Origin of the sequence: Treponema sp. OMZ 838 (assembly GCF_000775995.1) — a bacterium.
Taxonomy (GTDB): Bacteria; Spirochaetota; Spirochaetia; order Treponematales; family Treponemataceae; genus Treponema.
Genome location: NZ_CP009227.1, coordinates 1152907 through 1383592, shown reverse-complemented (window position 1 = coordinate 1383592; position 230686 = coordinate 1152907). Strand labels below are relative to the sequence as shown.

Sequence of the window (230686 nt, the reverse complement as noted above, 5' to 3'; positions counted from 1 at the left end):
AAGCAATCTCACCGGTATTTTCCGCAAGCGATAGGGGATGACATCTTTAATAGCTCTGCTTTTAAAGATGTCTATAGGTGAAAACAACGGACGACAAAATCAGGAGGTAAAAAATGAAAAAACTGATGTCGATTATGTTGGCAGCGCTCTTGGTCGGCGTACCGGTATTTGCCGGCGGCTCAAGTGATCAGGGCTCTGGTGGTTCAAAGAAAGACGTTGTTGTCGTATTTATTCCGAAAATCAGCGGCAATGCTTTTTTTGAAGTAGCAAATGAAGGCGCTCAAAAACTGGCAAAGCAGGTCGGTTTTACCGTAAAGTATGACGGCAGCCCCGATGCAGCAGTGGCGAATCAGGTTAATATCATTAACAATGCTATTCAGCAAGGTGCCGATGCAATCTCAATTTCGACCGTTGATGCAGCCGGTGTCGATCAAGCATTGAAAGCAGCGCGCAAGGCCGGTCTTGCCGTTATGACATGGGACTCCGATTCCAATCCTGATGCTCGGCAGCTTATGACATCTCAGGGAACCCCCGATATCCTCGGCAAAATGCTTGTAGATATGGGTGTTACCTCTCTTAAAGAAAGAGGTAAAAATCCCGATACAGATGTTATCAAATACTGCTGGCACTATTCTCAGGCAACGGTTACCGATCAGAATTCATGGCATGTCGCAGGCGAAGCTTATATTCGCCAAAAGTATCCCAAATGGGTTAATGTTGCGCCGGATAACTACTATTCCAACCAAGATGCGGAACGTGCAATTACAGTTGGAGAAGCGGTTCTGTCTGCTCACAAAGATATCGACTTAATTATTTGTAACGACTCGACTGCTCTTCCCGGTCAATGTCAAGCCGCACAAAACCTTGGTCTTAATCAGAAAAAGGTAACCATTACCGGTTTTGCAACACCGAATGCGATTAAGGGCTATTGCCGTGCAGGTATTCTTACTCGCTGGGGTTTGTGGGATTGCGGTATTCAAGGTGCAATTTCCTGTTACCTCGCCTACTGGGCAGCAACAGGACACAGTATGAAAGTCGGCGACACAATCGATATTCCTACCATCGGTAAGGTAACTATTCAGCCGAACACGGTACTTGATCCGAAAGCTTATACGGCAAACGATTCCGGTGTTGTATTGCTTCCGGAGCGTGCAGTATTCACAAAAGAAAACATGGATAAATATAACTTCTAAATAGAGGTTATAGGGGAATCTTTAAAGACACAGCCGTTTTTAGAGGTTCCCTGTTATCACTTTTAATGATAGGAATGATAGTATGGCAGATTTAGATGGTTTAAAAACAGCTCACGATTATTACACGGATGTCCCTTTTGCCGTTGACGGAGCATTTTATGTCAAGGGGGCAGGTAATCTCGACTGGGGTATGAAAAAACACCTCTCGAATATCTTTAATCCTCAAACCGGTAATACCGTGATGTTCGCATTTGATCACGGTTATTTTATGGGGTCCGTTTCGGGGCTCGAACGGCTCGACCTTTTAATTCCCCAGCTTAATGACCATGTCGATGTCCTTATGGCAACACGAGGCGCATTGCGCACCTGTGTGCGTCCCGACTGCAAAAAAGCTATTGCGCTCAGAGTATCTTCCGGTTCTTCTATGGTACAGGATGACTTAACCCATGAAGTTGTTGCCGTCAATATTGAAGATGCGATAAGGATGAATGCTGACTGTCTTGCAGTTCAGACCTTTATCGGCGGCGACGGTCAGCTGGAAAGCATCGATAATCTTTCTGCGGTTATTAATGCGGGAATCCGTTATAGCATACCGACTCTTGGCGTAGTCGCAGTCGGTAAGAATATGGAGCGCACCGCACAGTATTTTAAACTTGCAACACGTATTATTGCCGAACTCGGTGCAAACATTATAAAAACATATTATTGCGAAGATTTTGAAGAAATCGTCGCTGCATGTCCGGTGCCGATTGTAGTAGCCGGTGGAAAAAAGCTCCCCGAACAAGAAGCGCTTGCATTGGCTTATCATGCAATCCGTGACGGAGCCCGCGGCCTTGATATGGGACGTAATATTTTTCAGAGTGCTCATCCTGTAGCGATGGCCGATGCAATCGGAAAAATCGTTCACCACAAATATACCGACAAAGAAGCATTTGAATTCTATACGGAACAAATTAATAAAAAATAAAGGTACGACCAGGGCAAACAAATCTGACATGTTTGCCCTTTCTCTCAGCTTTTTAGTAGGAAGGCTAATTAATCAGTACTACCTCTTCATCCTTAATGCAGCTTCCCAGTCTTTACAAAAGACAGTGAGCGAGTATCTCCTACCGTCGTTTTGCAAGCGCCGTACTGATCCTCGTGCCGATAAATTGAATAAGTTCGACCATCACTAAAATGACGATGACCGCCGCCAGCATAATATCGCTGCGGAACCGCTGATAGCCGTATCGGATCGCCAAATCGCCGAGGCCGCCGCCGCCGATTGCACCTGCCATTGCCGAATACCCGATAAGGTTGATAATAGTCAGTGTAATGCCTGCGACAAGGGGCGGCAGTGCTTCCGGTATCATCACTTTAAAGATAATCTCCATAGTGGATGATCCCATCGCGAGAGCCGCTTGGATAACACCGCGGTCGATTTCGAGCAAGGCACTTTCGATAACCCGCGCAACAAAAGGGGCGGCGGCGATGGAAAGCGGTACGACCGTTGCAGCTGTTCCGATGCTGGTACCGATGATGAGCCGCGAAAACGGAAAGAGTAAAATCATCAATATGATAAATGGGAATGAGCGTAATACGTTTACCACCCGGTCGATAAGCTGGTGCAACACCGGTCGCGGCATAAGGTTCCCCTCCGCAGTGATGCATAGCAGCACGCCGAGCGGCGCTCCGAGTATAAAAGAAAAAAGCGTAGAAAAGAATACCATTATAAGCGTTTGCCCTGTCGCCGCTCCTACCAGCTGCACTAACGTTGACCATGAACTCATTTGCGTGTCTCCTCTACTTTGATACCGTTTTGATTAAGATAAGCAAACGCTTTTTGCATATCTTCGGGTGAACCGTTAATATCGACAAAGAGGGTTCCGACCACCGTTTCCCCGACCTTCTGCATACCGCCTGCGCAGATGTTAAATTCAATATTGTAATCGCGGGAAATTTTACTCAAGACAGGCTCACTCGTCAGCTCACCTGAGAATCGGAGCGTATAGGCGCCGCCGCTTTTAGACCATCGGATAAGCTGCGTGTCTTCGGGATTGAGCGGGTTGATATGCATTAAGAAGTCTTTGGTTACTTCCGACTTCGGTGCAGAAAAAATTTCACGCACGGAACCCGTTTCAGCTACGGCGCCGTTATCGATAACGGCCACTTGTTGGCAGCAATCGCGCACTACTTCCATCTGATGCGTTATCATCACAACGCTTAAATTCATATCCTTTTGCAGCCGCTTGAGCAGTTCCAAAATTGAGCGTGTCGTCTGCGGGTCAAGTGCGCTTGTCGCTTCATCACAAAAGAGGATATCGGGAGAAACCGCCAAGGCACGAGCAATAGCCACCCGCTGTTTTTGTCCACCGGATAGGGTACTTACCCGCGCATCGCCGCGGCCTTCAAGTCCGACAACGTGCAGCATTTCTTCCACTTTTGCTGCAATAGCACGCTTCGGCATTCCCGCAATTTCAAGCGGATAGGCAATATTGCCCGCAGCCGTGCGCGATGCAAATAGATTGAAATTTTGGAAAATCATCCCGATTTTTTTATGCTGATTTCGTAAGAGCTTGCCTGTCAAGGTGTCTACGCGGGAGTCTCCGTAGTAAATCTCGCCCGAGTCCACCGGTTCTAAAAGGCTTATCAGCCGCACGAGCGTCGATTTCCCCGCGCCGCTTTTTCCGATAATACCGAAAATCGTATGAGAAGGAATTTCAAGGCTGATATTATCAACGGCTTGAAGTTCTCCGTACCGTTTATTCACGTTTACTAACCGTATCATCCGTACATACAAACAAAATATAAAACCTCTGTCAAGTTATTGCCGATGCGTCAGGGTAAACGCATCAGACGTTTTGCTGATCACCCCGCAAAATCAGGAGGCTGTTCAAGCAGAGTTGAACCTCTTCGCGGTTCAAATGCTTGCCCACCCTCCTGATTTTGCGATCTATATTCTATTCGTCTGATGCGTTTACCCCCCTTTGCTGAAAAAATGTACGAAATTTTATTTCCTTAAAATACAACAGTTGAACAAAATATGAATTTTGGAAACTGTTGGATTCGTGCGCGAAAAGCGCACACATCAATACGCAAGTTTTCGAAAGAAAACTTGACGGTTAAGGTGAGCGGCGTCATTGTAGACGCTCACCTTATACCTATGAAATTTCGCACAGAAGGAAAGCAACCGCTAAAAATATTTTTGATGCGTTGCCCTGGACGATACGTGTATCAAAATAGTATTTTATATGTTTAAGAAACAGTTGATACACGAACGAGGGCTTCTAAAACCTACATCTTTTATAGCGCTCTCATATTGGAGGTAAACTCATGTATTTAAAACGAAAGTTTAAAACGGCACTGGCATGTACTGCACTGTTGAGCATGGCCGTAATGATTTTTGTATCCTCATGCTCTGCGAGTCCTGCTTCGGCAACAACGGTTTATGCCGATACAAAACATTCGGAAGCAATCACAAAAGAGACGATTTCCTTGCTGGAAGGGCTGCAAAGCGCAAATCGACAAGTGTCTGCGGCAATTTTGCCGTCAGTAGTAACGCTTTCGGTTACGGAAATTAAGAAAGTCCGCAATCCTCTCTCGGGGGACGGCTTCCCGTGGTTCTTTTTCGGAATGCCTAATCAGAATAACGGTGAAAAATCCGATGGTAATGACGGCGGCGAGCAGGAATATAAATCAGAAGGTATGGGCTCGGGCGTTATCGTCCGTAAAAGCGGCAATACCTATTATGTGCTAACTAATCAGCATGTTACCGGTACGGCGGAAAAGATTATCGTCAAGTTGTATAACGGGCATACTGCAGAAGGAAAACTGGTCGGCGGCGATCAGCGGCGGGACATCGCATTGGTTTCGTTTGAATCCACCGAAAAAGATATTGCCATTGCCGAATTGGGAAATTCCGATGCGGTAGAGGTTGGTGATATCGTGTTTGCCGTCGGTTCTCCGCTCGGGTATGTTTCGACAGTTACCCGCGGTATGGTCAGCGCGGTTGGGCGATCGGGCGGGCCAAATAATAATATCAATGACTTTATCCAAACCGACGCGGCAATTAATCAGGGAAACTCCGGCGGCCCGCTTGTGAATATCTACGGGCAAGTTATCGGTATTAACACATGGATCGCATCGTCAAGCGGTGGTTCACAAGGGCTTGGATTTTCCATTCCGATTAATAACGTCAAAGGTGCAATCGACTCGCTCATTTCCGACGGTAAGTTGAAATACGGCTGGGTCGGAGTCCAACTGACAAGCGCCGACGAAACAGTTATGAAAGCTCTAGGGCTCGGTGAAAAAACCGGCGCTTTGGCTATCGATATCTTCTTAGGTTCCCCTGCGTTTAAAGGCGGTATCCGGCCGGGCGATTTTGTCGTTAAGCTGAACGGCAAAGAAGTAAAGAGTGTCGATCAGCTGGTACGCGATGTCGGCGATCTCCGCAGCGGAACAACAGCAGAATTTGTAGTTATCCGTGACGGCAAAGAACAAACACTTTCCGTAAAGATTGAAGAACGGGATCAGAACATCGTTACCGACTCGTCAAAACTCTGGCCGGGATTTATCGGTTACGAGCTCACTGATGAAGTACGCGATAAATTAAAGCTTGATAAAAAACAGGCGGGAGTATTGGTCACCAACATTACCAATAAAACACCCGCAGTCATTATCGGGCTCAAATCCGGCGATGTTATTACTGCGGTAAACGATGTGCCGGTAGCAAATATGCGCGAATTCTATCGCGAATTGTCAAAGGTTAAAAAAGAAGTGTGGTTCGATGTATTGCGTGAAGGACAAACGTTATCAACTTTACGCTATAAGTTTTAAGTTAAGATAAAGGCTAAAATGGAAAAGGCCGATTAACCATCCGGTTGATCGGCTTTTTTTATGTGCAATAGTTGTTTTAGTTGGTTATTTCATACGCATAGCAAAGACGCCTTTCCAGTCGGCGGGAGGCGGAGAATTACGATAGTGGGCTATTCTGTCTAAGAATACTTTTGCCGGTTGATCGTTGTATTTTTCTACACATTCCAAAAAATATTTTTCAGCAGTCTTCCATTTTCGTTGTCGATAATATCCGAGTCCTGTTTCAAAAACTTCTTTTAAATCATAAAGCTTATCACTGCTGGTTTTTTGAGCATCTTGTAACACTTCAAATATTCGCACCACTTCTGTTCTGCCTTTTACCGTTATGTAATCAAGTTCTCGGCAAATGAAAGAATCGTTGAGACTCTTGTAAACAGCTTCCGAAATAATGGTCTTTGAACCGTATTCTTTATTTGCACTTTCAAGCCGTGCCGCCAAATTTACCGTATCGCCGATGGACGTAAAATCTTTTCTTGTTTCCGAACCGACAGGACCGAACGTAACATAGCCGGTATTGATACCGATGCCGAGCGAGATAGTTTCCTTACCTACCTTCATAGCGGCCTGTTGTTCACGGTAGAGTGCCTCCCGTATTTCCATTGCAGCCTTACAAGCATTTATCTCTTTATTGGGTCCGGAAAAAAACGCCATAATTTCGTCGCCGACATATTTATCAACATCGCCGCCATGATCAAAAATAATCTTAGTTTCGATGTTCAGATATCGATTTAAAATCATAATGACTTCCCGCGCAGGAAGTTTTTCGCACATCTTTGTAAACCCTCTGATATCGGTAAAAAGAAAACAAAGATTCCGTGTAATTCCCTTGGGGCCGATATCCTTTTCTGCATTCTGAAGAGTATGAAAAGAAATATAGGGCAGTATTCTACGCACGAGCGTAATAATATTTTTTATTTCGTGTGAGAGCGTCTTTATTTCGTCCCGTGTTTTTAGATTATCTTCAAAGACCAGTCTGTTCGCTTCAACCTTTGCGTTACCTGAAAGTATTCCGCTTAAAATATTGGTTGTCTTTCTAATATTTACACAAAGCTGAATAATAGGAGCGGCGATAAAATCAGCAAGAAACAATGTGATAATGATGACAGCATACAAAAAGACTGCTGCAAGTGCAAAGATAAATACTTTTGCTTGGAAATACGGACGGTTAAGTATTTCTTTCATGTATGTTACAACGGAAAATCCGACAAGCCTTTGGCCGTCTTTCCGTGAAAAAGTTATAGGATATATATAAATACAGGTTCCCTTTTCCGGTTTATAAATAGGTTGATTCCGGGTACTTGCATTTTGAAAATGCTTTATATAGAAAGCAGCCTCTTTCGCAGTAATGCGTTTTTCTTCTGCCGGTATATCGCGTACCGATCCGGACTCTGTCGTATAAGAGAATACGTTGAAGTCCGGAAGCTCCGTAGTACTATCGATTTTATCAAGAAAAATAGGAGCGGTACTGTCAGTCGTAATAATATCTACGCGGCGGTGCGGAAAAGGTGAAGAGGCGTTTGTCTTTTTTATACCTTCGAGAAAGGCGCTTATTTTTGCATGAAGTCCATCCGAAAAATCATAAATTGCCGCGACCTGCTCGGCTTGATTCTTACCCGTCGTATTGACATTCTGGGTTAAAAGCAATTTGTAGTTCTTTAAATCCGTATAAATAAAGGCGGAAATAATAACAATAATTGCGATAAGAATTACAGCGGTTATTTTATTTTTTAGATGTGTTTTCTTTTCAGGATCATTTACCGCAGCAATGAGTTCTTTAATTCGAGTTTTTATATTAATCTTTTTTTATCTTCCGGTTCTGCAACTTCTGTTGTATCTTTCTTTTTGTTCCCCTGCTGTTTCTCCGATTTATCCGATTTCTCAGCTTTTTCATCTTCCAAAATAAGTTGCTTGTATTCAGAGAACGCTTCATTCTTTGCTTTTATTAAAGCAATACCGCGGCTGATTAAAAAGATATGAAAGATAAGCGCAGTAAAAAAAGCGGCATACACTAAAATACTTAAAGATTTAAACCAACGTATGGTGTTGGCGAATACTGTCATTCCCGAAAGGGTAGGTGCAAGATACAATGTTACCGCAACAAAGGCAGAGATAATAACAATGTTTTGTGTAATTTTTTTATAAAAGATCGAAGCTAAAATAATGAGAAAAGCTACAGGCAATAAAAAAAGGAAAAACAGCTGATATAAAAAAATAGAACTCTTTTTGTACCAAACCGGAAAACAGAGCCGTAAAGGGATACAAGAGCTGCGGAGTCTGCTCATAATTGAGCAAATTCATTTTATCCATACCGAAAGGCATAACCATCAATGCAGCCAAAATAGCAAGGGAAACAATTTGCAGCATATAAGGAGACTTTAGCGTCTGTGTCGGCGGTGTTTCTAACTTTTTATCTTCATTCTCACTCATCGCAGAATCCTATATTTTTAGAATAACTTATAACCCGAAAGGATATCTTTCAACAGCCTGTCGATATGTTAATTATCGCTTATAGTGTATATTCTCGGCATCTTTTGTCAAGGGAAAACTTCAGGGTAAGCGGAGCATAATGCACGCACCTTTCCCGTTGCTATTTTCGGCACGGATTGAACCGCCGAGCGCCTGCATTATGCTTGCCGCTATCGACAAGCCGAGCCCCGCACCGCCTGCACCTCTTGTATGCGCGGCATCTCCGCGGTAAAAGCGCTCAAAGATATGCGGCAGTATATCTTGCGCAATTCCGGGGCCGTTATCCGAAATCGAGATAATACACGCACTTTCCGATAAAGGCGCATCAGGAAGGCGCTCCGCTTCTAAAAGAGGCCGTATCGAAAGCTCAATATGCACATATTCTCCGGCAAATTTTACGCTATTGGAAATTATGATAGTGCATACTTGATGGAGCAGCGCTTCATCCGTATACAGGTTTGGCACCCCAATACTTTCGGTAAAGCTCACATTCGGCGCATAGCTTTGTGTGCTGTCGATAAGCCGCGTAAAAAATTCGGCAACGGGAACAGGCGTTTTATGAATCCGTATATGCCCGTTTTCGAGTCGGGTCATTTGCAGCAAATTTTCGATAATTGCTTCCATCGAATGCGCTTCGCGGATCAGTGCCGAAAGCGATTTTTCCAAGCGATCGGGATCGTGCTTTCCCCAACGGCGCAGCAGGTTCGCATGGCCGAGAATCACCGCAAGCGGTGTTTTTAACTCGTGAGATACATCAGCTGTAAACCGGCGTTCCCGTTCAAAATCGGTTTGCAGGCGGGAAAGCAAATCGTTCAATGTCTTTGCAAGGACATCAAAGTCGTCGCCCCTATCCGTAACGGGAAGCCGGTCGGTTAAATTGGAGCCGCTAATGTTCTTTGCCGCATCGGTCATAGCACGAACGCTTCGCATTGTACGTTTTGTCATAAAAAACACCGCGATGTACGAAAGCAGCAGCAACGGGACGGTAACGACAGCAAGGATGCTCGGTACACCGGAGATAATGGACTCCGCCGTGTCGGAATCCATATTCAACGCTGTCTGTATAACGTAATCGCCTCCCGCATGAACGGGTACTGCATAGTAGAGAATATTTAAATCGCCGTCGATAAAGTATTGTTTTGCCGTATAGCGTTCTGCACGGCGGGGTGTTACCGGCAGTATCGGTAAAAAGGGATCGTTCGTTGCGATCACTTCCTGCGTGCCGCTCTGATACACGGAAAACGTAACATAATACGGAAGATCCGCATCGATTTCTTGTACGCGACCGTCCTTCAGTGCTTCGGCAATAGTCCGAGCGGCGGAAATGAGTTCGCGGTTTTGCTGCTGCCTAACGCCGGAGCGGAGCAGCACGATAATACCGGCGGAAAAAAGGGCAATCATCACGGCAAACAAAAGAGAGAAGCGCATCGAAAGCTGCCGTACCGTCGATATGCGGAGCTTCCGTACCGGTGAATCAGATGCTTTCATTGCCGATATCCCGCATAACATAGCCGACGCCGCGTACCGTAGAGATGTATTCCTCACCGGTTTTATCGTCGATTTTTGCACGTAAATACCGCACATACACATCGACCGAATTTTCATCGATGTAATGATCTGCACCCCATACCGTATTGATAATGGTATCGCGGCTTAAAACGGTGTTCTTGTGTTCGAGCAATGTCTTTAACAAAAGGTATTCGGTTTTCGACAACATAACCCGTTCTTTGTTTACCGTTACTTCCATACTGTTCGGGTTAAGTTCGATACCTCGCAGTTTTAACGGCGTTACTCCCTGTGCATTGTTCCGGCGCATCACCGCCCTCATCCGTGCAAGCAGTTCTTCAATCTCAAACGGTTTTGCAAGATAGTCATCCGCACCGGAATCAAGACCGCTCACCTTATCGAATGTATCCCCCCGTGCGGTGAGCATAATAACCGGCGTATTCGACGTTTTTCTGATTCGCCGCAACACTTCAAGTCCGTTCAACTGCGGAAGCATGATGTCGAGCAGCATAAGATCCGGCGTATTCTTTTCAAAAATATCCAAAGCGGTTCTGCCGTCTGCGGCATAGAGAATATCATATCCTTCATGCTCAAGTTCAAGCTGTAAGAATTCCGCAATACCCGAATCATCTTCAACGATTAATACCCGTGCCATCAATCTTTTTCCTCAAAACGAATATATTCATAATGGTGATGATTATGCATTTCTTCGTGCATTTCCCTAGGAGGTTTCTGCGGCGGAATATTCAAAAATGTAAATTTATATTCTTTGTCGCATTCCATATCATCAAAGTGTGAAAGATAGAGCGGAATATGATTAAAACTCTTCGCTTCCGGTAAATCAAGATGAAACGGACGATTTGGCGTATCTTTGCCCGCAGATAAAAAAGAGTCCCGAATCAATATTTTTATTTTATCACCTGCTTTGTTAAAAGCAATTAGCGCATCGGCAGGTAAAAATTGACCGTTTATGCTGATATGTTTTTTTTGCAGTGTACGCGGATCGGCAGGCATATTGAATTTAATTTCTATTTCGATAATGCCGGCCTGCTCGATTTCGGTTTCTATTTTTGTAACATAAAAAAGACCGTCGGCATTTGCCATCCGCATACCGCGGTACGAAAATGTATGTTTAGCGTCCCTCGGTTTATCCGCAAAAAGTGCACTGTGCATAATAAGAAAGATACATACCGATATGATAGAGACACTCACTGTCTTATGGGTAATCATGACCGTATCATACCCTATTCTTTCCGTTTTGTGTCAAAATTCCCGATTAAAATATTTTAATCTTTTTCCAATGCAGGCTTCATGATACGGCTAGTACAATACGGTATAGTCGTGCACAGACGGTGTGAAAACTTAAACAACCGTACTTTATTTTTTAGGAGTATACGAATGAACAAACAAATGGTAAAAAAGGCTGCGGCATTCGGTATCGTTGCGGTATTATCGGTAGGAGCCGTGTTTGCAAAACCGCACCAATCGAATTCAAAAGATTGGAAACATCATAATGATGCCGGAGCCGCGGAACGTCCGATGCCGCATAACGGTAAAGGCGGCGAGTTTAACGAACGCCAAATGCAACCTGACGGCAAAGGCGGAGAGTTCAACCGGCGCCCGATGATGAATGATGCCGCCACACCGACGGGAAATTCGATTATGGGTAAATGGATTGCCCGCGATGAAAATAAAGCGGTCAAGGTCGAGTTTGACCGCGACGGCAGTATGGAAATCGAATGGCTGCAAGGCTTTACTTCATCGACGGAGTGGGAAGGTTTCTGGACTGCTACGGATACCGAAGTCACCTTTACCGTAAGAAGTAAAGAAACCGAAACATGGACAAACGGCTCTAAAAAGGAAACCCGCGAAAGCATGAATGCAGTGTGGAAGCTCCAGTACACCCGCAATGACGATAATACGCTCACACTGCGCGGCAGCGACTTACCCAAAGAGCTGGCAAACCTTACCTTGTCTCGGCAAGGGCGCTAACACCAACGAAGTGCAGGGCAAGCGCATCAGATGCTTGTTTAATATTCCCGCAGAAAAAGCGGGGCTGTTCAACCGGAATTGAACCTCTACGCTTGCCCTGCCGCCGTAAAAAAATTTACACAAAATTTTATTCAAAATTTTGTGTATAAGAGAGACGCTGCTTAAATACCCGTGCCCGTCTTCCGCATGTCTTGAATAACCATTTGAGGTACCGTATTGCCGTTAAAGGTATTCCGGCTCAACGTGAAGACGGCATCGATACTGTCACCGATTTTAAATTCAACGTTCAATTTATCCGCTGCCTGCCAATACACCGCTGTCCATTTATATGTTCCGCAGTCGAACGTAAGACGCAAATGCTGCGGTTGGGTTTTACCCATAATTGAGGCGGCGGTTAGTTTGATTCCTCTAGCGGCAAATTGGAGCGCCGGGAACCCTTCGCCGTAGGGCTCAAAGGTGTCATGCACGGTTAAAAGTTCGGGCGTTAAATAGTCATGAGGAAGTTCCGCATCGATGGAAAGCGGAGAGTTTTCCGAGTTTTCGTCAAATTCGATAGCCGCGGTAAATTCCTGAACTTTTTTTAAAAACGGCGCAAGTTTTTCTTGCATTAAGCTGAATCCTGCTGCAAATGAGTGACCGCCATAGTCGAGGAAAAAATCGGGATATGCTTCCGGCAAAGAAAGCACCCGATAGCCGCGGGCGGAACGAAGCGAACCGACTGCGGTTCCGTCTTCCATAATACAGATAACCATACTCGGCACGTTAAACTTATCTGCAAGCCGGTTTGAAAGGATACCGGTAATGCCGCGATGGATTTTATCGCTTACAACAACGGTGAGTTTTTCGCGATATTTTGCAAGACTTTCCCGCGCAATCGGTTCGGCAATTGCCCAGCCGGCCTTTCCGAGTTCTTTCCGCTCCTCGTTCATCGCAATAACCGCATCCGCAAGTTCATTGCGTACCGCTGCATTTTGTTCAAGGAAGAGCCGGATTGCCGTTTCCGGTTTACCCATCCGTCCGGTTGCATTGATAACAGGCGTAATATTCCACGCAATATCGTTGGTACCGATATGCTTACCGATAAGCCCCTGTTTTATCATCAACTCGGAAAGACCGGCGCGCGGCGCGGCATTGATGGCTGCTAAGCCTTGCTTTACCAATATCCGGTTTTCTCCGGTCAGCTGCATCAAGTCTGCAAGCAGCGAAAGCGCGACAAGTTGTAATTCACGCTTTTCTTTTTCACCGTATATGTTATGCGCTTGTTGGATGAGCGTAATAAAGATATTGAAAAAGCCGTCGAGTTCGGACATCGGCGTGTCGTTGTACTTGCCAATCCGCGATAAATTCTTTAACCGCAAAAGGCTCATCTCGGCAAGCTGAGGCGCAATCTTTGCACATTCGAGTCTAAAATCACTCACATAAAATTCAACCGACTTACCAAACACTTTTTCCAGCTGCTTGAGCTGCAACTCCTTATCCCACACAAAAATCTGCTGCCCCTGCAAAAATCTGCCGAGCCGAGTATCTGAAAACGGAACCATACCGGGGATAATCGTTTCCGTGATTCGAGCTGTTTCAACCAAATTGACGGTATGGATAGCTTCCACTGCAAAGGCATCGTTAACGGGGCGCACATTCAATAGGCAAATCTGCTGTTTATAAATGTCGAGAAGTCCGAAGCGCAGGGCGGTAACAACCTTCCACGCCGTAGCGCATCCGGAAAGATGTTCGTTGGGATAGCCCGATCCCGGCACCTTACAGTTAATGATGACTGCGGCATCGGGAAGCGTATCCTGCGGGGTGTGATGATCGATGACGATAACATCAATGCCTTTCTCCGCAGCGTAGGCGACTTCTTGAATATTGGAAATACCGCAGTCTACGGTAATGATGAGGGTACCACCGTCGGCTTCATGCGCATCAACCGCTTCGCAGGAAAGTCCGTACGGTTCGTCGCCGGTGGGGATACGCCATGTTGTCGGGATGCCTAAATCGGTGAGCGCTTCGTAGAGTACGGTAACGGCAGTAATCCCGTCCACATCGCGGTCTCCGAAAATAAGCACCCGCTCCCCTTCTTCCTTTGCATCGAGGATCCGGTCAACGGCATCCTCCATATTTACAAAAAGAAAGGGATTATGCACATAGCGCAGATCGTTTTCAAGGTGAAAAAACGCCTCGCTCCCTTCGGCAATACCGCGCCGCAGCAAAATCGATGCAACAAGGGGAGTGCAGCCGTATTGCTGCGCCATGGAGCGGACAACATTAGGGTCTATATCTTTTTTTTCCCAATTCACTGTATGGTACCGGAAGCGCGGCTACAAGTCGGCCGCAGAAATTTCTTTAAATACCAGCGGACGCATTTGCGGCTTCTCCGCTGCATACCGTATCGCTGTTTTAATCATATCGGAAGCGGCCGGAAGGCACTCCGCATCTTTGCCGTACACATCCATGATGAGGTCGCCTTTTTTTACGGCATCGCCTACGTGCTTATGCAAAATCATACCGGCATCGGGACACACCGCATCGGTGGTTTTATTGCGGCCGACCCCGAGATTGACTCCGGCAATACCGATTTTGAACGCATCGATATCTGTGATAAAGCCGTCTTGTTCCGCTTTAATGTGGCAGGTGTGGGGGCTGCGGCGCTTTCCGCATTCGGCAACAAACTGCTGCGCATTGCCGCCTTGCAGCGTGATGTTTTCTAAAAACAGCTCAAGCGCTTTGCCGCTGCGAAGCGCCTCTTGCGCTTTTTGAATTCCTTCTTCTTTTGATGCAGCCTTATGACCAAGCACGAGCATCCAACCTGCAAGTTGTAATGTTAAGTCGGTTACATCCTGCGGCTCCGTACCTTTCAGAACATTGTAGGTTTCTTCCATTTCCAAGAAATTACCAACTGCATTTCCTAAGGGTTCATACATATTGGTTATCATCGCGATAACTTTTTTACCCATCGCGGTGCCGGTACCGACAAGGCTCTTTGCGAGCGCTTCGGCTTCGGGCAGTGTTTTCATAAAGGCGCCGCTTCCGCATTTGACATCGAACACCAGCGCTTCGGCGCCTTCGGCAACCTTCTTAGAGAGAATACTCGCCGTAATAAGCGGCACCGATTCAACGGTCGCAGTCACATCGCGCAAGGCGTAAATCAGCCGGTCGGCGGGGACAATCTCTTTTGTCTGCCCCGTCATTGCAAAGCCGGTTTTTTTAATGTAATTGCGGAATTGGTCAACGGAAAGGCCGGTCTTATATCCGGTAATCGATTCAAGTTTATCGAGCGTACCGCCGGTGTGCCCGAGTGCGCGGCCGCTCATCATCGGAACTTTCACCCCGCAAGCAGCCACAATAGGAGCAAGCGGCAAAGAAAGCTTATCCCCGACGCCGCCGGTGGAGTGTTTATCGACAAAGGGGCCTTCAATCCCCGACAAATCCATAACCGCTCCGGAATGCAGCATAACGTCGGTAAGGACGGCGGTTTCATCAAACGTCATACCGTTAAAATAAACCGCCATCAGCCATGCGGCCATTTGATAGTCGGGAATCTCTCCGGCTACATATCCGTTCACTAAAAAGGCAATTTCTTCCCGAGAGAGTGTTCCTGCGCCGGTTTCTCTAAACCCGCGCTTTTTCATAATGATATCAACTGCACGCATGCTTTTATTCCTCTCTTAATTGAAGGCTTTTCGCCACGCGGCGGGATTACCCGGGCCAACCCATTTATTGAGGGCAAACCCGTTCCGTAAACTTAACGTGATAAATTTCTTTGCGCGGAGAGCAGCTTCATACGGTTCAAGTCCAAAACCCAAGCCAGCAGTAATTGCAGCGGCAACGGTACACCCGCACCCGTGAGTCCATTCGGTTTTAATCAGCTCAGCTTCGAGATATTGGAAATCTTTGCCATCATAGAAAACATCGACAGAAGTTTCCGCATCTTTCAATTTTGAACCGCCCTTAATGAATACATGCGGGGCGCCCATATCGTAAATCCGTTTTGCGGCATCTTTAATTTCTTCCAACGTAGAAGGCGTATCGACATGAGCAATTTGTCCTGCTTCGAACACATTCGGCGTAATAATCTTTGCGAGGGGCAATAGTTTTTTAATCAACAGCTCGTTGATTTCCGGATTGAGCGGCAAATTTCCGCCTTTACAAATCATTACCGGATCAAGAACATAGTTTTCTACCTTATATTTACCGAGATACTCGGCAGCAAGTTCGATTGCATAGGGAGTCGCCAGCATTCCCGTTTTTGCCGCATCAACGCCGACGCCGGTGAAAATGGTTTCGAGCTGTGCACGCAACGAATCTTCACCGATCGGGAACACCTCATGGCTCCAATCCTTGTGGGGGTTCATGGTAGCAACCAAAGTAATCGCTGCCATACCGTATCCGCCATATTCCTGAAATGTTTTTAAATCTGCCTCAAGGCCTGCTCCGCCTGATGCGTCGGAACCGGCAATCGTCGCTAATTTTACCATTTTATACTCCTCAATTATAAAAATATCTACGGTGGAAAAAATCTGTCGGGAATCTCTAAAGCTCGGTTAGTTTTAAAAAAATCCTCAATAAGTACTTTCCCGTAAAATTGCAGACAAAACTATATCACATTTACCTGTTAAGTCAAGATCGACGGCGGATCGTTGCGGGATCCCCCTCTGGCATTTTCTTAGGCTTTTAGGTATATTTACCGATACATCACATAGAACTATTTGTTTTCTTACTATGCCTTACCGTTAAGGAGGACCTTGAATGAAAAAATCATTATTATCGTTTATATTATTTTGCTTACTTATAATTGCTGCGGGCTGTAAAACAGCTCCTGCGAATAAAACGCCGGAACCGGCCGAAACCGCCAAAGGAGCGGGAGCTGAGACACAAACAACGCAAACAGCGGGCGAATTGAACACGGCGCAAAAAGCAAAATCTAAGGAAGCTGCACAAACAGCCACCGCAAAAACACAGGAACCGGTTAAAACGCCCGGACAGGCAAATCAGACTGCGACATCAGCGGCAAAGAATACTCAAACAAAGGCCCCCAAACAGGGTACGACGCAGCAGAAAACAGCGAACTCAAATGCGTCCGCTACATCGGCTGCAAAAACTGACACCTCTAAGCAATCGGTAAAGACTGCACCCCAAAAGGCACCGGCGAAAGAATCTACTCAGAAGGAAACGCCACAAAAGGCTGCTGCACAAGCGGAAAGCACTTCAAAAAACAAAACCGCTTCTCAAGCAAAAAATGCGCAGACAAAGCCCGCTAAACAAGATCCGAAACAACAAGAAACGGCAAAGTCTAAAGCAACCGCAAAAAATAATAAGCAGTCTGCATCTCCGGAAGCGGCCAAGAAAGAAGCGTCTAAATCGATATCTGCCAAGCAGGACACTGCCGATAAAGCTGCTCCTGCAAAACAGCCGGAAAATAAAAAGACCGAAACTAAAGCAAAAGAATCTGCTGCTCAAACCGCAGCAGCTCAAATTACCGATATTTCCTGGATGATTGAGCAAGCTGATGCATCTTTTGTTTCCAAACAGCATAAAGGTAAGGGAAAAATCTTTGTTACCATGCTTGCAAAATACAAAGGCGAACTAACAGCTCAAGATTTCAAAGAAGCTTTCTTTGCTTCACCCGCTGATGTGTGGGGGCTTGATGAACAAAGTGCAAAGGGGCTGATGGAGATTAACAAAAAAGAGAAACTCTTGATGCTGAAACATCTGTCTTCAGGTGAAGGCGAAGGAGCAGCTGCTCTTGGAAAGTGGTTTGCATCGGTTACCCTTACAGGGCAAAAGCCGTTTGAAAAAGAATTGAACGTAACCGGAATCGGCGGTAAAACCGTCACGGAGAATAAGGCCGCTAAAGAGGCTGCAAAGAAAAAGGTTATCCCGCTTATCGTTCCCACTGCGAAAGCGGAAAACGAACAGCAAGCACTGACAATGCCGGTTATACAATCCGTTTCCCGCGACGCAGATACAATAGAGATTATCTTTTCGGTTAATGATTCGCGGGTTAAAAACGCTTATTTCTATTTTGACGTACCGGGAGAAGAATACTATCGCGATTCAGGTTCGATGATCGATGCAACGGGGAAGCCGGTAAACGGATGCCGCTCGTTCTCTACCGATGGAAAAAAATGCCAGTATGTACTCCGCAAAGATGCAAACAATAAAGACTGGTTTAGTAAGGCGACTCAATGTTTCCTCGTTGTTTCCGATGTAAACCGCGTTGCCTCCCCTTGGGAAGAACGCCACCGCACTATCAGCGCCGCATCGCGCATCGCAAAATAATAATTATGGCGGGGTAATTAGACATTCTTTTGAATACCCCGCCATGCATGGCAGAATTAATACGGAATATATGGATTATATAGCATTGCTCAGAGGTATCAATGTTGGAAGCTCTGTAAAAATTAACATGAAAGAATTGAAAACATTATTTGAGCAATGCGGTTTTTCAAACATTTCAACATATATCAATTCCGGAAACGTTATTTTTCAATCACATGACGCGAAAAATAGTATTACAGAGAATATTGAACAAGCATTGCATATAACGACCGGGAATGAAGTAAAAGTATTAGTAAAAACAAAAAGTGAGATGGTAAAAATAGCAAAGAGCATCCCCAGTGATTGGCAAAATAATGATGCTCAAAAGACTGATGTAGCCTATTTATTTGACTCAATAGATAATGAAAACATAATAAATGAATTACCAATAAGAAAAGAATATATACAATTAATATATGTTAAGGGTGCGTTAATCTGGAATGTTCGGCGAGAAGATTATAATAAAAGCCATTTAAATAAAGTAATATCGCATAAAGTATATAAAGATATGACAATACGAAATGTTAATACGGCTCGATATCTTGCAACGTGCTAATAAAAAAATCATCCAACCACCACTTCAACCTGGCATCGCTTCGCAAGGCAGGCGATACGTTGAGTATTTTCAGAAGCGGCATATACTGTAAAACCCTTCCGTAAGCCTTTTGAAATAGACTGTTAAGCAGTTGTACATCCGTGTACAACTGCTTAACGACGAGATTTGTGCATAACACAAATCTCGCTCCTGTATAAAACCACTGCCCTCCTTGGCAGTTTTGATACGTTGAATATGTTCAGACGTGGCATATCGTAAAACATACTTTCCGTAAGCCTTTTGAAATAGACGATGCAGATGCTAGGAGCGTACAAAAAACACCCGCAGGCGTACTTGTTGTACGTCGAGGACTGTTTTTTGTTAAGCGACAACGCAGATGCGTCGTATATTTCAAAAGGTGTTGCTAGGGTAGGTACGCCGCATTAACATTCCTCAACGCATCGAAAAGCTTACGCTTTAACTCATAGTTACCATCTGTAAGCTTATCCAAGCGGGAACGAGCGGTTTTTCTGCCTGAATTATCCTGATAGCTGCATGTACAGGTGGAAGAAATATACCCCTGCATTTCTGCATGACGGACAATCATCGGGATGTCGGCGAGACAGAGCGGGCGGATAAAGGTCAACGGGAATTTATCGAACTTCAGTACGGGAGGCATTGCAGCAAGCTCTCCCTTTGTCAGCGCATTCATCAGCGCCGTTTCCAGAATATCGTCCAAGTGGTGTCCGAGCGCAATTTTATTAAAGCCGTGCTCCTGCGCATATTTGCTCAGCTCCAAGCGGCGCTGGCTGGAGCACCACCAGCAGTTCATCTTCTTGCCGGTTTTAAGCCGCTCCAGTACCGAAATTGTTTTAACGGTTAAATCAATTCCCCAGCTTTTAAACCGCTTCGCCAATTCAGGCGCGAATTCTGAGCCGATATCCGTGGCGATATGGAGTGCAGAGGCTTCAAAAACCGGATGCCGGCGTTGGAGCCGTGCTGCAAAATATTCCGTAAGAGCCGTTGAATCCTTTCCGCCGGATGCTGCAATCAAAATCCGGTCGCCGGCTTCTATCATATTATATTCGGAAACAGCCTTATCGATTGTTCTAAACAGCTTGGGATTTGCCATAGTGAAGAGCAGTATGAACGGTGGTCTATTACCGTTGCCGGTACAAGGTACGGTGCGGCATTATAGATGCCCGCTCGCGCCGGCATCTATATAGCTGTAGAGCGTATACTTGGAAATACCGAAGTAACTTGAAATCTTATCGCCGGATTTTGTAATTAAAAAAGCGCCGGACTCATTTAAAAACTTAATCGCCGTAATTTTATCTTCTTTATTCATCAATGCAACCGGCTTACCCACAATATGAACGGATTGTTCGATAAGCTCGTCCAACAGATCGTTGACATTCTGCAGAATATTCTCAGGTTCATTTTTAACACTGATCGGCGAAATAAGCTGCCGCAATACATTTTCCGCCATCTGCATCGGTGTAATATCAAGATTAATCGAAAGTACCGCCTCGATTGCATCATCTTCATTTCTGATAAACATACTGCTCGATTTAAGAATGCGTCCGTCCTTCGTTTTTGTCAGATAACTGAGTTTGTCTTCCAACGTTTTACGATCGCTATTGAGCGCCTCAAGCACTACATGAGACGGCCCGTCACCGATTTTCCGCATCGTAACAGTACCGTTTTCTATAATGACGATTGAGCTGTTGGTATAGCCAGCGGTAAGGTCGTGCACAAGTACTTCACAATTATTACCGAAATGGACAGCAATACCGTGTGCAATTTGCTGCAGCAGCGCAAGGGTGTGTTTGGACATCATATTATGTAATTCCTTTTTTCTCTCATTATTTTTTTAACTGAACATCGTTTCGCAGCTTATGTATTGCCTGATTAAGTTGTGGAACCGCGGGATTTTGAGGATCCGCTTCAATCGCCCTTTGTAAATATCCAACGATGATTTCCGTATCGGCGCTTCCCGCCATGAGATGAGAATAAGCCGTTAAATACCATGCAAGCTGTAATTCGGCAGGAGAAAGATCGCCCGTTTCTGCGGCAGTTTTATATTCATCGCCTGCTTTAAGATAATTTCCCTGTTGTGCAAAGCTCTTTGCCCGTATGTCGGCGCTCATCAATACGTATTTGCCTTTGAGTCCCGATTGATTATGGGGATCGAGCGCGGGTACTTGCATCCGTAACGAATCATAGCGGTGAGCTTCCGGATTACCAACCGTATTTAAAAAGTCATCGATTGCCTGTGCTTTTTCCGCTCCTTTTGTACTGCCGATACGCTTTCGTGCTTCAACTACATTTGTCCGCTGTGCTGTCAGCCCTTTAATCTTTTCTATCAACTGCATGCCGCTCTTTATATCCGATTCTATAACGGCAGAGGCATACGTATCTTGTTCGGCTGTTTGCAGTATAATAAAAGGGACATCCGGCACTGCATATTCGGAAAACAACAGATAGTTCTGTTGTGCAGCCGCTCGTTCACCCTCCGAAGGATTACGTAATAAGTCGATAAAACGGACGGCATAGTTCGCTGCCAATTCCGTTTTACACGATTCGGTAAGGATGTTTTTTGAAAATTCTTCCGCTTCCTGTGACCAATCCGAACCGGTAAAGATAAGCAGTATATCTCTGCCGTCCTTGCCGTATTTTTGAACATTTGACTCATCACGTTTTGCCGAAGAAGTAGAAACACAGCTGTTCATCATAAAGACAAAACAAAAGCCGATACATAATAATCCATATCGATATAATTTTTGCATAGAACGATTATAGCACTAAATCCACAAATCGCAAAGAGATTTTTTTAGGCGGCACCAGTGGTCTGCGTCGGGGTTGTTGATTTTACTGTCAAAATCGGTACAATCGGCATAGCTACAACTTTGAGGTTTCTATGATTCTGTTTATCTCCTTTCTTATCATTTTGGCGATGCTTTCAACCAAAATCAGCGATAAATTCGGGCTGCCGCTCCTTATCGGCTTTATTCTTATCGGTGTGCTGGTTGGAAGCGATGTTTTAAATTTATTCTATTTTGATAATGCCCTTTTAACCAAAAAAATTGCGGATATTCTGTTGATCTTTATTATTTTTGACGGCGGATTCTGCGTTTCTAAAGATACGTTTCACAAAGTTGCCGGACCATCGATGACCCTTGCAATACTCGGCGTTGCGCTTACTTCGGTAACACTCGGGTTCTTAATTCACTTTGTCCTAAAATTCGATTTAGCATACTCGATGTTGATTTCTTCTATTATTTCTTCCACTGATGCGGCCGGGGTTTTTATGATTACCAAATCAAACCCGATTAAGGATAAACTTGCGGCAACGCTCAATGTTGAATCCGCAGCGAACGACCCGATGGCAATTTTGCTGACCCTCACCTTTGTGCATATTGCAACCGGAGCATTTGATACCCCTGCCTTAACTGTTGCTCGGCTTATTTGGCAGTTTGTCGGCGGCATCATTATTGGTTACTTTGCCTTTCAAATTTCGGTATGGTTGTTCAACCGGCTACAGTCGGATAATAGAGGGAATTATAACGTACTGATGCTGGGCTGCGTACTGCTTGGATACGGCGCAGCGGAGCTTTGTCAAGCGAACGGAATTATCGCAGTATTTTTTATGGGCTACTGGATCGGTAATACCGCTTTTCCTGCAAAGCGCAGCGTCGGAAGTTTTCTCGAAAGCGTTTCTACTATTTTTAATATCACGCTCTTTATTATGCTCGGGCTTTTATCGTTTCCCCACCGATTCGTCCATATCTGGAAAGAAGCGCTCATCATTGTCGGCATTATGATGTTTGTCGCTCGCCCGCTTGCCGTATTGATCTCTACGTTTCCATTTCAATATACACGGAAGGAAAAATTCTTTTTAATGTGGGGCGGTATTAAAGGTGCGGTTCCCATTGTTCTTGCAACCTACCCGCTTGCGAACGGGTTGGACGAGAACGGCTTTATCTTTGATACGATCTTCTTTGCTGTTTTTCTTTCTTGTATTATTCAAGGAACCACGCTTGCACCGCTTGCACGGCTCTTAAAGTTTACCGACCCAAAGAAACCGGAGTCGCTGTATTCGGTCGAACTGTACTCGCTTAAAGCAAGCGACGTTGATATCTTTGATATTTATATAGAAGATCATTCCGGCAGTATCGGTCAAAAAATCAGCAACCTCCATCTTGATAAGGATACGCTCATCAGCTCAATCGTACGCGGGGGAAAAATCATCTTTCCTAAGGGCGATACCGTTATTCAAAAAAGCGATATTCTCTATGTGCTCGCTCATTCTGCAAAAATACAGGAAATTACCGACAAGCTCAACGAACCGCGCGAGTAAGCTGCGGATACTCGACAATATGTCTGGCGCCGTTATCCGATATGCCGGAATATTGCTCAACACCGATAAAACGGATATAGTAAACCCATCAATGTATACTTGCAAAGTATTAACTATAAATTGATACATAAGGAGCTGCAATGAGCGAAAACAAATTAAAGATTATCGGGTGGATAGGCACAGCATTATCGGTTACCATGTACATATCTTATATCCCTCAGATTATGAATAACTTAAGCGGAAATAAAACCGTCTTTCTTCAGCCCTTAGCGGCAGCCGTCAATTGCACAATATGGGTTTTATACGCATTGCTGAAAGATAAAAGAGATTACCCGCTTGCAGCAGCAAACGCTCCCGGGATTATTTTCGGGTTGATAGCGACAATTACCGCTTTTTAGCCACCACGCGGGTTTTTAATCAACACCCCCGACGCAGAGCATGGGGTTGTTGATTAAAAACACCGCAAATTAATTTTTTACTTCTTGAGGTCGTTAATATTGATGGATTTAACGTTCGGAGTTCTTCCGTCCGCAGAAGTCGGAATCATGATAGTACCCGCTCTAATCTCATCAAAAATCTTATCCCGTTCGGCAACATTCGGATTAAAACCGATAATCTTCCAGTTGTAATTAACCTTGGGAGTAATAACGCCCTTATCGACTTTCTTTACATACGCACCGATCAAATCTCGAATACGCCCGGCATCCTGCATTACTTCATACGAATCGTAATACACGTCTTGAGGTGTTGCAAGTTTTAAGTTTTGCAGCGTACCGAAGCGGTAGTTATTGACGGCAACCTTATACACCTTTTTAGGATCAAGTGCCTGCCCTTTTATCTTGGCGTTTGTAATTCTATTCCCAGCCTCTTTTGAAATATCGATGTCGTAATCGACACCTTCAAACATATCATAGTTATAACCGCGCACATTGGGATTAAACGAAATCGTTACATCGCCTTTCTTTGCAGTGTTGTAATATGAAGCCGACCACTCCATGTATTTTAACAGGTTCTCACCGGTCATATTAACACCCATCAGCGTATTGGAATATTTATAGATAAAGGCCACATCCTTTTTCTTGAAATCCCCTTTCTTTAAATTCATATCAAAGCGGAAAGCGGCAGCGGCAGCAACATCAGCCTTTGTGTAATAAAGCTGCACATTGTTGATTAAATCAATGAGTGCGGTATCTTCAAGCTGAATAGTAGGCATGGTCGTAACTTTGTCTTTTCCGGTAATGTAATCAACACGCGGGATAAAATCTGCCGTAACCTTTCCGACAATGAGGTTTGCATCTGCAACGGATTTATCATGTACAAAGTTAAACTCTTTTTCCATCGCTTTATCGGCAGCAATTTTGGCAGTTTCGCGGTTTTCTGCTTTTACGGAAACAACCTTCCATGCGCCGTTGTCTTTTTTAACCTGTACTTCTCCAACCGCTAAAGCCCAGCCGTAACACCCCGGTTCAATGATCCATGTTTTATCACCGTTCTGACCGTCTACAATGCTTGCATAACGGGCGTGTTCATGTCCGCCGAAGATTAAATCGAATTCCGGAATTTGCTTTGCCATTTCGATAACGCCGCTGTTGGTACCGTATTCACCGTTGCGCCCAAGATGGAACGCACCGATTAGAACGTCATATTGCCCCTTTAAGGAATCGACGGTTTTACGTGCAACAGCTATCGGATCTTCAAATTCCAACCCTTTAAAGTGAGACGGTGCGGCAGCTTCCCACATCGGGATATGAGGCGGCACCATACCGATAACGGCAACGCGGACACCTTCAATATTAAACAGCTGATAGGGCAGTACAAAGTTGCTGCCGTCCTTTGTGTTTTTGATATTGGCACTTACAACCGAACCGTTAAAGTGGCGGATATTACGGGCAAGGAATTCTTTTTCAAAATTGAACTCATGGTTACCCAATACCCAAATATCATAATTCATGTAGTTGAGGGCTTGAATCATCGGATGGGTATCGAGGTCGTTAAACAGATCCGCACTGTTGTCCTGTACTGTGTCGCCGACATCGATCAAAACGGTGTTGGGATTTTGTGCCCGCAATTCCTTTGCAAGTACGTAAGTTTTTACAAAACCGGCTCCCGCGGTCTCTTCACAGACTGCGTAGTCATAGGCATAGAGCCGTCCATGTACGTCGCCGGTTACACCGAAGGTAAGGGTAACGGCATCCGCGCCCGGCTGTCCCTTTTGAATAATCTTGTGGGTAAGCTTTACCTCATCAGATTGTTTTCCGCGCGCCTTTGCTGTACGTGCAGAGGCCTGTTCCGTGCTTCGTGCTGCAGAATTTGTTTCAACGCAAGCGGTCAGCGAAAAAACAAAAATCAATGCAGCTACAAAATGCAGCATTCTTTTCTTGATCATGTGCATACTCCTTTTACATTATTTTTGACACCGCTCAAAATCTTAGGTGAGTTTATCGCGATATCTTTTATAGTACGGATCTTATCCGCCTATTTTCGTACTTTCCCGGCAGCAGGTATTTTCAGTACAACAAGAGCAACCAGCGCCGTGCATGGAACAGCCGCAATAATACCGATGCTTCCGGAAATACCGTGCATAATTTCTATGACGATGCGCGGTATATTGATAAACTGCTTAAAGCTCATGCCGTAGCCCCAAATCATCATCACAAGCGGCAGCGACGCCCCGGCAAAGGCTAAAATAAGCGTGTTACTCATCGTGCCGGTAATATCTTTGCCTACGGTCAATCCCGACTTAAACAACTCTTTTTTGCTGAGGCGCGGATTGACCGCTAAAATCTCCTGCATAGAAGAAGCGATAGACATACTGACATCCATCACGGCACCGAGCGAGGCAATCAAAATTGAGGTAAACAGCAGTCCGTCCAGCTTGAGGTTATAATCAGGGGCCAAGTTGAGCAGCTGTTCGCCTCCTTCCATATTGACACCGGAAAGCTGCGCCGAATAAGAAACGATTGCCGAGATAATTCCGGCAATGGTAATACCGGACACGGTACCTGCGATTGCGGTATATGTTTTGCGCGTAAAGCCGCTTATCAAAATAAAGCTGACGATGGTCATAATGGAAACAAGCCCGATAGAAATCGGCACGGGCGGGAAGCCGGCAAACAGAGCGGGAATAAGGACGGTAACAATAAGTACACAGGTAAACACAAGTCCAAGCGCAGACTTTAAGCCCTGTCCCCTACCGAGAATAATCAGCGCGGCAAAGAACAACCCCAGCAGCACAAAGACATAGGTATCGCGCTTGAGGTTATAAAGCCATACCGCAGTTTGCCCGCCGCTCTCCCGCAGCGTGAACACCGCTTTCAAGCCCTTATACGCAAAATTACTGTGTAAGCTGCTGAGCGTATTATACACTTCAAATTCGGTATTTTTATATTTCCCTTCCAGAATTTTAACACGAAGTTTCTGCGTACCGCGATATCTTCCTTGTACAACAGGATCGGGAGAAAGGTCTTCTTCCAGCACCTCCTCGATAATACCCTCAGCAAATTCTTGGGTAAACGGAGATTCGGGCTTGAGTTTATTTGAAACTTTCGGCATACCGAGACAGAGGAGCACTGTAATGATCAGCACTGCTCCTGCGAATAGTTTTTCTTGCATACTCTATTGCAAAATTATACCGTGAGATTCCCCTGCCCGTCAACAATTTTTTTCCATGTCAATACTTTTTCCCCTATTTTCAAAATATATAAAATATGGTATACATACCACTCAGCTCAAAATTGTTTAAAATAGGATACATAGCATGGCAAAAAAACGTTTTTCAATCAGCAACAAATTGATTATCATTTTCGGACTTTTAATTGCAGCGGCCTCCGTAACGGAAGGAGCTCTGGCAATCAGCTTTGCACGGAAAGCCGTTATCGAAAAATTGGAAGTTCAGCTTATCGATAAGGCTTTGGATGAAGCGGAAATTATCGACGCAAAAATAACTGCTTTTTTTCAATTTCTAGAAGGATTATCTCACATACCGATACTGTATGATCCGAATGCTTCATATCAAGAAAAAATAGAACAGCTGCAAAACAATGCCATAAGCAACAATACAATACAGGAGCTTAATATCAGTGATACCGCCGGTGTCTGTTATGCAGAAAGCGGTACGGTAAATGTAAACGACAGAGAATGGTTTAAAGCCTCAATGAGAGGGGAACGTTTTGTTTCCGACTTACTGATTTCAAAAACAACTCAAAAGTTGATCAGCACATTCTCGATTCCGCTTTACGATGAGAATCAACGCATCGCGGGTGTTTTATCAGCCGATATTTCCGGCCTATGGTTCAGGGACAATATCAAAGACATTACCATCGGTAAAAGCGGCAATTGCTACATCATAGGACCTACGGGAGCAACCATTGCCGATCAGGATATTAATGCGGTAACAAGCATGCTCAACCCAAGCCAAGAAGGACAGAGCAATACTGAATTGGATTCTTGCGGAAAATTTGAAAGAAACGCGATAGCTTCTTCACAACCCGGCATCGGCTATTATGAGTACGAGGGAGTTCCCAAAATTGCGGCTTATACAAAATTGAAGTCAGCCGCATGGACTACTATCGTATGTGCACCTGTAGACGAATTTATGGAAACCGTCAATACACTCCGGCTCAGTCTGATTTTAATCGGATTCGTTATTTTTATAGGAGCCGTTATTATCGTCTATTTAGCAGCTCGGAGTATGATACAACCGGTTAAGCGGACGGTTTCGGCTTTAAAAAATATTGCACAGGGTGAAGGTGATTTAACCGTAAGTCTTCCGGTAACAGGGAATGATGAAATTACGGACTTATCGGAATATTTTAACGAGACGATTGCAAAAATAAGAAACGCAATCAAATCGATAGGTGTGAACTGCAATCAAATGGAAGAAATCGGAAATGAGTTGTCTACCAATATGACCGAAACGGCAAGCGCAGTACATCAAATCAGTGCGAATATCGATGGGGTAAAACACCAAGCAATGACTCAAGCGGCAAGCGTTACCGAAACAGCGGCAACCGTTGAGGAAATTGTCCGAACCATTAAGCAGTTGAATACAGGCATCGAAATGCAAGCGGCAAGTGTTGCACAGTCATCGTCATCTATAGAAGAAATGGTCGCAAATATCGCTTCGATCGGACAAACACTCACTAAAACCGATAGCGCTATTAAAGAGCTTACAACCGCAACCGCTAACGGCAAAGCTACGATCGTTACATCGAATACCGTAACGCAGAAAATTGCAGAAGAATCAGGTTCTTTACTGGAAGCGTCAAGCGTCATCCAGCACATTGCATCGCAGACAAACTTATTGGCAATGAATGCTGCAATAGAAGCTGCACATGCAGGAGAAGCCGGTAAGGGCTTTGCCGTTGTAGCTGATGAGATAAGAAAGCTTGCCGAAGAATCTTCGGTACAAGGGAAAACGATCACAACAACCTTAAAAATGCTTTCAGCGGAAATAGAAACCCTTTCCGCATCATCCAAAACGGTAGAAGGAAATTTCAATAGTATTTTTACTCTTGCAGAACAGGTTAAAGAGATGAGCGCCCGCCTAACCGAATCGATGAAAGAACAGGAGCACGGCAGCAAAGAAGTATTGACAGCTATTAAGAACATCAACACGGTAACAATGGAAGTACAAGCCGGTTCCGAGGAAATGCTGAAAGGCGGTGAAGGTGTTGCTCAGGAAATGCGAAAACTGGATAATCTTACCCGCATCATAACTGACAGTATGAATGAGATGGCGGCAGGTGCGGTGCAGATTAACAATGCCGTGCAGGAAGTAAACGAGATTACGCAAAAGAACAAGCAGAGTATTGAGAATCTGGCAACCGAGGTCTCTAAATTCAAAACCAATTAGGGGAAGACTTTTTACGTTTTTTTTTCGATAAAAAGAAAGCTCCCCCTATGACCCCATCTAAAGAAAAATGACGACTTAGGGCTCTGCCCTAAGAACCCGCCTTTGTTCTTTGGTTTAGTTCTGGAACGAAAGTTTAGTAGTTATGATTTTTACGAAAAATACCTATCAAAACCGCCACGGACGGCGGTGGTTTAGAACAACAGCGATGTTTTTTGCTAAGCAAAAAACTCGTCGTTAAACAGTTGTACACGGATGTACAACTGTTTAACAGGCCACGGATGGACGGGGAATAAGTCAGGAACGAATTTAGGCGTAAGGCTCAATTCGTAAGCCATTATTTCTCAATTGACAAGAAAAACCAGTATATTATAATAGTTAAAGTATGTTAATGATAATTTTATAATAATAATGAACGGATTAAATATGTATCAGATTAAAAAACTTTTTAGAAAAATAGTATTACCCGCTGTTTTATTTTGCAGCATAACTTCTTATAGTTATAAAAGATATTTGTAAAGGAACAATTTACAGCTAAAAATAAAATCGAAGGAAGCTTTTATGGCATTTGGATTTGATTCAGGAACACTGAAAGCTAATGGTTCAAACAAAGATCGGTATGTGGTTTTGCAAGTTGTCTTAACGGAGAAATTCCTTGGTACAGGTTCAGGAACTGCAAGCCTTACAAATTTACAAGCTGCTATTAATGAACAAGCAGCCAAAGGCTATCGATTGCATACAATTTCTACGACGTCTTCAGGCTCTAAAGGTTTCCTCGGAGGGGATAAAATTCAGGCGACTATGGTTTTTGAAAGAATCGATGCTTTTTCAGCAGAATAAACAGAACCTCTTGCAAAATAATACGGATCAGGTATAATAGGCGCACGATGCGGTTATCGGGATAATTCTCAAAACAACTTCCCATCATTACTGATGCTATCCAAAAAGTAAAGCACTATTAGGACATCTTATTGTGTCTTTAAACAGAGGAGGCCTTGACTAAATGAGAAACATGAGTATAACTACCCCCCCCCCCCCCCACTCAATTAATCCATCATTGGCAATATGTAGCCGGTACTCAAATTTTTTCATCGCTTGATAGCCGAAACTATGTTACACATTGCCGAAATTCCACAACTCCTCATCATGACAATACATCTATCCGGTACAAACTATCAATTGGGAATCTCTAAAAACTTCAGTTTTTAGAAGTTTACCTTAGATTATTTTATCAGGAGGTACTCTATGAAAAAGCGCTTTTCTCTTCGGTATAAGCTGATTTTAATTTTCGGCTTACTTATCTGGGCGGCATCCGCTGTCGAAATTGCGTTAGGTATTTTTATGGCGCGCCGTGCTGTAATCGAGAAAATTAAAGCACACCTGACCGACAAGGCTATCGATGTCGCAGGATTCATCGACGAACGCATTACGGCACGCTTTTTATTCCTTGAAGGTATTAGCCGTATGCCAATTCTCACAGATCCGACAACCTCATTGTATGAAAAGCACCTCTTCTTAAAAAAAGAGGCTGAGGCAACGACAAGAGTAGACGACATGTATATGATCGATACCGCAGGTAATATGTATCTCGCTGACGGACGAACACTTTCTATGAGCGATCGTGAGTATTTTAGGGCAGCAATGCAAGGCAAACAATTTGTAAGCGATGCTCATGCTTCGCGAGTTGACAACCAAACCGTTTTCGTTTTTGCAATGCCTATTTATGACAGCATGCACACCATTGTCGGAGTGCTTGCTGCGCGGGTTTCTGTTCAACAGCTTGCTAATCTCATTAAAGATATAGTAATAGGCGAAACAGGCAACTGCTTTATTATGGGACAGACGGGAACTATTATTGCAGATAAGGATTCAAGTCTAACAGCCAAACAACTGAATGTGATAGAACAAGGAAAAAACGATCCGGTGTTTGCTTCTGCCGCAGCATTTTTGCAAAGAGCATTGCAGACGGATAAAAGCGAAGTCGGATACTACACCTATCAGGGCGTTCAGTACATATCATCCTTTGCTAAAGTTAACACGACCGGCTGGAATGCCGTTATACGCGCACCGGTAAAGGAATTTATGGGAGATGTTAACCTTCTCGGAAAAACAATGGGGCTTATGAGTCTCGGCATATTTGTTGCTGTTTTACTCATTATATATGTTATCGCTAAGAAAATAGTAAAACCGATACAACATGTGGCAACCGCTTTGCAAGATATTGCACAAGGGGAAGGAGATTTAACCGTCCGACTGCCGGTACAGGGTAATGATGAGATTACCGATATGTCGGAATACTTTAATCAAACAATTGCAAAGATCGGTACGTCAGTACAGGCAGTCGGTATAAGCTCAAATACAATGGAAGAAATTGGAACCGAATTGGCTTCCAATATGACTGAAACTGCAAGCGCGGTTCATGAAATCAGTGCGAATATCGATGGCGTAAAACAGCAAGCATTAACCCAAGCAGCAAGCGTTACCGAAACCGCCGCAACCGTCGAAGAAATTGTCCGTACCATCAAACAGCTAAATAGCAGCATAGAAATACAAGCAGCCAGTGTTGCACAATCTTCGTCATCTATAGAAGAGATGGTTGCAAATATTGCCTCTATCGGGCAAACGCTTGTTAAAACAGACAGTGCCATTAAAGAGCTGACAACCGCTACAGGAGACGGCAAAGCAACACTCGTAACAACCAATACCGTAACACAGAAAATTGCCGAAGAATCCAGCTCGCTGTTAGAAGCCTCAAGTGTTATTCAGCATATTGCATCGCAGACAAACTTATTGGCAATGAATGCCGCAATCGAGGCTGCTCATGCAGGCGAAGCAGGAAAAGGCTTTGCCGTTGTTGCCGATGAAATCCGCAAATTGGCAGAAGATTCTGCAACGCAAGGAAAAACGATTACCACAACACTCAAAAACTTATCCGGTGAAATTGAAACACTTTCCGCTTCATCGAAGACGGTAGAAGAAAAATTCAATAGTATCTTCACCCTTGCCGAACAGGTTAAAGATATGAGCGCCCGCGTGACCGGAGCGATGCGTGAACAGGAAAACGGCAGTAAAGAAGTACTAACAGCTATTAAGAACATCAACATGGTAACCACGGAAGTACGATCCGGTTCTGACGAAATGCTGAAAGGCGGAGAAGGGGTCGCAGAAGAAATGCAGAAACTGGATAATCTTACTCGAATGATAACCGACAGCATGAACGAAATGGCTACAGGAGCCGTGCAGATTAACAATGCCATACAGGAAGTAAACGAGATCACACAAAAGAACAAACGGAGTATCGAGAATTTGGCAATTGAGGTTGGAAAATTTAAGGTGTAATCCTTCTACAAAGAAGCGAACATCTGTTCCACTATGGTTGCTTCCAATTTCCGGCAGTTTAGCGGCTAAACTGCCGGAAGACATTATTTATTTTTCTTTTGCTACAGACGGTTCAAAGGCTTTTTTAGGAGTTCTGCCTTCGTTCTTTGCTGCAAAACCTACCAGTTCCGGGTATATTTTCTGTGCTTTAGCAAACACATCGGCTGCTTGGTCGTTTCCTAATTTGGTTGCATATTTTGCTGCGGCGGATTCACCTTTTTTGGTATAGAGCCGTGCAATTTCAGCATCTTTGTCTTTCTGCTCTTTAATCAGCTTTTGCTCATAGGCTTTCCAATAGCTGCGGACATTCTTTCCATACATATCCCTGTTTAATGCTGAAAAGACATTGATAGACCGCATCAGCCAGTAAAACGAATCGGGTGTATACATTTCGTTGTCTACTTTATACGCAGAGTAGGTGTCCGTAATGTTGCCATAGAATGGCAGATATACTGAATGTTCTGCATTTGCCATCGCCATCCACATTACACCGCCGACTGCTTTCGGTAATGTGTCTTTCATCTGAATGATATGACACTCCATAGAAGTCGGTGTACCGATTGCGCGAACTCCTGCGTTTTCCGGTAAATTTGCATTTTTATCGGTATCTTCATAGCGGTAGCGCTGCAATTCCATTACATCTTCAAGCGCGATTTTCTTGTCAGCCTTTCTCCACAAAGAGAATAGCTTCGTGTCATACGCAACCTTAGCGGACGGTGAGAGTTTATTTTGTCCTCCCCAAAGCCGTACACGGTTGTAGTCGCTCATTTCTTCTCCATAAGTAAGCCCCGCATGGAATTTACCGTCAACTTCTTTATAAAAACCTTTTGCCTTAGGCAAATTGATTAAATCTTTTGATGCAATAACATCTTTACTTGCCGTATCAATGTAGCCGAGCAAGAAGCAATTAGGTACTACCGCATACATATCGTCCGGAACTTTAACCGCCGCATACTGATGGCCGGTATAAATTTCCATGTACCAGCTTTCTTTATCGTCTGCAATAAAAAGGATATTGCCTTCAGCTGAACCGTAGGTATCTACAATCTTTGCAATCCGTTCAACGCCTTCCCGTGCGGTGGTAACATACGGCAGCACAACGGTTGTCATAGATGCTTCAGACAGTCCGTTTTCAACAAGCGGGTCAGCTGCTTCCGCTGCTTTTCCCGGAGATGCTGAAACGGTTGCGCTCATAGCAACGCCGTGCTCGTTAAAACCGACTTCGTCGTAGATGCCTTCGGATTGTTCGGCATCGCAGATAGCGGTATACCGATAACTCTCTTTCGGTAATTCGATTTTAAAGCCGATTGAGTCGGCAAACTGTACCGGCTTTCTGTTTTTCTTATGCGGATATACCTTAAAGGTTTTGTTATGGGCACCGCTTAAATCTTCAGTCCGTGCAATGATACGAAAGCCGTCGGCTGTTGCATCCTTTCCTGCAACGAAGCCGGTACAGCCGAAAGCATTAGACATTCCTGTCCATACGCTAGCTGCGGCAACCAATAAAAACAGACACATTTTTTTCATAATGTACTCCCTGTTAAAAATAATCCGGTAAATCTTACCGGACACAAATATGAAAAGGATTATATCATGCAATATGAGCCTTGTCAAAAATTTAGCTATGACTTACAGGGTTGTAGATAATATATAGGACAATACTGCTTTAGATTTAATTTAACATTAAAAACATTAAAATTACAAAATTAGCCATTATAAACATTGTAAACCTTGCAAAAGGAATAATATATGTTATGATAAAAGGTATCGCTATGCATTATATTTTCTTAGGGGTTGTACAATGAAAAAACGTTTTTCGCTTCGTTACAAACTTATCCTTATTTTCGGTCTTTTAATTTTACTTGCAGGTTCTATCGAAGGCGCTCTTGCGGTATATACGTCACGAAAAGCGGTAATCGAAAAAGTTGAGACCCATTTAATCGATAAAGCACTCAATACGGCGGAAATTATTGACGGACGAATAACAGCTATGTTTCAGTTTTTGGAAGGTATTACCCGTATGCCGATTATTCAAGATAATTCCAGATCATTTCAGGAAAAAATGAGCATTCTTGCTAAAGAAACCCAGTTCAATACCGTACTGAAAGAATTATATATAGCCGATCCCTCAGGAAAGCAGCATAATATCGACGGTACGACGGAAGATTACGCAACCGACCCTTGGTTTGCCGTAGCCGTTACCGGAAAAAGATTTATCGGCGTTCCCGATCGTGACGAAACACGCGGTAATGCGCTGTTTATCGCTTTCTCTATACCTGTCTACGATAGGAACAAAAACTTGATCGGTGTACTGGGAGCCGATGTTGACGGTCATTGGATAACTGAACAGATTAAAGACATTGTTGTAGGCGAAACGGGATATTGCTATGTCATCAATTCTGATGGAACGGTTATAGGGCATAAAGATGCTTCTCTTGTCGATAATTTTGATAATGCACAACAGCGGGCACAAACAGACGCACAGTTTAATTCTCGTGCAACCTTTGAAAAACAAGCTCTGCAAAACAGCGAGGCTTCAATCGGCAGTTATACATACGACAATATTTCGAATATTGCAGCTCATGCTCTGATAAAGACAACGGGCTGGACTGTTATTATCAAAGCTCCGTATCACGAATTTATGGGAACCGTCGATACCTTACGCAGCACTATGATACTGATAGGGTTTGTCATTTTACTCACGGCAATTGTTATTGTATATATTATCTCCCGTGCAATAGTAAAACCGATTCAAAATGCCGTTTCTGCATTGCAGGATATCGCACAAGGCGAAGGAGATTTAACGGTACGGCTGCCTGTACACGGTAATGACGAAATTACCGATATGGCAGAATACTTCAATGAAACAATCAAAAAAATCGGTATGTCGATACATACCGTCGGTACAAACAGTAACAACATGGAAGAAATCGGGAATGAACTTGCATCCAATATGACTGAAACAGCAAGCGCTATAAATCAAATCAGTGCAAATATCGATGGCGTAAAACAACAAGCTTTAACGCAAGCGGCAAGCGTTACCGAAACAGCCGCTACTGTTGAAGAAATCGTACGCACAATTAAGCAGCTGAATACCAGTATTGAAACGCAAGCGGCAAGTGTCGCCCAATCTTCATCTTCCGTAGAAGAGATGGTTGCAAATATCGCCTCTATCGGACAGACCCTTGCAAAAACCGATGATGTAATCAAAAATTTGACCGGTGCAACAGGAGACGGTAAAGCAACACTTGTAACCTCAAATACCGTAACACAAAAGATTGCCGAAGAATCCGGTTCGCTGCTGGAAGCATCGAGCGTTATTCAACATATTGCCTCGCAGACAAACCTTTTAGCGATGAATGCCGCCATTGAAGCAGCCCATGCAGGAGAGGCGGGAAAAGGTTTTGCGGTTGTTGCAGATGAAATTCGCAAGCTCGCAGAAGAATCTTCAATACAAGGAAAAACCATCACAACAACGCTGAAAGCATTATCCGGTGAAATTGAAACCCTTTCCGCTTCGTCCAAGACGGTAGAAGAGAAATTTAATACTATTTTCACCCTTGCGGAGCAGGTGAAGGAAATGAGTACCATCCTTACGGAATCGATGAGGGAACAGGAAAACGGCAGTAAAGAAGTATTAACGGCTATTAAGAATATCAATATGGTAACAGTGGAAGTACAAGCCGGTTCTGAGGAAATGCTGAAAGGCGGTGAAGGTGTCGCAGAGGAGATGCAAAAATTGGACAGTCTAACCCGCGTTATCACCGACAGTATGAATGAGATGGCAGCTGGCGCGGTGCAGATTAGCAATGCAGTACAGGACGTCAACGAAATTACGCAGAAGAATAAGCGGAGTATTGAAAAGCTGGCAGAGGAGGTCGCTAAGTTTAAGGTACAATAGGTAAAACATAAACGTACAACTACACCCGGGATGGTACGGTCATTGCCCGCTTTGAACCGACCTCCTCCATGGCTGATGTCGCAGCATGTGTAGAAAAGTGTGTGGTAGGTAAATTAACTCAAAAAAAGGAGCCGTCACTATGCCGGTAAAAAACAATGCGAATATCGGATTTGAAAAACAGATTTGGGATGCTGCATGCGTCTTGTGGGGACATATCCCTGCTGCCGAATACCGGAAAGTAATTATTGGACTGATTTTTTTACGGTACATTTCATCTGCATTTGAAAAACGCTATGCTGAGCTAGTGAGCGACGGTGACGGTTTTGAGAACGATCGCGATGCTTACGAAGAGAAAAATATTTTCTTTGTACCCGAAAAAGCTCGCTGGAATATCATCGCGACGGCAGCGCATACTCCGGAAATCGGCATTGTAATTGATACCGCAATGCGGGAAATAGAAGCAGAAAATAAAAACCTTAAAAATGTGCTGCCTCAAAATTATGCAAGTCATGATTTGGATAAGCGTGTTCTTGGTGATGTTGTTGACCTTTTTACCAACATGGATATGGATGGTACGGAGGAAAGCAAAGACTTGCTCGGCAGAACGTATGAATACTGCATTGCGCAGTTTGCTGCCTACGAGGGTAAAAAGGGCGGAGAGTTTTATACTCCCGCAAGTATTGTCAAAACTATTGTAGAAATACTCAAGCCGTTTTCCAACTGCCGCATCTATGATCCATGCTGCGGATCGGGCGGTATGTTCGTACAATCGGTTCGATTTATCAATGAACATGCGGGGAACCGCTACGGTATTTCAGTGTACGGACAAGAAAGCAATGCCGATACCTGGAAAATGGCAAAAATGAATATGGCAATCCGCGGTATCGAAGTTGATTTCGGCTCTCATCAAGCCGATACCTTTTTTAACGACTTACATCCAACCTTAAAAGCCGATTATATTATGGCAAATCCGCCCTTCAATCTCTCAAACTGGGGACAGGATAAGCTTAAAGATGATGTCCGCTGGAAATATGGGCTTCCTCCTGCCGGCAATGCGAACTATGCGTGGATACAGCACATGATACACCATCTTTCTGCTAACGGTAAAATCGGACTTGTACTTGCCAATGGTGCTCTTTCGACACAAACAAGCGGAGAAGGTCAAATCAGAAAAAATATTATTGAAGCAGACTTAATAGAAGGAATCGTTGCGCTGCCTACACAACTTTTTTACAGCGTTACTATTCCTGTTACCCTCTGGTTCATTTCAAAAAACAAAAAGCAGAAAGGAAAAACCGTATTTATCGATGCCCGCAAAATGGGACACATGGTAGATAAAAACCATCGGGATTTTAGCGATGAGGATATTAAAAAACTCGGCGATACTTTTGAAGCATTTCAAAACGGAACCTTAGAACCGGTAAAAGGCTTCTGTGCAATCGCCGATACGGAGGAGATTGCTCGGCAGGATTTTATCTTAACGCCGGGACGCTATGTCGGTATTGAAGAACAAGAAGATGATGGTGAACCTTTCGATGATAAAATGAAGCGTTTGACTGCCGAATTAACGGGACTCTTCGCAAAATCACACGAATTAGAAGCCGAAATACGTAAAAACCTTGGAGCAATCGGCTATGAGATGTGAGTGGAAAATTTATACATTGAATCAAACCTGTACCAATATATATAGTGGTGGAACTCCTTCAACAAAACAATCATTATTCTGGAATGGGGATGTAAATTGGCTATCGTCCAGTGAAACATCAAAACATTTCATTTATGATACAAAGAAAAAAATCACCTCAGAGGGTGTAAAGTTTTCTGCGACTAAAAAAGCACAGCAAGGTAGTATCATTGTCGCTTCTGCCGGACAAGGCTATACTAGGGGACAAGTAAGTTATTTAATGATAGATACATATGTAAGTCAATCTGTGTTAGTTCTTGTTCCTAAACAAAATATCATTCTGCCGCTCTATTTATATTATAATCTAACTAATCGTTATCAGGAGCTTAGGCAATTATCAGATGGAACAAGTACAAGAGGAGGCCTTTCTGGTTGGATTATGAAAAGAATGGAAATACGGCTTCCTTCTATTACCATACAACAAAAAATTGTTGATATTTTATATGATATTGATAAAAAAATCGAGCTCAATCGACAGATAAATACTAATTTACTGCTGTTATTTTTGATGCTTTTTGTTTTGCTGCGGATATTTTTAAGCAGATAAATACTAATTTAGAGCAGCAGGCTCAGGCAATTTTTAAGTCATGGTTTATTGATTTTGAGCCATTCGGCGGTACAATGCCAGATGATTGGAATGAGTATCGGTTAGGAGATTTTTTGCCGGTAGTAACGGGAAAGAAAAATGCTAATATTTCATCAGAAAAAGGGCGCTATCCATTTTTCAGCTGCTCACAGACTATTAGTTGGACAGATGAATATTCATTTGATGCAAATGCAATTCTTGTTGCAGGCAACGGTGATTTTAATGTTAAGTGGTATAATGGAAAGTTTGAGGCATATCAACGTACATATGTGCTAATTCCAACAATTTCAAGATATACAAGTTGGCTATATTATGCTGTCAAATTTCATCTTTCTGAAATTACAAAAGCTGCGCGAGGTTCTGTAATTAACTTTATTACAAAAGGGAATCTCGAAGATTTCCGATTTATTGGCCCTAAAGATATTAATAACTTTACTCTTATAGATCAATTTACAGCTATTAATAGTGCTATCGATAATAATATAAAAGAGATATATACCCTTTCCTCTCTCCGCGACACCCTCTTACCAAAACTTATGTCGGGTGAAATCGATGTTTCAAAGATAGAGTTGGAATAAAGGTCAACTGATAATAGCTATTTTAGGTAATGAGAGAAAATTATAATTGACAAATTGTATATACAGAATGTATAATAATTATAGGCAATCAAATGGGTGAAAATGTTATACATGGTCGTTTTGAATGGGATAAAGCTAAAGAGACGTTGAACATAAAAAAGCATGGTATTTCTTTTGAAGAAATACTGCCGATGTTTGATGATCCTCTTTTTTGGGAAAAGGAAGATTTTGCTCATTCAAGTTTAGATGAAACACGATATATCGGCACTGCTAAAATAAATGGATTTGCAGTGGTTGTTTCCTGCTATACGGAACGGGAACGGATTAGGATTATATCCGCCCGTATTTCGTCAAATGAAGAGGAAAGACTTTATGAACAATGGTGCAAACAGTTTTACAGCTAAAAGAATGGAAGAATTGCGTAAAAATATCGATTTTACGGATATTCCGGAACTTACGGAAAAGGACTTTTCAGAAGGGCATTTAAAAAATTGGAAACCCTTAAAAAAACCGGTGTCCTTTAGAATAGACTTAGATAATTTGGCATGGTTGCAAAGTTCAGGTGTTAAAGGCTATCAAAAACGCATGAACGAAGTTATCCGCTGGGCACGGCAAAACGGATGTCCCGTTAATCAGCTATAGCAGAAATCGATTCTAAAACTTAGGATAAAGCCCTGATTAAGCCGATAAATTCTGATTTAGCGGTCTCTATTCTCTATTTTACCGATACCGTAAGTAGAGAGGAGATATAAAATGAAACAAAATCTTATAAATGACGTTATGCAGTCTATGTTGCCCTGTTTAAATAATGCCCAGCTTGAAAAGCTACAAGCAGTAATGCAATATGTTCTTTTTCAGTATGAAATAACCAAGAAAGACGGAAGCTCGGAATGCAGTACACTTAATCTTGTTGACTTATTTCTATCGGCTAAACGGGTCGAAGGATGTTCGGAAAAATCGCTCAAATACTACCATACAACCATTCAAGCTATGCTTTCTACGGTAAACAAAGATATAAAACAGATTGAAACGGAAGATATACGCAGCTATCTTACAAGTTATCAGCAGCAAAAACAGTCCTGCAGGGTTACAATTGATAATATTCGGCGGATATTGTCGAGTTTTTTCTCGTGGCTTGAAGATGAAGATCATATTTTAAAAAGTCCGGTACGGCGAATCCATAAAGTAAAAGCTGTTATTAACATAAAAGAGACTTATTCTGATGAAGCTCTAGAAATGATGCGGGATAACTGCACCGAACCGCGCGATTTAGCAATGATCGATATGCTTGCATCAACCGGCATGAGAGTGGGTGAAATGGTGCTTCTTAATCGGAACGATATAGATTTTAACGAACGTGAATGTGTTGTGTTCGGTAAAGGTAATAAGGAACGAGTGGTATATTTTGATGCCCGAACAAAGATACATTTAAAAAATTATCTTCAAAGCAGAACTGACGATAATCCAGCTCTTTTCGTCTCGCTTAAAGCTCCATATAATAGAATGAATATCGGCGGTATTGAAACTTGTTTGCGCCGATTGGGAAAACAGTTAGGATTGGCGCGGGTGCATCCTCATAAATTCAGAAGAACATTGGCGACAATGGCAATCGATAAGGGAATGCCCATCGAACAACTACAGCAGCTATTGGGACATAAACGTATCGATACCACATTGCAGTACGCGATGGTCAAACAAAGCAATGTCAAAATTGCACATCGCAAATATATTGGATAAGAAATAATTGTGCTGAGGAATAAATATGGAAAAGTGGAAAGAATGTAAATTGAAAGATATTATTGAATTTAATCCTAAAGAAAGTATACCCAAAGGCTCTGCTGCTAAAAAAATAGAAATGACACAGCTTACGCCTTTTTGTAGAGATGTTATAGGATATACAAAAGAAGTTTTTTATAGCGGTACAAAATTTCGTAATGGCGATACGATAATGGCTAGAATTACTCCCTGTCTAGAAAATGGTAAAACAGCTAAAATTTCTTTATTAAATGATAATGAAATTGGATTTGGTTCTACAGAATATATTGTTTTAAGAGCAAAAAAAGGAATAGCGGATGCTGATTATATTTACTATTTAGCAACGAGTTCTGACGTTAGAGAAGGTGCAATAAAATCAATGGTTGGTTCTTCCGGACGGCAAAGAGTACAACTTGATGTTGTTAAAAATCTTGAAATTTCTTGTCCGTCATATACTGAACAACAAAAATTGACGAAACTTCTAAGACTCCTCGACGATAAAATCGAGCTCAATCGGCAGATAAATACTAATTTAGAGCAGCAGGCTCAGGCAATTTTTAAGTCATGGTTTATTGATTTTGAGCCATTCGGCGGTACAATGCCAGATGATTGGGAAAAGGCGTGTTTACTGGATATTGCAGATTATGTGAATGGCCTAGCAATGCAAAAATATCGCCCTCTCAATAATGAACAAGGAATTCCTGTTATGAAAATCAAAGAACTTCGTCAAGGTTTTTGCGATAATAGCAGTGAATTATGTTCAAATAATGTAAATCCTGCTTATTTAATACATAATGGCGATGTTATTTTTTCTTGGTCAGGAAGTTTACTAATCGATTTCTGGTGTGGAGGTTTGTGCGGATTGAACCAACATCTTTTTAAAGTAAGCTCGAACAAATATGTCAAATGGTTTTATTATTGTTGGACAAAATTTCATTTACATCACTTTATTACGGAAGCTGCAGATAAAGCAACCACACTAGGACATATCAAACGAGAAAATTTAGCAAAAGCAGAGGTTGTTATTCCTACAAAACAAGTATATTTGACAGTGGGAAACTTGCTTAGTCACGTATATGATTTTATTATCACAACCCGTATTGAAAATACAGCGCTTTCTGCCCTCCGCGACACTCTTCTCCCCAAATTGATGTCTGGAGAAATAGACGTTTCAAAAATAGAGCTTGATTGATATATTTTCAAACAATTTGAAAGATTTTTACAGCTATAAGAATTTGTTATTACATTATACTTGCAAAAATGACTTTTTATATGATAATATCGGTTTCAGGAGATTCCTTATGGCAAGTACCTTAGTTCAAATCCGAGTAGATGAAAAGCTGAAAAACGATGCTGCTGCCGTCTATGAAGGTCTTGGCTTAGATTTATCAACAGCAGTGCGTATTTTTTTTAAGCGGAGCGTTGCAGAAAATGGCATTCCATTTAGCATGAAGTTAGGAAATTCGGATCAAAAGGCTTTGAAAAGGCGAATTCCACAAGATGTGATGTCTGCAATGCAGAAAATGACCGAAAGTGCTACCGTAAACGGCATTGCCGATATGAGTCTTGACGAAATTAATGCTGAAATCAATGCCGTTCGCAAGGGATAATAATATGCCTCTATATGCTGTTGTTGATACAAATGTGCTTGTTTCAGCATTTCTAAAGGAAAATTCTGTTCCTCGCTCTGTCGTCAATAACATGTATGCAGGTAATATTATTCCGATTTATAATGAAGAAATTATTGCTGAATATTCTACCGTACTGCACCGTCCAAAATTTTGTTTTCCGGCAAAATCAGTTGATATTGCAGTACATGCGATACAAGAGATAGGGATAAAATTTAACGGCATATCAGTCAATGAACCAATGCCCGATCCGAAAGACATTGTTTTCTATGCCGTTACGTTACATGCTCGGCAACAGTTTAATGCTTATTTAATTACCGGCAATATAAAACATTTTCCTGAAGTTCCCTTCGTCATAACACCGCATCAAGCCTTGGATATATTAGCCGATAAATTCTGATTTAGCGCAGCGATGAAACACCTCTTTTTTGAAAAATCAGGTTTTCGTGAGCCTTTTGAAAAGAGACGGTGTAGATACCCTGCCAGCAAATGTACATCCGTGTACATTTGCTGACGGCGAGTTTTTGCTCACGCAAAAACATCGCTCTTGTTTTATATCACGGACATCCATGTCCGTTCTGAAACGGTGAGAATTTCAGTAGCGGCATGGATGCCGCTGGTTTTATCAGAAGCGATGTTTCGGCAGCACCGAAACATCGCCATTAAAAGTGTACACGGATGTACACTTTTAATGATGCGACGCAGTAGATGCGCTGTATATTTTCAAAAGGAGAGAGTGTGCAAAATTATACCGAAACCGATTATGAACATTCTTTGATTGAGCTTTTTAGAGATACATTGGGCTATGACTATGTGTACGGGCCGGATGTTGAACGGGATTTTCATAGCCCCCTGTTCCATACTGTTTTAGAGGATTCTCTGTATCGGATTAACGCGGATCTGCCGCAAGAGGCGATTCAGGAAGCGCTTTCTAAATTACAGCATTTTGAAAACGCCGAACTGCTGCAAAAAAATACGCTTTTTATGGATTACCTGCAAAACGGTATCGAAGTACAGTATTTTGATCAGGGGCAACGGCGGTCAGCTATCGTATATCTTGCCGATTATGACAATCCTGCGCGCAATTCATTTATCATCGCAAATCAATGGACATATATCGAAAACAGCACAAAACGCCCCGATATGCTCCTGTTTCTTAACGGACTGCCGATTGTACTGATAGAACTGAAGTCACCATCCCGTGAGGAAACCGATGCATCCGAGGCTTACCGGCAAATCCGCAACTATATGAGAGAAGTCCCTTCTCTGTTTATCTACAATGCAATCTGCGTAATGAGTGATCAGCTTACCTCAAAAGCAGGTACGATAACATCCGGAGAAGACCGCTTTATGGAGTGGAAAACAAAGGACGGCAACTACGAAAATACCCAGTATGCTCAGTTTGATACGTTTTTTGAAGGTATGTTTAAAAAAGAACGGCTTTTGGATATCATCAAAAACTTCATTTGCTTCTCGGATGAGGGACTCGAGAGCTTTAAAATCCTTGCAGGGTATCATCAATACTTTGCCGTGCGGAAAGCCATCCTTTCAACGCAAAAAGCTGTTAAGACCGACGGAAAAGCCGGAGTGTTTTGGCATACGCAGGGAAGCGGAAAATCTCTCTCGATGGTGTTTTACGCCCATTTGCTGCAAGCTGCATTGGAAAGCCCTACTATTGTAGTAATTACGGATCGAAATGACCTTGACGATCAACTCTATGGTCAGTTTGCTAAATGCAAGAGCTTTTTGCGGCAATCTCCAATACAAGCAACAAGCAGACAAAACCTAAAACAACTGCTTGCAGGACGACAGGCAAACGGTATCTTTTTTACCACCATGCAGAAGTTCGAAGAATCTTCTGAACCGCTGTCGGAACGTCGGAATATCATTGTGATGGCAGATGAAGCTCACCGCGGACAATACGGCCTCACCGAAAAAATAAAAATAGCCAAAAACGACGCAGGTGAAGATATCGCCAAACGGATAATCGGTACTGCACGCATTATTCGTAACAGTCTACCGAATGCAAGTTATATCGGTTTTACCGGAACACCGATCTCCGCTGCCGATCGCAGCACTCGCGAAGTGTTTGGCGATTACATCGATATTTACGATATGACGCAGGCAGTTGAAGACGGCGCAACTCGGCCGGTATATTATGAAAGTCGCGTCATCAAGCTCAAACTAGATCAGGAAACTTTGCAGCTCATCGATGCGGAATATGATGCGGCTGCGCAACAAACCGATGAATACGTCATTGAAAAAAGTAAACACGAACTTACCAAAATGGAAGCATTGCTCGGCAGCGATGAAGCAATCGATTCGCTGGTGCGCGATATTATTGAACATTATGAAAGTAACCGTGCCTGCCTTCTAACCGGTAAAGCGATGGTTGTCGCTTATTCCCGGCCTATTGCGATGAAGATTTACCGTAAAATGCTGGAGCTGCGTCCTATATGGACTGAAACCGTTGCTGTCGTTATGACTTCTACCAATGATGACGATGAATCATGGCGGAGTATTATTGGAAATAAACACCGACGGGATGAACTTGCTGCAAAATTTAAGGATAACACGAGTCCGCTCAAGATTGCGATTGTTGTCGATATGTGGTTGACCGGTTTTGATGTACCGTCTCTTGCTACCATGTATATATACAAGCCGATGGCTGGGCATAATCTGATGCAGGCAATCGCCCGTGTCAACCGTGTTTTTCAGGATAAAGAAGGAGGACTCGTAGTCGATTACATCGGGATTATACGGGCGCTCAAACAGGCAATGAACGACTACACCAGCCGCGATAAAAAACAATACGGCGACACTGATATTCTTTCCGTTGCTTATCCTACCTTCCTAGAAAAACTTTCTATCTGCCAAGACCTCTTACATGGCTATGATTACTCTATGTTTATGACCGGTACCGATCTGGAACGGGCAAAGGCGATAAGCGGTGCGGTGAACTTTCTTATGGCACGTGAAAAAGAAAAGCAAAAAGACACTTTTTTGAAAGAAGCATTCTTGCTCCGGCAAGCACTCTCCCTCTGTTCTTCCGTTGCTGTAGAACCGCAACGGTTTGAAGCTGCTTTTTTTGAAGCGGTACGTGTTTTGTTAGTCAGATTAAGCTATACCGGTGGCGGCAAACGGCTTTCACTGCCTGAATTGAATGCTCAGATCAATGCGCTTTTAATGCAGAGTATTAAAAGCAGCGGTGTAGTCAATCTTTTTTCGGATATTTCAAAAGCTTTTTCCCTCTTTTCTCCGGGATTTTTAGAAGATATTGCGAATATGAAAGAGCGCAACCTTGCCGTCGAGCTGCTCAAGCGGCTGCTTGCGGAACAAGTACATATCTATCAGAGGTACAATGTTGTAAAATCAGAAAAATTCAGCAAAATGCTGCAGCAGACCGTAAATGCCTATTTGAACGGGATGCTTACCAACGAAGAAGTCATAGCCGAGATGCTCAAACTCGCACGGCAAATCACCGAAGCCGAACAGGAAGGAAAACAGCTAGGCTTGAGCGCCGAAGAATCCGCGTTTTATGATGCTCTCACGAAGCCTGAAGCAATCAAAGATTTTTATAAAAATGGTGAGCTGATTGCAATGACAAAGGCATTAACCGAAACACTGCGTAAAAATAAAACCATCGATTGGTCGCGGAAAGCAGGTGCTCGGGCACACATGCGGATGCTTATCAAAAGACTCTTAAAAAAATATGATTACCCGCCAGCAGGGGTAGAAGATGCAGTGGAAACTGTTATGAACCAATGCGAAGTGTGGACAGATAACCTTATGGAACTTGATTCCTCCGCCGTCATATCATCTAATACAACAGTGCAAAAGGAAAACGTAAAAGCAGCACAAACTACGAACTCAAAAGCCACAGCGATAAAAGACACAGTGCCGGCACAATCGTATACAGACGCATCCCTTGCCGCAGAGACAATCCCGAAGTACGGAAGCAAGCCATAAACTCATTATACTCCGCTATTCTCCCCGCGGGAGCAATCGTGCTTGCACAATTTTGACATCTTTATTCTTCTTTGCAATATTCAAAACCGCTTCTTCAATTTTACGTTTTTTTGTCGCTTTTTCGGAAGCAAAAAGCTCCAACTGACTGTTGTCGCTGCCGACATCCACCCCAATCCCGATAAGCCGGACGGACAGCGCCGTATCAAAACGGGAAAAGAACAGCTTTTGTGCCCGCTCATATAAATCAGCAGAATCGTTAATCAATGCCCCGCTCTGCTGTGCCGAAATGGTGGTAAAATCCGTATACCGTATTTTAATATGTACGGTGCGGCTTTGAATACGCTCATCAAGAATACGGCACATCAACTCAGCACTCAGCTGAAACAGCACATCGGAGATTTCGTCTCTTTCATGAAGATCGGTTTCAAACGTGCGTTCCGTACTGATAGCATGACTTTTCCGCTCTTCGTTAAAAACATGCGCCATATCTCCGCGGACGGCTTGATACAAAAACGTACCGGCGGCATTCCCGATAATCAGCTGTAAAACGGATTCCTGCTGTTTGAGAATTTCAGCAATAGTCGTCAGACCGGCCTCCGCAAGTCTCGCACGCGTTTTGCCGCCGATCCCCCATACATCGCTTAAACGCAGCGACTGCATAAACGCCCCTTCTCCGCCTGGCGGAATAACCAGCAAACCATCCGGCTTCGATTGTCCCGACGCAATTTTTGCAATGTACTTATTAGAAGCAGCTCCTACGGAAACGCGCAAACCGGTTTGTTCAAAAATGGTAGTTTTTAAAAGCCGGGCTGCCGTTGTCGTATCGCCGAATATTTTTTCAGTACCGCTCATATCGAGGAACGCTTCATCGACAGAAAGCTGCTGTATATCGGGACTAAAGTTTTTAAAAATGCTCATAATCTCTTTCGATTTTTCATAGTAACGCTGCATTCGTGTTTTTATAAAGATCCCCTGCGGACACAAGGCACGCGCACGGGCTATCGGCATCGCAGAATGGACACCGAATTTCCGCGCTTCATACGAAGCAGTTGAAACAACACCTCGCCTACCAAGCCCGCCGACAATAACCGGCTTGCCGCGATAAGCCGGATTATCAAGCTGTTCTACCGAGGCAAAAAAAGCATCTAAATCAACATGAAAAAATACCGGATTATGAATCATTTTCAGTTAACCTTAACATTGCATAACTATTATATCATAACTTTGAGAAAATCCAGCTGCCGGCATTCAGAATACTGAAGAACACCAAGATAGAATGATACATGGTTCCATGCTATAATGATAGAGATGAAACAAAACAATGTTCCGCAGCAAACGCATTTTATCGGCGTTCTCCTCCCAGAGGATATAACCCTTACTCTTGAAGATTGCCGCCGTTATATGAACGAGGTTTACGGCTGCAAGTCAGGGCATGGTACACCCATCCATGTTACACTCGTCCCTCCGTTCAGATTGCAAGAAGAATATTCAACAGCTGATTTAATCAGCGCGATTGAAAAAGAAGTCTTGCCCAAAGGTTTAGGTTTTACTGCTCATATTGATAACTTTGATGCGTTTGGAGATAGAACGCTTTTTGCAAACGTCGTTGCAGATGAAAATTGGACAAAGCTCCGTGATAAAACAATACAAGCAATTTTGAATGCCTGTCCGGGCTGTACGAAAAAAGACAAAAAGCCTTTCCAGCCTCATGCAACTGTTGCAAATCGGGATATTTCTGTAGGCATAATGACGAAGGCGCTTCAAGTTATGAACGAAATGAACCTTGCGGAAGACTTTCCGGTTGATAACATCACGATTTTTGAACGGAAAGGCAACAGGTGGGAAGCGGGGATTACTCTGGAAATTCCCATGTATTGACTTTAGAATTCAGGATAAACGCATCAGGTCGTTTTTTTAGTCTCCCCGCGGAAAAATTGATACTATTCGACCAGAACGGCCAAGGATGGCAGTAGTTCCATACAGCAGCGATGTTTTGTGCGCGCACAAAACTCGCCTTCAACTGTTGTACACGGATGTACAACAGTTGAAGATGGTTCAAATGGTCTCACAGTCTCAATTTTTCCGCGATTTATATCTACTCTACCTGATGCGTTTACCCATTTGCTGGAAAAATGTGCGAAATTTTAAGCAAAATTTCGCACAGAGGAAGGAAGGCAACCGCTAAAAATATTTGTAATGCGGTTGCCCTGCCTTAGAATTTTCCTATGCCGGTTGGCGAAATTGGGAAGATTTCTTAAAATAATTTATTGTTTCGGATTTATAGATGCAGAATAGGAGCTATTTTAAATGAACAACGCTGTTATATATGTGCACGGAAAAGGCGGTTCCACAGACGAAGCCGATCATTATAAAAAACTTTTTAATGACGATTATGAAGTTATAGGTTTCGATTATAAAGCGGAATTACCGTGGCAGGCTAAAGAAGAATTTCAAAACTATTTTGATTTTATCGCTCCAAAGTACAGTGAAATTTTATTAATCGCAAACAGTATAGGAGCTTATTTTTCTCTGATTTCTTTATCGAAAAAGCCAATCACAAAAGCCCTGTTTATTTCGCCCATTGTCGATATGGAAAATCTAATCTTAACTATGATGAAAAAGGCAAAGGTATCCGAAGAAGAGCTGAGGGCAAAAAAGATAATCAGTACTTCTTTCGGCGAACCATTATCGTGGGAATACCTTTCTTTTGTCAGGAACAATCCTATAACATGGAACATTCCTACCGGCATTCTTTACGGTAAAAAAGACGATATGACTTCTTTGGAAACAATGACGAATTTTGCACATACAATAAACGCGAGCTTAACGGTTTTTGATAGGGGCGAACATTGGTTTCATACGGAAGAGCAAATGAATTTTTTAGATACGTGGGTTAAAAGATTCATTCAGTAGATCAAATCATATCAAGCTTACCTCGCGTAACTCGGTAACAGCGTTCTGGTCAAGGTGTATTTTTCCGCTAATGCAAAAAAAGTTTTTTTTTAGGCTTTGCGTGACCGGCGTGGTTTTCAGTAAAATTGCATTACGCAGATTCAAATAGTTTGATGAAGGTTGATACTGATGCTAACAATGGTTCCGGTAACATTTTTACTTGTTTGATAATTGTTTCGTAAGACATTGAGGGAGATACTGTGTAATTATAATTTATCGGTTTTTGTATTTTCTTTGTTCTCAGATTGAGATAGCCCAAGTTTTTTGATAAGTTCAAGCGCTCGCTCATCTTTATCCGACATACTTATCAGATGAGCGGCAAACGATTCAACTTCTTCAGTATCTGCTTGCTGTATTATCTTTTTTATTGATTTACTGTATTGGAGTAATAGATCAATATATGAATCAACAACAGTATTAGGAAATACCGTACGTAGAGCTTCCGTTTTCTGTTCAAGTTTGCCTCGTTTCAATAGAAGAACTCCTATAGTTGAAAAAAGCTCTGTTGTCATTTCTACCTTTCCATTGGTAAAAATATCCCTGATATCCTTTGCAATACTTTGTAACGAACGACTATCTTTTTCTGCTTTTTCAATTAAATATGTAATCTGATCTGTACAATTTGTAAAATCTGATTCTGATTTTACAAAACTTTTGATAACATCTTCCAACGCCTCAACAGCGCTATGCTGTAGTGGTAATGTACTGTATTCGATTGTTTGGTAAGCAAAGCCTTTATTTTTAATTTCTTCAATCCATAGTTCTTTAGTAAGGCTTTTCAGATATTCATCAAGCGTATTCATACAATGATCAGTCAATTCATTTTTGATGTTTTCATTATGTACTGCTTTAAAAAAGGCAACCGATATATGTATTATATTAGATATAGTGATATCTCTGATTGCATACTCACTCCAGCCCTCTAAACGAGAAAGCAATGTCTTATGTGGAAGTTCCAGTTTTTTACTAATAACATCATAATCATTTAAGATTATTTCAATTCTTGCACGTGATACACCATAAGATCTTTTCGTTAAATCCTGTGCCATTGATTTATAAAGAGGAAAGTCTATTTTTGATAAATTTATGAGTATATCACTGTAATCGGTGTAATACTCGATTCTTTCTGCTATTTTTAAAGATATCTTATCCTTATTGTTCTTTAGCACAGCATCGAAGGGGCTTGAATATGATGAACTAAAATCATCAAATCGTGCAATCCTCATACAAATTAAATCATAGTAAAACTCATCTTGATTATTAAATTGGGTAAACAGTGAATAAATCTCACTATCAGTTAAAAGCTCTTGTTTCACAGGACGTTCAATTTCTTTTAGACGAGTATATAAAAGTTTAATATATTCTTTAGAGCTTTGATTTTTTGAGATAAGCTCAACCAAGTGTTTTTTATATTTATCAAAATCATATTCTTTTACAATGTATGGTATAAAATTTATTTCTTTTAATTTTAAAACTTCCAATGTTGCTAAGTATTCATCTAGTTCATCATTATCACAAGTAATTTTATACTTTTCTATTTTTTCTTTCGCAAGGTTAATAAAAGTAATAAACTGCTCTACCTGTAATTCTTTAGATTTGATGTAGTCAAAAACATTAATATTTTTTAATTCACTAAGCTTTGTAATATCACTATAATACTGCTTAGAATTAAAATTTTTATCATTTGCTAATGTATTTATAATGTTCATTAGATATTGTGCAGGAGCTTCAATATGGGTAAGTAATATATACTGATAATTTTCTAGTTTTGTTTCCGTTTTATCTCTTGACTTATTGTAAAGAACTCTCCACATATGTTTGGTATATGGGTCATCTTGTTTATCACGGAAAACATCATTAATGACCTCTGCCGTATTACCAACATTGGTAACCTCCGGCAAAGCAGATTCTAGTACATCAATAAAAAGAGGCGAATTACTGATTTCTTTAACGGTAATCACATCCTTGCTGTCGAGTGACTGCTTAAGTTTTTCCTTGAATATGACGCTTTTTACCTGCTCCGGTGGTAATTGGTAATATAATGCAGCAAGATATTTTGCTAGGTCAGTGTCATTTTTATATAAGAAGTCAATAGCACCTAAAAAGGTAGGCGAAAAAATTTCGGTAATACCTTTTTCGGTCATTCTTTGTTTACCAAATATGTACAATGCAATATATTGGTAGGGTATGGTATCTTTTACAATTTGTTTAATCGTCACTATTTCATTTATGAATGCAATAATTTTTCGAGGTGATTGCTCTATTGTCAACATATCATATATTTGCATCACATTTTCATAGTTGTTTTGCTCAATCGTATTCCCGAATGCCTCTTTCCACTGCATTCTAAAATAATCTTTCCAATCAGACATAATAGGCGGAGATACCCTGTAGACAACATCAAAGGTTTTATTGATAAAATCATCGCCATAACATATATATTTATCTGCAGAAGTATTCTCTTTTTCTGTCTTAGGTATTTGTATATCCTCTTTCTTAAAAGCATTTCGTATATGCAGCCTATCAAAAGGAACAATAACCCATCTCCCCTCATATCTTTCTTCTGCAAAAAAACTATGAATCGATGACCAAAGTTCTTGTACTTTATTGGACGGAAGCCTATCCATATTATCGAAAATAATTATAAGATTATTATTTTCTAAGTCCTCAGATATCTCTTTTATCCAATCTTTAAAATCTTTTGAGGAAGGATTACGTTCAGAGATTACCTCATGGGTTACAATGTCTTTTCTATCTTTTGTATAAAAAGCAAATATTTCATCAAAAATAAATTTAAATTTTTGTTGATTTTTACCCCTTTTATAAAAACATATTATACAATGCCAAATATGTTTTAATATCTTAAAACATAACACAAGCATTAATGAACCTAAAGGTATACAATATATATATTTACTAATTATTGGATAAGATTCTTGTAATAAATCAGAGATCGGTTTTAAAGCAGGTGCTATTATAACAGATAGAACACCTATGATAACTCCGATACTTAATTTAGGTATCGTTTTTACTTCCGTTTCTTTTGTTTTTGATTCAAGATTTTTACATTTTTCTTTCCATTTCTTACTATCAAGAATCTTTTTCTCTTTAACAAGAAAATCAGTCAAATTCTCTAAAATTGCACGTCGTTGAATATCTTCTTGATGTCCCCATGCGTCATATAAAAAAAATAATATTTTTCATACTCTTGTTGATTAAGCTGTTTTTCAAGTATTTTTAATAAGTTTGACTTACCGGTCCCCCAAGATCCGTCAAGACCTATCATACGACAATCAAGATTATTTTTTATGGTATTACAAATATTTTGTGCAATTGTTGTATGTGCTTTACCAGCAAATAAATCTTCTTCACACGGCATATTCTTGATAAGTTTAGGATATACTGTTATTTCTGCATTAGTTTTATCTCTCATAAATTATCCCTACTCCCCCTCCACAATCTTCACCTCATCCGCCGTCAACCCGTACAGTCCATATACAACAGTATTTATCTGCTTATCTAAAATGTCAACCCGCTGTTGTAAGAATTTTTTATCAGAATCGGATATTGCACTGTCCAGCTATTCCTGTGCATCAAGCATTTGCTCAGCAAAATGGATAAGCGGCGTTTGCTCTTGAAGCGGAATTTTTTTAATAGGCCGTTCTTTTAGCTGATATCCTTTTATTTTAGAAAATAGTAACTTGTTATCGGAGTATGTTGTACTCCAATATTTTTTTATTAATTTTGAATTTAATATACACAGTATATATAATAATGAAAAATCAGGAGTTTTCGACCAAATACTATATAGTGTATTTGATGCAAGTATGTCAGCTTTACATAGACCTACGATTGGTATAGAATCGATTTACCTTACGACAATTCTATCTTTGCTGTAAACATTCCAATCACCGCCGCTTTTTATATTTTGTTTTCGATAATCAAAGAATTTTTTCGGCTGTGCAAACGTATTAGCAGCCGAAGTTAAACATCCCACTTCAGACATTCAAGCAGCGGATCGATAAACTTATTACGTACTTCGCTTTCAACAAAATTCTTGGAAAGATAAAACGCCTCATTCTCCTTAAATTGATTTACCAGCTGCGCCACACGTTCCTTGCGTTCCGCCATCGTCATGTCTTTTGCCTTAATAGACATCATTTACCCCTCCTCCGCTTTCGTATTTGAATATGCCACACATTATAACACACTCGGACGAGTTTATAAGAATACTAAAATGAGCTTTTTAATTAAGCCCCAAAATCAAACAAAGTCCGGCATCAATTTCATGCATATCATCAAAAGGTAGGATGCCAACTTTTTCAGAAATTCTTGCTTTATCAATCACTCCTGTTTGCGATACCACTGCGACGGAATCTTTTGGAAGACCGCTATCTATTTTATCGATAAATACATTCCCGGGAGCATCAGCGAGTATTATATTGGTTGTCAACGGAACGGCAAGAACAGTATGGAGTTCCTTGATATTAAATGCATCATTCTGGACGATCACAACAGGTCTTTTAAATCCAGGCTCACTTCCATACGGTATTCCGTAATCAGCCCAGTATATTTCACCACGTATCATTTTTTGTAAGCTCCCGCCATGAATCCAATGTTGCTGCCGATAAAGTTATTTGTGCAGCTGCCGGTATCTGTGAATAAACACTCTTCAATTTTTCAGAAATAGCAGCAGCATATTTTTCGTCAGCCTGTTTCCCCGCTTCGTGTACCATAAAATTTACAAAATGCTCAACTTGCATATAATATTCATACGGAAGGGATTTTATCTGCTGTTCCAACATTTCGTATGTCATATTTACCTCCTCTTACATTGATGCAATCGGCCCCCGTTCATTCACGCCCACCGCAGCACATTATTCAGCAGACCTCATAATCTTTCCCATCATAATCTTTTACTTCCTAATGGTACTGCGGTTTTATGCAGAAATCAAGATATATACTTTACCCTATGCTGTTTCCCTCGACGTAGAACGTCGGAGTATAAAATACTCATACAGATAAAAATGCATAAAGATTTTCTGATGATGCAGATAATGCATGGGAAGATATCAAAGTCAAAACGCAAACTCTTTCAAAAAGAATTCGGGATTTACAGCGCCCATATTCAGCCGCACTTCCCAGTGCAGATGCGGCCCGGTTGCAAGCCCCGTTGCACCTGAAAGGCCAAGCTTTTCCCCTTGTTTGACATATTGACCTTCTTGCACGTTCAGCGAATCCATGTGGTAATAGAGACTGTATAGTCCCGGCAAATGTTCTACCACAACGCTCCAGCCGGTAGAAATACGGTTCTCTGCCAGCACAACTTTTCCCTCGGCACAGGAATGAACAGGCGTTCCTGTCGGCACTCCATAATCTATTCCATAATGCAGCGTAGTACTCGTTTGCTTGTCGGTATATTCAAAGACCCTGCGGTCGCCAAAACCGGACGTGATCCGTTTTGAATCTACCGGTATTGTAAAGGGCTTCAATGTATACACATCCTGCGGTGTTACCGTTTCAAGAATTTTATTGAGTTTTTCACTTTGTGCACGGCGTTCCGGACTCACATCCTTCCTAATTCCTGTATTTCTTGCATCAAGCACAATACGCTCGGAAACAAATTGCTTTTTCTGAATACTGAAGGGCAGCGTTATTTCTTTTTTCTGTGCGTCCCCTATTGAAATAATCACTTTAAGTGAATAAACATCCTTGTCGGAAAGCCATGTCGAAAGCGGAATACCCGCAAGCATCTCAGCCGTTTCCGCATTGCGATTTTGTGGATTTGTAAAGAAGAACGGCGCGGAAGCAGCCAGCTCTTTTCCCTTAAAGAGCTGCAAAACGGCGGTAGGCTTTTGTGAGGTCTTATCAGACGTTGCTCCGGGCATCTTCATCGAAAGACGTACGAATACTGCGTCTCCCGGCTGAGCCTTTTCGTTATACGTTACAGAACCGCTGTAAGTCTGCTCCTGAAAACGCACCGTCTCTGTCGCAGCTAACTGTGCCGCAACAGCAATACTGATAATAAACCAATAAAAAAATCTTTTGTTCATGTTTATATTCCTGCTCATTCCCTAATGGTACCGCAGTTTTATATATCAAGCAAGCTATATCATCAGATCATCATTTTGCGAGGGGGCTCTCTCCGACTAAAAGCCGCGCTTCCCCCTCTACCCCACACGCAGTTTTTTGCTATAATAAACACACTATGAACGAACATGATTTTTTGAAGCTGCAAAACGGCAGCGATATCCGCGGCGTTGCGCTGGAAGGCGTTGACGGCGAACAGGTAAATTTAACGACCGAAGTCTGCCGGAACATCGGCGCGGCGTTTGCGCTCTGGCTTTCTGCAAAAACAGGACGCAGCACGGATACGCTGGTAATCGGTATCGGACGGGATTCCCGGCTTTCCGGCGAAGCGCTTGAAAATGCGCTCATCGAAGGGCTTGCGGCGCAGCGGGTTACTATCGTGCGCTGCTCGCTTGCTACCACACCGGCAATGTTTATGGGCACCGTGTTTGAAGAAACAAACTTTGACGGCTCAATTATGATTACCGCAAGCCACCTCCCGTTCAACCGGAACGGGTTCAAGTTCTTCGATAAAACAGGCGGGCTTGAACGCACCGACATCACGGAAATTTTACGCAGTGCCGCCGCACAGCATGATGCTACAGCGCAGCACAGTAATGCCATTCCGCCTGATACCGCCGCACAACAGATTACCGGAGACAGCAGCGCGTCGAAATGCCGGTCATTCGATTTAATTGCTCGATACTCAAAACACCTGCAAGACGCCATCCGGAAAGGCTTGAGCTTCCATGCCGAAAAGCCGCTTGCAAACTTAAAAATCGCGGTCGATGCCGGGAACGGTGCAGGCGGCTTTTTTGCAAAGCAGGTATTAAAAGCGCTTGGCGCCGATACCAGCGGCAGCCGCTTCCTTGAACCGGACGGCACCTTTCCCAATCACATTCCCAATCCCGAAAACAAGGCGGCGATGGAAGCGGCTAAAACCGCTACCGTGCAAAGCAGCTCCGATCTAGGCTTGATTTTCGACACGGATGTTGACCGTATGTCGGCAGTACTATCCGACGGAACGGAAGTCAACCGCGATGCAATTATCGCAATGACGGCGGCAATCCTTGCACCCGACTATCCGCACAGCACCATCGTTACCGATTCGGTAACTTCCGACCGGCTCACCTTCTTTCTTGAGCAGGAGTTAGGGCTTACCCATCTGCGGTATATGCGCGGCTACAAAAACGTAATCAACAAATGCCGCGAATTGAACGAGCAAGGGCTTATCAGCCCGCTGGCGATGGAAACGTCCGGACACGGCGCGCTGAAAGACAATTACTACCTCGATGACGGCGCTTTTCTTGCGGTAAAGCTGGTTACGGCGCTTGCGAACGCAAAGCACGCAGGAAAAAATATCGAAAGCCTGATTGAAAAGCTCCCGCCGATGGTAGAAGAAACGGAATTGCGTTTTAAGATACGAGGCGATGACTTTAAAGAATATGGCACGTCAATCCTGCAAGCATTTAAGGAGCGCGCCGCAAAAGCCGGTTTTGAACTGCCGCAGTCGTATGAAGGGGTGCGTATTTCATTTAAAAACGCCGAAGCACAAGGCTGGATGCTGCTCCGCCTATCCCTGCACGACCCCGTTATGCCGCTGAACATCGAAAGCGCCCGAAAAGGTGATCTTGCAAAGCTGAAAGACATCGCCCGCACATTACTGGAAGGTTTTGACCGGCTTGATATAAGTGAGTTGGAGTAAGTAAAGGGCGGAGAGAGAGGGATGGATACACAGGGAAACAAAACGATAGATTCGTCAACCATGATGGTGTCCATAGCAATTTCGAACTAATCGTTTCCCTCCGCTTTTACGGTACTTCCACCAACAGTGCATGGGTCTTTTTATCCCGCTGATTAAGCTTCACTGACTCTTCCGGCAGAATAAGCAGCGTGCCCGATACGGCGGTATTTAACACCGATTCTTTGTACGCATGGCCGGTAATAAGCATAAAACCTTTTTCCGAACAGGCATATCTGCCGATAGTTTGGGGATCCGGTTTGATGATATCCGAACAGATACGCACGGGTATTCCATCGGAAGCCCCCCGCTGCACGGTGCCGGAAGATAATGCGGATGAGGATAACGTGCCGTATAAAAAACTTAAACTTGCACGCTCTTTTCCCAAATGGGATGCTTCCGAAAGACGGAGAAGGTTCTCAGGCGAATCGTGCGTTTCAAAAGTAAAATGGCACCATTTATGAAACGCTACCGGCATTTTCGCCGTTCCGGTTTGGAGAGGACGATTGGGGAAACAACAAACTCCGGCATGGGGACACGGCGCATATATAGAAAAACCTGCCGCTAAAAATTCCGTTCTCAACAGGCTTAAAAACTCGCCTGCAAGCGGTATCCCCGGTTCAATGAACAGAACCGAACCGGCGGGCTTTAGATAGTGCATAACCGTACGGTGCGTTTTTTCGGCCTGGTCATCGAGGGAGAGCGGGCTGTTCCAAAATATTTCATTGAACATATTTGCTTCCGTTACCAGCGATACTTTTTCGGACAATGGCGTACCGAATGCGCCGCACACTTTTTTAACAGTCCACGGAATTTCCCCGTTGTTGTTCTTTTTACCGGTGTATGCACAGAGCGCTAAAAAAAGCTCTTCCCCGAAGCTGAGTGCTTTATTGGAAATATCTAAGCAATACCATGTCAGCCGTTTTTTCCGCAGCTCCGGTTTTGTAATCCATAAAGCGCAGACAAAAGTAAGCGGCCCCGAACCGAAGTCTGCCGCATAATCACCGTCATCAAGCCGGATATCAATATTCTGTAGGAGCTTGCTAAGCCGCACTAAATTCCACCAAACATAATAGTGCGTATATGCCGACAGCTTTACCGGATCATTTAAATACTGTGTTTTTCTACTGCTGCGTTCATCCGTCAACTCATGGAAAAGCGTATGAATATGCTGCGGTAACAGTTGCTTCTTTTTTGCATCGAGCGGTAAAACCTGATCCAACAAGGCAGGGAAATGCTCTAAGATATTTTTAGCTTCAGGAGTCAGCTCTGCAAATATCGGTCTGCCGAATGTATAAAGTGCAGTGTTTCGATTTTTGCTTTGCTTCTCATTTTTTTGATTAAGACGCTGTCCGGAAGTTTTTTGATAAATATCCTTCTCTTTTGACTGATGCTTCCGGTTCTTTTCCTCTACTTGGAATTGATTGCGCTTGTCTTGCGTCCGGACGGAAGACGGTTTTTTAATAAATTTTTCATAAAAAGGTTTTTGCATACTCATTATCGTTGTATTATAGAAAAAACCGGCCGTTTTTGCAAACGTGTGTATTTTTACTCCAACATGATACGTTAAACATCTTTTAAAACAAAAAATGCAGCGCCAAAGGCGCTGCATTTTTTTTAGAATACATCAAAGCGGAGACCGACCGATATATGCGGAAGGACACCCCTTATTGCTGAGGAAGAACCGCCGCTGACATCGGTCGGGATAAACCAAAGTTGACCTTCCGTATACACAGCAAAGCTTCTAAAATACTTCATTTTCTTCTTCGATAACTTAACACGAGGGAACTCTATCTGCGCAAGCATAGCAGCAAGGACTTGCGGCGTCCCTTTCTGTGTTTGCGTAAAGACCGAGAAATTTGCGCCTAAAGCACCGGTCATATATAACCACGACCAATCGGGACCCGCAAAAGATTCAAAAGGCAGCTCGAATACGTTTGCAAGAATCTTCATACTAAAGACGTGCCCGCCGTACCGCATTCTTACCTTGCCCTTATAGAATAAATCCCATTGCGATTGCAAGAACTGTCCATAATGAAGCTGTAATTTCACATTGCTGCCGAAGAAACTCAACCCAACCCCGGCATTCCACAACGTAGCCCCCCAGAAACCGACATCAAAATGCAACCCTTGTATGACCTTTGGTATACCATAAAGGTATTTATCACCCTTTCGTAAAGACAAAGAAACATTAGTAAGGGAAACATCATCGGTCGCTAATCCTGCATACGTCAAAGATTGGTTATAGGTTCCGCCTTCATCCGGAGTAAGCAGGGTAACAACAGGAGCCGTCTTATCGATACTCACCACCATACGGCAAACAGCAGTTTCATTATTTGCCATTCGAGCACGCACGAGCAAGAAATGTTCACCTTCTGCCATATCTCCGGTTTCAAGCCGGTATTTCCAGTTGGCTTTCGAACCGAGCGGAACAAATGTTCTACCGTTATTAAAACTCAGTTCTACTGCAACTAATTTCTTTGCAGCGATTGCTTCGCGAACACCAACTGCCGTAGATTTGTCTTTGAGTAATAACTTCTCTTCTTCGGAAAGAGTGTATCCCGCCTTACCTTTCAGATACGGCCGCTCAACGGCAAAATCACCCATTGCAAAATTATCAATCGTAATCCACGGACCAGAGGTCTTATAAACTATCGAATGAATGGCAGAACTTTCCGGTTTATTTTTTACAATTTCTGCTTTAACCGATATTTTATGTGAACCCTCGGTCATACCTTCAGGCGTTATTCTAAAATTAAAATAACCGGTCGGAGAAATAGTGGATGTACCGCGCTCCGCACCATCGATATATAAGGTCGCGGACTCAGGAAAAATCGTACTGGAAATCTTTCCATATATATTAAACTCGCCGACCAATGTTTCTCCCATAAGCGGAGCGAGAAGCTCAATCTTTCCTTTATCATTACTACGATCAATGACAAAGTTTCGGGCAATATTGGTAACATTTCCTGCTTCATCTGAACCGACAATTTCAAGGTTATAAGATCCTTCAGGAAGATCTGCAACATTGATACTTTTTGAGACGATAAGCTTCGGTTCAAGCACTGTATTTGAAAACTTTGCCGGCACCGACTGACCTTGTAATCCTTTGATATGAACAGCAACTTCTTTTAAGGCGATTTCGTCATATACCTGTCCGGAAACAAAAAGCTCATTGTCGTATCTTCCACCGGGGATGGGATATTCAAACTGGAGTACCGGTGCCGTATTATCGATGTTTACCAGAGTAGAAGCTCGAGATTCTTCGCCGTATTGGTCTACAGCTTTTATAAACACTACATGGGTTCCATCGGCAATCACAGCGGTATTAAAATCATAGTACCAGTTCTCACCACCTTCTGCTTTAGAATAGGTATTTCCGTTGTCAATCGACACCTCAATTGACTTGATGCCGTTTTTATCGGCTGCAGTTCCTTTGATAGAAATAATATCTTTTACTATGGACGTACTCGCCGGCACCTGAACCGCAACTGACGGAGGTTCAAGAGAAACCCGAACTTTCCGCTTAAATACATTGCTCTTAACGCCATAAATATCTTCGGCATAAATCGAAATAGTATGTTCATTATCCGTAAAATCGGTTAAAGCAAGCGGAACCGTAAAGGTATTCTTTACTTCAAGAGATTTGATTGCACCGTTGTCAATCTGATAAAAGACTTTTGAGACGCCGTCATCGTCATGGATGATACCGGACAGGACAAAATCTTTTACTACAATGGCATCTTCTTCCGGTAAGTGAACTTCAATAATCGGCTTATCCGACTCAGTGTCTATTTCAAAAGGATACTCGTTATATGTTGAGACATTCCCTGCTTTATCTGTAAATCGGAACACCATTCCCTTACCGATCGGTGCGGCTGCCGTCCCGATAATTCTATGGGGAAGAGGAGAAATTTCCATGGGCTCCCAGGGACGATTAGAACCTTCCGGTTTATACTCGATTTTTTCGAGGGCAGAATAGTTATCCGGTTTAAAAGCCACCAAAATAGAACCGTTCACCTTATCGCCTTCACGAGGAAGGATAAGCGACACCTGCGGTCCCTGCGAATTTTTATAGAATGTCCGATATGCAGAGCTTTTCTGTCCAAGCACATCGACTGCATGTACACCCACAACAATAACGCCGTCAGGATAATTTTCCAGCGCAATTTTCTGAGAGAACTTAGCGGAAGGAAGCGGTTGCGCTTCGGCATCTCCAACCGTGTATGTTATCGACTGTAATGCGGAAATATCGGAAATTGTGCCGGCTAATTCCAGCGATTCTTTTATAAAGCGAGGCTCTTCGGCAAGCGTCAGTTTAATTACCGGAGCGGTTTTATCAACGAGAATATTAATACCCGAAGAGGTAAAAGTCCGGCCTTCCGTATCCGTAACGGTAATCCGTACATTTTTATATACTCCTTCTTCAGTGACAGCGAGCGCAATGACATGTCCCGAAAACGACAATTCGCAGGGTATTGTAGAACCGGCTAATTCGACGGAAGCAATCTCAGCCTCGCCTGCAGGACGATACACCGCCGTTAGCGTATTGTTATCGGATAAAACAAAAGTTCCGTCAGAAGATTTATTCCCTTCCGCCCAGGCAAAAGCTTCTTCTTCCGCAGTTGTCTGAGAATCAATTAAAATAGTTTGAGCGACCGCCCTGCCGTATATATCGGAAGCTTGTACCGCAACGGGAATCACCTTGCCGGTAAATGAAGAATCAACCGGAATACGGATAAGCGTATTTGCAGCCCCTTTCCTGATTGAAACAGGAATTTCAGCATTATCTGCAATAGTGTATGAAACCGAATCAAGACCGGCTCCGGCGCTGACAGTTATTGTAACGGGAGTCCGGCTATCAGGAGCCGCCGACTGCACAACACCGGAAGTTCCCTCAAGTCCGATAACGGACTTCGTACCTATTACCGAGAAAGATACCGTTTCGGTATTCCCTCTTACACCTTGAGGGTTAACGGCATACACCGAAACCGTATGCGTTCCTCCCGAAATATCGGTAATAGGAACGCCAAAAGCACTCATGGTGACGGGTACGGTTACTTCCTCCCCTCGATCGATTCTATAGCGTATTTCGGAAACTCCGAAACCACTTTGAATTGAACCGGCAAGATATATACTGTTACCGGTAATGGCATTGGCAACGGGCTGTACTATTGTAAGGCGGGGAGCATCCACGGATTTATCAATCGTAATTGTCCGTACTACCTTCGTAATATTGCCGGCTGCATCTTCGGCAGTAATCTCAACGGTCTCGGTTTTATTTGAAAAACCGCTCACATCAAATTCTTTAACCCAATAAGAATTTCCTTTAGTCAGTTCAAAATCTCCGGCTTGATTCCCCATTCGCCACGATAACGACTTAAGATTTACCGCATCGCTTGCAAAGCCTGCTATCCCAAAAACGCTATTAACCTTTTCGGAAGGGGCGGGATAAAAGAAATCAACCACAGGAGGAGTATTATCAATAAAGAATAAGAACGTAGAAATACCTTCGGCTCCTAATTTATCAACCGCCTTAAACCAACATACGGTCGGCCCCTCAGGCATTTTACGTGTATCAATGTCAAGCTTGAAAGAAGAAACGTTCGCCTTTTTATCATATTTAAGCGCAAGCGGCGTATAGGTATGTCCGGCATCCAGCGAATAGAACAGCTTACTCACGCCGTTTCCATCCCGCACGATTCCTCCCAATACCTGTTTACCGGAAATCAAGGCACCGTCATCCATAGTGGTTACAAGGGTTTCAGGCGTATGCAGATTCAAATTAAACTCAACCGAAACGCCGTCACTCTTTAGTCCGTTAATGTCGATACCCCATGCAGTAATACGGTGTACCCCCTCTTGCAAGTCGGCAGTATTAAAGGTTTGTGTCCAAAACTGCTTACCTTTTGCACGGACCGGTTCATTGTCGTCTAAGGCTACTTCAATATAATCGATACCGTCATCGTCAAAACATGTTCCGGATGCACTAAAAGTTCCCGTAATATTCATATTTTTGAAGGGGTTTGTAATAGACACAACCGGTTGATCCGAGCGGGGGTCTATGTACATATTAAAGGGGCCGGCTTCTCCGATATTACCTGCCGAATCTTCGGCCGTAACAAGTACATTATACTTACCCGGCTTTTTCCCCGTAAGATCAAAAGATTCGTCCCAGCTTTCGGGATTTTCTACAGTGCGGGTTTCTACCTTGCCTCCGGCAAATAGAAATGCCCCCAGAAAGGCGGACGCACAGACACAGAGCAGTAGCTTTTTCATAGAAGTTCCTTATTAAAGTAAATAAGCTCTCGTTTAATACGGCAGCTTTCTCCGGAAACTTATATACAGTACCGGCATGCTACAACTTTTATAGTAATTCAGATTAAGAAGAAGATCATTGTTGTAAAAATTTCCTTTTAAGGTATCGGCACAATACCCCGAAAACTTGAGTATATCAAGATCGGGATAATGTAAAGATATTAAACGGAGACGACTTTTTTTATATCAGGATAGGATTCTTTTAGTTGAGCTTCAATACCGGATTTTAACGTCATCAAAGCCATCGGACAGGAGCCGCACGCCCCCTTTAATCGGACGGAAACAACACCGTCATCGGATAATGAGACAAATTCAACATCGCCTCCATCCGCTTGCAAGTGAGGACGAATACCGTCCAAAGCCTTTTGAATTTCATTGACTGTAACCATAGACCATCCCCTCAGCACTCATAAAATGTACTGATCATTAATAGACATCTTTCAAAATTCCAATTACTAAAATAGTCCTTTCAGTTTAAACAGTATTTAACAGCAGCAGTTACATATTGGACACGTTTTAGTATACGAAAGAGGCATCTTTCTGCTTTTTGCGCCTTTTTCTCACATAACTTAAAGCTTAGTCTTGCAATCAAAAACCGTTTCCTGTATAATTTATAATCTTGCTTATAGACAGTTTTTGAAAATTGATATTTTTAGCTGCTGTTTTTTTTGACGTAAAAATCTTATAGAAATGAGGTAAAAGAATTATGAGTAGTGATATTTCAAAAATGAGAAATATCGGTATCAGTGCGCACATCGATTCGGGAAAAACAACCCTTTCAGAGCGTATCTTGTTTTATTGCGACCGTATTCATACCATTCACGAAGTACGCGGAAAAGACGGTGTCGGCGCCGTTATGGATAATATGGAATTGGAACGGGAGCGCGGTATCACCATTCAGTCCGCATCAACACAGGTACAATGGAAAGATCATACCATTAACGTTATCGACACTCCCGGACACGTTGACTTTACTATCGAGGTTGAGCGTTCATTACGCGTTTTGGACGGCGCTATTTTGGTACTTTGTTCCGTTGCCGGTGTACAGTCTCAGTCTATCACGGTTGACCGCCAGCTCAAGCGCTACCATGTTCCGCGTATCGCATTTGTTAACAAGTGTGACAGAACCGGTGCAAACCCGTTAAAGGTGCGGATGCAGCTCCGCGAAAAGCTTGGCCTCAACGCCTATATGATGCAGCTCCCGATCGGTCTTGAAGACAAACTCGAAGGCGTTATCGACCTCGTAACGATGAAGGCACTGTACTTTGAAGGAGACAGCGGCACCGAACTCCGCGTTGCCGAAATTCCGGCGCACCTGCTGGATGATGCAAAAAAATACCGCGAGGAAATGATTGATGCAGCGTCCATGTTCTCCGATGAGCTTGCAGAAGCATATCTTGAAGGCGCCGAAACGGAAGAGATGATCCGTGCAGCGGTACGCGCAGGAACCTTAAAAGAAGCATTTGTACCGGTATTCCTCGGTTCAGCCTATAAAAACAAAGGTATCCAGCCGCTGCTCGATGCCGTTACCTACTACTTACCCAATCCGACGGAAATTACCAATAAAGCGCTCGATTTGGATAAAAACGAAGAGCCGGTTGTATTGAGCACTAACCCCGATGATCCGGTTGTGTCGCTCGGATTTAAGCTGGAGGATGGGAAATACGGTCAGCTGACCTATGTGCGTATCTATCAGGGAACGCTGAAAAAAGGCGGCGAACTGTACAATACCCGCTCACGCAAAAAGTTCAAGGTTGGGCGTCTCGTCCGCATGAACTCTGCCGAAATGGAAGATATTTCCGAAGGCGGCCCGGGAGACATCGTTGCTCTCTTCGGTATCGAATGTGCATCAGGAGACACGTTCTGCGGCGGAGACCTCAACTACGCAATGAGTTCCATGTACGTCCCCGATCCGGTTATTTCGCTTTCGATTACCCCCAAGGATAAAAAATCTGCCGACCAGATGGGCAAGGCGTTAAACCGCTTTACCAAAGAGGACCCTACTTTCCACACGTATGTGGACACCGAATCGAACGAAACGATTATTCAGGGTATGGGCGAACTCCACTTGGATGTATACATCGAACGAATGCGCCGTGAATACAAGTGCGACGTAGAAACCGGTATGCCGCAAGTTGCCTACCGCGAAGCAATCAGCCAGCGTGCAGATTTTAACTACACCCATAAAAAGCAGACGGGCGGTTCCGGTCAGTTCGGCCGTGTTGCAGGCTTTATTGAACCGACTTCCGAGCAAGACTACGAGTTTGTCGATCAAATTAAGGGCGGTGCCATTCCTTCGGAATTCATTCCGTCTTGTGATAAGGGCTTTAGAGCGGCTGTGAAGAAGGGTACGCTTATCGGCTTCCCGATTGTCGGTGTACGGGTTACCATTAACGACGGTCAAACACACCCGGTTGACTCTTCCGATATGGCATTCCAGGCTGCCGCTATCGGTGCTTTCCGCGAAGCGTACAAAAAAGCCAATCCGATTGTACTCGAACCGATTATGAAAGTTTCAATCGAAGGCCCTCAGGAATTTCAAGGAAATATCTTTGGACTTATCAACCAACGTCGTGGTATAATACTTTCGTCGACCGAAGATGAACAGTTTACCCGCGTTGATGCAGAAGTCCCGTTAAGCGAAATGTTCGGATTTTCAACCATTTTGCGCTCTTCAACGCAGGGTAAAGCGGAATACTCAATGGAATTTGCGAAGTACGGCAAAGCTCCCCAGAGTGTTACGGAGACCTTAATTAAGGCGTACGAAGAAAAACGCAAAGCGGAACAACAAAAATAGGAGGCGGAAAATGGTTAAAGAGGATTTAATCGAACGCAGCGCTGTTCGTAATTTTGAGAAAGCGCTCGGAGGGGCGTTACAACCGGGGGAAATCGGTATTGTAACAGCTAAAAGAGGCGTTGGAAAAACTTCCATGCTGGTACAGCTCGGATTGGATCAGCTGCTGCAAGGTAAACCGATTGTACATATCTCGTTCAGTCAGCAAACCGATTATGCCATTACATGGTACAACAATATGTTCGACGAAACAGCCGAGAAAAAACACCTTGAAAAAGCAGCCGAGTTAAAGTCGGAGGTTATCGCACGACGCATTGTTCTGAATTTTAATCAAGACATTGTACGTACGACACAAATTATCAAGACCGTAAAAGCGCTGTTTGAAGTCGGATCCAAGCCTTCCGCGCTGATTATCGATGATTTCGATTTTTCCAAAGCGGTTCCCGAAGCGATTCAGCAGATAAAAACTTTTGCAAAAGAAACCGGTATGTTCGTCTGGTATTCTGCTTCCGCTGACGCACGTGAAAAAGCCGTTCATGCCGATTTAAAACCTTATGCAGATGATCTAGACGTTATCCTGTATTTGGAACCGACGCCGGACGCTATTAAAATACACGCGTTAAAAGCTCGCGGTAAAGCGAACTTTGATACCGGCTGCAAACTTGACGCCAAAACAATGCTTTTAGCGGAAAAATAGCCGCAGAACCTAAAAGGATAACCGAGCAAAAAGCATAACGCAGCTAAGTACGATGGCTGTAAAAACTATTCTAGAAAGCCCTGTCGATTATATCGGCAGGGCTTTTTTTATGCGGTGAGGAAACACTTTGAAGCCGTCTCACACTCCCGTGAACTATTCTGCATCCTCCGGCTGAGCGGGATTTTCCGGTTGCGGTACCGAAAGAGCCCCAGTTGTGCCTGCCGCTTGGTTAGAGGATGCTGCCTCCGTAGAAGGAGCGGCTCCGGTGCTTGTATTTGAACCGGAAGCAGATGGGGCAGGCCGCACGGAAGCAGCATCCTGTGGCGCTGAACCGAGCGAAAGCCGTATTGTTTCGTATTCGCTCTTATGTCTCATCTTTAAGTATAAAATCTTACTTCCTGCATTATAGGCATAGCCGGAGGAGTTATACATTTCAAAACGGGCATCGCTCCTGAACGGAATACCATACATCTCAATTCGATAGAAAGACCTAATACCGTGCAAGGTAAGATAGTGAGATTGGCCTTCCGGAAAGCGAATCCGCAATACTAAGGTTTTTGAAGTGTTTTCCAAAACCTCGATGTTCTGCGCACAAGTCCACGCCCAAATACCGGCTTCCGCCTGCAAAGCAAGCGACTGTGCATGGGGATACCAACTGTTATCCGGTTTTAGCAAAGGATAGAGCGTACCGGCATCCAGCATACCGCTGTCATCAGCTGTAATTACAAGCTGTGTCGATTTGCTGCCGGTTATGGTAAATCCTATCGGCAACTCGGTCGATTCGCCTGAGTATCTTAATAAAGAGGTTATCAGCATCCGGGCGACGGATTGCCATACCGAAGATTGAACCGCTCCGTACCGCATCAGTATTTGTGCAGAAGTTAAAGAGTCTGCACTATCGATATACGTGCCGTTATTGCTCAGATATAAACCTTCATTAATCAGCAAGAGGGATTCGGTAATTTTTTTCTCGCACAACGGAAGTAAATCTTCAAACAATGTCTTTTGCTCAGGGTAGTAATGCGTACAGTCGAGCCACACTGCCAATACCCCTGCCGCCTGCCGTGCGTTAAGCTGTACAGCATCCAGCTTTCCTATCAGCCGGAATAAACCTTCTATGCTGCGACTAGAGCCGCGGTCGGTTAAAAACGGTATTAAGCCGTCTTGTTCAAAAATTTCAAGTGAATTATCCGTGATAAGGGCAGCATACAGCTCTCTTTTTTTTGTATCGTCAGCAGCCAAGCCTACATGGGTTTCCTGTATATTATTGTAAAAAGGATTTGAAAGATATGTCCGCACGTTCCGCGCCAGCGTTTGAGCAGGAGCAGCTTCCATCGCTCCGGCGAATTTGCCGCGCTGCCCCATTTCGGCAATATATGCCGTCAACGTTTTCTCCGTTATCTGTTTAGCTGAAAGTGCCTGCGTACCCGCATGGATGACAGCTGAGGAAAAAGTGTTCAGTGCTGCCGTATATGATTCCGCAGAAGCCTGTACCATCGACGGGATAGTCGTGATATCAAGCTCTTCGAGCGGCAAATAGGTTTTGTAAGAGGCAATCGGCTGTGTCTTTGCGAGTACCAGATGCGGTCCTTCCAATTGTGCCGCCGTATTTTCACCATCCGTATCAAACCCGAAGCTGCCGGTAAACGTGTATTGCTTTTTACCGGAACGCACAAAGATCTTACCGTCGGCACGCTCAATACCGGCATTTTGAGTAATCTTCCACGGAAGCAATACTCTTTTTATTCCTTCGGGAAGCACCGCTTCAACCATAAGGCTGTCAACTTCACCCCGCTTTTCGGAAAAAAATGAAATAACCACATCATCAGAGCAGTGTACCGAAAAACGTGCTTCCGTTTCATAAAATTGGTACGATAGTACACGCAAAGGGGAAATCGTGTCCGCTGCATCTACGGCATAAACGGGATTTTGGTCACTAATATATAAATCAAGCCCATTCGACACGACATGAAGGGGTAAAAGAGGGAGCGTTTCACCCGCTTCGGTGCGCTCCTGTCTGCCTGTAACGGCCATAGATCCTAAAGTTAAAGAAAATGTTTGTCCTTTGGTAAACTGAAGAACAAAAATACCGAAAATAACACTACAATAAAGAACGGTATATGCAACTACTCTGCCGACAATATGCTTCATACGCTGTTAGTCTAATAAAAGGGGATAATAATTGCAATCCTTCCCTTTGCAAATATACGATGCATCTGCGTTGTCGCATCATGAAAAGTGCACACGGATGTACAACCGTTTAACATAACCGCTAGACCAGATTGGAAAACTTGGGTAGACTAGCGGGGTTATGCAAAAGCGAAAGGCTTTGAGCAGTTTCTTTAGTTTTAGTTAATCACCGTTCCGTAGGAGTTTCCATGAAACATTTGGATAGAAGTATTTCAAAAAAAGCCGTATGTATCTCCCTTATAATCGGTATACTTTCCTGCTTGAGCGCACAGAGCGCAAAGCCTCATACGCAGTCTAACCGAAAAGTATCCGAAAAGCCCGCAGCCGCCGGCAGTGCGGCGGAAGCAGCTGAAGAAATTTCCCCGCGTGTTATATTCGGACAGCGGCTCAACACATTATTAAACGAACAAAAAACGGATGAAGCCATTGCACTCTTTGACACATTGCCCGAAGAGGACAGAAATTCCCTTTCCATACGGAATTTAAAGGTAGCGGTACTCGTTTCAACCGGCCGGATACAGGATGCGGAGGAGACGGCAAAAGCCCTGGAAAAACAATATCCCAATGACCTCAATGTACTGTATACGATGACAATGGTCGCACAGGCGAAAAATGATAAAAAAATGCGGAAAACGTATTTAAAAAAGATATTAAAACTTGATCCCGACAACGTACAGGCTTTACAGGAAGAAGGCGTTGATTTTTACAATCAAGGCAGCTACAAAGAAGCAGGAGAAACATTCAGCAAAATTTTAAAAAAGTATCCGAACGATATTCAGGCATTGATTTGGTGCGGTAAGGTGTATTATCTGGACAATAAGATGCCGGAAGCTGAGCAATGCTATCTCACCGTCTTGAAGTATCAACCAAAGAACAGTCTTGCAATCGCCGAATTGGCACGGATAAAATCGGAAACCAACCGCATGGCGGAGGCGATTGCAGATATACAAAAAGCGATCGACTTGGAACCCGATGCTGCTCCACATTGGACAGATCTCGGCTCTTATAATCTGCAAATCGGAAGGAGAGAAGAAGCCCGTGTTGCATTTAACCGCGCAATCGAGCTTGTCCCCGATTCATATTTTATTCACATTTATCTTGCAGGATTAAACGATGACCTCGGCAATAAAGAGGATGCGATAAAACATTACAAAAAAGTAACCGAACTCTATCCGCAATATTATTTTGCGTATGAAGGACTCGGTATTTTACTGTTTGAAAAAAAAGATTGGGAAAACTCCCGCAAAGCCTTTGTGAATGCCTTGCGTTATGCTCCTACAAACATCTATTACGCACTATCCGCAACCGTCTGCAGCTATAAAATGAAGAAAAAAGCTGAGGCAAAAGATTTTATGTCAAAATATCTTAAAACGATAGACCGTACAAAGCGCGAAACCGATTATTATCTTTGCCGTCTCTTTATCGACTTTGCCGGTGATAGCGATGTTAATAATCGAATCACCAAAGTAAAAGACGAATCGGAACGCTTGCGCAAGTTTTTTTATTTAGCCGAATTCTACCGGCTGGCAGGCAAAGGTCATCTTGCCGAAAAATTTCTACTCGAAATAAAAACAACGCAAGCTCCGACTTTTTTTGAATATCGGCTTGCGGTAAGTGAGCTTGCCCCCGATGGGAATAAAACTGCTCAAAAATAGGATACCCCCATGAATCAAACATTGAAACGTATTACCTTAAATGATAAAGAAATCATCTTACTTGGAACGGCGCATATTTCAAAAGAAAGCATCGATGATGTTGAACAGTGTATCCACGACGAACAGCCCGACTGTGTATGCGTCGAGTTGGACGAACAACGGTACAAAGCGCTTACCGATGAAAAGCAATGGCAGGAACTTGATATTGTCGCAGTACTAAAAAGCGGAAAAGGCTTTTTGCTGCTTGCTAATTTAGTGCTTGCTGCTTTTCAGAAGCGGATCGGCGCCGATGTCGGAGTTAAGCCCGGAGATGAAATGAAGGCGGCTATTACCGTAGCGAAAGAACTTTCGATTAAAACAGAGCTTGTTGATCGTCCGATTCACATCACGCTCAAACGGGCATGGGCAAAGAATAATCTGTGGGGCAAATCGAAGCTTTTGGCAACGCTGCTCAGCAGCGCTTTTTCTACCGAAAAACTCAGCGCGGACGAAATTGAAGCGCTGAAAGACAAAAGTGAAATGGACAGCATGATGGCGGAAATGGCGGAATACTTGCCGCAGGTAAAAGAAGCCCTCATCGACGAGCGTGACCGTTATTTGGCAACAAAAATATGGAATGCGGCAGGAAAGAAAACCGTTGCGGTTCTGGGGGCGGGACACCTCGAAGGTACTGCCGCCTACATTGAAAAACTGCAAAACGGAACCGCGCCGAACGATGTAAGCGATATTGCAGACATACCGCCGAAAAGCAGGTTTGCAAAAATTTCCGGCTGGATATTACCGGCGCTGATTGTGCTACTTATCGCAGCGGGATTTATGAAAGGCGGCGTTGCAGCGTCAAGCGCGTTGCTGGTACGCTGGCTGCTCTGGAACGGAAGCCTTGCCGCACTCGGAACCTTGCTCGCGCTGGGACATCCGTTAAGCATTATCACCGGCTTTTTAGGAGCGCCCCTCGCAACCCTTAACCCGTTTATCGGAGTCGGCTTATTTACCGGTATTGTTCAAGCTTGGGTGCGGAAACCGCAGGTCGCCGATATGGAAAACCTGACCACCGATGTAACGAGCATCAAGGGATGGTATAAAAACAAAATAGCGCACATCCTGTTGATATTCTTTTTATCCAGCCTCGGCGGGGCAATCGGAAATTTTATCGCAGTCCCCGCGCTGGTAAGCGGCTTATTATAAGGAAGCGTCCGGTACGATTGCCTTCCTTGTCATGCGAAATTTTATCTAAAATTTCGCACAGTTTATTTTAAAAAGAAGGTAAGTGTACCGGACAAATAAACAGACATCGCAGAAAACTAAAGATTAGGCAAGCATTTGAACCGCGAAGAGGTTCAACTCTGCTTGAATAGTCTTTAGTTTTCTGTGGGGTACCTAGCAAAGCGTCCGGTACAATTACCATGGAGAAAATGATGGAATCAATTCAAAGTAAGCTCTTGTCGATGCAAGATATATCATATCGGGATTTTAATGCGAAACTCATCCCCACCGTTGACCCGAAACTGATGATCGGAATACGGACGCCTCTTTTACGAAAATTTGCGAAAGACCTGTTTAAGATGGAACCGAAGCAGGCTGCCGCTTTTATGCAAACCCTTCCGCACCGGTATTTTGAAGAAAACAATCTCCATGCATTCCTCATCGAAAACATCAAAGATTTTGACACTGCGATCACCGAAACAGAACGGTTTTTACCGTTTATCGACAACTGGGCAACCTGCGATACCTTTGCACCGCCGCTCTTTAAAAAACACCCAGATGAGATATATCAAAAAATTTTGCTCTGGATACGGTCGCACCGCACCTATACCGTCCGTTATGCCATCAATCTCTTGTTGTCGAATTACCTTGATGACCGGTTTAAACCGGAAATGCTCGAACTTGTTGCCTCTGTAAAATCGGATGAGTATTACATCAATATGATGATTGCGTGGTATTTCAGCTTTGCGCTAATTAAACAGTACGATGCCGCGCTCCCCTATATCAAAAAGCAAACGCTTGCTCCCTTTACCCACAACAAAACCATTCAAAAAGCGATAGAGAGCCGCCGGATTTCTCCGGAAATAAAGGACTACCTGCGGACGCTGAAAGTGTAAGAGAAGAGTAGTGCACAGAATTTTTGTTCCGATTTTACTAACATAATAGATTTTACGACCGAAGATACAGAAACGTACGGAATGATTAGAGCGTATCTTGAAAATAAAGGATTTCCGATTGTACCTTTTGATACGCAGATTACCGCTCAAGGTTTAGCAAGAAATCTTACTGTGGTCACAAATAATAAAGGAATAAACATGGAATTTAATTTTGATTTTCTTGTATCATTATGGAAAAAGTACAATAATGCAAGTTATTTATTAACTTCAGCAATGGGTGGTACAGCAAATGAAGTCGGCGAGTTTGCTGAAATACTCGTAGGTAAATACTATAATGCAGAACAGTTACCTGCCTCAAATAAAAGCGCTGATTTGAAAACAAAAGACGGAAGACTTATACAAGTGAAATCAAGAAAGATAGATCGATTAAAAACAACAAGTTTAAATGTAATTCGAAGCTGGGATTTCGATATTCTTGTTGTGGTATTGTTTGATAAAGAAGGAAACATTCTTAAAGCCATTGAAATAGATTCCAGAACAGCAGAAAAGTTATCAAGTCCAAATAAATATCAAAATGGAAAAATACTTACAACGAATCATGAGTTACTAAATAATAAAAACTCAAAAGATATTACTCAAGACTTACAAAATATTCTTGATAATAAAGATAGCATCACTAAAAATGCTTTAGAAAACAATACGACAATCACGTGTTTCGACATAGTCTAAGCTTTCCAGCAGAAGGTCATCGGGAAGCCCCTCCCCAATTACACCGACATCACGGACAACCCCATATCTATGCAGCGCCGCATTTTTTTCAGTATGATGACGGAATGGTCGAATTATTAGCGCCGGCGGGGAATCCCGAAGCATTGGAAGCAGCGATTGCGGAAGGGGCGGACGCCGTTTATTTAGGTTTAAAAAGCTTTAATGCCCGTATGCGGTCTTCAAACTTTGCGTGGAATCAGTTTGAGGCAACGGTTGATGTGCTGCATAAGCGGAACAAAAAAATATATGTTACCGTCAATACGGTTGTAACTGAGAACGAGATGGAGCGGCTCTACCGGTTTTTGGCGTATCTCAACAATGTCGGCCCGGACGGCATTATCGTGCAGGATCTCGGACTGATTCAAATGGCACACAAACACTTTCCGAATCTCAAGCTCCATGCTTCTACGCAGCTCAATATTGCGAGTGCAAAAGCAGCCAATGCGATGAGCCGCTGGGGAGTGTCGCGGACGGTGCTGGCACGGGAACTGAGCTTGGAAGAAATCCGTGCCGTTCATGCAAACACTTCATGCGAGCTGGAGGTATTCGTACACGGGGCGCTCTGTGTCAGCGAATCGGGCTTGTGCTTGTTTTCGAGCTACCTCGGCGGAAAGTCGGCGAACCGCGGGATGTGTACCCAAGCGTGCCGCCGCCTCTACACCGCGCATGAGCCGGAGGGCGACCGGGAAGGCTACTTTTTCTCCCCCGCGGACTTACAACTCATCGAGTATATTCCCGATTTGATTCAGGCAGGCGTTGCCTCATTTAAAATAGAAGGAAGAATGAAAAGTGCCGAGTATGTCGGCACGGTGGTATCCGCCTACCGGTATGTTATCGATAACTGGGAAGCCGATAAAAAGGCGGCGGTAGAAACAGGCAAGCGTATCTTAGCGAACGACTTTGCACGGAAAAAGACAAGCTATCGCTTTAAAAGCACCCGCGCGGAAGAAGTGCTCAACCCCGATCAGGCGGGCGGTACCGGCATCTACCTCGGCATTATCGACGGCATTAAAAAAGGCGCCGTGGAGGAAGTCCCGTTTAAAGACGGTACGAGGGCGGTACACTATGTACAGCTGAAAGACGGACATTATACGCCGGAAAAAGGCGACTCGGTGCGCATTCATAAGAAGGACGACAGCGGACGCGAAAGCTGGAAAATTCAGGATATAATGGAAAGTAAATCCGGCGCATGGCTGCAGCTGCCTGCGGATTCCGGCAAAGGAGACAGCGTATACCTTTTACAGACCAAGGCAATGACCAAACGCTACCCCCGTTTGCTGCCCGCCTCGCTCGAAAAATACCGCAAACAGCCCAACGACGAAGCGCTGCCGATGTTGACGCTCGAAGCAGGCTTCCCGACGCTCGGCGATACAAACAAGGCTGCGTCTTCAAAATCAGCAACCTCGACACCTGCCGGAGCTGCATTGCCCGCGAAATCAGCGACTGCAGCAACCGCACTTTCCGCGACACCTGTCAAAAAAAGCCTTGCGAAAAAGCCTGCGGATATCTTTCCCGAAGGGCTCTACGTTCAAGTTTCTTCCATTGCGGATTTGCATACCATCCTTGCGGATAAACCGGTACGGGTTATTATCAATTTAAATGAGGACACCTATCCGGCGCTGGCTGGACAACAGTCCAATCCGCAGCAGCAAAATCAGCAGCAGGCAAAACCGCTGCCGTTCTCCAAACGGGAAATTTTTATTTCGCTTGATCCCTTTGTGCCGCAGGAACAGGAGCCTATCCTTGCGGAGCAGCTGGAACAGCTAACCGCACAGGGGTATACGCAATTTATCGTGAATAATCCGGCACATATTTCCATGCTCCGCAATAAAAAGAACTTTTTAGTCGCGGGGCCGTACCTTTACACCTTTAACTGCTGGGCGGTTTCGTGGCTGCAGGAGAACGGCATCTGCGCCTACATTCCCCCTGCCGAAAGCTCTCAGGCGAATATCGAAACGGTGTTTGCGCCGGAGCTGCGCCCGCAGGTACTGCTGCCGCTTTTTTCGTATTCCGTGCTGTTCAGGATGCGCTTTACGCTGCCGAAAAACTACAACTTTCTCTACTTTTCCGACAAGCAGGGCGAAGCGTTTAGAGCTTTTTCTACCCCATCCGCCTCTTTTGTGCTGTCCGACAAGCCGTTCTCGGTTGTAGACCGCTACCATGCCTTGCAGCATCATCAGTTCTCACGCTTTTTACTGGATTTTTCGCATACGAGCGTTGAACGCCGCGCTTACCGGTTTATTTTACAGTCACTGCGGAACGGTACTCCCCTCCCCGACTCGGTGCGCTTTAATTGGAAGGAAGGCTTTTACGATCCACAGCGGGTGGAAGAACTCAAACAGCTGGGGCAAAAATCGGCGGCAGAGCGCGGCCCCAAAAACTCCGGCGGACGAGCAAAACCGCCTAAAGGACGTTCACAGAACCGTCGGCACAATCAGACACACCGGAAATAAATAGCCCCGTCTCTTCATTCCGATGCTGTACGATAATCGATGCATCGGGGGCATTGCGCTCGGCTAAACCGCGCTGTATCAGCGGGTAGAGCTGTTCGTGCGGCTTTTGATTGCGGTACAGGATAAGCAGCAATGCCTCATTTTTGAACGCATCCATCATACAAAAATCGCCGTCGCTGTCGCCCGCAATAAGGATAGGAGCTTTTCCGCCGTGCCGCGGAGCAATCAACGTCCGTATCGCCTCCGCCTTTCCTTCCCGCCACGTTTGCGGAATGGAGTAATCCCGCTCATCGGTAAACACGCCGTCGGCATTCCGCAGCCGCCGCCTGCCGAATACTTGTTCGGGACGGAGGCAGTAGCCATACGCAGGATTACAAGCAAACACCCGCACGCCGTCCTCCTGCGAGGCGGAGCAGATGTAGGGAGTAATACCGTGTTCTTCAAAGCGGCGGAACAGCTCCCGTATTTCCGGCTGTATCCGTATACCCTTCCGGTACGTTGCGATAACGACACCAGCTCTCCCTGCCTGCCGCACGGGTGATACGATCGTGTATTGTTTTATTTCAGCGGTAAGCACTTCGGCAATCGTTTTTTCTACAAGACTATTCAATTCGGGAAGCGTCATTCCCGTGCATACCGATTGAGAAATATCGGTATCGCAAACCGTTACCGCATACCGCATCAGCGTCAGAATTTTTGCCTTAAAATCGAGGAACGCCTCGGTTTGCACAACTTCCTCAAGCGGAAGCGTTCCGTTCAAATGTTGATATGCATGATATAAGAACCGGTAGCGGTCATCCAAATCCGCCGAAAGATCGGCTGCAGTGAGCTGCCGCCCTTCGCTATTAAAGCAGCCGACGAGCGGAATATTCTGCGGAATTTCGTGCCGAATAGTAACGGCAAACTGTTCGGGCGTCAGGTTAAAACAAAGATGCTCAATCTGATACAGAAAAAGACTATCCTGTATATCATAAAAAATACACGTGTAATCCCAATCAAAGACGGCATAGTTGTCCGCAAAAGCTTTTTCAGCAATCAAGCGTTCCAACCGCAGTTTGTTTTGAGGCTCCCAATTTCCGGTTAATGCCGGTTTATTTGTTTTATGAGTCTTATTCGTTGTCTTGGTTTCCATGTCTGATGTTCCGATGAGGTTATCCTGAAATGTCCGATTATCTTATTTAAGCAGTACCTGTGCGCTGTGCCAGCTCAGTGTCGCGCATTTAATACGAGCAGGCATTTCGGCAAAATAGCTAAGAATCTGCGCATCGCCGAGGCTCTCTAATTCTTCCTCTGACTGCGGCTTTCCTGCCATCATATTAAAAAACACCTCAAGGCAATGCTGCGCCTCTTTAACCGTTTTGCCTTTGATTAAATCGATCAGCATATTGGTGGAAGCGGTTGAAACCGCACAACCGGCGCCTAAAAAAGAAGCGTCCTCAACAATCCCGTCCTTCTGCTTAATCAGCAAGGTTAAATCGTCCCCGCAGCTGGGATTATGCCCGCGCTCAATGCCGGTCGCTCCGTCCAACTGATGTTTATGTTCCGCTCTCCGCGAATAATCCAATAATGTCTGCTGATATACCGTTTCGATACTCACGTCCCGCTCCTCTATTATTAAAAGACTCAATCTAAAAAGCTCGGTGATAATTTTACACAAAACGGTTCCATTAGTATAGTAAACCATGTTAATGAAGCACTACTGTAACATAAAACGAGCTATTGAAAAAAATACGTTTATCAGCTAGACACGCTTTCATAAAAGGTCTATACGTAATCTTATAGAAAGGAAAGGGATTTTTTATGCGTACATCAAAAGGAAAAAAACGATTCTCGCTCAAAAGAAAACTTATTCTTATTTTTGGAGCTTTAATCGCTGTTGCATTAACTATCGAAGGAAGTTTGGCAATTTACACTGCCCGTAAAGCTGTTTCCGAAAAAATCGAAGACCATCTCGCCGATAAAGCAGCTGATATTGCCTTAATTATAGACGGGAAACTCGGTGCTCTCTTTCAATTTATCGAAGGCGTTTCCCGTATGCCTTCTTTAAGGGACAATTCGCTTTCTCTTCGGCAAAAGGCTCAAACACTCGTTCGAGAAGCAGAGAGTAATGAAGACATAAAAGCTTTTGCCGTATGCAATATGCAAGGCAATTGCTCCGATACGGACGGGAACGAAGTTTTCCTCGGCGATAGAGAATGGTTCACTGCAGCTATAAAAGGAGCTAATTTTATTACGGAACCTCAGCTTGCCCGCAAGCTCAATACGCTCCAAATCATTCTTGCCGTACCGATTAGAGGTGAAAATCAAGAAATTATCGGTGTATTATGCGCAGTTGTCCCTCCGGAATTTTTATCGAAGCAAATCAGCGATATCGTGATCGGGAAAACAGGAAATTCATATATTATCGGTAGAACCGGTACGATCATTGCGAACAAAGATTTTTCTTTAGTTCAAACACAATTCAATGCTATCGAAAAAGCCAAAGAAGACCGCGAGTACGATTCCCTTGCGGTATTTACACAGTACATTTTAGACGGCAGCAAAAACGAAATGGGATACTACACCTACAAAGGAACCTATTACATTGCAACTGCTTCGCCCATCGGGATATCAGGATGGTCGGTCATTATCAGAGCTCCGGTTGAAGAGTTTATGGGAACACTGGATGACCTACAACGAATCATGGGTATTATGGCAACCATCAGTTTGATTGTCGCGCTTGTTATTGTGTACTTCATTGCACGCAATATTATCAAACCGATTAGTCAGGCTGTTACGGCACTGCAGAACATTGCCCAAGGAGAAGGCGATTTAACGGTACGTTTACCGATACTAGGGAATGACGAAATTACCGATATGTCGGAATATTTTAACCAAACAATTGAAAAGATCGGTACATCAATCCAAACAGTTGGAGAAAACAGCGCTACCATGCAAACCACCGGAAACGAGCTTGCCGAAAATATGACCACCACGGCAAGTTCGGTAAACCAAATCAGCGCAAACATCGATGGATTAAAACAACAAGCCTTAACGCAAGCGGCAAGCGTTACCGAAACCGCCTCTACTATAGAAGAGATTGTCCGAACCATTAAACAGCTGAACGCGAGTATTGAAGTACAAGCAGCAAGCGTTGCCCAATCTTCCGCATCGGTTGAAGAAATGGTTGCCAATATTGCCTCTATCGGACAAACACTCGGAAAAACCGACACGGTTATAAAAGATTTAACCTCTGCAACGAACGACGGTAAAGCAACATTGGTAACATCAAATACCGTAACGCAAAAAATTGCCGAAGAGTCCGGCTCTCTTATGGAAGCCTCAAATGTTATCCAGCATATTGCCTCACAGACGAATCTTCTTGCAATGAATGCTGCAATCGAAGCTGCTCATGCAGGAGAGGCGGGCAAAGGTTTTGCCGTAGTCGCAGATGAAATCCGAAAGCTTGCAGAAGATTCTGCCATGCAGGGAAAAAACATCACTACAACCTTAAAAACACTCAGCATCGAGATTGAAACGCTTTCAGCTTCCTCTAAAACGGTCGAAGAAAAATTCAACGCCATTTTTACGCTTGCCGAGCAGGTAAAGACAATGAGCGACACACTTACCGCATCGATGAGAGAACAGGAAAACGGCAGTAGAGAAGTCCTCTCCGCGATTAAAAACATCAATATGGTAACAACTGAAGTTCAAGCCGGCTCTGAGGAAATGCTGAAAGGCGGTGAGGGTGTTGCGGAAGAAATGTACAAATTGGACAATCTTACCCGCACTATTACCGACAGCATGAACGAAATGGCTTCAGGTGCTATTGAAATCAACAATGCAATCCAAGAAGTCAACACAATTACTCAGAAAAACAAACAAAGCATAGAAAGTCTTGCTCAAGAAGTTTCTAAATTTAAAACCAATTAGGGCGCTGCCCTAAGCCCACCCGGCTTTGTTTTTATGAAAAAACTTGTTATTGCCCAATGTAAACGGAAGTACAAAGGGCAACAACATCATGAACAACGGATGTAACCGTGTAGCCTCACCTACTCAAAGAGGCTGCCGGTTTGTGCTGCTGACGCCGGAATTTTTAGTCCGAGATGGGTGTATGCTTTTTCCGTAACCATACGTCCGCGGGGAGTACGCTGTAACAATCCCGTTTGAATAAGGTAGGGTTCGTAGTAGTCTTCAAGCGTATCCTGCGACTCCCCGATTGAAATCGCAAGCGTTTCCGCACCAACCGGCCCCCCACCGTAGTTTTCGATAATAGAACGGAGTATCTGCCGGTCATAGTTTTCCAAACCGAGCCGGTCGATATGTAGTTTTTCCAAGCCCTGCACAACGGTTGTTTCGCGAATGGTATCGCTACCTTCAATAAACGCAAAATCCCGCATACGCCTCAGCAGCCGGTTGGCAACGCGTGGCGTTCCGCGGGAACAGCGGGCAAGTGCAACGGCCGCTTTTTTCCCGATATTGATTTGAAGGATATCGGCGGAACGCATAATAATAGAAGCAAGCTCTTCATCGCTGTAAAATTCAAAGCGCTGCACAATCCCGAACCGGCTGATAAGCGGACTTGAAACCATACCTGCACGGGTTGTCGCACCGATCAGCGTAAACGGCGGCAGCGGGATACGGACAGTCCGAGCCCCCGGCCCCTGCCCGATAATCCAGTCAAGCTCGTAATCTTCCATAGCGATATAGAGCATTTCTTCGATGGCGGGCTTTAACCGATGAATTTCGTCGATAAAGAACACACTCCGTTCGGACAGCGTTGTCAAAATACCCGCCAAGTCTTTAGGCTTATCGAGAGCGGGGGCGCCGGTGATCTTGCATTCAACACCAAGCTCTTGTGCGGTAATTTGCGCAAGGGTAGTTTTTCCCAGCCCGGGAGGCCCAATCAAAAAAAGGTGATCAAGGCTCTCTCCCCTACTCCGCGCCGCTTTGATAAAGACCGACAGGTTTTCTTTGATGTTTTGCTGTCCCTGAAAATCCTTCAAAAGCTGCGGACGCAGCGCGCGGTCTTTTTCATCCCCCGCACGCTTTTCTCCGCGTATAATACCGAATTCGTCTATTTCATTATCCTGATATATTTCGCCGTTCATCTGCATTTTTAAAAGATACTCATCGTATTAAAATAGTAGGAACCTCTAAAAATCTCGGTTTTTTGAGGTTTCCCTTACATGTAATTTGCGTTATGCGTTTTTCTTTTTATTCACTTTTTCCATAAAGCGGCCAACATTAATAATCGCCCGTTCATGAATACCGCTGCCTATCACGCCGCGCTCATCACGCGCTTCAACCTGAAAGGTCAGAAATTTTCCATTTGCATTGATCTCTACCAATTCGGTATGGATAAACACCTTCATTCCCTCAGGGGTTGCATCAAGATGCCGTACATCCACATGGGTACCGACCGTTGCCTGCCCCTCGTCCAAATACGGCATCACGCTGCGCGTTGCCGTATCTTCCATTCGAGCAATCATAGCCGGTGTCGCAAATACCTCCACCGTTCCGCTACCCACCGCAGTTGCGAGCATCTCCTTTGTAACAACAAAGGTATAATCTCCTTTAATCCCGACTTCCATAGCTGCCTCCAACTAGTTGTACATCAGGGTAATCGCATTGGCACTATTTCAAGCGATTGCCTTGCTTTTTACATAGTTATAGCCGAAAATACAAATCTATGCCAGACAAACAGGAGCCGTTTCGCTATAATATCCGCTATGAATTTTCGTTATTCGGACTATGACGTGATTGTCGTCGGCGGAGGGCACGCGGGCATCGAAGCCTCGCTCGCTGCTGCACGGATGGGCGCACAAACCCTCCTTATTACACAAACGGTTGATACTATCGGCAGGATGTCCTGCAACCCCTCGATTGGCGGTGTTTCCAAAGGCAATATCGTGCGGGAAATAGATGCGCTCGGCGGCGAAATGGGAAAACTCGCCGATGCATGTATGATTCAATACCGCCTTCTCAATAAAAGCCGCGGGCCGGCAGTGCAATCCCCCCGCATTCAGGCGGACAAATTCTTATATGCGCAGACTGCGCAGTACACCCTCGAAAAAGAAAAAAATCTCCATATTTATCAAGATACGGTTGTTGATGTTATCTCCTCGCAGACTGCGGAAAGCGGGCTTGTGGATGGAGGAACCATACAAGCGGTGTTGACGGCGCGCGGCAGGACAATTTCCGCGCGGGCGGTGGTGCTTACCACCGGAACCTTTATGGAAGGGAAAATCTACATCGGCGAGTTCGAAGCTGAAGAAGGCCGCCTCGGTGAAAAAGCGGCAATCGGACTCGGTACAGCCCTTGCACACAAGGGCTTCACGATGAGTAGGCTCAAAACCGGTACCCCCTGCCGCGTACTGAGAAAATCCGTCGATCTTTCTCAGCTGGAAATACAGGAGGCGGATGCCGTGATGCGCCCGTTCTCCTTCGACACGGCGGAAATATTCCGCCCCTCGGCAGTGTGCTATGTCTGCTACACCAACGAGCATACCCACGAGGTTATCCGGCAAAACTTTCACCGCTCGCCGCTTTTTTCGGGAAAAATTCACGCAACGGGCGCCCGCTACTGCCCTTCCATCGAGGACAAAGTACGGAAGTTCCCCGAACGCACGCGGCATCAGCTGTATATCGAACCGGAAGGCCTGATGAGCGATGAGCTGTACATCAACGGATTTTCATCTTCGCTGCCGGAGGATGTGCAGGATCAAATGCTCCGCACCCTCACCGGTTTTTCCGATGCCGTGATTACCCGCCCCGCGTATGCGGTTGACTATGCGGTTGTCTCTCCGCTGCAGCTGGGGCCGGACTTACAAACCCGCCGGATCGCGGGGCTTTTTACCGCAGGGCAGATCAACGGAACATCCGGCTACGAAGAAGCGGGCGGGCAAGGCCTCATCGCCGGAATCAACGCAACGCTGTACGCCCGAGCTTGCAGCAACACACAACCGGCAGCCTACGAACCGTTCACACTCCGCCGCGACGAAGCCTACATCGGCGTGATGATCGACGACCTTATCACGCAAGGGGTCGATGAACCCTACCGGATGTTCACCGCCCGCGCCGAATACCGGCTCAAGCTCCGGCACGATACCGCCGACGAGCGGCTCACCGAGCGGGCATACCGCATCGGCTTGCAAAAGCAAAGCTCCTTTACCCGCCTGCAAGAAAAACTTGTGCAGCGCGGCGAGCTTATCAAACACTGGCGAGGGGTGAAAATTACCGGCAGCATTGTGGAGGCGGAACCCGCGTTGCAGTGTCATCTCGGCAAATCCCTCGCCGACGCGCTGCACGATCCGCTCATCCCGCTTGAGCTAATTTGCCGATGCGATCCCGCAAGCGCACAGTATTCCCAGGCAATTAAAAGCGCAGCGGAGCTGGAAATCCGCTATGAGCATTACATTATTGCACAGGATAAACGAATTGATAAAATGAAGAAGATGGAAACGAGCCGTATCCCGCCGAATTTTAACTACGATGGGGTTTCGGGGCTTTCGACGGAATCGCTTGCGCGCTTAAAGCGGGTAATGCCCGCAACAATCGGACAGGCAAGCAGAATTCCCGGCATCCGCCCGTCTGATATAATGGTGTTGATGGTAGCAATTAAATAAGAGAGCATCTCTAAAAACTCGGTTAGCTTTTAGAGATTCCCAAGAGAAGCGTGAGCGGCGTATCGCTTAATCGCGCACCGCCATCAGCATTTCAGCATCGGCGTCCGTAATGAGTCCGCATTTAAGCATATCGTAGAGCTGATCGCTGTTTGTCTTTCCAAAGAACAACAAATCATCAGTGCCAAGTCCGATTGGAATTCCCGCATCGATCATTTTTTTGATGGGGTGTTCTTTTAAACTGGAAACAGCGCTCAGCATCACATTACTCATCGGGCATACATTACAGCGTATTTTACGGTCGGCCAAGAATTGCAAAACCGAATCATCGGCAGCGGCCCCAATACCGTGCTGTACTTCATCCAAATCGAAAAGTTCGACAAAGCGGCGGACAGACTGTGCATCGGAAAATTCTCCGACATGGGCTTTCTTTTTTATATTATATTTTTCGGCAAGCTTAAAAATATAGACAAAATCTTCAATACCCTCAAAAACTTCCGGACCGTATAAGTCAACATTGTTGAATATCTTGCTTTCAAAAAGCGGATATACCCACGTACGAATAAAATCGCGGTCAAGTGTTTTCGAAATACCGACTTCGGGGCGTATTTCAATTTGCTTTTTGTACTTTGAAACAAGCCCCGAAATATCCGATAAGAACTTGTCAAGATTGTTATCGTAATGTTTTAGAAAATTTATATCGACGGACGTTTCCAGCCATACAACATTATCTGCAATCGCATCCTGAATGGACATTTCAAAAAGATCCTTAACATCCTTTGCCGTTTGACAGCGCGGGCGGGTATAAGTACCGATTACCATGTGCATTTCATCGAGGCCGGTCATTTTACGGGGAAAATTCGGAATAGCCATACCAGCCCAATGCTTGTAGCGTTCATACTTCATGCTCAAGTTAAGGTGATTATGCGTATCCGACTTCGGTCGCGATTTTAAATACTCAATATCTTTCATTCTAAAACCCTTTTTGCGCCTCTACTAATATCCGACATACATATTCCGACAGGCCGACAGTCTAATTATCGGTGAATATCGAAAAATCTTGAATGTTACAGCCTTACTGTATTATACAGCAAAATATCCACTAACGGCGCATCATTTATCCTTTAATTATTTTGATGCCGCTGCTGGTGCCAATCCTCGAACATCCCGCCTCTATATATTTAAGCGCATCCTCGCGACTGCGGATACCTCCGGAAGCCTTAATCTTTGTATCCTTTTTGAGGTATTTTTTAAATAATGCAATATCCTCAAGCGATGCTCCACGTGAACCGTAACCGGTAGATGTTTTAATAAAATCTGCTCCGGCTTGTTCAACCGCGGCACAGACATTCGCAATATCCTTTTCGGACAAATAGCAGGTCTCGACGATTACCTTTAAATGAGCTTTTTTCGCATGGCAAAGCGAGGCAAGCGCAGCAATTTCTTTTTCGACATACGCAGTATTTCCTTCCAGCAGTTTTCCGATATTGATCACCATATCAATTTCATCGGCGCCGTCTTTTATAGCCTGCTCGGTTTCAGCGCATTTTACTTCGGTTGTTTGCGTTCCAAACGGAAAACCGATAACGCTGCACGTCATAACATCGGAACCCGTAAGCTCTTTTTTTACCAGTGCAACATTGCAGGGATTCACACAAACCGAAGCAAAATGATATTCCTTTGCTTCCTTGCACAATGCAATAATTTCCGGCTCGACGGCATTCGGCTTTAATAAAGTATGATCGATATACTTATTCAATTCCATTTTTTTCTCCTAAAATAACAGACACCAGTCTAACATTTTTTTATCTTATGATAAGTCAGGCAACACTGCCGACATATTCGCCATTACTTGTTCCAACTCTTGTCTTACTCTCGTTCCTAATTCCTGATCAGGTAACTCAATACTTAAATCACGCAAATAGCTGAGCAATTTAAATACAGCCGCATCATTATACGGGAGATGATCATTCGCTACACTAGAAGCCTGCTTAATAAGGTTCGCCCGTTCTTTAAGCCCCAATTCTCCCGACAATCGAGCAATAATATAATAAATCTGTATTCTTTCGCTGCTGTTAAGGAAAACTTCAAGTTCTTCCTGTGGAAGATAGATAGCTAGATCGCGCAAATACAAGAACAACTGAGCAAGCTGCTCAGGATCCGTAGTATTAAGATATTGTTCAAGCGAAGGAGAGTCTTTAATCTGATGTTTTGCATGGCACCACAAAAGGTTTTTCTGTTCTTGATCAAGAACAAACGGAGCTTCGTTATCACTCGGCGCATATACTTCCTTGCTTTCCAAATTTTCGGAAGCAGAGTCTTCATCAGTATCAACGGTAACGTCCGTGCCTTCTTCTTGATTGAAATCAGATGAAATATCTACAGCTTCTTCTTCCGTTGCGTCTTTTGTAACCGCTTCGGAATAATCTTGATCCATTATTTCATCAACCGGAATCGTTTCGGTTTCAAGCGAAACCGCCTTATCTTCCTCGGTGCCAAAAATATCTTCTTCCGCAGTTTCGATAACCTGCACGCTATCATCATGCACCGATACATCCCTATCAACCGGAGCACAATCTTCTTCCATATCGGGGAAAGTTTCCTGCATTTCGGCAATCTGCAGCCCGTCTTCTTCTGCTGCTTCGGCTTCTCCGACTTCGGATTCTCCTGCTGTGGTTACTGCAACGGTTTCTTCTTCGGCGGCTGGTGCTGTTTCGTCTTGGGATATTTCCGCTGATTCTTGCACTGCTTGCTCATCCGATTGAATCTGTTGCTCCTCAGGTTCTTGTTCTAGAAGAGCTGATTGAAGCGGCATTTTTCGACTCAGGTTTTCGGCAATCTTTTCTGCTAAAACCTCAACAGCCTGAGCATATCGATTTTCATCAAGCTGCTTATCAATATCTGAAATGACATCCTGCAAAAAACCGATTGTCGTGCCGTAGACATCCAGATCTTTCAATCTTTCCTGTACAACCTCGTCGCGAAGAAGATTCTGGCGTTTATACAGCGCTTGTACATTTTTTTGAGATATACCGCCAACGCCAAGGGCGGCGTTGTTTTCAACGTGATCGGGATTAAGATACAGTTCATCAACAGGTGAAGCAAACGTCTCATTGGAGGCTGCCCCTACTTGACCATTCGGTAGACGGCTGCTTATTTGCGGTGCACCGCCGGCGCTGTTCCCTGCTGCGGCAAAGCCGGCAGTATCTGAATTTCCTGCACCGAACGTATAGGGTTCAACCCCCGCGCTTGAATAGGAGGAAAATGACGACTGACCGGCTATATCCGATTGTTGGGCGCCGATTAATTGGATACCGCTGAGTGCAGCATCGTCTTTTTCCGGCGGAAGTTCTTTTACCTCTTCCGTTCCTTCGATGAGCATTTCAAAAGGAATCTCCCGTTCGGACATCGATATATCCCTCAATGAAGGAATACTTTGTTTCGGCTCCGGATTCAATTCGGACGGAGATATATAAAGATATGAATCATCGGATTTTAGCTGTTCAAGGTTTTTAGTTAACAACGGATCGGCTATATACTTTTCTGCAGCCTGCTCATAGAGATCAAGCGAGGCAGCTATATCTTGTTCAGGAGCATCCGATTCGAAGCCACTCTGCATATTAAGAATCTCATTTGCTGTTTTTAACGCTTCAAGTGTGTCTCCCCGTTTTTGGAATAATCTCGAAAGAGCGGAGCGGGCTTCAATAGCATTCGGCTTTAACTCGAGCACTTTTTGATATTCCTGATATGCAGCTTGAGGATTATTCAGCAATTCTTCGGTTCTACCTAATGCCATCAACGCAGAAATATCGCTCGGCTTTTGCCGCAAGAAGAGTTTAAGCTGCTCCTTTGCTTCCTCATATTTATGAGCCAAGAGGTATTGTTCTGCAAGTTCTTGACGGAACTCTATTGCTGAAGGTGCCATTTTTAATATTTGTTTGAAGGTATCTTCAGCTTGCTCAAGCTCACCTGTAAGGGCAAACAGCTGCCCCCGTAGTTTTAGTGCGTTGAGGCTGTTACTATGTTCCGTGTCCAGCCGCCCCAAAAGCTCGTGTGCCTTTGCATAATCTTTAGCATACATGCACATTTGAATAGCTTTAAGCCGTAAGGCATGATTGTCGGCATTTACCGGTGCAGCTTCTGCAGTAAGCAATATCGGAAGCGCTTCGTTATATCGCTGTTTTTTTTCTAAAAGATTCGTTAAGGCAAGTGCAGCAGGAGCGTACCCGGAATCGATTGCCAATGCATCATAATAGTATTGCTCAGCCTCCTGCTGAAGCTGTTTCTTTTCAAAAAGATAACCAAGCTCAGTATAGACCGAGGCATTTTCACCGGTTACACGAAGCAACGAGCGATAGGCATTCAACGCATCATCAAGTTTATCCAACTCTAAATACGCAGCAGCGATACCCGCTAACACTTCACCCCATGCAGGATTAACACGAAGTGCCGAATTGTAATATACAATCGCTTCTTCATACCGCTTTTCTTTGCGTAAAAGTCCGGCAAGGTGAAAATTTAAATAGGGATGATTAGCGTCTACACGAAGACCTTGTTTATATATTTCAATTGCTTTATCCGTCTCACCGGTTAAGACATAAAGATTGCCGAGCCGGTCATAGGCGTGAGCATGGTCGGGCTTAACTTCGATTGCACGGGAAAAATATTCCGCAGATTTTGCATAGTCGCCCATTCTTTTATAGGTCTTTGCAAAATTGTACAATACTTCGTCGGTATCACCGCCGGCCGCTTGCGCTTTAGTTAATATCTCAAGCGCATCGTCATAACGTCCCAAATGCCGATAAATACGGCCGAGACTCAGCATCAAGTCAATATTATCGGGAGCACGTTCATATAAGCGGAGATAGGTTGCAAGCGACTGTTCAAGATTACCTTCATCTCCATACACACGCGCTAACAAGCTCTCAACTTTTTCCCTGTCACCCGGCAACATATCCGGATGCTTTTTCAGCGCATTGGTCAACAAACGTTCGGCATATTCAAAGTCTTGAGTAATTAAAGCTGAATTTGCACGTTCAAAGATAAAATCAAGTGACTCCGACATAGTTCCTCTAAAGGCCGCTATTCCTTCCGCGGCCTTGCCCATACTTCTTGAGAAAACGTCCCTACCCGCGTACCGGCCTCATCATCATAGGCGGCAACAGCAAAAAAATAAATTTTACCGTTATGCAAATTCGGTATGCGATAAGAAAGAACTTTACCCACATTCAAAGGCGAGCCCGCCGAAAAATATTCGCCTCGGCGCTCTCCGTAATAAACCATATAACCTTTTACATCAAAATCGATTGAGGGCGTCCATGACAGTTCGATTCCGCCGTCCTTCGGCACTGCAAATAATCGTGCAGGCGGCAGCGGTTCTGAATCTTTTTCATATTCAAGACTGATGGAATGTACAATCGGTGTCTTTTGTCCTTCCGCATCCGGATACAAATTTCCTGCAATTTGAAAGAACCGGCCTTGCATTCCGGTAATTGTCTGCCCGCTGCGTATAGGTTTCCATGCAGGTTCCGTATCCGTCCATGTGTAACGGTTTTCCCCAGAGCGAATAAAGAACACAGCGTCTGTCTGTACCGGCGTATCAGCAGAAACAGTCAGCCGCTTTGCCTCGGACAGAGAACCGCCTGCATCAATAATCAGAGATTCAAAACGGCCGCCGTTAAGGTGATACCGGTCAAACAGTGCCGTCTGTTCGGCAAAAGTCGGCGGTTCGACAAACCGTTTGGTTATCTTCATCTCATCAAGCATTCCCGAATACTGCACCCCAATTGAAAGATCGGCTGCATGTCCCATTTTTGATAATAAAACGGCATCACTTTCCCGCCCATTCTCGGTAATGTAGACGATATTCTCCGTATGCCCGTTCATTCGGTATTCTAACAACCCGATTTCTTCATCATACGTAATCAGATGGTGCGACCACTTCGAAGGAATTAAATTGGTGCGTCCTCTCAGCTGAATGGAAATACCATTATTGTATTTATCCTGCCAAATGTTAAAAAAATCCCACTGCAGCTTATTTTGAATGATCTGTGCGATAATATGCTGATCGGTTAAGCGTTCTCTTTCAAAATATGAGGAATACCATTGAAGAATAATACTACCGTTTTCGGTAACCGACGGAGCAATCCAAAATTCAATCGTAAACGAACCGGCAGAACTTTCACCTCCGAAAAAAGAGCCTTTTTGAGGTTTTAAAACCAAACCGGCTGTTTTTACATGAGGGCTGCACATTGCAGCACCGGCTCCCAGTTTTGCTTGTTCAGCTCCTGCAAAACGCATACTCGAGGAAGCAACCGTATAGGAGCTGGTCTCTTCTACGATGGAAGGGGAATCGAAATTAAGATACAGATCGGTTTCCTGCGTTATTTTTGGAACACTGCTGCTGAGCGAAATGCCGGGATTCCCATATTTTCCCGGACACATCTGGATATTTTCCGTATACTGCAGCATACCCCAACCGTTTTTTCCACCTAATTCAAATACCGCATTACCGGTAAACGAAGCCGTGAGAATGCTTGAGAAAAAAAATAGCGCTGCAAAAATTTTTTTTATACACATCATCGTTTTCAATTATCGGTTAAAAGTATATATCATTTAAGAAAGTTTTAATAGACAGATAAGTTAGGACAAACGCATCAGTTTATTTTTTCTTAAATATCATACTTGACAATATATTATATTATAAATAATATTATAATAATTACAGTGTAAAACAAGGAGATATTGAGAAACTCCGTAAGATTTTCAAAGATTTGCAGATGTTTAGCAACACGATTAAGACAAATCTCTAAAAAACTGATTCGCAATCCGCTTTAGCGGATAACTTAATGAATTTCCTTACAGAACAAGCCGATAGGCTTGCAGTTTTTAGAGATTTCCATATAAACATCGGGAGGTGAAGGTGCTTTTTTCAATTAACTCAGGACTGCTTGAAGCCTGTGTGCTTGCCCTCTTGAGTAATGAAGATTCCTACGGCTATAAGCTAACGCAAGACGTAAAGGACGTCATGTCTATTTCCGAATCGACACTCTATCCGGTATTAAAACGGCTGCAAACGGCGGGTTTTCTAGAAACGTATGACATGCCCATTGATGGACGCAATAGAAAATACTATCGTATAACACCCGCAGGAAAACGGCAGCAGAGCCTATACTGTGACGAATGGAAGTCTTACAAGGAATTGATCGAAAAAATTTTTAAAGGAGCACAACGTTCATGACCCGTAAAGAATTTATGCTCGAGCTTGCCGCGCGGCTGCACCGGTTACCGCAAGAAGATTTGCGAGCTGCATTGCAATATTATGAAGAATACTTTGAGGAGGCCGGCAGCCAAAATGAACAAGAAGTCATACGGGAACTGAGAAGCCCCGCACACGTTGCTTCAAAAATTTTATCCGATTACGCCGTAAAAGAAGCAAAAAAAGCCCGAGCCTCTACTAAAAGCGGCTGGCACGCTTTTTGGTTTACCATATTGGCGATTTGCGCCGCGCCTGTTGCGGTACCGCTTATCATCGCAGCAGTGGTAACCATCGTAGCACTCGGATTTGCCGGATTTGCAGTTGTTTTTGCCTTGATAATTGCAGCAGGTGCCATTTTTATCAAAGGCATTGGCACATTGTTTTTCGGCTCTGCTACTGCCTTATTACTCTTCGGCAGTGCATTAATACTGGTAGGTTTTGCACTCCTGATTTTTTACGGCATCAGCGCCTTAATTGCCGGTATTGGGAAGCATATTAAGAACAAATCAAATAAATAGATGAACGAGCATTGCCAAAAGCTCAAATGAACTTTTAGTAATTCTCAAAACCACACACATTGGAGGACTATATGAAAAAGAAACTCTATCGAAGCGAAAGCGATAAAAAAATCTGTGGTGTATGCGGTGGTATTGCCGAATACTTTGATATCGACTCAACCGTTATCCGGTTGTTGTGGATTCTTGCGACTCTTTTTTTCGGAAGCGGCATTTTCTGCTACATTATTTGTGCATTGGTAATCCCGATTAACAGAGAGGAACCGCTCGAATATGAATATGTCCGCAAAGGTGAAAATGATATGGAGCAATAAGGAAAAAGTAAATGCTGACAATTATTATTTTATGCCTTTTGCTTACTTTGTTTGGAATGGGGGGATTAGTCTTTGCCATCGCAGGCGGCCTGCTAAAGTTCTCATTTAAGCTTCTCATCTTTAGTATTACGTTGATTATTGCCATTTTGTTCGGCATCCCCCTTTTATTGGCAGGATTATTTTTCGGCGGCTTGGCGTTCTTATTTTAGGATGTATAGATGAAAAGAAGAATTCGAACGGCATTTGCAATTATCGGAATTGGGGGATTGCTCATCATCATTGGCATTCTGATGGGCGGTAGCGTTAAAAAGACTTTCTATAACGAATATCACGATGAAAAGTGGAGTATGGACGAGGAGTGGAATATGGATAACAAGAATACCGGTATTGCCCTATCGGCTGATATGCATGAAACACAGCTACCTACCAGCATATCCGCTTTAAACCGGCTTAAAGCGGATGTTTCTTATGTCACGCTGCGAATTATACCGCACGATAAGCAATCCGTTACCTACAGCATCATGAATAACACAAAGAAAATGAGAGCTTCGGTACAAGCTGAGGGAAATACCTTGATGATCAGCACGGAAAAGGAGCGTAAATGGAATTGGTTTTTTGGATGGAGCCCTGATATAGGACGTGCTAAAATTGTAATCACAGTAAAAATTCCTCAAAATATGCTATTTGATACCGCTGACATCAACATCGGGGCGGGTTCATTACTCCTTGACAGCTTTACGGCAAATCAGCGGTTTACACTAAATGCCGGGGCTGCTGCTATAGACATTAAAAATATTACCGCCTCAAATGTGGATATCAAAACGGGCATCGGTGAAACGGTCTTCCGTAATTGCAGCTTTACGGATACGGTGATGAACACCGGTATTGGTGAAACGTCCTTTGACGGCAAGATTTGCAAGAACCTTGATATCAATGCCGGAATCGGCGAAATAGATATGAGGATAAACGGTAAAAAAGATGATTATTTGATCAATGCTACCTCAGGGATTGGTTCGATACTGATAGACGGACGCAGTGCGAGAGGGCTCGACTCCACATTCCGTATCAACAATCAGAATGCGCTGCATACCATCTGTGTTAAAGCCGGTATAGGGAAGGTGAATATTCGTTTTGCCGAATAAACTTTAAAACTTGACAGGTTTTAAACTTACCACTTGACAATAATCCGCTTTTGCGATATAAATGTATCTCGTTGTTATTCGGTGGAATATAAATGTCTCCTTCGTCTAGTGGTTAGGACATCGGGTTTTCATCCCGACAACAGGGGTTCAATTCCCCTAGGAGATGGTCAAAGCCTAAAGCGGGCTGCTTTAGGCTTTTTTTTATTTTCGGCACTTGTCATTACATTCACCTTGAACTGCATAACGGAAAAGAAGTTACCGCCTACAACATTGTTCATGTAAAATTCTATTGAAGTCTTTCTAATTTTTCAGCGAGTTGGAGATACGTCTTGTTGTAAGGGTCAAGCGCAATAACTTGTTGTAAATAATAATATGCCTTTCGGTAGTCTTTATGTCTAAAATACCACTCGTAGAGAGCAAAGAGCGTCAAAGAACTGCGCGGATCGGATAAAAGGCTCGACCGTAAAAGAGCAAGTTTATCTTCATCATTGGATGCAAGTAATGACTGATAATAAATTAAAACCGACTTTAATGCAGAACGAGCATCGGAGAGATGCCGATTAATCACTTGCACCAGCATACCATATTTTTTTGCACCGTAAAGAGCCTGTAAATACAACGTAATAATTTCGTCGGAAGGCTGTTTCGAAGCAGCGTTATATGCAGCTTGTGCCGTAGTCACCGCCTCTTCCCAGTTATTCATTCCTGCACAGACACGAGCATATAACACGATATCTTCCTCAGAAGGATTGTTTTCATATAGATACTGAGCACGTTCAAAGGCACTTCCCCATCGTTTTTCAGCTATATCCTCTTTAACCAGAAGACGAATTGCTAGAATATTACGCGGATTCTGTTTTAAAAGTGCATTAATAAAATCATTCGCTGTTTTCCCATTAACAGTATTTTTTGTTTCAAAACAAAAATTCGCACAAGCAAGAACAACATCCGGTGATTGCGGATAAAAAGAGGCGGCTCTTTCAAGGCATTGTTTTGCCTCGGCAATATTTTTACTCCATTCAAGTAACACACGGTGCCGCAGCAAAAGATAATCCTTATCAACCTTATTTTGTTTTGCAAATTCATCAAGCATGGCATTTGCTGCTAAATATTCTTTTTTTTCTATATGCAGCCGGACTTGCAAAAAAAACGCACGTCCAAAGTCATTGTTTTTTTTGAGAACTGCAGAAACAATCTCCTCTGCCTTTTCAAGATTTCCTTTTTCAAGATATGTTTCTGCCAGCAATAGTTGAATTGTTACTGCATTAGGATAGCGCGCATACAATTTTTCAGCAATTTTATATGATGTTTCAATATTATTACTAAAAAGAGCTAAATATGCAAAGCGCATACCGGCCGGATAGCAGCTCTCATCTTGTTCCCATGCCGTTTGATAGTAATTCTCTGCATCCGAAAGTTTACCACGCTGCTCATATAAGAGTCCCGAAAGGTAAGAAGGCAGTACAGAAGAAGGATTTAAATTTCTTGCAATAAAGAGACGTTTTTCCAATGCATCAGCGTATTCCTGTACCCCTACACCCTTTGTTAAAATTATTGCCGGAATAACCGCATCAAAAAACGTATTCATTCCAAGATTTTGTGGATAAAGACCTTTTTCGATCTGAGTCAATGCATCAAGATACGGATCAGTTTGTTGATAATTCGGCGCATTCCAATCGATAGTCTCAAACGGATATAAGAGACGCATCAATCGGGCAGCCAATGTTAATTGCAATTGCTTCTCCTTCGTTAAACCCTGGGAAGTCGAATACACACGGGTTACCGCACTGCGAATACTTGCCGGAGAACCTATCTCCATATCAGCTTGAACCTGTGGATCAATACGGCTTGAGGCCAAATCAGTGGCCGAAGGTAATGGCAGAATAGTGGCCGAAAGAGACTGGCCGGACGAATGATCGGCGTGAGTACTATTTTTTACTGTAGTACATGATATGAAGAAAAGAATAGGAACAAACAAATATAATACACAATATTTTGAGATAGGATGAGAAAACATCATCAACAATACCTACCTTTATTCCACATAGTTAGGTAAAAAAAAGCCCGGCAGCTACCTACTTTCCCACTCTGGTGAGCAGTATCATCGGCGTAATGAGAGCTTGACTTCCGTGTTCGGGATGGGAACGGGTATGACCTCTCCACTATGGCAACCGGGCAATAAAAGACGAAACAAAAAAGAAACGAAATTTATTAAATAAAGGGACAGGAAAGAAAGAGTAATGGGGTAAAGAATAAAGAAGAGAAGATAATATGGTCAAGCCTCACGACTTATTAGTATTGCTCGGCTGAACACATTACTGTGCTTAGACCTGCAACCTATCAACCTTGTAGTGTGCAAGGAGTCTTTAGCGGGGTTAAACCCCGAGGGATATGTAATCTTGAGGCGGGCTTCCCGCTTAGATGCCTTCAGCGGTTATCCCTTCCGAACGATAGCTACCCAGCACTTACCCTTGGCAGGATAACTGGTACACCAGAGGTTCGTCCACTTCGGTCCTCTCGTACTAAAAGCAGCTCCTCTCACATATCCAACGCCCATAGCAGATAGGGACCGAACTGTCTCGCGACGTTCTGAACCCAGCTCACGTACCGCTTTAATTGGCGAACAGCCAAACCCTTGGGACCTACTTCAGCCCCAGGATGCGATGAGCCGACATCGAGGTGCCAAACTTTCCCGTCGATGTGAACTCTTGGGGAAAATCAGCCTGTTATCCCCGGAGTACCTTTTATCCGTTAAGTGACGGCGCTTCCACTCGCTACCGCCAGATCACTAAGACCTACTTTCGTATCTGCTTGAGCTGTCACTCTTGCAGTTAAGCCTCCTTGTGCCTTTACACTCACTGCGTCGATTTCCAACCGACGTGAGGAGACCTTCGCGCACCTCCGTTACATTTTAGGAGGCGACCGCCCCAGTCAAACCGCCTGCCTACCACTGTTCCTATTCCGGCTTCACGGAACAGGTTAGAAACCTAATTCATCAAGGGTGGTATTTCACTTGGCAACTCCACTCACCCTAACGAGCAAGCTTCATAGTTTCCCACCTATTCTACACATGATAAACCAAGTCCCAATAGTAAGTTACGGTGAAGGTTCACGGGGTCTTTCCGTCTAACTATGGGTAACCGGCTTCTTTACCGGTATATAAATTTCACCGAGCCTCGCGTTGAGACAGTGCCCAGATACGTTACACCATTCGTGCGGGTCGGAACTTACCCGACAAGGAATTTCGCTACCTTAGGACCGTTATAGTTACGGCCGCCGTTTACCGGGGCTTCAATTGACAGCTTCGCATTACTGCTAACCGCTCCTCTTAACCTTCCGGCACCGGGCAGGTGTCACCACCTATACGTCTCATTACTGATTCGCAGATGGCTGTGTTTTTGATAAACAGTCGCCTGGGCCTGCTTTATGCTACCTCCACTCATTACTAAACAGAGGCCACACTTTTCCCTAAGTTACGTGTGCATTTTGCCGAGTTCCTTAACGCGAGTTCTCTCGAGCGCCTTAGATTTCTCATCCTACCTACCTGTGTCGGTTTACGGTACGGTCTTTTATAACCTAGCCTTAGACAGTATTTCCCGGCACCATGACTTACCCCGCTTCGCTTCTCTCATCGATCCACTCGCTGTCGCCTCTCACCTTGGATAGCGGATTTACCTACTATCCTTTATAACGGCTTGAAAGCTTCGACCGGAACAACCGTTCTCCGGCCGGGGGTCGCCTCATGCGTCCTGCCATCGAAATTATAAAAGGTATCGGAATATGAACCGATTTCCCATCGACTACGGCTTTCGCCCTCGCCTTAGGGGCCGACTAACCCTGGGCAGATGACCTTTACCCAGGAAACCTTAGGTTTTCGGCGGAAAGGAATCTCACCTTTCTTTTCGTGTACTTATACCTGCATTCTCTCTTCCATCCCCTCCAGTGCCCCTCTCAGGTACACCTTCATCAGTCCATGGAATGCTCCCCTACCGCCTTACACTTAAATCGTGTAAGACCCGTAGCTTCGGTATACTGCTTAGCCCCGTTACATTATCTGCGCATGTATACTCGACCAGTGAGCTATTACGCACTCTTTTAAGGAATGGCTGCTTCTAAGCCAACCTCCTGGCTGTCTTTGTATCCACACTTCATTTCACACTCAAGCAGTATTTCGGGACCTTAGCTGACGGTCTGGGCTGTTTCCCTTTTGACTACGAACCTTGTCGCACGCAGTCTCACTCCTATACGTTGATTACCGGCATTCAGAGTTTGATTGGGTTTGGTAGGCGGTGAAGCCCCCCTTAGTCCATCCAGTGCTTTACCTCCGGTAATTTTGTATAAGGCTGTCCCTAAAGGCATTTCGGGGAGAACCAGCTATTTCCAGGTTTGTTTAGCCTTTCACTCCTAGTCACAAGTCATCCAAACCTTTTTTAACAGATTGTAGTTCGGTCCTCCACAGCGTTTTACCGCTGCTTCAACCTGCTCATGACTAGATCACTCTGGCTTCGGGTCTACGACATGCAACTTTACTTCGCCCTATTCAGACTCGGTTTCCCTCCGGCTCCGGAACTTCTATTCCTTAACCTCGCTGCATACCGTAACTCGCAGGCTCATTCTACAAAAGGCACGCTACCACCCATAAAGGGCTGTAACATCTTGTTGGTTTATGGTTTCAGGTTCTATTTCACTCCCCTCACCGGGGTTCTTTTCATCTTTCCCTCACGGTACTTGTCCGCTATCGGTAGCCAACTCGTATTTAGCCTTGGATCGTGGTCGACCCGGATTCCGACAGGATTTCTCGTGTCCCGCCGTACTCAGGTACTGCACCGGCAAGATGAATGCATTTCGTATACGGGGATTTCACCCTCTCTGTCAGGCTTTCCCAAAACCTTTCTACTATACATTCACTTTATCACTTGCTGTACGTAAGCCCGTGCAGCCCTACAACCCCCGTTTAACGGGTTTGGGCTCTTCCAATTTCGCTCGCCACTACTTTCGGAATCTCTTTTGATGTCTTTTCCTTGAGTTACTTAGATGGTTCAGTTCACTCAGTATCGCTTTACCTCTCTATTTTATTCAAGAGCGTAATGATAGAATCTCTCCTATCGGGTTACCCCATTCGGCAATCTCCGGATCAAAGGATATGTGCTCCTCCCCCGAAGCTTTTCGCAGCTTATCACGGCCTTCTTCGCCGGTTGGCTCCAAGACATCCACCATAAACCTATTCTTCGCTTGACCATATTATGTTCTCTTCTTAAAACAATCGTCTATTCGACAACCGTCAAGAACTTTTCTCTTCACCTTATTTTCTCCTACTCTCCAGTTAATCACTTTTCTAACAAAGCAACTCACCTTTAAGTAGTCTTTCTTTCCCTTCCCTAGCTTTTCAAAGATCTCTTCATACAGTAAAATTATTTATACTGTACGATTTTTGGAGATAAGGGGATTCGAACCCCTGACCTACGGCTTGCAAAGCCGCCGCTCTAGCCAGCTGAGCTATATCCCCTTACTACAAACCAATAATATAAAAAAAGAGAGGGAAAGAAGAGGAGATAAGCGGAAGCTTTGTGTACAACCAACAAAGCATTTAGTATTATACCTTTCTCTAAGAAAGGAGGTGATCCAGCCGCACCTTCCGGTACGGCTACCTTGTTACGACTTCACCCTCCTTACCAAGCGTACCTTCGGCACCGTCCTCCTTTGCAGGTTAGACAAGCGACTTCGGGTACCCCCAACTCGGATGGTGTGACGGGCGGTGTGTACAAGGCCCGGGAACGTATTCACCGCGCCGTGCTGATGCGCGATTACTAGCGATTCCAACTTCATGAAGTCGAGTTTCAGACTTCAATCCGAACTACGATTGCTTTTTTGCGGTTTGCTCCACCTTACGGTCTCGCTTCGCTTTGTAGCAACCATTGTAGCACGTGTGTAGCCCTGGACATAAGGGCCATGATGACTTGACGTCATCCCCACCTTCCTCCGATTTGTCATCGGCAGTTCCGCCAGAGTCCTCAAGCTTTACCTGTTAGTAACTGGCAGTAGGGGTTGCGCTCGTTGCGGGACTTAACCCAACACCTCACGGCACGAGCTGACGACAGCCATGCAGCACCTGTCTAGCAGGGTATTGCTACCCGGCCTTATCTCTAAGACCTTCTACTAGATGTCAAACCCAGGTAAGGTTCCTCGCGTACCATCGAATTAAACCACATGCTCCACCGCTTGTGCGGGCCCCCGTCAATTCCTTTGAGTTTCACCCTTGCGGGCATACTCCCCAGGCGGTACACTTATCGCGTTTGCTTTGGCACTGAAGCTCTTGCCCCAACACCTAGTGTACATCGTTTACAGTGTGGACTACCAGGGTATCTAATCCTGTTCGATCCCCACACTTTCGCATCTCAGCGTCAATTATCGGCCAGAAACCCGCCTTCGCCACCGGTGTTCTTCCAAATATCTACAGATTCCACCCCTACACTTGGAATTCCAGTTTCCCTTCCGTAATTCAAGTTGTGCAGTACCCAATGCTATTCTGGGGTTAAGCCCCAGGATTTCACACCAGGCTTACACAACCGCCTACATGCCCTTTACGCCCAATAATTCCGAACAACGCTCGCCCCTTACGTGTTACCGCGGCTGCTGGCACGTAATTAGCCGGGGCTTATTCGTCGATTACCGTCATCAGATGAGCATTCCCTCTCACCCTTATTCTTCATCAACAAAAGGATTTTACAACTTTTCAGCCTTCTTCATCCACGCGGCGTCGCTCCGTCAGACTTCCGTCCATTGCGGAATATTCTTAGCTGCTGCCTCCCGTAGGAGTTTGGGCCGTATCTCAGTCCCAATGTGTCCGATCACCCTCTCAGGCCGGATACCCATCGTCGCCTTGGTGGGCCTTTACCTCACCAACTAGCTAATGGGACGCAAGCTCATCCTCAAGCGAAGCCGTAGCTTCCTTTCCTCAACATCTCTTGTGAAATGCCGAGTGTATTCGGTATTACCTGCTATTTCTAGCAGCTATCCCCATCTTAAGGGTAGATTACCCACGTGTTCCTCACCAGTCCGCCACTCTAGGAGAGAAGCAAGCTTCTCTCTTGCCGTTCGACTTGCATGCTTAAGACGCGCCGCCAGCGTTCGTTCTGAGCCAGGATCAAACTCTCCATTATTTTATTTCAAACACCCCGAAGGGCGTCTGATATCAATAATTTTGAAAGCAAGTCCCGTTTCTTTTATTTTAGGAACGTTGACCTTTAAGAGAAAGAAAATAATAACGCAAAGCAATTATTCATTGCCCTGCACACCCTCTTTCTCTTGATTCTTTGTTCTACGCTTATTTCCTTACCAAAGATTTTGCTCTTTGGCTTTTTTCTTCTTTCCCTTCCCTTTAATTTCAAAGACCAGTTTGCTTAATCGGAGCCCTGCTTTAGAGCGCCGCAAGCGAAAAAGAATGTATCACAAAACCTTCAATCTTGTCAAGCACCTTTTTCTTTTTTTTATTTATTTTTTTAGCTGTAATTGAGCCAAAAAAAACACAAAAGAATAACAACATTTCAGCAGGCACGCAAAGCCATGCCGTATAGACACACAACCGACATACCAAGCCGCATACCGTCTTGGGAAAAACTCCTACATGAATTATTTACTAATAACTAATATATATAGAAGAAATTGATAAATCTAAACGTTTTTATTCTTTGCTGCTCCTCACCCACCCCCCCCCCCGGCAGGGATTAAATGCAACGGCAGCGATACTAGCACAAATCACTTCTTCCTGTCAAGCATCTTTTCTTTATTTTTTGCTTTCATATTTATTTATAATTTTCAACTTGTTAAAAAGACAACACTGCACGCATAGGACTTTAACATGGCTCTAAAAAACAATAGTTTGACAAGTCTATATACAAAAAGGATTAAAATCTATGGAGAATAGGGGATTCGAACCCCTGACCTATTGATTGCGAACCAATCGCTCTACCAACTGAGCTAATTCCCCAAAAACGGTATGAGTATATAGTTTTTAGATAAATTGGGCAAGTGCTTTTTAAGAGAATGTTTTAGATGCGAGCCAAGATATAAAAATACAAAACAAAATCCTTGACTTTTCCGACAAAGTCCCGTACACTAAATATATGAACTTGAAAACCGTTTTGACACCTGAAACTGTCAATCTCCATTTAAAAGGAACCTCTAAAGAGGAAATTATTGATGAATTACTTGACATGCTTGTTCAGGCAGGAAAAGTAAAAGATAAAGCCGTTGCCCGAGCCTGCGTGTTAGATCGTGAACGAAAAATGTCTACGGGAATGAAGCATGGTATTGCAATCCCGCACGGAAAAACTGATTCGGTTAGCGATCTTGTTGCCTGTATTGGTATTTCGGATCATCCGGTTGATTTTGATTCGCTGGATCAAGAGCCATGCCGTATTTTTATTATGACACTTTCCCCGATTGACAAAACAGGACCGCACTTGCAATTCTTGGCAGAAGTCAGTCTGCTGTTCAAGAGTGCTGAAAAACGGCAAGAAATACTGAATGCAACTGACAAGTCCGATATTATCCGTATTTTAACCGAATAGTGTACACGACTGGAGCAAATGCACTTAAACTAACAAAGCATGAGGAGGTTTTATGCTTGTAAATGTATTAACAGCAGGAGACGATGTAAGTGAAAAACTAAAGACATACTGCAATGGGCTGCCTGATGTCGATAAGAAGGTTATGGATGCTGCATCTGATGAAGGAAAAAGCTTTATGAGCGCACATGGCGTATCTGCAGCTCCGATGGTTGTCGTACTTGATGAAGACGGGAAGGATTTGTTAAAGACTACCGATATGAACGAACTTGAAAAGTTCTTTTCTTAATTTTCTGCAAACTTAATTTAAAAACCTCTCGGAAGCATTCTTCTGAGAGGTTTTCTTTTCATATATGGCTATATTTTTCTCTGCTTTACAAGCAAAAGAGCTGCCCCGTATTTAAAGATTTTTATACATATCCCACGTTGATTCAATCAAAGTTTTTACATCAGAATACTGAGGATTCCAGCCTATCGTTTCACGGGCATGCTGAGATGTTGCATAAAGCTCGGCAGGGTCTCCGGCACGGCGGCCGACAAAGCGCGCAGGTATCGCCTTTCCGGTAATAGTGCGGGCGGCGGTAAGCATTTCGCTGACGGTAATTCCAACTTCGCTGCCGAGATTTACGATAAGACTACTGTTTTTCTTATCGATATAATGCAGTGCATCGGTATGAGCTTTCGCAAGGTCGCTGACATGGACATAGTCACGGATACAAGTCCCGTCGCGTGTCGGATAATCATTTCCGAAAATCTGAAGCTCCTTCCGCATACCGGCTGCGACCTCCATAATGATCGGCAGGAGGTTCTGCGGATTCCGCTCAAGACCCTTAACAGCCCCCTTCGGATCGTAGCCCGCTGCATTAAAATACCGCAGCGATGCAAATTTGAGTCCTTTTAACCGGTCGTACCATTGCAAAAATTCTTCGGTTTTAAGCTTGGTAAACCCATAATAGCTTTCGGGATTCTTCGGGTGTTTTTCGTCAATCGGAAGATATTCCGGGGAACCGTAAACGGCTGCCGAGGACGAAAAGACAAAACGGAGACAACCGTGTTTAACCGCCGCATTTAAAATATTCATCGTCGCCGAAATATTATTAATAGAATATTTTTCAGGGGCTGCCATCGACTCCCCTACCGCCTTAAATGCAGCAAGGTACACAGCCCCGTCAAAACCGCGGGCAAAAGCCGCATCAATGTCATCACTGTGACGAGTATCGCCTGCAATAAACTCCGTACCCGGAAAAATATTGCACAATTGTCCCGTCGATAAATTGTCGAATACCGTAACCGAATGGCCGGCTTCGAGCATTGCTTTTACTACATGACTGCCGATATACCCAGCCCCGCCGATAACTAATACACGCATAGTAAACCTCTCATAAACCTCTTTTTCACCATTGCCGAATCATCAAACCGTTAAATTTAATCGGTCAGTTCGGTATGCCGTAATGAGGTGATATTCCGTAATCGTTTTATCAATTCTTTATTCTTGCTCAAAGCTTCTATGGGGAGCGGTAATCGATATGTCCAGTTCGACTTGCTGACAGTACCCGGTACGTTAATCCGCTCCTCACACGCCTTACTTTCCGGCAATTCGTCGATTATGACTCCCAACCAATCTTGTATAGGAAAGAGGGCAAACACCGAGGGTACTTTAACAAAGGCGCTCAATAACGCCACAGCTAAGTCCGCCGTGTAGGCAGGTTTTTCCCCTTCAATAGGACAAAGCGCTTTCTGCATCTTGCCGCCAATATGTAACGCATCAAAGAATGAAAGCATGTCCGCATAAGACAATTCTTGCTCCCACCATTCCCGCAGTGTGGAAGAATCGTGCACGGAAGTTACCGCAACCGCTGCTTTCGGATAATCTTGCAGCGGGATAAAAGGCGCTCCATTTTTTTTCCATTCACGTTCCCAGCGAAATACCCGCAAGCTCAAGATATGCAATTTTTCAAGAACCTCCGGCAACGCGGCAGGTTTCGCACCCAAATCTTCAGCACAAGGCTGCATATCAACAGAACCGCACAATTCCGACAAAATATCTCCCGCCTGCGCAGCCCACAGTTGATTCTGCAGCGCCTCTTTTTCATCCAGCAATAATGAAAATAACCGCTGTTCATCATCGGACAACGTTCTCCACGCGGTGCTGTTCCGGTACAGATATGCCGCAGTATACACGGCAGCGCCATGTAAATCTTTTCCGGCTTTTACCAACATACGGTCAGCCCATTTTTGCCTCAAAGCTGTTTCCGCTTTTGGAGGAAGGCCACACCGATGAATATCTGCCTCACTTTGTATTTCTGCTCTAAAAAGCCATAGCTCCTCAGTACCGATTCTATCCGCAACTTTACGCAACAGACCGTGCGAATACAGATAGTCGCCGTTGACTGCATCTTGAACGATATCCGTATTGATATGCGGCTCTGCCATCCAGCGGATACGGCTTTCCGAAAAGCCTGCCTTTTTCAAATCCTCTATCGTTATTTCCGCATAAGGAATAGGCTTGCCTAAAAGCCCTGTCGTTTCACCTTCGGTGATAGCCCAAATTCTAAAAAAGCCTAAGATATGATCAAGCCGGTACGCATGGTAATACTGCGATGCATGGCGAAGCCGTTCTTTCCACCAACGGTAGCCGGTCGCTTTCAAATTTACCCAGTTGTAAATAGGGAAACCCCAATTTTGTCCCGTAGGATTATCCCCATCAGGAGGACTGCCGGCACGAAGATCACTGCGGAAATATTCGAGGTGCGCCCACACTTCTACCGAATCCTCGTTCATCAAAATCGGGATATCGCCTTTTACCGAAATCCCGTTATCGGCACAGTAGGTAACGGCTTTTAACAGTTGCTTATGCAGATGCATTTGTACCCATGCATAGAACAGATGCTCCCGTTTCAAAACAGGATCGTTCCATGCAGCAGTGATTTTTGCCGTTGAAGGAGAACGCATACCGGCACATTCTTTCCAATCCTTCCACGAAGCATAATAGTTTTGCCGCTTAATATTCTTAAACACTGCGTATTCGGTTATCCACGGATTTACCTGTATCCATTCCGCAAGCTCACCGGTCTGAGAATCCGCAATAATCTGTGATTCAGCCTTATTAAATACGGCGTGCAGCAGTACATTTTTTTCATGAAGTATATCTCGGTACCGAAAACGCTCTACCGGCGTGTGCGGTTCAAAAGCAGCGCGTATTTTTTTAATCTCAGCCTTGAAGCTATGTGCTTCCGGTATATCATCCAAACAGATGTAGAGCGGATGCAATGCAAACGCTGAAAGAGCATTATATGGGGAACTGTCGGTACCTGTATCATTGACGGGTAAAAGCTGAATAATGCGCAGTCCTACTTTTTTGCAAAAGTCTGCAAAAGGAATGAGGTCGGAAAATTCGCCGACGCCGCAACTTTTTTGACTGTACAAAGCGGAAACCGGTACGGCAGTTCCGCATAAAGCCTGATTAAGCGGTGAACATTTCATCTCAATCCTCCTAGTCAACTGGGATTATCATAGACCAAAAACGTAAACTTAGATAGAGGGGAATAGCAATCAATACAATTAATATCATTTCATTTGACAAAACGACGTATGCGTATTACCGTATATTAAAGAAGCTTTTAAAATTCATCATCTTTTTAAAGCCTCCCTATAAAGGAAAACTATATGAAAAACGTACCCGCAGAAACCTTACAGCAAAATATAAAGTATTTGGATTTACTCTCCCGCTTGTTTCCCAATGTTACCGCCGCAGTTGAAGAAGTGGTCAATCTGAAAGCTATCCTGAATTTACCCAAAGGAACCGAGCATTTTTTGACGGATATTCACGGAGAAGCGGAAGCGTTTAATCATGTGATGCAAAATGCTTCAGGCGCTATCCGGCGGAAAGTGTCTGAAGAACTCAGCTCAACGGTCAGTACCGACGATCTGGAAGAATTAACCACGCTCATCTACTATCCCAAAGAAAAGCTCGAACTGATCAAAGCGGAAAAAAAGGCCAATATTACAAACTGGTACGAATTAACCATTTACCGGCTGGTACGGGTGGCGAGGGCAACAGCATCAAAGTATACGCGGTCAAAGGTGAGGAAACTGCTGCCGAAGAGTTTTGCTTATATAATGGAAGAGCTGCTGCAGGAGGATGAACACCGCTTTAACAAGAAGGATTATTACAGCGAAATTATCAAAAGCCTTGTGGAATACGGACGTGCGGATTTATTCATCATCGAGCTATCCGAAGTGATAAAAAAATGTACCATCGATCACCTGCATATTATCGGCGATATTTTTGACCGCGGCCCGTCCCCGCATAAAGTGATGGATACACTGATGGCACAGAATAGCCTTGATATCCAGTGGGGCAATCACGATATCCTCTGGATGGGGGCTGCTGCGGGATGCCGTGCATGTGTTGCAACTGCAGTACGGATTGCGCTCCGCTATTCCAACATCGACGCTATCGAGGATGGATATGGAATTAGCCTCTTGCCGTTGGTGAGTTTTGCACAACACGTGTATAAGGACGATCCGTGTACGCAGTTTATGCCGAAAATAAACGAAAAAAAGCCCTTCGATGTCGATGCGGAACTGCTGGCAAAAATGCATAAGGCAATCAGCATCATACAATTCAAACTTGAAGAAAACATCATCGAGCAGCATCCATCGTATAATATGGAACACCGGAAACTTTTGCGGACTCTTAATCCTGCGGCAGGCACCATCGAAATTGAAGGGAAGACCTATACCCTAAACGATACCTCATTCCCCACCATCGATCCCGCACATCAAACAGCGCTTACCGACGAAGAACAGTACCTTATCGATACACTCACCAATACATTTGTCGGAAGTGAAAAACTCAAGCAGCATGTACGTTTTTTGTATGCAAAGGGGAGTATGTACCGGCGCTACAACAACAACCTGCTCTTTCATGCCTGCCTGTTGCTGAACGAGGACGGCAGCTTTAAGGAGAAAGAGATAGACGGCGCCGTATATTACGGCAAAAGTTTGATGGATAAATACGACCAGATGGCGCGAGAAGCCTATTTCTCCGGGCAGAATGCGGATTTTCTCTGGTTCTTATGGTGCAATCAGGATTCAACGCTGTTCGGCAAAACGAAGATGACGACCTTTGAACGCTACTTTATCGATGATAAGGCAACGCATAAGGAGCCGTCCTCGCCGTATTATAAGCTAATGGAACGGGATGACGGTACGCTTGCCGCACGGATACTCAAGGAGTTCGGATTAAGTGGCAACGCTCATATCGTCAATGGACACACGCCGGTTAAAGTCGCAAAAGGGGAAAGCCCGATTAAAGCAGGCGGCAAGCTCTTGGTTATTGACGGCGGATTTTCCAAAGCCTATCAAAAGACTACCGGCATTGCAGGCTACACGCTGACATATAACTCTTATGGAATGACGCTGATAAGCCACCATCCGTTTGAGTCCGTTGACAAAGTTTTACGCGAAGGCTTCGACATCGAATCAACCAAAGAGGTGATTGAGACCTTAGTTGAACGAAAGCGGGTTGCGGATACCGACACCGGCGCCGACATGAAGGAAAAAATCCAAAACTTGGAAATGCTGATTAGCGCCTACAACAAGGGAATTTTAAAACAGCAGGATTAACACCGCGAGTATTTTTCCGTATACCGATGAGCGACAGCCGGTTCCGGTTCGTAGTACCGTTTGATGCGGATAAGCTGCTGTGCGATAGCGGCAAGGGTGTCTCCCCTGCCGAGGCCGTAGAGCGCCAACGCCGCATCACCGATCAATTCTCCGTCGGCAAAAGCAGGGAGTGCAAAAGTTCTACCGGTCATATCGGCTTTCATTTGGCACCAGATAGCATTATGCGCTTGTCCGCCGGACAAGGTATACACGGGATGAAACCCGGAAACTTGTTCCAGTAAATCACAGCCGTGCCTAATACGGAACGCAAGATCCTCTACAAAGGCACGCCCCTGCCCCTCAAAGGTCGCGGGATATGCACCGGAAGCAACGAACGGCTCTTCCGCAATCCGTTCCATCGCAGCGATATAATCGTTTCCTAAAAAACCGTGAGACACCAGAAACGAGGAAAACGCTGCGCCGGAAGATGGAATAACGGATGACAGATTCCACAAATCGGGCATAACCGACGGCAACAGCAGCGTTTTTTCGGCACGGCGCGGCTGTGAGATACAGACGTTAATGCCTTCGCTTGAACCGGCACGGTCGCAAGCCGTACCAGCCGTCAACGTCCCCGTCCCGATAAGCGCCGCGATAAAATCAGGTACACCGGCAATAACCGGAATACCGCAAAAGCGTCCGATTACCGTACCGGCGGCTGCGAAAGGCGGCAGCAAACCGGCTAGTCTTTCCGTATCGATATGTAATACTTCCGCAAACCGGAACAGTTCTTCTTTGCTCCAATATGCCGCCTCGTAGCGCGGATCAGGGAGGCTGGTTACCGCCGTGCCGGTTAAAAGGTAGGAAACATATTCCGGCCCGGAGAAAAGCAGGGCGGCGCTATCGAATACATCAGGATATTTTGCACGGAAAGCCGCAATCCGCGGCAAAAAAAGAGAGGCTCCCGCCGGCGGGATAGATGCAGTTCCCTTTTGCAGCTCCGGTACGGTAGCCCCCCGCTGCCCCGATATGGTAAGCCCTTGCGGTACCGGTTCATTCCATAAAAACAAGGTATCGTTTTTAGCCGCGTCAATAATACCGTTAATAACATCATCGGGGGGAACAGTGGAGAGTAAAGATACGGCAGACAAAGGTGTAGCGGCGTTGATATGTATCTTGGGTACGCGTCCGGGAGAGTTTATGCTTACTTCCGGCATAGGGCAGTTTTGAGGTACGGCAACAAGCGAAGGACCATTTCCGGAAACACAAATAGCTTCTATCACATAATCAGCGGGTAAGGTATGCCATGCAGCAAAAAAGGCCTGCACCCAGTCTACCGCCTGAACAGGTTGAGGGAACAACAAGCGTATAAACTTGAGTACTGTTCCGTCCTCGGTAATAAACGCCGCCTTTAGCGACGACGTGCCGATATCGGCACAGAAAATACCGTAATGCATGAACCTATTGAACGCCGCCGGAGAAAGATTCGTCGTTTGTAAGTATTTGGTTTATATCGCCGTCATCAACTTCCGAACGAGTATGTACAGAGGCAAAACGGGTACTATACCAATCAACCCGCCGAGTAAGGAACATCAACAGTGCAACAACACAGAAAATACCGATACTGCCGATAAGCAGTGCATAATCTTCCGATTGCAATATGCCGAACAATAAAAAATAGGACACCGCTTGCACCGCCGTTAACAAGATTCCCCAACGAATTTGCTTAAAAATTGCAGCGGTATAGAATCCGACAACGGTACACACACCTGCCGTCGCAATCAAATAGCTGAGATTAAACGAAACGTGTTCGGAAAAAGACAATAACAGCAAGTAAAATAAAACGTCAGCAATCCCGATAAGAAAATACTGGATGGGATGAATCCGCGCTGCACTCCATAATTCACATACAAATATCGCTAGAAACGGAACCGCCAAAAAAAGAAGTGCATAAGTAATACAGCGCTTTACTTGCGAATAATGATTAACGGGTGTAATAAAACCGATTTTTACCGTTTCGGGCGAACTGCGGAGGCTTGAAGAAGCTTTCGCCGCATAGCCGTCATATTCATCGTACACATCCGTATCTTTGGATATACTGAAATCCTGCGCTTTCCAACTGCGGGGAAATACCGTACTTAAACCGGAAATACGCCAGTCGGCGGAAAAGCCCGAATTGTCGAGTGTACGGTTTTTCGGCAGCCATCCCCCCGCAAAGCTGGGAGCAGACCATGTTGACTGTACGGCGAAACTGTTGTCCGCAGCAAGCGGTACGATACAAAGGCTTTTACCCCCTTGTATCGAAACAGAACCTTCTATCGCAAAACCGGAACGCACAATATCTTCCGGAACCATGTAATACACGGCATTGCGGAACGGAGATGCCCCGGTAGGAGCCGTCAACGCTTCGAGCAGCGGTTTACCGTTCCCATAAAACGTAGGATAGGCAGTTAACGTCTTTTTATCTTTTATCCCAAGAATAAGTACCGCATCTTTATAGCGGATGTTTTTTTCCGCGATATTGAATTGGCGAAATTGAAAACCTGAGAATGAGGCGGTTACTGCAAGATCGCCGTTAAAAACAGGGACGGTAAATATCCCCCGCGAAAGTCGATAAGGATTAATCTGCGTTACCAGATTATATGTTTCCGGAACCGTGAGAATATAGTCTGTTTTTTTCCCTTTTGAACAACCTTTCCGGAAGAATCCGTATATTCGATAAATTCGTCATACGGCACAGCAAGGACGAGTCCTTCAATAACAGGCTCCCCTCCTGCAGGTTCCATGATGGATGCTTCGGCAGTCCGCCGGTATCCTTCCCGATCGTTGACAAGTGAACGGATAAACGCGAGAGGGATAAGCAGTATCAGCATCATAATAAAAATGATAACGGGCTTTATCCATGCCGCCTGATGAGAAAATAACGATCTCTTGGGCATAACAGCACTCATCTCTGCTGATTGTTTTACATCCATATCAACCCCGATTTTGCTTAATCTTGTTTGTTATCCGTTTTACTCTGTGCATTCGGATCTGCTGCGTGCAGCATCCGTTCGATAATATCTCTATTATCCAATAAACCGCTCAAAGACTGATTATGATGCAGCCGCGAAATAGCCTGCGCAAATAATCTTGAAACGTCAGTTGAAATATACCATTCCTTCTTAAGCAACTCTTCGTGGTATACTGCATTGGTACCGATGATGCGATAAAAATGTCCTTTTTTATATGCTTCATCAAAAAGCTGAATTGCATCGCCGGTAAAAAACGGCAAACTCACAGCTGCAATAACTTTTTTTGCGCCCTTGCTTTTCAGGAATTCCATTGCCTTTAACAGGGTTCCGCCTGTACCGAGCATATCATCGGCAAGGAAGGCGGTTTTGCCGTTTACATCACCTAATAAATTGATATTGACAATATTGGATTGCTTTGCATTCTGCGTAACAACGGAATAATCGCGCTCTTTGTAAATCATCGCGAGCGGTTTTTTTAGGCCGCTGGAATAGAATTTATTCCGGTCTACCGCCCCACTATCCGGAGCAACAATAACAAGCTCGGCATTGGGATCGGCAAGGTTTTCAATTTTTATCAGCTCGCGAATAATCTGATAACTTGCGTGGAGATTTTCGATACGGGCAGTATGAAAGGCATTTTCAATCTCGCGGGAATGGATATCCAACGTAATAATTTGGTCAACACCGAGCGTTTCGTAAAAATGCCCCAACATACTGGCAGTTAATCCTTCGCGCCCCTTCTTTTTATGCTGGCGGCTATACGGATACACAGGAACTACAAGCGTAATATGCGCAGCTCCGGCATACCGAACAGCATCGATACTGACCATCATCGACATAAGGTGATCATTCACCGAAAAAACATGCTGGTTTTTACCTTCATTTACCCAGAGCGGATAATGATTTTCTACGTCCTGAAAAATAAAGACGTTCTTTCCGCGGATACATTCCAGTATTTCCGTTTTAAATTCGCCGTTCATAAAATAGGTAAAACGGGCATTCACTTTAAATCGAGGAATACGGATTTTTTCAATTTCGTTATTTTCATGTAAACCGGAAGAAAGAAGGTCGTTATAAAAATTGATATCTCGGATAAGGTTTTCTTTTTGTAAATTATACCGTTTTATTAACTTATCTATTTTTCTATTAAATTTTTCTATATAAATATGCTTTAAATGTTGTATTACCGCATCGGCAAAGTGCTCGCCGCCCGGACACGCCAGAATTGCCAAATTCGCAGACCCGGAGTATATCATACCCGCCCCCTCATGTCGGAATAAATTTGAGCAATAGTTTACATATTTTTAAAAAAAATTCAATCGGTTTTTACAGGGTAAACGCATTAGGGTACACACGGATTTAGCTTTCCGTTAGCCTTTTGAAAATAGCTTGTTGAGAAGCGTACACCCGTGTACGCTTCTCAACAACAAGTTTTTCTCACGAAAAACTTGCTGCTATGTGGAACGACCGACATCCTTGTCGGAAATGATACGTTGAGGATTAATTTATACGCTGCAATGAAAAGGGTATCACCCCTGTCATCGCTTTTGAAAAGAGGCGGTGCAGATGCTAGGAGCGTACAAAAAACACCCACAGGCGTACTTGTTGTACGTCAAGGACTGTTTTTTGTTAAGCGACAACGCAGATGCGCAGCATATTTTCAAAAGATCATCCTAGAAACCGAAACCAATACCAAACTTTATCCCCAGACCGGACAGCGTTGTAAATGCCCGCTTGAAATCCTGCGAGGCAACGGATGCAGCAAGGTTAAACGTAAACCAGCGTGAATCTATAAAAAGACAAAACTCATGCTTCCACATCCGTTCGACATATCGGCTATCCAAATATACGCCGAGAACCTTTGCAAAACGGCTTTCAATTTTAAGCCCTCCGTCTACATAATACGGATTTGCATTAAGAATCGGAAAAGCAAGGAACGGCGATAAAATCAAGTAATCATTTTGGAACGGCTTAAAATCGGCACCGATACTTACCTTACACGGGCGCATAATTTTCTTTTCAGCCAAGGTACCGGAAAAGCTCGTCGTTGTAGTTTGGTTGAAAAAGGAAGTACCCCCACTCGTAATACCGTCTAAAAGGTTAGTCACAGAACCGTCATAGTTAAATGCAGCCTGCATACCTTTCGTCGTTACGATCGGCATAATCGGTAAGTAGTCGATACCGCCCGTAATCGCGACCCAACCTGTTGGACGGAATACACCGGTTAAACTTAAATCAACACCGCCGTTTTTTAAAACCTCAAGTATAGAAAAATTTCTATTGGCTAAATAATCCGGTAGATACCCATAAATATTTGCAGTACCTTGAGCTTTCAGTGTAATACCATCAACCACACCGCCTGTCATATGCGGAGACAGACTATATGTTCCGCTGGGATTTTCCATATATGCGACAGGTGCAAAATATGCAACCCGTGCTGAAAAACCGTAAGTTGGATTATTAAACTGATACATTAGTCCGGCATCAGCGAACACATTGATCTTTGCATTCAAAGTACCATTAATTGTCTGACCGGTTGCAATCGCCGGGTTGCCGTTAGCCGCAAGATCAAGCAAACTCTTCGGCAAATTTCCCCATACATCCCCATTAGCAGTAATAGAAAACTTTACCGTATGTTTTTCCAATACGGTAAACCGGAAAAATGTGTCAACATCCAAAAGAGCACCTACATGTATGCCCGATTTCATCGTATCGTTTGAAAGTTGATTAAGGTCGATAACCAATTCAGGCCGAAAAAAATCCAACACAGAAACCATATTATTGGCAGCGGTAGCCGAAACAACAAATCCCGTATGCAGAGAGAACGGACGAACCTTCTTAGTCTGCTGTGCCGGTTCATTCATTTCAACCGACTGTGATACATCTTTCTGCTCTTGAGCTTTATTGTTCTGTTCTGGAGCAATTCCGGTGCCGGAAGATTCGTCTTTAGCATTTGCGTTTGGAGCCGGCGAAGCCGGGGATTCAGTCACTCCGGCATCCGTATGAGCGGCAGGCGCGGCAGAAACGTTTTCGGCAGCCGCAGGCAGTGCGGTACCGCCGTCATCAGCAGCAGAAACGGCAGCAGCAGCTTCGCTTTCGGGTAGAGCAGCCGCATTTTCTTGGGGAGATTCTGCCGCTATCTCATCGGTTTTAAGGCTGCCGGCTGGGGCTGCCTGTTCGGTTACTACTTCAGAATCGGTACTCGTACCTACCGCATCCTGTCCAAACGCTGTAACAAGACCTAGGACGATATATAATACAATAAACCATTTTTTTTCATTTTACTTTCCTCGGGATATTCCGGTAATTAGTTCACTTTCATCGAATAATCGATACCCGTTTCGGCTGAAACAGAAAGTGATGCACCCAGTTTAAAATCACGCTTAAGCGAATATGAGCCTGGCTGTAGTTCCAACACCAACTCCGGCGAAACGGGATACTTTTCGAGAAGCTTTTTCAATTCTAAAGAAGTGAGCGTTACCGTCGACTCTCCTGCAGCCGCTGCTATTTCTTTTTTAATGGGTTTGTTAGATTCACCCTTAATAGCATTGCCGGAACCGTCTTTGAATCGCAATATACATTTAGGCACAGGACCGCTCAAATCATTTTTTAAGTTAATACGTACCTGAATTGACCGTAATGAATCTAAAATCTGAAACTGATCATCAAGGCCGAAAGGTTTATCATGAGCACTGCGCCTGCCGAATAAATCGGCGCCGGACATATTTATACCGAACATATCCATCAATGAAGGTGTTTGTTCCGACCCTACTTTAAAGCCTACCGGCACATCCAAAACAAGATCGATACTTACCTTTGGCTTTTTATCTTTGAGATTATTATAATCCGCACGGTTAATAACGATTCCCTCCATCATATTAAGCGTACAGGTAAGTTGCAAATCCTTCGGATAGTCGTTCATAATACCCGCCAAGGTTTTTTCAATACCAGACTCTCCATGCTTTATAGAAAGCATAGCCTTCGGAATAGTGCCCGTAAATATTTTATCCGAAGGGAATGTTCCGGCAGGAAGTGCTTTTAAGGTAATATTACTCTTGTCTACCAAGACTGCCGGTGTATCAGTCGTCTCTCCCGTCTTAATATACGTTGCCGTTAATTTTACACTCATTTTTGTACTTCCAAGCAGCCCCGAATCGGAGCCCGCATAAAAATACGCAGGGATTTCTTCCAGTTGTATACCTGCTGTTTTCAATTTTGAAGTCAGCTCGGATAAGTCCATCTTTCCCGTCTGTGGGAAAGAAATGTTTTGATCAGCTTTTGCCTTTAAAATAATTTTTTTCCAATCAAAGTTAAACTGAACGGCACCGGAAAATTCTATTTTGCTATCCGTACGTATATTATTCAAGGTAAAGGTGTTATCGTGTTCATTATACCCCGGTAAAAGTACAGCTGTTGTTAAATCAAAATTATCCAGAGTCTCAATATCCAAAACAAAAGCATTTCCGTTATTACAGTCATACGCTTGTTCAGTTTCGCCGTAAGCAAATGTCTTTGTCACTGCGGGAGTTATTTTAAAGCAATCGGAAGAAAGCCTAATGTTTATATCATTTCCTGCAGGTAAACCGTTCTTAAGTTTTATTTTGACAGAAGCCGTATTAAATTCTATGTTTTTAACCCAGCCTTTTATTCCATCCGGAACAGGTTCTGATTGCGGTTTATTAAAATCGGCTTTATTTGTCATCGTAATTGCAGCAAATTTATCTATGGAAAAATTAAATTTGACAGACAGATTCTCCTGATATGTATAGGTTGCACTATCAAGCTTTACTTTAAGCTTAGGTTCATAGGTCAATGTCCGTTGATTATTCAATGTTTTTCCGGCAAGAGAAACGGGAGTGTTTAACGGCTGAAAGCTGCCCGGATTAATCGCGAGCCCACCGGACACCGCCTGTGTTATTTTGGTTTGTTCTTCTATCGTTATACCCGTCCAATCGGCAGGCATATCCATCGACAGTTTAAATTTCCCCTCTCCGATAGTTGCACTGCGGAAATCTTCCGGCAGCGGAATATCAACCGTTCCCGACGCCGGTGTGATCTCCGGATTAGCAGTTACTCCGGTTGCTCGTATGATCATTCCATACAAGGTACGATTGACTGTAAGATTCCCCACGCCCGACACATCTTTTACCGTCAATGTAAGGCTTATGTTATTGCCTATTGTTTTATTATCCAACAGGAACCGTACATTGTGCCCTGTTATATCTCCGGGAATGGAACATTCGTTACTTTCCATTTTGGCTTTTGTAATAGTATAAGATCCCGAGTTTGGTGATGTTGAAATTTCCAAATACGATCCGGAACCGAACGTTATTTTTTCGAAACCATGAAACTCAATATTAACGGGCGGAAGAGTATGCTCACCTGAAATTGCGGGCACTGAAACGAACAAAGGTGTATCGGTATTAAACTTTTCCAAAAGTTTTTGGTTAATATCCGCTGCATTTATTTTAAAACTTTTACTTTCATTTATTTTAGGGATGGAAATTTCCGTATCAAACTTTCTTGAAAGAAGATTGGTGTCTCCCGATCCGCCGTTTCCCAGCGGATCCCCATTGAAATACTTGCTTATATCAAGCTCTAATGTTTGGAGCGGATAATGCACTAAATAGCGGAGTTTATCATCCCCTCCGGAAGGCTGATACCGGTACAGCCGGATGTTTTTATTGTTCTTTTGCAGCGTTTCTTCAAGTTTTGTGAATACTTCAGCTTCAGTAATACTTTTTTCGCCCAGCGGTACATAAACCGTCGGGTTTGCCTTTATTCTAACGCTTGAAAAAGGCTGTAAACCACAGGCGGCGGTAAAAGCCAAAGCAATAAGTATACTGATACACATAGGATATTTGCTATATTTATGATAAGACATCTTTTCCCCCTTACTTTACAGGCAGGATACTGCCAAAAATCATGACGGTTTAGAACAATGGTGCTATTTAATATTTTATAGAATATACCATGTTATCTATGCAAAAACAAGAAGTAGTTTTGATATAAAAAAAGGGAGCCGGTAAAAAAGCGGCTCCCTTTCCTGGCTTAGAGGCTATCCAAAAACTTCAATTTTTGGACAGTTTCCTTAAATTTAGATGTTTAATTATTCGTCTTTACCTTTTCTTCCGTAACATAGCTTTTTTCAAAACCTTCAATTTTTTTGATGCTATTCAGCCAATACTTTGCTTCGGTGTTATTGGTAAAGGGGCCAACTCTTACACGATGCGTTAATCCGGAAGAGGTCTCTTTGGTAAAAATCTCTACCTTCATGTGCTGCGCAGCAAGTTTATCCCGTGCGCGTTCGGCGTTAATCCTGCTTGCAAGCGAAGCGGTCTGAACCCAATAGAGGGTCTGAACCTGCGGCGCAGCAGGCTTAGCCGGCGTTTTTGCCTTAGGTTTAACGGTAACCGAAGCGCTTGCTTGCGCGGGCTTTTTTTCTACTGCCGGTTTCGGTTGAGTTTGCACCGCAGCAGCTGTCTGCGGCTGGATAGGGGCTTCTTCTTTTTTTGCAGCGGCAGGTTGTTCTTCCCGCTGTTCCGGCGCAGTATCAATCCCGATTTGTGCCGCCAAGTCTTTCGGCAATCCGGAGACATCGGCATCACCTGCCTGTACGGTTAAATCGGAAACGTCAATCCCGTTTGTTTGGCCGTTCTGTCCATCGGTCGAAATGATATTCAAATTATTCAAATTGATAATATTTCCGGCAGCAGCGGGTGCATTTCTATCCAGCCCGGAAACCCTATCGGGATTGCGTGCCCATGCATCCGGATCCACATTCAGCGCAGTTCCCGATGCTTCATAAGGAATCGTTTCCCCGCCGGCCTGTGCTGTTGCGCTGTTCCGTGACGGTGAATATAAAAATAGTGCAATACCAAAAATAATCAATACGAATAAGCTTACCGAAAGGATAACCCATAAAATTTTCTTTTGTTCCATAGCTGTCCTCAAAAACCCTTTTCGCGCAGTACGCGCTCGATCTTTTTCCGTAAAGACTGCACGGAACGAGCGTTTACTACGCTTACAATATCGGCATTTTGCAAAAGGTATTGAGCAAAGAAATCTTTTTGCTGTAAAAAACGGGCAATCAACCGGCAGAGCGGAATATTATCCCGTTTTTTGCCTCGGATAAGCCTGATAAAAAACGGAGCCTTAATATACAGAATAAACGAGCACTCCGGCGTTAGGGAGGTTTTATGTAGTGTCGGTGCGTTAAGAACAATCGGCCGGTTCGGCTGTTCGATTACAGCTGTGTTAATAAGGCTTCGGATACGCGCTTCAATTTTCGGGAGAATAAAAGCCTCATGTTCCGCTAATAAAGCAGAATCCGAGAAAAGCAGAACGCTCAACGCCTTTCTATCCAATGCCCCGTCCTGCGCCCGTAACCGTAGCCCTTGTTTTTCGGCATAAGGAGAAAACCGTGCTATCACCGCATCGCTTTGTTCTTGCAGAACCGTATGTGCAACCTTATCAGCATCGATAACAGCATAGCCTTTTTCTTCAAGGAAATCGGCAACCATGTTTTTCCCCGCACAGGACTGCCCAACCAGTCCGATTAGGTTAGGTGTTTTTTTTGTCATTATTCGTTCCTATAAATTTGACAACCGGTTAAAAAAAATCCGCAAACAGCGGCGCCGCCTGCGGATTTCTCAAGCTGCCGGGAAAAGCTCAAAAGCCGCTCGCTTTTTCGCCATCCCCAACAGAAACTGCATTTCAAGGCCTCTAAAAACCGTAGTTTTTAGAGGCTGCTGTTGACGTATTACTTAATCAGAATAAATTCAACGCGGCGGTTTTTCCACCAGTTATCCCGATCCGAAAACGATGCAATCGGTTTTGTACCGCCGATACCGACTGACGACAGTCTGCCCCGCGCTACACCTTTTTCTATCAGGAATCTACGGACGGCATCGGCGCGCGCACCTGAAAGCGGGATAAGATCTTCTCTTTCTTCACGTTCCGTTCCGCTCGTATTATTTGCATGCCCTTCAATCTGTACCTTATATTCGGGGAATTTATTCAAAATTTCCGCGATACGGGTTAATACCTTAACGTTCCGATCAACGACATTTTGCTCAAGCTCATTAAAATCGGCTGCATTTTTTCTAAAGATAATAGAAGGAACTGCAATCTTTAATTTATCGCCATCGCGGATAACCAACACATCAATCGGAATATAGCCTTTTATAACGGAGGTTAATCCGACTTCATCGGTTGCGGCAAAGGTATACGGATAGTCGGTAGCCGATTGTACGGTTTCACCTCGTAACGAACGTCCGTCCCAGATAATTTGCTCGGTTATTCTATTCTTTCCGCCGGTACTCCAGAACAGCTTATTGCCGGTATCTTCCGGTTCGCGGATTTCAAATGACCACTGTTTTAAGGGCGTATCCGACTTTGCAGACAAGTTAATAAAAAGCTCATCTTCGTTACCGTCATTGTCCGGACTGAAATACTTGGGCGCCATGGTAACGCCAAGCTCCGGGGCTTTTGTCGAAGAAACAAACGGAGCGGTGCTGACTACCAGCTCATCGCCTTTCGTATACCGGAGAGAAAGCTCTGCAACAAAGGTACCGGATGCAACCCTGCCTGCGTCGGATTTACCGTCCCATTGAATGGAAGAAGTAAGCGTATCGCCCTTTTCCGATGACCACGTCTTTACCGGCACGGAGGTGCTGTTATCCGCCGGTTTTACTACAACCGACCATGAAGCAAGCCCGTCTTTCAACGTTGTATGAAGGGTTAAATTCTGGGTATCCTTTACTCCGTCACCATTGGGTGAGAATGCAGGTAATTCCGCAGTGATATATGCCTTCGGAACGCGAGAGTCAACCACGATATTGTCAAGCGACTTGATTGTTCTGTTACCGGCGGGGTCTTGAGCAAAAATAGTATAGCGGTACGTCCCATCGGGAACTTTATTTCCCGAAGCATCGGTTCCATCCCATACAAAATCGGCTGCCTGCCCTTCCCAGGTAAAGTTCCGCACTTCCCTATTTCCGGAAGCGGTCAAACTGCCAGTCCAAAGATTTTCTGCAGAAGCTTTTTGTGTTACGGGTAAATTCGGGCGTTTTGCCGCGCTATCAGTCGAGAACGCCAAATAAGGCGCAGAAATCTCCACTTCAGGATGCTTTGTATCGAGGATAATTTCAGGGATTGCCGATTTAGTCGTCTGTCCATTCGTAAGCGTCACATCGATAGCAGCGGAGTACGAACCGTCTGCACAAAGCCGGCCTTTTGCATCTCCTGCATCTGCGATACCATCCCAGCTGATTGAAGCAGGCGGCATTCCGTTTCCTGAAAGTGTTTTTACGGCAGCGCCTGTTTTATCGTAAATGCCGAAGATATAGGAGGCGGCAGCGGTATTCGATCTCAGTTTAGGTGAAAATACGATGGTATCCTGCACACCGTCTTTGTTGGGAGAAAATGCCAGCATATTTGCAGATAAAATGATATTGGCTTTTTCGGTATTCAGCTCAACCGGAACGGGTACCGAATATCCGGTATTACCGGCATCATTTTTACCTACTAAGCGATAGGCATATTTTCCGTCCGCAAGTAAAGCGCCGGTGTCATTCCGTCCGTCCCACGCAAAATTCGCAGCATTATCTTTTGTAATCGCAAAGCTGCGTACCGGCTTACCGGTCATATTTCCCGCATCGTCAAGGGTATAAATTTCGGCAGTCCAAGAATCGCCTGCATTCACTTGCTGAGTAAAGGTAACCGTATCAAGCTTTCCATCTCCATCAGGTGAGAAAATATCAGTTGAAGCTTTTACCGTTGCCTTAGGGGCGGTAACATTAAGGGTGAAAACCGGAGAGGTTTCAGCCGGTGCATATCCGTTTATATAACGGGCGGAAAGCTTTGCTTTGTAATCACCTTCCGGTAATACTTTTCCGTTTTTATCCTTCCCGTCAAAGATGATTGCCCCGATACGGCTATCGGTTATCGTGTGTACCGTTGCGCCTTTTGCATTTTGTATATCGATTTTCCATTCCTGCAAGCCGGTCTGTACCGGAATTGTAGGCGATAGTGTAATAGTATCCTTCACGCCGTCCCCATTCGGAGAAAAGGCATTGGTACTAATCGAAATACCGACCGAAGGCTTAATAGTGTCTACAATAATATTGGGAACCGACTGCGATGCGCTGTTTCCCGCACGGTCGGTAGCGGCAATTTTATAGGTGTAAATGCCATCAGGAACAAACTCACCTGCATTGTTCTTGCCATCCCACACAAAGTCGGAGGGAGCAGCTTTTACGGTCTCGACAGTACGTACAACACGGTTATCGGTGTCGGCAAAGGTTGCCGTCCATTTATCTTCAACGGAACCGCTCTGTTTGATAAGGAATGTATCCTTGTTTCCATCCCCGTCGGGACTGAAAATCAATGCATTTTGACCGGTTGGAGGTGTAACGGTAATCACCGGAGGCGTATTATCGACCACTACGGCGTACCGCTCACTCTTCGCCGTGTTATTGTTATCATCCGCAGCTGTAATAGTAAAATAGTAGGTTCCGTCGGGTGCTACCGAACCGGAATCAAGCATACCGTCCCAGCGCAGCGTCTCCGGCAGTTCAACTCCGGATTTTGCTTTTGTTAAAAGTTTCCAAAAAGATTTTCCACTCAACTGAGGACGTGCTTCCTTATTCGTGATTGTACGGACACGTTCCCCTTTTTCGTTCTCAAACGCACACTCCCATGACATCACATAGCGTTCATCAGTTATGGATAACGGAATTTCGAGTACATCCTGTACGCCGTCACTATTGGGAGAAATATATTTAGTTTCGGGGTAATTAACACTGATTACAGGCGCTGCCGTATCATTTTTCCCAACCTTCACATTTACCCCTGCACCGATTGCCCAGATATTATTATAGAAAGGTTTAACGGCAACCTGCGGCGTAATGTCGCTTTGTTCCCATGCATTTGCTTCATTCGCATTTTTTGACTTAATTTTGATTGAACAAGCCAAAGCAAATGACGGAATATAGGTTTGCCGGTGATTCAGTGTTTCGACAAGATTGAAATTCCAACCGGTTTTAAAGGTAACCATATCGGCAAACTTCATGTGCAATCCGGCATCAAAAACAAGGTTTTGGAATGTCGGAAAAGATAGATCAAAAGCCATACCAAGCTTAAAGTTTTTCACCGAAATAAAGGTGGTCGCAAAACCGACACGGGGAGTAAACATACCGGTAAAACCGCTCGTATTCGTCATTCCCCTCACACCGCCCCTGTTGGCGTTATACGGTTTACCCATTCCGGTAATCGAAGCGCCGATTTTTGAATCTTTTGCAAATCCGAGATCCCCGAACCGATACAGTACGCCGATGTCAGCCCCGACACCCCAACCGGTACCGAAAATGCCGTATAAACCGACACCGAGTGCCAAGTTATCGGTTAAATCTTTTGAATACGCAAGCCGTATTGAACCGGCGGTACCCCATGGCAGCGACTCAAACGATGAATTTAAAAGATGCACATCGGTTGAGATAACACCCCACCGGGCAGGATATAAGAAATCGATGTTTGCCAAATGTCCTTTCAATCCGAAGTCGTTTGGGGTACTTTTGTTAAACCCGATAACGGCGGCATAGGAAAGGTCGAAAATAATCCGCTGCTCGTACGCAGAAAGGGCAGGGTTGGTTGCCAATTCAGCAGGATTCCCATCCCCGAACGGCCCGCCGGTAGCACTTGCCTGACCGCCCAATAAGTCGGGAGAAAAGAACGTATTGGCAGATTCCCCTCCGATGGGCGGGTTATAAGCAAATAAGAATGTACATGCGCTGAATAATGCGCATAAAGTGAATACAATTCGTTTCACAAAATCCTCCTCAATAGGATACCTTCAAAAGCCTCAACTGTTAGAGATATCCGCATATTGCTTTGTAATAATGACCTATTTTAGAACGGAAAACGGATTAATCAATCTCCCGTTTTTATAAATAGACAAATGTAAATGTGGGCCGGTAGAATATCCGGTATTACCGACCGCACCCACGACCGCGCCTTGCGTGACATACTGCCCCCGCTTGACATAAATCGCCGATAAATGACCGTAAAGGGACTGATAACCCCGATCATGAGTAATAATGATATAATTCCCAAAAACACGGTTAAATCCTGTTTCGGCAATTTTTCCGTCGAGCGTTGCCTTAACGGGCGTCCCTGTCGGCGCAGCCAAATCAACACCTGAATGAAAACTTCGTACCCCCGTAAAAGGATCGCTCCGGTACCCGAATGGTGAGGTAAGTCTACCGTGTATCGGATAGATAAATAATTCACCGAGAGCCTTCCGCAGCTCAAAAGACGAAAGCGATGCGCCGGGGATAAAAAGCTTTTGTCCGACGGCCAGCGTTTCGTGCGTTAAATCGTTTGCATCAAGCAAAGCCGTAACGGGTACATTATGAGCCGCCGCGATACCCGCAAGGGTCTCGTTCTTTTTAACCGTATACAAAAGGCCGTCTGCCGATGGTATACGCAGTACCTGCCCCGCACTGATGCGGCGCGCATTATCGATATTATTAACCGATAACAACGTCCCGAAATTCCGCAATCCTGCCCGGGAAGCAATACCGCTGATAGTATCCCCCTTTCTAACGGTGTAATCTTTAAATGTTACCGTCGAAACATACCCTTCCGCAGCAGTTACTGCCTCTTGATCGATAAAGTTTTCCGCTTCGGGGAAAATATATGAATGCAGTGCCCGTCCGGATAAAGGCTCCTCGTTAAAGGTCATTTTCCGTATGGAATAAGAACCTGCACCGGTACGCAGCAACGGCAGTGCCAATAATGCATAGAGGATACTGAAACCCAGTAAAAAAGGCAAAGGGTTCAACCGCATCAGCGGCACAGTACGATTAACAGCCGCCGACGGCTTGGTATGGGTATACGCCGAACGAACATCATCAAAGCCGGAAAAAAAACGCATATCGGCTGCGACAGCCGCTTGCCGCGCCTGTCCGCCCGTATATCCGCTTTTATGTGTTATCTGAGCCGAAAACGGCATGGAATCACTTTGAAATATGTCCATATCGGACGCATGATACGTTATTATATCCATAGTTACACTATCGGCAAAAAACCGTAAGACCAAAGACCTAGTCGATCTTGAACTTATTTACTGCATTTGACAAATTTTCAACTAAACCCTTTCCCTGCTGTGCAACCGTATTAACTTCCTGCACCGAACGGTTTATCTCTATCGCACCGCTCGCCATTTCATTCATATTGTCAGTAATAAACCGTGTGAAGTTATCCAATTTATGCATCTCTTCGGCGACCTGCTCCCCTCCTTTGAGCATCTCCACAGAACCGTTTCTAACCTCTGCAGTAACTGCATTGATATCCTTAATCGCCGATAGAACTTCCCTACTGCCATTTTCCTGCTCTTGCATTGCATCCATAAGAGCCGCGCTCATCGTATTAACTTGTTTGGAAAGATCAAAAATAATACTAAACTTATCTTCAACGCTCTTTGAAGACCCCGTTAAACTTTCGATTTCGATACTAAGGGCTTTCAGCGTTGTCGTAATATTTTTACCCTGAGCCGAGGATTCCTCTGCGAGTTTTCTAATTTCGTCTGCAACAACCGCGAATCCCTTACCTGACTCTCCGGCATGAGCTGCTTCAATGGCAGCGTTCATTGCAAGAAGGTTCGTCTGGCTGGCAATATTTTGTATAACATTACTTGCATCGATAAGCCCGCCGGAAGCCTCAGCGATTTTCTGTGTTACCTTATTCGAACTTATAATAGTACTCTTGCCGTCGGCTGTCGCAGAGGAAAGCCGTTTAATCACATCATCCGTTTTTTCGAGGGTTTGAGTAATCGACACGATATTTGCCGCCATCTGTTCTATAGAAGATGAAGACTGAGCCACACTTCCGGACTGTATTTCAATACTGGAGTTCAGCTGTTTAATAGTTCGGACAATTTCTTCGACAGTAGCGGCCGTTTCACTCACATTCGCAGCCTGTGATAGTATTTGCTGCTGTATTCCTTCAATATTTGCACTGATTTCATGAACGGAATTGGCACTCTCCGTTGTATTCATCGACAACACGCCGATAGCTTCGCCCATTGTCTGCGTATTCGTCTTTACTCCCCTGAGAAGTTCAACGGTATTGGCATAAAAACTATTCAACCGTGTAACAAGCAACCCGAATATATCACGGCGGTTCATTTCAAGCGGCTCGGTAATAAAGTTCCCTACCGCAAGTTTATCCGTAAATCGGAGAATAGACTCTATTTCGTCATTCACGCCCTTATAGAGCGTAAGATTAATAAAAATAGCTCCTCCAACCGTCACGATCAATAAAGGGAGCATAGCATACGTTAATGTAAAAGCAACATCCCTGCCGTTATAAAGTGTTGCGACAAAAGGAGCCACACAAAGAAAGGAAATCCCTATAAAAAGAGCAAAGCCTACCGCCGCACCGCGCTGTGTATATGACAGACTAATATGTTTTTTTTCAAGCGCCAAAAAATTTGTATATCGTTCGATCCGCTGCAGCCAAACAACATAGAAGAACAGGGAAACAAAAAACATACACCCGATGGCTGCCAGCACTGTTGCAACAAACATTGCCCAATTCCTCTCCCCTATTAACCAAAGGGCTAGTACCGGTACAACACTTGAAAGAAAGAACGGCACAAAAACACTTACCAGTGAGTATACGGCTAAGGCTTTATTTGCCCTATCAAGACCGTTATCTTCCGAACGCCAGTTTTGAATAACCGGCATACAATTTCGATATAACAGTACCGGAACCGATAGGGTTGCGCAGAGTCCTAATAACGCTGCAGGATTCATAAACATACGCAGCAGCACGGCATCCGGTACTATTTTTGTAAACCATGCATACAAGAATGTTAAGCCGAAAACGCCGTTAAAAATTAAAAAGTTGAATACAAAAAGCGATTTTGGCGCTTTAGAAACTGAATGCTCCATGAATTGAGCCTCCTGTTAATAGAGTTATTTGTCGTAACCATCTAAAGGACATCTCTAAAAAACTGAGGGTTTTAGAGGTTCCCTAAAATCAAATCTTCAACCGAACTTAAATGAACTTTACTTTAAAAAATACTATTTGAATTACAGGAGGGCGCGGAAGCGCCGAGAAAAGTATGATAACCGGCTTGGTGATGTCTCAAAAGTTGGTTACTTTTTAGACATCACCATCAGCGTGGCTGATAGCGGGTTTTAAATTAAGCCTTTATATAGTAATAACTTAATCTTAAACATCGCATCTAAATTGATAGACATATTCAGCGATACCGCTTTTGTTTCTACCAATTTTTTAAGCAATCTGTTTTGCTGCCTTGCCCTTTCCGCCAAGCAGTCCGAACAATAACGCACCGATAACGGCCGGAATCAGCCATGCAACACCGATGCTCGAAAGAGGGAGTTTTTGCAGCAGCGCAGCCAAGCCGCCGAATGACACAGGCTGTGCGCCGAAAAGCCCGAGAAAATCGTTGACAATACCTTCGGTCGAGGCAAATGCCTGCAAGCAGCTCACTAAAAGCGTACCAATGGTTCCCCCTACATAGTAGTACCGGTTGGGGATATAGTCATCTAAAAGGTTCATAACGGTTAATAAGATACAAACCGGATACAAGGCTTCCAAAAGCGGAACCGAATACCGGATGATATTTTCTACCCCATAGTTGGCAAGCCAGCAGCTGAATACCGATACGACAATAACGATTGCTTCATAAGAAACCTTATTATTGAACAATTTCTTAAAGAAATGCCCAGCGGTTGCCGTTAAACCGATTGCAGTCGTAATACAAGCAAACGCAATCGAAAGCGACAAAATCACCGTTCCGACATTTCCCCATAAACTTGCACAGATATTGATCAACAAAGCCGTACGGCTGATGTTTTTAGGAAACACCTGCGAAGCAGAGGCGCCTGCATGCAGTAACCCGCCGTACACCAGCAGCAATCCTGCCGCAGCAATTAATCCGGCAGAAAGGTTGATCTTTAACAGCGATTTCCGATCGGAATATCCGCGTTCCTTAATATTATTGATAATGATTGTCGCAAACAACATGGCTGCCAGCGCATCCATCGTCTGATATCCTTCCAAAAAGCCTTTTAAGAAAAAGTTCTGCGGAGGAGGATTCTCAAGCGGCCCGAGCGGAACAATAAAAGCGCGGATAACGATAGCGGCAAGCACGACAATCAGTACCGGTGTTAAATACTTGCCGATAGTATCGATTACTTTCGAGGGTTTAATCGAAAAGATCAAGACAATGGTAAAGAATATAATCGAACTGACGACAGGGCTTATCGATGTACTAAAGGGAAGTACGCCAATTTCATACGTGGTTGCGGCTGTGCGCGGCAGCGCTAATAGCGGCCCGATACCCAGCATAATAACGGTACCGAACACATTAGCAAAAATAGGATGAACCTTACCGGCAAAGTGCTGTACATCGCCGCCCGCTTTCCCCATTGCAAAAATGCCTAAAATAGGAATACAAATACCGGTAATAGAGAATGCGATAAACGTAATAAACCATTTACTGCCGGTCATAAAACCGAGCAGCGGCGGAAAAATAAGATTTCCTGCGCCGAAAAACATTGCAAAGAGTGCAAAGCCGACAATGATACAATCTCGAAGGCCTTTCTTCATAGCGAGTCTCCTAATATATAATTTACGCTAATCCGTCGATATAACCGTTTACAAGGTCTATGCGAAGCGCCTGAGGTTCTTTCGGCAGCCCCGGCATCCGCATCATGTCGCCCATAACCGCAACGATCATCTCGGCGCCATTGTTCACGATAATTTCGCGGACAGTCATATCAAACTGTTCCGGAACGCCGAGTTTTTTTGGGTCGTCGGAAAAAGAATACTGAGTTTTTGCGATACATACCGGATAGGAGTCTACTCCCCACGTACTGATCCGCTTCAGCATTTTTTCCGCATCGGCATGATAGGTAACGGTTTTTGCGCCGTACACCTGTTTGCATATTTTCTCAATTTTTGTCTTGATGCTGTCACTATCCTGATAGGTAAACACAAGCGGCTTTGACGGTTCGGCTTCAATCAAACCGGAAACGGTACGGGCAAAATCCGTTGCACCGGCCCCTCCGTCGGAAAAAGCGCTGTTTACGGCAAACGGCACACCGGTATTCCGGCAATAGGCGCGGAGACACTCGATTTCTTCATCCGTATCGTAGCCGTATTTATTCAACACCACCAATACCGTCTGCCCGAATGTACGCATATTTTCAACATGCTTATCCATATTTTTAAAGCCGCGGGTAAGCGCCTCTTTATTGGGCTTGGACAGCTCCGCTTCTTGAGCGCCGCCATGCAATTTAAGCCCGCCGGTGGTAACGACAAGTACGGTTAAGGCAGGTGCAAGCCCCGCCTTGCGGCATTTAATGTCAAAGAATTTTTCAGCGCCTAAATCGGCTCCGAATCCCGCTTCGGTAATAACATAATCGCCGTAGGTAAGGGCTGTTTTAGTCGCAATAATGGAATTGCACCCGTGCGCGATATTTGCAAACGGACCGCCGTGTACAAATGCGGGGGTGTTTTCGGTGGTTTGTACCAAATTCGGATTAATCGCATTTTTAAGCAGTACGGTAATGGCTCCGGCAGCGCCGAGGTCTTTAACCGTAAAGGGCGTGTTGTCCGGACGGTAACCGAGGATAATCTTTTCTATACGGCGGCGTAAATCGTCGATATCGGAAGCGAGGCACAAAATCGCCATAATTTCCGAAGCGGCGGTTATATCAAATCCCGATTCTGCAGGAACGCCGTTCCCTTCGCCGAGTCCGGTAACAATTGAACGGAGCGCGCGGTCATTCACATCCAACACCCGTTTCCAAACTACTTTTTTTAAGCCCTGCGGCGTATTCTGCGTTCTAAATACGTAGTTATCCAGCAGCGCGCTGATCATATTGTGTGCTGAGGTAACGGCGTGGAAGTCGCCGGTAAAATGTAAATTGATTTCTTCCATAGGGAGCACTTGTGCATAACCGCCGCCCGCAGCCCCGCCTTTCATTCCGAAACAAGGGCCGAGCGAAGGCTCGCGCAGTGCTAACACCGCATTTTTTCCGATTTTCTGTAAGCCGAGCGCCAAACCGATGGAAACCGTCGTCTTCCCGATTCCCGCCTTGGTCGGCGTCATGGAAGTAACAAGGATGAGTTTATGCTCTTCTACGCAGGACGGAACAATAGATGTATACGGAATTTTTGCCGTATAAAACCCGTAGGGGATTACTGAGGATGCATCTATATGAAGTTCCGCTGCGATTTTTTGTATCGGTTTAAGCGAAGTCTCGCGTGCGATCTGAATATCGGTTTTCATGCGGGCGAGTTTACTATAATCATATAAAAAAAACAAGGTAACGTCCTTTTGAAATATACGGTACATCTACTGCGTCGCACGGTAAAAAAGTGTCCTCAACGTATCAAAGATACGCCTGCGGTACTTTTTTACCTAGCTCCTTGTATCTGTACCGTCTATTTCAAAAGGCTGACGGAAAAGGCATTTCAGAACGGACAGGGTTGTCCGGGGTTATAAGCAGCAGCGGGGATGTCGAAAAAGTAACCAACTTTTGAGACATCCCCGTAGCCAAAGGATGAACACGGATGTTCATTCTTTGGCGATTCTCCGCTATTTTTTGGGTGAAAACTTCTTTTTCAGTATAGCTTCGACGACGGGCGGCACCATCGTCGATACATCACCGCCGAATGCCGCCAGCTCCTTAATTGAACTGGAACGCAGTACAAAAAATTTAGGATCAGGAACTAAGAATAACGTCTCAATCTGCGGGTTCAAACTCTTGTTCATCATCGCCAAATCAAATTCATATAAAAAATCATTATCATTCCGGACACCGCGGATAAGCACATCCGCTTTAATTTTTTTTGCATAATCAACGATCAGTGAATCCCACAGATGTACCGAAACATTATTCCAGCGGGAAACCAGTTGTTGTATGACCTCCAGCCGTTCCTCGCCGGAAAAACAATAACTCTTGTTTTTATTTACGGCAATGACGACATGGATTTCGGAAAAGAGTTTTTGGGCGCGCTCGATAATATTCAAATGTCCGAAAGTCGGAGGATCAAATGAACCCGCAAAGACAGCTTTTACCATAATGCAGCATATTCCTTTATTCTATTACGATACCAATAGAACACCGCTAAAAGCTCAAAATCGATTTTTAACGGTGACCGATAGTGTCTATTGTATCGCATAAAAGGCTAAACCGCAAATAGTTTTTTTAGGGAGCCGCGGCATCTTTAGGATTTATGATTGGATATTTTACCTACATACTCTGATGTGTAGCATTAAGAAACGCGAACGATTAAAGACTGGAAAATGAAAGTTTTGGAAAAGTAAGCCGCAAAGCCCGTAAGCTCTGCGGTGAATTAATTCTTACGAGAAATATTACCGGTTAAACTGCGGTAGCGGGTTATACCGCTCACCATAGTCGTAGGTGTCAAGCTGTTCGTGTTTTTTAAAGAAATTAACAACCAGATAGGTAAAAGGGGTAAAAACTACTTCTATCGTTGTCTTAAAAAGATAATTGGACAAAGCCATCACAATTAGCACAGAAGATGCGTATAGCCCTGAAAACGCAATCATCACAAAAATGATACTGTCAAGCAGCTCTCCAATCAAGGTGGAGCCGATGGTGCGCATCCACAGGTGTTTGCCGTTGGTAAGTATCTTCATTCTAGAAAGAACGGTAGAATTGCTATACTCGCCGATAAAGTAACCGCAGATACTACCTGCGCTGATGCGGGGCATTTGCAGCAAAATATTATTAAAATCGCTTTGCAGATTCCAGCCGCCCTCTGCCGGCAAAATACTCACCAGCCAGACATTGAACGCCATAAAAATGAGAACGACAAAGCCCGTCCAAATGACTTTCCGCGTATCCCGATAGCCGTACACCTCAGTCAGCACATCGCCGAAGATATACGAAAACGGAAAAAGCAGCGTACCGCCGTCAAATACGAAGGGACCGATCTGCACCATTTTTACTGCCAAAATATTCGACAGTACCAATACACCGATAAAGAGTCCGGAAAGAACCGGCAAGAAATTCTTTTTCTTCATGAAGCCTGCGGCTTCATCTGTCAAAATAGTGTCATTCATTATTTTATTATAGCAAAATCGCAAAAACGGTGATATACTAAATATATCGATTAAAAATGTATTATCTGAGGAGGTAATATGAAAACAATACTGGTAACAGGAGCCCTCGGTCAGATCGGCAGTGAATTGGTTATGCATCTGCGCAAGACCTACGGCGGCAGCAATGTAATTGCAAGTGATGTAGTTAAAAAAGACATGCCGGAAGTGCTTGAATCCGGGCCTTTTGAACAATTAAACGTGTTGGAACCGCAGAAAGTTGCCGATGTATGTAAAAAATATAAAGTAGACACCGTTATTCACTTAGCAGCGCTTCTTTCCGCTGTTGCGGAACGCGATCCGCAAATGGCGTTCAATATCAATATCCACGGATTATACAATATGCTGGAAATCGCCCGGGAGAATAAATACCGATTCTTTGTCCCCAGCTCTATCGCAGCCTTTGGGCCGGGAACCCCGAAAGACAAAACGCCTCAGGACACCATCCAGCGCCCGACATCGATGTACGGCGTAACCAAAGTTTCAGGCGAACTGCTGTGTGACTACTACCACAAGCGCTTCGGCGTCGATACCCGCGGCGTGCGCTTCCCCGGCCTCATCTCGTATACAACTCCTCCGGGCGGCGGCACTACCGACTATGCCGTTGACATTTATTACGAAGCACTGAAAAACAAAAAATACGACTGCTTTATTAAAGAAGGCACCTATATGGACATGATGTATATGCCCGATGCCCTTAAAGCGGTTCAGCAGCTTTTGGAAACCGATGAATCCAAACTGATCCATCGCAACGCCTTTAATATCGGTTCGATGAGTTTCTCTCCGGAAATTATCGCTGCGGAAATTAAAAAGCACATTCCCGAGTTCAAGATGAACTACAAGGTAGATCCCATGCGGCAAGCCATTGCCGATTCATGGCCGAACTCCATCGACGACACTTGTGCACGGAATGAATGGAACTGGAAACCCGAGTACACACTGGAAACGATGACCGTCGATATGCTGGAAAAACTGAGCAAGCGGCTCGGTGTTGCATATCACTCGGCACAAAAATAAAGAAACGTTGCAATGAGCATTAAATTTCATTGAAGAGGAGAAAACAATGAGCAATATTCACGAAATGGCTTTTTTAAAAGAAAAAGTACAGGAATTAAAAGATCAAGGCTTGTATAAGGTACCGGTAACCCTTGACGGGCCAAACGAAGCAGAATGCGTTATTAATGGAAAGAAAGTTATCAACCTTTCATCAAATAACTATCTGGGCTTTGCAAACCATCCCCGTTTAAAGAAGGCGGCAATCGCAGCGATCGAAACCTACGGCGCGGGAGCGGGCGCCGTCCGCCCTATCATCGGAAACATGAAGATTCACGATGAACTCGAAACTCTGCTTGCTACATTCAAGCGGGAAGAAGCGGTGCTCACCTTCCAGTCAGGCTTTAACTGCAACGCCGGGGTTATCCAAGCGGTTACCGACAAGGGCGACCTCATCCTATCCGATGAATTAAACCATGCGTCCATCATCGACGGCTCCCGCCTTTCAAAAGCCGATAAGGCAGTGTTTAAGCACTCCGACATGGCAGACTTAGAGCGGGTTTTAAAAGAAAAGCGCCCCAACTACCGCAACATCCTCATCATCACCGACGGCGTGTTCTCCATGGACGGCGACATTGCCAAGCTACCGGAAATCGTTGCGCTTGCGGAAAAATACGAGTGCCTAACCTACGTGGATGACGCTCACGCAAGCGGTGTATTAGGCGAGAGCGGACGCGGCTCCGTTGACCACTTCCACCTGCACGGCAGAGTAGACTTTGCAATCGGCACCCTGTCCAAGGCAATCGGCGTTGTCGGCGGTTACGTTGCCGGTAAGCAGGTTACTATCGACTGGCTGAAAAACCGCGGACGTCCCTTCCTGTTCTCCACCGGACTCCCCCCCGCCGCTATCGGCGCATGTATCGAAGCCATCAAAATGCTGATGGAATCAACCGAATACACTGACCGGCTGTGGAAAAACGCCCGCTACTTTAAAGAAAAGCTCGCTCGCCTCGGCTTTAACACCGGACATAGCGAAACCCCCATTACGCCGGTCATCATCGGGGAAGAAGCGAAGACCCTTGAGTTCTCCAAAAAGCTGTTCGATAACGGCTTATTCATCGGACCGATCGTGTTCCCCACCGTACCCAAAGGCACCGGACGCGTCCGCTGTATGGTAACGGCAGGACACACCACCGAACAGCTCGACCGCGCTATTGCCATCTTCGAAAAAGTCGGAAAAGAGATGGGCATTATCGCATAAGCAGATCCTAAATGAGAAGAGACGGAAGCTATGATACGGTTCCGGTGATACGGACTGAGCCGTACAGCCAGGGGCAGATACGGTTCGTATAGCCTTTCGTCTCTTTATCTTTTTAGAGATGCCCTATAGTCACAGAAAAATTCATTTTCAAAAGCACCTCATTATTTGCGGCGCAGCTTATTTACTCAAAGAGGAACACTCATGGGAAGTTTAGACTTTTTATCTAAAGATTATCAATTTAAAAAATATAAGAATGTATATGCAGGAATGCTGCAAGGGTTTTATACGATTTTTCGCGTGGATACCAATGCGAAAAAATGTATCCTTACCATCGGCGCCTCTAAAGAGGCTGATGGAGAAGACATGCTCGCTCTTTTGCAACCGCGGCTTTGCGAAATAAAAAAGGTAAAAACGCGTATCGATAACGCAACATTAATCCTTGAATATCCTATACCGGCATTAGGTAACTATAAGAAAACATTCAATTTACTGAATGATACCGTAATCCCGTTCCTTGTAGAAAATAAGTATAAATCCGGCGGATTTATCTATGGTAAAAATGACGGAACAATACGGTTATTTCAAATAGGATCGCAATACCTGTATCTAACCGAAGCTGAGCGGGCAGAAAAAGAAGCCGATCTTACCGCTCAAAAAGAAAAAGACAAAAACACTCAAGAAAATTTTTTACTCGGTACATTGGGCGTTATCGGCGTTGCATTAGCGGGAATCTTACTGTATGTTATCGTCGGAAAAATGAACCTCTATGTTTGGGCGATTCCAGTCTTACTCAGCGCAATATCCTATACTGTATACAAACGACTGGGAAAAAAATTAACTGTAAAAGCCATCGTTATGATTTTGATTGTACTGAGCATAGCGCTCGCAGCGGCAACCGTCTTGGAATACGGCTGGCGTATATACGATGCCGTAAATGAAGCGCCGGATATTGAGCATATCGGCTTTTTCGATGTTTTAAAAGAAACGCCGGAGCTTATCATCACCGAACCGGATATCGCAAAGCTGGTTAAAAGAGATTTATTGGTAAACGGTGGAATTTTAATATTGGCCTCAATTATTACGATAGTAAGCGCTTACAGGCAAGAAGTACGGTTTATCGAAATAAAAAAACTGGATTAAGTATAAAGAGTCATTGCATTATGCTGTATCAGTTATCAGAGGAGAGCCGATATGTTCGGATTGCGATTTGTAAAATTTGAACCAAATGAATATATTCACGTAATTAAAAAAGGACGTGTGGTAAAAAAAGGCCGCGGGCTTTCGTTTTGGTTTTATAAACCTTCGACTTCGATTATTACCGTTCCGCTTGAAACAAAAAACGTACCGTTCATGTTTGAAGAGCTTTCGAGTGATTATCAAACGCTGACCATACAAGGTGATTTGATCTATAAAATAACCGATACCGAAAAAATTATCGATCAAGTTAATTTCTCCGTTGATCTTAAAAATTATGCGTACCTGTCGGACGATCCTGAAAAATTGAGCCGGATTATTATCAATTTGGTAAATACGATGACCAAAACCGAAGTTTCCAAGCTGCCTTTGCGGGAAGCGATACAATCAATTGATCGAATTGCAGGGGCATTAAAAGAAGCGGTGCAGCACAACGAATATCTGCAAAATTTGGGAATTACAATCACAAATATCAATATTCTTTCAATCTTGCCGAACAAAGAAACAGCGCGGGCGTTGGAAGCGGAAACGCGAGAAAATATTCTGCGCGAAGCGGATGATGCGGTGTACAAGCGGCGTAATGCAGCGGTAGAGCAGGAGCGAAAAATAAAAGAAAACGAATTGAACACGCAGATTGCAGTTGAAGAAAAACAGCGGCAAATTATGGAAGCGCACATGGAGGGAAAACGGGCGGTTCAAGAAAAGAAGCGGGTTATTTTACAGGAAGATATGGCATTCAAAATTAAGCAGGAGCAGGAAAATACGAAGCTTATTGAAATTTCCGTTAAGAACAAGAAGACCGAGGCGGATATTAAAGCCTATTCGCTGAACGCCGTTCTGGAGCCGATGTCCAAGATCAATCCCGAAATTATCAAAGCGCTTTCTTCAATCGGTATGGCGCCCGAAAAGCTGATCGCAAATGCGTTTACCGGACTCGCGGAAAACGCCGGTAAAATCGGCGAGCTGAATATCAGTTCGGAACTGTTACAGCAGTTGATGAAAAAATAATGGACAGGCTGATTATTATCCGCCGTCCGACTCGTTTAGATGCGCTTGTCGCGCGGTTTAATACAAAGCAGCAGGCTCAATTTTACATCGAGCATCTGAATGCGGATTTTAAGGATTATGAAGCGGAACACGAAACGTACTATGCGGTACTGGATAAGCTGGTAAAAACCGCGCAAGGTATCGGCAACGTACAAGTTATCGACTGGAAATTTTTACCGAATTTTATATTCGGCAAAAATGATACGATTATCACCGTCGGACAGGACGGTCTTATCGCCAATACTCTGAAATATCTGGAAGCGCAAAAACTGATCGGCATCAATCCCGATTCAAGCAGGTGGGACGGCGTCCTGTCTCAGTTTTCGGTAGATGAGGCCGGAACGGTTATCAGGCAGGCGTTGAATGACGAGGCAACCGTAAAGCAGGTTACCAAAGCGAAAGTACAGCTTTCCGATAATCAGGTGCTGTATGCCGTCAACGATTTTTTTATCGGTGTTAAAAATCATGCGTCGGCACGGTATGCTATTACGGTTGACGGAGCTGTAGAAAATCAATCTTCAAGCGGCATTATCGTTTCTACGCCTCTTGGACGTTCCGGTTGGATGAAAAGCGTATTGGCAGGCGCTTCGGGAATTACCGGCCGCTTATCAAAACAATCGCTCGCAATTAAAGCAAAGTCCGTCATCGATTGGGGCAAAGAACAGCTCACCTTTGCCGTGAGGGAACCGTTCCCGAGCGTCAACACCGGTACAAAGATTATTTTCGGTTCTATCACCCCCGGTACGGATTTCTGCGTTGAATCGAGGATGGGCGAAAACGGCATCATCTTTTCCGATGGCATTCAAGATGATTATCTTGATTTTAATTATTCGGTTGTGGCGCGTATTTCCATCGCGGATTCCAAGGGCAATATCGTAGTGAAATAGAGAGGCTGTTTCCTTTCGAACCTTAGGAACCACGCGTTCCGCCGAGGAAATTTATGGACGTTCCCTATACCCCACATACTCAGCCGCGGGATAGATACATCCTGCGCATGCAATATCGGCGGAACGCCCTGCCTGCACCCATACCGGCTTAAAATAATTTCCGGCAGCCGGTTTGATTTTTTGTATGATGCCGTCGGGACAATAAATGGAAACAGGCACTCGTTTTTCCGGTGAATGAGATGAATATTCGCAGGTTGCTGCGGAAGAAAGCAATTCGCATACCCGCGTCAAGAAAGCAATTCGTTCTTCAAGCTCAAAGATAAAACGGGAATAAAAAGCGAGCACCCCAAAGTCATTGCCGGAAAGTGCGCTCTGCTCAAGCTGCTGCAGCAAGCAATTCAGCATTAGAAAGGCAGACTTCGATTCTTGATAGCGGGCAGCGGAATACTCGCAGCCATACACCTGTTGCAGCACTGTCTTGAGTGTTTCCGCATCGTTGTATATATGCACAGGTTTTTGCGTACACTGCCGGAATGCGGTTTCGACAGCAGGGCAACAACCGTCAAGCACATACATCTTGGAAGAATACAGAAGCGGACACTTTTGCGTCGTTAAATATACCATCGTACTCTTGATTGCATCGCAGGCAGGATAATCACCGTGTTTAAAAATAAAGGCATCCACTCCGACAATCGGCACCGGCACAAGACCGCAGCCGTAGATGAGCGCTTCGTCGATAACGGGAGACTGAGCTTCCGAATACGCAGAGCCGAATACCCCAACGATATTATCATCCGCCTGCATCCGCAGTGTTGCATCTACATACGCCTCTCTGCGGAGGTCGGGAGCATAGTCAATTATTTCCTGTAATGAAGCATGCTTAAAATCTAATTCCATACGCCGATCGTTTTATTCCTGTTCAAATTTTTTACGTTTCTAATTAAGTTCCCAGTGTCCGTTATTCCCGGTACCGACATATCGTAGATTCTCTATCTCTTTTATGGTTCTCTGGATAGTTTTTACACTTACGCCGGCACTATCTGCAATAGCTTGTCTTGTAATTTTATTATTTGACCTCACCTTTGCCTTTATAAATTCAATCAGCTCCTTCTTATTCTGAGGGACATTGTGAGGGACATTGTGAGAGACATTGTGAGGGACATTTTTTTCGCCGACTTTTTCTGTCGCAATCTTCTTGAGTGGAATAATCGTTCTGAATATATCTCCTTCTTCAAAAATAGGATTTTTTCCCGAATACAGCTGTGTGTACTTATAGGTGTTACGCATACCGGAACCAAGCTCATCGGCAATTCCAATTTCCCTAAAAACTTTAGATATTGACGGATTTTTAGGAAACGGTTCGAATTTTTGCAAATCCAATGCGCCTATCCCATGTGCTACATTGCTATTTTCGATAGTAATTTTTTCATCATCAATAATCATTTTCGCAGGAAAGCCGCTTGAATAATCCCTGTGGGCTAATGTGTTGGAAACTACTTCTCGGAGTATCCTATCTCTTGCATTGACATTAACAATGCCCTCTAAAACAAACAAGTCATTCAAATGCTTTCTGCCAAAGTTGATAAGCCTATCATAACTGTCAATCAGATTGGTAATGACGACATCTCTGTCATCATATCGGTCTTTGTTCTCTACTCTAAATAGTGCATCCGTTTTATGCTGTGATAAAACGGACATAATGGCGTTGTCTTTTCCAAATAATAAAATGGCTGCTAAGGTAATACCTTCTCTATTTGTTTCCGGATCAATTAAAATTAAATTAGCCGTTCTCAGAAGTTCTTCATCATTCATACTCATCCATAAATGATTTTGATTCCTTGCAATAGCCATTTTTCGTGCTTTTTCAATTACCGCTGAGTTTAAACAATCTATTCCCAAATTAGGATAGACCTTATTTACAAAATAGGTGCTTTGTTTCCGCGCATAAAGCTTATATACCAGTTCCGCATTATCGGTAATATTTATATCACCCTCGTAAGATCTATCCCAAATGCGCCCATTGTGCCTGCACACCTGACAGCCTTTTGGCACTCTAATATAAATAAGTTTCTTGCCTTCCATATCTATTGAAACAGGTGTTAAGTATAAAGGCGGATATATTTTTTGCGAATTATTAATAGCTGTTGTAAATTCCCTTGTTATTTTATCAACCATGTCAGGATTAACGCCGGTAATTTCTCTTTTGTCGTTAACTCCTAATACTATATGACCGCCGTTTCTATTGTTAAAAGAACAAACGGAATCATATACGTCTTTTGATAAGGCATTCTTTGATTCTTTAAATTCAACATCAATTTTTTCACCGTTTTGAATGAGTTTCTTTATTTCTTCTGGTGTCATAATTCTCCTTATGCTGATTTTATCACGCCAAGAGCTTATTTTCCATACCGGAATATTTATCGGCAGGGCAACCGCATTAAAAATATTTTTAGCGGTTGCCTTCCTTCTGTGCGAAATTTTGCTTAAAATTTCGCACATTTTTTTCAACAGGCGGGTAAACGCATCAGGTAGAGTAAATAAAAGCCGCGGAAAAATTGAGACTGTGAGACCATTTGAACCATCTTCAACTGTTGTACGTCCATGTACATCAGTTGAAGGCGAGTTTTGTGCGTGCACAAAACATCACTACTGTATGGAACCACTGCCATCCTTGGCAGTTCGGTTGAATAGTATCGATTTTTCCGCGGGAATGTTAAAAAAACGACCTGATGCGTTTACCCTGATTTATCATTTGCATCGGTATCGGAAAAGTAGTACAATCGTTCCATTAAAAACACACGAGTGCCGGATAATGAGAACACATTGCTCGGCATAGGTTTTAAAATTTTTATCGGGAGATTTTATGAAAAAAGCGGCTATTATCTATGCATCGGTTCATCATGGAAATACGGAAAAAGTAGTTACGGCAATGGCACACGATATGCCGGTAACGCTGTTTAAAGTAGAGCAAGCTCAAAATATCGATTTTTCGGAATACGATTGTGTCGGCTTCGCTTCGGGAATATATGCAGGAAGATTTCACAAATCGATATATGCATTTTTGAAACAGCACCGGACTGAACTTCCGAAATATGCTTTCGCCGTATGTACGAGCGGAGTGGGAAAAGGTCGATATGCAAAAAAATTTGCCGGCTATTTACAGGCGAACGGCTTTACCGTATTGGGTGAATTTGAATGTAAAGGATTTGATACCTTCGGACCATTCAAGCTGTTCGGCGGCTTAGGGAAAGGCCACCCTGACGATAAAGAACTTGCAGACGGGGTTGCGTTTATTCAGAAGATTATGTTAACGTCTATCTAAGTTTATAAAGGAGAACTCTATGTCTAAAAAACTCTGTTCATTAGCAATCTTGGTTGTGATGCTTGCAGCTTTGCCGATATGGGCAGGCGGGAAGCAGGACAAAAAAGCATCGGAAGGTTTTGCAACCGTAACCGATCATCAGGGCAGAACCGTTGTTATCCCCAAAAAGCCGGAGCAGATTGTCGCGCCGTTTTATATTCTCAGCAACACGGCATTGGCAATCGGCTGTCGGGACTATATCGTGTCGGGCGACGACAGAAAAAGCGGTCGGCCGTTTATTAAAGAATTCGCTCCCGAACTGGCGGATAAACCCGCTTGCGGCGGCGCAAAGAACTTGAACCTCGAAGCGGTTGCTTCTCTGTCTCCCGATCTCATTTTAGTGCCGTTTAAAGCCGCACAGCAGCTTCCCCAAATCGAAGCGCTCGGTGTTCCTGCATTGGTGATCGAGCCCGAAACGATGAAGAATTTTTTCAGCTATGTTGAAATGCTCGGCGCCGCTTCCGGTAATCGCGAACAAGCACAAAAACTGCTCACTTTTTATAAGACAATCTTAAATGATGTCGCAGGTTTTGTAAAAGGCGAGCCAGCGGTATCCGTTTATGTGGCCAGCCGCTCCGATCATCTGAACGCGCTCAGTCCCAAGATGTTCCAAGCGGAACTCGTTGCGGCAGCAGGCGGAAAATTGGTGAGCGATGATATTACCGATGTCTATTGGACAAAAGTATCGCTGGAGCAAGTCCAGAAATACGCCCCGCAGGTCATCGTTGCCGCAACGGGATCGAAGGTAACTCCGGCAGAACTTGCAGGAAAGGCTGAATGGAAGGGCATTCCCGCAGTCGATAACGGCAAGGTCTATGTATTCCCGTCAAGTGTTGATGAGTGGGATTCCCCCATTCCGTGCTCATGCCTCGGTGTTATCTGGCTTGCCGATAAACTGCATCCGGGAAAAATCCCTGCCGGTTATTTAGCGGAAAAAACCAAGGCCTTTTATCGGGACTTCTTCGGTAAAGAAAAAGACCTCGCCTCTCTTAATGTAAAATAAAAAGATAAAACCTTTCAATGCAGATGCGGTACAGGACTAAACTGATATGTGCAGCTTTCATAATGCCTCTGGCAGCGCTGATATTCTCGCTGAGCTGGGGGCGTTATCCGCTCTCCTTTATTAAGATACTTTCCATCCTGTTCCGCACCGATGCATTTGCGGCGGTAACCACAGCCGATTACAATATCTTTATGAACATTAGGCTGCCGCGTACGCTCTTTGTCTTTCTTTCAGGGGGCGCAATCGGATTGAGCGGGGTAAGCCTGCAAAGCCTATTCCGTAATCCACTGGTAGCACCCGACATCATCGGTGTTTCTACCGGCGCTTCCCTCGGCGCGGCAATCGGTATCGTGCTGCTCCATACAAGTGCGGCAGGCATCCAGCTCTGCGCCTTTGCGGGAGGCATCGGGGCGACATTGCTTGTGTTGCAGCTTTCGAACATCGGCGGAGAACACAGCTTGATACGCCTTGTGCTTGCAGGCGTCATCATCAATGCGCTTGCCGGAGCAGGGGTATCCCTTATCAAATACATGGCGGATCCGCTCAATGAGCTGCCTGCTCTGGAGTTCTGGCTGATGGGCTGTTTTAACGTTATCACGTGGAAAAAGCTCGCCGCCTTTTTGCCGATTGCCGTTGCGGGATGCAGCTTTATTATCCTGTTCCGCAGGCAGCTCAATATTCTCTCGCTCGGTGATGAAGAAGCGGCGTCGCTCGGTACGCCGGTTAAAAAGATGCGGCTGCTGTTTATTATCACTTCGACATTGTTGGTTGCAAGCGTTGTGTCCGCTGCGGGTATCATCAGTTGGATCGGGCTTATTGCGCCGCATGTTATCCGGCTGCTGTTCGGCAATAACAATTACAAAGTTGCCCCGCTTTCCTTTATGTGCGGCGCTGCGCTCCTCTTGTTTGCGGATACCGTTGCCCGCTCCCTGTCCGGCAATGAGATACCGGTCAGTATTATCACGGCTGTCATCGGCGCGCCGATTCTTGCGCAGTTGATGCTCCGCCGGAACAACGATATTTGGATTGGAATATGAACGCGGCTTTTGAGCTTGACGGCGTTACGGCGGTGCGGGGAACCCAGCCTATTCTGAAAGACCTCCGGCTGCATATTCCGCAGCAACAGGTTATTGCGCTGATAGGCCCTAACGGAGCGGGCAAGACCACCCTGTTGCGGCTCCTCGCCGGTCTTGATACGCCAGCCTCCGGTACGCTCTCCGTACTGGGAGAAAATGCGGCGCAGCTTACACGGAAGCGCTTCGCTCAAAAAGTATGCTACATTCCGCAGGGACATTCCGGCGTATTTACCTACACGGTACGCGACTTTGTTGTGATGGGACGTAATCCCCATCAAACCGCGCTGCAAGCCCCTTCGCAAAAAGATTGGGAATATGTCGATCATGCGCTTGAGGTATTCGGTTTAACGCAATTTGCCGACCGCTATTACAGTCAGCTCAGTTCCGGGGAATCGCGGCTCGTAATGCTTGCCCGCGGCATGGTACAGGATGCGCCCATCATCCTCTTGGATGAACCGACCGCCAATCTCGACTTTTACAACGAGCATAAGATTATGCAGATTACCCGTAAGCTTTGTACAAAAGTGCACAAGACGGTGCTCGTTTCTATTCATAACCCCGCGCTTGCCTTGCAATACGCCGACCTTGTCTACTGCATTTACGGCGGAGGTATCGCTGCCGTGGAAGAAAAAACTAATCCCGATTTTGAACGCAATATTACCGCAATGCTGAATGTTATGTACGCAGAAAAAGGATGCGGTGCTATCCGGCTTCAACGCATCGATGATATCCCGTTTGTGTATTTGAAGTAACGGCAGCTACAGTTGCGGGACAACCTTTTTCACGATATGTATCCGCAAGAAAATATTTGGCAAAATCCGGATTTTGTGGTATACTGATAAGGTATGACTTATGCATCTTTGTCTGCAACGCTCTCAATGCCATACACAACTGAAGATGGAAGCACTTCATCCGATATTGTGGTGTTCGATAAAGACGAACACGCGGTAATCGAACAGATTTTAAAAAGCTTACAAGCTTATGCTCCAGGGGTACTGAGCAACATTGCAAACTGTATTACAACATTAGAACAAGTGGCGGTAGCTGTCTCCCGCTATCCCTCAATACAACGCAGCACCGTCCTTGCAGGTGAACATCGATCGGCAGAAACATTGATCGACACACTCTGCAGCAGTGATCCTTCTTCACGTTTACTGACATTACCGACAAAGGTTATCCTCGGCAAAAGCTTTCTGATTGCCAAATTTCAAACTTTTTCCGCACTCACCAAAATAGCGATGAATGCTTTTTTTGAAGAAAAAGATATCCAAGCACTGCGGCGGATTACCCTTCGCGCTATGTTCGCACTCATGGCGGAAGATGTATATACGATGCTTCTTGATAATGCCGATCTTCAGCATGAAACACGAAAAGATATAGCAGAATTATTAACCGAACTATGGGAGCATCGGCTGGATGAACACTCCTCATCTTTTGCACCTGTTTTACACAAGGTTTGGACAGCGCGGAACAAACTTGCACCGAACTTCGGCAGTATGCTTGGCGTCAGTGAACTCTTTCTTCTTTCAATGGAGCTTGATGAATCGTGGGAACGGTTTATGATTGCAAAATTGGCAGACCCTGAAATCGGCCAAGCACTGGAAGAATTCTTATTCGGTATCTCTTATGAAAAGATCAATTTTATCCGCAATATTTTGAAGGAAAGAAAAGTTTCTGCCCTCAGCAGAGACGAAGCATATAATCTACTCGGCTTCAAAAGAGAATTTCCGAGTGATGATCCGCGTGGCTTCTATGCTTCTTTTATTGACCGGAAAAACAACGCCGAATCGCGCCGGAGACTCCAAGTCCCCGGCCCCAAGCGAACACTCGAAGACCTCTACATCCAGTTTATTTTTGAAGAAGGCTTAAGCGAGACATAAACCCGTTCGAAAACTTCCGTTTCAGAACAGGTTACCTCGAATAACACGGCTGTTACAGCGCAAGTTTTAAATCGCCGTCTTTAATCCATCCGATTTTCCGCAACGGCACGGTAAAAAGAATTGTGAGTACGGCGGGAGCGATAATGTGCAGCAACAAGATAGAAAGGTAGATGCTTGCGGTGCTGCGCCCGGTTCCACTCATCGCCGTCAGCGCACCGATTTGACCGACCAACCCGCAAGTTCCCATTCCTGAGCCGATGGGGGTATTTTCCATTTTTAACAGCATCGTCGAAACCGGCCCCAATACGGCGGATGCGGCAATCGGTGGTATCCATATTCGGGGATTTTTAATAATATTCGGCATGTGGAGCATACTGGTGCCGATGCCGACTGCAAAGCTGCCGCCGAATCCGTTATCCCGATAGCTCATCACTGCAAAGCCGATCATCTGAGCGCAGCACCCCGCCGCTGCCGCGCCTCCTGCAAGCCCCGAAAGAGAAAGCATCATACAGAGCGCCGCACTGCTAATCGGCAGCGTGAGAATTATCCCAACCAATACCGCAAGGCAAATCCCCATCAGGAACGGACGCAGAGTTGTCGCCGTCATAATAACCTCTCCGAGCCAATTCATACACGCAGACATATATGGCCCGAAAAAGACGGCTATTACGCTGCCGGAAAGAATGGTTACCGTCGGCGTCACAATCAGGTCAATCTTTGTTTCTTTTGAAACCAGCTTCCCCAGTTCGGTACCGACAATGGCGGAAATAAAGGCGCCCACTGCACCGCCGAACATATTACCGGCATACCCGACAATAGAGGCGGAGAACAAGACAAAGGTGTGCGCTTTAAGCGAGTGCGCAACCGCAATACCGATGGCGGCGCCCGTCATATCACGGCATATCGGCCAGATGGTATCGGTCAAAAAGGTAATATGCAGCTGCTGCCCTACGGTTCTCAGAATTGTTCCGACAAGCAAGGATGAAAAAAGCCCCATCGCCATGGCGCTCATCGCATCAATAAAATACCGCTTACCGGAAATCTCTATATCTTTTCTTTTTAAGAAAAGCTGTAATTTGTTCATATGAGACAAATCTCCTTATATTCGTGCGGAGAGTTTAATCCCCTGCACTATTTTTTACAAGAGGGAACCTCTAAAAACTTCCGTTTTTAGAAGTTTTCCTTAGATTTAGATTGCGATGTTTTTTTGATAAGTCATAACAATGTAAAGACTTATCAAAAAAGACTCGTCGGGTATCTCTAAAAATCTAACCGAGTTTTTAGAGATACCCAAAACTCAAAAATGCTGATGCTTCTTACTCTGAAGTGAAAGCATTCAGAATGTATATCCGTTCAATAAATGCGATGTTCACACATCGTGCTATTTGTACGATTTAGAACTCGTAGACCTATTCGGAAACGCAGTTATCGAATAGATCGATTATAACGAAACTTATTACAGAAGAAAAAATTAAGCATAATAATACAAAAATAAAAAAGTTGAGACAATAGACAAAAAAATTGATTGATTAAGCTAGAAAATTTATAAAAACATGATAAACTGTGTATCGGTACTAAAAGTACATTTGAGAGTTTCCATTGAGATTTGGAAGGATATCCGCAATCCCGCAAACGGACAGTATGGAGGAACCTTTATGGAAAAATATGGGTATGACATTATCCATGATGCGTTTTTGAACAAGGGAACAGCATTTTCTGCCGAAGAAAGAAAAAAATATCATCTGGAAGGGCTGCTTCCGCCGTGTATTGACGATATTGAAACACAGGCAAATAGAATTTACCGGCAGATGGAACGAAAAAATTCCGGCATAGAAAAAAGAAGATTTCTTATGGATGTCTTCAATCACAACCGGCGACTTTTCTATTATGTATTTCATGAACACATTGTTGAACTAATGCCGATTGTTTATGATCCGGTTATTGCAGAAAGTATTGAGCAGTACAGCGGACAGTTTAGCGATACACAAGGTGCAGCGTTTTTGTCGATTGATGCTCCGGAGCAAATCGAAGAGACGCTTCGGCATGCCGCAGGCGGAAGACACATCAGACTTATCGTTGCGACGGATGCGGAAGGAATTCTCGGTATCGGCGACTGGGGGACAAATGGCGTTGACATCTCCGTGGGTAAACTGATGGTCTATACTGCGGCCGCAGGAATTGATCCGCAAACGGTATTGCCGGTTGTACTGGATTGCGGAACAAACAGGCAAACACTGCTTGATGACCCGCTCTATCTCGGAAATCACCACAAGAGAATATACGGCGACAGATATTACCGCTTCATCGATCGATTTGTAACAGCGGCGGAAAAATTGTTTCCTGATTTATATCTCCACTTTGAAGATTTCGGCAGATCGAACGCCGCAAAGGTTTTGCAAACATACCAGAAGACTTTTCCCGTATTCAATGATGACTGCCAAGGAACCGGTATCATTACGCTTGCGGGAATCCTCGGCGCTATGAAAATCAACGGGCAAAAGCTTACGGATCAGGTATATCTGTGCTTTGGAGCAGGAACTGCCGGAGCCGGAATTACCGATCGTATTTTTAGAGAAATAGTTGCCCAAGGGCTTTCTGAAGACGAAGCTCGCAGTCATTTTTATATGGTTGATAAGCAAGGACTTTTGTTCGATGATATGGACGATCTAACGCCAGAGCAAAAACCGTTTGCGCGAAAACGTCGCGAATTTTCCGATGCGGCAAGTCTCACCTCGCTTACAAAAGCGGTGATGGCAATTCGTCCGACGATTCTAGTAGGAACATCAACAACACCGGGAACCTTTACGGAAGAGATTGTCCGCGCTATGACATCATGGTGCGAACACCCGATTATTTTCCCGCTCAGTAACCCAACGGAACTGGCGGAAGCTACGGCTTCGGATTTGATTCATTGGTCGGACGGCCGCGCCATGGTGGCAACCGGAATTCCTGCCGATCCGGTAGAATACAAGGGCGTTACATACACAATCGGACAGGCCAACAATGCACTGATTTATCCGGGATTGGGCTTAGGCAGTATCGCGGTAAATTCAAAACTCGTAACCGATGAAATGATTTCTGCAGCCGCCCACTCGCTTGGTGCATTTATCGAAACCGGTAAACCGGGCGCGGCGGTTTTGCCACCGGTAGCACGGCTAACGGAATTTTCCGAAGCGGTTGCCGTCGCGGTTGCTTCGTGTGCCGTTCGTCAAAAATTAAACCGTGTTGCAACGGATAATGTAGAAAAAACGGTCAAAGACTGTATCTGGAAACCGGAATATTAAAATAGGAGAAAGGCAAGGCTGATACAAGTGCGGCTTATACGAGCACACGGGAGCGGTTAATACCCCGACGCTTGCGTCGGGGTATGTTGATCCGTGCGGAGAAGATAATCGCTGACACTCTCCATCGAGGTTCCTTTTTTGGAACAGCTCCGTGTTGATTCATGCCCAAGGACTAATCCCCTGCACTCTGGCGTATCGGGATAGGATAGACTGCGTGTGCGGAGGCAGAAAAAGCACCGTCGGATTCCCGTATCAGCTGATAAAATTGCACCTTGCTGAATAACCCCGTCACTGAACTGTCTCCGGTGGCTGTATCTTCAGGGCTTCCCGCTTGCCCTGTGCGGAGCGATAAAAGCGCAAAACCGCCGTAGGATTTACCGCGGGGACGCAAGGGGCTACCGGGATTGACAGCCGTAACGCCGCCGAAACATTCGATACTTTGAATATGCGTATGCCCGTATACGGCGATTGTACAACCGAGGTTTTCGGCCGTCATGCTCAATTTACGCCCGTCAAGTTCAACATGGTGCAGATGCCCGTGCGCCAATAAAATCTGCTGTCCGGCTATCATCTTTTGTTGATATACCGGCAGCCCGAACGGTTTCAGGTTTTCGCTATCTGGAAAAACCGGCGGACAGAGCCGGCAGTCGCAGTTCCCCTGCGCCATAATAATCACCGGCGGAATGGTGAGCTTGCCGGCAGCAGCTTCGCGCACAACAGTCATTATATCTTGAGCACCGTCTCCGGCAAAAAGGCAAGCTTGGCATTCCTCGCTAAACGCTGCTAAAATCCACCGCACTGCATCCACTGCTCCGTGCGTGTCGGAAAGCAGCAAGACGGAAGCGGTATCCGCATATTTCAATCGATTGTAGAAATCGGCATCGGCAATAATACCGTTTTCGCAGCGAGTAAAACGGTTCATTGTTTTTCCCCTGCGGCGCTCATTTCCGGTTCCTCGCTATCTGCCCGCCCGCCGGTCGAAGGCGGTGATAAAATAAGATAATTGTACGAACGGATATTCAGTTCAGGGTCTTTATACGGATGCAGCGTATACGGTGTACCGCCCCATGCCGCTATTCCCTGCTCTTTTAATATATCGACCGTTGTTGCAACTGCCCGCGCAAACCGCGGAAACGGCTCCTGTTCCGGCAATTCATTGATTTGTTCTACAGCGGTTACGGCACAGAGCACCAGCGTCTGTACATCATGCGCGGGGATATCCACCGCCCTGTCGGCCTTTGCAAACGAGTCGGGCAGTTCAAAGTCTACAACAATATCGCTGCAGGCTTCGAGCGGCAAAATCTCTTCTACCGGAAGCAAGGAAAAAATATGTAAGTCAGGGTATTTCTCTTGAGCGGTACGGAGTATGCGAGCGCCGCCTTCGGGAATACCGATAGAAATAAGCGCCTCAACAGGCTGTGCCGCAAGCCGTTCAGAGATTATCGAAAGCCGAGGCTGCTTTGTCTTAGCGGTCATATCGCGATAGCTCAAAATATACAGGTTCGCTTTTAGACTCTCCGAATCATAAACATTCGAAAGATAGGTAAATAAATCGGAATACTGATAAAAATCCTTTCCCAGCACAAACAGGAGAGAATGAGTAAGTTCCTTCTTTTTATGAGATAGCTTGCCTGAACCGCTTTTCCCATCGCAAGAAGCAGCTCCGGCAATGAAACCGACAATTAAAATTATAAAACCGGTACGGATAATAGTTTGCCTCAAGCGGCACAATGAGAAACCGCTCCGCAGATATACGGGATGCGCTGCAACCGGGGAGGCGGTATCAGTATTTTTTTTCATCATCAAATCCGCGGCGCGTTTAATTTGAGGCCGCAATTCCTTTTAAAAAATTACGTAACATAAAAGCAATCAGCATGGTTCCTAAAATCATAATGAGGGAAAGTGCGTTAATTACCGGAGAAATACCGTACCGAACCATCGAAAACACATAGAGCGGTAGCGTCGTGGAACCGGGGCCGGATACAAAAAAGGTTATCACAAAGTCTTCAAGCGACAACGTAACCGACATAAAAAAGCCGGATAAAATCGCCGGAAAAATTGCGGGAATTATCACCTTGAATAAAGTCTGCCGCTCCGTTGCGCCGAGGTCGTGCGCGGCTTCGACAATTGAAAAATCGAACTCTTCAAGGCGGGCAAGCACCAGCAAAAACACAAAAGGCAAACAAAAGGTAATATGCGCAATAATAATTGAAAAAAAGCCGAGCGGTATATTGATTGCCGAAAAGAAAATCAGCGTAGACATACCGATAACAACTTCCGGCAGCACCATCGGGAGAATACTCACCGCTTGCACATACCCTCTGCCCCGGAACCGGTACCACTGTACGCCGAGACCGGCAAAGGTACCGATAACAACGGAACAAAATGCGGAAACAAAGGCTATAAGTATGCTGTGCCAAAATGAAGTCCATAATTTTTCGGATTCCAAGAAAAGCGCGGCATACCATTTCAACGAAAAGCCCGACCATACAATCGCCTTGCCTTCGTTAAAAGAAAACACTGCGATAATCGCAAGAGGTAAAAACAAGAACAACAGCACAAACACCAGCACTGTAGAAGAAAACCAAGAACTGTTAAGGTTCTTATATGCACGCCGTGCATGACGCGCCGGTTCGGATTCCCGTTTGCGTTTCTCGAATTTCTGAATTAACCGCCGGTACGGGCTTTTTACCGAACTGTGCCGGTACGGAACCGGTAACGCTTGCTGTTGTATATCTTGCGGTATATCAGACATACTCACTCCTCACTCTTCACTATTTTGCGGCTTGCTTTTCTTGCTTAAAGCTGGCGTACATCATCCAGAGGACACCGGCAGCGCTAACGACGGTGATAAGTACCGAAAAGGCTGAGGCGAGCGGCCAGTTGCGGATCTTCGTTACCTGATCGACAATCAAATTACCGAACATATAAGAGTCCTTTCCGCCGACAAGGAGCGGTACGGTATAAGAGCCGAATACCGGAATAAAGGTAAAGATGACCGCGGTCAGGATTCCGGCACGGATATTAGGCAGCATAACCTTAACGATAGCCTCCGTTTTGGTAGCGCCAAGATCTCGTGCGGCTTCCAACAGCGAAAAGTCAAACTTGTCGATTGCCGAAAAAATCGGAAAAATTGCATACGGGATAAACATATATACCAGCACGAGTATCACCGCCTGTTGGTTATACAAAAACGGAATACTTTCGGTGATAAGATGCAGCTTTTTCAAAAGCCCGTTAAGGAAACCTTGAGTACCGAGTATCGAAATCCACGCATTGATTCTAATCAGAGAGTTTGTCCAAAAAGGAATGATAATCAAAAACAAAAAGAACAGCTGATGCTTACTACGCGCAATTGCATATCCGGCAGGAAGCGCAAGCAGAATACAAATGAGCGTTACGGCAATACTGACACAGAGCGTCCGCACAAATAATAACCCGTAGCTTGCAGTAAAAAGCTGAATATAGGCGTTGAACGTGAAATGTCGCACAACTCCGCCGTATAATCCTTTTTGAAGAAAACTATACACGCCGATGATGAGAAGCGGCAGCACAAAAAAGACGGTAAACCATGCCGCCATCGGAAAGGTATACAAAAAGGCGTACCGCCGCCGGGAATGATCTTGCACCATAGTCTGATATACCTTTATGTTAAATCTTCGACGATGTAGCCGTCATTGGCTGCCCACGAAACATATACCGTATCCTTCCATTCGATTTCAGGCCCGTCCTCAAGATAGTTTTGATGCTGTTTAAAAACCTGCACCACGGTGCCGCATTCCAGCTTTACAAAAAACTTAGATTGGAATCCCGAATAAATCGGCTCTTCTACCTCACCGCGGAAAACATTCAATTCCTTTGTCTGTGAGGACGGCTTTTCCAACGAAATGCGGATTTTTTCCGGCCGCACGGTAAAGCACACCGGTTGCCCCACTTCGGTTTTATCATAGTCGGTAATCTTAACCGAAGTTCCCAGCGCCGGTGTATCGAGCGTAACCATAAAGCCGTCCGTATGCGGCTCACACGCTACCACGGTTGCATCAAAGAGGTTTGTTTCGCCGATAAATTTTGCAACAAAAGCTGTGGCAGGCTGTTCGTAAATTTCATACGGACTGCCGATTTGCAGCACCTTTCCCTGATTCATCACCGCAATGCGGTCTGAGACGGAAAGCGCTTCGCTTTGGTCATGCGTTACGAAAATAAAGGTAATGCCGATTTGGTCGTGCAGTTTATCAAGCTCAATTAAAAGATTTGCCCGCAGCTTTGCGTCCAATGCGGAAAGCGGTTCATCCAGCAGCAGCACCCGCGGTTCGTTAATCAACGCACGGGCAATGGCAACCCGCTGCTTCTGCCCACCGGAAAGCTGGGACGGCTTTTTGTAGATATGCGCATCGAGCTGCACCAAATGCAGATATTCTTTAACCCGCCGGTCAATTTCGTCCTGCGGACGCTTGCGAATCCTGAGCGGAAAGGCGATGTTTTCATACACGGACAGGTGCGGAAAAAGCGCGTAGGTTTGAAAGACGGTATTCGATTGCCGTTTATGGGCTTCTATGCCGACAATATTTTGCCCGTCAAAGGTAATAACCCCCGAATCCGGTTGTTCAAACCCGGCAATAATACGCAACAACGTTGTTTTACCGCAACCGGACGGCCCCAACAGCGAGAAAAACTCCCCGCGCTTAATGTGAATAACGGCATTATCCACCGCATGAAAATCACCAAATGTTTTTGACACATTTTCGATTGAAATTTCGCACCCTTTCACTGACGCATCGCGCCCCCTTCCACTTGTTATAGCCCGCTCTAAAAGCATTTAACCCATAACCGGACTTTAGAGGAGACTTACTATATTTGAAACATTTAACGGTTTATGTCAATATGCCGTTTTTATGAGATACGCGTAAATATACTTGATTTCCTTTATCTTCCGACACACGATGTTTACCGCAAGCGAAACTCAAACACGGATGTTCAAATTTTATACAGTAATGACTTGGTTTTAAACTCGCATCTAAATCTAAGGGAACAATCCAAAAAACTGAACTTTTTAGCGATGCCCTATTCTTCTTTCTTTAAAACGACCTGTTCAAGCATGATAAAATTATAAATTTTTGTATAGACAGCAGTCATCCATTCCCGTATTGGCTTATCGGAATGCTGTTCGATTTCCTTCCAGTTTTGCAATAAATCTCGATGGGGTTTATCATAGTCGGCAATACAATTCTTTACAGCATTTCCAAGCGTCATAATATTTTTAATAGCAACTTTAAGCAATTTAAGAGCGGCTTCATTAACGGTATCCAAGTGTTTTTGCACTTGACGGCCGGCTTCTTTTTCCCGCTCCATTCGCGACAACAGCGTACGGAATTTAACCCCCATTTCGGAAACTTCCGAAAGCTTTTCGTCAAACTCTAAAAGTTTGGTCGAAATATGCATCAAATTATGATAGCTCTCGGAATATTCGGCAGAGAGAACCTGCTGTGTCCATTGACCTCGTACTAAAATTAAATCGGAAAGAGCCCTGACATCACTTTTAAAGTACTCGACTAAAAATGATTTAAGGTAGTTCATTGCATCAGCATAGATATAACCTGCAAGTCCCCGTTTTTCAAATGCGGCATTGGAACGCGGATTATAGTTTTTAGTACCTGAAGGAATGACATTCCCGAATACACGCTGTACCAACACCGCTACTTGAGAATTCTTTTGCTCGGCAACAATATCTTTTAATGTATTATCAATAGACCGCTCTATTTGTTTAAGATAGTCATCGGTAACCTTCTCCGTGAAAGGACTATTTTCCACCGTGTAGGTTGGATTTTTTGTAATATGCTGAACAATTTTTTCCAGAATATGAGAACGGCGCACATCATTTAAAAGACCGAGAGACTTTTTCCACTGCGGAGCATTAACCGGCTGTACATTCTTGTATGCAGTAATAATTGCAAAAAGCTTCTCCCAATTTGCATCAAGAGAAAGCCCATTGAGTACAACGATAAAATCGTTTAATTCATCTTTAAGGTATTCACCGTTCACATGCGAAAAACTCGGCGTATAAGAAAATTTATCTTCCGGTAAAGCGGGATCGAATTTCTTTAAAAAGAAATAATAATCAAACAGCACAAAGTGGATAAATTCGTTGAGCTGCCGGTACTGCGTATCAATCTCATCGATTTTCTTACCGTCAAATTCACGCATAAAAGCATCAAATTCTTTCTGTACCTGAAGATTCAGCTCTTTGGGATTGGTTGTTTTGGCACGCTCTTTAATCGCTTCGGGTGTAAACCTCTCACGCATTTGATGTTGCTGTTTTGATAAATTTTGTTCTACGGTGATAGACTTGAGAACCTTTGATGAGGCAGCACTTGCAAGGAGAGCCCGCGCAGGTCCGACGATCTTGTACAGTTCAAAAAAGAACCGTGCCATCTGCTGCTGAAGCTCTTCAGAAGAAGGTTTATACCACTTTCCGAATTTATTTTTTGAAATTTCTTTTGCCAACGCTTTTAAATGCCGTTTCTTTATCGCCTCTGCATCAGCCCGCGGAAAAAAAAGCTGTACTATGCGTGTAAGGAAAGATTCTTTTTTCTGTGCCATAGATACCCTTATAATGAAGAAAATTGGGAAATCTGTCAATCAAAAAAAGCTTTTTCTCCCTTTCATGCCCTGCAAATTTATGATACTGTAATGAAGGTTATCATCGATAATCGCAGAAAGATAAAAACTGCAACGCCTTTGATTTGGAGTTTGATACTTTCGCTATAACGGAGGTTCATTATGCGCCGTGATGAAGAATTTGATTTTACCATTGAGACACTCGGCCCCTGTAAAATACCGTCTCCCATTCACCTTTCAAACGTAGTCGGAGACCGTATCGCTAATTATGTTACGAATGAAGATTTTATCCGCTTTCGACTGGAATCCAAAGTCGGCGAGCAGTATGGCCCCTTTAAACGTGAACAACTGATCGAAAAAGCAGGCCCGCGAGAAAAAATATTTTTTAATCCGAGCCATGTCCATGCAGGTATTATTACCTGCGGAGGACTGTGTCCGGGACTTAATGACGTTATTCGTTCGGTAGTACGCTGTCTATGGGGCCGGTATGGCGTTAAACGGATTAGCGGTATCCGTTTCGGCTTCAAGGGGCTTTTACCGGATTATCATTTTGATGTTATGCCCCTAAACCCGACGGTTGTCGATGCATGCCATAAAACGGGAGGAACCATTCTCGGCACTTCACGAGGCGGCGGTACCCGCGTAGTCGAAATCGTAGACGGAATCGAACGCCTCAATTTAAACATCCTTTTTGTCATCGGAGGGGATGGAACACAAAAAGGCGCATTGGAAATTGCAAAAGAGATCGAACGGCGAGACCTTTGTATCTCCGTTGTCGGCATTCCGAAAACCGTTGATAACGATTTGTCGTTTATCCAAAAATCTTTCGGCTTTGACACGGCTGTTGTAAAAGCTTCGGAGGCAGTGGCCGCCGCTCGCATGGAAGCACAGTCCCAGATTAACGGCATCGGATTAGTCAAGCTGATGGGACGGGAATCGGGCTTTATTGCCACGCATACCGCTATCGCAAGTCATGAAGTTGACTTTGTACTCATCCCCGAAATTCCTTTCGATATGCAAGGCGAAAACGGCTTTTTAAAGCATTTGGAAGACCGTTTGGAACAAAGCCATTATACGGTTATTGTTGTTGCGGAAGGAGCAGGGCAAGACTTAATGCAGAGCAAAAATGAAACCGACGATTCGGGGAATAAGCGCCTTTCAGATATCGGCGTGTTCTTAAAAGAACAAATCGACGCTTACTTTAAGGCAAAATCCATCCATATCAATTTAAAGTATATTGATCCCAGCTACCAAATACGTTCGGCGCCGGCTGCACCGGTTGACTCTATTTACTGCGAACGGCTCGGAAACAATGCAGTTCATGCCGCTATGGCAGGTAAGACAAAACTGATTGTGGGGTTGATGTATAACAAATTTGTTCACTTGCCGATAAATGTCGTTGTTCGTTCGCGCAACTATGTTGAACCGGACGGCTCGCTCTGGCGCGATGCCCTGGATGCAACCGGACAGCCGACGTTAATGAAAAACAAAATTCACGAAGGCCGCCGCGAAACTCCAGCCGCTCATTAGATTGCCTGAACAACCAAACATGAAAACATATTGCCGCCTTCTATAAAAAGGGCGGCAATTTTTTTAGCGTATCGAGGAGCGCACGTCCTTCAGCATAACATCGTGAGAGCCGCCTTCTACTATGCTGGAAGGCGACACCAGTGTTATTTTTGCATTCTTTTGCAGCTCCGGAATGGTTAAAACACCGCAATTACACATCGTAGAACGTACTTTATAGAGCGTTGTTTTAACACCGTCATGCAAAGAACCGGCATAGGGTACATAAGAATCGACGCCCTCTTCAAATGCAAGCTTACTGTCTCCGCCGGAATCATAACGCTGCCAGTTCCGCGCCCGTGACGAGCCTTCGCCCCAATATTCTTTCATATAACTGCCGTTTACCAGTATTTTGTTTGTCGGGCTTTCATCAAAGCGGGCAAAGTAACGTCCCAGCATACAGAAGTCGCTACCCATCGCAAGCGCCATCGTGATATGATGATCATATACAATACCGCCGTCAGAACAGATGGGAATATAAACTCCCGTTTTCTTAAAATAGTCATCACGCGCTTTGGCAACCTCAATAAGTGCTGTTGCCTGTCCACGCCCTATTCCCTTCGTTTCGCGGGTAATACAGATCGAACCGCCGCCGATACCGACCTTGATAAAATCGGCACCAGCCTCTGCCAAAAAGACAAAACCGTCTTCGTCAACGACATTGCCGGCTCCGATAGGAATCTTATTCCCATACTGCTTTTTTACAAACTTGATTGTCCGTTTTTGCCACTCCGAAAAGCCGTCGGAGGAGTCAATACATAAAACATCGGCACCGGCTGCTACCAGAGCAGGAACACGCTGCTCATAGTCGCGGGTATTAAGCCCGGCCCCTACTAAATAACGCTTTTTTTCGTCGAGCAGCTCATTCGGATGCTCTTTTTTACTTTCATAGTCTTTGCGGAATACAAAAGCCACAAGTTTTCCTTCGGAATCAAGTACGGGAAGGGAGTTGAGCTTATACTCCCAAATAATATCATTTGCTTCTTTTAAGGTAACACCTTCGCCGGCATAATGAATCTTTTCAATCGGCGTCATAAATTTTGCAACGGTTAAATCCCGTGCCATTCTGCTTGGACGATAATCACGACCGGTAATAACACCAAGTAATTTTCCATGTGCGGTACCGTCATCGGTTACGGCGACAGTCGTATGCCCTGTTTTTTCTTTTAAACGCAATACGTCTTCCAAAGTATTTTCAGGTTTTAAGTTTGAATCGCTTTCTACGAAGCCTGCTTTATAATCTTTAACGGCAGCAACCATTGCTGCCTGCTTTTCTATACTTTGCGAACAGAAAATAAAGGACAAACCGCCCTCTTTTGCAAGGGAAATAGCCATACCGTCATTAGAAACCGACTGCATAATTGCCGAAACTAACGGAATATTGAGCGTATACAACGGTTTTTCGCCGGTAGAAAAACGAGTAAGCGGCGTATGCAAATCAATATTTTGAGGGCTATGTTCAACGCCGGTATAACGCGGAATTAATAGATATTCATTAAAAGTATGCGATGGTTCTTCATAATAGTATGCCATAATTTCTCCTCACGGTTACATCATATTTTAGGAAGCTTTTTTTATCAAGTGTTAATTCAACACCGATTATTCACAACTTACTCACCGACATAACAGATTATCCACAAGTTATTAGCAATACGGTTCTATTGTTTTCTCTCTTTTTTAACCGATATAAACAGACTTCATTTTATATTAAAACAGCGTAAAACCTTTTTATATATAGCTTTAGAAAAGCAAAACGATATAGATGATATAGTAAAATGCAGAAAGTACAGATATACTGTTTACAAGATATCCACAACTTCCGCACAAGTAATACTGTTATCTAATATCAACCGAGCGAAACCTGCGCATTATTATCAACCGCCAGAATGGTCTTACATTCGGAACAGCGGAAACGACCTGCACGAGGCGCTTTTAATTTTTTTGCACAGATAGGACACGAAAAGATTTTAGGGAAAAGAGTAACCTGAGAAGTAGTATTGGCCCCTTTATTTTTAAAGAATTCAATAGACGTTTCTAAGGAGTCATGGATAGTAAAGAAAGTAGCAAACCCGAGCAATTGGAACACTTCATATACTTTCGGCTGGAGGCTTAATAATACAATATCACCGCCTTTTCCTTTTACCGCCTTTAGGAAAGCAGTAAAAGAGCCGATTCCTGTAGAAGAAACATAATCCAAATGAGCACAGTTAAAAATAATCTGAATATACCCCGCATCAATAAGGGTTGTAACTCTTTTTTGAAAGAATGTTGAATTATATGTATCGACATATCCCGACAGAATAATTACGATACATTTTTCAAGCCCTTCCACCTTTTGGAGTTGTATTTTAAGGCTTTTGTCTTTTTCGTTGTCGAAACTCTGAATTATTTCTGCATCATTCATATGACAATCCTTTATTCAGTCTATTATTTTATAAAATAAAAATTATACTTGTATTCATATCCCTATTCAAGAGGTTTATTTAAAACGATGACCATCCTTTATCAACCGGCATTACAACTCCATTATAGGCGCTATCTTTTAATAAAAAGAGCGCTGCATCCGTAATCGCAGACGGATCAACAAGCTTACCGTCGGGGTTTTTTTTCTCCCACATAGCCCGCGTCTCTTCCGACAATAAACCGCTATCGGTAAACCCCGGGCAAACGGCATTTGCCGTAATACCATATCGAGCATATTCCATGCTCACGGATTTTACAAGCGACATAATCCCCGTTTTTGCAGCTCCGTATACAGCATTTGTCCGAAAACCGCGTAAAACCTGCGTTTCCGTACCCCCGAATAACAAAATACGCCCCCATTTCCGCTCTTTCATACCGGTTAAAGCAGATGAAACCAATATTCCCGGCAATGTAAGGTTTGCGTATACGGTTGTGTTCCATTCCTGAACAGTCGTCATATCAAGCGGCTTTTGCAAAAACGGACCATAAACAACACACAGAATATCAGCAGCATTGGCATATTTACACAGTTCCTCCACATAGGAGTCATTTTGCAAATCACAGATAAAACAGGCTACATTTCCTTGGCAGCAAAGATTTGTAACACGTTTTGAATTCATCCGCCCCTGCACCACGACAGAAACAGACTCTTGTAAAAGCGATTGTACTAAGCAGTAACCAATTCCACTTGTTCCGCCAACGACCAATGCGCTTTTACCTTGCAGCACATTATCCATAGCGTATTCCTTATTATACGGTTTATGAGGCAGTTCTCACGCTTATGTCTTTTATTATACTCCGAAGCACTTGACATAGCAAGCGTTCTCTACACAAAATATTGCTATGGGTACTTCAACCTCTCAAGAACGGCTTCCGGTTGCGGTTATTCTCTGCCGCCCTGAAATAAGCCGTAACATCGGTGCTGTTTGCAGATCAATGGCCAACAATAATTGTTCCGATTTACGTATTATAGGTAACAAAAAAGATTATGACGAAGAAGAAATCCTCCGGTTAGCTATCCATGCCGGAGCAATATGGCAACAAGCACGTTTTTTTGAACCCTCGATCGACGGATTAAAAGCGTCGGTTGCCGATTGCTGTATCGTCGCCGGAACGACACGGCGTGTAGGAGAAAAACGCAAATCATGGGGAATGACTCCGGAGGATTTTGCTTCGTTTTCATTTAATACGGCAGAAGGACTTACCGGCATCGTATTCGGGAATGAGCGAACAGGACTCACCGATGAAGAATTAAATGTTTGTTCGACAGCGGTTAATATCCCGTCAGCGCCCGATTTTCCATCGCTTAACCTTTCGCATGCGGTACAAATTGTCTGTTATACCCTGTTCCGCGCCTATAGCCCACGAAAGTATGGATACGAACGTATCCCGTATACGAGGGTTACCTCGACATCGGAACATATCAACGATTGTTTATGTAAAATGGGACTTTTTAAACATGCAGGGAAAGAAGACAACATCCGATTTTTCCAAGAGATAATTGCAAGAGCGGGATTATCCGCCCGGGAAGCACGGTATTTGGAAGAGCTTTTTCAAAAGCTGTGCTATGTTAAATGTCGAAATGCTGCGGAAAAAGAACCGGAGAGGCCTTAGCTGCAAACACAGCCCGTTCCAGACAGTTAAACAATTCCCGGACATTCCCCGGCCAATTGTAGTTATAAAGCAGCCGCAGCGCATCCCCTGATAAATGCTTTCTCGATCGTTTTAAATAATTGTACGCCAGTACCCTAATATCCTCTTTATGCTGCCGCAGCGGAGGAATAACAAGATGCGATACATCAAGCCGGTAAAAAAGATCCAAACGGAAAAGACCTTGATCAACCATCTCTTCGAGATCACAATTTGTAGCACAAATCAATCTAAAATCGGAAGAATACTTTTGTGTTCCTCCCAGTTTATAATATTCGCGTGTTTCGATAACCCTTAAAAGCTTTGCCTGTAAATTCAATGTAAGATTCTCTATTTCATCAAAGAACAATGTTCCTTGATCTGCCTCCGAAAAAAGACCTTCTTTATCAATCGCTCCGGTATACGCTCCCTTACATGAGCCGAACAATAAACTTTCTGCAAGGTTTTCCGCAATGCAAGTAATATTAACCGGCACATATTTACCTGAACGGTTTTTAGAATACTGATGGATAAGCGAAGCTACGACTTCTTTACCGGAACCGCTTTCACCGTACAGAAGCACATGGGAATTTTTCTGAGCTGCCTGTAAAATAAAATTCCGTACCATTTGTATCTCGATACTCTGCCCCTGCAGCTTTGTATAAAGCGGAGCTGTCAACGGATCAATAGTATACGTATCCATTATCGGAACAATTTTTCCCTCAAGCATATTTTGAATAGTGCTGGATAATATACTGAACTCATACGGAATTGAAAAACAGCCCAATATCATATCCGTTGCAAAAACTGTTTTTTCGATAAAAGTACAATGCTGATGTGATAATAAAAAGATGGGCAAAATAGGATACTGAGCGTAAATTTCTGTAAGTACATTCGGAGGATATCCACCTCCTGCCTCAAAATCAAATAAAAGAAAATCGTAGGCTTTTTCTTCTAAACACGATAAAACAGCTCGATTATCGAATATGCAGTCTACAGCCCAAACTTTACGAGATTCATACGCGAGTTTTTCGGCATCTGTCGAAAATGCTGCAACAAACAAGACGGTCAACAAAGCCACACCTACAACAGAAAACCGGAAGAGGCAGGAATCGAACCTGCCGTTGCGGATTATGCAACCAACGGTTTTGAAGACCGCGAAGACCACCAGATCCCATCAGCTTCCATTGATAAGAGTGAGTAATCAAAAACCTCTAAAAAACTGAGATTTTTAGAGGTTTTCTCATTATAATTTAGTATAAAATGAATTTTTTTTTAAGCAAGCCTACCGCTTCACTTATTTGATCTCTAGTATTCCATCTTAAACATGACAAATAGTTCACGCCCCGCAAAGGGATATTAGAAGAGCCGCATGAATAAACTTGACTGATTAACGGCAAAATATAATTAAATCAAACCCCATAAATCCGCTTTATATATTGCCGATACTATGTTAAAATAGTACCAATGAGCAAGATAACATACCTATCTGTTAAAGAAACTGCAAAACGCTGGCACATGAGTGAACGGAGTGTAAGAAATTACTGTTTGCAGGGTAGAATTGTGGGGGCGCTTTTCGAAGGAAAAACATGGAATATCCCTTCTAATGCAGAAAAGCCTCATCGGAAAATTCGCCATACTGCAAAACAGGATACGCTCTTATCATTCCTTAAACGTGAAAAAGAAACCGGATTGAAAGGCGGAATTTATCACAAAATTCAGATTGACCTTACGTATAATTCAAATCACATCGAAGGTTCAAAACTGACACACGATCAAACTCGCTTCATTTTTGAAACAAAAACCCTTGGCGTTACCAATAAAGTCGTGAAAGTTGATGATATTATTGAAACGGTAAATCATTTCCATTGTATTGATGTAATCATAGAAGGTGCGCATACGAAACTTTCGGAAAGTTCCATAAAACAGCTTCATTATATCCTAAAATCCGGAACAACCGACGGTCAAAAACCATGGTTTAAAGTTGGGGACTACAAAATGCTGAAAAATGAAGTGGGCGGAGAGGCAACGACAAAACCTGCGGATGTTGCAGCAGAGATGAAATCATTATTAATGGAATACAATGCAAAATCGGAAATCACTCTTGATGATATATTGGATTTTCATGTCCGATTTGAAGCGATTCATCCGTTCCAAGGTGGTAATGGCCGTATCGGAAGATTGATACTGTTCAAGGAATGTCTTAAACATACCATTGTTCCTTTTATCATCACTGAAGAACTAAAGCTTTACTACTACAGAGGAATTAAAAATTGGAAAAATGAACGCGGGTTTTTAAGAGATACGTGTCTTACCGCACAGGATGTAATGAAGCAATGGTTGGATTATTTCGGTATTGTGTATAGCTAGACACCCTTTTTGATGCAGCATTTTGCTTGCTTATAGTACTATTGTATAGTATCATATCAATATGAACTCAAAACAAAAGAAAGTTTATGAGGCTATTTTTAAAAATCCTGTGCAATCAGATATTGAGTGGCAGGAAATAGAAAATCTTTTACATTCGCTGGGAGCAAAAATATCCGAAGGGAATGGTTCGAGGATCCGTATTGAATTGAAAGGGGAACGTGCCGTTTTTCATAGGCCGCATCCTGAAAAAGTTACCGATAAAGGTGCAATAAAACCTATGAGAAAATTTTTGGAAAATGCGGGGATAAAAATATGATGAACTATAAAGGATTTATTGGTGTCGTTGAATATGATGAAAATGCTCGTATATTTTCCGGGGAAGTTATAAATACTCGTACTGTAATCACATTTCAAGGAACAACAGTAGATGAGATTGAACAGGAATTTCATGCATCTGTTGATGATTATCTTGAATGGTGTAAGGAAGACGGCGTTGAACCTGAAAAACCTTATTCCGGAAAATTTAATGTTCGTATTTCGCCATTATTTCATAGTCAGGTTGCAATTGCAGCAAAGAAAATGGATATGTCATTGAATAGTTTTGTAGAAAAGTCATTAAAAGATGAAATTTCTACAATGCGATTAACTTATTAGAAATAAAACCTAATACTCGCTTTTTATCCAGCCGCTTCTTTCACCCCCGCCAGATACCGGAGCATTTTATCTACTAGGATAAAGGCTTGCGGCGTCAGTGTTTCGAGCCTGTCCTGCGGCGTGTGCATCCGCTGCCATGTCTGCGGAATGACGGCGGCAAGCGGCGAATCAGGCGGAACATGTGCATTGGTGATAATGCACCGTTGGAGCGCTTCGGAGCGAGGCATATACCGCATCAGCAGCTCCGCTTCCGCCCTCGGCAATACGGTGATAACCTGTGCGATTAATCCGGCGGAAATAAGCCCCGCGTTGTCGCTATAGGCAGTCGGAAGCGAAAACCAGCGCCCTCTGCACGCGGCGTCGGCATAGATGCGGCAGCGCCGATGCAAAGCAGAAAGCGCCGCCGTTTTCCGTGTATCCCTGCCGTATATCCCCGACTCGGAAAGGATAAGCGTATCCCCACTGCCGCACATATCAAACACAAAGATGTCATCCTGCTGCATTGAAAGCGCACGCAGGCCTTGCCCCAAGCGGTACGCGCCTTGGTTCTTAATGCCATCCGCGCCCGCTTCTTCGCCGTCGGTAAAGATGATGCGGATGTTATGCGCATCCCGTTTATGCAGCAGCGTTTGGGCAAACAGCAGCAGCTGTATGCAGGCGGCGGAATTATCGTTTGCGCCCTGTGTACCGGCGGCGCGGTCATAGTGCGCTATCAGCGTTTTCATCTTAAAACGGGGATTGTACGCGGATTGCCGGTAGGTAATAACAATGTGTGTTTTATCTTGAAGGGTAACGGTACGGTAGGGAATTCCTTGCGCCGCCAACCGCTCCGTTATAAAGGCACGCCGGTCTGCCGCCGGTTCTAAAAAAGCGCTGAAAAAAGGCGAAGCGATAATCGCTTGAGCTTGTTCAAGAGTCACGGCGGCAGAGCAATCGGGTTATAGAGCGGCTAAGGCTTTTTCAAGCTCGCTTACCAAGTGCGCAAAGTGCTTACAGGCTGCTTCAACCGGTTCGGGAGAAGCCATATCGACGCCGGCAATCCGCAGCGACTCGATGGGATAGCGGGAACCGCCGGAGGTTAAAAACTTAAAGTAATCCTCCCGCTCTGTTTTTCCGCCCGAGCATACCCGTTCGGCAAGGGCAAGCGATGCGGAAATACCGGTTGCGTATTTATACACATAGAACGAATTGTAAAAATGCGGGATACGCAAGCCTTCAAGATCGCTGCATTCCTCAAAGTGCATCGCAGGGCCGAAGTAAGCGGTCAACAGTTTGCGGTACTCGCTGCGGAGATTCTCGATGGTAAGCGGCGTTCCCTCTTCAACAAGCTTATGCGTGATATGCTCGTATTCGGCAAACATTGTCTGGCGGTAAAGCGTCGCGAGGATATCGCTTACGCGAATACTCAGCAGGTATGCCCGCATTTTGGGATCGCTCGTGTTTTTCAGCATGGAGCGGAACAACAGTTCCTCGTTGAAGGTTGAGGCAACCTCTGCTTCAAAAATCGTATAGTTGTAGCTTAAAAACGGATTGTTCCGTACCGAATACCACGAGTGCATGGAATGCCCGCCTTCGTGTACAAGGGTGAATACATCCCGGATAACGTCTTCTTTATAGTTGACCATGATATAAGGATCACCTTCAAAGCCGCCCCACGAAAAAGCGCCCGAACGCTTGCCCTTATTTTCGTACCGGTCAACCCAGCCGCCGAGCAGCCCGTTCCGCAGCGTGGTAACATATTCATCGCCGAGCGGTTGTAACGCTTCGGTAATCATATCAACGGCTTCGTTATACGGAGTGTGCCGCCGCACTTCGCCCACCAACGGAACATACACATCGTAGTGACGCAGTTCATCAAGTTTGAGCGATTTTTGCATAAGCGCATAAAAATGATGCAGCGGCTCCAAGTTTTTCCGGATTGTGCTGATAAGGTTGTCGTATACTTCCGTCGGAACCTTATCGGGATAGAGTGCCTGTTCACGGGCGGAACCGTATCCGCGGATACGGGCAAGCGCGATATTTTGCTGTACCTGACCGGTGTATAAGGACGCTATCGTATTTTTGTACGTGTCGAATGTGCCGTAAAATTGCATATACGCTTGCTTACGGATATTCCGGTCGGGATTGATTAAGAACTGTGAATATGAAGATTGCGTAAGTTCTTTCGCTCCGTCGGAAGTTTCAATCGAACCGAAACGGAAGTCTACATTCGTAAGCGTCGAGAAGCTGCGGCGCTCGACATCCTGCGATTCGGCTAAAAGCGACAGAAGCTTTTCTTCTTTCTCGCTCAATGTATGAGCTTTTAGTCTGATCAGTTTTTCGATAAAGACTTTGTACGGAGCAAAAGCAGCTCCGGTCTTTCCGGCAGGGTCGATCCAGCCGCGGATAGTCTGTTCGGGAATATCCAGCAAGGCGGGGATAAACCAGCTTGTTTCGGAAGAAAGTTCCGTGTCCGCCATCATTGCGAGAGAAACCCGTTCGATGTTTTTAGGATCGCTTTCATCCACCGACTTCATCAAAAAGGCATAATGGCTTGTCTTTTCCGAAATACGGGACGCCGCTTCCACAGCCTGTAAACAGCCAAGTACCGTTTCGGCAGTCAGTGTATCAGGTGCGGCAAAGGCGGTTTTGTAGGTTAATACGCGGTCTTTTGCGGCAGCAATGTCTTTCAGTGAGGCATTCCAGTCCGCATCATTTGTAAAAAGTTTGCTTAAATCCCATTGATCGCTTTTTGCGACCTCCGAGCGGAGGGGTACCGTTGAGTTTTTCATACGTTCACTATACAATATGGCCGATGAATGAGCAACTGTCGGCCTATAAAATTAAACAAGGGCGGCGAATCTACGACATTTACAATATCTTCAATTCTTTTTCTTTTGCGCTTGTTACCGGCAATACGGTTACTCTTTATGCGCTCTTTTTAAAAGCCAACACAACGGTAGTCGGTTTACTGACTGCGTTTATGTATCTTTCGTTTTTTGCCATTCCGCTTGGTAAATTGATGGTGATGCGTTTCAGCATTATGCAGACATTCGGCAGTACATGGCTTTTGCGTACCGCCTCGCTGCTGCCGCTGCTTGCCATCCCGTTTCTTGTCTCTGCAGGACACGATCAGTATGCGCTCTATTGCCTATTGCTTGCGGTAGGGCTGTTCAATTTTTTCCGCGGCGTCGGGATGATTGCCAATAATCCCGTTATCAGAATCCTTGCGCCCGGGAAAGACCGCAGCTCGTATATCGTGCGTCTATCCTTAATCAACAATCTTGCAGCGTTACTCGCTACCGTTTTGCTCGCGTGGCTTTTACGGCGGGATCCTTCGGTACAAAGCTATAACCTTGCCAGCATGATCGGCATACTGCTCGGCTTTATCGCCTCTATCCTGCTGTTTAGAATACCGGAACCGGAGTCCGCAAAGCCGAACCGTCAAAAGCGGAAAGACAATACGACTCCGCGCCAAGGCTCTACTTTTTTGAGGCACATTCGTGATGCCTTTAAAGATGCAAACTTCAGACGGTTCGTGTTGGCGTTCTTTATTATCAGTCTCGGTATTGCGATGATCCGCCCGTTTATCATTGTGTATGCAAAAGAGGTTTACAGTAGACGAGACAGCGCTGCGACCATCTTATCCGTGTACTCACTTGTAGGTGCACTCAGCGTCGGGCTTTTAATGCATCTGATTATCGACCGCATCGGCGCTAAACCGATCTTTATCATTTTCAGTGCAATCAGCGCCCTTTCGTTGATACCGGCTTTCTTTGCGCCGGGACTTGCAAGCGCCGGAATAGTCAGTACCGTTTTCCTCATTTTATTTACAATGATCAGCAATGTCGGTTTTGTCGGGCAGGATAATTCGTCGCAAGCATATTTCTTCGCGATGGTACCGGAAGAGGCGCTGATGGATTTAAGTATGCTCTATTACTTTATCCTTGCGATTACCGGCGGCGCTGGTTCCATCCTCGGCGGAACGATACTCGACCTTTTGCGGGTGCAAGGTTTTTCCTACCTGCAATCGTATCAAATATTTTTCTTGATAGTTATCGCCATTATCGCAATCGGTATCGTATTTCAGCGCAAACTCTTGAACCTCGGCAGTTACCGCGTGTTTGAAACGCTTGCCGTGCTCTTTTCTCCCCGCGATATGAAGGCACTCAACCTTCTGCACAAATTAGACCGAAGCGAGACTATCGAAACCGAGGAGAAAATCCTCAACGAACTCGGCGAAATTGCTTCATCGGTATCCTGCGATCAGCTGCTGCACTACCTTGAATCTCCGCGGTTTACAATTCGGATGAACGCATTACGGGCGCTCTATTCGATGAATACCATCAATGCGAAGGTACGCGATGTAGTGTTGAAAGAGCTTGAACAGGGGGCGTTTACCACAGCGCCGCTCGCCGCGCGGATACTCGCCAAATTCAATGTGCAGCAGGCGGTTACCCCCTTACGGGCAGCGCTCGACAGCGACGACTACTATCTTGCCGGAGAAGCGATGGTCGCCCTTGCCCGGCTGAACGACAGCTACAGCCAGCCTAAAATCGGCACCATACTTTCCCAAGCGGAAAACCCCGCGCTGATACTGAAAGGAATACGTGCACTGGAGCTTTTTAATGCAGATAATTCTCCTATGTTTATTCTGGATATTCTCCGCAGGGACACCGTTCCGCCCTATATCGAAAACGAAGCGCTGCTTGCACTGGCATCGTTAATGGGTATCCAAAACGACTTTTATTATGTGTTTGAAAAATACCGGAACGAAAAACAATCGCCATCTATTCTTTTCATCGATATACTCGATGAAATCTTTGAAACGAAAAAAACGAGCGATCCCGTGCTGAAAAAGACCGTCATCGATTTTATTCAAGACTACCAATACGATGAAGCCTTTGTACACTGGCTCATCGGATTCGGTAAAAACAAATTGGGTATACGGTCGGCCTTGCTGGTTGCCGTCGCCCTTGATATCGGCTTAATTCATCGGGAAGCATTCCGCTTCTTTTTGTCGTTTTGGGCTATCTCCTTATTCAAAAAACCGGAACTTGCGGAGCGGTAGAACTCTCCTTCGATTTCTGAAATTCAGCTTAACCGTACAGGAAACAGAGAAACTCAATTTCTCATTATGAATTACCCCTCGATAACCTGTATCTCAAATTCCAACTGGGGCATACACTCCGCTAAATCGCTTTGAATCCGCTTGAGCGCGTCTACACGCATATCGGCGGACGTATTGGCATTTCCCTGAATGATAAAGATTGCATTTTTTGTCCCGTCATCAAATTTATAATGTTCCCCATCCCGGACATCCAGCCATGCCATAATACCTTTTGAATCGCGGTACACGTAATCGGTTTTAGCAACATGCTTTTCCGTGGATAGGATGGGAAGGAAAACGCCTTCTTCTTTATTGACGGTAAACTCTATCTGCCCGTCTACTTTAGCAAGGTCGTGTCCGCCTATTGCCAAAAGTGAACGTAACGACTCGACGTTGTAAATATCGATAACGCTATTAATATGCGGAATAGAACCGCGGTGCTGAATGTTTCGGATAAGAGCCGGAACGGTCGGCATATATTTCTTGATACTGCGCCCCACGCTTTGCAGCATATCAGTGTATCCCTGAATGACCGGATGATTGAATACTTCATCAACATCGCATTTCAATGCCCATTCTTCCATCTCTTTTTGCTTCTTTAAAAAGGCTTCTGATAAGGAAGCTTGTGGATCTACATTTTTTGCAATCCCAATCGCAATGCTTTTAATCCCAAGCGCGCCAATACTTTCGTCCATAATAAATTTCATAGCAGAGAACCTCCATACTATTTTACTCAGTATAAGTAATATTATACCATTGGCTTTAAAATTTTTAAAGAATCCGATATTGTTTTGTACATATTCTTTTACAGACTCTACATAATACTATATGATAAAGGGACAAACTTTTAGGGAGAATGACTATGACATTCAAAGAAAGAATGAGCGAAATTATGCAGAGTATACGGGCAGCAGCCGTAAGTTCTCCGTCCATATTCTTTTTTGTAGTAGCGGCAGGTATATCGCAGCTCTTTTATAAATATATTCCGAATGCGATACATTTGAATTTTCTATTTTCGTTTTCGGTCGTTTTACTCTGTAACGACAAGATAAAAGCGGCGGCAGTCCGCACTAAAGTGATAATCTTCTGTTGCCAAACAGCCGCACTTACTGCAATGTATCTTACCGGTCTTTTGACCCTCAATAAAAACATTGATTTGGTGTATCTATCGTTAATATACTTATATTGCATCTGCGCTTTTATCTTCTTTTTCCCTGCGGAAGACTTTCTGAAAGAATTTAAATTGCGGTTTATTCATGTTCTGGTTTCGCTGCTCTTTTTCGGCGCTGTATACTGCACACTGTTTGTCACCGTCTCTTTGATTAATGCCATTTTTTATCTTAATATTGTGTTTACCGAAAGTATCATCTTCCGCATTACCAACACGGCAGCAACCGTTACAGCTCTGACCGTGTTTGCCGTATACCACTCAAAACCGCTCGTACACTCAAAATTTTTTACCCTTATGTTTCAAAAGCTGCTGCCTATTTTACTGCTGCCGCTTGGTATCCTCGGCCTTGTGTACTTAGCAAAGTATGCACTACTCCCACGTTTAACTGAAGTAATGTATTTTCCGTTATATTATCTTGTGCTGGGCACTATTGTACTCTGTCTGTTGATGATTCAGCATTTTACAGACCGGCAAAATATTGTACGGCTTATGCTCGGCATCCTCGGTACCGCCTCGCTCCTGTTTATTGCCGCTTTGCTGCACGAACGAACAATCACTGCAAGGAGTTATAGAATCGGTTTTAGTGTGTCCGACAAACTACCGCTGCACGAAATAGCAATAAACGGCCTTTTGGCGCTTTACTTTTTTGCTGCGGTATTCAGCAGGAAAAACATAACTGCAAAGCTTCGTACCGTAACGGCAATTATCACAATCATTCTCTTTTTTCCGGTCATCGGATTCTATAATTATGCTTATTTTGAAAGGGAAAATATAACCAGACCTCGTAATGATTTGACAGAGTTTATACACGAAAGAAATCGGAATAGTGATAGCGCACCCCGTCCTGAATACTTGTATCGATACTATCCGTTAGAAAATCAGCCTCCTGAAAATATTGATCGAATTATCGAAACCACTGAATACGAAGCTGTTCTTGTGAAAGTTGATTTAGATTTAAATACAATACCAGCTTCCTCTATCCCCCGTGATACACGATGCCGGTATCGTTCATTTTTATTTTCAATGACACCGGACGGAAAATCGGTAAAAATAAGCGATGAAACAGATGGACAGATAGTAATGCTTGATTTTTATACACGGCTAAAAACCGAGAGCGCAGAATCCGAAAAGATATCAGACGAGACGCCTTTCTCAGATGAGATGCCTTTCATCTACGAAGATCAAAAGATGAAAATCATTATTCAATATGCTTCTTACTACGAAAATCGATCCGCGCGCGTTACCTTCGATGCTTATATCAAAAAGACACCGGTCAAGCTGTCGCTACATTAAAATGATAAGATTATTCTAAAGTACATAAAGAAAATGCCGATTATTGGAATAGTGGAGGGATCGGTATGGTATCGAATTATGTACCGTTGTCATCATTGTCTTATGCGGCAATGACGAACATTTCGGCCGGAGGGCGTGCATATCTTCCGGTCGATACCAAACAAGTTGTTTATTCTCATTTTCAATATGTTTCCGGGGTGCCGCGTACTAAGGATCAAAACGGCGTCAGCATCGGTAAGCTGAAGATTTTAAATACGCTTATCGATCAGCTGGTTAAAATGCGCGAAAACGAACGGGAAAACAAGCTATTAACAGCAAAACCTGATGAAAAAACGCTGGATGCAATGATTGAATACGTCAATACTAAAATTCATACGGAAATAACGCTTTCAAAAAGCATCGGGTATGCTTCTTCCTTGCCTGAATCGGCTTATCTATTGGATCTGACAGCCTAGATAGAGAGGCGTTTTTCATAAATATTTTTAAACGCCTCGTCCGCATATTTTATCTTTTCTAAAGAACTTGCGATTTTTTTGATAAAAGAGTAACATAGCGGCCATGGACGTCATTGCGCGGTATCCTGAATTTTCTCCGCTATCTCTTGAAGCTGTACAGGCCATTAAAGCCGATTTGCAGCAGCAGAAAGACGGTATGTCAGAGTTAACCTTCGGAAGTTTGTATTTTTTTAGAAATACGTATAAATATAAAATAAGCAGATTTAATGAGCGCACCTTGATCTTTTTAGGGGAAGAACAGAAAAAAGCGTTTTTCTTCATTATAGGAGACCCACTTCCGCTCGCAACACTTAAAGAACTGCAGAACGACTGTGCTTACTGGAAGTTGATCTCAGAATCATATTTAACCGATAATGCAGCTTTTTTCCAAAATTTTAAAGAACCGCCTACCGAAGATCGAGATAATTTCGATTACCTCTATACCCGTCTTTCATTAAGTACATTATCAGGAAAGCAATTACATAAAAAAAGAACCATGTAAACGGATTTTTGAGTAATTACCCTGATTTTACGTTAAAAAAGCTTGATACAGATACAAAAAAAGACGCATCTAAAATTTTAGACATCTGGGCAACAGAGCAAACCAATCTCCAAGAAACCGACTACGAAGCTGCGCAGCAGGCCTTGGCATTGCCGCAAATAGCAGATTTTCTCAGCCTTATCCTCTATGTACAGGGTGTGCCGGTCGCATGGTGTTTAGCCGAGTTAGCAGCACAGGGAGCTACCGCTGTTGTCCATTTTGAAAAAGCACGAACCGATTTTCGAGGCAGCTATCAATACATCAACTATGCCTTTGCACAATCACTTCCCGAACACGTCGTATACATCAACCGTGAGCAAGATTTGGGAGACGAAGGGCTGCGCCATGCAAAAATGAGCTACAAGCCGGAAGGTTTTGTTAAAAAATACCGACTTGATAAAGGAGCACTTTGAAACTATGAAGTTAGTCAGCACTCGAAACAGCACACATGCAGTTTCCTTTAAACATGCAATCTTTGATTGTATGCCTGCCGACGGCGGTTTATATGTTCCCTACTCCGAACACGATTTACGATCGTGGATATTGCACATGAATGAGCAGACAGCTTTTTCGACTATAGCAGGCTCACTAACCTCTGCTCTGCTCAAAGAAGAAATTAGTCCGGTTATCTCCGAACGTATCGCAGCAACCGCGTTTCAATCCTATAGCCCGCGGCTCCGCCAGCTTGATGACCGCCTCTTTTTGCTGGAACTGTTCCACGGTCCGACCGGCAATCATCGGGATTTCGGGTTTTTATGGCTTGCCTCTGCCTTGGAACATCTGTTGACAATAGATGAAAAAAATGCCATCGTCGTTGCCCCCAGTACCGGGGCGGGCGGCAGAAGTATGGCAACAGCATTTGGAAACAAAAAACATCTTAAATTGGTTATCTTATATCCGAAAGGCTACGCAAAGGGGCTAAAACCGGAGCATTTATTTCAGAACGGCGGCTCCGTATACCCTGTAGAGGTTGACGGAGATATTGCCGTAGTCGAAAACCTCATCAGATCGGTTTACCAAGAACAGCAGCTTGTAAAAGATTATAACTTGACGCTAGCAAATACCGTCAACATCGGGCGCATTCTACCGCAGGTGTTCTTTTATATGTTTGCCTTTACCCGTATAAAAACACGAACGGCAGGAGAAATATTCTATGCAGTTCCTTCCGGAAATTACGGCAATCTTGCGGCAGGCTTATACGCATGGAAGTTTCGTTTACCGGTAAACGGTTTTATTACGGATGCAACGGATGCACTGAACTGTGACGAAACCGGATACTGCCGCTGCATTAACTCTTCCGTTCCTCTTGCGGAACGCGGCCCTGCCGACCCTGCCGTTCCCTCCAGTATTGAACGGCTTGAACAAATTTTCACGCTCAGTCCTGCTATCATGAAATCGATTATTTTTCCTGCCAAGGTTTCGGATGCCGAAGCGGAAACGCTGATCAGCGATTCGTACCGGCATTACGGCATCATGTTCGATACGGCAACCGCCCATGCGTATGCCGCGGCGCAAACCCGAAACATCTTCCGGCGGCGTGGCGGGGAATCCCTCGTGTTGGTGTCGAAGGATCATCCCGCCTTTGAAAGCGAAATTCTTACCCGGATATGCGGCGAATCCCCGATAATACCCGAATATCTCCGGGATATTGATATGCCTCTTACGGATGTACCGCTCATTAACGGAACAAAAGAAGAGCTCATTAAAATTCTCAATAAAGTAAGTGAGGTACAATAATGCCATACAAATTAGACGGTGCAAAATTCCCTACATTGGAAGATTTAGTCGAAGCGCTCTATCCGCTCTATGCCGATAAAATGAGCGAAGAAGAATTCAAGAAATATGCGGAAGAACACGCGGAAAAAAGTTAACAGACGTCTGTTACAAACCTTACAGCTTTTTTAAAAATTGTCTGACTCTTTCTTTCACGAAGGACTATTAAGCTCAGTTTTTGGAGATTATAATGGATTATCATCACGGACTTTTAAAGAGAAGTACCGCACGGTTCATCCTGTGCTGTATGGCGATACTTGCTCCCGCCTTCCTTTTTGCAGCGCAGAAACCCACAACCGAATCTACGCAAGGCACTTTTTCCGGCGATTACGTTATTTACCGCGATTATTCATGGAAATCCCCTACGTGGATTGGTTTTTTATACTATAATGACGAAACCTACGGAGCATTTATCCGTACCGATGATCCGGAGAATCCCCATACCGTATCCATCATATTCAGCACTCAAATTGAGAAGGGGCGGTTAATCCTGACCGGACAGCAGATTATCTCTTCTATCACATCGGACGACACCTTTGGAATCAATTATTTGATGGAACTTTTGCCGAAGCTCTATGAACTTAAAAACTTTCCCCGTGCCGGAAAAGCACCGTTCGGTACGGCAACAGTACGCAAGCAAATGGAAGAATTCGGCGGTTCGGTAACCCTGGACTTTCAATCTTTTATACCCCTCTTTCACCTGAAAACAATAACCGGTGCAAAAAAAGAAACTGTTTTGGAATTAACCGAAATAGGCTCTATTAACGGCAATGGAGAATCGGTATTCTACGGCTACGATCCGGTAGAACCTCAGCAGGACACAAACGTATTTACCCTCAATAAGGCGGCAAAAAAAGAAACGGTAACCGTATCGGGCACGCGGCTCCATTTGGATAACCAGTGGAAAAAAATTGCAGATAACTCTTTTCTTTGCGGAAATACGGCCTTTTTAACGGTAAGTACGGTCAATGCACCGCAGGCAGAAAACGGAAATAAGTTATCCGTACCCGAACAATTACTTCGATTATTAACCGCTTCAAGCCCTTATGCAAAAACCCTGCTGCCATATACGACTATTGAAGGAAAGCAGACCGCCTTTACACTAAAGCAATCCATATACGATGTCGAATCAAAAAAAATTTCAAAAGATATAAAACGGTGTATTAAAAATAAAGACGGCAGCTTTACCATTGTCAGCCTAACGGTTAATAGTCATGCTTATAGCGCCGAACAAGCCTATTTTAATGGACTTTTTTAGTTTTTGTGCTATACTGCAACAGAGATGATAGGGCATTTACTTTTCGACATTGATAATACACTTTATTCTGCATCGAATCTGATGGAACGGAGAATCTCCGAGCGGATGTTTCAATTTATTGCCGATTTTCTATCGGTTCCGTTGGAAGAAGCTATCAGGCTGCAACGTGCGCGGCGGCACAACTACGGCACAACGCTCGAATGGCTTGAGTGTGAATATCATTTTAGCGACAGAGACACTTATTTTGCCGCAGTACATCCTGCTTCGGAAATTTCAGAATTACAGCCGGATCCCCATTTACGCGACTTTCTCATTTCGTTACAAATGCCGATGACGGTATTAACCAATGCACCGATGGCACACGCAGAACGGGTTTTGAACTTCTTTAATATCAGTGACTTATTCCTCGGCGTTTTTGATATTTCCTACAACCAAGGGAAAGGAAAACCGCAATCGGCAGCCTTTACCAAACCGCTTGCCGCTGTACATAAAACGATTGAGGAAACATTGTTTTTAGATGATTGTCCCGCTTACGTTCAGGGGTTTGTTCAAATTGGCGGCCGGAGCGTACTCATCGACGAAAAGGAGCGATGTACGGATTTTACCAAAACGTCCGGAATTCCATCGATTAAATCGATTTACAACCTACCGCCGTTACTGGAGCGCCTTTCCGTATAGGATGATATTATCGGCCGGTACTATCCGGTCTTTTTTAGATAAAGTGATGATGGGGCATCTCTAAAAGATTCACTTGTTAGATATGCTCCCAATTATTTTTAGGAGGAAAACATGGACGGTCTTGTACTAAAAAATATGCTTGAAGAACTCAGGCCGCTATTTGAGCAGTATGCAAGTAAGGATAATGTTATCACTGAAGAAAATGTACACAAAATGGAAAATCCTCAGATTCGTACAATCTTGGAATCCGCCGTAAAAAAACTTTTGTTAGACGGTTCAAAACTATACCCTGAAAAACACATTACCGAATTTTTGCAAGCAATTAAAGCAGGAAAGAAAGGCATTATCCTTTCCGAACACTACAGCAACCTCGATTTACCGATTTTCTTATATTTAATGGAACAAACAGGACCGGCTGGAGAAGAGCTTGCCCATCGCTCTATCGCAATGGCCGGCATGAAACTTACCGAAGAAGACCCGCTGATAGCAGCTCTTACCGAAGGCTATGAACGCATTGTCATTTATCCAAGCAGAACACTCGCCGGTATTACCGACCCCGTACAGCTGGAAGAAGAGAAAAAACGGAGCCGCAGCATCAATATTGCCTCAATGCGGACGCTGGAAGAAGTGCGAAAAGAAGGAAAAGCCGTTATCGTATATCCGGCTGGAACCCGCTACCGCCCCGGCAAACCGGAAACAAAACGAGGCGTCCGCGAAATCGACTCCTACATCAGAACCTCCGATGTAATGATGCTGGTGTCTATTAACGGCAACTGTTTACGTATTTCTGACGATCCTTCCAATATGCTCGGCGACATTGTTTGCCAAGACAAGGTCGTCATAGAGGTAAGTCCCGTTATAGACTGCAACGAATTCCGTGAGCGAGCCAAGCAACGATGCCGTGAAGGAGATGACAAAAAACAGGCTGTCGTCGATCTTGTTATGGAAGAACTGGAGATTATGCACAACCGAAACACATAGACTTACTGATTTTTCGTTACCTTGACAGAGGGGTGGAAAACCGTTATCGTACAAGAAGATACTAAGGATATAATCCATTGGAGGTGATTCTGTAAGTGGCAAGTATCGTTATTGATGATTCCGAAAACCTTGAAAAAGCAATTAAGCGTTTTAAGCGCCAAGTTGAAAAAGAGGGAATTATCCGCGAATGGAAGAAACGCGAATACTATGAAAAGCCGTCTACTATTTTAAATAGAAAGAAGAAGGCTCTTCAGCGCAAGTTAATGAAAAAAAACCGCAAATCGTATGATTCAAAATCATACTAATTTTTAACAATCAACAGCAAAGCCGATTTATTGATTCGAAATTTTATTTATAATGAATTGATAATCGGCTTTGTCAGCTTTCAGTGCCTTTATTGCCTCATTCAAACCGGCCATCCTCACAGATATAATGATATTATTCATCATCATCATCCGAAGGAAGTTCCTCATCCTCGCCTGTTGCATCATCTGTTGCACTCTCGACTTTTGGCATTTCCGTCGAATTTTCGCCATCTAACCATAGTAATAAATAATCAATAAAGTTATTATTAGATTTGGAATCCGATAAGGTGAACTTAATTTGTTTTGCAAATAGTTCTTTACTATTTTTATTTAACCATGCATAGATATGTTCTATATCGGAAATCAGTTGCTGAATTCTTGAATTAAACGGGGAAAAAAGCTGCTGATATTCTATCCCAAAGCGTCTTGAGCGGATTAATGCACATAATAATTCTAAATGAGAGCGCAAGGGATTTAGTTTTCTATTAGAAAGTGATATTTCCTGTTTTAGTTTATGATATTCATCTTTTATTCCATCTATTACCTGATTAAATACAGTTTCCATTTGAGTAATAGAAATTGTAGATAATAGATGCTCACATCGCCACAACGCAATTGTAAGAATTTGAAGCTTAAAAGAATTTAGTTTTGAATCCTGATCTGCCAAATCTAAAGCCCAATCAAAAACCTTTTTTTGAATAGGAGTATTTGCATCTCCTATAAAATATCCGAATTGGAAGATTTTTTGCTCTATGATTTTCCAATGTTGTTCAAAATCAATTGTCTCTTGTAACTTTATTTTCATTAAGTCTGATGATATATCGAGACAATCTTTATGAAGTATACATGCATACAAGAATAATTCGTTCCATAAGATTTCTTGCTCTTGAACTGCGTGATTATATAACAGCGATTTAAGGGCTTGTTTTATAGAATTAAATTTTTCTTTAAAAGCTATCGGTACTTGGGTATTTGTAATAATTGAATGACCGAAATTCCATATCTGCATTGTTGGGAATCTATATCTTCTTATAAATGATGAAATTAATTTTGTAGATAAACTTATACCTTTAGTTAATCCTATAGAAGAATATAATGTCACTCCATCATCAAATTTAGGTTTATGTTTTGTATTAATTGAAAAAGAAAAACTATTACAGTTTTCGACTGCCTTAAATTGCGTTTGATATATTTTTACATATTCGGTTTCATTCAATTTGATAACGAAATAATAACCATGAATATCCTTATGATAATTTGGAGTAAAATTAGAAGGAATATTACATGTGTATCTTTTAAATTTATTTTCTTCGTCTGCATAAAAATGAGTTAAATCGATAATACTGTTAAAATTATTTTCTTCCCATTCAACTAAATTACGGGGAGTATTACTACGGCTATCTTTCCAATTAATAAACTCGCTCCATGTCCGCTCAGGAGGAAAATTCGGAACAGGGAATTTAGTTTCATCAATTTCTTTCCATTGAACTTTTGCACGTACAAAGTTTGATGAGTTGATTGATACAAAATACAAGTCAAAGGGTTGCTCTTGTCCGTATGTATAATACATTTTTAATTCGCAAGAAGTGTCTGCTTTTAATGGGAATGCCGAATTTGTTAAGCAAGCCTCATATTTCAAAGCAGAGGTATCTTTACCGATACCTCTGACCAATCTGAAATGATATTCTTTTACATTTTTATTAAGAATAAAAGTTTCCGAAATAGGTATTTCTTGAGCTTTTCCGCGTATCGGAAGAACGGTTTTCTCGTTTGTTAAGTTAATATAGTGCCTTCGGCCTTTCTTAATAACAGTCATCTGTACATTCGGCAGATGTTCACTCCACAAAGGGATATCGGAAATTCGATGTTGAAGTTTTACAAAAGAGGCAATCCCGTGTATCGGCTTAAATGGGATATTTATGAATGTCCAATTGGGATTAGGCATGTTGAGCCGCGCATCTTTTATTGAGTCTTGACCGGAAATAATATAGATACATGAAGAGTCAAGCTTATCTTCCGTATTTTTTACGGCCGCAAGAATATACTCCATTATCTTTGAAGGTTTATAATCACTAATAACAACAGGCGGATGATGCTCCCAGCGAACACCTCCCGGTATTTCTTTTATTGATTTTAAATTAATCTCTTCAGTTTTCTCATTTTGCTTATATGTTGTTTTTGCAGTAATAGGTGTAATTGATAAAAGTTTTTTGTCAGCGGTAAATTCTTTTTTTTCAATTACAAATACAAAATCATTGTCTTTGATGGCATAATGAGGAAATTCGTTACTATGTTGAAAAGAAAAGACTGACCCGATACTACTAGGAATGGGGTTCGCATTGGTAAAAACAGAGCTTGCTGTAGAACGTATGAGCCCTAATGAAAAGTCTTCAAGATAGTCCGGCATAATATAGTAGAAATTATTTGTATTGTAATAATCTCTCATCGAATTCATAAAATTATATGCCGCTTCCGTTTTTAATTCTATAGAAACTTCTTTACGTATAATGCTATCATATAAAATATCATCAAAAGATATTGAATCAATCTTATAATTATTCAATCTATCTTTATGAATTGATGGCGATGCGGCGCAATCAACATTAATTAATTCCGAAGAATCATCAGCCTTCCAGAATTGGCGTAATAATTTCAACGGATAAGGTGCGGCTGATTCAGTTTTACTATCAATAAATTCCGTATTTGAAATGCCGTAATAGCATTCTGACGAAAAATCCATAACCGTAAAAATTTGTTCTTCCGTATTATTCGAATAAACTATTCTTCTATCGGGAGAGTAAGAAATTGAATTTGCAAGTTTACCGGCAATTTCATTAGCATCAAACAGATTTAATAATTTATCAGGGTATTTTTTTCCATCAATTTGAAAAAAATTATAAGCAATATTAATTGAATGTTCTTCTCCGGCCTCCGATGTAAAAGTAATGATATTACCTTTAATCTTTAATTTAAAATCATCAGCCTCAATAACAACCCCTGCATTTTCTCCATAACCCATAGTTTCTATTAAAATTTCATTTTTTATAGAAAATTTTACAGGAAGTTGCTTAATCTTGCATTTCCGTTGCTGTAATAATGCGCTTGTTTTCCAGAATATATAGACTGCTAAATAATTATCTACGTTATTCATATCATTTTCGATAATATCAGTCAGTTCAAGAATATATCGCCATGTAGCCCAGACCTTTTTATAATATTTATCACATAAAAGAATATTATTTGGCGGTAAATTTTGCCATACACCGATTTCTTGCGCCTCATCACTCTTAAGCCATTTACATAATTTTGAATATAAAATAGAAAGCTCTGAATCTTCGTTTTCTATTTGAAGCGGTTCGGCAGTGAATATATTCAATCTTTCTTCCAGAATATATGTTGCTCTTATTATTAATTTTTTTAATAAGCGATTTTCCAAAGTATCTACGCTTTGTTGCCTTTTTACAGCTATAACGGAAGGTTTGGCAGCTATTTTTTCTCTAACTGTTCTACCTGGCCTTCTAGAAATATCTATAATCCCCATCGAATCGATTTCTCTTGCCTGATAAACCGGCATTTGTTCATGAAAACGGAGAATTTCTTTTCGAGGAGCTTCAAAAATATGAAAAAGACCTCTTTTACTGTATGAAAAAATATTAAATATCCAATCGTAAACATTTTTATCGTCTGTGTATGACTTTATTTCTATAAGTTTATCAAGCAAGGCAGTTAGATCAGTATCGAGTGGATCTCCTGTTTCAGGATCCGTTTCGATAATTCTATAGTACCAATCCCGTAAAGAAAGTAATAATTTCTCTTTAGAATCTTCTACAGTTAAAGATTTCAAGAGTGTTGAATAATCCCGTGTTTCTTTATCCATTATCGCCCCTCTTGTTTATCTTGTTCCATACTTAAATATTCGGAAGTAAGCCAGAGGAATTGTCCGTCTCCAAATTTAATTGCGTTCAAGAAGTCTTTAGAGATATTTATGTTATGACCTTCATTCGTAAAACTTGTAATTATACTTGAAATTTTTTCAAGAACTTTTTTAGATTCGCCTCTCGTTTCGATTCCACGCAGCTTCGGCATAATTTTCTGGACTAACTGATCTTCAAATGCGGGATCAATCTTCTTGTTTAATTCGGCAATAAATTCTTTGTCATTCATATCTGCCGATTTAGAGATAAGCAATTGCCGTACATCCGGATAATTCCAGATATAATTTTCAATTGATTGCCAAACTCTGTGTCCAATCGCACGTCCGATATTTGAGATTTCTTTATTAATCTCTTCGACTAATTGTTTATATGGTGCAATTACTTTTTCAGAGGCAGCTGTTTGTTCGTCTGTAAAGTTTACCTTCCATCCTTCCCATGTCTCAATCGGAAGATACCGTTCTTCCGGTTTTATATCCTTATTAATCTTTATACGGCGTTTAAATTCATTTGGTCGAGGGAAATTAATAACAATGCCTCTATCAAGAACTTTATCGGACAGATTTTTGGTCGTTTCATCCTGATTCATAGTTCCCACCCAAAGAACATTTCTTCCAAGTGCAAGCGGATAAGAATCCGTTCCTCCTAATTTGACAGCTAATGTAGGATATTGCGGAGTTCCTTCATCTTTTCCGCGGCGTTCTTCGAGCTTACTTAAAAATTCTGCAAAATACTGTTCAATGTGTGCAAGATTCATTTCATCCAGTAAAATAATATTCAGTTGATTTTTTAAGCTGACAGAGTAATTTTCTGAATTCTCTTTTTGAGATTGAATTAAATATTTTAGAAGAGGCTGAGCTTCAAACTTACCGGAAATTGTATTGTAGTAACCGAGCAAGGCCTCTTGACTATCCCAATTAGGCTGAACGGGAATATTTACAAAATTAATGCCGCCAAACTTTGCATATAATTGTGGTAATTCTGATTTACCGGTCCCGCTGACACCGGCAAGAACAGCCAATGGAGACCATTCAGCGGTTTTTAATGCCGTATGGAAAGCCTTAATAATTCTCGGTGAAAAAGCAAGACCATAATCGGCGATCTTTCTGCATACTTGATCTAACCATAAAAGCTCATCATTAATTGCCTCTTCCCCTGATACCGCTCTTTCCTGATTCTGTTCTGAGGTATTATCTGCGTTGTCAGTATTAGCGGCATTGTCACTGTTTTGATTTATATCTGAATCAGTTTCGGGAACGGACTCTACAGAATCTTCAACTTCTTTTTTTGTTACTAATATCAGCGGCTCTTTACGAATTTTATCTTCTGTAAAATTTTCATGCGGAGCCATAATAGAATTTAATTTCTCTTCAAGCGTCGCCTCTTTATCATATAATTCTCTGTAATGCTTAATCGTTTCATTTTGCTCTGCATTAAGCGTTTCTAATCTAAGCTTATCCTGTTCAAGTATGTTTTTTTGTGTCTCTAATGAAGTATTATGTACCGCATTTAATTCACCGCTGTTAGCAAGCTTTTGAAGCGCTACGAGTTTATATCTTGAGTCTTCTAATTGTTCCGAGAGACTGTCTATTTCTTCCTGTTTACGGTTGAGTTCTTCTTCAACATTATCAGGGTAATTCTGTAACGTCTTTCTAGCTTCCGCTAACTGTCTGGTTAGAGATTGAATTTCAACTAATATGGATTCCGGTTCTTGGCCATTAAGTCTGTGCTTAATCTCTTCATAGGCAATGAGCCGTATTTCAAGGTTTGCTCGTTCTTGACTTAATCTTTCTTGATGTTCTTTGTAGTTTTCAAGTCTCGCATTTAACTCTTTAATTTTTGCATCGGCTAATTCTTTTGCTTGTTCATCTAAAGACGCCATTTTTGAAGAAACGATTGTTCTTTCTGCCGCTAACTGAGAATCTTTTTGTTCATAATCTTTTCTGTCTTGTATAAGCTTATCACGATCTTGTTCTAAAATGATTTCTCGTTGACGCAGTTCTGCTTCTTTTTGAGCAATTGCATCGCGTCTACTACTTAATTCCGTATCCGTTTCTTGAATTCTTTTTGTGGTTTGTACAAAAAGAGTTTCTTCGTGTTCTCTTTCACTTTTTTGGTGAGCTTCATGGAGCCGCTCAGCAAACTTTTTCTGTTCTTCCTGCCGTTCTACAGTAATTTCAGAATTACGTTTTTGAATATCCGCTTCATTTTCTTTGATCCTTGCTGAAAATCCTTTTATAGCTTCTTGAAATTTAGGTTCATATTCGGTTCTTTTCATTTCGAATACGGTACGAGCGTCATCCAACTTTGAAAATTCATCTTTTATCGCGGTGTTTTCTTTGTCCCTATATTGCTCAAATTCGATTTTTCTTTGCTCAAGCAAATCTTTCTCATCTTCAAGGCGTTCTTCTTTTGATTTAATCGAGTGCTCTCTCTCAACAAGCTGTTTTTCTCTTTTATTATTTGTAAAAGGCCACATTTTATTCACTCCTTTAGTCAATGTATTTTATCAGTATCTTTATTATATTAGTAACAATTTTTTTATAAATTGATACTTCCCGTTCAGAATATTCTCGAACATCACTATGCCCGCGTGATTTTAACAAAAAATCTAAATCAAGAATAAACCGAGGATATTGTTGAGAAATATCCATTAGTTGCTCCTCCGGTACAAGTATCAAAAAACTTACAATACCGGCTCCTAAACTATCGCATCCTCCCCCGCATACAGCCTTACCTATCTTTTTATAACTTACCGTACCTATAGAATCAGGCAATTTGTTATTTTTGAGTTCAAAATATACATTTCTACATTTTTCCGCTACAAAATTGCAGTTTCTTTGTTCTTTAGAAGGTGGCATCATATATTTTAACATAGCCGTAATTGAATATTCAAAGAACTGTTGTAATACCGAACAGGCACTTCCTGCAACATATTTGCGATCTCCAAACGTAATCAGAGAATTGATCATTTGTTTAATAAGATTTGCAGGAAGTTTATTAATAGTTACATAGCCATAATCTTTGTATAACTCTAATTTCTTTTCATATATCTTCTGAATATAAGAGGAGTATTGATACTTACTGTTATGAATATCATCTTTAAAATAATCAGTAAGTAACTTATTATCGGCTTTTAGTTTTTCATTCAAATATTCTACGTAAAAGAGAATCTTCTCGATTATCTCTTTACACTTACTTGCAGAGACATCTGAGAATGTTAATCCTGGACCATGCGCCATTGAGGTTTTATCACGTAATTCTTTTAATTTAAAAAAATCAATCATAAAGTCCGGATAATTTTTTGCCAAAAAACTCAACGGAACTTCGGGATCATCAATAGCATTTGCCAGACATAAACACAATAACGGTATAAGTTCAGGTTGATTATCATCCCTCATTGATTTGATTTTACCGGGATATACCTTTAATAATGTTAGATAGTTGTGCGGCAGATTTATGGAAAGATTTTGTGCAAGAATATAGAACAAGAAAATATTATCTTCCGCTATTCCAACTTCTTTTATTTTAGTTTTGTTTATTTGTCGCGCTTCCTGATCTGCCAATTGTATTGTAACATCTTCTTTTTCCCTAGACTTAAAATCAGCATAATACATCTTCAAAGCATATTCCAAGGCTGTGAATATATTATAATAAATGATTTCTCCCGATCGCTTCATATCTTCTCGCGCAATATGGTTTTCTACCTTAACCGATTTTATTTCATTAAAAGTCTTTACTGCATTGAAAATCGGATTGGATACTGCCGGATAGCTAAAACGAGGTTTCTCGTACTTATTATCAGCCTCTTTTTCTTCATTGTTTATTTTAGCATTTCCCTTTTCAAAAATCGATCGAATCCACGGATGCTCGTTATCGTTTGCATTTCGGATAAAATCCGTAAAAATATCGGAAATTCCAATTCCGGCAGCATCGGTAGAATGGATTTCTCCATTAGCAGTAGCAAAACCGACTGTATGAACAAATACAACCTCTTTACTTTTTACTTTAACGGAATTAGAAATTTTACTAAGAGATATTTTTAATTCTTTCTCAACAGCCTTGTTATATTTTCTGATAGCTCTTAAGAGGAGATACGCTTCCGGTTCAGATGCAATGGCTTTTTCATAGTTAGTAGAGATAACTACAAAACCTTTTTTCCGTCCATTTCCCGGCAGGTTAAATGATCCTTCTAGAGTACCGTTTTTTTCTGAATAAATAGTCAATGTATTTTTTGCAGGATAAACTTCCACTAAATCTATAAATTCTCCGGAGTTTATATCTTTAAACAAACAAATAACTTGTGCCTCCGTATGATTACCGTTTATATATTCATCTAAGTATGCATGGCCTTTATCGGTAATCGAACAAAGTTTGTCTTTTAAATAACCTTTTATAACGAGCCTATTCTGAATAAACGCTATCGTTTCAACTTCCATATTCATTAAATCTGCAACATCCTTTGCCTTTGTGATATTACAATCTGCAAACTTTAATATTGTTCTTTCAAAAATATCAAGTTCGCTTTTATCTACTTGTATTTCCACTTGATACATAATGCAAGGCCAGAACAAATTTGTCTGACTGTTTTTGATAGGTGCAAAACCTTCAAAGCATGGTTTGTTTGAAATAATACCTCTATTTTTTTTCGGAGAATTACCAATTCCGATTTTTGTGCGTCCGTCATTATTATTCTCCTTTAATCAATTGATTTAGCATCAAATACAAGTCCGAAATCGATATTATTTTCACACATGGTGATGTAATGATTAAGTTCAGGAACTGTGCTTTCTGCGATATTGCTTGTAAACAAATTTTTATCACCGATTACAACAAGTACTTTCTTCTGGCGGCTCATACTTACACAAAGCCGATTCTTTGACATTAAAAACCCAAAAAGCCCCTGTTGTTTCCGTAAACCTTCTTCGGCATCCTTTTGCATTTCAGAATATGCATTTCTTATTCTGTCTTCTGTTGCCGTACGTACCGTACATAAAATAACTACATCAAATTCCATGCCCTGAAATGCATCAACAGTACCGATTCGAAGCCTTTCTTTAATGTTCTTCTTTTCATCAGATAAGGTATATTGATAATCTTCATTTATTTGCAATTTTTGAGTACAAATACCCAGAGAAGATAATTGCTTTTTTATTTCACGACATTGCGCCGAATAAAAACTTATTACACCGAATGTCAATTTTTTCTCCGTATCAAAATCCAACCATTTCTTCAAGAGTTTTGCTGCAACAATCGCCTCTCCTCTTCTATACCTGCTTTTTGAAGCATCTCTATTTTCCGCACCACCCCCATTTCGTTCATTTTCAACATTGCACCAAATTGCTGCTTTATTAGTGATTATAGGCAAATTATGGCTGAATATTTCTGCTTTTAGCGGAGATTCAAATCTTTCATCAGGATTATGAACTTCATAAAACTCCTTACTGATAAAAGTTCCTAAAAGAGGATGCATACGATATTGTTTATCAAGCGTTATTTTTTTTGAAGCGTCTAATTGAGCGAATAATCTTTCAAAAGTACTTTCATTCAAGAAAGCAATTTCTTCTCTGCTTGCTGCCGATATTTCCATTTTTTTCTCAATATCTTGGTCAACTTGTTGAGGCAACTGACGATGATCCCCTACCAAAATAATATGTTTTCCTTTCGCCATAGGAATTAATAAATCCGGAGGAGCAACACGAGCAGCTTCATCTACTATCACATATTCATACGGTAATTTCTGCTTATCGGTATCAAGGCCAAGTTTTCGGCGTGCCTCATTAATTTCTTGTCCTTCGCTTTGTTGTACGGTGGCTGCCAAAACAGGATTATAACTTAATAGCGTATTCAGTATCCCATCGGGATTATTTTTTAACTCATAAATAAAGTCGGCAAGCGCCATATTCTTTTTTTCGCTCGGGTCAAAAGGATATTTTTGGATTCTTTGAGATACTTCATTAACAATCTCAGCAATAACGGCATTTTCTTTATTGCGTCTGAACTCTTCATGCGGAAGATATTGTTCAAGCAGCTCATTTTGTAAATTTTCCAAATCGCTTAAAAACGACAAGTCAGATTTCAATTCGTAACTACAAGCTTTACTTAAACATGAAGGAATAGGAATCTGCGCCTCTCGTAAACGAGCAGCCAATTCCATAGCTCGTTTTGTACCATCATCTTGAAAAGAGACCTCATCGGTTCGTAAGGCATAAAGGCAATTGATCATATCCATATCATCCGAGGAAGGGTCTTGATCTAAACTTACTAAAATTGAATCTATTTTTTCTATAATTTCAGGAGTTGTAAATCGTGAGCTTAAGTTTTTAATACCATTTAAAAGTGCAATCTCCATCGCAGTTGACGGAGCTTTATGATAATCTAAAAATAAAGAACGCAGATTTTGAAATTCAGCCGATTCTATTACGGCAGGAATATTTTTCTCAATATTTTTGACTACCGTTTGGCACCAAGATTTAATTTCAGCTTGCGTTGTAGAAATACTCAGCTCATCTTCAGAACTTGAGCGGCCGGATTTTACCGTCGGCAATCCATTCGTTAAAAGTCTATTGGTAACATTATCTACCGCATCATGTTGAAGACTTGTTACCAATATTTTTCCTGCCAGATTATTGTCTTTCTGAAAATCTTGATTTAAAGATTCAATAATTCCACAAATAACGGTAGATTTTCCTGTTCCCGGAGGACCTTGAATAACTGCAATATCCGAAGTTGTTAGAGCAATGTTTATAGCTTTCTTTTGATTTTCCGTCGGTTCAAATTCAAAGATCTTTTCATATACTTTTTTTTGTTCCTTATCGGATAACTTTCTTTTAGTACCGGATACACTTGGAATATTTGAGCTAAGATTCGATTTTCCATCAAGGATAAGCCCCAGATTACTTATCTGGCTGCATCCTTTAAGGATATTCTGTCGTGCACGCCGTCTTCTTTCAACCTGTATTTTTTCGCCGGTAATGGAAAGAATCATAAATAATTCTCCATTTTTTCCTCTTTTAGGTAATCCTTTATGCTTTGATTCTATAGTAATCGTATCTTGTGTATAGTCAATAATATTAAGATTGCTCCAGTGCTTTTCTTCTTGTTCTTGTTTTTTCTTTTTTTTATTTTGAAACAAAGCTTCCTGCTCAAGATTTTTATCAATTTCACCAATCCATTCTTCGTAAGTCATATTCGGATTTAGTAAGTAATCCGGTAATTCTTGAACGATATCTACAGTATCCGTTTCTATAGTTAAATTATTAAAGTCGCCAAGTTTATTTTCACCATTATATGAGTAGTTAAAAAGTATTTCATGATTACTAAGTTTTTCAGGCTTTCCGGATAACACGATATACCCTACTTTGCGAGCAGCTTCAAGAAGTCTTTTTCCTATTTCCGTGTTATATTTATCCCATTCCCCGATATAACTGCTACCGTCATCTAAATTCTTTTTCATTTCCAGTTCATTCAATTTTGAAATCGTTTCTGTACTTAAATACGCAAATCGCAATTCACCTTTTGCCAAACACACGGAATTATCATTGTTTCTGGGTATATGTCTTTTGATATCAGATGAATATAACGAAATTTCATCCCTTATTTCCCTTGATTTTATGACTAATTGCCAATCTTTATTGACTAATGTACAAGAAGCCGCAGGATCATCATCTCCGGGAGTTTTTCCTATATAAAGAAAATAGGAATTTGACGATGAACCTAACATAAATTGAGATTTTAAAATACCGCATAACTGGTCGCCATCTTTACCTTTAGAACAAAAATGAGAAGTTCCACAGGCCGTAATAAAATCTTCCGTTACATTAACAATAAAGGGTTGCGGAAATGTTTTATATTCTCTAAAAAATACAACCTCGATATCCAATTGATTGTTAGAAAGGATATTTATTACTTCATAAAGATTTGTTTGACCTGCAAGAATCCTATTTTCTAATGAAGAAATATCGGAACACTTTATCATCCTAACCATTTTAGCAGCCGCCCCTATTTGTAAGATATAAGCATCAGACAAATGAGTATTCTTTTGAAGTATTATTCCAAGCGGATTTTGTTTATCAATAAGATTATCAGCAGGATTTGAATACGGCTCGATTCTGCAGGAAAAGTGTTCTCCGTATCTTAGTTCGCTTAATTTCATTGTAATTCTCCTCCGGAAATAATTACTTTGCGATACTGTGTTAATAAAGTGATTGAAAAGTTTTGGATATCCGAAATTTTAAATTTATAAACACCGGTAAATCTTTCTCTAAGATTGTTCTTTTCAATATAAATAGCATACTCAGATTCAATCAATCGTAGTGCAATAAAACCATTTTTCAAAGAAATTCCAACTACGGAATTATCACTCTCATTTATTTTAAATGATTCAAAGCATCTTGAAGGTATATAAAACTCTTCCTTGTCTATCTCATGAACAAAAGAATAAACAGACTCATCGTTATTAATTATATAAGTTTTTACTAGAACGAAAGGACATCGTTCCGTTGAACAGTACGGACAACAATATTTATCATCTTCCGTATAATCATAATAATAAGTCATTCCGCATGATGAGCATCTAATAGTTAAATCTGCTGCTTGAGCAAAAGCTTTCGGCCATCTGATTAATGGAGTCCGTAACTTAGGGTTATTATGTCCTGTTGAAAACGTATTATCAAATAATTCAAACAATAACGGAGTAAGGAATAATGAATTGACTTGTTCTAAATCTCCATAAGAATTTGAGTCGTCATTTTGATTAAATATCCATGGATACATACCGGTATCATTAAAATTTCCGGGATCAGCTTTTTGTTGTACCGTAACACTATTCGCCCAGTCATCATCATCATTATCATCCGATCCCAGAACTTTTTTACCTTTAAATGGATGTAGCATTGTTAAAATATAAAAAGCGGCAACCGCAAAAGCATAGGAATCGGAATAAACAGTGGCAGAACTTTTACCATTTGTTATTTCCGGAGCTCCAAACCCGGGAGTGAAATAAGTTTTACTCTTTCCGGCAAAATTAATATTATCAGTATCAATTAGTCCGGCTATTATTCCTGCGGCTAATTCTTTATACATAAGATTACCGCCGGAAATATCACCGTATACAAGCCCCCTTGCATGAAGATTTGCCAGTAACTCTGAGACTTTGTACAGAGCAAGCAACCTTGTTCTTATACTTCCTGTTTTACAAAAGTTTATCCAAACTTCAGCATCTTGAATCGGATTCCCAGCTTCATTTTTTAACCATCTAGGGATATCATTATCTTCAATTTTTTGATGCAACTTCAGAAAGCTTTCAAAACTTTTCATTTCATTCATAAAAGTCATGACATATCCGGCATGACTTTTTAAAATACTAAGAGGTTTGGAAAGATTAATATTTTGCAGCAGAGGAAGTTTTCGAATAATATTAAGCTTGTAGGAAATATTTTTTATTGCAGTATCATCCTGTAAGGGGTTTCCTTCTTTATCGGTAGAAAGCTTTATTGCAATATCGGCATCATCTTTAACATGAAAAACGGCGCCTTGCCCTCCTTGCCCAATCTTTTCACCTAAAATATATACACGGTTTTCTACATCAACAACTTTTATTTCTGTTATTTTTACATCCATAAATTAAACATTACCTCTCTTAGTTATAAATATAGCAGTCTTATCATCCGTATGTCGGGGTACAGGCCAGTTTGAAATCCACTGTTTCATATCCAGTTTTATTTGTTTGCATGAATAATCTCTATATCGATCTGACATATCCTGTACAAAATCTATCTCACAGCTGTTTTCTAAATCATCGGAAATTCCATCAGTACATAAAAAAACGCTCTTAATAAATTTTACATTTATCTTTAAATATTGCCAGTCTTCACGGCTATTAATATTACCTAAGCATTTCGTAATATTAGAAAATGATCCGTTTTTTTTATCCGAAACTAAAATATTTTGATTATCTGAAAGGCACACGATCATCCCATCGCCTAAACGGAATAAAAACATTTCTTTCCCATTGCATACAACCCCCAATAATGTTGCCGAACAATCCTTAATTTTATACCCTGATTTTTCAATTAAATGTACCCAATATTTATGAAAATTATTTATAAATCTATCGGGTGATTTTTTTGTTTTTCTAATCCATTTTTTTGAATATTTTATAAATATTTTACAGGCCACATTTGAACCGAAATCAGAATGAGTTTTACTTCCCAGACCATCAGAAACTACAGCAATAAAACCGCTCTTAAAAAAACAGAGTCGGTTTGCATCCTGCATAGAAATATTTTGTCGAATATGAGCTGGTCCTATATTTTCGACAGCAGCTCCTTTCCAATATTTATTTTTCATATTAGCATTGCCTTTTTGTTATACTTCTAAGAACGAATCTAAGGCAGCATCCAATTCAAGCGTATTAAAGATATACCAAGTTTTATTCTCGGCAATAAAACTTGGCGGAAATAACTGTGAACTTACTACTGAATTCCAATCAGCACCAACTCCCACCAATCTCACTTTTATTTCTTTATTTTCTTTTAAGATTCTGTTTAAATCCGTCTTATCACCATCAATATACCCATCCGTCAGGAGAATAATATTTCCAACTACCTGCTGTTCAATAAAATCAACCAGCGCTCCCAAATTTGCTGTTCCCTTAACATCTTTTATTAATTCTTCATTTTGATAATCAATTCTGGTTATAGACGTATCCCATCTATAATAATCTGCCTCAATATCCTCATGAAGATAAATACTTCTACAGATAGATTCCAAAATATCGGATTTCGACAAACAAAACATACTGCCCGAATTATCAATAACAACTAAGACTTTAGTCATATAAACCTACGAACTCCTCTATTTTCGATATGATATTATCACCGTCAAAAACTCTGACATTTTTTGATTCCGCTGCTTTTTTCACTACAATAGGGTTATCAACTTTATTTATATACAGTAAAATTCCCTTTCCTTCCAAACCGCCATAATATCTCACAATATTTTCCAGTTTCATAATATGCTCTACTTCGGCTCTACCCGATTTACATTCTATGACATACAGTCTATTGCCGTCGGTAAAAACAACATCAAGCTCTTGGTATAACTGATTGTTTTCCGACTTAGTTAATCCTAAAAATTTCTCTAATGTAGTTGCATTATTTGTTTCATAAGAGATTTTTAAACTATGATGCAAATCGGTTATTTTTTTTGTTTTAACCAAGTTCTCTAAGTTATTATAAACATATTCTTCAAACCATCCTCCGGTTAGATAAACCTTGAACTGTGAAGCATCTTCAAACACATATTGCCTGTCTTTAATTTTAATATAAGAATTGCGATCATTATCGGTAAAAACGGTAATTTCTTCTTTTATAAAAGGTTTTCGTAACTCAAAATATCGTTTTTTGATTTCGCCTGCAATATCATTTATAATCTCTTTTCTTTTCCATAAATAGTTTGTTAAAGAAATCATATCTGCTTGCTGAGGAATTTTTCTTTGTGAATCACCGATTGATAAACCGTTACTGTTCAATTTTATAAAGGATTTCACTTTTTCTATCTTAACTATAGGTTTAGAACTGAAATCATTAAGAAAAATAACCTTTTTATCTCTCGTGTTAAAATAAAAGGGGATCCCGCCGAGTTGTCTGCAAACATTCAATGCTCCTGCATACATTAATTTTGTTCCACCCGTTAGATTGAATCCTATTTTTTGATTTTGAATCCCATCCTTTTCTTCAATAAATTTAAGTAATTTATCTTGAACATCCTTAGGATTGTATGCGTCTACATTTAATTCTAATAATTCAATATCTTCCTTAACAAATTGTTTCATAATATCAACGGCATGGTATCCTGCGGATGTAATAAAAACATGACTTTTGCAGTTAAATTGTTTTAGACCTAAGTATGTCGGTATTCTTTGATCACCATAAAGATGAAATATCATGTCAAAATATTTACCATTCCGATGTTCTAACGGCATTTGTTTTCCATACCATTCCATCCATTCTTGCGGTAAACCGATATTTTCCGGCCCTTTTCTCGGATCCGATGATGCTATAAGTCGTTTCCGAAACTGCGGAAATTTCAAAGCCGCCATTGCCCAACAGAAAGCCATAACCGGAGTTCCGGGACTTAAAAACAAAGTCACGTATATATCTTCCTTATTGCTATTCTCTGCAATTGTTTCCAACAATCGGACTGCTGCTGCATATATTCCCTCGGTATCATTTAATTTTCTCAATTTCACCGGTGTGAATCCAATAGTAATACTTTTAGTATTTTCTGCTACTTTATTTTGCAACCACTTTATAAAATGATGATGTGCCGGTTGTGTATTTGCCCATTTATAAACAAAATTATTTGCTTCTGCCGTATCATTTCTATTTAAAGATGCAAGCTCACTATCAAAAACTTCATCTGAGTAAGATTCAGCCGCGTTATTCGTATAACCTAACAGTTGAATCTCAGTGTAATGAGTTGATAAAATTGCTCCTAAGAGCGGTCCGCTTTTTTCGATCCCAAGAGATGCTTTAAAATCTGTTATGCCGTACCACGAAAGTAAACATTCTTTCATAAAGTTTACCGCCCTTAAAATCTATTATTACCAATAACTACCGCCGGAAGGTTCAACACTTACGGATTTTAAGATTTCCTTAGGCGCTTCCAGTTTGAAAACTTGATTTGGATTCTGAGAATGGCTTCTGCTTGTCACACTCATTGTTACAAACTTAAAGAATTTATGCATAGCTGATGCATCCTTAGCATAAAAAAGCGGATTTTCAGTACCGACAATAAAATTTTTCAGAATATCTTCGTTTGCATCAGAACCAATAGCCATTGCCATACGATCACATTTTGAAGAACGTCCGTTTTTGATAAAGTTTTCCATAGGTATCTTCCAATCATCAGTCGGCGCTCCATCCGAACACAGAATAACAAGAGGCCTATATGCACGGCCGGGGGTCGTTTCTTTATCTTCAATCATGTCTTTCGCCATTTGTAAAGCAGTTCCCATAGGAGTGTTGCCTCCGGCTTCAAGTTTTATTAATTCAACTTTTGAGGCATTTGTGTACGGAAGCGCCAATTGTACACCATTATTCCCGAAAGTAATAACAGAAACAAGGATTTCCGTTTCCAGTTGTTCTTCATGGGCAAAATCTTTAATCATCTCCTGAACGGCTTTTTCAAGTTCTGCAATTTTTGTTTGTTCTCCACCGATGCTCATACTGGAACTGGTATCCAATAATAAAACCACCGGAAGAGGTTTTGCTTTTGCTACTGTGTACTTTGACGGATCGAATGCCATATCGTTTTCTCCTTATAGGGTATTCCCTTGTATAATTTGTTACTATAATTAGTAATTGCAATTTACTTAGTTGATACTTTTTTGTTGAACTTTTTCAAAAAAATCTGAAATTCTATTACTGATATATCCTTCATCCTTGCCGAATTTTACGGCTAATTGACTTTGTGTCGGCATTTCCGCTTGTAAGGTAAAAATATTAAGTAATTCAAGGTCTATAAAATTCCTTTTTTGCAGCAAGTCTACTATTTGACCTATCAGAAAAGTACGTTCCAAAGCCTGAAGTACCTTGAGGGTAATAAATGAAGATAAATAAATTTTCTGTCTTTCTTGACATTCATCAAATGCCCTCTCGATCTTTTTCAAATCATCAAGCGCATATTCTGTTTTAAAAACCCTTTCCTCAGGTGTAAGATAATTATTTTGAACTGCATCTGTATTGAATAAAGAATCTTCTTCGCCTGCATTGTTCGTTATTTGTTCTACAACTATCTGAGATTGATAATATTTAAGAATTAAATCCTTTACTTTATCCAAATCCAGTTCGCATTGTTTCGACAGCCATATTTGAACCTTTTCATTAAAAGGATTTTTACCGATCTCCTTTGCCGTTTTTATAAGTCGAATTGCACGATTATAATCATCTCTTGTACACATTCGAAATTTTTTAACTTCCCCTTTTTCTTTTTTATGGCGTATTTCATTTTCTAAACTGGAATATAAATATCCCATATAAGATGAACCTAAGCCATCATCGTATTTTAAAAGAGTTCTTTTTATACAGTGAAAGATTTCAACACCGGCATTGCGGACATCTGTTTCATTAAAACGAAGAAGGATCCAATCCCATATTGGTGTATATATTTTTTGCAGTAGTTTTTCATACTCACACGATTTTTTATCCTCAATATTACTTAAACAAGTAAGAAGATTCTGAATCTCTGCCTCTTTCTTTATTTTTCTTTCATTATTCGTCATAAAACATCCTATAAAGAAAAGAATTCATCTAAATTTTTTCTAGCTTCTTTTCCATCACTGGCAACCATAGAATTTGTAAGATTATTCAAATAATACAACGATGTTACATCAAACAGTTCCGGTGAACAAGCTTTATTATCTTGACCAAAACTTACTTTTCCATATACGACACTTTTAACATCACAATTAAGAAATTTTTCAGCAAATGAAAGTACACAAATAAGAATCATCGGCAACGGTTTTGGACCAAAAGTAATGTCAGCAAATATTTGACTGTTTTCTTCGACCTTATCCAACATCGCTTTTAATCTGATCTCGTGATTAGCTTTTGTTTCTTTGAATTCTAAATCCAATGTTTCGTATGATATCTTTGCACCAATATCTTCGTTTATTGTATCCAACTCTTGCATAAACAGTCTGCAATTCTTACCACTGTTTCCTGCTTTATCAATGGTTCGAAGTAAGACAACCTTAATATCATCATTTTTTTTAAGAGTTTCAGCAATAATTGCATTGATTGGAAAAATAACAGGCTTTGAATAGCCTGAATTGATATTTCCCGTTCCGGCATAGACCATTGCATCAAGGTCTTTTTTCATTGGAATATCACAAAAAATAATTCTTTTCATATCACATTTCTCCTCTAAACATTAGTTACTCTATTTTAGTGCCCAAAAAAGATATAGTTGATACTTTTATTTATCTTTCTTTTGAAAAGATGTAGGTAGATGCTAGGAGCGTACAAAAAACACTCGCCATCCGTGGCGGTACTGATACCTTGCCAGCAAATTTACATCCGTGCACATTTGCTGGCGGCGAGTTTTTGCAAAGCAAAAACGTCGCAGATGTGCCGTATATTTCAAAAGGACTCAATATTGTTTTAATCCATAAAATCGCCTATACTATTCTCAACTATCCTCAAAGCTTGTAAAAGGACTCCACCATGCACTATTCAATAGAAAAGTTTGAAACCGGCTACCTTATGGTCAATACATGGGTGTTCCCGTTGAGCAAAGAAAGCATTGCCGTAATCGATCCGGGCGGTTTGAGCCCCGAATTATCCCAGTATTTAAATAAACTTAATCCAACTCACCTTGAAATTATGCTGACGCACGGACATTTTGATCATGTCGGCGGTCTACCGGCCTTAGTAAGAAAATATCCCGATTACCGCTTATGGATTCACGAAAATGATGCCGCGTATCTTGGAACAGCCAGTACGCAAACCCATTTAAAGAGCTTTAGACCGCTTCATGCCGAAAAATTAATTGAGCCGCTGGAAAAAAATCCACTACCTGAACCGACGGATTTTTATAAAGAAGGAGACAGCGTAAACGGCTTTACCGTGCTTCATACGCCCGGTCACACCCAAGGGTCTGTTTGTCTGTGGAACAAGGAAGCCGGCATCCTTTTTAGCGGGGATACCCTTTTCTACGGCTCTCGCGGCAGAACCGATTTACTTGGCGGCAATGAGATGCAAATATGCCAGTCGCTCAAGAGGCTTTTTATCGAATTACCGGAAAACACACAAGTGTATCCGGGACACGGCTCCAATACAACGATTGAATTTGAAAAGAAATATCAAGGTGCGTACGTGTAAACGCGCTCCCGTTTCTACATCCGGCCGTCAACAATTTTGAGAATCTGCGCAGCCTTCTCGGTTTTGAGAAATGCTCGCAATCCGGCAGACTTTTGAGAACGCTGTTGAACGGTTTTCATAATTGCAGCAAGATCATTAATATAGCCTTGATTATCAAAAGCAGAAATCTGCTGCAGCATTTCATATTTCTTTTCGGCAAGTTCGATGAGCATACTCTCCAGCTGCGCAAGCGTTGGTTGGCGAAACGCCTCATAAATAAGCGCAGTGATTGCCCCATACCGTTTTGCCAAATAATAATCGCCCTCGAATCGGCTGTTACGGGTGTTATGCGCCGGAACGGTATTTTTTGCATTGGTTAATAAAATAATAATAAGATGTTCGGCGGGGTCGATAACCGTCAGTGTTCCCGTCCAGCCGGTATGTCCGAAGGTTCCGGCAGAGGCAAAAGGAGAAAACGCCCAGCTGTATTCCTGCACGCCCTGCCGTCGCCACCCAAGCCCGATACTTGAAACAAGGGATTGCTGCGCCGTAAAATACCCTGCAACGGCCGGATCGAAAAACCGCTTGACGCCATATCCGCCGTTATTCAGCATAACTTGTGCCAATACCGCAATACTTTCCGCATTTGCAAATAATCCTGCATGACCGCTGATCTCTTCCATTGCCGTATATGCTTCAGAGTCATGTACGGTTCCATGAATGAGTTCCGTTGTTTGCACACCATCAATAGCAGCTTGAGTACGCGGTTTTGCACGGATTTCCGTTGCAGCAATCTCGTCAAGAGTGAAACCTTGACGGAGCGGTGTAAAACAAATCCTATCTAACCCAAGTGGATGATAAAAATTGTTGACAACATATTCTGCAAGCCCCATCCCCGTTATCTTTTCGATAATATAGGTGAGCAGCATATAATTGATATCGGAATAGATCATTGCCGTCCGCGGCGAGTACACAAGCGGAGTCTCCATAATCAAGTCAAAGGTATGTTCACGATTGTTTTTTTCTGAAGCATTTTTAAGTTTCTCTATTTTCAGCGAATAGGGTCTTCCGGCAGGAAATCCCGACTGATGGGTTAGAAGATCAAACACCGTAATATCTGTCTTGCCTTTAATTTTGCTTTTCTTAGCATCAGTAAATTGCGGAAAAAAGTGATGAACGGTATCGGTTAATGCAAGCTGCTGTTCTGAAATCAACTTTTGAACGGCAAAATTAACCGCATACATCTTTGTATTGCTTGCAAGGTCAAATAAAGTCTTTTCCGTTACCGGAGTAACCTCATCCAGCAGATTGCCTGCGCTGTCAACCTTGCTGATGGCGCCATAAGCGCTGTTTTTAATCATCATGCCGTCTTTAATAATAACGAGTTGTGCTCCGGGGAATCCCGTTTCCGTTTCCGTGGTCAACAGTTGATCAACTATTTCCAGCGTATCAGATGAATAGGGCACATCTTTTAACTGTACTTTTAAAGCCTCCGGCGAATTTGAAAGCGGCAAAATAACAGGGTAGGGGATCTTTACCTGTAATGAATGCGGCCTTTGAACCGTACCGTTTTCGGTAGGAGTAAGCGCCGCAATATAGAGCATATTCCTACCGTTTTTAATATATGGCGATGCATCAAAACACACGGGTTTATCCGTACAAATGGATTTTGTCGGAACTTTTCTATTATTGATATATAAATCGAAAGAAGTAAGCCCGCGCGCCCAAAAATAAATGTAAGCCTGTCCCTTATATGCGGTAAATGCAAGATAATTATTCGGCAAAATAGAATCATCGTAGTCCTTCATCGGTATCGGAAAAGTCTGCTCAACTTGCATCTGTGCATCAGCAGAAAATACTGCTTCAATCATTCTTGCCATATCGACAGGTAATAAACTATTGGTTTTACGGGCAGAAGTAGAAGCGCATCCTAAAAGGTTGAAGAGAATCCAAAAAATGATAACAGCTGTACTAAATAGTCCAAAAGAAACTCTATGGGAAAATCGGAAAGGCTTCATATCCGGCATCCTTTAATCGGAGCCCCATATCTCCGGCAGCGTTCTCTTTAACAAGTACGGCAAAATAAACGGTACCGCTGGGACGCGTTTCTTCTTTTATAATGGGGGTAAAATGTTTTTTTTGCAAATCGGCGGCAAGCGCTTCTGCATATTTTTTTGTCTTATAAAATCCAAGCTGATAATAGGAAGGCTTAAGCGGCGTTTCGGAAACTGCTGCTGTTTTAGAAAATTGTGCAGAAGCGGCCTCGGTTTTTGATGCAGCGCTCGATTGAACTGAAGCTTTTGTCGCTTCCGATGAGGCGCTTGTTTTAGAGGGTGTGCTTGTTTTAGCAGCTGAACCGCCGGCTATCGCTTGTTGAGCAAGTCCGCTTCTCGGCATTAAATACCAAAAAGTTGACGGCTGCACTGTAACGGTTCCATTGACGGCCGCCGCTTCCATACAGGAAGGGTATTCCTTGAGCAGCCGCTGCTTTGCGTCCTCATCATCATTGATCCACCAGAGAGTAAACAGCAATGCAGAATGATATTCCGAAAAAGATTTTTTCTTGGTATAGGCAGTAATAAGCGGTACAGCCCGATCAGCACGATCTTCAGCGAGCAGCCTCCACGTGTCGTACACGGCGGCTCTCCGGTAATAGGGATCTTCGTCACTCACCGGTAGCGCGGCAGCAATTTCACTTAACAGGCTGCGGGCAGAATCCAGGCTGCCGCCGCAGAGCAACGCACGAACCGCATCCAATAAAAGCGCAGTCTTTTTATCGGAAGTATCGAACCCCGCCGCCTGCCGATAACACTCCGCTGCATTGGAATAATTCCCGTTATGCTCTTCATAGTCTGCCAACAGCGTCAGCGCTTGAACTTTTGCCTGTGCATTCGGGAGTGTTGCCAAATTCTTTTCAAAGAACTGTCGAACCGCTGCCTCCGTCTTTTGTGCAAAGGCTTTTTGCGCCAAAGCATGTACGCTGGACTGTAAGGCCGGTTCTGAAGGTTCTGCAAAGGCTCCGGTACCGGCATTTATAATCAGCATCACGCCGGCGACAATAAAAGAAAAATATATTTTTCTGAATTCGGAACAGCCGCTACGCATCCTGCTTTGCCGCTCCGCTCTCTTCGGAATTCTTCTTTTTCCCGAACCAACGGCGTTTTTCAGGCTTTAACTCAACTTTTGCAACATCGTGATATACGGCCGCTTGCTTTTCAGCCTTCTTCATCTTATGACGGCTGCTGATAAGAAAGGGCAAAACCGCAATATTCCCAAGCAAAAATGCAAACAGCATACTTAAAAAAATCGGCACATCTTTGAATACGTGAAAAATTACAGAAATATCACAACGATTCGGTAGATTAAAGCCCATGAACAGCGCAAGCATCAGCATTACAATAATAAAATACAATAACTTTCCCGGCATTATATCCTCCCCTGGAAATCCTTACACGACAGGGACAGCCCTAAACGTTTTCCCTTTTATGGATTGTAATTGAACTTTCATAAAATGTCCAATATGTTTCGGGTCGCATTTTTCCGCAAGCACAGCCATCTCACCCTGTTCGGTATGTCCGAATAATTCATCCGGATTATTTCTTGACTGCGATTCAACCAACATCATAACGGTTGAACCAACCCGTTGCTGCATTTTAAAATCGGTAATACGCTGCTGCAAGTCAATAACCTGCTGCAGCCGGTTAATCCGCTCGGTATCGGGAATCCGGTCGGGGAAATCGTATGCTTTTGTCCCTTCACGCGGATTATAATGATACATAAAAGCCGAATCAAACTGTACCGTCCTCATCAAGTCGAGTGTTTTTTCAAACTCTGCTTGTGTTTCTCCCGGAAAACCGATTAAAATATCGGTTGTCAGTGCAATGTTCGGTATCCGCTTACGGAGCTTTTCAACAATGTTGAGGTATTGCTCAACAGTATACCGCCGATTCATCCGCGCAAGAATTTCATTGGAGCCGTTTTGTACCGGCAAATGGAGCGATTTACATACCCGTGAATCCTCCGCCATTACATCAATTAGCTCATCAGACAAATCCTTAGGATGGTTTGAAATAAAGCGTACCCATTTAATAACATCCTGCTCTGCACACGCGGCTGAAACGGCACGAAGCAAAGACGGAAAACTCACGGCTGCTCCCGTAACAGGGTCAACTCCATGGTACGAATTGACATTCTGCCCCAACAACGTGATTTCCCGCACATTTTTCCCGCTTAAAAATCGAATCTCATCCAAAATACTTTCAACCGGACGAGAAATTTCCCTTCCGCGGATATAGGGCACAATGCAGTACGTACAAAAATTATTACAGCCGTTCATAATCGGCACAAAGCTTTGAAAAGCGCCTTCGGTATACGAACATTTGGAAAAATGATAGCGCTGTTCATTACTGGACTGCGGGTTAAGCGCCATAAGCTCAGCGACACCTTCCTCCGTGCCTTCCCAAAGCGTTTCCCTTTCAACCGCATCAAAGATTGCCGTAAATTGATCCCGTTCAAACATCCCGACGACATAATCAAGCAGCGGGAATTTTTCCTTTATCTGATCATGTAACCGCTGTGCCATACAGCCCATCAAGACAATAGTAAAATTCCGCTTCTTTTTCATCGCGGAAAAAAGACCAAGCCGCCCGAATACACGGGTTTCAGCGGTTATTCGCACCGAACAGGTATTCACAATCAGCAAATTGCAGTGCTGTATATCTTCGGCAGCCTCCCAGCCGCGTTCCCGCAAGAGCTGTTCCAATGCCGCAGACTCGGCAAAGTTCATTTGACATCCATACGTTTCAATAAAGTATTTCAAAATGTGTATTCCTAAAATTATCTATAAAATAAATAAGGCAGCTCTAAACACTGAGTTTTTTAGCGATGCCTAATATAAAAAGTTTTCCACCTTACCGACGATTTAAAACACGATGCAATTTTAACGCAAGATTATCATATTTCCAGCGCAGGGTACTACCCTTTTCAAGTGTTTTGTTTGCAATAAGCGGAAATTCGGCAAGTACCAGCGGTTTTCCCTCATCTTCCGTAAAGAATTGCACCTTTCCGATTTTTTCTCCTGCTGCAATGGGTGCGGCGAGCGCACCGGGCACGAGTATACGCGAATGAATTTCAGCGGTATTCGGTACGGTTTCGCCTGACTTCGCATCGGAAAGCGGAACGGTAAAAGCTCCGTTATTTCCACTCGGATCGTTCACCAGCGGCAGCAAAGCCGTTCGGTGAGCCGGCTCTTTTGCCCCAACAACGGGAATAGCCGGAATATCTAACGGAAAGTTCTGTGCATATCTTGTGGAAAAATGAGAAAAAGCCCATTCCATCAGTATTGAACCGTTCTCTTCCCGGAGAGCTTTTCCTTCCTCCATACTTTTACCGGCGCCGCCTAAAATAACCGCAATAAACCGGACACCGTTCCGCTGTGCGGTAAGCGCAATATTAAAACCGGACTCATAAATAAACCCCGTCTTAATGCCGTCGCAGCCGTCCAGTTTACCCAACAGCGTATTTGTCGCCGGCTGACGGATAATTGCTTGCGGTTTCAGCATATTATGCGGTTGCGGATAGCTGAGCTCCCGCAGCGAATGAAACTGTGCAAGGTGGTCGGGATATTTCCGCACATACACCGCACAAAAGCGGGCAAAATCGCGAGCCGTTGTGCGGTTATATTCGCTCAAGCCGTTTGCATCCTCGAAGTGCGTATTTTGTAAACCGAGCGCCGCGACAGCCTCATTCATCTGCCGAACAAAGGTCTCCACAGAACCTGCGGTATGCATTGCAAGTGCCACCGCCGCGTCATTACCGGAAACAACCGCCATACCCCTCATCAGCTCCTCAACGGTTACTCGTTGATTTTTTCCCAAAAACATTAGGGACGAGCCTGATGGAATATTTACCGCCCACGATTCTGCAGGCGGTGTAAGAGTGTCGGTCAAGCTGATTTCTCTCCGCTCAACAGCCTGCATCACCGTGTACATCGCAACAAGCTTTGTTAATGAGGCCGGCGGAATACTTTGATCGGGATTTTTTTCGAATAAAAGAGCTCCGCTTGCCGCATCCATCACAACAGCGGAACGGGCGCTTATTGCGGCCGGCTGCGGGATACCTTGCGTACAAGATGCAGCCTGTAATAGAGCAGGGGTATGAACAGAGTCGAAAACAACGCCCTGCCGTACTTGTCCCTCCAGCTGTATAGTCAGTAATTGCGTGCCTCGAATATACAGTGCAATACCCGAAGCAGCGATCCAACCGGCCGCTACGGCAACGGCTATGAGAATATAAAAACCGATTTTATGGGATTTTGTATTAGTCATGTGTCAATAATTATTGAAGTTGCAATCTTTCAATAGCGTGAGGCTAATTTAACAGGCCGGCAGGGTTAAGCGTCGCTCCGTTTCGATAAACGGTAAAATGAAGGTGCGGGCCCGTACTCATTCCGGTGTTTCCAACCGTCCCAATCTTTGAAGAAACAGAGACAAAACTACCTTTGGAAGTGAGAATCGTATTAAGATGTCCGTACAATGTTTGATATCCCGAATGATGACGAATCATTACATAATTTCCATATACGGTGCTGTATCCGGTCGCAATAACGTGTCCGTTCAATGCCGCATAAACGGCAGTCCCCTTAGGAGCAGCCATATCCATACCGTTATGGAAGCTCCGCTGACCGTTTAGGAACGGATTATCACGCCAGCCGTAACGGGAAGTGATATAGTAACTGCTATGCAACGGCCTTCGGAAAAGGTCGCCGTTAATTTCCTGCAAGGTAGCCCAATCAAGCTTTGCATCAGGCAAAAAGATAACCGAGGCTGCTTCTATTGTATTATCAGTCAGAGTATTGACTGTCGCGAGTTTTTCCAAGGAGATTTTGTATTTATCGGCAATAGATTCGGGCGTATCGCCTTTTTTTACCGTGTAAGAAATACCGTCTATCGACGGAATCTTTAATATCTGATCAATTTGTAATGCCCGCGTGTTTTTCAGTTTATTAAGGCTGATAATTGCATCCTGACTCACCCCATATTCAGCAGCAATGGTGCCGACCATATCGCCTTGTTTTACCGAATACGCCCGATAATACAGCGACTGAGGGGTGGAAGGTGAGTCTTGCTCTTCCGGCAGTTCAGCAGGGAGAGAAGTTCCGCCTCCTACACCATGGTCAAAAACATCATTTTTGCCGCTATCGGATAACCATAAAACGAAAAATACGGAAGCGAAACATATAATACCAAAAATAAAAATACGCGTTACTTTCATTGTAATAATCACTTAGGCCTATTAGTATAATTATACCACGTATTGGGAAAAAATCAAGCGAGCTTTTGCTTTTGTACAAAATCACGCTGGAGCGAAAGCATCTGATTGTGGAGCATACGTATCGAGAAACTTTTAGATTCAGCATTGCAAACGCCGTTTTAATCGGAGATATTGATTGTATTTGATACATCGTTATTTATGCAGTTGTTGCCTCGACAATAACAACCGGATTAATCACCATCGGAATTTCATCGATTGTTGCCGTACATTGTAGAGGATTGGGTTATTGTTTAGAATAAGAAGTAAGTACAGGATGAAGCTATTTTGAATCAAAATTCTATAAGAGAGGTGCGGATATGAATATGGAAGCAACAGACAAACACCGGCAGCATCATATACAAATATGTCCCGATGAGGTAGGACGATATGTCATTATGCCGGGAGACCCCAAACGGTGTAAGAAAATTGCTGCATATTTTGAAGATGCACAACTGATTGCAGACAACCGTGAATATATTACCTACACTGGTATGTTAGGCGGAGTAAAGGTGAGTGTTACTTCGACAGGGATCGGTGGTCCATCTGCATCGATTGCAATAGAAGAACTGGTACGATGCGGCCTGTGAGCATTAACCCTGCACGAATAAAGAAATATTGATGGTGTTCAGTAATTGTGATACATTGATGGACATCTGAAAAAACTCAGGTATAGATTTGCTTTGCATCCTTCGAAATAGAAGATGCCCTAAAGTTTATAACATTAAATCAAAAAGGTGATAAATATGTTAAAAAAGGATAAGAAAAGTAATACGAGCGGCATAATTTCAAAAATCGTAGCGGATTCCAATTATAAAATTGAGCAGTTTAATCAAACAGAGATAGATAGTGTAGAAAACTTAATCACTACTAAAACGGATAAAAAAGGAAATGATGTCTATTATGTAAAATGCCAGATAAGAGATAAAGATATTAAGCTTACTGATGAGGAACTTGTCCGTCAGCTTTATATCAATAAACTTATCAATAAATACAACTATCCAAAAGAAAAAATGGAACTCGAATACAGTGTTTCTTTTGGGAGGGAGAAGAAAAGAGCGGATATCGTTATCTTTGATAAACTTGCAACAACAAGCCCTTACATTATTGTTGAACTTAAAAAGCCAAAGCTGAAGGACGGAAAGGAACAGTTAAAGAGCTACTGCAATGCGACAGGAGCTCCTATTGGCGTATGGACAAACGGCGGACAGATTTCTTTTTATCACAGGAAAGATCCTAATTTTTTTGAAGATTTACCGAATATCCCGACCTTTAATGAGAAACTGTCAGATATTTTAAGTGAGCGTTGGACGATAGATGACCTTATCTCAAAAGATAAGTTGCTTACAGAAAAGAAGAGCCTAAAAGACCTTATTTTGGAAATGGAAGACGAGGTGCTTGCTAACGCAGGTGTCGATGTATTTGAAGAAGTTTTCAAACTGATTTTTACAAAGCTTTATGATGAAATGGAAAGCGGAAGAAATCAGGTACGCCATCTTGAATTTAGAAATTACGGAGATACGGAAACGGAACTGAAAGACAAGATACAAAAGCTGTTTGACAAGGCAAAGAATAAGTGGGACGGTGTATTTTCACAAGACGCTAAAATTTTACTTAGTCCCTCTCATTTGTCTGTGTGTGTATCTTCTCTTCAAGATGTAAAGCTTTTTAATTCCAATCTCGATGTTGTCGACGACGCTTTTGAATATTTGATGAGCAAATCTTCTAAGGGAGAAAAAGGGCAATACTTTACTCCAAGATATGTAATAGATATGTGCGTTAAAATGCTCAATCCAAAGGCAGATGAAACGATGATAGACCCGGCAAGCGGGTCTTGCGGATTTCCTGTTCACACAATATTTTATGTATGGAAACAAATATTAAAAGAAAAAGGAATAGAGCAAAGTCATCTTTTCACCAGTCAGAAAAAGCCGGCTGAATGTACCGATTATGTTAATGATAAAGTATTTGCGATTGACTTTGATGAAAAAGCTGTGCGGGTAGCAAGAACGCTAAACTTAATTGCAGGGGACGGACAGACAAATGTACTGCATTTAAACACCTTGGATTATGAACGCTGGGAAGATACAACAAAAACCGAAGATTGGACAGATACTTATAACGAGGGATGGAAGAAGCTTAAAAAACTAAGAAAAACTAAGAATAGCGACTATTCTTTTGAGTTTGATATTCTTATGGCTAATCCGCCTTTTGCAGGAGATATTAAAGAGTCAAGAATAATTGCTAAATATGAACTCGGTAAAAATGCAAATGGAAAATATCAATCAAAAGTCGGCAGAGATATTCTTTTTATAGAAAGAAACCTTAATTTCTTAAAACCGGGTGGAAGAATGGCAATTGTGCTTCCGCAGGGAAGGTTTAACAATTCATCTGATAAATACATTAGAGATTTTATAACGGAGCGTTGCAGAATACTTGCTGTTGTCGGCTTACACGGAAATGTTTTTAAACCTCATACGGGAACGAAAACCTCGGTTCTTTTCGTTCAGAAATGGGACGATAAACTTTGCCCTAAAAAGGAGGATTACCCTATCTTTTTTGCCACAATGCAAGAGCCGAGCAAGGATAACTCAGGCGATAAAATCTTTGTCAAAGATAAAGACGGATTACCAATCCTTGATACGCACGGACACTTAATCGTCAAGCACGATTTATATAACCACGATGGAATGACTGAAGACGGCATAGCCGAAGCCTTTACAGAATTTGCAAAAAAAGAGCATTTAAGTTTTTTCTGACAAGCCCGTTTGATAGTGCAAAGTATACAAAGCTATTAAACGGGCTAGAGATAAGTGAGATAAAACTATCAAATCTTACACAGGATAATGAAAAATACAGATTAGATAGTGAGTTTTTTGCTAAAAAATTCCTGAACTCATATCTGAAAATAAAGAAAACTAACCATACTGTGCTTGAGAAAGAATTAAAAGTACTGACAGATTTTCATTCTAACGGAAGTTATGAAACCATCGCACAAAATTTCAAATTATTAGATGAAAAAGATTATGCTTATATGGTTAGAACAACTGATTTAGAAACCAATAGTTTTTCAGACAATGTGAAATATATTTCTAAATCTTCATATGAATTTTTATCAAAAAGCAAAGTGCATGGAGGAGAGGTTCTAATCAACAAAATTGGTTCTCCGGGAAGAACATATTTAATGCCAAAACTTGATATGCCTGTATCTTTGGGAATGAATTTATTTCTGCTTAGGTTGAAAGGTGATGTCATAGATGAAAATACACTATATCTATTTTTGAATTCTACAGTAGGGAAAAATATCATTCAGAGAAAAGTAAATGGGACTGTGCCTTTGACGATTGATAAGAAAGCTATACGGTCTTTATATGTTCCTGTGTTTTCGCATGAATTTAGAAAAAGACTAAATTATTTAATGAGCGACTTAAATAATGCTTCAAAAGAGGCAAATACAAAATACACCCAAGCCGAAAATCTTCTCATTTCCGAACTGGGACTTAAAAATTTCAATCCGTCGAATGAAAAAGTATCTATCAAAACTTTGAAAGAAAGCTTTTTAAGAACAGGAAGAATTGACAGCGAGTATTACCAGCCTAAATATGAGATATTTGACGAAAAAATAAACAACATAGGCGTTGAAAAATTAGAAAATATTTGTAGCTTAATTAACTATGGAACTGTTCCGACAAGTCCATATGTCAAAAATAACAAAAGCATTCCCTACATTAAAGGAATGAATTTAAAAAATTGTTTTATTGTAGGAGACTTCGATGAAATAGAAAATACAGAAGACTTGCAGGATAAGTTTTTTACAAAAGAAAACGATATTATCATTTCTCAGATGGGAACTGTTGGTGATATTGGAGTGGTGACAAAAGAACAAGAAAATTATTTATTCGCTTCATTTACAATTAGAGCAAGGTTAAATGATGAAAGATTTAATCCATATTTTGTAGGAGCATATATTCAAAATGTAGCAAAGGATTTTTACTTGTACAGAAATATTGCCCAAGCAAGTGTTAGACAAAATACAGATTTACCAACTATAAAAAATATGCCAATTCCACTTGTGAAAAAAGAAGTTCAAGATGAAATCGCAAGCTATATCAAGCAGAGTATGGAGTACTCAAAAAAAGCAAAAGAATTACTTGAAATTTCTACAAAAAGTGTTGAAATAGCTATTGACAAAAATGAACAGGCAGCACATAATTTTCTAGCCAGCAGCCAGCAGCCAGCAGCCACTAATTGCCTACTATGAAGAGCAAGCAAGCTATTATATTAATCTTGCAATCTTCAAACTTTATGAAGAAATCGGCTTGTTTGATAATCTGAAATCTGCAAATTATACTGTTAAAAATCTTAAAGATACATTCGCCGTGAGCGGAAGATTGGATAGCGAATACTATCAAGAAAAATATGACAGGCTATTTGAAAAACTGTCGGACAACAACTGTGATAAATTATCTAATCTTGTTACGATCAAAAAGTCGATTGAGCCAGGAAGCGAAAGCTATCAGACAAAAGGAACACCATTTATAAGAGTACAGGATTTAACTAAATTCGGTTTGACAGATACGAGTATTTACCTGTCAGAGAATGAATTCAAAGATTGTATTAGACCGAAGAAAGACACGATACTTTTATCTAAAGATGGAACTGTCGGCATAGCCTACAAGATGAATAAAAGCGAAGATATTATTACATCATCTGCCATACTACACATGGATATTAAAGATAAGAGAGTGCTACCTGATTATCTGGCATTGGTGCTAAATTCCGTAGCGGTAAAAATGCAAGCAGAAAAGGACGCAGGCGGTTCAATTATTAACCATTGGAAAAAGAGCGAAATAGAAAATGTGATAATTCCGATTATCGCAAAAGAAAAGCAGGAGCAAATAAGCAAGCTGCTAATTGAAAGCGAGACTTTACGGAATGAAAGCAAGTCTATTTTAGAAAAGGCTGTTAAGTCGGTAGAAGCGGCAATTGGATAAAGAAGCGTATTCTGCTATTCAAACAGTAGAGCCGATTGTAAGGTGTTTTCTCCACGCCGATTTTTTAATTTGCTCATGATAGAAATAATTGACAACAACAGGCGGTGCATCAAAGGGACGGTTCATACTGTCATCATTTGTTACATAGTCAAGTCCGATGTCCGCAGTAAAGGCTTGCAGTTTCACATCAAGCTGTTTCCAATAACTGCGGTCTCCGTCAACGTATATGCTTTGATAGAGCGGCAACAAATCAGGGTAGTTCGTTTCTATGTAGTCCAGGATCACCGGTTTATAGCTGCCGCGTAAATTGAGATTTTCAAGCCAGATTAAATGACACTGATTTTGTACCCGGTTGATAATCGCTTCAACATCGGTAATACCGGGGAATATCGGAGAGATAAAACACGTGGTACGTACCCCCGCTCGGTAAAAAGTTTCCATTGCGGTAAGTCGCCGGTCAATTGAAACGGCTTTATCCATATCTTGTTGAAAGCGGTTATCAAGTGTGTTAATTGACCATGAAACGCGGGCATTAGGGAAGCTCCGAATGATATCCAGATCGCGCAGCACTAAATCGCTTTTTGTTGCAATACTGACTTTTGCCGCGCATCCATTCAACTGTAAAAGCAAAGAGCGGGTGCGCTCATAGAGTGCCTCTTCCGGATTATACGGATCGGTAACGGAACCGAAGAATAATTCTTTCCCTGCATATTTTTCAGGATGCTTGATCTCCGGCCAATCTTTAATATCCAAGAACGTTCCCCACGGTTCGGTATGTCCGGTAAAGCGCTTCATAAAAGAAGCATAACAATATTTGCACGCATAGGTACATCCGGTGTATGGATTAACAGAATAATCCGCTACGGGTAAATTTGATTTCGTTATAGCGCTGCGCACTGCAATGTGTTTGATAACAGGGGCAGTGTTCATCTCATCAAATTCCATCTTTGCATTTTGCATATCGCCCATCGGTTACTCCGTTACTTGTCCATAGCCACTAGACTGCCTTACGCTTTATCTACACTTACCAGCTTCCGTACTCCGTCTTTAACACTAAGAGCTTGTGCATTATTGATAGCGCATAGTTCGATATTTGCGAATGACTGCATAATGTCTGCGGTAACTTTTTTGAATGGTGCGGTAAGATAGTGCGGCCTGCTTTGGTCAGGGGTTATTCTTAGCACCGAACATACCCGTAAGTGAAGCAGCTTCGATTGCGTGCCCTTTAATCGCGGCCTTAAGCTCTTTTACGCTGCTGCCCGCCGGAAGACTCAGATTCATATCGAGCGCATACAGATAAAAAATATAGCGGTGCGTCCCGAACGGCGGTTGAGGTCCGTTGTAGCCGCTCGTACCCCAGCTTGTTTCGCCTTCGACGGCATCCGATGGCACATTACCTTATCCGATCGACGTTGTTTGCGGCGGAATGTTCCACAGCGTCCAATGATAAAATCCGCCGGGAAGCGGCGCATCCGGATCGTGCACGATAATCGCAAGGCTCTTTGTACCCTCCGGTACACCGTCGATTTCGAGCGGAGGAATGTGATTCGCTCCAAGTTTTGCAAATTCTTGAGGCATTTTTTCGCCGTCGGCAAAAGCCGTGCTTGTCAACTTCATAGAACCTCCTTCGGTAAGCGGTTTGATTTCGTCTTTACTTGAGCAGCTTCCGCAGGAAATAACAATCAGCGCCGCCATAAATGGCAGCATTTTCGTATAGATATGTTTCATACCGATATTTTATGACAAAGGCATTTTAAGTCAATAAGTCCGATGGCTGCTTCGGGTACACGCATCAGGCTGTTTTTAATAGTCTTACACATTGATCAGTGTTAGGCAAAAACTGAGTTCCGCAAAGAAGAGCACGCCGTACAGGAAGGCAGCGCAGCGTGGGAAACGTCCCCTGTGCAGTTTAATACGGGACAGTATGATAAAGCTCGAGGGCTCATAAGCCGGCTTCGTGCGTAACCTTGTAGGGTGAATGCGTTTCTATCCAGCTTTTTATTCCGTTCCGCAACAGCGCGTGGTCATCGCAAAGAATGATATTGTGAATCATGCAGACATTCTACCAAAAAAGAATGGTGAGTTATAGGGAGTTTAGTTCCGAAAAAGTTAGGAAAGTATCCCGCCAACGCTCTTATATTCTTTATTTATCCTTCCGTAAGGCACGGATACTCTTCCTATATGATACAAGGTAATCGATAAACGAGCCAACCGATAATAAGGCAGCAATCCAGTAAATACCTTTGTTAATAATAATCATCATATCGGTAACGGTTTTTTCTGCAAGCGAAAATGCAATTAGCAGTTCAATAAGCAGCGTAAAACCTTCGGCAAGAATATAGCATACCGTTTTAGTCTTACCTCCCTTTTTCGCACCGATGGTAATACCGTTGCCCCGTGCAAGCATCCGTAAAAATAAAATATTTAACTCACGATATAAAATAATGATAAACACAGGCAGCGGCACATAACCTGACAACATAAACGCAAGCAACACAGTCAGATTGGCAAACACATCTGCAAAAGGATCGAACAACTTACCGAAATTGCTTACTTGTTTCAATTTACGGGCATAATATCCGTCTAAAAAATCGGTAAACTCCATATAAATAAACAGCGGTATAAGAATAAGCATTACCGTTTGTTCCGATATTCCTACATAACGCGGAAGATAATAAATACAAATAAAAAGAGGCGCAGCAACCATTCTTGTTGCGGTAAAAAAATTTGCAATATTCATAATTTGACTATCCAATATCGACACGGCTTTATCACATTATTTACTTGTTATACCGAGCCTTTCTGTTATTGATTATCGGCAGTAATTCACAAAAAAAAAAGCCGTCTGATATCAAGAGGCACCTGTTGATATCAGACGGCTTTTTCTGTCAGTTTTTATGCTTACTCTGCCGGTTTTCCTGCTTCCGGCGGGAGGATTTCCAATAATTCAACTTCAAAAACTAATGTTGAATTCGGAGGGATAACCTGTGAAACACCGCGTTCTCCATAAGCACTCTTAGAGGGGATATAAAGCTTATATTTTGAACCGACTTTCATCAGCTGTAAGCCTTCCGTCCAACCGGGAATAACTGCATTTAACGGAAATTCAACGGGGTTCCCGCGGTCATAGGAACTGTCAAAAACCGTACCATCAAGCAAGGTTCCTTTGTAATGTACTTTTACCGTATCGGTAATAAGCGGCGCAGCACCGGTTCCTTCAGTTACGACCTCGTATTGTAAACCGCTTTCGGTTGTCTTTACACCATCTTTTTTTCCATTTTTTTCCAAAAATTCGGTTTCTTTCGCCAAATTTTCTGCAGCCTCTTTTTTATAAGAAGCTTCGCTTGCCCGTTGCAATACCTTCTGCGCAGCAGCAATATCTACTTCTTTATTCTTTTCGACATCCTTTAAACCTTTTACCAATTCACCGTAATCAACATCCAGTTTAAAGTCCTTAAGCGATGTACCCATCATAACGCCGAACGCATAGCCGACTTCTTTTTTCGTCGGAGGAGGAAGCTCTTTTTCTTCCTCTGTTTTTGTTTCTGCAGCATTAGCGCCTTCCGCCGGAGTAGTAGTTTCGGTTGCTGATTGCTTCTTACAGCTTATTGTAAAAGAAAACACAAGAAGTGCTGCGGCAATAATCGATAAAATCTTTTTGTTCATTTTTCACATCCATAAAAATAATAAAATTAAGTTTTATGACGATACTAACAATGACTAAAAAAGTCAATCTTTTATAGTAGAAATGGAGAAAAAATGCAGTTTATCATTATTTGCATTATATATGCTCTAGTGCTTACAGTTCTCGGCTCAATTACCGTCAAAAACTTTTTAAATATGAAGGCAAAAGACGACCCGCTACACCGACAATACTTTTTTACTGCGCTTATTTTTTTAATCATCCTTATCATATCTTTTATTGCAATTCTTCTAAAGCTGAAAAGAGATATATTTATCGGTGACGGATCAGGCTCGGATATCTTTATAGGATATTCAGATAAAACCGGCTATGGTCTTATAGGCTTTATCATCTTAATGATCCTTGGAATAGCAGCAATCATCTTATTTGATCGGTTCTTCCTCAAACGAAGATCAAAAACCGAGCAAGAATACCGCAGACGCCGAAAATTAGCCATTGCTGTTGCTATAATTCTGATCGGAATAATCGCAGTGCTAAAATTGATTTGGTAATGTTTACGGGTTTATTGTATAAAATTAGGACATATAGCTATCTAAAAAGAAAAAAAGAAAGAAAATTTACCCAACTTGTATAAGTTAAAAAAACTGATATTATTTTTTATTCGGTATATTCAAAAAGATTATTTGTGAAATAAGCCTGTTTATTAAATAAATTGTTATGCAATAATGATTTATAAAATTCACAGATGGTTCAGAAAAGAAAATCCTTTTAAATTATCACTTTTTGAACTTTCCTTCACGCAGTTTTTGAAATACTAATTTATTTTATATGAGGTGAAATATGATTAGAGGCGGCGATATTGCAAAAGGCACAGTATTATTACACAAAGGTAGTCCGTATTTGGTAGTCGAACGGGAATTTGTAAATCCCGGAAAGGGAGCTGCATTTGCTCGTGTTAAAATGAAGAATTTAAAAGACGGATCCGTTTTAACTCAAACCATTAAAACAGCTGATACGGTAGAAGATGCAACAGTAGACACTCACAAAGGACAGTATCAGTATGAAGATGGGGAAAACTATCTTTTTATGGATACGGAAAGTTATGATCAGATTTCAGTTCCGTCAGATATTATCAACGATAAAAAATACTATCTGCGGGAAGGTGATGAATACGAAATCCTTATTTGGGAAGGTAACCCTATCGATGTAAAAATTCCTGCAAAAATGGTGTTTGAAGTTGCAGAAAGCGAAAACTATGTAAAAGGCGATACCGTTTCAGGAGCAACAAAGCCCATCACTACTGAAACAGGCCTTGTAGTTCGTGTTCCTCTCTTTATCAAACAGGGTGAAAAGATACTGGTTAACACCGAATCGAATGAATACCAAGAACGTATCAATTCATAGTTATCCTCAAGAACTCTAAGTTTAACTGAAATCTTAACAAAAAGCCCTTCAAACGATTGAAGGGCTTTTTTATTCATGTGGAAAATTTAATTTCCCGTCACTATACAATATACACTCTGTATCAAAGTTTATTTGTTTTTATAAGTTTCACAAACAGTTTTCTTTAATGTTTCACGTGAAACATTTGATAAAAGATTGTAATAAAATATCTATTCATTAATTATTTTATTTTTTAGCACGCTTTTCGTCAATTTAACTATAATAGTAACAATATAAGTCATTATTGTTAAAAAGTTTATCTTGCTAATTTTTGAATCTCTTTTTTTACTTGACATTTCGATAAAGAGAAGATAATCTAAAAAAAATATATATCAGGAGGATATATGAAAAAGCTACTTTTTATTAGTATGTTTGCACTTTTAGCGAGCTCATTCACCTTCGCTGCGGCAAAGGGTACCGGCGGCGGTAATGGTAACGGAGGAAAGGATAAAATAGGCGGATATATCGGTTCTCCGTTCGGTTTATCTTATTCACATGAATTTAATGATTTGGTTGAATTCGATTTAGTTGCCGGTTATAGCGGTCTTTTTAGCTGGAATCATATTGATATTCAACTTGGAGCTCTTTTTACGGTATGGGATCCGGTATTATCAGGTCTTGGCAATCAACACTGTCCATTATCATTAGGTCCGGTTATTGGAGGTAGTTTTGACTTCTACACCGTACCATATTATGGGGGAACCTACAAAGGTGGCTCAATATACGTTTTATTACCGGTTAGATGGGAATTAAATTTTGGAAATATCCCTGATTTTAATATATTCCTTGATTGGGCTCCGGTCGGTGTTTCCATTAATTTCCATCCGGATTATTATGATGGTAGGATACACACTTCTGTATGGTATGCTACTCGCTTCGGTATTGGTTTAAGATACCGTATTCCAGGTAAAAAGTAAAAAACTTAAATTACCATGGGGATGTTCCCAAAGTTGGTTACTTTCGGGACATCCCCATTAAATTTTTTACTTCTTTTACCATTTCTTCATTAAAATTATTAAATTGATATCTTGACGTACTATACTAATAAGTGATACTCTTTAAAAGTTCTGCGGATGTCGTATAACGGCTATTACCCGAGCTTCCCAAGCTCGTGACGGGGGTCCGACTCCCCTCATCCGCTGTTATTTATTCTAACCTCTTTCTCTAATAGACATCCTCAATCTTTCAAAGGCTTTTTGTACTTCTTGCGGTAATTCTGTTTTTACAACATCATCAGTTTCTATCGACGTTTCCTGCTGTATTGATAGTCTGTCAGCTTTTTCAGTCACCTGTTGCTTATCGGGAACCGCTCTACCGCTATTTTCAGTATTTCGAAACTGATGAGAAGTCTCATAATGCGATGAAACAATAACGGAAATATTCTTAACTCCCAGTTGAGGATATCTTTTTTGAAAGTTTCGCAAAATATATTTCTTGTTTAATAAAATCTGCTGACTCCAACCGGGGTGATCAACTTCAATAACCGCCGTTTGATGTTTTATATCGATTAGTTTTGAATGGGCAGCTTGCTTCTCTCCGACAATAGAAGCCCATGACGAATATACTTCCAATACTTTTGATTGTTCAAAAAGCCCTACCTTATCAAGATAGTTCAGAATCAATTCTGAAAGCTTTTTTACGTCATTCTGCACGGAAGCTGCCCTCCGAGACAATATATACACGGCTTTTTTCGCGTATGTAGTTTTGATACGGCTCACCCGGAAGGAATGTACAGATAAGCTGGTCATAACGAGGTAAATGCTCGGTAAAATTTTTTCGTTTTTCAGGATCAAGTTCCAAAAGAACATCATCCATCAGCAATACGGGTAATCGGTTCGTCTTTTCCGTATAAAAAAATGCCTGAGCAGCTCTCAAGACAAGCGAAAGTAAGCGTTGCTGCCCCATCGAAGCGGTTTGTACAAAAGGCTTTTTATTGCGGATAAAGCGTATCTTATCGCGATGAGGCCCCGACATACTGGTATTCATTGTAAAATCAAGCTGGCGTTTTTCTATTAATGATATTAACACTTCATCAAAATTCGTTGATTTCCATGAAGGGCTGTAATCGATCATCACGGAATCTATCCCACCGATATTTTCATATAACGAAGAGAATATATTATTGAACGATTCAATAAGTGCACGACGCTTTTCTATAATTTGTATGCCTATAGGAATGAGCTGCGCGTCAATAACATCCAGTATTTCGCTCTTTTTTTCTTTTAATACGAGATTGCGTGATTTTAGTAATTTTGTAAAGTTACGTAGAATATCGATATATGACGGATCATAGAGAGAAAGAGATTGATCGATAAAAAAACGACGGCGTTCCGGCGCTCCTGTCGCAAAATCCAAATCATCATGGCAAAAAAGAATGCAAGGAATAGTGGAGATAAAATCTTTTCTGTCGTGTATTTTCTTTAAGTTTTTTTCTATGATTTTTTTTTATCTTTTGAAATAATTGATATTCTATGACTCCGCTCTTCATTTTCTTTAAATAAGACACGGATACTATATTCATTCGTATTTTTTTTATATATTTCCGCTTCGTTTCTGGTTCTAAAGGAATTTCCATAAGCGGCAAGGTATAACGCTTCCAGTAGGTTTGTTTTACCTTGCCCATTTTGACCGACTAAAAAAACTTCAGGAGCGGAGAGGTCAATTGCCTTATCCTCAAGGTTCCTGAAGTTGTAAGGAGAGATCGACAAAAACGGCACAAATACTACTCCATTTGCATCGGCATAATAATATGGAAGAAATGAGTATCTGTTTCCGGCCGTAATGTGATAGCCCGCATCGGATCGGTAAATTCTATGCGGATATTTTCCGAACCAAGTACCTTGAGCGGTTCTTCAAGATACATATAGTTTAAGGCGATGGTTATTTCTTCACCCTCGTATTTACAAGGAATTTCTTCGTTTGCTGTTCCAAGTTCATTTTCATTTGACGTGATGGAGAGCGTACCGGCAGAAATTTTTAAGAATATCCGTTTGGATTTTTGTTCTACAAGTAAGGCAACTCTTTTTAAAGCCTGTAAGAAATCATCACATTGAGCTTCAAAGTGATGTTCTTGAGATTCGGGAATAACTCGTTCATAGTTCGGGAATTGACCGTCTATTAAAACCGAAGAAAAGTTATAAGCATTGAAGCGGAAGAATATGTTTTTTTCGCTTATTCCGATAGAAATCATACCTTCTTCCGAAGATCGACGTTGCACAATAGAAAGAATTTTAGGAGGAATGATACTCCCTTTAAAATCAGGTAAAGCAATCCCAAAATCATGTTGAATAAATGCTAATCTTCTGCCATCGGTAGCTGCAAAAATCAGATTGTTTTCTTTCTTTTCCATGTAGACGCCGTTCATAAAGTAACGTGTTTCATCATCGGAAACAGCGAAAATCGTTTGAGTTATCATTTCTTTAAATTCTTTTGCAGGAACTTCAAAGAATTGAGTATTTGAAGAATCGGTAAAAGGAGGAAAGTCGTTATCTGATATGGTTTTAAGAGAGAATTTTGCTTTTTTGCTGATAGAACGGATAATGAGTTTTTGATCTTTTTGTTCCGCTTCTATTTCGCCGGAAGGCATTGAAGCGATAATACTGGTGAATTTATCGCAGAATACGGTTGTTGCACCTTCTTCGGCAACATCGACGGGGATTTTTGTTTCAAAGGCTACTTTTATATCGGTTGCACGGATTGTCAAGCTGCCTTCTTTTGCTATGAGCAGGGCATTTGATAGTATGGATATTGCTGTTTTGTTTGAAATGATTTCTTGAGCAATAGCCATTTCTTTTAGTAAAACTTCTTTAGTAAATGTAAATTTCATGATTTCTCCTAAAAAGAGGTTATCTTTATTATAATATAAATTTAGTAATAGTAATAGTAGGCACTGTGAATTTCTTGATATTTAGGTTAAAGCATTGTTTAGCCGTTAGTTAGCGTTTGAATAATGATGTTTGAATTGTTCACAATTTGTATCATTATGCACAGCTGAAAAAGATATACACAGTAGAATGAGTCTTATAAACAAGTTTTACATCGATTATGCAGAGGTTATGAACAGTGGAGAAAATAAGGAATTGACGATTGAAATAGCTTGACTGAAAAGCTCTGCTACTGAAAATTTTTTGAGATATACAGGATTGGCGGTTTTTACTATACTAAGCTCAGTATGATAAAAGCGTTTACGGTAGGAAAAAACATATTTTCATCGCAAGAGCATGTGTTGATTATTGCGGAGATTGGGACGGGGCATAACGGCAGCTTGCAGAAGGCGAAAGAATTGGTAGCGGCTGCTAAAGAAAGCGGAGCAGATGCGGTTAAATTTCAGATTGTATATGCGGATGAAATTTTGCATCCCGATACCGGTTTTGTGAATTTACCGACCGGAAGGATTCCCCTCTATGAACGCTTTAGAGGGCTGGAGTGCAGTATTGATTTTTACGGTGAATTGGCACAGTACACACATAAGCTTGGAATGCTTTTTTCAGCTTCGGCATTCGGGCTTCGTTCCGCCGATGAATTGCGGCAGCTTAATCCGGCTTTTATAAAAATTGCGTCGCCGGAACTCAATCATTTTCCGCTGCTTGAACGCGTTGCTTCATTCGGACTGCCGGTTATTCTTTCGACCGGTGTTTCTCGGCTTGGCGATATTGAACGTGCCATAAGCTGTTTGGAAAGCAACGGCTTGCCTGCCAATATGCGGGCGTTGCTCCATTGCGTAACGGCGTATCCTGCGCCGGAAACGGATTATAATACGGCTGTGCTGCAATCCTTATCGATGTTGTTCAATAGTCCTGTCGGTATCAGCGATCATTCTCTTGATCCTGCTGCAGTTCCGATAGCGGGGTTATTGAGCGGTGCCTGTATTCTTGAAAAGCATATTTGTCTTTCCCGCAGCGATGTCGGTCTTGATGATCCTGTTGCGTTGGAACCCGTACAGTTTTTGCAAATGTCAAAAATAGTAAGGGAATTAACCGGTAAGTCCGATGAAGATATTTTTAACGCAGCGCAGGCTCACGGCTATTCCAAGGATTTTTTGCGGCGTATTATCGGCGACGGTGAAAAAAAACTTGCTGCTGCGGAAAAAGAGAATTACGGCAAAACGAATCGTTCGCTGCATTATATAAAAGATTTACAGAAAGGTGCCGTCCTGAAAAACAGGGATATTGCCGTTTTACGAACTGAAAAGAATTTAACCGCCGGAGAGTCTCCTGAGTATTTGCGTTATTTTATCGGGTCGATTTTGCAGAAAGATGTTACCGGAGGTTCCGGCGCCGTGTTTGATGATATTATAGAGAGGAAAATGCGATAATGTCGGATTATTACGAAACCCTCGGCAGTTTGCTGCGTGATCGGCTCGGCACGGATGAAGATCCCTTTGAACAAGCGGTAGAAGGCCGGCAGGGTAGATACCGAAGCGCCGGAAATAAAATCGAGCGGCGTGTTCCTAAAAAAAGAACATACAAAGAACCTGAACAAAAGGTTGAACCGATACGTGTTCCCGTTCCCGATGCTTTAACGGAAGATTTTGCCGTTTTGCAAGTGCTTCCGGGTGTTCCGCTTGATTATTGCAAAAAAGCATGGAAACACTTATTGAAAAAATACCATCCCGATGTCATTGCCGAGGAATCTGCACGGCAACAAGCTGCGTCCATTGTCCGAAGAATAAATCGTTCCTATAAGCGTATCGAAATATGGTTTTCAACCGGTAAGGTACAGGATTATGACAGTTTATGAGCTGCGTGTATAACTATTTATTTCAGAAAGTATTGTTACCGGCAGTACGTTTGTGTTGGATATTCTTTTTTCTTCTTTTACCGGTTCAAGGACTGATTGCAGAAAATATTTTTTATGAATTCGGGCCTAAAACGGATAAGGTTATTGTCTTTACCGCATCGGCAGGTAGTGATAATCAAGCTACTGCTATAACCCTGCAACTGCAAAAATATGCACAAAAATTATCCGCTGAAGCGCCGGATACTCATATCATTGTTACTATTACGAAAAATGATATTTCAGAATTACCGGTTGACATTCCCGTAAAGCGGTACGAGGGGACTAAGGCGTTAATTCAGACTTTGATCACATATCCGAATGCCGCTGTATGTCTTGTTGCCCCCGATAAATCCGATGGCGCGCGGATTGTTACGGGAACATCGAAAGGTACAACTCCTGCATGGTTCCTAAAGACGGTATACGCCTCTTTGAAACAAAAAAATATTCCTATTGACTTTTATACTAATGCGGTTGTGTTTCACCGTCTCGGTTGGCTGCCTGATGACCCTGCTTTACGGCTCTATAATGAGGCGAATATTCCAGCGATAAAAATAGAAACCGGTGCGGATTTATCGGATTTTTTCTCTTCGGTTGCGCCTGCAATTATTCAGAGTATGAGTAATGAATGGGATACTCATTATTTTGTTTTTAAGCTGCATAAAAAGCTTGTTGTCATTAATGAGCAGCATATAGTTATAACGCTTATCGTATCGTCAATTATATTCTTGCTATGGTTGGTATTTTTTAGTTTTTTATTCGGGAAAAAACGGGATCAACATGTAAAAGATTTATTTAAATTGTGGTGGATGCCGCTCTATTTTTTCTTGATCAATTGGCTTAGTTTTTTCTTAGGTTCCAAGATAACGGAAGCACTTTTTTACCTGCGTTTTTCGTCTATAAGTGAGCTGAATTCATTCCCGTTGACAGCGCTATTGATTAAATATGTGTTTGCATTGTTTTTTATGTTTACCGTTACCGCATTTAATAAATTTATTCCACTTCCGGCAAATCGTTTTATTTACGGATTTATTGCGCACGCGGTTTGTTTATTAAATATTTTTATTTTTTCATTTTTTAACCTTTCGTTTTCAATCATCTTTATGGCCATTTATTTTGTATCGTTAGCTGCCTATCATTTTAAAAATATTGTACTGCAAATTATATTTATCGTATGTCTTTTTTTACCGCTTATGCCGTTTGTAACGCATATTATTCTTTATCGCGAATATATGTTTCATATCATATTTTTTATCAACCTTGCATCAGCATGTATTTTTGTTCCGTTTGATCTGTTTTTAATCAGGCTTGGTCTCAGTATTGATAAGAAAAGAAAAATTACTAAACCGTTTTTTAGGATACCGATTCAATGTAAGGTTATGGGCGGGCTGTTTCTTGTGTTAGTGCTTTGGGTATTTATTATGCCGGCAACAAGGAATACCGTTCATAATCGCTGGATGTTGATTCAACATCTTAACGGTGATGAAAGCAGTGTTGTAAAAAAATATATCGATTCTCCGGCGGAAGAAAGCATAACGGATTATACCCGTGGCAATACACAGGGTACAGCGGAAACTGCGGATAGTTTTTTAACTGTTCGTACCTCATTTGAAAATTACTTTGAGCGCAGCATCGGGGCTATTACCATTGATTCGCCGTTAAAAATTGAAGCATTTGCCGTAACCTTGAGCGCAGTGAATGATATTGCAATTTTTGAATCCGATGTTCGATTTGAACAAAATGCTTCCGGCGATACGGCAACGTTTGTATCTTCTCCTCGCCCGAATTTTCCGGTTGTTATTCATTTTTCAGGTAAAAAAGATGCTGCCCTTACACTTTCGGTTGTGGTGTGGTCAAATGATAATCCGTTTGAAATAAAGGTGCCCGTAGATAATTCCAAAGATGCTGCCGGTAAAACGGAAGCGATACCGTTCCTCTTAAAGATAGAGAAAACGCTGCATATTACGGCAGAAGGGAAGAGGTAGCGGCAGTAAATCTGTATTTATGGTTTTTGCTGGAATAAAAGCAGTAAACTTACATAAATATCTTTATCCATAAATTGCGGCTTGTCTGAAATGTCAGTATTGAAGCAAGTGTTAGAAGTTTTATCTTTCTCCTTTTCTAATACCAAACGCAATCATTCCGATAAAGAACCATAACGCTACTGATAATATATTAATGATAATAAATGGCAGGAGCTTCTTTTTCTTAACTGAAAACCCTATTGGAATTATTGTCCCTAAAATGATAATAACACTCATAAAATTATCAAGTAAACTATGCTTTGAAAGAATAAATAATGGAACACCAAGTAAAATTATTAAATAGTCCTCTTGTAACATTTCGATGTATGTAATTGATCCATCAGATATTTTGTAAATACATAATGATAATACAAATAAGAATAAGAAAATAAAGAAATAAATGCTAATAATACTAACTTTATTTTGTGTTAATTTATTCATTTGTCTGTTCCAGTTCTATAATCTGATTTGAGATAAGTAAAGTCATATTCTTTCCATTTTTTCCAAGCTACGTTTTTATTATACCCCGTCGCTATAACATTTGCTTAACCTGCATTTTTGCATACGTAAAAATATCGGCTTCGAAAACGATATTATGTGATTATTTATGTATCTAATTCATAGATATATAAAACATTACTATCTAAATCAAATAAAGCTACTGTAAAATTAAATGAGTATTTCCAATGTAATATAAAATCTGGATTTTTATTTTCAGGATTCTCAAATTCATCTAAACGATTTATGAAATAATAATAATAGTTTTTTGTTTTAGGGAAAACCATTCTTTTATCATGTATAAAATTAATGTTTTTTATCCGGATATGTATTAAATAATGTTCCTACTCTATATTCCAATTCAATTTTCATGTATCCATCATATTTTTCATTTGGAGTTCTTTCTTTTCCAAGACGGCACCATGATATTCCTGCGGTATATGGCATATAACCAAAACTGTATTTTTCAAAATAATCAAAGTTCTTTTCAAAATAGTTTAATAAAGATTCAGGTTTTGAATATTTTAAAGAAAGAACTGTATGGATAGGAAAAGAAAGAAGAAAAATTATAAAAAGAATTGAAACAATACCATAAATACCAAATCTATTATTTTTCTTTTTAGAAACAGCGTTCTTATTTGAGATTTTATTTTTAAGTTCTATAATACCAAAAATTATTCCGGCTCCAGGAAGAATGAATACGAAAAAATAAAATGATATTAGTAAAAAACCATCAAAAACCATTTTTTATTCTCCAAACATTCCAGAGGGGTATCCGGGTAACAGGCAGTTAAGCTGGGAAACGGGCTTATCCCGCTTGTCAGCGTTGAAGCAGGTGTTAGGTTGTTGATTTTCTATAATCATTACGGATAAATGGATCGTGCTTTTCTTCCGATAATAAAATCTTATATTTTGCCGGCTGCCGGTATGCGTTGCCATGAACTTCTCTATTTCTATACTTTCTTAATTCTTTTATATCAAAAGTTGCCATATATATTCCTTCTTCCTCTCCGGCTTCTATTATTAATGTATCTCGCGAATATGGTTCATCAATGTTATAGGCAATGCCGTCAAATGCTGTAGAATGACCATTACAATCAGGTTTTCCTTTTGGATAATTAACAGTTGCAATGCCAACCATATTTTCAAATGCTCTTGCTCTTAATTGTGAAATTCTATTAATTTCCATTGGACATGCATTCGGTACAAGTATTATTTCTGCACCTTTGAGCATGAGTATTCGTGCACTCTCAGGAAATTCTCTATCATAACAAATCATTGAACCTATTTTTATACAACCATGATCTGTATCTAATACAGATACATAAAAATCATTACCAGGCATTAAAACTTTTTCATTTCCAAAAGAACATGTATGTACTTTTGCATAGGTATATAGTTCTTTGCCAAATCTATCAAACAGACATATACTGTTTCTTGGTAATGGTTCATACTTTTCAAGAAATGTTATACCGATAGCCATTTGTAATTCTTTCGCTAAATCCGAGAATAAACGTATAAACGTATCATTTTTATTAATTGCTTTACTTTTTAATTCATTTACAGATTCAGGTATTTCGTAACCAATACTCCACATTTCAGGAAATAACGCTATATCTGCCCCAATGTTTTTTGCTGTACGACAAGCTTCTATGCCGATATGCATATTTTCGACAAGGGATTTTCCGGGCATTAATTGTAATAAAGCTATCCTAATCTTACTCACTTGCGTATTCCTTGATTGTTTTGAATCTTATCAACATAACGGGGCGGCGAAGGGACGCGCAGCGTCCATCCAACATTCGCTTGACCTGCATTTGCGGCTTATACGCAATGTCAGGTTGAAGCGGGTGTTAGACGATTCTTCTATCCTACAATTCAATTTACCGCATAATGCTTTGCATACTGAGAAAGTACTTCATTCATCATAGTCTGATATTTTGTATTATTTTTCTTTGCTTCTGCTTTGAAAAAATTAATACAATCAGAATCTATTGAGATTGTTATTTTTTCTTTTGTTGTTTTTTTATAAGCTCTGCTGGTGAAGGAAGAAAATCCGTCACTAATACAGCAGAATCCAATGCTTCCATTACTGCTTTTTCGGGATTACTGTAAATGCTTTTCATAGAGTTTCTTTCCTTGGCGCCAATATCCTGCACCGAAAATCCTAATATTCTGACCGCGCATTGTAAAACGCACTGTCGAAATTCCTTCGTCTGTTTTTCCAATACAAAAATAACGTTTTTCTGAAACAGAATGATTTACATCTTCTAAAATCATACGGTTTGTATCAAAAAAAGCATCCTGCGCTTTTTCAAAAGAAACCTTATGCTTCCGTATGTTTTCAGCGTTTTTATTTTCATCTCATTCAAATGTCATATACATCTATATTATACATACTATTTTATGTATTTGTCAACACAAAATATTTCATAAAAGCGGTGAGTATGTGATGTAAGAAAGCTTTTTAAGCTGAATCTTAAAGTTCAATTTATTTTTTCAGCAATCTTGACTTACTGAAAAGATACTTCTTTGTTTTTTAGTCGGCATATGCAACCACAGCGGATTCAAAAATTCCATTATCATCAAAATAAATATATAATTCCCACATAGCAAGAAAACCATCAGATTTTAACCAATAAGAGACTTCTGTATCTTTAATTCGTCCTTCAAGTTCTGGTGTTCCAAGCAAATCAAATATTTCAGCTCTTTTCGGTTTATCTTCATTTAATTTTTTAATAAGCGAATCGGTCATATAAAATCGATTTTTTTCTCTCATCCATTGTTTTTTGTTAAATGGAATTTGCTTTTGTGAACATGAAACAAATACTATACAAAATAATATAAATATAATCGTAATTTTTCTCATTTATTATCCCATTATAGCGCCCTAGTGGGAGTCCGTATAACATTCGCTTGACCTGCATTTGTGGCTTGATCTGCATTTGTGGCTTGACCTGTTTGTCAGCGTTGAAGCGGGTGTTAGACGTTACTTTAATTTTTTTCAAGTATATCCATTAATTTAGCCGGTGTTACTATAAAATATTTTTCAGGAAAATGTTTTCCATTCCCTGTAACCAAAAATGTATCTTTATCTCTTGTTGTCAATGTAACTGCATAAAATATTACATCTTTCGGATCCGGCATTTCTTCCTTGACTTCAACAATATTTCTTACTTCTAATCCATTATTGACTATATCTTTTATTAAAGCTGATACAATTTCCTCAGATAATTTAAATTTTTCTCTTCTTAAAACTTCATAGTATTCTTTTACTATCTCCGAAGAGTATACCGGTACTATTTTATTTTGAGAAAGATATTTTAATATTTTTACAGTTGGAGCATTTTCATTTCGTGTTATCAATGCAGAAACCAAAACATTTGTATCAATAACAACATATTTTTTCATTTACCGAATACCTGTTTTCTCGTTTCAGCAATTTCTGCATTTATTTCTTCAAGCGACATTTCCGGAACATTATTGTCTTGAATACTTTTTCGAACTTGATCATATATTTTCCATCTGATATTTTCTTCTCGCAATTCAAACGGTAATCCTCCCACAGCAATACTTTTCTTGAAAAAAATTCTTATTGCAGTCGGTAAATCCAACCCTAAATTTTCATATATTCTTGAAACATCTTCTTTAATTTCGGAATCGACTTTTAACTGTACTAATGTTGCATTTGCCATAAAAATCTCCATATCTATGCATACTTCAGTATTATTATAGCATTATTTTTTAATATAATCAAATGGTAAAAGGAAAAAGTTGCCCACAGGGCAATCCGTATAACGGGGCGGCGGATAAGCTGCAAGAAGCGAGAAAGCTGTAAGCTTTTGAGCTTCGCCGTCAGCTTAATCCGCATGCTGGACAGCGCTGTGCGCCGGATGACAGGCGGAGGTTCCGCCGCCCGTTGAACGGACGCTACGCGTCCGTTCAACAATGGGTTGTACCGTAGCGGGCTCGACCCGCTGTCGGCTACGAACCTTTGTTATGCTATTTATTCATACTCTCGTATATGTTGATTTTTTCTTAATTCAAAATATCCGCCGAAATTCTTATTTGTAGCTTTTTTAAAATCTTCATTTTTTTCTAACTCTTCTATTTTATAAAACTGATATTCTTCATCGGAAATATTTGAAATTTCTGCTTTATAATATTTTGAAGCTACTTTTTTTGAAAATGGATATTTTTTAGAAAGGTGAACTGTAAAGAAATATTGATTTCCATCAATCATGTAGATATAAAAAACAGGTCTTCCACTTGGAACATATTGAGGATCAAATAATTGATCAATTTGACGACCTAATCCTTTTTCCAATTGTGAAAAGAATTCTTTAGAAGTTTTTTGTATGTGAGAATATGGATTTGTATCATCGCAATATTCTTTTTGCTCATTATTGTATATAAATACATAAACTTGTTGATTTTCACCTTCAAATGGATATTTTCCGACTTTTAATTTATATTCTTCAATTAAATTTCCATAATAACTTAGATGTTGAAGCCTTACTACATCACAGTCATCCTGATACGCTTGTTCTAGAAGTGTAATTCCTAAATAAATGGATACGATACAAGCTAATAAGCTTACTATGGATAATAAAAAATAGATTTTTACCGTTTTCTTTTTTATAAGTCTTACAATTGCGACTATAATGAATACAAAAAATAGAATTACAAAAATAGCAGCAAGTGCAAACAAAATTCTTCCAATTAACATTTTTTTCCTCTTTTTCTTACTAGGTATCCCAGTGCGGGTGTCAGCATAACATTGTTTTAAACCGCAAACGGGATCAGTCCCGTTTGTCGGCTTTGAAAACGGTGTTATGTGTTGTTTTTGTTTTAATTTCCTAAAACCGTTTTCCACAAAAAAAGTTCTAATTTATGTAGTTTTTCAAGAATTCTTTTCATATCAAGATAACCGTTTTCATCCAAAGAGATTGATCAATTTTTACAATTGCCATTGAAGCTCCTGTTCCAAATCGTTTTGGTTTCTTAATGAATCCTTTATAATCACTTTTTTTAACAACATTTATTATCTGAGTATAGGCCTCATTTCTTGCAAAACTTCGATTTTTTGTCTTTTTTATATCACACAATCGAATTTGTAAATCAAATTCATCAAACTGTAAATATAAAGTGCCGTAAGTCCATTCGCACCAGTACCACCACATTCCATAATATTGTTTACTTGGACTATTCACTAGTCTCCAATATGCACTATCTAATTCTGGAACTAATATATTATAAAATCCTTTTACATATTCACTTTTGTTCTTCTTTTTAAGAATATCTTTAAAAGGAATATTAAATACAGAATCCTGCAAATTTTGCTTCTTTTGTATTTTCGCTTTGTAATCCAAAAAAAATTTGATTTGAAATTTCGTATTTATCAAAAACATTTAAAAGTGCGATTCTATTTATGATTGTATATTGAGCTTTAGAAACTCTATCCCTTTCATTGGGTGTAATATCACCAGATTTATAATAAACGAATGAAAAATGATTATCAAAATCAATTCCGTGCTCACTTTCATACCATTCTCTAGCAATTTCTTTGTATCTGATTAATTGATTATGATGTTCAGAAGTTCCTGTCTTATCTTCAATAATTAAATGAAATGTATCATTAACTGTTATCCATAAATCAATATTTTCCGATTGCCTGTATATTTTTATAGAATTTATTTCTGATGGACAAATACTGCCTAAAAATTTTTTTAAGCATTCTTTCGCGCAACTGTTTAATATTTTATCTTCTTTCTCATTTTTCTTTTCGGCCCATTTAAAAAACCATGCTAAAAAAGCATCTTGAGATAATGCAGTCCATATAACATGACTTTTAAACCGCAAAACCGTAGGTTTTGTCGGCTTTGAAAAGCATGTTATACGTCTACATAAGGTATTTTTCATCACTCTTCATCATATCTACTAATATATTGTACTATTTTATATTTCCCATTTATTCTCTTTATTGCAAAACTTACATAGTTAATTGGGTGTGAATATTTTAATTCAACAAAAATAGTATTTTCATCGTATTTATCAATACCATCATTAAAAAATGTATTAATATAGATATCAAAAGGAGCTGTTTGATAGCTTAGCACTGTATAATCCCAAAACAATATATTGATATACTCTTTTCTATCAATACCTGAATCAAAATATGTATCAATTATTTCATCGAATTTTTTTTGTCCAAGTAATCTATAGAATCCGATTAGAATTTTCCGTATTTTTTCTTCTTCTATATTATTTAAATGTTGTCTATTCATTTTCTGTTTTTTTTGTTCTATTATTGCTTTTATAATATCAAAATCTTTTAATTTTACGTATTTTCCTTTATCATATGTGTAAGGAGATTGATATTCTGAAATATTATGTATTGGCATAGTTGAAAAAGTTTCATATTCATAAAATTGTTTATCGTTAATTTCATAAGTTATCCCATTTTTTAATTTTGTAAATCCCCAAAAAATAATATCATTTTCTATATGTGTTATGCTAAATTCTGATAAATGAGATGATAGATATTCTTTTGTTAAAACAATTTCTGGTAAATAAGAACCAACATAATTTGTATAAAAATCCCTCTCTTCTTTCGTAAATTTTGAAATGTCATAAGTATATCTTCTTACTTTATCTAAATTAATAAACTCAGGAAATTCATAGTGAAATTCTTTTTCTATAGATTCTATAAATGTATTTAATTTAAAACAATACTCATATTCTAAAGAGCCATATTGATTTTTCTGTGCAAATAAATTTAGAGGTAAAATAATACTAAAAATAACTAATACATATTTTTTCATTTTTCTTTCCCTATCACCTCAAAAGATTGTGCGTCTAACATTCGCTTAACCTGCATTGCCGTAAAGTCAATGTCAGGTTGAAGCGGGTGTTAGATTTCCTTTTTCCATTCTTTTATTATTTTCCCTTTTTGACAAATTATTGTTTCAATTGATGTATCGAAAGCGATAATAGTTATTATTGCATAATTGATAATATCAGCTATATCCTTAATCTCTTCTGAAATTATAATGCCTTTTTTTAATGTTATAGTATTTAGGATTAGAGCAGATATAAATCCTACTAGATAGATCAATAATTTTATAGTAGAACAAAAAATTGAAGTTGCGCAGCTTGTAATTATTTCTGACTCTTCTTTTGTAAATATATTCATCAGAAATCGTTTAAAATAATACCCAGGTAAATTTCTTCCTCGAATCAATAGAATACAAAGTGTAACTATAAATAAATAAAGTGAAGCATTTGAATCCAATTCAGTAATAGTTTGTATATGAATATACATTTCCCATAATATACAAGAAATAACCATTGCTATAATAAACATAAATATATTTCCTGAAATTATGAATAATATTTTATTAATTATTCTTATATTATGATTCTCAGTATCATTTTTAATCTTAATATATGAGATAATTGCACAGCAAAATGTAACAATTAAAATTAATAACATAATTACCAATATATTATTCCTCTTCTACCAGAAAAACCAACCTACTATAATTTCTTTACAACAAAACTGATGTTTCGTTTATAGCCGGCATTTTTATAGAATCGTTCTGCTTCTGTATTTAATTCCCAATATGATAACTCTATTTGCGTTGCCCCTATTTTATTCGCATATTCTTGTAGTGAATTCATTAACTTATTCCCATAACCTAGATTTCTGTATTCTTTTTTAATACATATGTGTTCAATTTGAATACCTTTATAAGCTTTCCTAAATGGATTCTCCATGTAATTTTGTTCAAAGAATAAAACATATCCATACTCATTATTCTGATCGCCAATAATATATGCATGATAATTATCTTTTGACAATTGTTCCTTCACATACTGTAAAACAGAGTCATATGAATATGGCTTGAAATATTCTGGATATCTCTCATAATGCAGATTCTGAACAGATTCATTAAGTTTAGCAATCTTATCTGCATCTTTTGATTCTTCAATCATACTCTTTATCATCTTTTTCCTTAGCGCCGTAAGGCATCCATCTAACTAACGCTTAACCTGCATTGCCGTAAAGGCAATGTCAGGTTGAAGCAGGTGTTAGGCGTTTTTTATTTTATTTCAACTAGTATTATAGCTTGACTATACACGTCATAGAAGCCACGAATATATTTCGGAGCAATCGTACTTTCTAAATGTATACAATATTTAGTACCAGTAAGTAAATAAACAAAGGCACAAACATCTGAAATAAATTTTTCTTTTTGTTTTCCAAAATTAATATTTTTATATGATACTTTATGAAAAGAATCAATATTACCTCTTATTACAATTGCACATATATCATTTTTCTTTTGATTTATTTCAATAATGTCAAGATACTTCTTATAAACAGAAAATAAGAACTCATATCCATTATAAGAATTGTCATATTTAATTAGTGTTATCTCTACACTTTCTCCAAAATACGATGAAAGAAGCGTTTCAATTTGTTTTGTAATTATTAATTGATCTTCCTTTGAAACATCTTTGATAGCACTTAAATAATCATTGGAAATTATTATTTCAAGTTTCAATAGCTGATCGAGTTTTTGTGAAGTTAGTTCAAAACCTATAGATTTTACTGATAGTGATTTTTGATAGTTGTATTTAATATTTCTGATCCAATCAAAATCATAAAATATTTGATCCAAATCATTATACGAATATGTTATGGTTTGTTGCAATCCAGTTTGAATTATAGGCAATATAGTTAATGCAATTCCTAATAATCCAAAGATAAAGCTGATAATAAAAAAAATATTATTTTTTCTTTCTGATTTTTTACTATTTGCGTCAAAATGTCTATATGATTCAGCAATCTGTTTATTCGTTGGTTCAATGAGAAGTTTCTTTAAAGAATCGATATTATCATATAAAGGTTCAATCTCTTTTATTTCTATTTGTAGTTTTGTTAATGTATCAAGAATATCACTCTTAGTTCCATTAGGTAAAGAGCTAGATTTAATGGTCTCGATATTATCTTCAATGGCTTTTATTTGCTTATCCAATTCTGACATAAATATCACCTTTTTACTATGTACTGCTTAAGCGGGTGTTAGACGTTTTTAAGTAAATAATGTCATTTGCCGTTCTTTTGCAACTTCCTCAAGCCGTTTAATTGAGGTATTATAAAATGTTTCATCTTGCTCCATACCGATATAGAGGCGGTTTAATAGAGTTGCAGCCACTAAGGTTGTACCGCTGCCGCAAAAGGGATCAAGAACGATGTGATTTTCACTTGTTGTGAGTTCTATAAGGAGTTTCATGAGATTTAACGGCTTTTGTGTTGGGTGCAACCCTGTGTCCGAAATAGTTGACTCCATGAAAATATTGTTATTCGGTTCTAATCCATAGTTTTTAAAAATATGCTCATTATATGCACCAACCTCATAGTCCAGCATATTATCTGCAAGTGTTCCTCCAACCTTATAAGGTTTTTGAAACCATAAAATAGGTTCAAAAACAGGGCGCAAATTTCCAAGTTTCCACCCAGCCCACTTTTCAGCAGAAAACATATCTGCACGCCGCTCATATACAACACTTAAGCGTTGAGCACGATGAGCAGCTTTCCCCTTATTCCAGGCTATCATATCTTTAAACGTAAATCCTGAATCTTCAAAAGCACATATACAACGTGGGCTTAATCTCCTGCCGGCAAAGACAAAGGTACTTGCTCCAGGTTTTAAAACTCTCAGCCATTCTCCAGCCCATTCTAAAACCCATTCATAGTATTGTTTACCTATTTGCCTATCTTCTTCGGACCAGCCGTTTAAAGGCTTACCTCTTTTCTTAAAAACAGCACCACATTTTTCTTGTGCAG

General features: G+C 42.3%; 189 protein-coding genes, 5 tRNA genes, 3 rRNA genes and 5 pseudogenes (2 of these 202 running past the window's edge). 82 read left to right on the top strand and 120 right to left on the bottom strand.

Annotation, left to right across the window (positions count from 1 at the left end; translation table 11 throughout):
• The 3 genes from QI63_RS06080 to lsrF form a co-directional block, all read left to right on the top strand.
• On the top strand, nt 1-34 hold the 3' end of the coding sequence (locus tag QI63_RS06080) for an ABC transporter permease (protein ID WP_044014764.1). The gene continues 959 nt to the left of window position 1, outside the view; the window shows 34 of its 993 coding nt (coding positions 960-993); its start codon lies beyond the left edge, outside the window; its stop codon occupies nt 32-34.
• Nucleotides 35-113: 79 nt separating this feature from the next.
• Nucleotides 114-1193, top strand: a complete 1080-nt coding sequence (locus QI63_RS06075; protein WP_044014762.1) for a substrate-binding domain-containing protein — start codon at nt 114-116, stop codon at nt 1191-1193.
• Between the two features lie 82 nt (nt 1194-1275).
• Nucleotides 1276-2160, top strand: a complete 885-nt coding sequence (gene lsrF / locus QI63_RS06070; RefSeq protein WP_044014760.1) for a 3-hydroxy-5-phosphonooxypentane-2,4-dione thiolase — start codon at nt 1276-1278, stop codon at nt 2158-2160.
• Between the two features lie 139 nt (nt 2161-2299).
• On the opposite strand, the gene QI63_RS06065 is transcribed toward lsrF, so the two are convergent.
• Together QI63_RS06065 and QI63_RS06060 are read right to left on the bottom strand one after the other, a co-directional pair.
• Nucleotides 2300-2962, bottom strand: a complete 663-nt coding sequence (locus QI63_RS06065) for a methionine ABC transporter permease (RefSeq protein WP_044014758.1) — start codon at nt 2960-2962, stop codon at nt 2300-2302.
• Complete coding sequence (locus tag QI63_RS06060; RefSeq protein WP_044014756.1) at nt 2959-3960, bottom strand: methionine ABC transporter ATP-binding protein; 1002 nt, start codon at nt 3958-3960, stop codon at nt 2959-2961. The genes QI63_RS06065 and QI63_RS06060 overlap by 4 nt, the downstream gene beginning before the upstream one ends.
• Nucleotides 3961-4505: 545 nt before the next feature.
• Here QI63_RS06060 and QI63_RS06055 point away from each other — a divergent pair.
• Nucleotides 4506-6008, top strand: a complete 1503-nt coding sequence (locus tag QI63_RS06055; protein WP_044014754.1) for a Do family serine endopeptidase — start codon at nt 4506-4508, stop codon at nt 6006-6008.
• An 84-nt stretch (nt 6009-6092) separates the two neighbouring features.
• Here QI63_RS06055 and QI63_RS06050 read toward each other — a convergent pair whose 3' ends face one another.
• The 6 genes from QI63_RS06050 to QI63_RS06035 form a co-directional block, all read right to left on the bottom strand.
• Nucleotides 6093-7691 carry an adenylate/guanylate cyclase domain-containing protein gene (locus QI63_RS06050; protein WP_235619638.1) on the bottom strand — a complete coding sequence of 533 codons (1599 nt, stop codon included), beginning with the start codon at nt 7689-7691 and terminating at the stop codon, nt 6093-6095.
• Nucleotides 7692-7834: 143 nt separating this feature from the next.
• Nucleotides 7835-8107, bottom strand: a complete 273-nt coding sequence (locus QI63_RS13300) for a hypothetical protein (protein ID WP_235619637.1) — start codon at nt 8105-8107, stop codon at nt 7835-7837.
• 76 nt (nt 8108-8183) lie between these two features.
• Nucleotides 8184-8474, bottom strand: coding sequence for a hypothetical protein (locus tag QI63_RS13295; protein WP_235619636.1), 291 nt, complete (start codon nt 8472-8474; stop codon nt 8184-8186).
• A 120-nt stretch (nt 8475-8594) separates the two neighbouring features.
• On the bottom strand, nt 8595-10001 hold the full coding sequence (locus QI63_RS06045; RefSeq protein ID WP_044014751.1) for a sensor histidine kinase: 1407 nt from the start codon (nt 9999-10001) through the stop codon (nt 8595-8597).
• Nucleotides 9988-10674 (bottom strand): response regulator transcription factor, encoded by a 687-nt coding sequence (locus QI63_RS06040; RefSeq protein WP_044014749.1) that lies wholly within the window; start codon nt 10672-10674, stop codon nt 9988-9990. The genes QI63_RS06045 and QI63_RS06040 overlap by 14 nt, the downstream gene beginning before the upstream one ends.
• Nucleotides 10674-11249 carry a hypothetical protein gene (locus QI63_RS06035; RefSeq protein WP_044014747.1) on the bottom strand — a complete coding sequence of 192 codons (576 nt, stop codon included), beginning with the start codon at nt 11247-11249 and terminating at the stop codon, nt 10674-10676. Before QI63_RS06035 ends, QI63_RS06040 begins: the two co-directional genes overlap by 1 nt.
• Nucleotides 11250-11417: 168 nt before the next feature.
• On the opposite strand from QI63_RS06035, the gene QI63_RS06030 reads away from it, so the two are divergent.
• Entirely contained in the window at nt 11418-12011 is a 594-nt protein-coding gene (locus QI63_RS06030) for a hypothetical protein (RefSeq protein ID WP_044014745.1), read from the top strand.
• Nucleotides 12012-12172: 161 nt separating this feature from the next.
• Here the strand turns inward: QI63_RS06030 and recJ are convergent, their stop codons facing one another.
• From recJ to thiD, 3 genes are read right to left on the bottom strand one after another with little or no spacing between them, the layout of a single operon-like run.
• Nucleotides 12173-14305: a single-stranded-DNA-specific exonuclease RecJ gene (recJ, locus tag QI63_RS06025; protein ID WP_044014743.1), complete on the bottom strand. Its 2133-nt coding sequence runs from the start codon at nt 14303-14305 to the stop codon at nt 12173-12175.
• A 21-nt stretch (nt 14306-14326) separates the two neighbouring features.
• The gene (locus QI63_RS06020; RefSeq protein WP_044014740.1) at nt 14327-15658 is read right to left on the bottom strand and encodes a thymidine phosphorylase; all 1332 of its coding nucleotides are present in this window, start codon (nt 15656-15658) and stop codon (nt 14327-14329) included.
• A gap of 15 nt (nt 15659-15673) precedes the next feature.
• On the bottom strand, nt 15674-16483 hold the full coding sequence (gene thiD, locus QI63_RS06015) for a bifunctional hydroxymethylpyrimidine kinase/phosphomethylpyrimidine kinase (RefSeq protein ID WP_044014738.1): 810 nt from the start codon (nt 16481-16483) through the stop codon (nt 15674-15676).
• Nucleotides 16484-16754: 271 nt separating this feature from the next.
• On the opposite strand from thiD, the gene QI63_RS13290 reads away from it, so the two are divergent.
• Both QI63_RS13290 and QI63_RS06005 read left to right on the top strand, forming a co-directional pair.
• A complete protein-coding gene (locus QI63_RS13290; protein ID WP_235619635.1) occupies nt 16755-18287 on the top strand; it encodes a hypothetical protein in 1533 nt (510 codons plus the stop codon).
• Between the two features lie 70 nt (nt 18288-18357).
• The gene (locus tag QI63_RS06005; RefSeq protein ID WP_044014736.1) at nt 18358-18882 is read left to right on the top strand and encodes a DUF1697 domain-containing protein; all 525 of its coding nucleotides are present in this window, start codon (nt 18358-18360) and stop codon (nt 18880-18882) included.
• A 403-nt stretch (nt 18883-19285) separates the two neighbouring features.
• On the opposite strand, the gene QI63_RS06000 is transcribed toward QI63_RS06005, so the two are convergent.
• Genes QI63_RS06000 through QI63_RS05990 form a run of 3 tightly spaced genes read right to left on the bottom strand, consistent with a single transcriptional unit; the run spans nt 19286 to nt 21650 of the window.
• Nucleotides 19286-19993 carry a tRNA 2-thiocytidine biosynthesis TtcA family protein gene (locus tag QI63_RS06000; RefSeq protein ID WP_044014734.1) on the bottom strand — a complete coding sequence of 236 codons (708 nt, stop codon included), beginning with the start codon at nt 19991-19993 and terminating at the stop codon, nt 19286-19288.
• A 60-nt stretch (nt 19994-20053) separates the two neighbouring features.
• A complete protein-coding gene (locus QI63_RS05995) occupies nt 20054-20701 on the bottom strand; it encodes a helix-turn-helix transcriptional regulator (RefSeq protein ID WP_044014732.1) in 648 nt (215 codons plus the stop codon).
• 25 nt (nt 20702-20726) lie between these two features.
• The gene (locus tag QI63_RS05990) at nt 20727-21650 is read right to left on the bottom strand and encodes a tetratricopeptide repeat protein (RefSeq protein ID WP_044014730.1); all 924 of its coding nucleotides are present in this window, start codon (nt 21648-21650) and stop codon (nt 20727-20729) included.
• Nucleotides 21651-21781: 131 nt separating this feature from the next.
• On the opposite strand from QI63_RS05990, the gene QI63_RS05985 reads away from it, so the two are divergent.
• Both QI63_RS05985 and QI63_RS05980 read left to right on the top strand, forming a co-directional pair.
• Nucleotides 21782-23221 carry a potassium/proton antiporter gene (locus tag QI63_RS05985; protein WP_044014728.1) on the top strand — a complete coding sequence of 480 codons (1440 nt, stop codon included), beginning with the start codon at nt 21782-21784 and terminating at the stop codon, nt 23219-23221.
• 140 nt (nt 23222-23361) lie between these two features.
• Nucleotides 23362-23619, top strand: a complete 258-nt coding sequence (locus QI63_RS05980) for a SemiSWEET family transporter (protein WP_044014726.1) — start codon at nt 23362-23364, stop codon at nt 23617-23619.
• Nucleotides 23620-23696: 77 nt separating this feature from the next.
• On the opposite strand, the gene QI63_RS05975 is transcribed toward QI63_RS05980, so the two are convergent.
• Nucleotides 23697-25607: a bifunctional metallophosphatase/5'-nucleotidase gene (locus tag QI63_RS05975; RefSeq protein ID WP_044014723.1), complete on the bottom strand. Its 1911-nt coding sequence runs from the start codon at nt 25605-25607 to the stop codon at nt 23697-23699.
• A gap of 89 nt (nt 25608-25696) precedes the next feature.
• Nucleotides 25697-26833, bottom strand: a complete 1137-nt coding sequence (locus QI63_RS05970) for a YibE/F family protein (protein WP_044014721.1) — start codon at nt 26831-26833, stop codon at nt 25697-25699.
• 145 nt (nt 26834-26978) lie between these two features.
• Between QI63_RS05970 and QI63_RS05965 the strand changes: the two genes are divergently transcribed.
• The 3 genes from QI63_RS05965 (at nt 26979) to QI63_RS05955 (ending at nt 32411) form a co-directional block, all read left to right on the top strand.
• Nucleotides 26979-29075, top strand: coding sequence for a methyl-accepting chemotaxis protein (locus QI63_RS05965; RefSeq protein WP_044014718.1), 2097 nt, complete (start codon nt 26979-26981; stop codon nt 29073-29075).
• A 558-nt stretch (nt 29076-29633) separates the two neighbouring features.
• Nucleotides 29634-29912 carry a DUF4177 domain-containing protein gene (locus QI63_RS05960; RefSeq protein WP_044014716.1) on the top strand — a complete coding sequence of 93 codons (279 nt, stop codon included), beginning with the start codon at nt 29634-29636 and terminating at the stop codon, nt 29910-29912.
• Nucleotides 29913-30317: 405 nt separating this feature from the next.
• Nucleotides 30318-32411, top strand: coding sequence for a methyl-accepting chemotaxis protein (locus tag QI63_RS05955; RefSeq protein WP_044014714.1), 2094 nt, complete (start codon nt 30318-30320; stop codon nt 32409-32411).
• A gap of 87 nt (nt 32412-32498) precedes the next feature.
• Here the strand turns inward: QI63_RS05955 and QI63_RS05950 are convergent, their stop codons facing one another.
• Nucleotides 32499-33977 (bottom strand): C69 family dipeptidase, encoded by a 1479-nt coding sequence (locus QI63_RS05950; RefSeq protein ID WP_044014712.1) that lies wholly within the window; start codon nt 33975-33977, stop codon nt 32499-32501.
• 274 nt (nt 33978-34251) lie between these two features.
• On the opposite strand from QI63_RS05950, the gene QI63_RS05945 reads away from it, so the two are divergent.
• The 11 genes from QI63_RS05945 to QI63_RS05890 all read left to right on the top strand — a co-directional run bounded on the left by QI63_RS05945 (nt 34252) and on the right by QI63_RS05890 (nt 46551).
• Nucleotides 34252-36351, top strand: coding sequence for a methyl-accepting chemotaxis protein (locus QI63_RS05945; protein ID WP_044014710.1), 2100 nt, complete (start codon nt 34252-34254; stop codon nt 36349-36351).
• 139 nt (nt 36352-36490) lie between these two features.
• Nucleotides 36491-37996, top strand: coding sequence for a type I restriction-modification system subunit M (locus tag QI63_RS05940; RefSeq protein ID WP_044014708.1), 1506 nt, complete (start codon nt 36491-36493; stop codon nt 37994-37996).
• Nucleotides 37986-38582, top strand: a complete 597-nt coding sequence (locus QI63_RS05935) for a restriction endonuclease subunit S (RefSeq protein ID WP_052185496.1) — start codon at nt 37986-37988, stop codon at nt 38580-38582. The genes QI63_RS05940 and QI63_RS05935 overlap by 11 nt, the downstream gene beginning before the upstream one ends.
• Nucleotides 38583-38656: 74 nt before the next feature.
• Nucleotides 38657-39199: a restriction endonuclease subunit S gene (locus QI63_RS05930; RefSeq protein WP_235619810.1), complete on the top strand. Its 543-nt coding sequence runs from the start codon at nt 38657-38659 to the stop codon at nt 39197-39199.
• A 92-nt stretch (nt 39200-39291) separates the two neighbouring features.
• Nucleotides 39292-39603, top strand: coding sequence for a BrnT family toxin (locus QI63_RS05925; RefSeq protein WP_044014704.1), 312 nt, complete (start codon nt 39292-39294; stop codon nt 39601-39603).
• Entirely contained in the window at nt 39572-39841 is a 270-nt protein-coding gene (locus tag QI63_RS05920; protein ID WP_044014702.1) for a BrnA antitoxin family protein, read from the top strand. Before QI63_RS05925 ends, QI63_RS05920 begins: the two co-directional genes overlap by 32 nt.
• A 111-nt stretch (nt 39842-39952) precedes the next feature.
• Entirely contained in the window at nt 39953-40936 is a 984-nt protein-coding gene (gene xerA / locus QI63_RS05915) for a site-specific tyrosine recombinase/integron integrase (protein WP_044014700.1), read from the top strand.
• Nucleotides 40937-40961: 25 nt separating this feature from the next.
• A complete protein-coding gene (locus QI63_RS13285) occupies nt 40962-42146 on the top strand; it encodes a restriction endonuclease subunit S (protein ID WP_081984413.1) in 1185 nt (394 codons plus the stop codon).
• 109 nt (nt 42147-42255) lie between these two features.
• Nucleotides 42256-42564, top strand: coding sequence for a type II toxin-antitoxin system RelB/DinJ family antitoxin (locus QI63_RS05900; RefSeq protein WP_044017120.1), 309 nt, complete (start codon nt 42256-42258; stop codon nt 42562-42564).
• A complete protein-coding gene (locus QI63_RS05895) occupies nt 42536-42982 on the top strand; it encodes a PIN domain-containing protein (protein ID WP_200877782.1) in 447 nt (148 codons plus the stop codon). The genes QI63_RS05900 and QI63_RS05895 overlap by 29 nt, the downstream gene beginning before the upstream one ends.
• A gap of 338 nt (nt 42983-43320) precedes the next feature.
• Nucleotides 43321-46551, top strand: coding sequence for a type I restriction endonuclease subunit R (locus QI63_RS05890; RefSeq protein ID WP_081984412.1), 3231 nt, complete (start codon nt 43321-43323; stop codon nt 46549-46551).
• Between the two features lie 15 nt (nt 46552-46566).
• Here QI63_RS05890 and dinB read toward each other — a convergent pair whose 3' ends face one another.
• Nucleotides 46567-47733, bottom strand: coding sequence for a DNA polymerase IV (dinB, locus tag QI63_RS05885; RefSeq protein ID WP_044014696.1), 1167 nt, complete (start codon nt 47731-47733; stop codon nt 46567-46569).
• A 126-nt stretch (nt 47734-47859) separates the two neighbouring features.
• Between dinB and QI63_RS05880 the strand changes: the two genes are divergently transcribed.
• Nucleotides 47860-48429: a 2'-5' RNA ligase family protein gene (locus QI63_RS05880; RefSeq protein WP_044014693.1), complete on the top strand. Its 570-nt coding sequence runs from the start codon at nt 47860-47862 to the stop codon at nt 48427-48429.
• Nucleotides 48430-48858: 429 nt separating this feature from the next.
• Nucleotides 48859-49464, top strand: a complete 606-nt coding sequence (locus QI63_RS05875) for an alpha/beta hydrolase (RefSeq protein WP_044014691.1) — start codon at nt 48859-48861, stop codon at nt 49462-49464.
• A gap of 245 nt (nt 49465-49709) precedes the next feature.
• On the opposite strand, the gene QI63_RS05870 is transcribed toward QI63_RS05875, so the two are convergent.
• The 7 genes from QI63_RS05870 to QI63_RS05855 form a co-directional block, all read right to left on the bottom strand.
• Nucleotides 49710-52631, bottom strand: coding sequence for a hypothetical protein (locus QI63_RS05870; protein WP_052185495.1), 2922 nt, complete (start codon nt 52629-52631; stop codon nt 49710-49712).
• Between the two features lie 5 nt (nt 52632-52636).
• Nucleotides 52637-52936 carry a P-loop NTPase fold protein gene (locus QI63_RS12420; protein ID WP_052185494.1) on the bottom strand — a complete coding sequence of 100 codons (300 nt, stop codon included), beginning with the start codon at nt 52934-52936 and terminating at the stop codon, nt 52637-52639.
• Nucleotides 52937-53083: 147 nt separating this feature from the next.
• Nucleotides 53084-53356 carry a TaqI-like C-terminal specificity domain-containing protein gene (locus QI63_RS13505; protein WP_369792411.1) on the bottom strand — a complete coding sequence of 91 codons (273 nt, stop codon included), beginning with the start codon at nt 53354-53356 and terminating at the stop codon, nt 53084-53086.
• A gap of 131 nt (nt 53357-53487) precedes the next feature.
• The gene (locus QI63_RS12825; RefSeq protein WP_235619808.1) at nt 53488-53664 is read right to left on the bottom strand and encodes a hypothetical protein; all 177 of its coding nucleotides are present in this window, start codon (nt 53662-53664) and stop codon (nt 53488-53490) included.
• Between the two features lie 85 nt (nt 53665-53749).
• On the bottom strand, nt 53750-54091 hold the full coding sequence (locus QI63_RS05865; RefSeq protein ID WP_044014689.1) for a type II toxin-antitoxin system PemK/MazF family toxin: 342 nt from the start codon (nt 54089-54091) through the stop codon (nt 53750-53752).
• Complete coding sequence (locus tag QI63_RS05860; protein WP_044014687.1) at nt 54078-54320, bottom strand: hypothetical protein; 243 nt, start codon at nt 54318-54320, stop codon at nt 54078-54080. The genes QI63_RS05865 and QI63_RS05860 overlap by 14 nt, the downstream gene beginning before the upstream one ends.
• Before the next feature lie 261 nt (nt 54321-54581).
• Complete coding sequence (locus QI63_RS05855) at nt 54582-55556, bottom strand: M23 family metallopeptidase (protein WP_200877773.1); 975 nt, start codon at nt 55554-55556, stop codon at nt 54582-54584.
• A 155-nt stretch (nt 55557-55711) separates the two neighbouring features.
• On the opposite strand from QI63_RS05855, the gene QI63_RS05850 reads away from it, so the two are divergent.
• Nucleotides 55712-57277, top strand: a complete 1566-nt coding sequence (locus QI63_RS05850; RefSeq protein WP_044014683.1) for a phosphohexomutase domain-containing protein — start codon at nt 55712-55714, stop codon at nt 57275-57277.
• A gap of 106 nt (nt 57278-57383) precedes the next feature.
• On the opposite strand, the gene QI63_RS05845 is transcribed toward QI63_RS05850, so the two are convergent.
• From QI63_RS05845 to QI63_RS05835, 3 genes are all read right to left on the bottom strand, one after another.
• Nucleotides 57384-58811, bottom strand: a complete 1428-nt coding sequence (locus QI63_RS05845) for a small ribosomal subunit Rsm22 family protein (protein WP_044017116.1) — start codon at nt 58809-58811, stop codon at nt 57384-57386.
• A gap of 119 nt (nt 58812-58930) precedes the next feature.
• Complete coding sequence (locus QI63_RS05840) at nt 58931-63592, bottom strand: Ig-like domain-containing protein (protein WP_044014681.1); 4662 nt, start codon at nt 63590-63592, stop codon at nt 58931-58933.
• Between the two features lie 200 nt (nt 63593-63792).
• A complete protein-coding gene (locus QI63_RS05835; RefSeq protein WP_044014679.1) occupies nt 63793-64020 on the bottom strand; it encodes a NifU family protein in 228 nt (75 codons plus the stop codon).
• A gap of 317 nt (nt 64021-64337) precedes the next feature.
• Between QI63_RS05835 and fusA the strand changes: the two genes are divergently transcribed.
• Together fusA and QI63_RS05825 are read left to right on the top strand one after the other, a co-directional pair.
• Complete coding sequence (gene fusA / locus QI63_RS05830) at nt 64338-66428, top strand: elongation factor G (RefSeq protein WP_044014677.1); 2091 nt, start codon at nt 64338-64340, stop codon at nt 66426-66428.
• 10 nt (nt 66429-66438) lie between these two features.
• Entirely contained in the window at nt 66439-67122 is a 684-nt protein-coding gene (locus tag QI63_RS05825; protein ID WP_044014675.1) for a hypothetical protein, read from the top strand.
• A 153-nt stretch (nt 67123-67275) separates the two neighbouring features.
• On the opposite strand, the gene QI63_RS05820 is transcribed toward QI63_RS05825, so the two are convergent.
• Nucleotides 67276-69273, bottom strand: coding sequence for a hypothetical protein (locus QI63_RS05820; protein WP_044014673.1), 1998 nt, complete (start codon nt 69271-69273; stop codon nt 67276-67278).
• Between the two features lie 227 nt (nt 69274-69500).
• Between QI63_RS05820 and QI63_RS05815 the strand changes: the two genes are divergently transcribed.
• From QI63_RS05815 to QI63_RS05795, 5 genes are all read left to right on the top strand, one after another.
• Nucleotides 69501-70967 carry a tetratricopeptide repeat protein gene (locus tag QI63_RS05815; protein WP_044014671.1) on the top strand — a complete coding sequence of 489 codons (1467 nt, stop codon included), beginning with the start codon at nt 69501-69503 and terminating at the stop codon, nt 70965-70967.
• A gap of 9 nt (nt 70968-70976) precedes the next feature.
• Nucleotides 70977-72152 carry a TraB/GumN family protein gene (locus tag QI63_RS05810; protein ID WP_044014669.1) on the top strand — a complete coding sequence of 392 codons (1176 nt, stop codon included), beginning with the start codon at nt 70977-70979 and terminating at the stop codon, nt 72150-72152.
• A gap of 218 nt (nt 72153-72370) precedes the next feature.
• Nucleotides 72371-73066, top strand: coding sequence for a DNA alkylation repair protein (locus tag QI63_RS05805; protein ID WP_081984411.1), 696 nt, complete (start codon nt 72371-72373; stop codon nt 73064-73066).
• Nucleotides 73067-73147: 81 nt separating this feature from the next.
• Nucleotides 73148-73795 (top strand): DUF6998 domain-containing protein, encoded by a 648-nt coding sequence (locus QI63_RS13280; protein WP_052185493.1) that lies wholly within the window; start codon nt 73148-73150, stop codon nt 73793-73795.
• A gap of 104 nt (nt 73796-73899) precedes the next feature.
• Nucleotides 73900-76287 carry a peptidase U32 family protein gene (locus QI63_RS05795; RefSeq protein ID WP_044014665.1) on the top strand — a complete coding sequence of 796 codons (2388 nt, stop codon included), beginning with the start codon at nt 73900-73902 and terminating at the stop codon, nt 76285-76287.
• Here QI63_RS05795 and QI63_RS05790 read toward each other — a convergent pair.
• Together QI63_RS05790 and sufU are read right to left on the bottom strand one after the other, a co-directional pair.
• Nucleotides 76238-77419, bottom strand: a complete 1182-nt coding sequence (locus tag QI63_RS05790) for a haloacid dehalogenase-like hydrolase (protein WP_052185492.1) — start codon at nt 77417-77419, stop codon at nt 76238-76240. The two genes, QI63_RS05795 and QI63_RS05790, sit on opposite strands and share 50 nt — an antisense overlap.
• A gap of 42 nt (nt 77420-77461) precedes the next feature.
• Nucleotides 77462-77884, bottom strand: a complete 423-nt coding sequence (gene sufU / locus QI63_RS05785; RefSeq protein ID WP_016522648.1) for a Fe-S cluster assembly sulfur transfer protein SufU — start codon at nt 77882-77884, stop codon at nt 77462-77464.
• Nucleotides 77885-78087: 203 nt separating this feature from the next.
• Between sufU and QI63_RS05780 the strand changes: the two genes are divergently transcribed.
• Nucleotides 78088-80199, top strand: a complete 2112-nt coding sequence (locus QI63_RS05780; RefSeq protein ID WP_044014663.1) for a methyl-accepting chemotaxis protein — start codon at nt 78088-78090, stop codon at nt 80197-80199.
• A 119-nt stretch (nt 80200-80318) separates the two neighbouring features.
• On the opposite strand, the gene ruvB is transcribed toward QI63_RS05780, so the two are convergent.
• Nucleotides 80319-81377 carry a Holliday junction branch migration DNA helicase RuvB gene (gene ruvB / locus QI63_RS05775; protein WP_052185584.1) on the bottom strand — a complete coding sequence of 353 codons (1059 nt, stop codon included), beginning with the start codon at nt 81375-81377 and terminating at the stop codon, nt 80319-80321.
• Between the two features lie 90 nt (nt 81378-81467).
• The gene (locus QI63_RS05770; RefSeq protein ID WP_044014661.1) at nt 81468-81860 is read right to left on the bottom strand and encodes a thioesterase family protein; all 393 of its coding nucleotides are present in this window, start codon (nt 81858-81860) and stop codon (nt 81468-81470) included.
• A 138-nt stretch (nt 81861-81998) separates the two neighbouring features.
• Here QI63_RS05770 and mnmG point away from each other — a divergent pair, with 138 nt between their 5' ends.
• Entirely contained in the window at nt 81999-83894 is a 1896-nt protein-coding gene (gene mnmG, locus QI63_RS05765) for a tRNA uridine-5-carboxymethylaminomethyl(34) synthesis enzyme MnmG (protein ID WP_044014659.1), read from the top strand.
• 66 nt (nt 83895-83960) lie between these two features.
• Here the strand turns inward: mnmG and QI63_RS05760 are convergent, their stop codons facing one another.
• From QI63_RS05760 to QI63_RS05745, 4 genes are all read right to left on the bottom strand, one after another.
• Nucleotides 83961-84863, bottom strand: coding sequence for an amidohydrolase family protein (locus QI63_RS05760; RefSeq protein WP_044014657.1), 903 nt, complete (start codon nt 84861-84863; stop codon nt 83961-83963).
• A 145-nt stretch (nt 84864-85008) separates the two neighbouring features.
• On the bottom strand, nt 85009-85656 hold the full coding sequence (gene deoC, locus QI63_RS05755) for a deoxyribose-phosphate aldolase (RefSeq protein ID WP_044014655.1): 648 nt from the start codon (nt 85654-85656) through the stop codon (nt 85009-85011).
• 45 nt (nt 85657-85701) lie between these two features.
• The gene (locus tag QI63_RS05750; protein WP_044014653.1) at nt 85702-88956 is read right to left on the bottom strand and encodes a tetratricopeptide repeat protein; all 3255 of its coding nucleotides are present in this window, start codon (nt 88954-88956) and stop codon (nt 85702-85704) included.
• 17 nt (nt 88957-88973) lie between these two features.
• Nucleotides 88974-90473 (bottom strand): LamG domain-containing protein, encoded by a 1500-nt coding sequence (locus QI63_RS05745; RefSeq protein WP_081984410.1) that lies wholly within the window; start codon nt 90471-90473, stop codon nt 88974-88976.
• A gap of 340 nt (nt 90474-90813) precedes the next feature.
• Between QI63_RS05745 and QI63_RS05740 the strand changes: the two genes are divergently transcribed.
• The 6 genes from QI63_RS05740 to QI63_RS05715 all read left to right on the top strand — a co-directional run bounded on the left by QI63_RS05740 (nt 90814) and on the right by QI63_RS05715 (nt 93286).
• Nucleotides 90814-91131, top strand: a complete 318-nt coding sequence (locus QI63_RS05740) for a PadR family transcriptional regulator (protein ID WP_044014649.1) — start codon at nt 90814-90816, stop codon at nt 91129-91131.
• Nucleotides 91128-91667 (top strand): DUF1700 domain-containing protein, encoded by a 540-nt coding sequence (locus QI63_RS05735; protein ID WP_044014647.1) that lies wholly within the window; start codon nt 91128-91130, stop codon nt 91665-91667. The genes QI63_RS05740 and QI63_RS05735 overlap by 4 nt, the downstream gene beginning before the upstream one ends.
• Nucleotides 91668-91738: 71 nt before the next feature.
• Nucleotides 91739-91978, top strand: a complete 240-nt coding sequence (locus tag QI63_RS05730; RefSeq protein ID WP_044014645.1) for a PspC domain-containing protein — start codon at nt 91739-91741, stop codon at nt 91976-91978.
• Nucleotides 91979-91989: 11 nt separating this feature from the next.
• Nucleotides 91990-92187 (top strand): hypothetical protein, encoded by a 198-nt coding sequence (locus tag QI63_RS05725; RefSeq protein WP_044014643.1) that lies wholly within the window; start codon nt 91990-91992, stop codon nt 92185-92187.
• 9 nt (nt 92188-92196) lie between these two features.
• Nucleotides 92197-93120 carry a DUF4097 family beta strand repeat-containing protein gene (locus tag QI63_RS05720; protein WP_044014641.1) on the top strand — a complete coding sequence of 308 codons (924 nt, stop codon included), beginning with the start codon at nt 92197-92199 and terminating at the stop codon, nt 93118-93120.
• A gap of 94 nt (nt 93121-93214) precedes the next feature.
• Nucleotides 93215-93286 (top strand) — tRNA-Glu (locus QI63_RS05715).
• A gap of 120 nt (nt 93287-93406) precedes the next feature.
• On the opposite strand, the gene QI63_RS05710 is transcribed toward QI63_RS05715, so the two are convergent.
• The 6 genes from QI63_RS05710 to QI63_RS05685 form a co-directional block, all read right to left on the bottom strand.
• Nucleotides 93407-94855, bottom strand: a complete 1449-nt coding sequence (locus QI63_RS05710) for a tetratricopeptide repeat protein (RefSeq protein ID WP_235619805.1) — start codon at nt 94853-94855, stop codon at nt 93407-93409.
• A gap of 327 nt (nt 94856-95182) precedes the next feature.
• Nucleotides 95183-95296: ribosomal RNA gene (gene rrf / locus QI63_RS05705) — 5S ribosomal RNA — on the bottom strand.
• Nucleotides 95297-95391: 95 nt separating this feature from the next.
• Nucleotides 95392-98358 (bottom strand): 23S ribosomal RNA (locus QI63_RS05700).
• Between the two features lie 194 nt (nt 98359-98552).
• Nucleotides 98553-98626 (bottom strand) — tRNA-Ala (locus tag QI63_RS05695).
• 104 nt (nt 98627-98730) lie between these two features.
• Nucleotides 98731-100280: ribosomal RNA gene (locus tag QI63_RS05690) — 16S ribosomal RNA — on the bottom strand.
• Together the 16S, 23S and 5S rRNA genes with 1 tRNA gene alongside form the textbook arrangement of a ribosomal RNA operon.
• Before the next feature lie 754 nt (nt 100281-101034).
• Nucleotides 101035-101107: transfer RNA gene (locus QI63_RS05685), tRNA-Ala, on the bottom strand.
• 136 nt (nt 101108-101243) lie between these two features.
• On the opposite strand from QI63_RS05685, the gene QI63_RS05680 reads away from it, so the two are divergent.
• Nucleotides 101244-101690 (top strand): PTS sugar transporter subunit IIA, encoded by a 447-nt coding sequence (locus tag QI63_RS05680; RefSeq protein WP_006188512.1) that lies wholly within the window; start codon nt 101244-101246, stop codon nt 101688-101690.
• Nucleotides 101691-101742: 52 nt separating this feature from the next.
• Nucleotides 101743-101976 carry a thioredoxin domain-containing protein gene (locus tag QI63_RS05675; protein ID WP_044014635.1) on the top strand — a complete coding sequence of 78 codons (234 nt, stop codon included), beginning with the start codon at nt 101743-101745 and terminating at the stop codon, nt 101974-101976.
• A 111-nt stretch (nt 101977-102087) separates the two neighbouring features.
• On the opposite strand, the gene galE is transcribed toward QI63_RS05675, so the two are convergent.
• Nucleotides 102088-103056 carry a UDP-glucose 4-epimerase GalE gene (galE, locus tag QI63_RS05670; protein WP_044014633.1) on the bottom strand — a complete coding sequence of 323 codons (969 nt, stop codon included), beginning with the start codon at nt 103054-103056 and terminating at the stop codon, nt 102088-102090.
• A gap of 56 nt (nt 103057-103112) precedes the next feature.
• A complete protein-coding gene (locus tag QI63_RS05665) occupies nt 103113-105170 on the bottom strand; it encodes a 4-alpha-glucanotransferase (RefSeq protein WP_044014631.1) in 2058 nt (685 codons plus the stop codon).
• A gap of 183 nt (nt 105171-105353) precedes the next feature.
• On the opposite strand from QI63_RS05665, the gene QI63_RS05660 reads away from it, so the two are divergent.
• The gene (locus tag QI63_RS05660; protein WP_044014629.1) at nt 105354-107318 is read left to right on the top strand and encodes a fructose-bisphosphatase class III; all 1965 of its coding nucleotides are present in this window, start codon (nt 105354-105356) and stop codon (nt 107316-107318) included.
• Here the strand turns inward: QI63_RS05660 and QI63_RS05655 are convergent.
• From QI63_RS05655 to QI63_RS05585, 16 genes are all read right to left on the bottom strand, one after another.
• On the bottom strand, nt 107315-108754 hold the full coding sequence (locus QI63_RS05655; protein WP_044014627.1) for a xylulokinase: 1440 nt from the start codon (nt 108752-108754) through the stop codon (nt 107315-107317). The genes QI63_RS05660 and QI63_RS05655 overlap by 4 nt on opposite strands.
• 4 nt (nt 108755-108758) lie before the next feature.
• Nucleotides 108759-109922: a cell envelope integrity protein CreD gene (gene creD, locus QI63_RS05650; protein ID WP_255347362.1), complete on the bottom strand. Its 1164-nt coding sequence runs from the start codon at nt 109920-109922 to the stop codon at nt 108759-108761.
• 5 nt (nt 109923-109927) lie between these two features.
• On the bottom strand, nt 109928-110272 hold the full coding sequence (locus tag QI63_RS13420; protein ID WP_044014625.1) for an inner membrane CreD family protein: 345 nt from the start codon (nt 110270-110272) through the stop codon (nt 109928-109930).
• A gap of 17 nt (nt 110273-110289) precedes the next feature.
• On the bottom strand, nt 110290-111567 hold the full coding sequence (gene prs / locus QI63_RS05640) for a ribose-phosphate diphosphokinase (RefSeq protein WP_044014623.1): 1278 nt from the start codon (nt 111565-111567) through the stop codon (nt 110290-110292).
• Nucleotides 111568-111984: 417 nt separating this feature from the next.
• Nucleotides 111985-113301: a DUF5723 family protein gene (locus QI63_RS05635; protein WP_235619804.1), complete on the bottom strand. Its 1317-nt coding sequence runs from the start codon at nt 113299-113301 to the stop codon at nt 111985-111987.
• Nucleotides 113298-113426 (bottom strand): hypothetical protein, encoded by a 129-nt coding sequence (locus tag QI63_RS13415; RefSeq protein ID WP_255347344.1) that lies wholly within the window; start codon nt 113424-113426, stop codon nt 113298-113300. Before QI63_RS13415 ends, QI63_RS05635 begins: the two co-directional genes overlap by 4 nt.
• Nucleotides 113427-113618: 192 nt before the next feature.
• Nucleotides 113619-116165 carry a hypothetical protein gene (locus tag QI63_RS05630; RefSeq protein WP_144389663.1) on the bottom strand — a complete coding sequence of 849 codons (2547 nt, stop codon included), beginning with the start codon at nt 116163-116165 and terminating at the stop codon, nt 113619-113621.
• A gap of 251 nt (nt 116166-116416) precedes the next feature.
• Nucleotides 116417-117253 carry an SPOR domain-containing protein gene (locus QI63_RS05625; protein WP_044014617.1) on the bottom strand — a complete coding sequence of 279 codons (837 nt, stop codon included), beginning with the start codon at nt 117251-117253 and terminating at the stop codon, nt 116417-116419.
• Nucleotides 117254-117261: 8 nt separating this feature from the next.
• Nucleotides 117262-117894, bottom strand: coding sequence for a dephospho-CoA kinase (gene coaE / locus QI63_RS05620; protein WP_044014615.1), 633 nt, complete (start codon nt 117892-117894; stop codon nt 117262-117264).
• Between the two features lie 179 nt (nt 117895-118073).
• Nucleotides 118074-122141: a FlgD immunoglobulin-like domain containing protein gene (locus QI63_RS05615; protein ID WP_044014613.1), complete on the bottom strand. Its 4068-nt coding sequence runs from the start codon at nt 122139-122141 to the stop codon at nt 118074-118076.
• Between the two features lie 75 nt (nt 122142-122216).
• Complete coding sequence (locus QI63_RS05610; RefSeq protein ID WP_044014611.1) at nt 122217-123380, bottom strand: peptidoglycan DD-metalloendopeptidase family protein; 1164 nt, start codon at nt 123378-123380, stop codon at nt 122217-122219.
• Between the two features lie 37 nt (nt 123381-123417).
• Nucleotides 123418-125268 (bottom strand): methyl-accepting chemotaxis protein, encoded by a 1851-nt coding sequence (locus QI63_RS05605; RefSeq protein WP_044014609.1) that lies wholly within the window; start codon nt 125266-125268, stop codon nt 123418-123420.
• 346 nt (nt 125269-125614) lie between these two features.
• Nucleotides 125615-126955: a branched-chain amino acid transport system II carrier protein gene (brnQ, locus tag QI63_RS05600; RefSeq protein WP_044014607.1), complete on the bottom strand. Its 1341-nt coding sequence runs from the start codon at nt 126953-126955 to the stop codon at nt 125615-125617.
• Nucleotides 126956-126977: 22 nt separating this feature from the next.
• A complete protein-coding gene (locus QI63_RS05595; RefSeq protein ID WP_044017107.1) occupies nt 126978-128642 on the bottom strand; it encodes a formate--tetrahydrofolate ligase in 1665 nt (554 codons plus the stop codon).
• A gap of 309 nt (nt 128643-128951) precedes the next feature.
• Complete coding sequence (coaD, locus tag QI63_RS05590; RefSeq protein WP_044014605.1) at nt 128952-129437, bottom strand: pantetheine-phosphate adenylyltransferase; 486 nt, start codon at nt 129435-129437, stop codon at nt 128952-128954.
• 294 nt (nt 129438-129731) lie between these two features.
• Complete coding sequence (locus tag QI63_RS05585) at nt 129732-130445, bottom strand: queuosine precursor transporter (protein WP_044014603.1); 714 nt, start codon at nt 130443-130445, stop codon at nt 129732-129734.
• A gap of 78 nt (nt 130446-130523) precedes the next feature.
• On the opposite strand from QI63_RS05585, the gene QI63_RS05580 reads away from it, so the two are divergent.
• From QI63_RS05580 to QI63_RS05560, 5 genes are all read left to right on the top strand, one after another.
• Nucleotides 130524-131498 (top strand): L-threonine 3-dehydrogenase, encoded by a 975-nt coding sequence (locus QI63_RS05580; RefSeq protein WP_044014601.1) that lies wholly within the window; start codon nt 130524-130526, stop codon nt 131496-131498.
• A 46-nt stretch (nt 131499-131544) separates the two neighbouring features.
• Nucleotides 131545-132735, top strand: coding sequence for a glycine C-acetyltransferase (locus QI63_RS05575; RefSeq protein WP_044014599.1), 1191 nt, complete (start codon nt 131545-131547; stop codon nt 132733-132735).
• Nucleotides 132736-132936: 201 nt separating this feature from the next.
• Nucleotides 132937-133875: a hypothetical protein gene (locus tag QI63_RS05570; RefSeq protein ID WP_044014597.1), complete on the top strand. Its 939-nt coding sequence runs from the start codon at nt 132937-132939 to the stop codon at nt 133873-133875.
• 51 nt (nt 133876-133926) lie between these two features.
• The gene (locus QI63_RS05565; RefSeq protein ID WP_044014595.1) at nt 133927-134937 is read left to right on the top strand and encodes an SPFH domain-containing protein; all 1011 of its coding nucleotides are present in this window, start codon (nt 133927-133929) and stop codon (nt 134935-134937) included.
• Entirely contained in the window at nt 134937-135863 is a 927-nt protein-coding gene (locus tag QI63_RS05560; RefSeq protein ID WP_044014593.1) for an NAD(+)/NADH kinase, read from the top strand. The genes QI63_RS05565 and QI63_RS05560 overlap by 1 nt, the downstream gene beginning before the upstream one ends.
• A 51-nt stretch (nt 135864-135914) precedes the next feature.
• On the opposite strand, the gene QI63_RS05555 is transcribed toward QI63_RS05560, so the two are convergent.
• A complete protein-coding gene (locus tag QI63_RS05555; protein ID WP_044014592.1) occupies nt 135915-136760 on the bottom strand; it encodes a hypothetical protein in 846 nt (281 codons plus the stop codon).
• A 39-nt stretch (nt 136761-136799) separates the two neighbouring features.
• On the bottom strand, nt 136800-138224 hold the full coding sequence (locus QI63_RS05550; RefSeq protein WP_044017105.1) for an AlbA family DNA-binding domain-containing protein: 1425 nt from the start codon (nt 138222-138224) through the stop codon (nt 136800-136802).
• Between the two features lie 502 nt (nt 138225-138726).
• On the opposite strand from QI63_RS05550, the gene QI63_RS05545 reads away from it, so the two are divergent.
• The 5 genes from QI63_RS05545 to QI63_RS05525 all read left to right on the top strand — a co-directional run bounded on the left by QI63_RS05545 (nt 138727) and on the right by QI63_RS05525 (nt 143183).
• Nucleotides 138727-139185: a flavodoxin domain-containing protein gene (locus QI63_RS05545; RefSeq protein WP_044014589.1), complete on the top strand. Its 459-nt coding sequence runs from the start codon at nt 138727-138729 to the stop codon at nt 139183-139185.
• Nucleotides 139186-139204: 19 nt separating this feature from the next.
• On the top strand, nt 139205-140227 hold the full coding sequence (locus tag QI63_RS05540) for an ABC transporter substrate-binding protein (RefSeq protein ID WP_044014588.1): 1023 nt from the start codon (nt 139205-139207) through the stop codon (nt 140225-140227).
• 62 nt (nt 140228-140289) lie between these two features.
• A complete protein-coding gene (locus QI63_RS05535; RefSeq protein WP_235619802.1) occupies nt 140290-141264 on the top strand; it encodes a FecCD family ABC transporter permease in 975 nt (324 codons plus the stop codon).
• Entirely contained in the window at nt 141261-142055 is a 795-nt protein-coding gene (locus QI63_RS05530; RefSeq protein ID WP_044014584.1) for an ABC transporter ATP-binding protein, read from the top strand. The genes QI63_RS05535 and QI63_RS05530 overlap by 4 nt, the downstream gene beginning before the upstream one ends.
• A gap of 93 nt (nt 142056-142148) precedes the next feature.
• Complete coding sequence (locus tag QI63_RS05525) at nt 142149-143183, top strand: hypothetical protein (RefSeq protein ID WP_044014582.1); 1035 nt, start codon at nt 142149-142151, stop codon at nt 143181-143183.
• Between the two features lie 52 nt (nt 143184-143235).
• Here the strand turns inward: QI63_RS05525 and QI63_RS05520 are convergent, their stop codons facing one another.
• Nucleotides 143236-144267 carry a PTS sugar transporter subunit IIC gene (locus QI63_RS05520; protein WP_044014580.1) on the bottom strand — a complete coding sequence of 344 codons (1032 nt, stop codon included), beginning with the start codon at nt 144265-144267 and terminating at the stop codon, nt 143236-143238.
• A gap of 469 nt (nt 144268-144736) precedes the next feature.
• Here QI63_RS05520 and QI63_RS05515 point away from each other — a divergent pair, with 469 nt between their 5' ends.
• A complete protein-coding gene (locus tag QI63_RS05515; RefSeq protein ID WP_235619801.1) occupies nt 144737-146467 on the top strand; it encodes a malolactic enzyme in 1731 nt (576 codons plus the stop codon).
• Between the two features lie 172 nt (nt 146468-146639).
• On the opposite strand, the gene QI63_RS05510 is transcribed toward QI63_RS05515, so the two are convergent.
• From QI63_RS05510 to QI63_RS05485, 6 genes are all read right to left on the bottom strand, one after another.
• Complete coding sequence (locus QI63_RS05510; protein ID WP_044014576.1) at nt 146640-147389, bottom strand: YfcE family phosphodiesterase; 750 nt, start codon at nt 147387-147389, stop codon at nt 146640-146642.
• Nucleotides 147386-148270 (bottom strand): hypothetical protein, encoded by an 885-nt coding sequence (locus QI63_RS05505; RefSeq protein WP_235619800.1) that lies wholly within the window; start codon nt 148268-148270, stop codon nt 147386-147388. Before QI63_RS05505 ends, QI63_RS05510 begins: the two co-directional genes overlap by 4 nt.
• Nucleotides 148271-148286: 16 nt before the next feature.
• A complete protein-coding gene (locus tag QI63_RS05500) occupies nt 148287-149222 on the bottom strand; it encodes an ABC transporter permease (RefSeq protein WP_044014574.1) in 936 nt (311 codons plus the stop codon).
• Between the two features lie 19 nt (nt 149223-149241).
• Entirely contained in the window at nt 149242-150099 is an 858-nt protein-coding gene (locus tag QI63_RS05495; RefSeq protein ID WP_044014572.1) for an ABC transporter permease, read from the bottom strand.
• A 14-nt stretch (nt 150100-150113) separates the two neighbouring features.
• Nucleotides 150114-151283, bottom strand: a complete 1170-nt coding sequence (locus QI63_RS05490; protein WP_200877772.1) for an ABC transporter ATP-binding protein — start codon at nt 151281-151283, stop codon at nt 150114-150116.
• A 245-nt stretch (nt 151284-151528) separates the two neighbouring features.
• Nucleotides 151529-153064, bottom strand: a complete 1536-nt coding sequence (locus QI63_RS05485; RefSeq protein WP_044014567.1) for a DUF5312 family protein — start codon at nt 153062-153064, stop codon at nt 151529-151531.
• A 180-nt stretch (nt 153065-153244) separates the two neighbouring features.
• On the opposite strand from QI63_RS05485, the gene QI63_RS05480 reads away from it, so the two are divergent.
• Nucleotides 153245-154612: an ATP-dependent 6-phosphofructokinase gene (locus tag QI63_RS05480; protein WP_044014565.1), complete on the top strand. Its 1368-nt coding sequence runs from the start codon at nt 153245-153247 to the stop codon at nt 154610-154612.
• A 63-nt stretch (nt 154613-154675) separates the two neighbouring features.
• On the opposite strand, the gene QI63_RS05475 is transcribed toward QI63_RS05480, so the two are convergent.
• The 3 genes from QI63_RS05475 to QI63_RS05465 form a co-directional block, all read right to left on the bottom strand.
• Nucleotides 154676-156181, bottom strand: a complete 1506-nt coding sequence (locus tag QI63_RS05475; RefSeq protein ID WP_044014563.1) for an IMP dehydrogenase — start codon at nt 156179-156181, stop codon at nt 154676-154678.
• A gap of 313 nt (nt 156182-156494) precedes the next feature.
• On the bottom strand, nt 156495-157052 hold the full coding sequence (locus QI63_RS05470) for an STAS domain-containing protein (protein ID WP_044014561.1): 558 nt from the start codon (nt 157050-157052) through the stop codon (nt 156495-156497).
• Nucleotides 157053-157131: 79 nt separating this feature from the next.
• Entirely contained in the window at nt 157132-157848 is a 717-nt protein-coding gene (locus QI63_RS05465; protein ID WP_044014559.1) for an SDR family NAD(P)-dependent oxidoreductase, read from the bottom strand.
• A 106-nt stretch (nt 157849-157954) separates the two neighbouring features.
• On the opposite strand from QI63_RS05465, the gene QI63_RS05460 reads away from it, so the two are divergent.
• The gene (locus tag QI63_RS05460) at nt 157955-158725 is read left to right on the top strand and encodes an RNA methyltransferase (RefSeq protein WP_052185491.1); all 771 of its coding nucleotides are present in this window, start codon (nt 157955-157957) and stop codon (nt 158723-158725) included.
• On the opposite strand, the gene QI63_RS05455 is transcribed toward QI63_RS05460, so the two are convergent.
• The gene (locus tag QI63_RS05455) at nt 158682-159821 is read right to left on the bottom strand and encodes a sigma 54-interacting transcriptional regulator (RefSeq protein WP_235619799.1); all 1140 of its coding nucleotides are present in this window, start codon (nt 159819-159821) and stop codon (nt 158682-158684) included. The two genes, QI63_RS05460 and QI63_RS05455, sit on opposite strands and share 44 nt — an antisense overlap.
• Before the next feature lie 16 nt (nt 159822-159837).
• Nucleotides 159838-159926: transfer RNA gene (locus QI63_RS12920), tRNA-Sec, on the bottom strand.
• 281 nt (nt 159927-160207) lie between these two features.
• Between QI63_RS12920 and QI63_RS05450 the strand changes: the two genes are divergently transcribed.
• The 3 genes from QI63_RS05450 (at nt 160208) to QI63_RS05440 (ending at nt 161764) form a co-directional block, all read left to right on the top strand.
• Nucleotides 160208-161110 (top strand): Fic family protein, encoded by a 903-nt coding sequence (locus QI63_RS05450; RefSeq protein ID WP_200877771.1) that lies wholly within the window; start codon nt 160208-160210, stop codon nt 161108-161110.
• Between the two features lie 61 nt (nt 161111-161171).
• Complete coding sequence (locus QI63_RS05445) at nt 161172-161426, top strand: type II toxin-antitoxin system HicA family toxin (RefSeq protein ID WP_081984409.1); 255 nt, start codon at nt 161172-161174, stop codon at nt 161424-161426.
• On the top strand, nt 161423-161764 hold the full coding sequence (locus QI63_RS05440) for a type II toxin-antitoxin system HicB family antitoxin (RefSeq protein ID WP_044014553.1): 342 nt from the start codon (nt 161423-161425) through the stop codon (nt 161762-161764). The genes QI63_RS05445 and QI63_RS05440 overlap by 4 nt, the downstream gene beginning before the upstream one ends.
• Before the next feature lie 23 nt (nt 161765-161787).
• Here the strand turns inward: QI63_RS05440 and QI63_RS05435 are convergent, their stop codons facing one another.
• Nucleotides 161788-162684 (bottom strand): M28 family peptidase, encoded by an 897-nt coding sequence (locus QI63_RS05435; protein ID WP_052185490.1) that lies wholly within the window; start codon nt 162682-162684, stop codon nt 161788-161790.
• 18 nt (nt 162685-162702) lie between these two features.
• Nucleotides 162703-164535, bottom strand: a complete 1833-nt coding sequence (pepF, locus tag QI63_RS05430; protein WP_044014551.1) for an oligoendopeptidase F — start codon at nt 164533-164535, stop codon at nt 162703-162705.
• Nucleotides 164536-164558: 23 nt separating this feature from the next.
• Between pepF and QI63_RS05425 the strand changes: the two genes are divergently transcribed.
• A complete protein-coding gene (locus tag QI63_RS05425; protein ID WP_044017096.1) occupies nt 164559-166814 on the top strand; it encodes an MFS transporter in 2256 nt (751 codons plus the stop codon).
• A gap of 71 nt (nt 166815-166885) precedes the next feature.
• Here QI63_RS05425 and QI63_RS05420 read toward each other — a convergent pair whose 3' ends face one another.
• Nucleotides 166886-167560: a B3/B4 domain-containing protein gene (locus QI63_RS05420; RefSeq protein WP_044014549.1), complete on the bottom strand. Its 675-nt coding sequence runs from the start codon at nt 167558-167560 to the stop codon at nt 166886-166888.
• Between the two features lie 155 nt (nt 167561-167715).
• On the opposite strand from QI63_RS05420, the gene QI63_RS05415 reads away from it, so the two are divergent.
• The 9 genes and pseudogenes from QI63_RS05415 (at nt 167716) to rpsU (ending at nt 175347) form a co-directional block, all read left to right on the top strand.
• A complete protein-coding gene (locus QI63_RS05415) occupies nt 167716-169317 on the top strand; it encodes a hypothetical protein (RefSeq protein ID WP_044014547.1) in 1602 nt (533 codons plus the stop codon).
• Nucleotides 169318-169382: 65 nt separating this feature from the next.
• The gene (locus tag QI63_RS05410) at nt 169383-169772 is read left to right on the top strand and encodes a hypothetical protein (RefSeq protein ID WP_044014545.1); all 390 of its coding nucleotides are present in this window, start codon (nt 169383-169385) and stop codon (nt 169770-169772) included.
• A 103-nt stretch (nt 169773-169875) separates the two neighbouring features.
• Nucleotides 169876-170765 (top strand): annotated as a pseudogene (locus QI63_RS13500) (DUF2156 domain-containing protein).
• Between the two features lie 4 nt (nt 170766-170769).
• Nucleotides 170770-172089, top strand: coding sequence for a pyridoxal-phosphate dependent enzyme (locus QI63_RS05400; RefSeq protein ID WP_044014543.1), 1320 nt, complete (start codon nt 170770-170772; stop codon nt 172087-172089).
• Nucleotides 172089-172223: a hypothetical protein gene (locus QI63_RS13410; protein WP_016522790.1), complete on the top strand. Its 135-nt coding sequence runs from the start codon at nt 172089-172091 to the stop codon at nt 172221-172223. Before QI63_RS05400 ends, QI63_RS13410 begins: the two co-directional genes overlap by 1 nt.
• A 92-nt stretch (nt 172224-172315) precedes the next feature.
• Nucleotides 172316-173383, top strand: a complete 1068-nt coding sequence (locus QI63_RS05395; protein ID WP_044014541.1) for a DUF7954 domain-containing protein — start codon at nt 172316-172318, stop codon at nt 173381-173383.
• Nucleotides 173384-173407: 24 nt separating this feature from the next.
• On the top strand, nt 173408-174061 hold the full coding sequence (locus QI63_RS05390; RefSeq protein WP_044014539.1) for an HAD-IA family hydrolase: 654 nt from the start codon (nt 173408-173410) through the stop codon (nt 174059-174061).
• A 111-nt stretch (nt 174062-174172) separates the two neighbouring features.
• A complete protein-coding gene (locus QI63_RS05385) occupies nt 174173-175042 on the top strand; it encodes a 1-acyl-sn-glycerol-3-phosphate acyltransferase (RefSeq protein ID WP_044014537.1) in 870 nt (289 codons plus the stop codon).
• 95 nt (nt 175043-175137) lie between these two features.
• Nucleotides 175138-175347, top strand: a complete 210-nt coding sequence (gene rpsU, locus QI63_RS05380; RefSeq protein ID WP_006188264.1) for a 30S ribosomal protein S21 — start codon at nt 175138-175140, stop codon at nt 175345-175347.
• A gap of 133 nt (nt 175348-175480) precedes the next feature.
• Here rpsU and QI63_RS05375 read toward each other — a convergent pair whose 3' ends face one another.
• The 11 genes from QI63_RS05375 to QI63_RS05325 all read right to left on the bottom strand — a co-directional run bounded on the left by QI63_RS05375 (nt 175481) and on the right by QI63_RS05325 (nt 194195).
• The gene (locus tag QI63_RS05375; RefSeq protein WP_044014535.1) at nt 175481-179224 is read right to left on the bottom strand and encodes a DUF2357 domain-containing protein; all 3744 of its coding nucleotides are present in this window, start codon (nt 179222-179224) and stop codon (nt 175481-175483) included.
• The gene (locus tag QI63_RS12410) at nt 179224-181758 is read right to left on the bottom strand and encodes a hypothetical protein (protein ID WP_052185489.1); all 2535 of its coding nucleotides are present in this window, start codon (nt 181756-181758) and stop codon (nt 179224-179226) included. Before QI63_RS12410 ends, QI63_RS05375 begins: the two co-directional genes overlap by 1 nt.
• A gap of 13 nt (nt 181759-181771) precedes the next feature.
• Nucleotides 181772-183835 carry a hypothetical protein gene (locus QI63_RS05365; protein WP_044014533.1) on the bottom strand — a complete coding sequence of 688 codons (2064 nt, stop codon included), beginning with the start codon at nt 183833-183835 and terminating at the stop codon, nt 181772-181774.
• Nucleotides 183836-183978: 143 nt separating this feature from the next.
• Entirely contained in the window at nt 183979-187434 is a 3456-nt protein-coding gene (locus QI63_RS05360) for a DEAD/DEAH box helicase (RefSeq protein WP_044014530.1), read from the bottom strand.
• Nucleotides 187431-188900, bottom strand: a complete 1470-nt coding sequence (locus QI63_RS05355) for a protein kinase domain-containing protein (protein WP_044014528.1) — start codon at nt 188898-188900, stop codon at nt 187431-187433. The genes QI63_RS05360 and QI63_RS05355 overlap by 4 nt, the downstream gene beginning before the upstream one ends.
• A 3-nt stretch (nt 188901-188903) precedes the next feature.
• On the bottom strand, nt 188904-189629 hold the full coding sequence (locus QI63_RS05350; RefSeq protein WP_044014526.1) for a PP2C family serine/threonine-protein phosphatase: 726 nt from the start codon (nt 189627-189629) through the stop codon (nt 188904-188906).
• Between the two features lie 18 nt (nt 189630-189647).
• Entirely contained in the window at nt 189648-190118 is a 471-nt protein-coding gene (locus QI63_RS05345; RefSeq protein WP_044014524.1) for a VWA domain-containing protein, read from the bottom strand.
• The gene (locus QI63_RS05340; RefSeq protein WP_044014522.1) at nt 190111-191859 is read right to left on the bottom strand and encodes a Card1-like endonuclease domain-containing protein; all 1749 of its coding nucleotides are present in this window, start codon (nt 191857-191859) and stop codon (nt 190111-190113) included. The genes QI63_RS05345 and QI63_RS05340 overlap by 8 nt, the downstream gene beginning before the upstream one ends.
• A 27-nt stretch (nt 191860-191886) precedes the next feature.
• Entirely contained in the window at nt 191887-192591 is a 705-nt protein-coding gene (locus tag QI63_RS05335) for a vWA domain-containing protein (protein WP_052185488.1), read from the bottom strand.
• Between the two features lie 66 nt (nt 192592-192657).
• Nucleotides 192658-193566, bottom strand: coding sequence for a hypothetical protein (locus QI63_RS05330; RefSeq protein ID WP_044014520.1), 909 nt, complete (start codon nt 193564-193566; stop codon nt 192658-192660).
• Between the two features lie 8 nt (nt 193567-193574).
• On the bottom strand, nt 193575-194195 hold the full coding sequence (locus QI63_RS05325; RefSeq protein ID WP_044014518.1) for a TM1812 family CRISPR-associated protein: 621 nt from the start codon (nt 194193-194195) through the stop codon (nt 193575-193577).
• Between the two features lie 314 nt (nt 194196-194509).
• Between QI63_RS05325 and QI63_RS05320 the strand changes: the two genes are divergently transcribed.
• The gene (locus tag QI63_RS05320; protein ID WP_044014516.1) at nt 194510-195166 is read left to right on the top strand and encodes an MBL fold metallo-hydrolase; all 657 of its coding nucleotides are present in this window, start codon (nt 194510-194512) and stop codon (nt 195164-195166) included.
• 14 nt (nt 195167-195180) lie between these two features.
• On the opposite strand, the gene pbp4b is transcribed toward QI63_RS05320, so the two are convergent.
• The 6 genes from pbp4b to QI63_RS05290 form a co-directional block, all read right to left on the bottom strand.
• Nucleotides 195181-197025, bottom strand: coding sequence for a penicillin binding protein PBP4B (pbp4b, locus tag QI63_RS05315; protein ID WP_235619796.1), 1845 nt, complete (start codon nt 197023-197025; stop codon nt 195181-195183).
• A gap of 112 nt (nt 197026-197137) precedes the next feature.
• Nucleotides 197138-198190, bottom strand: a complete 1053-nt coding sequence (locus QI63_RS05310) for an SPOR domain-containing protein (protein ID WP_235619795.1) — start codon at nt 198188-198190, stop codon at nt 197138-197140.
• 52 nt (nt 198191-198242) lie between these two features.
• Nucleotides 198243-198572 (bottom strand): hypothetical protein, encoded by a 330-nt coding sequence (locus QI63_RS05305; RefSeq protein ID WP_044014510.1) that lies wholly within the window; start codon nt 198570-198572, stop codon nt 198243-198245.
• Between the two features lie 21 nt (nt 198573-198593).
• Nucleotides 198594-199964 carry a tRNA (N6-isopentenyl adenosine(37)-C2)-methylthiotransferase MiaB gene (gene miaB / locus QI63_RS05300; protein WP_044014508.1) on the bottom strand — a complete coding sequence of 457 codons (1371 nt, stop codon included), beginning with the start codon at nt 199962-199964 and terminating at the stop codon, nt 198594-198596.
• A gap of 91 nt (nt 199965-200055) precedes the next feature.
• Nucleotides 200056-201471: a D-alanyl-D-alanine carboxypeptidase family protein gene (locus QI63_RS05295; RefSeq protein ID WP_044014506.1), complete on the bottom strand. Its 1416-nt coding sequence runs from the start codon at nt 201469-201471 to the stop codon at nt 200056-200058.
• 43 nt (nt 201472-201514) lie between these two features.
• Entirely contained in the window at nt 201515-202417 is a 903-nt protein-coding gene (locus QI63_RS05290) for a peptidoglycan DD-metalloendopeptidase family protein (RefSeq protein ID WP_044014504.1), read from the bottom strand.
• A gap of 362 nt (nt 202418-202779) precedes the next feature.
• Between QI63_RS05290 and QI63_RS05285 the strand changes: the two are divergent.
• The 4 genes and pseudogenes from QI63_RS05285 to QI63_RS05270 form a co-directional block, all read left to right on the top strand.
• A pseudogene (locus QI63_RS05285) lies at nt 202780-203037 on the top strand (uridine phosphorylase); the annotation flags it as partial.
• 162 nt (nt 203038-203199) lie between these two features.
• Nucleotides 203200-205212 (top strand): type I restriction-modification system subunit M, encoded by a 2013-nt coding sequence (locus tag QI63_RS05280; RefSeq protein ID WP_044014500.1) that lies wholly within the window; start codon nt 203200-203202, stop codon nt 205210-205212.
• 170 nt (nt 205213-205382) lie between these two features.
• Entirely contained in the window at nt 205383-206714 is a 1332-nt protein-coding gene (locus QI63_RS12405) for a restriction endonuclease subunit S (RefSeq protein ID WP_052185487.1), read from the top strand.
• 58 nt (nt 206715-206772) lie between these two features.
• Nucleotides 206773-207447: a restriction endonuclease subunit S gene (locus QI63_RS05270; protein ID WP_200877770.1), complete on the top strand. Its 675-nt coding sequence runs from the start codon at nt 206773-206775 to the stop codon at nt 207445-207447.
• A gap of 18 nt (nt 207448-207465) precedes the next feature.
• Here QI63_RS05270 and QI63_RS05265 read toward each other — a convergent pair whose 3' ends face one another.
• From QI63_RS05265 to QI63_RS05250, 4 genes and pseudogenes are all read right to left on the bottom strand, one after another.
• Entirely contained in the window at nt 207466-208416 is a 951-nt protein-coding gene (locus QI63_RS05265; protein ID WP_235619793.1) for a radical SAM mobile pair protein B, read from the bottom strand.
• 195 nt (nt 208417-208611) lie between these two features.
• Nucleotides 208612-209025 (bottom strand): annotated as a pseudogene (locus tag QI63_RS05260) (YbhB/YbcL family Raf kinase inhibitor-like protein).
• Nucleotides 209026-209590: 565 nt separating this feature from the next.
• Nucleotides 209591-210187 carry a CDP-diacylglycerol--glycerol-3-phosphate 3-phosphatidyltransferase gene (pgsA, locus tag QI63_RS05255; protein ID WP_044014497.1) on the bottom strand — a complete coding sequence of 199 codons (597 nt, stop codon included), beginning with the start codon at nt 210185-210187 and terminating at the stop codon, nt 209591-209593.
• Nucleotides 210188-210348: 161 nt separating this feature from the next.
• Nucleotides 210349-211113 carry a BamJ family beta-barrel-assembly machinery protein gene (locus QI63_RS05250; RefSeq protein WP_044014494.1) on the bottom strand — a complete coding sequence of 255 codons (765 nt, stop codon included), beginning with the start codon at nt 211111-211113 and terminating at the stop codon, nt 210349-210351.
• A gap of 93 nt (nt 211114-211206) precedes the next feature.
• Between QI63_RS05250 and QI63_RS05245 the strand changes: the two genes are divergently transcribed.
• The 4 genes from QI63_RS05245 (at nt 211207) to QI63_RS05230 (ending at nt 213674) form a co-directional block, all read left to right on the top strand.
• A complete protein-coding gene (locus QI63_RS05245) occupies nt 211207-211641 on the top strand; it encodes a hypothetical protein (RefSeq protein ID WP_044014492.1) in 435 nt (144 codons plus the stop codon).
• A 289-nt stretch (nt 211642-211930) separates the two neighbouring features.
• The gene (gene efp, locus QI63_RS05240) at nt 211931-212494 is read left to right on the top strand and encodes an elongation factor P (RefSeq protein WP_044014490.1); all 564 of its coding nucleotides are present in this window, start codon (nt 211931-211933) and stop codon (nt 212492-212494) included.
• 383 nt (nt 212495-212877) lie between these two features.
• Entirely contained in the window at nt 212878-213450 is a 573-nt protein-coding gene (locus tag QI63_RS05235) for a hypothetical protein (protein ID WP_044014487.1), read from the top strand.
• A 152-nt stretch (nt 213451-213602) separates the two neighbouring features.
• Nucleotides 213603-213674: transfer RNA gene (locus QI63_RS05230), tRNA-Gly, on the top strand.
• 10 nt (nt 213675-213684) lie between these two features.
• Here the strand turns inward: QI63_RS05230 and QI63_RS05225 are convergent.
• The 3 genes and pseudogenes from QI63_RS05225 to dnaN all read right to left on the bottom strand — a co-directional run bounded on the left by QI63_RS05225 (nt 213685) and on the right by dnaN (nt 216359).
• Complete coding sequence (locus QI63_RS05225) at nt 213685-214185, bottom strand: DciA family protein (RefSeq protein ID WP_044014485.1); 501 nt, start codon at nt 214183-214185, stop codon at nt 213685-213687.
• Nucleotides 214175-215250 (bottom strand): annotated as a pseudogene (locus tag QI63_RS05220) (DNA replication/repair protein RecF). Before QI63_RS05220 ends, QI63_RS05225 begins: the two are co-directional and overlap by 11 nt.
• 5 nt (nt 215251-215255) lie before the next feature.
• Complete coding sequence (dnaN, locus tag QI63_RS05215; protein ID WP_044014482.1) at nt 215256-216359, bottom strand: DNA polymerase III subunit beta; 1104 nt, start codon at nt 216357-216359, stop codon at nt 215256-215258.
• 345 nt (nt 216360-216704) lie between these two features.
• Here dnaN and QI63_RS05210 point away from each other — a divergent pair, with 345 nt between their 5' ends.
• Genes QI63_RS05210 through QI63_RS05200 form a run of 3 tightly spaced genes read left to right on the top strand, consistent with a single transcriptional unit; the run spans nt 216705 to nt 220293 of the window.
• Complete coding sequence (locus QI63_RS05210) at nt 216705-217847, top strand: N-acetylneuraminate synthase family protein (protein WP_044014480.1); 1143 nt, start codon at nt 216705-216707, stop codon at nt 217845-217847.
• On the top strand, nt 217847-218272 hold the full coding sequence (locus QI63_RS05205; RefSeq protein WP_044014479.1) for a J domain-containing protein: 426 nt from the start codon (nt 217847-217849) through the stop codon (nt 218270-218272). The genes QI63_RS05210 and QI63_RS05205 overlap by 1 nt, the downstream gene beginning before the upstream one ends.
• On the top strand, nt 218269-220293 hold the full coding sequence (locus QI63_RS05200) for a hypothetical protein (RefSeq protein WP_044014477.1): 2025 nt from the start codon (nt 218269-218271) through the stop codon (nt 220291-220293). Before QI63_RS05205 ends, QI63_RS05200 begins: the two co-directional genes overlap by 4 nt.
• A gap of 120 nt (nt 220294-220413) precedes the next feature.
• Here the strand turns inward: QI63_RS05200 and QI63_RS05195 are convergent, their stop codons facing one another.
• The 18 genes and pseudogenes from QI63_RS05195 to QI63_RS05120 all read right to left on the bottom strand — a co-directional run.
• Nucleotides 220414-220773, bottom strand: a complete 360-nt coding sequence (locus QI63_RS05195; protein WP_044014475.1) for a hypothetical protein — start codon at nt 220771-220773, stop codon at nt 220414-220416.
• Between the two features lie 363 nt (nt 220774-221136).
• Nucleotides 221137-221574: a hypothetical protein gene (locus tag QI63_RS05190; RefSeq protein WP_235619792.1), complete on the bottom strand. Its 438-nt coding sequence runs from the start codon at nt 221572-221574 to the stop codon at nt 221137-221139.
• A gap of 94 nt (nt 221575-221668) precedes the next feature.
• Nucleotides 221669-222556: a carbon-nitrogen hydrolase family protein gene (locus QI63_RS05185; RefSeq protein WP_044014473.1), complete on the bottom strand. Its 888-nt coding sequence runs from the start codon at nt 222554-222556 to the stop codon at nt 221669-221671.
• A 152-nt stretch (nt 222557-222708) separates the two neighbouring features.
• Nucleotides 222709-222810 (bottom strand): BrnA antitoxin family protein, encoded by a 102-nt coding sequence (locus QI63_RS13265; protein WP_235619827.1) that lies wholly within the window; start codon nt 222808-222810, stop codon nt 222709-222711.
• A gap of 23 nt (nt 222811-222833) precedes the next feature.
• Nucleotides 222834-222956 (bottom strand): hypothetical protein, encoded by a 123-nt coding sequence (locus tag QI63_RS13405; RefSeq protein ID WP_255347336.1) that lies wholly within the window; start codon nt 222954-222956, stop codon nt 222834-222836.
• A pseudogene (locus tag QI63_RS05180) lies at nt 222937-223182 on the bottom strand (BrnT family toxin); the annotation flags it as partial. The gene QI63_RS13405 and the pseudogene QI63_RS05180, both read right to left, overlap by 20 nt.
• 187 nt (nt 223183-223369) lie before the next feature.
• Nucleotides 223370-223699, bottom strand: a complete 330-nt coding sequence (locus QI63_RS05175; protein WP_044014471.1) for a hypothetical protein — start codon at nt 223697-223699, stop codon at nt 223370-223372.
• 125 nt (nt 223700-223824) lie between these two features.
• Nucleotides 223825-224241, bottom strand: coding sequence for a putative toxin-antitoxin system toxin component, PIN family (locus QI63_RS05170; RefSeq protein ID WP_044014469.1), 417 nt, complete (start codon nt 224239-224241; stop codon nt 223825-223827).
• Nucleotides 224238-224525 (bottom strand): type II toxin-antitoxin system RelB/DinJ family antitoxin, encoded by a 288-nt coding sequence (locus tag QI63_RS05165; RefSeq protein WP_044014468.1) that lies wholly within the window; start codon nt 224523-224525, stop codon nt 224238-224240. The genes QI63_RS05170 and QI63_RS05165 overlap by 4 nt, the downstream gene beginning before the upstream one ends.
• Nucleotides 224526-224539: 14 nt before the next feature.
• On the bottom strand, nt 224540-224776 hold the full coding sequence (locus QI63_RS13125; RefSeq protein ID WP_215904705.1) for a hypothetical protein: 237 nt from the start codon (nt 224774-224776) through the stop codon (nt 224540-224542).
• Between the two features lie 60 nt (nt 224777-224836).
• Nucleotides 224837-225706, bottom strand: a complete 870-nt coding sequence (locus QI63_RS05155) for a DUF3810 domain-containing protein (RefSeq protein WP_144389660.1) — start codon at nt 225704-225706, stop codon at nt 224837-224839.
• A gap of 40 nt (nt 225707-225746) precedes the next feature.
• On the bottom strand, nt 225747-226166 hold the full coding sequence (locus tag QI63_RS05150; RefSeq protein WP_044014462.1) for a hypothetical protein: 420 nt from the start codon (nt 226164-226166) through the stop codon (nt 225747-225749).
• Nucleotides 226147-226752, bottom strand: a complete 606-nt coding sequence (locus QI63_RS12400) for a PD-(D/E)XK nuclease family protein (protein ID WP_052185486.1) — start codon at nt 226750-226752, stop codon at nt 226147-226149. The genes QI63_RS05150 and QI63_RS12400 overlap by 20 nt, the downstream gene beginning before the upstream one ends.
• Nucleotides 226752-227654: a hypothetical protein gene (locus tag QI63_RS05140; RefSeq protein WP_044014460.1), complete on the bottom strand. Its 903-nt coding sequence runs from the start codon at nt 227652-227654 to the stop codon at nt 226752-226754. Before QI63_RS05140 ends, QI63_RS12400 begins: the two co-directional genes overlap by 1 nt.
• Before the next feature lie 89 nt (nt 227655-227743).
• Nucleotides 227744-228325, bottom strand: a complete 582-nt coding sequence (locus tag QI63_RS05135) for a hypothetical protein (RefSeq protein WP_235619791.1) — start codon at nt 228323-228325, stop codon at nt 227744-227746.
• 44 nt (nt 228326-228369) lie between these two features.
• Nucleotides 228370-228828 (bottom strand): GNAT family N-acetyltransferase, encoded by a 459-nt coding sequence (locus QI63_RS05130; protein ID WP_044017081.1) that lies wholly within the window; start codon nt 228826-228828, stop codon nt 228370-228372.
• 107 nt (nt 228829-228935) lie between these two features.
• Complete coding sequence (locus QI63_RS05125; RefSeq protein ID WP_044014458.1) at nt 228936-229883, bottom strand: hypothetical protein; 948 nt, start codon at nt 229881-229883, stop codon at nt 228936-228938.
• Between the two features lie 48 nt (nt 229884-229931).
• Nucleotides 229932-230686: the 3' portion of a DNA-methyltransferase gene (locus QI63_RS05120; RefSeq protein ID WP_002687479.1), read on the bottom strand. 163 nt of this gene lie beyond the right edge of the window; 755 of the gene's 918 nt are visible here — the last part of the coding sequence; its start codon lies beyond the right edge, outside the window; the stop codon is at nt 229932-229934.

Bases quoted from the DNA above. Each gene is read 5' to 3' on its own strand.
- QI63_RS06075 (WP_044014762.1), top strand. From the start codon at position 114: ATGAAAAAACTGATGTCGATTATGTTGGCAGCGCTCTTGGTCGGCGTA.
- lsrF (WP_044014760.1), top strand. From the start codon at position 1,276: ATGGCAGATTTAGATGGTTTAAAAACAGCTCACGATTATTACACGGAT.
- QI63_RS06065 (WP_044014758.1), bottom strand. From the start codon at position 2,962: ATGAGTTCATGGTCAACGTTAGTGCAGCTGGTAGGAGCGGCGACAGGG.
- QI63_RS06060 (WP_044014756.1), bottom strand. From the start codon at position 3,960: ATGATACGGTTAGTAAACGTGAATAAACGGTACGGAGAACTTCAAGCC.
- QI63_RS06055 (WP_044014754.1), top strand. From the start codon at position 4,506: ATGTATTTAAAACGAAAGTTTAAAACGGCACTGGCATGTACTGCACTG.
- QI63_RS13300 (WP_235619637.1), bottom strand. From the start codon at position 8,107: ATGACAGTATTCGCCAACACCATACGTTGGTTTAAATCTTTAAGTATT.
- QI63_RS13295 (WP_235619636.1), bottom strand. From the start codon at position 8,474: ATGAGTGAGAATGAAGATAAAAAGTTAGAAACACCGCCGACACAGACG.
- QI63_RS06045 (WP_044014751.1), bottom strand. From the start codon at position 10,001: ATGAAAGCATCTGATTCACCGGTACGGAAGCTCCGCATATCGACGGTA.
- QI63_RS06040 (WP_044014749.1), bottom strand. From the start codon at position 10,674: ATGGCACGGGTATTAATCGTTGAAGATGATTCGGGTATTGCGGAATTC.
- QI63_RS06035 (WP_044014747.1), bottom strand. From the start codon at position 11,249: ATGATTACCCATAAGACAGTGAGTGTCTCTATCATATCGGTATGTATC.
- QI63_RS06030 (WP_044014745.1), top strand. From the start codon at position 11,418: ATGAACAAACAAATGGTAAAAAAGGCTGCGGCATTCGGTATCGTTGCG.
- QI63_RS06020 (WP_044014740.1), bottom strand. From the start codon at position 15,658: ATGCGTGCAGTTGATATCATTATGAAAAAGCGCGGGTTTAGAGAAACC.
- thiD (WP_044014738.1), bottom strand. From the start codon at position 16,483: ATGGTAAAATTAGCGACGATTGCCGGTTCCGACGCATCAGGCGGAGCA.
- QI63_RS13290 (WP_235619635.1), top strand. From the start codon at position 16,755: ATGAAAAAATCATTATTATCGTTTATATTATTTTGCTTACTTATAATT.
- QI63_RS06005 (WP_044014736.1), top strand. From the start codon at position 18,358: ATGGATTATATAGCATTGCTCAGAGGTATCAATGTTGGAAGCTCTGTA.
- QI63_RS06000 (WP_044014734.1), bottom strand. From the start codon at position 19,993: ATGGCAAATCCCAAGCTGTTTAGAACAATCGATAAGGCTGTTTCCGAA.
- QI63_RS05995 (WP_044014732.1), bottom strand. From the start codon at position 20,701: ATGATGTCCAAACACACCCTTGCGCTGCTGCAGCAAATTGCACACGGT.
- QI63_RS05990 (WP_044014730.1), bottom strand. From the start codon at position 21,650: ATGCAAAAATTATATCGATATGGATTATTATGTATCGGCTTTTGTTTT.
- QI63_RS05985 (WP_044014728.1), top strand. From the start codon at position 21,782: ATGATTCTGTTTATCTCCTTTCTTATCATTTTGGCGATGCTTTCAACC.
- QI63_RS05980 (WP_044014726.1), top strand. From the start codon at position 23,362: ATGAGCGAAAACAAATTAAAGATTATCGGGTGGATAGGCACAGCATTA.
- QI63_RS05975 (WP_044014723.1), bottom strand. From the start codon at position 25,607: ATGATCAAGAAAAGAATGCTGCATTTTGTAGCTGCATTGATTTTTGTT.
- QI63_RS05970 (WP_044014721.1), bottom strand. From the start codon at position 26,833: ATGCAAGAAAAACTATTCGCAGGAGCAGTGCTGATCATTACAGTGCTC.
- QI63_RS05965 (WP_044014718.1), top strand. From the start codon at position 26,979: ATGGCAAAAAAACGTTTTTCAATCAGCAACAAATTGATTATCATTTTC.
- QI63_RS05960 (WP_044014716.1), top strand. From the start codon at position 29,634: ATGGCATTTGGATTTGATTCAGGAACACTGAAAGCTAATGGTTCAAAC.
- QI63_RS05955 (WP_044014714.1), top strand. From the start codon at position 30,318: ATGAAAAAGCGCTTTTCTCTTCGGTATAAGCTGATTTTAATTTTCGGC.
- QI63_RS05950 (WP_044014712.1), bottom strand. From the start codon at position 33,977: ATGAAAAAAATGTGTCTGTTTTTATTGGTTGCCGCAGCTAGCGTATGG.
- QI63_RS05945 (WP_044014710.1), top strand. From the start codon at position 34,252: ATGAAAAAACGTTTTTCGCTTCGTTACAAACTTATCCTTATTTTCGGT.
- QI63_RS05940 (WP_044014708.1), top strand. From the start codon at position 36,491: ATGCCGGTAAAAAACAATGCGAATATCGGATTTGAAAAACAGATTTGG.
- QI63_RS05935 (WP_052185496.1), top strand. From the start codon at position 37,986: ATGAGATGTGAGTGGAAAATTTATACATTGAATCAAACCTGTACCAAT.
- QI63_RS05930 (WP_235619810.1), top strand. From the start codon at position 38,657: ATGCCAGATGATTGGAATGAGTATCGGTTAGGAGATTTTTTGCCGGTA.
- QI63_RS05925 (WP_044014704.1), top strand. From the start codon at position 39,292: ATGGGTGAAAATGTTATACATGGTCGTTTTGAATGGGATAAAGCTAAA.
- QI63_RS05920 (WP_044014702.1), top strand. From the start codon at position 39,572: ATGAACAATGGTGCAAACAGTTTTACAGCTAAAAGAATGGAAGAATTG.
- xerA (WP_044014700.1), top strand. From the start codon at position 39,953: ATGAAACAAAATCTTATAAATGACGTTATGCAGTCTATGTTGCCCTGT.
- QI63_RS13285 (WP_081984413.1), top strand. From the start codon at position 40,962: ATGGAAAAGTGGAAAGAATGTAAATTGAAAGATATTATTGAATTTAAT.
- QI63_RS05900 (WP_044017120.1), top strand. From the start codon at position 42,256: ATGGCAAGTACCTTAGTTCAAATCCGAGTAGATGAAAAGCTGAAAAAC.
- dinB (WP_044014696.1), bottom strand. From the start codon at position 47,733: ATGATTCATAATCCGGTATTTTTTCATGTTGATTTAGATGCTTTTTTT.
- QI63_RS05880 (WP_044014693.1), top strand. From the start codon at position 47,860: ATGAAACAAAACAATGTTCCGCAGCAAACGCATTTTATCGGCGTTCTC.
- QI63_RS05875 (WP_044014691.1), top strand. From the start codon at position 48,859: ATGAACAACGCTGTTATATATGTGCACGGAAAAGGCGGTTCCACAGAC.
- QI63_RS12420 (WP_052185494.1), bottom strand. From the start codon at position 52,936: ATGAGAGATAAAACTAATGCAGAAATAACAGTATATCCTAAACTTATC.
- QI63_RS12825 (WP_235619808.1), bottom strand. From the start codon at position 53,664: ATGATGTCTATTAAGGCAAAAGACATGACGATGGCGGAACGCAAGGAA.
- QI63_RS05865 (WP_044014689.1), bottom strand. From the start codon at position 54,091: ATGATACGTGGTGAAATATACTGGGCTGATTACGGAATACCGTATGGA.
- QI63_RS05860 (WP_044014687.1), bottom strand. From the start codon at position 54,320: ATGACATACGAAATGTTGGAACAGCAGATAAAATCCCTTCCGTATGAA.
- QI63_RS05855 (WP_200877773.1), bottom strand. From the start codon at position 55,556: ATGAACAAAAGATTTTTTTATTGGTTTATTATCAGTATTGCTGTTGCG.
- QI63_RS05850 (WP_044014683.1), top strand. From the start codon at position 55,712: ATGAACGAACATGATTTTTTGAAGCTGCAAAACGGCAGCGATATCCGC.
- QI63_RS05845 (WP_044017116.1), bottom strand. From the start codon at position 58,811: ATGAGTATGCAAAAACCTTTTTATGAAAAATTTATTAAAAAACCGTCT.
- QI63_RS05840 (WP_044014681.1), bottom strand. From the start codon at position 63,592: ATGAAAAAGCTACTGCTCTGTGTCTGTGCGTCCGCCTTTCTGGGGGCA.
- QI63_RS05835 (WP_044014679.1), bottom strand. From the start codon at position 64,020: ATGGTTACAGTCAATGAAATTCAAAAGGCTTTGGACGGTATTCGTCCT.
- fusA (WP_044014677.1), top strand. From the start codon at position 64,338: ATGAGTAGTGATATTTCAAAAATGAGAAATATCGGTATCAGTGCGCAC.
- QI63_RS05825 (WP_044014675.1), top strand. From the start codon at position 66,439: ATGGTTAAAGAGGATTTAATCGAACGCAGCGCTGTTCGTAATTTTGAG.
- QI63_RS05820 (WP_044014673.1), bottom strand. From the start codon at position 69,273: ATGAAGCATATTGTCGGCAGAGTAGTTGCATATACCGTTCTTTATTGT.
- QI63_RS05815 (WP_044014671.1), top strand. From the start codon at position 69,501: ATGAAACATTTGGATAGAAGTATTTCAAAAAAAGCCGTATGTATCTCC.
- QI63_RS05810 (WP_044014669.1), top strand. From the start codon at position 70,977: ATGAATCAAACATTGAAACGTATTACCTTAAATGATAAAGAAATCATC.
- QI63_RS05805 (WP_081984411.1), top strand. From the start codon at position 72,371: ATGGAGAAAATGATGGAATCAATTCAAAGTAAGCTCTTGTCGATGCAA.
- QI63_RS13280 (WP_052185493.1), top strand. From the start codon at position 73,148: ATGATTAGAGCGTATCTTGAAAATAAAGGATTTCCGATTGTACCTTTT.
- QI63_RS05795 (WP_044014665.1), top strand. From the start codon at position 73,900: ATGGTCGAATTATTAGCGCCGGCGGGGAATCCCGAAGCATTGGAAGCA.
- QI63_RS05790 (WP_052185492.1), bottom strand. From the start codon at position 77,419: ATGGAAACCAAGACAACGAATAAGACTCATAAAACAAATAAACCGGCA.
- QI63_RS05780 (WP_044014663.1), top strand. From the start codon at position 78,088: ATGCGTACATCAAAAGGAAAAAAACGATTCTCGCTCAAAAGAAAACTT.
- ruvB (WP_052185584.1), bottom strand. From the start codon at position 81,377: ATGAACGGCGAAATATATCAGGATAATGAAATAGACGAATTCGGTATT.
- QI63_RS05770 (WP_044014661.1), bottom strand. From the start codon at position 81,860: ATGGAAGTCGGGATTAAAGGAGATTATACCTTTGTTGTTACAAAGGAG.
- mnmG (WP_044014659.1), top strand. From the start codon at position 81,999: ATGAATTTTCGTTATTCGGACTATGACGTGATTGTCGTCGGCGGAGGG.
- QI63_RS05760 (WP_044014657.1), bottom strand. From the start codon at position 84,863: ATGAAAGATATTGAGTATTTAAAATCGCGACCGAAGTCGGATACGCAT.
- deoC (WP_044014655.1), bottom strand. From the start codon at position 85,656: ATGGAATTGAATAAGTATATCGATCATACTTTATTAAAGCCGAATGCC.
- QI63_RS05750 (WP_044014653.1), bottom strand. From the start codon at position 88,956: ATGTCGGAGTCACTTGATTTTATCTTTGAACGTGCAAATTCAGCTTTA.
- QI63_RS05745 (WP_081984410.1), bottom strand. From the start codon at position 90,473: ATGATGTGTATAAAAAAAATTTTTGCAGCGCTATTTTTTTTCTCAAGC.
- QI63_RS05735 (WP_044014647.1), top strand. From the start codon at position 91,128: ATGACCCGTAAAGAATTTATGCTCGAGCTTGCCGCGCGGCTGCACCGG.
- QI63_RS05730 (WP_044014645.1), top strand. From the start codon at position 91,739: ATGAAAAAGAAACTCTATCGAAGCGAAAGCGATAAAAAAATCTGTGGT.
- QI63_RS05725 (WP_044014643.1), top strand. From the start codon at position 91,990: ATGCTGACAATTATTATTTTATGCCTTTTGCTTACTTTGTTTGGAATG.
- QI63_RS05720 (WP_044014641.1), top strand. From the start codon at position 92,197: ATGAAAAGAAGAATTCGAACGGCATTTGCAATTATCGGAATTGGGGGA.
- QI63_RS05680 (WP_006188512.1), top strand. From the start codon at position 101,244: ATGAACTTGAAAACCGTTTTGACACCTGAAACTGTCAATCTCCATTTA.
- QI63_RS05675 (WP_044014635.1), top strand. From the start codon at position 101,743: ATGCTTGTAAATGTATTAACAGCAGGAGACGATGTAAGTGAAAAACTA.
- galE (WP_044014633.1), bottom strand. From the start codon at position 103,056: ATGCGTGTATTAGTTATCGGCGGGGCTGGGTATATCGGCAGTCATGTA.
- QI63_RS05665 (WP_044014631.1), bottom strand. From the start codon at position 105,170: ATGAAATGTTCACCGCTTAATCAGGCTTTATGCGGAACTGCCGTACCG.
- QI63_RS05660 (WP_044014629.1), top strand. From the start codon at position 105,354: ATGAAAAACGTACCCGCAGAAACCTTACAGCAAAATATAAAGTATTTG.
- QI63_RS05655 (WP_044014627.1), bottom strand. From the start codon at position 108,754: ATGCATTACGGTATTTTCTGTGCCGATATCGGCACGTCGTCGCTAAAG.
- QI63_RS13420 (WP_044014625.1), bottom strand. From the start codon at position 110,272: ATGGATGTAAAACAATCAGCAGAGATGAGTGCTGTTATGCCCAAGAGA.
- prs (WP_044014623.1), bottom strand. From the start codon at position 111,567: ATGATATACTCCGGGTCTGCGAATTTGGCAATTCTGGCGTGTCCGGGC.
- QI63_RS13415 (WP_255347344.1), bottom strand. From the start codon at position 113,426: ATGCGGCTGCTCTACCCGAAAGCGAAGCTGCTGCTGCCGTTTCTGCTG.
- QI63_RS05630 (WP_144389663.1), bottom strand. From the start codon at position 116,165: ATGTGTATCAGTATACTTATTGCTTTGGCTTTTACCGCCGCCTGTGGT.
- QI63_RS05625 (WP_044014617.1), bottom strand. From the start codon at position 117,253: ATGGAACAAAAGAAAATTTTATGGGTTATCCTTTCGGTAAGCTTATTC.
- coaE (WP_044014615.1), bottom strand. From the start codon at position 117,894: ATGACAAAAAAAACACCTAACCTAATCGGACTGGTTGGGCAGTCCTGT.
- QI63_RS05610 (WP_044014611.1), bottom strand. From the start codon at position 123,380: ATGGATATAATAACGTATCATGCGTCCGATATGGACATATTTCAAAGT.
- QI63_RS05605 (WP_044014609.1), bottom strand. From the start codon at position 125,268: ATGGAGCATTCAGTTTCTAAAGCGCCAAAATCGCTTTTTGTATTCAAC.
- brnQ (WP_044014607.1), bottom strand. From the start codon at position 126,955: ATGAAGAAAGGCCTTCGAGATTGTATCATTGTCGGCTTTGCACTCTTT.
- QI63_RS05595 (WP_044017107.1), bottom strand. From the start codon at position 128,642: ATGAAAACCGATATTCAGATCGCACGCGAGACTTCGCTTAAACCGATA.
- coaD (WP_044014605.1), bottom strand. From the start codon at position 129,437: ATGGTAAAAGCTGTCTTTGCGGGTTCATTTGATCCTCCGACTTTCGGA.
- QI63_RS05585 (WP_044014603.1), bottom strand. From the start codon at position 130,445: ATGAATGACACTATTTTGACAGATGAAGCCGCAGGCTTCATGAAGAAA.
- QI63_RS05580 (WP_044014601.1), top strand. From the start codon at position 130,524: ATGAAAACAATACTGGTAACAGGAGCCCTCGGTCAGATCGGCAGTGAA.
- QI63_RS05575 (WP_044014599.1), top strand. From the start codon at position 131,545: ATGAGCAATATTCACGAAATGGCTTTTTTAAAAGAAAAAGTACAGGAA.
- QI63_RS05570 (WP_044014597.1), top strand. From the start codon at position 132,937: ATGGGAAGTTTAGACTTTTTATCTAAAGATTATCAATTTAAAAAATAT.
- QI63_RS05565 (WP_044014595.1), top strand. From the start codon at position 133,927: ATGTTCGGATTGCGATTTGTAAAATTTGAACCAAATGAATATATTCAC.
- QI63_RS05560 (WP_044014593.1), top strand. From the start codon at position 134,937: ATGGACAGGCTGATTATTATCCGCCGTCCGACTCGTTTAGATGCGCTT.
- QI63_RS05555 (WP_044014592.1), bottom strand. From the start codon at position 136,760: ATGGAATTAGATTTTAAGCATGCTTCATTACAGGAAATAATTGACTAT.
- QI63_RS05550 (WP_044017105.1), bottom strand. From the start codon at position 138,224: ATGACACCAGAAGAAATAAAGAAACTCATTCAAAACGGTGAAAAAATT.
- QI63_RS05545 (WP_044014589.1), top strand. From the start codon at position 138,727: ATGAAAAAAGCGGCTATTATCTATGCATCGGTTCATCATGGAAATACG.
- QI63_RS05540 (WP_044014588.1), top strand. From the start codon at position 139,205: ATGTCTAAAAAACTCTGTTCATTAGCAATCTTGGTTGTGATGCTTGCA.
- QI63_RS05535 (WP_235619802.1), top strand. From the start codon at position 140,290: ATGCCTCTGGCAGCGCTGATATTCTCGCTGAGCTGGGGGCGTTATCCG.
- QI63_RS05530 (WP_044014584.1), top strand. From the start codon at position 141,261: ATGAACGCGGCTTTTGAGCTTGACGGCGTTACGGCGGTGCGGGGAACC.
- QI63_RS05525 (WP_044014582.1), top strand. From the start codon at position 142,149: ATGACTTATGCATCTTTGTCTGCAACGCTCTCAATGCCATACACAACT.
- QI63_RS05520 (WP_044014580.1), bottom strand. From the start codon at position 144,267: ATGAACAAATTACAGCTTTTCTTAAAAAGAAAAGATATAGAGATTTCC.
- QI63_RS05515 (WP_235619801.1), top strand. From the start codon at position 144,737: ATGATAAACTGTGTATCGGTACTAAAAGTACATTTGAGAGTTTCCATT.
- QI63_RS05510 (WP_044014576.1), bottom strand. From the start codon at position 147,389: ATGAACCGTTTTACTCGCTGCGAAAACGGTATTATTGCCGATGCCGAT.
- QI63_RS05505 (WP_235619800.1), bottom strand. From the start codon at position 148,270: ATGATGAAAAAAAATACTGATACCGCCTCCCCGGTTGCAGCGCATCCC.
- QI63_RS05500 (WP_044014574.1), bottom strand. From the start codon at position 149,222: ATGTCTGATATACCGCAAGATATACAACAGCAAGCGTTACCGGTTCCG.
- QI63_RS05495 (WP_044014572.1), bottom strand. From the start codon at position 150,099: ATGGTGCAAGATCATTCCCGGCGGCGGTACGCCTTTTTGTATACCTTT.
- QI63_RS05490 (WP_200877772.1), bottom strand. From the start codon at position 151,283: ATGCTTTTAGAGCGGGCTATAACAAGTGGAAGGGGGCGCGATGCGTCA.
- QI63_RS05485 (WP_044014567.1), bottom strand. From the start codon at position 153,064: ATGGCACAGAAAAAAGAATCTTTCCTTACACGCATAGTACAGCTTTTT.
- QI63_RS05480 (WP_044014565.1), top strand. From the start codon at position 153,245: ATGCGCCGTGATGAAGAATTTGATTTTACCATTGAGACACTCGGCCCC.
- QI63_RS05475 (WP_044014563.1), bottom strand. From the start codon at position 156,181: ATGGCATACTATTATGAAGAACCATCGCATACTTTTAATGAATATCTA.
- QI63_RS05470 (WP_044014561.1), bottom strand. From the start codon at position 157,052: ATGAATGATGCAGAAATAATTCAGAGTTTCGACAACGAAAAAGACAAA.
- QI63_RS05465 (WP_044014559.1), bottom strand. From the start codon at position 157,848: ATGGATAATGTGCTGCAAGGTAAAAGCGCATTGGTCGTTGGCGGAACA.
- QI63_RS05460 (WP_052185491.1), top strand. From the start codon at position 157,955: ATGGGTACTTCAACCTCTCAAGAACGGCTTCCGGTTGCGGTTATTCTC.
- QI63_RS05450 (WP_200877771.1), top strand. From the start codon at position 160,208: ATGAGCAAGATAACATACCTATCTGTTAAAGAAACTGCAAAACGCTGG.
- QI63_RS05445 (WP_081984409.1), top strand. From the start codon at position 161,172: ATGAACTCAAAACAAAAGAAAGTTTATGAGGCTATTTTTAAAAATCCT.
- QI63_RS05440 (WP_044014553.1), top strand. From the start codon at position 161,423: ATGATGAACTATAAAGGATTTATTGGTGTCGTTGAATATGATGAAAAT.
- pepF (WP_044014551.1), bottom strand. From the start codon at position 164,535: ATGAAAAACTCAACGGTACCCCTCCGCTCGGAGGTCGCAAAAAGCGAT.
- QI63_RS05425 (WP_044017096.1), top strand. From the start codon at position 164,559: ATGAATGAGCAACTGTCGGCCTATAAAATTAAACAAGGGCGGCGAATC.
- QI63_RS05420 (WP_044014549.1), bottom strand. From the start codon at position 167,560: ATGAAATTTATTATGGACGAAAGTATTGGCGCGCTTGGGATTAAAAGC.
- QI63_RS05415 (WP_044014547.1), top strand. From the start codon at position 167,716: ATGACATTCAAAGAAAGAATGAGCGAAATTATGCAGAGTATACGGGCA.
- QI63_RS05410 (WP_044014545.1), top strand. From the start codon at position 169,383: ATGGTATCGAATTATGTACCGTTGTCATCATTGTCTTATGCGGCAATG.
- QI63_RS05400 (WP_044014543.1), top strand. From the start codon at position 170,770: ATGAAGTTAGTCAGCACTCGAAACAGCACACATGCAGTTTCCTTTAAA.
- QI63_RS13410 (WP_016522790.1), top strand. From the start codon at position 172,089: ATGCCATACAAATTAGACGGTGCAAAATTCCCTACATTGGAAGATTTA.
- QI63_RS05395 (WP_044014541.1), top strand. From the start codon at position 172,316: ATGGATTATCATCACGGACTTTTAAAGAGAAGTACCGCACGGTTCATC.
- QI63_RS05390 (WP_044014539.1), top strand. From the start codon at position 173,408: ATGATAGGGCATTTACTTTTCGACATTGATAATACACTTTATTCTGCA.
- QI63_RS05385 (WP_044014537.1), top strand. From the start codon at position 174,173: ATGGACGGTCTTGTACTAAAAAATATGCTTGAAGAACTCAGGCCGCTA.
- QI63_RS05375 (WP_044014535.1), bottom strand. From the start codon at position 179,224: ATGGATAAAGAAACACGGGATTATTCAACACTCTTGAAATCTTTAACT.
- QI63_RS12410 (WP_052185489.1), bottom strand. From the start codon at position 181,758: ATGTGGCCTTTTACAAATAATAAAAGAGAAAAACAGCTTGTTGAGAGA.
- QI63_RS05365 (WP_044014533.1), bottom strand. From the start codon at position 183,835: ATGTATCAAGTGGAAATACAAGTAGATAAAAGCGAACTTGATATTTTT.
- QI63_RS05360 (WP_044014530.1), bottom strand. From the start codon at position 187,434: ATGAAATTAAGCGAACTAAGATACGGAGAACACTTTTCCTGCAGAATC.
- QI63_RS05355 (WP_044014528.1), bottom strand. From the start codon at position 188,900: ATGGATGTAAAAATAACAGAAATAAAAGTTGTTGATGTAGAAAACCGT.
- QI63_RS05350 (WP_044014526.1), bottom strand. From the start codon at position 189,629: ATGAAAAATAAATATTGGAAAGGAGCTGCTGTCGAAAATATAGGACCA.
- QI63_RS05345 (WP_044014524.1), bottom strand. From the start codon at position 190,118: ATGACTAAAGTCTTAGTTGTTATTGATAATTCGGGCAGTATGTTTTGT.
- QI63_RS05340 (WP_044014522.1), bottom strand. From the start codon at position 191,859: ATGAAAGAATGTTTACTTTCGTGGTACGGCATAACAGATTTTAAAGCA.
- QI63_RS05335 (WP_052185488.1), bottom strand. From the start codon at position 192,591: ATGGCATTCGATCCGTCAAAGTACACAGTAGCAAAAGCAAAACCTCTT.
- QI63_RS05330 (WP_044014520.1), bottom strand. From the start codon at position 193,566: ATGACGAATAATGAAAGAAAAATAAAGAAAGAGGCAGAGATTCAGAAT.
- QI63_RS05325 (WP_044014518.1), bottom strand. From the start codon at position 194,195: ATGAAAAGAATTATTTTTTGTGATATTCCAATGAAAAAAGACCTTGAT.
- QI63_RS05320 (WP_044014516.1), top strand. From the start codon at position 194,510: ATGCACTATTCAATAGAAAAGTTTGAAACCGGCTACCTTATGGTCAAT.
- pbp4b (WP_235619796.1), bottom strand. From the start codon at position 197,025: ATGGCAAGAATGATTGAAGCAGTATTTTCTGCTGATGCACAGATGCAA.
- QI63_RS05310 (WP_235619795.1), bottom strand. From the start codon at position 198,190: ATGCTGATTATAAATGCCGGTACCGGAGCCTTTGCAGAACCTTCAGAA.
- QI63_RS05305 (WP_044014510.1), bottom strand. From the start codon at position 198,572: ATGCCGGGAAAGTTATTGTATTTTATTATTGTAATGCTGATGCTTGCG.
- QI63_RS05295 (WP_044014506.1), bottom strand. From the start codon at position 201,471: ATGACTAATACAAAATCCCATAAAATCGGTTTTTATATTCTCATAGCC.
- QI63_RS05290 (WP_044014504.1), bottom strand. From the start codon at position 202,417: ATGAAAGTAACGCGTATTTTTATTTTTGGTATTATATGTTTCGCTTCC.
- QI63_RS05280 (WP_044014500.1), top strand. From the start codon at position 203,200: ATGTTAAAAAAGGATAAGAAAAGTAATACGAGCGGCATAATTTCAAAA.
- QI63_RS05265 (WP_235619793.1), bottom strand. From the start codon at position 208,416: ATGGGCGATATGCAAAATGCAAAGATGGAATTTGATGAGATGAACACT.
- pgsA (WP_044014497.1), bottom strand. From the start codon at position 210,187: ATGAATATTGCAAATTTTTTTACCGCAACAAGAATGGTTGCTGCGCCT.
- QI63_RS05250 (WP_044014494.1), bottom strand. From the start codon at position 211,113: ATGAACAAAAAGATTTTATCGATTATTGCCGCAGCACTTCTTGTGTTT.
- QI63_RS05245 (WP_044014492.1), top strand. From the start codon at position 211,207: ATGCAGTTTATCATTATTTGCATTATATATGCTCTAGTGCTTACAGTT.
- efp (WP_044014490.1), top strand. From the start codon at position 211,931: ATGATTAGAGGCGGCGATATTGCAAAAGGCACAGTATTATTACACAAA.
- QI63_RS05235 (WP_044014487.1), top strand. From the start codon at position 212,878: ATGAAAAAGCTACTTTTTATTAGTATGTTTGCACTTTTAGCGAGCTCA.
- dnaN (WP_044014482.1), bottom strand. From the start codon at position 216,359: ATGAAATTTACATTTACTAAAGAAGTTTTACTAAAAGAAATGGCTATT.
- QI63_RS05210 (WP_044014480.1), top strand. From the start codon at position 216,705: ATGATAAAAGCGTTTACGGTAGGAAAAAACATATTTTCATCGCAAGAG.
- QI63_RS05205 (WP_044014479.1), top strand. From the start codon at position 217,847: ATGTCGGATTATTACGAAACCCTCGGCAGTTTGCTGCGTGATCGGCTC.
- QI63_RS05200 (WP_044014477.1), top strand. From the start codon at position 218,269: ATGAGCTGCGTGTATAACTATTTATTTCAGAAAGTATTGTTACCGGCA.
- QI63_RS05195 (WP_044014475.1), bottom strand. From the start codon at position 220,773: ATGAATAAATTAACACAAAATAAAGTTAGTATTATTAGCATTTATTTC.
- QI63_RS05190 (WP_235619792.1), bottom strand. From the start codon at position 221,574: ATGGTTTTTGATGGTTTTTTACTAATATCATTTTATTTTTTCGTATTC.
- QI63_RS13405 (WP_255347336.1), bottom strand. From the start codon at position 222,956: ATGAAAAGCATTTACAGTAATCCCGAAAAAGCAGTAATGGAAGCATTG.
- QI63_RS05175 (WP_044014471.1), bottom strand. From the start codon at position 223,699: ATGAGAAAAATTACGATTATATTTATATTATTTTGTATAGTATTTGTT.
- QI63_RS05170 (WP_044014469.1), bottom strand. From the start codon at position 224,241: ATGAAAAAATATGTTGTTATTGATACAAATGTTTTGGTTTCTGCATTG.
- QI63_RS05165 (WP_044014468.1), bottom strand. From the start codon at position 224,525: ATGGCAAATGCAACATTAGTACAGTTAAAAGTCGATTCCGAAATTAAA.
- QI63_RS12400 (WP_052185486.1), bottom strand. From the start codon at position 226,752: ATGAAAAATACCTTATGTAGACGTATAACATGCTTTTCAAAGCCGACA.
- QI63_RS05140 (WP_044014460.1), bottom strand. From the start codon at position 227,654: ATGAAAAAATATGTATTAGTTATTTTTAGTATTATTTTACCTCTAAAT.
- QI63_RS05135 (WP_235619791.1), bottom strand. From the start codon at position 228,325: ATGTTATTAATTTTAATTGTTACATTTTGCTGTGCAATTATCTCATAT.
- QI63_RS05130 (WP_044017081.1), bottom strand. From the start codon at position 228,828: ATGATTGAAGAATCAAAAGATGCAGATAAGATTGCTAAACTTAATGAA.
- QI63_RS05125 (WP_044014458.1), bottom strand. From the start codon at position 229,883: ATGTCAGAATTGGATAAGCAAATAAAAGCCATTGAAGATAATATCGAG.